200 protein-coding genes, 1 tRNA gene and 1 riboswitch (1 of these 202 running past the window's edge) are annotated in these 230,686 nt (G+C 70.9%); of the genes, 95 read left to right on the top strand and 106 right to left on the bottom strand.

The features are described 5' to 3' along the window. Positions 1–1,545, bottom strand: the 5' portion of a protein-coding gene (gene tkt, locus SANBI_RS09760) for a transketolase (protein ID WP_179913157.1). 633 nt of this gene lie to the left of the window's left edge; only the first 1,545 of its 2,178 coding nucleotides appear in the window; the start codon lies at positions 1,543–1,545; the stop codon falls past the left edge of the window. Positions 1,546–2,156: 611 nt separating this feature from the next. Between tkt and SANBI_RS09755 the strand changes: the two genes are divergently transcribed. The 14 genes from SANBI_RS09755 to SANBI_RS09690 all read left to right on the top strand — a co-directional run bounded on the left by SANBI_RS09755 (position 2,157) and on the right by SANBI_RS09690 (position 15,466). Further along, positions 2,157–3,074 (top strand): heme o synthase, encoded by a 918-nt coding sequence (locus tag SANBI_RS09755; RefSeq protein WP_319161243.1) that lies wholly within the window; start codon positions 2,157–2,159, stop codon positions 3,072–3,074. A 9-nt stretch (positions 3,075–3,083) separates the two neighbouring features. Next, on the top strand, positions 3,084–4,037 hold the full coding sequence (locus tag SANBI_RS09750) for a site-specific tyrosine recombinase XerD (protein WP_179913156.1): 954 nt from the start codon (positions 3,084–3,086) through the stop codon (positions 4,035–4,037). Between the two features lie 104 nt (positions 4,038–4,141). Beyond that, positions 4,142–5,023, top strand: coding sequence for a ParA family protein (locus tag SANBI_RS09745; RefSeq protein ID WP_319154540.1), 882 nt, complete (start codon positions 4,142–4,144; stop codon positions 5,021–5,023). After that, entirely contained in the window at positions 5,007–6,044 is a 1,038-nt protein-coding gene (locus SANBI_RS09740; RefSeq protein ID WP_408669758.1) for a segregation and condensation protein A, read from the top strand. Before SANBI_RS09745 ends, SANBI_RS09740 begins: the two co-directional genes overlap by 17 nt. Then, on the top strand, positions 6,041–6,712 hold the full coding sequence (scpB, locus tag SANBI_RS09735; protein ID WP_319154537.1) for an SMC-Scp complex subunit ScpB: 672 nt from the start codon (positions 6,041–6,043) through the stop codon (positions 6,710–6,712). Before SANBI_RS09740 ends, scpB begins: the two co-directional genes overlap by 4 nt. 4 nt (positions 6,713–6,716) lie before the next feature. Then, positions 6,717–7,508 (top strand): pseudouridine synthase, encoded by a 792-nt coding sequence (locus tag SANBI_RS09730; protein WP_056133260.1) that lies wholly within the window; start codon positions 6,717–6,719, stop codon positions 7,506–7,508. An 83-nt stretch (positions 7,509–7,591) separates the two neighbouring features. Next, a complete protein-coding gene (gene aroH, locus SANBI_RS09725) occupies positions 7,592–7,954 on the top strand; it encodes a chorismate mutase (RefSeq protein ID WP_319154533.1) in 363 nt (120 codons plus the stop codon). A 20-nt stretch (positions 7,955–7,974) separates the two neighbouring features. Then, positions 7,975–8,739: a (d)CMP kinase gene (cmk, locus tag SANBI_RS09720; protein ID WP_408669697.1), complete on the top strand. Its 765-nt coding sequence runs from the start codon at positions 7,975–7,977 to the stop codon at positions 8,737–8,739. 173 nt (positions 8,740–8,912) lie between these two features. After that, positions 8,913–9,620, top strand: coding sequence for a lysophospholipid acyltransferase family protein (locus SANBI_RS09715; RefSeq protein WP_319154531.1), 708 nt, complete (start codon positions 8,913–8,915; stop codon positions 9,618–9,620). 113 nt (positions 9,621–9,733) lie between these two features. After that, positions 9,734–11,305: a ribosome biogenesis GTPase Der gene (der, locus tag SANBI_RS09710; RefSeq protein ID WP_228087280.1), complete on the top strand. Its 1,572-nt coding sequence runs from the start codon at positions 9,734–9,736 to the stop codon at positions 11,303–11,305. Positions 11,306–11,525: 220 nt separating this feature from the next. After that, a complete protein-coding gene (locus SANBI_RS09705; RefSeq protein ID WP_319154526.1) occupies positions 11,526–12,923 on the top strand; it encodes a UTP--glucose-1-phosphate uridylyltransferase in 1,398 nt (465 codons plus the stop codon). 89 nt (positions 12,924–13,012) lie between these two features. Further along, positions 13,013–13,086, top strand: a tRNA-Pro gene (locus SANBI_RS09700). 218 nt (positions 13,087–13,304) lie between these two features. Further along, complete coding sequence (locus SANBI_RS09695) at positions 13,305–14,654, top strand: ATP-binding protein (protein ID WP_319154524.1); 1,350 nt, start codon at positions 13,305–13,307, stop codon at positions 14,652–14,654. Next, the gene (locus SANBI_RS09690) at positions 14,651–15,466 is read left to right on the top strand and encodes a DUF4435 domain-containing protein (RefSeq protein ID WP_319154522.1); all 816 of its coding nucleotides are present in this window, start codon (positions 14,651–14,653) and stop codon (positions 15,464–15,466) included. The genes SANBI_RS09695 and SANBI_RS09690 overlap by 4 nt, the downstream gene beginning before the upstream one ends. A 606-nt stretch (positions 15,467–16,072) precedes the next feature. Here SANBI_RS09690 and SANBI_RS09685 read toward each other — a convergent pair. Beyond that, entirely contained in the window at positions 16,073–16,675 is a 603-nt protein-coding gene (locus tag SANBI_RS09685; RefSeq protein ID WP_319154520.1) for a class I SAM-dependent methyltransferase, read from the bottom strand. A gap of 53 nt (positions 16,676–16,728) precedes the next feature. On the opposite strand from SANBI_RS09685, the gene SANBI_RS09680 reads away from it, so the two are divergent. After that, entirely contained in the window at positions 16,729–17,586 is an 858-nt protein-coding gene (locus SANBI_RS09680; RefSeq protein WP_319154518.1) for an RCC1 domain-containing protein, read from the top strand. Positions 17,587–17,680: 94 nt separating this feature from the next. Here the strand turns inward: SANBI_RS09680 and SANBI_RS09675 are convergent, their stop codons facing one another. Both SANBI_RS09675 and SANBI_RS09670 read right to left on the bottom strand, forming a co-directional pair. Continuing rightward, positions 17,681–18,385 carry a GNAT family N-acetyltransferase gene (locus SANBI_RS09675; RefSeq protein ID WP_319154515.1) on the bottom strand — a complete coding sequence of 235 codons (705 nt, stop codon included), beginning with the start codon at positions 18,383–18,385 and terminating at the stop codon, positions 17,681–17,683. Positions 18,386–18,694: 309 nt separating this feature from the next. Then, the gene (locus tag SANBI_RS09670; RefSeq protein WP_319154513.1) at positions 18,695–19,498 is read right to left on the bottom strand and encodes an SDR family NAD(P)-dependent oxidoreductase; all 804 of its coding nucleotides are present in this window, start codon (positions 19,496–19,498) and stop codon (positions 18,695–18,697) included. A 102-nt stretch (positions 19,499–19,600) separates the two neighbouring features. Between SANBI_RS09670 and SANBI_RS09665 the strand changes: the two genes are divergently transcribed. After that, positions 19,601–20,467: a helix-turn-helix transcriptional regulator gene (locus SANBI_RS09665; protein ID WP_319154510.1), complete on the top strand. Its 867-nt coding sequence runs from the start codon at positions 19,601–19,603 to the stop codon at positions 20,465–20,467. A gap of 185 nt (positions 20,468–20,652) precedes the next feature. Then, on the top strand, positions 20,653–21,576 hold the full coding sequence (locus tag SANBI_RS09660) for a LysR family transcriptional regulator (protein ID WP_319154508.1): 924 nt from the start codon (positions 20,653–20,655) through the stop codon (positions 21,574–21,576). Here the strand turns inward: SANBI_RS09660 and SANBI_RS09655 are convergent. The 3 genes from SANBI_RS09655 to SANBI_RS09645 form a co-directional block, all read right to left on the bottom strand. Next, the gene (locus SANBI_RS09655) at positions 21,573–22,262 is read right to left on the bottom strand and encodes a type 1 glutamine amidotransferase domain-containing protein (RefSeq protein WP_319154506.1); all 690 of its coding nucleotides are present in this window, start codon (positions 22,260–22,262) and stop codon (positions 21,573–21,575) included. The genes SANBI_RS09660 and SANBI_RS09655 overlap by 4 nt on opposite strands. A gap of 186 nt (positions 22,263–22,448) precedes the next feature. Continuing rightward, positions 22,449–25,028, bottom strand: coding sequence for an excinuclease ABC subunit UvrA (locus SANBI_RS09650; RefSeq protein WP_319154503.1), 2,580 nt, complete (start codon positions 25,026–25,028; stop codon positions 22,449–22,451). Between the two features lie 136 nt (positions 25,029–25,164). After that, positions 25,165–25,548: a cupin domain-containing protein gene (locus SANBI_RS09645; RefSeq protein WP_319154501.1), complete on the bottom strand. Its 384-nt coding sequence runs from the start codon at positions 25,546–25,548 to the stop codon at positions 25,165–25,167. A gap of 154 nt (positions 25,549–25,702) precedes the next feature. Between SANBI_RS09645 and SANBI_RS09640 the strand changes: the two genes are divergently transcribed. The 4 genes from SANBI_RS09640 to SANBI_RS09625 all read left to right on the top strand — a co-directional run bounded on the left by SANBI_RS09640 (position 25,703) and on the right by SANBI_RS09625 (position 29,651). After that, positions 25,703–26,764, top strand: a complete 1,062-nt coding sequence (locus SANBI_RS09640; RefSeq protein WP_319154499.1) for an ankyrin repeat domain-containing protein — start codon at positions 25,703–25,705, stop codon at positions 26,762–26,764. 123 nt (positions 26,765–26,887) lie between these two features. Then, positions 26,888–27,529, top strand: coding sequence for a CDP-alcohol phosphatidyltransferase family protein (locus SANBI_RS09635; protein ID WP_319154497.1), 642 nt, complete (start codon positions 26,888–26,890; stop codon positions 27,527–27,529). Beyond that, a complete protein-coding gene (locus SANBI_RS09630; protein WP_319154494.1) occupies positions 27,526–28,449 on the top strand; it encodes a phosphatidate cytidylyltransferase in 924 nt (307 codons plus the stop codon). The genes SANBI_RS09635 and SANBI_RS09630 overlap by 4 nt, the downstream gene beginning before the upstream one ends. Further along, positions 28,446–29,651 (top strand): lysophospholipid acyltransferase family protein, encoded by a 1,206-nt coding sequence (locus SANBI_RS09625; protein ID WP_319154492.1) that lies wholly within the window; start codon positions 28,446–28,448, stop codon positions 29,649–29,651. Before SANBI_RS09630 ends, SANBI_RS09625 begins: the two co-directional genes overlap by 4 nt. A gap of 33 nt (positions 29,652–29,684) precedes the next feature. Here the strand turns inward: SANBI_RS09625 and SANBI_RS09620 are convergent, their stop codons facing one another. After that, the gene (locus SANBI_RS09620; protein ID WP_319154490.1) at positions 29,685–30,299 is read right to left on the bottom strand and encodes a phosphatase PAP2 family protein; all 615 of its coding nucleotides are present in this window, start codon (positions 30,297–30,299) and stop codon (positions 29,685–29,687) included. Positions 30,300–30,493: 194 nt separating this feature from the next. Here SANBI_RS09620 and SANBI_RS09615 point away from each other — a divergent pair, with 194 nt between their 5' ends. From SANBI_RS09615 to SANBI_RS09590, 6 genes are all read left to right on the top strand, one after another. Continuing rightward, complete coding sequence (locus tag SANBI_RS09615) at positions 30,494–31,717, top strand: sensor histidine kinase (RefSeq protein WP_319154488.1); 1,224 nt, start codon at positions 30,494–30,496, stop codon at positions 31,715–31,717. Further along, positions 31,714–32,376 (top strand): response regulator transcription factor, encoded by a 663-nt coding sequence (locus SANBI_RS09610; RefSeq protein ID WP_319154486.1) that lies wholly within the window; start codon positions 31,714–31,716, stop codon positions 32,374–32,376. Before SANBI_RS09615 ends, SANBI_RS09610 begins: the two co-directional genes overlap by 4 nt. 126 nt (positions 32,377–32,502) lie before the next feature. Then, positions 32,503–33,141 (top strand): TetR/AcrR family transcriptional regulator, encoded by a 639-nt coding sequence (locus SANBI_RS09605; protein WP_319154484.1) that lies wholly within the window; start codon positions 32,503–32,505, stop codon positions 33,139–33,141. Between the two features lie 147 nt (positions 33,142–33,288). After that, positions 33,289–34,131, top strand: a complete 843-nt coding sequence (locus SANBI_RS09600) for an NAD(P)H-dependent oxidoreductase (RefSeq protein ID WP_319154482.1) — start codon at positions 33,289–33,291, stop codon at positions 34,129–34,131. 689 nt (positions 34,132–34,820) lie between these two features. Then, complete coding sequence (locus SANBI_RS09595) at positions 34,821–35,321, top strand: hypothetical protein (RefSeq protein WP_319154479.1); 501 nt, start codon at positions 34,821–34,823, stop codon at positions 35,319–35,321. Positions 35,322–35,394: 73 nt separating this feature from the next. Then, entirely contained in the window at positions 35,395–35,913 is a 519-nt protein-coding gene (locus SANBI_RS09590; protein WP_319154477.1) for a hypothetical protein, read from the top strand. Positions 35,914–36,017: 104 nt separating this feature from the next. Here SANBI_RS09590 and SANBI_RS09585 read toward each other — a convergent pair whose 3' ends face one another. Then, positions 36,018–36,389 carry a hypothetical protein gene (locus tag SANBI_RS09585; RefSeq protein WP_056133095.1) on the bottom strand — a complete coding sequence of 124 codons (372 nt, stop codon included), beginning with the start codon at positions 36,387–36,389 and terminating at the stop codon, positions 36,018–36,020. Between the two features lie 237 nt (positions 36,390–36,626). Here SANBI_RS09585 and SANBI_RS09580 point away from each other — a divergent pair, with 237 nt between their 5' ends. Both SANBI_RS09580 and SANBI_RS09575 read left to right on the top strand, forming a co-directional pair. After that, entirely contained in the window at positions 36,627–36,923 is a 297-nt protein-coding gene (locus SANBI_RS09580; RefSeq protein WP_319154475.1) for a hypothetical protein, read from the top strand. A 201-nt stretch (positions 36,924–37,124) separates the two neighbouring features. Next, positions 37,125–37,670, top strand: a complete 546-nt coding sequence (locus SANBI_RS09575; RefSeq protein ID WP_319154473.1) for a TetR/AcrR family transcriptional regulator — start codon at positions 37,125–37,127, stop codon at positions 37,668–37,670. Between the two features lie 119 nt (positions 37,671–37,789). Here the strand turns inward: SANBI_RS09575 and SANBI_RS09570 are convergent, their stop codons facing one another. Genes SANBI_RS09570 through SANBI_RS09560 form a run of 3 tightly spaced genes read right to left on the bottom strand, consistent with a single transcriptional unit; the run spans position 37,790 to position 40,985 of the window. Then, positions 37,790–39,463: an FAD-binding oxidoreductase gene (locus SANBI_RS09570; protein ID WP_319154470.1), complete on the bottom strand. Its 1,674-nt coding sequence runs from the start codon at positions 39,461–39,463 to the stop codon at positions 37,790–37,792. After that, the gene (locus SANBI_RS09565; protein WP_056133084.1) at positions 39,460–40,149 is read right to left on the bottom strand and encodes a lysophospholipid acyltransferase family protein; all 690 of its coding nucleotides are present in this window, start codon (positions 40,147–40,149) and stop codon (positions 39,460–39,462) included. The genes SANBI_RS09570 and SANBI_RS09565 overlap by 4 nt, the downstream gene beginning before the upstream one ends. Continuing rightward, positions 40,149–40,985 (bottom strand): SDR family NAD(P)-dependent oxidoreductase, encoded by an 837-nt coding sequence (locus tag SANBI_RS09560; RefSeq protein WP_319154467.1) that lies wholly within the window; start codon positions 40,983–40,985, stop codon positions 40,149–40,151. The genes SANBI_RS09565 and SANBI_RS09560 overlap by 1 nt, the downstream gene beginning before the upstream one ends. A 97-nt stretch (positions 40,986–41,082) precedes the next feature. Here SANBI_RS09560 and SANBI_RS09555 point away from each other — a divergent pair, with 97 nt between their 5' ends. From SANBI_RS09555 to SANBI_RS09545, 3 genes are read left to right on the top strand one after another with little or no spacing between them, the layout of a single operon-like run. Further along, positions 41,083–41,889, top strand: coding sequence for a hypothetical protein (locus SANBI_RS09555; RefSeq protein WP_319154465.1), 807 nt, complete (start codon positions 41,083–41,085; stop codon positions 41,887–41,889). Beyond that, positions 41,886–44,171, top strand: coding sequence for an HAD-IB family phosphatase (locus SANBI_RS09550; RefSeq protein WP_319154463.1), 2,286 nt, complete (start codon positions 41,886–41,888; stop codon positions 44,169–44,171). Before SANBI_RS09555 ends, SANBI_RS09550 begins: the two co-directional genes overlap by 4 nt. Position 44,172: 1 nt before the next feature. Then, a complete protein-coding gene (locus tag SANBI_RS09545) occupies positions 44,173–44,976 on the top strand; it encodes a ferritin-like domain-containing protein (protein WP_056133072.1) in 804 nt (267 codons plus the stop codon). Positions 44,977–44,996: 20 nt separating this feature from the next. On the opposite strand, the gene SANBI_RS09540 is transcribed toward SANBI_RS09545, so the two are convergent. After that, complete coding sequence (locus tag SANBI_RS09540) at positions 44,997–45,875, bottom strand: T6SS immunity protein Tdi1 domain-containing protein (protein WP_319154458.1); 879 nt, start codon at positions 45,873–45,875, stop codon at positions 44,997–44,999. Between the two features lie 265 nt (positions 45,876–46,140). Here SANBI_RS09540 and SANBI_RS09535 point away from each other — a divergent pair, with 265 nt between their 5' ends. Together SANBI_RS09535 and SANBI_RS09530 are read left to right on the top strand one after the other, a co-directional pair. Next, a complete protein-coding gene (locus SANBI_RS09535) occupies positions 46,141–48,627 on the top strand; it encodes a beta-glucosidase (protein ID WP_319154456.1) in 2,487 nt (828 codons plus the stop codon). Positions 48,628–48,847: 220 nt separating this feature from the next. After that, positions 48,848–49,543 carry a hypothetical protein gene (locus SANBI_RS09530; protein WP_319154454.1) on the top strand — a complete coding sequence of 232 codons (696 nt, stop codon included), beginning with the start codon at positions 48,848–48,850 and terminating at the stop codon, positions 49,541–49,543. On the opposite strand, the gene SANBI_RS09525 is transcribed toward SANBI_RS09530, so the two are convergent. Both SANBI_RS09525 and SANBI_RS09520 read right to left on the bottom strand, forming a co-directional pair. Further along, complete coding sequence (locus SANBI_RS09525) at positions 49,509–50,702, bottom strand: SGNH/GDSL hydrolase family protein (protein ID WP_319154452.1); 1,194 nt, start codon at positions 50,700–50,702, stop codon at positions 49,509–49,511. The two genes, SANBI_RS09530 and SANBI_RS09525, sit on opposite strands and share 35 nt — an antisense overlap. Positions 50,703–50,780: 78 nt before the next feature. Continuing rightward, complete coding sequence (locus tag SANBI_RS09520) at positions 50,781–51,350, bottom strand: TetR-like C-terminal domain-containing protein (RefSeq protein WP_319154449.1); 570 nt, start codon at positions 51,348–51,350, stop codon at positions 50,781–50,783. A 309-nt stretch (positions 51,351–51,659) separates the two neighbouring features. Between SANBI_RS09520 and SANBI_RS09515 the strand changes: the two genes are divergently transcribed. Next, positions 51,660–52,265, top strand: a complete 606-nt coding sequence (locus SANBI_RS09515; protein WP_319154447.1) for a hypothetical protein — start codon at positions 51,660–51,662, stop codon at positions 52,263–52,265. 244 nt (positions 52,266–52,509) lie between these two features. Continuing rightward, on the top strand, positions 52,510–53,406 hold the full coding sequence (locus SANBI_RS09510) for an NmrA family NAD(P)-binding protein (protein WP_319154444.1): 897 nt from the start codon (positions 52,510–52,512) through the stop codon (positions 53,404–53,406). Between the two features lie 61 nt (positions 53,407–53,467). Here SANBI_RS09510 and SANBI_RS09505 read toward each other — a convergent pair whose 3' ends face one another. Next, the gene (locus SANBI_RS09505) at positions 53,468–53,701 is read right to left on the bottom strand and encodes a hypothetical protein (protein ID WP_319154442.1); all 234 of its coding nucleotides are present in this window, start codon (positions 53,699–53,701) and stop codon (positions 53,468–53,470) included. A gap of 90 nt (positions 53,702–53,791) precedes the next feature. Between SANBI_RS09505 and SANBI_RS09500 the strand changes: the two genes are divergently transcribed. Together SANBI_RS09500 and SANBI_RS09495 are read left to right on the top strand one after the other, a co-directional pair. Beyond that, complete coding sequence (locus tag SANBI_RS09500) at positions 53,792–54,379, top strand: TetR/AcrR family transcriptional regulator (protein ID WP_319154440.1); 588 nt, start codon at positions 53,792–53,794, stop codon at positions 54,377–54,379. Between the two features lie 191 nt (positions 54,380–54,570). Beyond that, positions 54,571–55,617 carry an NAD(P)-dependent alcohol dehydrogenase gene (locus SANBI_RS09495; RefSeq protein ID WP_319154437.1) on the top strand — a complete coding sequence of 349 codons (1,047 nt, stop codon included), beginning with the start codon at positions 54,571–54,573 and terminating at the stop codon, positions 55,615–55,617. A 239-nt stretch (positions 55,618–55,856) separates the two neighbouring features. On the opposite strand, the gene SANBI_RS09490 is transcribed toward SANBI_RS09495, so the two are convergent. Further along, positions 55,857–56,834 (bottom strand): NAD-dependent epimerase/dehydratase family protein, encoded by a 978-nt coding sequence (locus SANBI_RS09490; protein ID WP_319154434.1) that lies wholly within the window; start codon positions 56,832–56,834, stop codon positions 55,857–55,859. 72 nt (positions 56,835–56,906) lie between these two features. Then, on the bottom strand, positions 56,907–57,167 hold the full coding sequence (locus SANBI_RS09485) for a hypothetical protein (protein ID WP_319154432.1): 261 nt from the start codon (positions 57,165–57,167) through the stop codon (positions 56,907–56,909). A 247-nt stretch (positions 57,168–57,414) separates the two neighbouring features. Here SANBI_RS09485 and SANBI_RS09480 point away from each other — a divergent pair, with 247 nt between their 5' ends. Next, complete coding sequence (locus SANBI_RS09480) at positions 57,415–57,807, top strand: barstar family protein (protein WP_319154430.1); 393 nt, start codon at positions 57,415–57,417, stop codon at positions 57,805–57,807. Between the two features lie 161 nt (positions 57,808–57,968). Here SANBI_RS09480 and SANBI_RS09475 read toward each other — a convergent pair whose 3' ends face one another. Beyond that, complete coding sequence (locus SANBI_RS09475) at positions 57,969–59,294, bottom strand: hypothetical protein (RefSeq protein ID WP_319154428.1); 1,326 nt, start codon at positions 59,292–59,294, stop codon at positions 57,969–57,971. 161 nt (positions 59,295–59,455) lie between these two features. After that, positions 59,456–62,089, bottom strand: coding sequence for a helix-turn-helix transcriptional regulator (locus tag SANBI_RS09470; RefSeq protein WP_319154426.1), 2,634 nt, complete (start codon positions 62,087–62,089; stop codon positions 59,456–59,458). Between the two features lie 234 nt (positions 62,090–62,323). Between SANBI_RS09470 and SANBI_RS09465 the strand changes: the two genes are divergently transcribed. From SANBI_RS09465 to SANBI_RS09455, 3 genes are all read left to right on the top strand, one after another. Continuing rightward, positions 62,324–62,821: a Fur family transcriptional regulator gene (locus tag SANBI_RS09465; protein ID WP_319154423.1), complete on the top strand. Its 498-nt coding sequence runs from the start codon at positions 62,324–62,326 to the stop codon at positions 62,819–62,821. Then, positions 62,818–64,479 (top strand): catalase, encoded by a 1,662-nt coding sequence (locus tag SANBI_RS09460; RefSeq protein WP_319154421.1) that lies wholly within the window; start codon positions 62,818–62,820, stop codon positions 64,477–64,479. Before SANBI_RS09465 ends, SANBI_RS09460 begins: the two co-directional genes overlap by 4 nt. Positions 64,480–64,604: 125 nt before the next feature. Next, positions 64,605–65,594, top strand: coding sequence for a TIGR03557 family F420-dependent LLM class oxidoreductase (locus tag SANBI_RS09455; RefSeq protein WP_319154418.1), 990 nt, complete (start codon positions 64,605–64,607; stop codon positions 65,592–65,594). A gap of 54 nt (positions 65,595–65,648) precedes the next feature. Here the strand turns inward: SANBI_RS09455 and SANBI_RS09450 are convergent, their stop codons facing one another. The 3 genes from SANBI_RS09450 to SANBI_RS09440 form a co-directional block, all read right to left on the bottom strand. Next, positions 65,649–66,134 (bottom strand): GNAT family N-acetyltransferase, encoded by a 486-nt coding sequence (locus SANBI_RS09450; RefSeq protein ID WP_319154416.1) that lies wholly within the window; start codon positions 66,132–66,134, stop codon positions 65,649–65,651. 99 nt (positions 66,135–66,233) lie between these two features. Then, positions 66,234–66,890: a hypothetical protein gene (locus SANBI_RS09445; RefSeq protein ID WP_319154414.1), complete on the bottom strand. Its 657-nt coding sequence runs from the start codon at positions 66,888–66,890 to the stop codon at positions 66,234–66,236. A gap of 234 nt (positions 66,891–67,124) precedes the next feature. Continuing rightward, on the bottom strand, positions 67,125–68,507 hold the full coding sequence (locus tag SANBI_RS09440) for a multicopper oxidase family protein (RefSeq protein ID WP_319154412.1): 1,383 nt from the start codon (positions 68,505–68,507) through the stop codon (positions 67,125–67,127). Between the two features lie 340 nt (positions 68,508–68,847). On the opposite strand from SANBI_RS09440, the gene SANBI_RS09435 reads away from it, so the two are divergent. The 7 genes from SANBI_RS09435 to SANBI_RS09405 all read left to right on the top strand — a co-directional run bounded on the left by SANBI_RS09435 (position 68,848) and on the right by SANBI_RS09405 (position 85,970). Continuing rightward, a complete protein-coding gene (locus SANBI_RS09435) occupies positions 68,848–70,272 on the top strand; it encodes a YihY/virulence factor BrkB family protein (RefSeq protein ID WP_319154409.1) in 1,425 nt (474 codons plus the stop codon). Between the two features lie 9 nt (positions 70,273–70,281). Continuing rightward, the gene (locus tag SANBI_RS09430; RefSeq protein WP_319154406.1) at positions 70,282–71,211 is read left to right on the top strand and encodes a hypothetical protein; all 930 of its coding nucleotides are present in this window, start codon (positions 70,282–70,284) and stop codon (positions 71,209–71,211) included. Between the two features lie 417 nt (positions 71,212–71,628). After that, positions 71,629–82,578 (top strand): non-ribosomal peptide synthetase, encoded by a 10,950-nt coding sequence (locus SANBI_RS09425; protein WP_319161129.1) that lies wholly within the window; start codon positions 71,629–71,631, stop codon positions 82,576–82,578. A gap of 191 nt (positions 82,579–82,769) precedes the next feature. Continuing rightward, on the top strand, positions 82,770–82,979 hold the full coding sequence (locus tag SANBI_RS09420; RefSeq protein WP_056132991.1) for an MbtH family protein: 210 nt from the start codon (positions 82,770–82,772) through the stop codon (positions 82,977–82,979). Next, a complete protein-coding gene (locus tag SANBI_RS09415) occupies positions 82,976–83,980 on the top strand; it encodes an ATP-binding cassette domain-containing protein (RefSeq protein ID WP_319161127.1) in 1,005 nt (334 codons plus the stop codon). The genes SANBI_RS09420 and SANBI_RS09415 overlap by 4 nt, the downstream gene beginning before the upstream one ends. Next, entirely contained in the window at positions 83,977–84,930 is a 954-nt protein-coding gene (locus tag SANBI_RS09410; protein ID WP_319161125.1) for an ABC transporter permease, read from the top strand. Before SANBI_RS09415 ends, SANBI_RS09410 begins: the two co-directional genes overlap by 4 nt. Then, positions 84,927–85,970 (top strand): type I polyketide synthase, encoded by a 1,044-nt coding sequence (locus SANBI_RS09405; RefSeq protein ID WP_319161123.1) that lies wholly within the window; start codon positions 84,927–84,929, stop codon positions 85,968–85,970. Before SANBI_RS09410 ends, SANBI_RS09405 begins: the two co-directional genes overlap by 4 nt. Before the next feature lie 131 nt (positions 85,971–86,101). Here the strand turns inward: SANBI_RS09405 and SANBI_RS09400 are convergent, their stop codons facing one another. The 8 genes from SANBI_RS09400 to SANBI_RS09365 form a co-directional block, all read right to left on the bottom strand. Then, complete coding sequence (locus SANBI_RS09400) at positions 86,102–89,641, bottom strand: family 43 glycosylhydrolase (protein ID WP_319161121.1); 3,540 nt, start codon at positions 89,639–89,641, stop codon at positions 86,102–86,104. 157 nt (positions 89,642–89,798) lie between these two features. Continuing rightward, complete coding sequence (locus SANBI_RS09395; RefSeq protein WP_319161118.1) at positions 89,799–92,801, bottom strand: LamG-like jellyroll fold domain-containing protein; 3,003 nt, start codon at positions 92,799–92,801, stop codon at positions 89,799–89,801. 233 nt (positions 92,802–93,034) lie between these two features. Beyond that, positions 93,035–94,060 (bottom strand): ABC transporter permease, encoded by a 1,026-nt coding sequence (locus SANBI_RS09390; protein WP_319161116.1) that lies wholly within the window; start codon positions 94,058–94,060, stop codon positions 93,035–93,037. Continuing rightward, complete coding sequence (locus SANBI_RS09385) at positions 94,057–95,109, bottom strand: ABC transporter permease (RefSeq protein ID WP_179913625.1); 1,053 nt, start codon at positions 95,107–95,109, stop codon at positions 94,057–94,059. The genes SANBI_RS09390 and SANBI_RS09385 overlap by 4 nt, the downstream gene beginning before the upstream one ends. After that, the gene (locus tag SANBI_RS09380; RefSeq protein ID WP_319161114.1) at positions 95,106–96,635 is read right to left on the bottom strand and encodes a sugar ABC transporter ATP-binding protein; all 1,530 of its coding nucleotides are present in this window, start codon (positions 96,633–96,635) and stop codon (positions 95,106–95,108) included. Before SANBI_RS09380 ends, SANBI_RS09385 begins: the two co-directional genes overlap by 4 nt. A gap of 189 nt (positions 96,636–96,824) precedes the next feature. After that, positions 96,825–97,820, bottom strand: coding sequence for an ABC transporter substrate-binding protein (locus SANBI_RS09375; protein ID WP_319161112.1), 996 nt, complete (start codon positions 97,818–97,820; stop codon positions 96,825–96,827). 405 nt (positions 97,821–98,225) lie between these two features. Further along, positions 98,226–99,254, bottom strand: a complete 1,029-nt coding sequence (locus SANBI_RS09370; protein ID WP_319161110.1) for a LacI family DNA-binding transcriptional regulator — start codon at positions 99,252–99,254, stop codon at positions 98,226–98,228. A 91-nt stretch (positions 99,255–99,345) separates the two neighbouring features. Next, entirely contained in the window at positions 99,346–100,866 is a 1,521-nt protein-coding gene (locus tag SANBI_RS09365; protein WP_319161108.1) for a sugar ABC transporter ATP-binding protein, read from the bottom strand. 381 nt (positions 100,867–101,247) lie between these two features. On the opposite strand from SANBI_RS09365, the gene SANBI_RS09360 reads away from it, so the two are divergent. After that, a complete protein-coding gene (locus SANBI_RS09360) occupies positions 101,248–101,577 on the top strand; it encodes an ArsR/SmtB family transcription factor (RefSeq protein WP_319161106.1) in 330 nt (109 codons plus the stop codon). A gap of 126 nt (positions 101,578–101,703) precedes the next feature. After that, positions 101,704–102,216 (top strand): SRPBCC family protein, encoded by a 513-nt coding sequence (locus tag SANBI_RS09355; RefSeq protein ID WP_319161104.1) that lies wholly within the window; start codon positions 101,704–101,706, stop codon positions 102,214–102,216. Positions 102,217–102,549: 333 nt separating this feature from the next. Here the strand turns inward: SANBI_RS09355 and SANBI_RS09350 are convergent, their stop codons facing one another. From SANBI_RS09350 to SANBI_RS09285, 14 genes are all read right to left on the bottom strand, one after another. Beyond that, entirely contained in the window at positions 102,550–103,365 is an 816-nt protein-coding gene (locus SANBI_RS09350) for an ABC transporter ATP-binding protein (protein ID WP_319161102.1), read from the bottom strand. Next, positions 103,362–104,408 (bottom strand): FecCD family ABC transporter permease, encoded by a 1,047-nt coding sequence (locus tag SANBI_RS09345; protein ID WP_319161238.1) that lies wholly within the window; start codon positions 104,406–104,408, stop codon positions 103,362–103,364. The genes SANBI_RS09350 and SANBI_RS09345 overlap by 4 nt, the downstream gene beginning before the upstream one ends. A 74-nt stretch (positions 104,409–104,482) precedes the next feature. Then, positions 104,483–105,571: a FecCD family ABC transporter permease gene (locus tag SANBI_RS09340; RefSeq protein WP_408669748.1), complete on the bottom strand. Its 1,089-nt coding sequence runs from the start codon at positions 105,569–105,571 to the stop codon at positions 104,483–104,485. Further along, positions 105,568–106,593, bottom strand: coding sequence for an iron-siderophore ABC transporter substrate-binding protein (locus tag SANBI_RS09335; protein WP_319161100.1), 1,026 nt, complete (start codon positions 106,591–106,593; stop codon positions 105,568–105,570). The genes SANBI_RS09340 and SANBI_RS09335 overlap by 4 nt, the downstream gene beginning before the upstream one ends. Before the next feature lie 385 nt (positions 106,594–106,978). Beyond that, entirely contained in the window at positions 106,979–107,809 is an 831-nt protein-coding gene (locus SANBI_RS09330; RefSeq protein WP_319161097.1) for an AraC family transcriptional regulator, read from the bottom strand. Positions 107,810–107,936: 127 nt separating this feature from the next. Then, positions 107,937–108,335 carry a VOC family protein gene (locus SANBI_RS09325; RefSeq protein WP_319161095.1) on the bottom strand — a complete coding sequence of 133 codons (399 nt, stop codon included), beginning with the start codon at positions 108,333–108,335 and terminating at the stop codon, positions 107,937–107,939. A 92-nt stretch (positions 108,336–108,427) separates the two neighbouring features. Further along, positions 108,428–110,056, bottom strand: a complete 1,629-nt coding sequence (locus SANBI_RS09320) for a SulP family inorganic anion transporter (protein ID WP_319161092.1) — start codon at positions 110,054–110,056, stop codon at positions 108,428–108,430. Beyond that, positions 110,053–110,442 (bottom strand): ArsR/SmtB family transcription factor, encoded by a 390-nt coding sequence (locus SANBI_RS09315; protein WP_056132948.1) that lies wholly within the window; start codon positions 110,440–110,442, stop codon positions 110,053–110,055. The genes SANBI_RS09320 and SANBI_RS09315 overlap by 4 nt, the downstream gene beginning before the upstream one ends. 83 nt (positions 110,443–110,525) lie before the next feature. Beyond that, entirely contained in the window at positions 110,526–111,761 is a 1,236-nt protein-coding gene (locus tag SANBI_RS09310) for a glycosyltransferase family 2 protein (RefSeq protein ID WP_319161089.1), read from the bottom strand. After that, positions 111,758–112,633, bottom strand: coding sequence for an ATP-grasp domain-containing protein (locus SANBI_RS09305; RefSeq protein ID WP_319161087.1), 876 nt, complete (start codon positions 112,631–112,633; stop codon positions 111,758–111,760). Before SANBI_RS09305 ends, SANBI_RS09310 begins: the two co-directional genes overlap by 4 nt. Next, positions 112,630–113,556, bottom strand: coding sequence for a PIG-L deacetylase family protein (locus SANBI_RS09300; RefSeq protein WP_319161085.1), 927 nt, complete (start codon positions 113,554–113,556; stop codon positions 112,630–112,632). The genes SANBI_RS09305 and SANBI_RS09300 overlap by 4 nt, the downstream gene beginning before the upstream one ends. A 245-nt stretch (positions 113,557–113,801) precedes the next feature. Then, the gene (locus SANBI_RS09295) at positions 113,802–115,037 is read right to left on the bottom strand and encodes a hypothetical protein (protein WP_319161083.1); all 1,236 of its coding nucleotides are present in this window, start codon (positions 115,035–115,037) and stop codon (positions 113,802–113,804) included. 98 nt (positions 115,038–115,135) lie between these two features. Further along, positions 115,136–116,797 (bottom strand): ABC-F family ATP-binding cassette domain-containing protein, encoded by a 1,662-nt coding sequence (locus tag SANBI_RS09290; protein ID WP_319161081.1) that lies wholly within the window; start codon positions 116,795–116,797, stop codon positions 115,136–115,138. 27 nt (positions 116,798–116,824) lie between these two features. Beyond that, positions 116,825–117,811 (bottom strand): Acg family FMN-binding oxidoreductase, encoded by a 987-nt coding sequence (locus tag SANBI_RS09285; protein ID WP_319161079.1) that lies wholly within the window; start codon positions 117,809–117,811, stop codon positions 116,825–116,827. Between the two features lie 133 nt (positions 117,812–117,944). On the opposite strand from SANBI_RS09285, the gene hrpB reads away from it, so the two are divergent. Then, positions 117,945–120,476: an ATP-dependent helicase HrpB gene (hrpB, locus tag SANBI_RS09280; protein WP_319161077.1), complete on the top strand. Its 2,532-nt coding sequence runs from the start codon at positions 117,945–117,947 to the stop codon at positions 120,474–120,476. A 53-nt stretch (positions 120,477–120,529) separates the two neighbouring features. Here hrpB and crcB read toward each other — a convergent pair whose 3' ends face one another. Continuing rightward, positions 120,530–120,919, bottom strand: coding sequence for a fluoride efflux transporter CrcB (gene crcB / locus SANBI_RS09275; protein WP_179913640.1), 390 nt, complete (start codon positions 120,917–120,919; stop codon positions 120,530–120,532). After that, positions 120,916–121,407, bottom strand: coding sequence for a fluoride efflux transporter FluC (locus SANBI_RS09270; RefSeq protein WP_319161074.1), 492 nt, complete (start codon positions 121,405–121,407; stop codon positions 120,916–120,918). The genes crcB and SANBI_RS09270 overlap by 4 nt, the downstream gene beginning before the upstream one ends. 238 nt (positions 121,408–121,645) lie before the next feature. Between SANBI_RS09270 and SANBI_RS09265 the strand changes: the two genes are divergently transcribed. Beyond that, entirely contained in the window at positions 121,646–123,472 is a 1,827-nt protein-coding gene (locus SANBI_RS09265; RefSeq protein WP_319161072.1) for a BCCT family transporter, read from the top strand. A gap of 167 nt (positions 123,473–123,639) precedes the next feature. Here the strand turns inward: SANBI_RS09265 and SANBI_RS09260 are convergent, their stop codons facing one another. Then, positions 123,640–124,017 carry a VOC family protein gene (locus SANBI_RS09260; protein ID WP_179913643.1) on the bottom strand — a complete coding sequence of 126 codons (378 nt, stop codon included), beginning with the start codon at positions 124,015–124,017 and terminating at the stop codon, positions 123,640–123,642. Positions 124,018–124,130: 113 nt separating this feature from the next. Between SANBI_RS09260 and SANBI_RS09255 the strand changes: the two genes are divergently transcribed. Both SANBI_RS09255 and SANBI_RS09250 read left to right on the top strand, forming a co-directional pair. Beyond that, complete coding sequence (locus SANBI_RS09255) at positions 124,131–125,822, top strand: methyltransferase domain-containing protein (protein ID WP_319161069.1); 1,692 nt, start codon at positions 124,131–124,133, stop codon at positions 125,820–125,822. A 101-nt stretch (positions 125,823–125,923) separates the two neighbouring features. Continuing rightward, complete coding sequence (locus SANBI_RS09250) at positions 125,924–126,772, top strand: UbiA family prenyltransferase (RefSeq protein WP_319161067.1); 849 nt, start codon at positions 125,924–125,926, stop codon at positions 126,770–126,772. 169 nt (positions 126,773–126,941) lie between these two features. Here SANBI_RS09250 and SANBI_RS09245 read toward each other — a convergent pair whose 3' ends face one another. The 10 genes from SANBI_RS09245 to pdhA form a co-directional block, all read right to left on the bottom strand. Further along, positions 126,942–128,165, bottom strand: coding sequence for an FAD-dependent oxidoreductase (locus SANBI_RS09245; RefSeq protein WP_319161065.1), 1,224 nt, complete (start codon positions 128,163–128,165; stop codon positions 126,942–126,944). Further along, entirely contained in the window at positions 128,158–128,961 is an 804-nt protein-coding gene (locus tag SANBI_RS09240) for a class I SAM-dependent methyltransferase (protein ID WP_319161063.1), read from the bottom strand. The genes SANBI_RS09245 and SANBI_RS09240 overlap by 8 nt, the downstream gene beginning before the upstream one ends. 82 nt (positions 128,962–129,043) lie before the next feature. Beyond that, complete coding sequence (locus tag SANBI_RS09235) at positions 129,044–130,246, bottom strand: type III polyketide synthase (RefSeq protein WP_319161060.1); 1,203 nt, start codon at positions 130,244–130,246, stop codon at positions 129,044–129,046. 132 nt (positions 130,247–130,378) lie between these two features. Beyond that, the gene (locus tag SANBI_RS09230; protein WP_319161057.1) at positions 130,379–131,176 is read right to left on the bottom strand and encodes a glycerophosphodiester phosphodiesterase; all 798 of its coding nucleotides are present in this window, start codon (positions 131,174–131,176) and stop codon (positions 130,379–130,381) included. Next, positions 131,173–132,555: an ABC transporter substrate-binding protein gene (locus SANBI_RS09225; RefSeq protein ID WP_319161055.1), complete on the bottom strand. Its 1,383-nt coding sequence runs from the start codon at positions 132,553–132,555 to the stop codon at positions 131,173–131,175. Before SANBI_RS09225 ends, SANBI_RS09230 begins: the two co-directional genes overlap by 4 nt. Before the next feature lie 143 nt (positions 132,556–132,698). Further along, positions 132,699–133,634 carry a carbohydrate ABC transporter permease gene (locus tag SANBI_RS09220; RefSeq protein ID WP_056132901.1) on the bottom strand — a complete coding sequence of 312 codons (936 nt, stop codon included), beginning with the start codon at positions 133,632–133,634 and terminating at the stop codon, positions 132,699–132,701. Next, positions 133,634–134,599, bottom strand: a complete 966-nt coding sequence (locus tag SANBI_RS09215) for a carbohydrate ABC transporter permease (protein WP_082543988.1) — start codon at positions 134,597–134,599, stop codon at positions 133,634–133,636. Before SANBI_RS09215 ends, SANBI_RS09220 begins: the two co-directional genes overlap by 1 nt. Positions 134,600–134,922: 323 nt before the next feature. Next, complete coding sequence (locus tag SANBI_RS09210) at positions 134,923–136,359, bottom strand: dihydrolipoamide acetyltransferase family protein (protein WP_319161052.1); 1,437 nt, start codon at positions 136,357–136,359, stop codon at positions 134,923–134,925. Continuing rightward, positions 136,356–137,387, bottom strand: coding sequence for an alpha-ketoacid dehydrogenase subunit beta (locus tag SANBI_RS09205; RefSeq protein WP_319161050.1), 1,032 nt, complete (start codon positions 137,385–137,387; stop codon positions 136,356–136,358). Before SANBI_RS09205 ends, SANBI_RS09210 begins: the two co-directional genes overlap by 4 nt. Beyond that, the gene (gene pdhA / locus SANBI_RS09200; protein WP_319161048.1) at positions 137,384–138,793 is read right to left on the bottom strand and encodes a pyruvate dehydrogenase (acetyl-transferring) E1 component subunit alpha; all 1,410 of its coding nucleotides are present in this window, start codon (positions 138,791–138,793) and stop codon (positions 137,384–137,386) included. Before pdhA ends, SANBI_RS09205 begins: the two co-directional genes overlap by 4 nt. A 380-nt stretch (positions 138,794–139,173) precedes the next feature. On the opposite strand from pdhA, the gene SANBI_RS09195 reads away from it, so the two are divergent. The 3 genes from SANBI_RS09195 (at position 139,174) to SANBI_RS09185 (ending at position 141,967) form a co-directional block, all read left to right on the top strand. Then, positions 139,174–139,836 (top strand): TetR/AcrR family transcriptional regulator, encoded by a 663-nt coding sequence (locus tag SANBI_RS09195; RefSeq protein WP_319161045.1) that lies wholly within the window; start codon positions 139,174–139,176, stop codon positions 139,834–139,836. Positions 139,837–140,314: 478 nt separating this feature from the next. Then, complete coding sequence (locus SANBI_RS09190; RefSeq protein WP_319161042.1) at positions 140,315–141,412, top strand: DUF222 domain-containing protein; 1,098 nt, start codon at positions 140,315–140,317, stop codon at positions 141,410–141,412. After that, a complete protein-coding gene (locus SANBI_RS09185) occupies positions 141,413–141,967 on the top strand; it encodes an HNH endonuclease signature motif containing protein (RefSeq protein WP_319161234.1) in 555 nt (184 codons plus the stop codon). A gap of 245 nt (positions 141,968–142,212) precedes the next feature. Here SANBI_RS09185 and SANBI_RS09180 read toward each other — a convergent pair whose 3' ends face one another. Next, a complete protein-coding gene (locus SANBI_RS09180) occupies positions 142,213–143,928 on the bottom strand; it encodes a cation:proton antiporter (RefSeq protein ID WP_179914290.1) in 1,716 nt (571 codons plus the stop codon). 103 nt (positions 143,929–144,031) lie between these two features. On the opposite strand from SANBI_RS09180, the gene SANBI_RS09175 reads away from it, so the two are divergent. The 8 genes from SANBI_RS09175 to SANBI_RS09140 all read left to right on the top strand — a co-directional run bounded on the left by SANBI_RS09175 (position 144,032) and on the right by SANBI_RS09140 (position 152,878). Next, entirely contained in the window at positions 144,032–145,459 is a 1,428-nt protein-coding gene (locus SANBI_RS09175) for an amidohydrolase family protein (protein ID WP_319161038.1), read from the top strand. Between the two features lie 411 nt (positions 145,460–145,870). Further along, positions 145,871–147,502: an ABC transporter substrate-binding protein gene (locus SANBI_RS09170; protein ID WP_319161034.1), complete on the top strand. Its 1,632-nt coding sequence runs from the start codon at positions 145,871–145,873 to the stop codon at positions 147,500–147,502. Further along, positions 147,503–148,441: an ABC transporter permease gene (locus tag SANBI_RS09165; RefSeq protein ID WP_319161031.1), complete on the top strand. Its 939-nt coding sequence runs from the start codon at positions 147,503–147,505 to the stop codon at positions 148,439–148,441. It abuts the gene before it with no gap. Next, entirely contained in the window at positions 148,438–149,400 is a 963-nt protein-coding gene (locus SANBI_RS09160; RefSeq protein ID WP_319161028.1) for an ABC transporter permease, read from the top strand. The genes SANBI_RS09165 and SANBI_RS09160 overlap by 4 nt, the downstream gene beginning before the upstream one ends. A 13-nt stretch (positions 149,401–149,413) precedes the next feature. Continuing rightward, the gene (locus tag SANBI_RS09155; protein ID WP_319161027.1) at positions 149,414–150,175 is read left to right on the top strand and encodes an ABC transporter ATP-binding protein; all 762 of its coding nucleotides are present in this window, start codon (positions 149,414–149,416) and stop codon (positions 150,173–150,175) included. Next, complete coding sequence (locus SANBI_RS09150; RefSeq protein WP_319161024.1) at positions 150,172–151,056, top strand: ABC transporter ATP-binding protein; 885 nt, start codon at positions 150,172–150,174, stop codon at positions 151,054–151,056. Before SANBI_RS09155 ends, SANBI_RS09150 begins: the two co-directional genes overlap by 4 nt. Beyond that, positions 151,053–152,132 (top strand): pyridoxal-phosphate-dependent aminotransferase family protein, encoded by a 1,080-nt coding sequence (locus SANBI_RS09145; RefSeq protein WP_319161022.1) that lies wholly within the window; start codon positions 151,053–151,055, stop codon positions 152,130–152,132. The genes SANBI_RS09150 and SANBI_RS09145 overlap by 4 nt, the downstream gene beginning before the upstream one ends. Positions 152,133–152,422: 290 nt before the next feature. Beyond that, the gene (locus SANBI_RS09140) at positions 152,423–152,878 is read left to right on the top strand and encodes a tellurite resistance TerB family protein (RefSeq protein ID WP_056132874.1); all 456 of its coding nucleotides are present in this window, start codon (positions 152,423–152,425) and stop codon (positions 152,876–152,878) included. 290 nt (positions 152,879–153,168) lie between these two features. Here the strand turns inward: SANBI_RS09140 and SANBI_RS09135 are convergent, their stop codons facing one another. The 4 genes from SANBI_RS09135 to SANBI_RS09120 all read right to left on the bottom strand — a co-directional run bounded on the left by SANBI_RS09135 (position 153,169) and on the right by SANBI_RS09120 (position 156,991). Beyond that, complete coding sequence (locus SANBI_RS09135; protein ID WP_319161018.1) at positions 153,169–154,287, bottom strand: ATP-grasp domain-containing protein; 1,119 nt, start codon at positions 154,285–154,287, stop codon at positions 153,169–153,171. A 182-nt stretch (positions 154,288–154,469) separates the two neighbouring features. Next, a complete protein-coding gene (locus SANBI_RS09130; protein ID WP_319161016.1) occupies positions 154,470–155,093 on the bottom strand; it encodes an FMN reductase in 624 nt (207 codons plus the stop codon). 198 nt (positions 155,094–155,291) lie between these two features. After that, a complete protein-coding gene (locus SANBI_RS09125; protein ID WP_319161014.1) occupies positions 155,292–155,852 on the bottom strand; it encodes a MarR family winged helix-turn-helix transcriptional regulator in 561 nt (186 codons plus the stop codon). Next, positions 155,849–156,991 (bottom strand): LLM class flavin-dependent oxidoreductase, encoded by a 1,143-nt coding sequence (locus tag SANBI_RS09120; protein ID WP_319161232.1) that lies wholly within the window; start codon positions 156,989–156,991, stop codon positions 155,849–155,851. Before SANBI_RS09120 ends, SANBI_RS09125 begins: the two co-directional genes overlap by 4 nt. Before the next feature lie 354 nt (positions 156,992–157,345). On the opposite strand from SANBI_RS09120, the gene SANBI_RS09115 reads away from it, so the two are divergent. Next, positions 157,346–159,244 carry a DUF4914 family protein gene (locus tag SANBI_RS09115; RefSeq protein WP_319161012.1) on the top strand — a complete coding sequence of 633 codons (1,899 nt, stop codon included), beginning with the start codon at positions 157,346–157,348 and terminating at the stop codon, positions 159,242–159,244. Here SANBI_RS09115 and SANBI_RS09110 read toward each other — a convergent pair. Both SANBI_RS09110 and SANBI_RS09105 read right to left on the bottom strand, forming a co-directional pair. Then, the gene (locus tag SANBI_RS09110; protein ID WP_319161010.1) at positions 159,241–159,738 is read right to left on the bottom strand and encodes a DUF4395 domain-containing protein; all 498 of its coding nucleotides are present in this window, start codon (positions 159,736–159,738) and stop codon (positions 159,241–159,243) included. The two genes, SANBI_RS09115 and SANBI_RS09110, sit on opposite strands and share 4 nt — an antisense overlap. Beyond that, a complete protein-coding gene (locus SANBI_RS09105; protein WP_319161008.1) occupies positions 159,735–160,241 on the bottom strand; it encodes a thioredoxin family protein in 507 nt (168 codons plus the stop codon). The genes SANBI_RS09110 and SANBI_RS09105 overlap by 4 nt, the downstream gene beginning before the upstream one ends. 161 nt (positions 160,242–160,402) lie before the next feature. Between SANBI_RS09105 and SANBI_RS09100 the strand changes: the two genes are divergently transcribed. The 3 genes from SANBI_RS09100 to SANBI_RS09090 all read left to right on the top strand — a co-directional run bounded on the left by SANBI_RS09100 (position 160,403) and on the right by SANBI_RS09090 (position 161,818). Beyond that, positions 160,403–160,963: a tyrosine-type recombinase/integrase gene (locus SANBI_RS09100; RefSeq protein WP_319161006.1), complete on the top strand. Its 561-nt coding sequence runs from the start codon at positions 160,403–160,405 to the stop codon at positions 160,961–160,963. 51 nt (positions 160,964–161,014) lie between these two features. Beyond that, the gene (locus tag SANBI_RS09095) at positions 161,015–161,311 is read left to right on the top strand and encodes a hypothetical protein (protein ID WP_319161004.1); all 297 of its coding nucleotides are present in this window, start codon (positions 161,015–161,017) and stop codon (positions 161,309–161,311) included. Positions 161,312–161,434: 123 nt separating this feature from the next. Beyond that, on the top strand, positions 161,435–161,818 hold the full coding sequence (locus SANBI_RS09090) for a hypothetical protein (RefSeq protein ID WP_319161003.1): 384 nt from the start codon (positions 161,435–161,437) through the stop codon (positions 161,816–161,818). Positions 161,819–161,839: 21 nt separating this feature from the next. Here SANBI_RS09090 and SANBI_RS09085 read toward each other — a convergent pair whose 3' ends face one another. After that, the gene (locus tag SANBI_RS09085) at positions 161,840–162,529 is read right to left on the bottom strand and encodes a YigZ family protein (protein WP_319161001.1); all 690 of its coding nucleotides are present in this window, start codon (positions 162,527–162,529) and stop codon (positions 161,840–161,842) included. A gap of 117 nt (positions 162,530–162,646) precedes the next feature. On the opposite strand from SANBI_RS09085, the gene SANBI_RS09080 reads away from it, so the two are divergent. Beyond that, entirely contained in the window at positions 162,647–162,913 is a 267-nt protein-coding gene (locus SANBI_RS09080; protein WP_319160998.1) for a DUF7218 family protein, read from the top strand. Between the two features lie 227 nt (positions 162,914–163,140). Here SANBI_RS09080 and SANBI_RS09075 read toward each other — a convergent pair whose 3' ends face one another. The 10 genes from SANBI_RS09075 to SANBI_RS09030 form a co-directional block, all read right to left on the bottom strand. Continuing rightward, positions 163,141–163,716 carry a Dps family protein gene (locus tag SANBI_RS09075; protein WP_056134170.1) on the bottom strand — a complete coding sequence of 192 codons (576 nt, stop codon included), beginning with the start codon at positions 163,714–163,716 and terminating at the stop codon, positions 163,141–163,143. Between the two features lie 85 nt (positions 163,717–163,801). Then, complete coding sequence (locus tag SANBI_RS09070) at positions 163,802–164,338, bottom strand: hypothetical protein (protein ID WP_319160996.1); 537 nt, start codon at positions 164,336–164,338, stop codon at positions 163,802–163,804. Between the two features lie 80 nt (positions 164,339–164,418). Further along, positions 164,419–165,762 (bottom strand): DUF58 domain-containing protein, encoded by a 1,344-nt coding sequence (locus tag SANBI_RS09065; RefSeq protein WP_319160994.1) that lies wholly within the window; start codon positions 165,760–165,762, stop codon positions 164,419–164,421. 14 nt (positions 165,763–165,776) lie between these two features. Next, the gene (locus SANBI_RS09060; protein WP_056132841.1) at positions 165,777–166,784 is read right to left on the bottom strand and encodes an AAA family ATPase; all 1,008 of its coding nucleotides are present in this window, start codon (positions 166,782–166,784) and stop codon (positions 165,777–165,779) included. A gap of 121 nt (positions 166,785–166,905) precedes the next feature. After that, positions 166,906–167,388: a hypothetical protein gene (locus SANBI_RS09055; protein ID WP_319160991.1), complete on the bottom strand. Its 483-nt coding sequence runs from the start codon at positions 167,386–167,388 to the stop codon at positions 166,906–166,908. After that, positions 167,385–168,317, bottom strand: coding sequence for a DUF4129 domain-containing protein (locus tag SANBI_RS09050; protein ID WP_319160989.1), 933 nt, complete (start codon positions 168,315–168,317; stop codon positions 167,385–167,387). The genes SANBI_RS09055 and SANBI_RS09050 overlap by 4 nt, the downstream gene beginning before the upstream one ends. Positions 168,318–168,436: 119 nt before the next feature. Next, on the bottom strand, positions 168,437–169,189 hold the full coding sequence (locus tag SANBI_RS09045; protein ID WP_319160987.1) for a succinate dehydrogenase/fumarate reductase iron-sulfur subunit: 753 nt from the start codon (positions 169,187–169,189) through the stop codon (positions 168,437–168,439). Further along, positions 169,186–171,177 carry a fumarate reductase/succinate dehydrogenase flavoprotein subunit gene (locus SANBI_RS09040; protein ID WP_319160985.1) on the bottom strand — a complete coding sequence of 664 codons (1,992 nt, stop codon included), beginning with the start codon at positions 171,175–171,177 and terminating at the stop codon, positions 169,186–169,188. The genes SANBI_RS09045 and SANBI_RS09040 overlap by 4 nt, the downstream gene beginning before the upstream one ends. Beyond that, positions 171,174–171,914, bottom strand: a complete 741-nt coding sequence (locus tag SANBI_RS09035) for a succinate dehydrogenase cytochrome b subunit (RefSeq protein ID WP_319160983.1) — start codon at positions 171,912–171,914, stop codon at positions 171,174–171,176. The genes SANBI_RS09040 and SANBI_RS09035 overlap by 4 nt, the downstream gene beginning before the upstream one ends. Positions 171,915–172,053: 139 nt before the next feature. Beyond that, positions 172,054–173,238, bottom strand: a complete 1,185-nt coding sequence (locus tag SANBI_RS09030) for a DUF3866 family protein (RefSeq protein WP_319160981.1) — start codon at positions 173,236–173,238, stop codon at positions 172,054–172,056. Between the two features lie 123 nt (positions 173,239–173,361). Here SANBI_RS09030 and SANBI_RS09025 point away from each other — a divergent pair, with 123 nt between their 5' ends. The 10 genes from SANBI_RS09025 (at position 173,362) to SANBI_RS08980 (ending at position 185,789) form a co-directional block, all read left to right on the top strand. Continuing rightward, positions 173,362–174,375, top strand: coding sequence for a helix-turn-helix transcriptional regulator (locus SANBI_RS09025; protein WP_319160979.1), 1,014 nt, complete (start codon positions 173,362–173,364; stop codon positions 174,373–174,375). Then, positions 174,368–175,480, top strand: a complete 1,113-nt coding sequence (locus SANBI_RS09020; RefSeq protein ID WP_319160976.1) for a helix-turn-helix transcriptional regulator — start codon at positions 174,368–174,370, stop codon at positions 175,478–175,480. Before SANBI_RS09025 ends, SANBI_RS09020 begins: the two co-directional genes overlap by 8 nt. A 10-nt stretch (positions 175,481–175,490) precedes the next feature. Then, positions 175,491–175,823: a hypothetical protein gene (locus SANBI_RS09015; RefSeq protein ID WP_319160974.1), complete on the top strand. Its 333-nt coding sequence runs from the start codon at positions 175,491–175,493 to the stop codon at positions 175,821–175,823. A gap of 162 nt (positions 175,824–175,985) precedes the next feature. Beyond that, positions 175,986–176,273, top strand: coding sequence for a Sec-independent protein translocase subunit TatA (gene tatA / locus SANBI_RS09010; protein ID WP_319160972.1), 288 nt, complete (start codon positions 175,986–175,988; stop codon positions 176,271–176,273). Positions 176,274–176,275: 2 nt separating this feature from the next. Further along, positions 176,276–177,097: a twin-arginine translocase subunit TatC gene (gene tatC / locus SANBI_RS09005; RefSeq protein WP_408669747.1), complete on the top strand. Its 822-nt coding sequence runs from the start codon at positions 176,276–176,278 to the stop codon at positions 177,095–177,097. Between the two features lie 10 nt (positions 177,098–177,107). Beyond that, positions 177,108–178,130, top strand: coding sequence for a diacylglycerol/lipid kinase family protein (locus SANBI_RS09000; protein ID WP_319160970.1), 1,023 nt, complete (start codon positions 177,108–177,110; stop codon positions 178,128–178,130). A 46-nt stretch (positions 178,131–178,176) separates the two neighbouring features. Next, the gene (locus tag SANBI_RS08995; protein ID WP_319160968.1) at positions 178,177–181,092 is read left to right on the top strand and encodes a DEAD/DEAH box helicase; all 2,916 of its coding nucleotides are present in this window, start codon (positions 178,177–178,179) and stop codon (positions 181,090–181,092) included. A 91-nt stretch (positions 181,093–181,183) separates the two neighbouring features. Beyond that, positions 181,184–182,806 (top strand): amidohydrolase, encoded by a 1,623-nt coding sequence (locus SANBI_RS08990; RefSeq protein ID WP_319160966.1) that lies wholly within the window; start codon positions 181,184–181,186, stop codon positions 182,804–182,806. Between the two features lie 414 nt (positions 182,807–183,220). Beyond that, positions 183,221–184,837 carry an apolipoprotein N-acyltransferase gene (lnt, locus tag SANBI_RS08985; RefSeq protein ID WP_319160965.1) on the top strand — a complete coding sequence of 539 codons (1,617 nt, stop codon included), beginning with the start codon at positions 183,221–183,223 and terminating at the stop codon, positions 184,835–184,837. A 136-nt stretch (positions 184,838–184,973) separates the two neighbouring features. Beyond that, a complete protein-coding gene (locus SANBI_RS08980; protein ID WP_319160963.1) occupies positions 184,974–185,789 on the top strand; it encodes a polyprenol monophosphomannose synthase in 816 nt (271 codons plus the stop codon). Between the two features lie 80 nt (positions 185,790–185,869). Here the strand turns inward: SANBI_RS08980 and SANBI_RS08975 are convergent, their stop codons facing one another. The 3 genes from SANBI_RS08975 to SANBI_RS08965 all read right to left on the bottom strand — a co-directional run bounded on the left by SANBI_RS08975 (position 185,870) and on the right by SANBI_RS08965 (position 187,824). Then, positions 185,870–186,328 (bottom strand): GatB/YqeY domain-containing protein, encoded by a 459-nt coding sequence (locus SANBI_RS08975; protein WP_319160961.1) that lies wholly within the window; start codon positions 186,326–186,328, stop codon positions 185,870–185,872. Positions 186,329–186,484: 156 nt separating this feature from the next. Next, a complete protein-coding gene (locus tag SANBI_RS08970; protein WP_319160960.1) occupies positions 186,485–186,829 on the bottom strand; it encodes an RNA polymerase-binding protein RbpA in 345 nt (114 codons plus the stop codon). 479 nt (positions 186,830–187,308) lie between these two features. Then, positions 187,309–187,824, bottom strand: a complete 516-nt coding sequence (locus tag SANBI_RS08965; protein WP_319160958.1) for a hypothetical protein — start codon at positions 187,822–187,824, stop codon at positions 187,309–187,311. 214 nt (positions 187,825–188,038) lie between these two features. On the opposite strand from SANBI_RS08965, the gene SANBI_RS08960 reads away from it, so the two are divergent. Beyond that, positions 188,039–188,353, top strand: a complete 315-nt coding sequence (locus tag SANBI_RS08960; RefSeq protein ID WP_056132791.1) for an ArsR/SmtB family transcription factor — start codon at positions 188,039–188,041, stop codon at positions 188,351–188,353. A 163-nt stretch (positions 188,354–188,516) separates the two neighbouring features. On the opposite strand, the gene SANBI_RS08955 is transcribed toward SANBI_RS08960, so the two are convergent. The 3 genes from SANBI_RS08955 to SANBI_RS08945 all read right to left on the bottom strand — a co-directional run bounded on the left by SANBI_RS08955 (position 188,517) and on the right by SANBI_RS08945 (position 191,563). Beyond that, positions 188,517–189,116: a DUF1349 domain-containing protein gene (locus tag SANBI_RS08955; RefSeq protein ID WP_319160955.1), complete on the bottom strand. Its 600-nt coding sequence runs from the start codon at positions 189,114–189,116 to the stop codon at positions 188,517–188,519. Positions 189,117–189,175: 59 nt separating this feature from the next. Next, positions 189,176–190,150: an LLM class flavin-dependent oxidoreductase gene (locus SANBI_RS08950; protein ID WP_319160952.1), complete on the bottom strand. Its 975-nt coding sequence runs from the start codon at positions 190,148–190,150 to the stop codon at positions 189,176–189,178. 138 nt (positions 190,151–190,288) lie between these two features. After that, positions 190,289–191,563 carry an MFS transporter gene (locus SANBI_RS08945; protein WP_319160950.1) on the bottom strand — a complete coding sequence of 425 codons (1,275 nt, stop codon included), beginning with the start codon at positions 191,561–191,563 and terminating at the stop codon, positions 190,289–190,291. A 58-nt stretch (positions 191,564–191,621) separates the two neighbouring features. Between SANBI_RS08945 and SANBI_RS08940 the strand changes: the two genes are divergently transcribed. The 8 genes from SANBI_RS08940 to SANBI_RS08905 all read left to right on the top strand — a co-directional run bounded on the left by SANBI_RS08940 (position 191,622) and on the right by SANBI_RS08905 (position 202,162). Next, positions 191,622–192,164, top strand: a complete 543-nt coding sequence (locus SANBI_RS08940) for a TetR/AcrR family transcriptional regulator (RefSeq protein ID WP_319160949.1) — start codon at positions 191,622–191,624, stop codon at positions 192,162–192,164. Positions 192,165–192,212: 48 nt separating this feature from the next. Next, the gene (locus tag SANBI_RS08935) at positions 192,213–192,674 is read left to right on the top strand and encodes a helix-turn-helix transcriptional regulator (RefSeq protein WP_319160946.1); all 462 of its coding nucleotides are present in this window, start codon (positions 192,213–192,215) and stop codon (positions 192,672–192,674) included. Between the two features lie 5 nt (positions 192,675–192,679). Further along, on the top strand, positions 192,680–193,090 hold the full coding sequence (locus tag SANBI_RS08930; RefSeq protein ID WP_319160944.1) for a VOC family protein: 411 nt from the start codon (positions 192,680–192,682) through the stop codon (positions 193,088–193,090). A 293-nt stretch (positions 193,091–193,383) separates the two neighbouring features. Continuing rightward, the gene (locus SANBI_RS08925) at positions 193,384–195,777 is read left to right on the top strand and encodes an excinuclease ABC subunit UvrA (protein WP_319160942.1); all 2,394 of its coding nucleotides are present in this window, start codon (positions 193,384–193,386) and stop codon (positions 195,775–195,777) included. A gap of 144 nt (positions 195,778–195,921) precedes the next feature. Continuing rightward, positions 195,922–197,382, top strand: a complete 1,461-nt coding sequence (gene uxaC / locus SANBI_RS08920; protein WP_319160940.1) for a glucuronate isomerase — start codon at positions 195,922–195,924, stop codon at positions 197,380–197,382. A gap of 103 nt (positions 197,383–197,485) precedes the next feature. Continuing rightward, positions 197,486–198,931: an MFS transporter gene (locus tag SANBI_RS08915; RefSeq protein ID WP_319160938.1), complete on the top strand. Its 1,446-nt coding sequence runs from the start codon at positions 197,486–197,488 to the stop codon at positions 198,929–198,931. A 64-nt stretch (positions 198,932–198,995) separates the two neighbouring features. Continuing rightward, positions 198,996–200,579 (top strand): UxaA family hydrolase, encoded by a 1,584-nt coding sequence (locus tag SANBI_RS08910; RefSeq protein WP_319160936.1) that lies wholly within the window; start codon positions 198,996–198,998, stop codon positions 200,577–200,579. A 95-nt stretch (positions 200,580–200,674) separates the two neighbouring features. Next, positions 200,675–202,162 carry a tagaturonate reductase gene (locus tag SANBI_RS08905; protein WP_319160934.1) on the top strand — a complete coding sequence of 496 codons (1,488 nt, stop codon included), beginning with the start codon at positions 200,675–200,677 and terminating at the stop codon, positions 202,160–202,162. 33 nt (positions 202,163–202,195) lie between these two features. On the opposite strand, the gene SANBI_RS08900 is transcribed toward SANBI_RS08905, so the two are convergent. Together SANBI_RS08900 and SANBI_RS08895 are read right to left on the bottom strand one after the other, a co-directional pair. Then, positions 202,196–203,203 carry a LacI family DNA-binding transcriptional regulator gene (locus SANBI_RS08900; RefSeq protein ID WP_319160932.1) on the bottom strand — a complete coding sequence of 336 codons (1,008 nt, stop codon included), beginning with the start codon at positions 203,201–203,203 and terminating at the stop codon, positions 202,196–202,198. Between the two features lie 87 nt (positions 203,204–203,290). Continuing rightward, positions 203,291–204,139: a CPBP family intramembrane glutamic endopeptidase gene (locus SANBI_RS08895; RefSeq protein ID WP_408669746.1), complete on the bottom strand. Its 849-nt coding sequence runs from the start codon at positions 204,137–204,139 to the stop codon at positions 203,291–203,293. A gap of 156 nt (positions 204,140–204,295) precedes the next feature. Here SANBI_RS08895 and SANBI_RS08890 point away from each other — a divergent pair, with 156 nt between their 5' ends. Continuing rightward, positions 204,296–205,075, top strand: coding sequence for an alpha/beta fold hydrolase (locus SANBI_RS08890; RefSeq protein ID WP_319160930.1), 780 nt, complete (start codon positions 204,296–204,298; stop codon positions 205,073–205,075). 140 nt (positions 205,076–205,215) lie between these two features. Here SANBI_RS08890 and SANBI_RS08885 read toward each other — a convergent pair whose 3' ends face one another. Both SANBI_RS08885 and SANBI_RS08880 read right to left on the bottom strand, forming a co-directional pair. After that, the gene (locus SANBI_RS08885; RefSeq protein ID WP_319160928.1) at positions 205,216–205,782 is read right to left on the bottom strand and encodes a dihydrofolate reductase family protein; all 567 of its coding nucleotides are present in this window, start codon (positions 205,780–205,782) and stop codon (positions 205,216–205,218) included. Between the two features lie 174 nt (positions 205,783–205,956). Beyond that, positions 205,957–206,652 carry a hypothetical protein gene (locus SANBI_RS08880; RefSeq protein WP_319160927.1) on the bottom strand — a complete coding sequence of 232 codons (696 nt, stop codon included), beginning with the start codon at positions 206,650–206,652 and terminating at the stop codon, positions 205,957–205,959. Between the two features lie 130 nt (positions 206,653–206,782). On the opposite strand from SANBI_RS08880, the gene SANBI_RS08875 reads away from it, so the two are divergent. Continuing rightward, complete coding sequence (locus SANBI_RS08875) at positions 206,783–208,036, top strand: phospholipase D-like domain-containing protein (protein WP_319160925.1); 1,254 nt, start codon at positions 206,783–206,785, stop codon at positions 208,034–208,036. On the opposite strand, the gene SANBI_RS08870 is transcribed toward SANBI_RS08875, so the two are convergent. The 3 genes from SANBI_RS08870 to SANBI_RS08860 all read right to left on the bottom strand — a co-directional run bounded on the left by SANBI_RS08870 (position 208,020) and on the right by SANBI_RS08860 (position 212,283). Then, positions 208,020–208,460: an SRPBCC family protein gene (locus tag SANBI_RS08870; protein ID WP_319160923.1), complete on the bottom strand. Its 441-nt coding sequence runs from the start codon at positions 208,458–208,460 to the stop codon at positions 208,020–208,022. The two genes, SANBI_RS08875 and SANBI_RS08870, sit on opposite strands and share 17 nt — an antisense overlap. 122 nt (positions 208,461–208,582) lie before the next feature. After that, positions 208,583–208,765 (bottom strand): hypothetical protein, encoded by a 183-nt coding sequence (locus tag SANBI_RS08865; protein ID WP_319160921.1) that lies wholly within the window; start codon positions 208,763–208,765, stop codon positions 208,583–208,585. Positions 208,766–208,884: 119 nt separating this feature from the next. Next, positions 208,885–212,283, bottom strand: coding sequence for a pyruvate carboxylase (locus SANBI_RS08860; protein ID WP_319160919.1), 3,399 nt, complete (start codon positions 212,281–212,283; stop codon positions 208,885–208,887). 185 nt (positions 212,284–212,468) lie between these two features. Here SANBI_RS08860 and SANBI_RS08855 point away from each other — a divergent pair, with 185 nt between their 5' ends. After that, on the top strand, positions 212,469–213,242 hold the full coding sequence (locus SANBI_RS08855) for a ParA family protein (protein WP_319160917.1): 774 nt from the start codon (positions 212,469–212,471) through the stop codon (positions 213,240–213,242). Between the two features lie 127 nt (positions 213,243–213,369). Here SANBI_RS08855 and SANBI_RS08850 read toward each other — a convergent pair whose 3' ends face one another. The 7 genes from SANBI_RS08850 to SANBI_RS08820 all read right to left on the bottom strand — a co-directional run bounded on the left by SANBI_RS08850 (position 213,370) and on the right by SANBI_RS08820 (position 218,672). Then, positions 213,370–213,948, bottom strand: coding sequence for a MerR family transcriptional regulator (locus tag SANBI_RS08850; RefSeq protein ID WP_319160915.1), 579 nt, complete (start codon positions 213,946–213,948; stop codon positions 213,370–213,372). Between the two features lie 217 nt (positions 213,949–214,165). Continuing rightward, positions 214,166–214,945, bottom strand: a complete 780-nt coding sequence (gene ftsR / locus SANBI_RS08845; RefSeq protein WP_319160913.1) for a transcriptional regulator FtsR — start codon at positions 214,943–214,945, stop codon at positions 214,166–214,168. After that, positions 214,942–215,445 (bottom strand): FHA domain-containing protein, encoded by a 504-nt coding sequence (locus SANBI_RS08840; RefSeq protein WP_056132722.1) that lies wholly within the window; start codon positions 215,443–215,445, stop codon positions 214,942–214,944. The genes ftsR and SANBI_RS08840 overlap by 4 nt, the downstream gene beginning before the upstream one ends. A 181-nt stretch (positions 215,446–215,626) precedes the next feature. Then, positions 215,627–216,856, bottom strand: a complete 1,230-nt coding sequence (locus SANBI_RS08835) for a DUF881 domain-containing protein (RefSeq protein ID WP_319160909.1) — start codon at positions 216,854–216,856, stop codon at positions 215,627–215,629. Further along, the gene (locus SANBI_RS08830) at positions 216,853–217,185 is read right to left on the bottom strand and encodes a small basic family protein (protein WP_012866819.1); all 333 of its coding nucleotides are present in this window, start codon (positions 217,183–217,185) and stop codon (positions 216,853–216,855) included. The genes SANBI_RS08835 and SANBI_RS08830 overlap by 4 nt, the downstream gene beginning before the upstream one ends. Positions 217,186–217,230: 45 nt before the next feature. Continuing rightward, positions 217,231–218,097 carry a DUF881 domain-containing protein gene (locus SANBI_RS08825; RefSeq protein ID WP_056132717.1) on the bottom strand — a complete coding sequence of 289 codons (867 nt, stop codon included), beginning with the start codon at positions 218,095–218,097 and terminating at the stop codon, positions 217,231–217,233. After that, positions 218,094–218,672 (bottom strand): CDP-alcohol phosphatidyltransferase family protein, encoded by a 579-nt coding sequence (locus SANBI_RS08820; RefSeq protein ID WP_319160906.1) that lies wholly within the window; start codon positions 218,670–218,672, stop codon positions 218,094–218,096. The genes SANBI_RS08825 and SANBI_RS08820 overlap by 4 nt, the downstream gene beginning before the upstream one ends. Before the next feature lie 330 nt (positions 218,673–219,002). Between SANBI_RS08820 and SANBI_RS08815 the strand changes: the two genes are divergently transcribed. After that, positions 219,003–220,835 (top strand): DEAD/DEAH box helicase, encoded by a 1,833-nt coding sequence (locus SANBI_RS08815; RefSeq protein WP_319160904.1) that lies wholly within the window; start codon positions 219,003–219,005, stop codon positions 220,833–220,835. A 154-nt stretch (positions 220,836–220,989) separates the two neighbouring features. Here SANBI_RS08815 and SANBI_RS08810 read toward each other — a convergent pair whose 3' ends face one another. The 7 genes from SANBI_RS08810 to ribD form a co-directional block, all read right to left on the bottom strand. After that, on the bottom strand, positions 220,990–221,460 hold the full coding sequence (locus tag SANBI_RS08810; RefSeq protein ID WP_319160902.1) for a PH domain-containing protein: 471 nt from the start codon (positions 221,458–221,460) through the stop codon (positions 220,990–220,992). A 37-nt stretch (positions 221,461–221,497) separates the two neighbouring features. Continuing rightward, positions 221,498–222,346: an ATP phosphoribosyltransferase gene (gene hisG, locus SANBI_RS08805; protein ID WP_056132708.1), complete on the bottom strand. Its 849-nt coding sequence runs from the start codon at positions 222,344–222,346 to the stop codon at positions 221,498–221,500. A gap of 38 nt (positions 222,347–222,384) precedes the next feature. Further along, a complete protein-coding gene (locus SANBI_RS08800; protein ID WP_012866813.1) occupies positions 222,385–222,648 on the bottom strand; it encodes a phosphoribosyl-ATP diphosphatase in 264 nt (87 codons plus the stop codon). Positions 222,649–222,734: 86 nt separating this feature from the next. Further along, positions 222,735–223,202, bottom strand: a complete 468-nt coding sequence (gene ribH / locus SANBI_RS08795; protein WP_319160898.1) for a 6,7-dimethyl-8-ribityllumazine synthase — start codon at positions 223,200–223,202, stop codon at positions 222,735–222,737. Beyond that, positions 223,199–224,554 carry a GTP cyclohydrolase II gene (gene ribA / locus SANBI_RS08790; RefSeq protein WP_319160895.1) on the bottom strand — a complete coding sequence of 452 codons (1,356 nt, stop codon included), beginning with the start codon at positions 224,552–224,554 and terminating at the stop codon, positions 223,199–223,201. The genes ribH and ribA overlap by 4 nt, the downstream gene beginning before the upstream one ends. Beyond that, entirely contained in the window at positions 224,551–225,153 is a 603-nt protein-coding gene (locus SANBI_RS08785; RefSeq protein ID WP_319160892.1) for a riboflavin synthase, read from the bottom strand. The genes ribA and SANBI_RS08785 overlap by 4 nt, the downstream gene beginning before the upstream one ends. 132 nt (positions 225,154–225,285) lie before the next feature. Next, a complete protein-coding gene (gene ribD, locus SANBI_RS08780) occupies positions 225,286–226,347 on the bottom strand; it encodes a bifunctional diaminohydroxyphosphoribosylaminopyrimidine deaminase/5-amino-6-(5-phosphoribosylamino)uracil reductase RibD (protein ID WP_408669757.1) in 1,062 nt (353 codons plus the stop codon). 152 nt (positions 226,348–226,499) lie between these two features. Next, positions 226,500–226,623, bottom strand: a riboswitch (FMN riboswitch). 107 nt (positions 226,624–226,730) lie between these two features. Between ribD and SANBI_RS08775 the strand changes: the two genes are divergently transcribed. Beyond that, positions 226,731–227,321, top strand: a complete 591-nt coding sequence (locus tag SANBI_RS08775) for a GNAT family N-acetyltransferase (protein WP_319160888.1) — start codon at positions 226,731–226,733, stop codon at positions 227,319–227,321. A gap of 20 nt (positions 227,322–227,341) precedes the next feature. Here SANBI_RS08775 and rpe read toward each other — a convergent pair whose 3' ends face one another. The 3 genes from rpe to fmt form a co-directional block, all read right to left on the bottom strand. Further along, positions 227,342–228,004 (bottom strand): ribulose-phosphate 3-epimerase, encoded by a 663-nt coding sequence (gene rpe / locus SANBI_RS08770; RefSeq protein ID WP_319160886.1) that lies wholly within the window; start codon positions 228,002–228,004, stop codon positions 227,342–227,344. Between the two features lie 190 nt (positions 228,005–228,194). Further along, complete coding sequence (locus SANBI_RS08765) at positions 228,195–229,730, bottom strand: RsmB/NOP family class I SAM-dependent RNA methyltransferase (protein WP_319160884.1); 1,536 nt, start codon at positions 229,728–229,730, stop codon at positions 228,195–228,197. Continuing rightward, a complete protein-coding gene (fmt, locus tag SANBI_RS08760) occupies positions 229,727–230,674 on the bottom strand; it encodes a methionyl-tRNA formyltransferase (protein WP_319160882.1) in 948 nt (315 codons plus the stop codon). Before fmt ends, SANBI_RS08765 begins: the two co-directional genes overlap by 4 nt. Positions 230,675–230,686 lie beyond the last annotated feature (12 nt).

The raw sequence follows: 230,686 nt of genomic DNA, 5'->3' as shown, positions 1-230,686 counted from the left end.
GATCGCACGCAGCGCGGCGAGGTGCTCGATCGGCTGGTGCGTGGGGCCGTCCTCGCCGAGACCGATCGAGTCGTGGGTCCAGACGAAGGTCGACGGGATGCGCATGAGGGCCGCGATGCGGACCGCCGGGCGCATGTAGTCGGAGAAGACCAGGAACGTGCCGCCGTAGGCGCGGGTGCCACCGTGCAGCACGATGCCGTTGAGGATCGCGCCCATGGCGTGCTCACGGATGCCGAAGTGCAGCGTGCGCCCGTGAGGGTTGCCGGTCCAGGCCGCCGTGGAGTGCTCGGCCGGGATGAAGGACGGCTCGCCCTCCATGGTGGTGTTGTTCGACTCGGCGAGGTCGGCCGACCCGCCCCAGAGCTCGGGGAGCACGGGTGCGAGGGCCGTGAGGACCTTGCCGGAGGCAGCGCGCGTCGAGACGTCCTTGCCACCCTCGAAGGTCGGGAGCACAGAGTCCCAGCCCTCGGGGAGGGTGCGGGTGGTGAGGCGCTCGAGGAGCTCCGCGCCCTCGGGGTTGGCGGTCTTCCACGCGTCGAAGCCGACGGTCCAGGCCTTGCGGGCCTCGGCGCCGCGGGCACCGACCTCGCGGGCGTGGGCGAGGACGTCGTCAGCCACGTCGAAGGACTTCTCGGGGTCGAGGCCGAGGTTCACCTTGAGGCCTGCGACCTCGTCAGCACCGAGGGCCGAGCCGTGGATCTTGCCGGTGTTCTGCTTCTTCGGCGAGGGCCAGCCGATGATGGTGCGCAGCGCGATGATCGACGGCTTGCCGGTCTCGGCCTTCGCAGCCGAGAGCGCTGCGTGCAGCTCCTCGACGTTCTCGACGTAGCCGGTGCCACCCTGCGTCCAGTCGACGCGCTGGGTGTGCCAGCCGTAGGACTCGTAGCGGGCGAGCACGTCCTCGGAGAACGAGATGTTGGTGTCGTCCTCGATCGAGATCTGGTTCTGGTCGTAGATGACCACGAGGTTGCCGAGCTGCTGGTGACCCGCGAGGGACGAGGCCTCGGAGGTGACGCCCTCCTGCAGGTCGCCGTCGCCGGCGATCACGAAGATCGAGTGGTCGAAGGGGCTCTCGCCGGGGGCGGTGCTCGGGTCGAGCAGACCGCGCTCACGACGGGCCGCCATGGCCATGCCGACGGCGGAGGCGAGGCCCTGGCCGAGGGGGCCGGTGGTGATCTCGACACCGTCGGTGTGCGTGTACTCGGGGTGACCGGGGGTCTTGGAGCCCCAGGTGCGCAGCGACTTGATGTCGTCGAGGTCGACGTCGTAGCCCGAGAGGAAGAGCTGGAGGTAGATGGTCAGCGACGAGTGGCCGGCCGAGAGCACGAAGCGGTCGCGACCGACCCAGTGCGAGTCGCTCGGGTCGTGGCGCATGACCTTCTGGAACAGCGTGTACGCGGCGGGCGCGAGCGAGATCGCGGTACCCGGGTGACCGTTGCCGACCTTCTCGACGGCGTCGGCGGCGAGGGCCTTGATGGTCGCGACCGCACGGTCGTCGAGCTCGGACCAGTCGAAGGGCTGCTGCGCTGGGGTGAAGGAGTTCACCGAACCTCATCTCTGTCGTGGCGTGCGTGCACGCCCGAATTCGTCGTGGTCAGAGCCTGCGAGGCGTCGGAGGACGCCAGCAGGTGGCGGGCTGGTGCGTCGTACGGTCACGGCGAGGCCGTGGTCGTCGGCGGGCGGGCCCGACTGTCGCTCTGGATTCCGCCTTCCACCCTACGCTCGTGAGCCCTGTGAGGGGCGGTCACGTCCGTGTGACGGTCAGCGGAGCCCGCGGCCGTCCCGCTGCCTGCCTGACCTCTGCTCGTCGTCGGGCAGGTGTCGGGCAGACGTCGAGCGCAGGCTCGTCCGGGATGGCTGTGCAACATCTCCCGGCAGGCTAGCGCCTCCGGGGGACAGAAGTGTGAACGTTAACAATCGTGTCGTGGTCGGGCGGGTGACGAGTCGTCCGCACAGATCACATCTCTGGTGAGCGCGGATGGCCGGGACGAACGACCTAGGGCACGTACGATGAGTCAGACGTTGTGCTGGCCTGGACGCGGATCATCCCGCGACGAGGCCGGCCTCTCTCGGACGCAGAACGGAAATCGGCACGCGTGCACACATCGAGTCCCGCCTCGGCCCACCTGCCCAGCGACCACGTGGCAGGTGAGCCGCTGCCTGCAATCGGGCAGCAGACCAAGGGCGCAGTGCTGCGCCGGAGGATCGGGGCGTACGTCGCGCTGACCAAGCCGCGCGTCATCGAGCTGCTGCTCGTCACGACGATCCCGACGATGATGCTCGCCGAGGGCGGTTTCCCCTCCCTCTGGCTCGTGCTCGCGACCCTCGTCGGCGGTGCTGCCGCTGCGGGTGCCTCGGGTGTCCTCAACTGCTACATCGACCGCGACATCGACGAGAAGATGAACCGCACCAAGCGGCGCCCGATCGTCACCGGTGAGGTCTCGCCCCGCAACGCGCTGATCTTCGGCCTGGTGCTCGGAGCGGTCTCGCTCGTCTGGTTCGCCGTCTTCGTCAACATGGCCTCGGCCCTGCTGACCGCCGGCGCGATCGCGATCTACGTCGTCGGCTACACGATGATCCTCAAGCGCCGCACCCCGCAGAACATCGTGTGGGGCGGCATCGCGGGCTGCATGCCGGTGTTCATCGGCTGGTCGGCCGTCACCGGCGGCCTGAGCTGGGGCGCCGTCGCGCTGTTCCTGGTCATCTTCTTCTGGACACCGCCGCACTACTGGCCGCTGTCGATGAAGTTCCGCCGCGACTACGCCGAGGCCGGCGTGCCGATGCTCCCCGTCGTCGCCGACGACCTCAAGGTCGCCCGCGAGATGATCATCTACACGGTCGCCATGATCGCCTGCTCCCTCGCGCTCGTGCCCCTCGAGGGCATGACGTGGGTCTACGCCGTCGTCGCCTCGCTGCTCGGTGCGTGGTTCCTCGCCCAGTGCATCGGCATGTACCGCCGTGCCGCAGACCCCAGCCGCGGCAAGCTCGGTGCGATGAAGGTGTTCCACGGCTCGATCACCTACCTGACGCTCCTGTTCGTCGCCGTCGCGGTCGACGTCTTCCTCCCCTTCTGAGGTGACCGGGTGGTCGCAGCGGGCACCCGGGGCGACGTCCTGCGTCGTGCCGTCCAGGGGTACCTGGACCACCTGACGATCGAGCGTGGGCGCTCCGCCAACACGGTCGCCGCGTACAGGCGGGACCTGGACCGCTACGTCGGGTACCTCGAGTCCCGTGAGCTCTCCCTCGGCGACGTGACGACCACCGTCGTCGAGGACTACGTCACGGCGGTCCGGACCGGCTCCGACGGGCGGGCTCCGCTCGCCGCGGGATCGGCTGCGCGCAGCCTCGCCGCTGTGCGCGGCTGGCACGCCTTCTGCGTCGCCGAGGGGCAGGTCGACACCAACCCTGCTGCTGCGGTCCGTCCGCCGAGCCAGGGCAAGCGGCTGCCCAAGGCCATCTCGACCCACGACGTCGAGCGCCTGCTCGCGGCCGCCGGGGCGGGCGACGGTGTCGCAGCCGTCCGCAACCGGGCCCTGCTCGAGCTCTTGTACTCGACCGGGGCGCGCATCTCCGAGGCCGTGAACCTCGACATCGACGACCTCGACCTCACCCCGGGCCTCGAGGCCGTGAGGCTGTTCGGCAAGGGCAGCAAAGAGCGCGTGGTGCCCGTCGGGTCCTTCGCTGTCGAGGCGCTCCAGGCGTACCTCGTGCGGACGCGCCCGGTGTTCATGGCCGCCGGGCGGGGGACACCCGCGGTGTTCCTCAACACCCGTGGTGCGCGGCTCAGCAGGCAGAGCGCATGGCAGGTGCTCCGGTCCTCGGCCGAGGCCGCCGGGCTGCCTGGCGCTGAGCACATCTCCCCGCACACCCTGCGGCACTCCTTCGCGACCCATCTGCTGTCGGGCGGCGCCGACGTCCGTGTGGTCCAAGAGCTGCTCGGGCACGCGTCGGTGACCACGACGCAGCTGTACACGATGGTCACGGCCGACTCGCTGCGCGAGGTCTACGTGCAGTCGCACCCACGCGCGCTCGCCTGAGACGTCGGTCTCGGCAGCCGGCTGAGCGCCGGGCCCGCCTCCCTCCCGCGCCCGGCGCGGCGCGCTTGCAGCCGCGTGACGCAGGGCTGCGGTAGCGTTGCCGCGTGAGTAGTCAGGCCCCGAGCAGCACCGAGATCAACGAGCCCCGCCGCGACCCGGTGGGGCGCCTCCTTCCCGACTTCCCCGAGCCCGCGCGGCTCTCGGGGCACGGTCCCGCGCGCATCATCGCGATGTGCAACCAGAAGGGTGGCGTCGGCAAGACGACGACCACCATCAACCTCGCGGCGTGCCTCGCGGAGTACGGGCGCCGGGTGCTCATCGTCGACTTCGACCCTCAGGGCGCGGCGTCTGTCGGGCTGGGCATCAACCCCCACGAGCTCGACCGCACGGTCTACAACCTGCTCATGGAGCGCTCGGCCGACATCCACGACATCATCGTGCCGACCAACGTCGAGGGCCTGCACATGCTGCCGGCCAACATCGACCTGTCGGCCGCCGAGGTCCAGCTCGTCGGCGAGGTGGCCCGCGAGTCGGTGCTCTCCCGCGTGCTGCGGCCGGTCCTCGACGACTACGACGTGATCCTCGTCGACTGCCAGCCGTCCCTCGGGCTGCTGACCGTCAACGCGCTGACCGCCGCGCACGGGGTGCTCATCCCGCTCGAGTGCGAGTTCTTCGCGCTGCGCGGTGTCGCCCTGCTCGTCGAGACCATCGAGAAGGTCCGCGACAGGCTCAACCCGCGCCTCGAGGTCGACGGGATCATCGCGACGATGTTCGACCCGCGCACGCTGCACTCCCGCGAGGTCGTGGCCCGGGTGTACGAGGCCTTCGGCGACACTCTCATGCAGACCGTGATCGGGCGGACCGTGAAGTTCCCGGACGCGTCGGTCGCCGCAGAGCCGATCACCACCTACGCGCCGAACCACTCGGGTGCGGTCTCCTACCGACAGCTGGCCCGTGAGCTCATCGCTCGTGGCGACGCAGCCTGAGGCGTCGGCGACCGACGTCGCGCTGCTCGACGCCCCGGGTGACGGGGCGTCGGTGACGGAGGCAGCCGACCAGGGCTCGGCGGCTTTCGCCGTCCACCTCGACAACTTCGAGGGTCCCTTCGACCTGCTGCTCTCGCTCATCGCGAAGCACAAGCTCGACGTGACCGAGATCGCCCTCGCGCAGGTGACCGACGAGTTCATCGCGTACCTGAGGTCGGGGGAGCGGGACCTCGGGACGACGAGCGAGTTCTTGCTCGTCGCCGCGACGCTGCTCGACCTCAAGGCCGCGCGTCTGCTCCCCGCAGGCGACGTCGAAGACTCTGAGGACCTCGAGCTGCTCGAGGCCCGCGACCTGCTGTTCGTGCGGTTGCTGCAGTACCGGGCGTACAAGCAGCTCGCCGGGGTGTTCTCTGAGCGCCTCGCCGAGCAGGGGCGCCGGACACCGCGCTCGGTCCCGCTCGAGGCGCAGTTCGCGGCCCTGCTGCCCGAGCTCGTGTGGACCACTACGCCCCAGGACCTCGCGGCCCTCGCCGCGCACGCCCTCGCACCCAAGCCCGCCCCGCCGACCGTCGACGTCGCGCACCTGCACGCCCCCGCGGTGAGCGTGCGCGAGCAGGCGGCGATCATCGTCGAGAGGCTGCGGGCCGGTGGGGCGCTGACCTTCCGGACGCTCGTCACCGACGCTGGTTCCGTCCTCGTGGTGGTCGCGCGGTTCCTCGCGCTGCTCGAGCTGTTCCGGGAGGGCGTGGTCGGCTTCGACCAGATGACCCCGCTCGCTGAGCTCACGGTCCGCTGGACCGGCGACGACGACAGCGACGTCGAGGTCCGCGGCGACTTCGACGAGCCCGGACCTGGCGACGACCCCGAGATGGTGGCGGCCGAGAGTGTGACGGACGAGACCATCGCGCAGCTGGCCGCGGGGATCTCCGGACCGCTTGCTCGAGAGACGGCGACCGACTCAGCCGGGGCGTCCGTCGACAGCGCCGCGAGCCCGTCGCCCGACGACGGAGCGACCACATGACCGTCGACGTCGAGCACGTCCCCTTCGAAGACCGCCCCGGCGGTGTCCTCGCGGCGATCGAGGCGATCCTCATGGTCGCCGACGAGCCCGTCTCGGTCGTGCGCCTGGCGGCGGCCCTCGGCATCCCCGTCGACCGCGCGGCCGACCACCTGTGGCGGCTCGAGAGCGAGTACAGGGCAGCCGAGCGCCGTCCTGGTTTCGAGCTGCGCGAGGCCGGCGGAGGGTGGCGGATCTACTCCGCGCCGGACTTCGCCGACGTCGTCGGGCAGTTCGTCACGGAAGGTCAGTCGGCCCGGTTGTCGCAGGCCGCGCTGGAGACCCTGGCCGTCATCGCGTACCGTCAGCCGGTCACACGTGGTCAGGTCTCGGCCGTGCGCGGCGTGAACGTCGACGGCGTGGTGCGCACGCTGACCATGCGTGGTCTGATCGTCGAAGACGGCTCCGACGAGTCCAGTGGTGCGCTCTTGTACCGGACTACGGGATACTTCATGGAGCGAATGGGCCTGTCGTCACTCGACGAGCTGCCCGCACTGGCTCCGCACCTGCCCGAGATCGACGCCCTGGAGCTGCCCGACGACCCCGGTCGTGGTCAGCTGACAGGTCGCTGGGCGCAGGGTCAGACCGCCGAGGCGGCAGAACAGCCCGCAGTGGCACAACTGGAGGATTGAGTACATGAGCAACACCCGTGGCGGACGCAAGAAAGCCCGCCCGCAGGAAGCACCCCGCGACGTCCACGTCCCGGACGGTGTGCGCCTGCAGAAGGTCCTCGCGACGGCAGGGCTGGGTTCTCGCCGTGCGTGCGAGAACCTCATCACGGCCGGTCGCGTGACGGTCGACGACGTGCCCGTGCACGAGCTCGGCGTCCGCATCGACCCCGACAAGAACGTCGTGCACGTGGACGGTCTGCGCATCCAGCTCGACATGTCTCTCCTCACGCTGGCGCTCAACAAGCCGCTCGGCGTGGTCTCGACCATGCACGACCCCGAGGGCCGCCCGACGCTCGCGCAGTTCGTCGCGGACCGCCCGGAGCGCCTGTTCCACGTCGGGCGTCTCGACGCCGACTCCGAGGGTCTGCTGCTCCTGACGAACGACGGTGAACTCGCGAACCGTCTGACGCACCCCAAGTACAAGATCACCAAGACGTACACCGTCCAGGTCGAGGGCCGCGTGCCCGCGAACCTCGGTGCCCAGCTGGTCAAGGGGATCGAGCTCGAGGACGGCGTCGCGACCGTCGACAAGTACCGGCTGATCGACGCGACCCCGCAGGCGAGCCTCGTCGAGGTCGAGCTGCACGAAGGCCGCAACCGCATCATCCGCCGCATGTTCGAGTCCGCCGGGTACCCCGTGACCCAGCTGGTCCGCACGAAGATCGGCCCGATCCGCCTCGGCGACCTGCGCCCCGGGCGCGTGCGCGTCATCGGCCAGACCGAGCTCGGCACGCTCATGGCTGAGGTCGGCCTGTAGCAGGACCACCCAGACGGCCGCCGGGAGACCGGCGGCCGTCGGTGCATCACAGCCCCGAACCCGCCTGACCGAACGGAGTCACCATGACGGTGCGCGCGATCCGCGGTGCCACGCAGCTCGACGTCGACGGACGCGAGCACCTCTTCGAGCGGACGACCGAGCTCGTCAAGGAGGTCCTGCGGGCCAACGACCTCGACACCGAGGCGCTCATCTCGATCATCTTCACGTGCACGCCCGACCTCGTGTCGGACTTCCCGGCGGCCGCGGCGCGCGAGATGGGCCTCGGCGACGTGCCGCTCATGTGCGCGACCGAGATCGCCGTGCCGCACGCGCTGCCGCGCGTGGTCAGGCTCATGGCGCACGTCAACCTCGAGGTGCCGCGCAGGGACGTCCAGCACGTCTACCTGCACGGCGCGACGACCCTGCGGAAGGATCTGGCCCAGTGACGGCGATGGTAGGTGGGACTGTGAGCGGTTCTCTGGTCGGCACGACCGACCCTGACGTGGCGGTGGCTGTCGCCGTCGCCGAGGCGTCGGGTCCTCTGGTGATCGCGCTCGACGGGCCCTCGGGCTCGGGCAAGTCGAGCGTCTCCCGTCAGGTCGCGAGCCGTCTGGGGCTCGCGTACCTCGACACCGGGGCGATGTACCGCGCCGCGACGTGGTGGTGCGTGCGCAACGAGGTCGACCTCGCCGACCAGTCGGCCGTGGCCGCTCTCGTCGCGGCGATGCCTCTCGACATCGGCGTCGACCCTGCGGGGCCGACCGTGCACGTCGACGGTGTCGACATCGCCGAGGCCATCCGTGACTCCGCGATCTCGACCGCTGTGAGCGCGGTCGCGACCAACCTCGACGTGCGCGCCGAGCTGCGCCGCCGTCAGCGCGAGATCATCGACGTCGAGCGCACCGCAGGATTCTCCGGCGGGTCTGGGGTCGTCGCCGAGGGCCGCGACATCACGACCGTCGTCGCCCCCGACGCCGACGTCCGCGTGCTGCTGACAGCGAGCGAAGAGGCGCGCCTGGCGCGTCGCTCCCTCGACGTTCACGGTGACGCCGATGCGTCCTCGGTCGAGGCGACGCGCGACCAGGTGGTCCGCCGCGACCGCGACGATTCCACGGTCTCGCAGTTCCTCGTGGCCGCAGACGGCGTGGTCACCGTCGACTCCTCCGACCTGGACTTCGAGCAGACCGTCCAGGCGGTCCTGGAGGTCGTCGAGCGTTCAGGCCGGCACTGATGGCTGGTGCAGGGGGCACAGAGAGCGCCGGGGGTGCGCCGGGCGGCGACGATGCTGCTCGGGCGCGGGAGGGTGCCCGGACGGATGACGCTGCCCGCACGGGCGGCACTGCACCGTCGAGTGACGCTGTCCGATCGGGTGATGCTCCCCGCAAGGCTGCCGTGCGCCGGGACGTGACGAAGCCGCCGCTCGCGACGATCCCGGGGCCCTCGGGCCCGGCGTGGTCGCGCTGGGTCGGGCGGTTCCTCGCCAAGGTCGTCTGGAGCACCCGCGTCGTCAACGGCGCGAACCTGCCGCTCGACGGCCCCGTGCTCGTCGCCGCGAACCACACCGGCCTCATGGACGGACCCGTGGTGCTCGGCGTCGCGCGGCGCCCGCTGCACATCCTCGTCAAGGACTCGATGTTCCGCGGCCCGCTCGGCCCGGTGCTGCGGGCCGCCGGCCAGATCCCCGTCGACCGGCAGGGCGGGCGCTCTGCGCTGACCACGGCTCTCGCCGTGCTCAAGCGCGGGGGAGCAGTCGGGGTGTTCCCCGAGGGCAACCGTGGCCGTGGTGACCTCGCGGAGGTCCGTGCCGGCGTCGCGTGGCTCGCGCTGACCTCGGGTGCGCCTGTCGTGCCCGTGGCTGTGCTCGGGACACGACGGACCGGGCAGAAGGTCGGTGCGATCCCCGGGTTCCGGCGTCGCCTCTACGTCGAGGTGGGCGAACCCATCGTCGTCGAGCGGACCCCAGGCGTGTCCGGACGGGTGACCCTCGAGGCTGCGAACCGGGAGATCCGGGATGCGCTGTCGGCGCTGGTCGTCGGGGCTGTCGAGCGCAGCGGTATCGCACTCCCGCTCGACGACCCGAACCGGGAGAAGGCCCCGGGCGGAGACGTGTGATCGGTGGTCTCCGGTGAGGCGCTGGCTCGGTGTCGCCTCGGGGAGCAGGCGGTGTGATGCGGTCGTGAGCGACCGTGTTACCGATTCGCCGCCGTTCCTGGGAGAATAGGTGTATGAGCACGCCTGAGCAGAACCTTTCAGAGGACACCGCGACGACCGCGGACCCCACATCAGCGCCACAGCCGACGTCTGACGTCCCCGAGTCTGCCCAGCAGCAGGTGCCCCTGAGCGACGGCACGGAGTCCGACGGCGACGACGCACAGCGCGAGCACGCGCTCCGCGTCGGCCTCGAAGACTACGAGCTCGGCGACGAGGACATCGCGCTCCTCGGCGGCGAGTTCGACGACGGCACCGGCGAGTACGCCGGGGTGCCGCTGCCGGTCCTCGCGATCGTCGGACGCCCGAACGTCGGCAAGTCCACACTCGTCAACCGCATCATCGGCCGCCGCGAGGCCGTCGTCGAAGACAAGCCCGGCGTGACGCGTGACCGCGTCAGCTACCCGGCCGAGTGGGGCGGACGCCGCTTCATGGTGGTCGACACCGGTGGCTGGGAGGTCGACGTCGCCGGCATCGAGGCGCGCGTCGCCGAGCAGGCCGAGGTGGCCATCTCCCTCGCCGACGCCGTGATGTTCGTCGTCGACGCGACAGTCGGCCCGACCTCGACCGACGAGCAGGTCGTCAAGCTGCTCCGCAAGTCCGGCAAGCCCGTGGTGCTCTGCGCCAACAAGGTCGACGGACCGCGCGCCGAGGCCGACGCCTCGGAGCTGTGGAGCCTCGGCCTCGGCGAGCCGCACCCCGTCTCGGCCCTGCACGGCCGTGGCACCGGTGACCTGCTCGATGCCGCGATGCGCAAGCTGCCGAAGAAGACCGTCCACGGCGTGGCTGTCCCGAACGGCCCGCGCCGCGTGGCCCTCGTCGGCCGCCCGAACGTCGGCAAGTCGTCGCTCCTCAACAAGGTCGCCGGCTCTGAGCGCGTGGTCGTCGACCCGACCGCTGGCACGACCCGCGACCCGGTTGACGAGCTCATCCAGCTCAAGGGCAAGGACTGGGTGTTCGTCGACACCGCAGGTATCCGTCGCCGGGTGCACCAGACGCAGGGCGCCGACTTCTACGCCTCGCTGCGCACCCAGGCCGCGATCGAGAAGGCCGAGGTCGCCGTGGTGCTCCTCGACGCGAGCGAGAAGCTCACCGAGCAGGACACCCGCGTGATCTCCCAGGTAATCGACTCCGGTAGGTCTGTGGTCATCGCGTACAACAAGTGGGACCTCATGGACGAGGACCGTCGGCCGTTCCTCGAGCGTGAGATCGAGAAGGACCTCGTGCAGGTCCAGTGGGCGCCGCGCGTCAACATCTCGGCCGCGACAGGCTGGCACACCGACCGTCTGGTGCCGGCCCTCGAGCGGTCCCTCGCCTCGTGGGATACCCGCATCTCGACAGGACGCCTCAACTCGTTCATGGGTGAGCTTGTCGCCGCCAATCCGCACCCCCTGCGTGGTGGCAAGCAGCCGCGCATCCTCTTCGCGACTCAGGCGTCCACGCGCCCTCCGCGCTTCGTCATCTTCGCCACGGGGTTCCTCGAGGCTGGCTACCGCCGCTTCATCGAGAGGCGCCTGCGCGAGACTTTCGGCTTCGAGGGCTCGCCCATCTCGATCTCGGTGCGAGTGCGCGAGAAGCGCAAGCGCTGATCGGTTCAGTGCGCAAGCGCTGACGGGCTAGTGCTCACGCGCTGAGCGTCCGACCAGGCCGGGGTCTGCAGACAGTCGTCTGCGGGCCCCGGCCTTCGTCGTGCCTGGTGGCGGGGACCGGAGGGCTCTCCGGACCTCCTAGGGCGGGTTCTGATGTGATCTGGTGCCGTCCACAGCGCCCCGGCTGTCCGGGAGGGGCCGTTCTCACTACAGTCGGGGCATGAGCGACACAGGACTCTCCCAGGCCCAGCAGAAGATGCGCGACGGTGGTGTGGCCGAGACGGCGATCGACGTCTTCTCCCACTTCTACAGGCTGCTCGAGTCGGGGGAGACCGGTGTCATCCCCGAGTCCGACGTGGACCCGCTCGTCGACGTCGACAAGCAGTCCGAGCTCGAGGTCCCCGAGCAGGTGGGACGCGACGCCCTCGCGAAGACCGCGATCATCAAGCTCAACGGCGGCCTCGGCACGTCGATGGGCATGGACAAGGCGAAGTCGCTGCTGACGGTGCGCGGCGACGAGACCTTCCTCGACATCATCGTCGGGCAGGTGCGGCACGCGCGCGAGACGTCCGGGGCGCGGCTGCCCCTCGTCTTCATGAACAGCTTCCGCACGCGCGACGACACCCTCGCCGCCCTCGAGAAGCACGCCGACGTGGCCGTCGAGGGCGTGCCGCTCGACTTCCTGCAGAACCGCGAGCCCAAGCTGCGCGCCGACGACCTCACCCCGGTGACGTGGGAGGCCGACCCGAGCCTCGAGTGGTGCCCTCCGGGCCACGGAGACCTGTACACGGCCCTGCAGACGTCTGGGGTGCTCACAGCGCTCCTGGAAGCCGGGTTCGAGTACGCGCACGTGTCGAACTCCGACAACCTCGGTGCGTCGCCCGACGCGGCCGTGGCCGGCTGGTTCGCGCAGACCGGGGCGCCCTTCGGTGCTGAGGTGGCCGTGCGGACGGCTGCAGACCGCAAGGGAGGCCACCAGGTGGTCCGCAAGAGCGACGGGAGGATCGTCCTGCGGGAGACGGCCCAGACTCTTGACGAGGATGCTGCAGCGGCCGCAGACATCTCCAAGCACAAGTACTTCAACACCAACAACCTCTGGTTCGACCTCAAGGCCCTGGCTACTGAGCTCGAGCGGACGGGTGGGGTGCTGCAGCTGCCGCTCATCAAGAACTCGAAGACCGTGGACCCGTCCGATCCGTCGTCGACGCCGGTGATCCAGATCGAGTCGGCCATGGGGGCCGCCATCGAGGTGTTCGAGGGTGCGCGGGTGCTCGAGGTCGACCGGTCGCGGTTCCTGCCTGTGAAGACCACCAACGACCTCCTGGTGCTGCGGAGCGACGTGTACGAGCTGGGGGAGGACTACAGGCTCACAGCGGTCGTGGAGGCCCCGTACGTGGACCTGGACACGGATCACTACAAGACCTTCGGCAACTTCGACGCCCGCTTCGCCCAGGGGGCTCCGTCGCTGGTGGGAGCCACGGCGTTGCGGGTCGAGGGGGACTGGACCTTCGAGGCCGGCGTGACGGCTGTGGGTGAGGCGCGGCTGACGGACCCGGGGGAGCCCGCGACCGTCCCGTCCGGGGCCACGATCAGCGCTGACGGGCTCGACGTGTCGTGAGCACCCCTCAGGATGGGGTAATGTTCTTCTCGGCCCTCCGGGGTCGGTGAGGTTCTCACAGACGGTCTTCGGACCGGCGAGAGAACCCACGGGCTGTAGCGCAGCTTGGTAGCGCACCTGACTGGGGGTCAGGGGGTCGCAGGTTCAAATCCTGTCAGCCCGACCGTAGAGGTCCTAGTGGTTAAAGCCACTAGGGCCTCTTTTTTGTCAATGGTGAGATGAGCGTCCTGACGATACGTCAACCGAGGCAGGGTGAATTTTCGCACTTGTCCGTTGAAGATGGGCTACGTTCCCCGACAAGGGACTAGAGTCTTGAAAAGGATGACCAGGCGGCGACAGCTGACCTATGCGCTTTTTGAGACTCTACCCGAAAGGACAATCGTGGAATTTTCCGACAGCGAAGCCCTCGGCTGGCGCCCGGTAACTCTCGAGATCGAGGGTCTTTTCGGACAAGTCTCCCATAAAATAGCAATTGCTAAGGGCGGGCCGGTTACAATCATTGCTGGTCCAAATGGATGTGGAAAGACTCATGCGCTCAAGTTGCTCCGTGCTGTCCTTGCTGTCGACTTCAATGACTTGCTGTCGATGCCCTTCAATAAAATCCGAGTCGCGCTTTCCAACGGGTCAATTGTCTCAGCTGAACGACGAGAGGACGGAGGTACCGTCTACCTGGACTTTGAGATGAGGGGCCCGTCTGGGGTGATCGAAAGATTCTCGGTGAACTCGGATGAGTTTGATTTCGACGAATCTGACGATCTACCTCCGTGGATGCATCGACAAGCCAATGGTCGTTGGTACGATGCGCGCGTCGAGCGCTACCTATCCGCCAGAGAGATTGAGCGCCGCTACGGGGTATCAGTCTCGACAGGCACTCAGCGTCAGAATTTAATAGACCAGCACGAGATCTTGCAGTCGCTGAGCATTTTGTCGGCCCCAACTTTAATCGACACAAAACGACTTGATACACCGCTCCGCACCAACGTCCGAGAGGATCCCGTCGCGTTCCCTGGCGGTCCTGGATCCGGGGGCAAGGTTGGGCGCATTGGGCAGTACATCGCTCAAATTCGTCAGCAGGTTAGCGAAGCGCGTAGGGAGTCTCTCTCTCGATCTCAGGATGCAGATGAGAAGTTTGCTTCGAACCTGCTGAAGCGGTCAAAAAAGCTCGTTAGGCAGGAAGATCTCGTAGCAGAATACGAAAGACTGTCGAAGCTCAGCGAGGAACTAAGTCTAAATGCGCTTGCGGGGAAAGCGGTTAGCGTAAAGATCCCGCCGAATGCAGATGAAACCGAAAGACGCGTTCTAGAGTTGTTCTTGCAGGATTGGGAGCGGAAACTAGAACCGCTTCTCCCAGTGCATCGAAAGCTGACCGCCTTAAAGCGCATTGTGGACGACAAGTTTATTGGAAAGACCATTCGTCTGGATGTAAGAGGCGGGCTTCATTTCCGAAGCTCATTGGGCGGCGAGGTGCGGGTCGACCAATTGTCTTCGGGCGAGCAGCACTTGTTGGCGCTATTCACACTTCTCATATTCTCGGCAAACTCTGGATCAGTCGTGCTGATCGACGAGCCAGAGATCAGTCTGCATGCGGCTTGGAAGCACTCCTTCGTGTCGGACATCGAAGAGGTGGCTCGGTTGAATGACCTCACGGTTATTCTGGCGACGCATTCAACTGCGATCATTAATGGACGGTGGGACATCGTCCAGGAGATTGGCGTGGTGGAAGAGCGGTGAGTCACGCGACATTACGGGCGTTGGATTCCGTCGCCGATCGAATAAAGCAGCACAGGCAAGCTGATCCGCGGGGCATTCTGGTTGTTGAGGGGGATAGCGACCGGAGGCTTCTCAGTCGAGTCTTCCCGGAGCGATGGGTTGTTTTCATTGCTGGAACCCGCGATTCGGTCCCGACAGTGATCGAGCGACTGCAAGCGCTCGAACTGCGGAGATTTGCGGGTTTAGTCGATCGAGATTTTGATTCGTTAGTTTCGACGGTCGAGGCTTCAGGTTTGCCGGTATTCTCCTATCAGGAAGCAGACTTGGAAGCTGCTCTCATAATCGGACCCTGGTTCGAACTTTTTTTGCCCGAGTATGCAAGCGCGGAGAAAGTGACGAACGCAGGAGGTGCCGACTCCGTCCGGCAGAAAATCGTTAATATCGCTTCGGTGGTCGGGGCTGCTCGCCGTGCAAATGCAATCAATTCCTGGGGTGTCGATTTCGACAAGTTGAATTTTTCGAGGAAATTGCGCGAAAAGGATCTTTCTTTCGAGCATGAGAGTTTCAGTCAGGCCGTCGTTGGTCGAGTTGGATCGAAAGACCCCGATGCAGTGTTGGCGGAACTGAGGGCCTGTGCCAGTGCTCCGGGTGCCCGGAATGGGTTTCGCGGCAAAGATGCCCTAGAGGTCCTTCGAAAAGGCCTGAAAAGAGTTTACGGCAGTAGGACGATTGAACATTATGAGGATCTCGCTGGAGCGCTGCGGTTATCCGCAAATTCACGACTTGAGGAAGTCTCGCCGTTTCCCGCGATCTTTCGGCAACTTTCTCAATAAGCCTGTATCTGAAGTGCTTCCTACTCTGCGCTTGTGCGCACGAGTGATGTGGTAGGTATTTATAGAACAACAGGTCGTCAATTCCAATCTGGAAGTTTGGTGCACTCTACTGACGGGCGTCATTTTGCAAATAGGCTTGGTCGAACGACCTTAAAGCTTGAGTCGGATCGTTGGATAGACGCGGCTTCTATTCGCCGCCGACGTCCTCCGCAGTGCCGTCCCGGAGGCATCTGTGTGATCCGTCGTGCTCGAGCTCGGGTCCGCTGGCATCGGTCGACGCCGCGGTCGCAGAGCTCGCGTCACTGCCCCGCCTGGACGCCGTCCCGCTCAATGGAGGCGTCATGAGCATGGACCGCCGAGCCCTGACCGAGGACGGGTTGCCAATCATCCTCGGAACACATGTCGCCGCCAACGCCAGACGGGTCGCCTGGCTGCTCACGGCGCTAGTCGGGACGGCCGTCGAGCACCGCAGCCTGAGCAGAGTCGTCCACACCTCGACAGGATTTGTCAGGCAGCTACGCCTGCGGGTCAATAACACTGCATAGTGTGAGACCCGATATTGAAGTAGTGGGGAGCCAATCCGAACACCTCAGAGCCATCTGAGGGTCAGCGCGTCGGCTTCGTCCAGACGAGGGAATACCGCCACAGAGGCATTCGTTGCCAGCGGGCTCCCGGGAGGACTCGGTCTGCGCTGCGTCTCACATCGGCATAGGTGTGGGAAGGCTGGCTACTGGGAGCGGAGTGCTCCCAGTAGCCATGGCGGCGGGAGAGGCGTCGGTGCTGGAGGAGTCCGGCGACTTCGTACGCGTAGTCGAGAGGGCTGGAGTTCTGTGCCAGACCTACGACGGCGACGACGCCACCGGGAGCGGTGAGCACGGCGAGGCGGTGCAGCGCCCGGTCGAGGTCGGGGAGGTGGTGGATCGTCGCGATGGACGCGACCACGTCGAAAGAGGCCGTGGGCAGCGGGACCGTCATGACGTCCCCCTGGACCCAGGTGACGTCTGTGTCGCGGCCCCGCGCGGAGTCCAGCGCTGTGGCGTCGAGATCGAGCCCGGTCACGCGCGGCACCCTGTTGCGCAGCTCCGATGCGAGGAGCCCATCACCGGTGCCGACGTCGAGCGCCGTCTGCGCTCCGTCGGGCACGACGTCGAGGATCCGGCGGTGGTAGTGGATGTTGTGGTTCCACCGGACCGGGCGTTCCTCGCTCATCGGTCCAGGGTGGCCGGTCGAGGAGGTTCGCCGCAATCTGAGACCATGCACCGATGACCTCCCCTTTGGTTCACGCCCGCATCGCCGCCGGCCGGCGGCATTCGATCGGGGTCGGCGCGGACGGATCGGTCGTGACCGCCGGGCGTCCCGGTGCGGCGGAGCTGCGGACGACCGGGTGGAGCGATGTCGTCGCGGTCGCTGCGGGGAACGTGCATGCCGCACCGAACACCGGTCGTTCCCACTCGGTCGCTCTTCGCAGTGACGGGACGGTCCTGGCGATCGGGTGGGACAAGGACGGGCAGTGCGACGTCCACGAGTGGCGGGACATCGTCACCATTGCTGCCGGTTGGCGACGAACACTTGCCGTCGCCGTCGACGGGACGGCTCGCGCTGCCGGCCGTCGTGCCGAAGGGGCGTGCGACGTTGACGGATGGACCGACGTCATCGCCGTGGCTGCAGGAGACTGGCACTCCGTCGGTCTCCGGCGCGACGGGACGGTCGTGGCGACCGGGAACAACCGCAGGGGACAGCTCGACGTCGACGGCTGGCGGGGCATCACCGCGGTCGCCGCGGGGTACCTCCACACCGCCGCCCTCACGCAGGACGGCCGGGTCGTCGTGACCGGTGACCGTTCTGCTGGCATCGAGGACGCCACTGCCTGGCGTGACGTCCTCGCCGTCGCGTCGGGGAGCCAGCGCGTCGTCGCGGTCCTCAGCGGAGGACGGGTGCTGGCGGCAGGGGACAACAGTCGCGGTCAGTGCGACGTCGAGCAGTGGCGGGACGTGGTGGAGGTCGCCGCAGGGGCGACACACACGCTCGGGCTGCGTACGGACGGGACCGTTCTCGCGACAGGGAACGACGACGACGGGCAGTGCAACGTGACTGCCTGGAACAGGGTTACCGGGCGGTGACCCTCTCACGCCCTCCTGTGCCGTGCGGGTGTCTACGCGAGCGGTCGGACAGCCAGCCGAGTTCCTCTCGGGCAGGGTGCTTGTAGCGGTCGGCTCAGGTGCGCAGCTCGAACGCGGCCTGAGTGCCCATTTGGACAAATCCAAGACGCTCTCCGACACGCCTCGACCCCACGTTGGTGTCGCGCGATCGCCACTGAGCCACGGTGTGCTCACGAAGTGCGTGCTCGACTGCCCCTGAAGCAACAGCCAGTCCCATGCCTCGACCCCGGTGCTCCGCGCCCACTGCGACACCGCAGTGTGCGACCCTTCGTGGCCAGCTCTCATACCCTGACGCGGCGACCGGCACACCTTCGTCCTCGGCCACGAACCAGACGCTCATCTCCAAGAGACCGCTCTCGTCGCGGTCCTCAAGTTCGCACTGCGAGATCGCTTGTTCTACCGCATCTCGGTCAGCCTGGCGCACCGTTTGCGGGGCGGGTGCGCGAGTGAACGTCGACTCGTCTGCGTACCCGAGGAGTGCCTGCCCGATCAGCAGTGGTCGCAGGTCGACCAGTGCTGACTCGGCAGCACGAGCATCGACTAGTTCTTGTTTTGGGAGCTCGTGCAGGCGACCGATCGCTTCAGCGGGTCCGGCGACGAGCACGGAGCCTCCGATGTCGACGATGACGGTGGCCGTAAAGCCTGGCCACTCCACGAACGACACCTCGGACGAGTTCAACGCCCCTTCCGGTGCGCGCATCCGCTCCTCCCAGAGGCTCTCGACTATGCGGAGCGTGGCGGTGCTCAGAGAGGAAGGCATGCTGCACCCTACGCTCCGCGTGCACGATGACCGGCTCGTCGCGGCACCGGCCGGTGAGTCAGCAAACGCGGCGCCAGTCCACTAGTCGGATGATGCCGACGGATGGCTAGAGACAGATCATCGGCGGCCAGCGCGACGCTCTAAGAAGGGACAGGGAGCGCCACCTGGACCGCGTTGAAGCCCGCACACTGAGGTTTGTGTTCGCTGGCCAGCGCTTCCACTGATTGCGCTGTCGGTGGTGGTAGACGCTCCAGAGGGCCGAGGGCTCGTCGACTTTGAACGCCGGCGGCTTTCGCACCGCCGACGCCTCTAGGCAGTCCGCGCCGTCGTGATGCCACCGTCCACCGCGATCTCCGCGCCGTGGACGTACCCGGCACGCCCCGACAACAGCCACGCCACGGCGTCGGCGACCTCTTCGGGTATCCCCGGACGCCCAGCCGGTGTCGGAGCAGTCATCGCGGCGATGACATCGCCGTCTCCTGAGTTGATGGGCGTCCGGGTGGCCCCGGGGGAGACCGTGTTGACCCGCACCCCGCGGGGCCCGAACTCTGCGGCCCAGCTGCGGGCGAGCTGGATCTCGGCGGCCTTGCTCGCGGAGTACAGGCCGACGATGGGGTGCCCGATGTGGGCCATCCACGACCCGATGACGACGATCGCCCCGTGGCCGCGCGCGGCCATGGCCGGGGCGAGAGCAGCGGTGAGCACGTGGGGCGCACGGATGTTCACCGCGAGGGTGGCCTCGAGATCGGCGTCGGTGAGGGAGACGGTGTCGACGGCCGGGCACAGGGCGGCGTTGTGCACGATCGCGTCGAGCTGCCCGCCGGCTGCCTCGGTGACTGCGGCGGCGAAGTCGCGCAGGACGTCGGGTTCGGCGGCCAGGTCGGAGCGGATGAAGATAGCCTTCGGGTTGTTGGAGATGTCACTGTGATCACTGCCGTCACCGGCTGGGGAGAACCCGGTGATCTCCATGACGATTGCGTCACCGCGGGTCGTGTCGCGACCGGTGACGATCACGCGCCAGCCCTGGGCGGCGAGGGTTCGGGCTGTCGCGGCGCCGATGCCGCTGGTGGAGCCGGTGACGAGGACGGTGCGGGTCTGCTCGGTGGTGGTCATGTGTCCTAGTGGACCCGGGCCGGCAGGCCCCGCACCAGGGTGCGTGCTGCCTGGTCATGGCGTGACCAGGTCCGCAGCACGCTGTGCTCCTACGCTAGGTCGGTGCCTGCTGACCGTGCTGCCCTCGGAGCCTTCCTGCGCTCTCGCCGTGACCGCCTCACGCCTTCGCAGGCAGGCATCACGGCGTTCCCGGGCCCACGGCGCGTCCCGGGGCTGCGCAAGGAGGAGCTGGCAGTGCTCGCCGGGCTGAGCCCGGACCACTACAGCCGCCTGGAGCAGGGACGCCAGCAGAACGTCACGGACGAGGTGGTCCGGGCCTTGTCGCAGGCGCTGCAGCTGGACGATGTCGAGCGTGCGCACCTGCAGGACCTCGCCGCACCGACGTCTCGGCGGCGATGGGCCGGGCCCGAAGCCGCGCAGCGCCCGGACCCGGGGATGCTGCGCCTGATGACGACGCTCGAGCACGTCCCCGTGCTGCTCCTCGGCCGCCGTGCGGAGGTGCTGGCGAGCAACAGGCTGCTCAGCAGTGTGCTGGGTACCGCGATGGAGCCAGGGATGTCGTTTGTGCGGTGGCTGTTCCTCGACCCGGACGCGCGGGCGAGGATAGTCAACTGGGCCGACTTCGCCGCGGCTGCGGTGGGGTCGTTGCGCTACGAGGTGGGTCGTCACCCCGACGACCGGCAGCTCGCCGACCTGGTGGGGGAGCTGCGTGCGGGCGACCCGGACGTGGAGCGCTGGTGGGACGACCAGCGGGTCACCTTCCGCACCTCGGTGACCAAGCACGTCGCCCACCCGACCGCCGGGTCGCTCGTCTTCGGTATCGAGTCGCTCGTCGGACCGCACGACCCCGAGCAGCGCCTGGTCGTCTACACCGTGGAGCCCGACTCGCCCACGGCGCGGGTGCTGCCGGTGCTGGCCAGCTGGTCGGAGGAGGTGCCCGAGCGGAGCGGTGCAGACGACCGAAGCTGACCGAGGCTCACTGTCTCTACGGAACACTCTCGACCGGCGCGCTCGAGAGACAGGGGTCGCGCGGCTGACCGAGTCGGCAGCGACGTCGACCGGTGCCCCGGCCGCTGGGACCTGGCTCACGCCAGATGTGGTTCAATTCGTCCACAAGTAGTCGTAACCAGGTAGAACGGGACGGACGAGAGGGCGTGGTCGAGCTGCAACCGAGCTTCGACTACCTCCGCACCTTTGTCGCCGTGTTCCGGATGGGGACGTTCACGTCCGCAGCGAAGTTCGTCGGGCTGAGTCAGCCTGCCGTCACGAGCCAGATGCAGGCGCTCGAACGGCAGCTCGGGTATCCGCTGTTCGAGCGACATGGGCGCCGCATCGTGCCGACGGCGAGGGCGCAGGCGCTGGCTGCGGAGGTCGCCCCGCACATCGACAGCCTCGATGCCATCACCGACCGGGACGGGAACCTCCCTTCTGAGCAGGCTCGTGTCATTCACATCGGCGGACCTGCGGAGTACATGTCCGTCTGCGTGATCCCGCTCTTGGCTCAGATGGCCGATCAGAACGTCGAGTTCAGGGTCACCTTCGGTCTGGCCGAGAAGCTGCTCGTCGATCTGTCCGTCGGAGCTCTCGACGTCGTCGTCAGCTCGATCCGTCCCCGGCTTCGTGGGGTCGCGAGCGTTGCTCTCATCGACGAGGAGTTCCTGCTCGTCGCCTCGCCACGATGGCGGGATCTCATCGGCGACGGTGAGACGGTCACTGCCGAATCCCTGCGTCAAGTGCCGCTCGTCGCCTACTCCGAAGATCTCGCCATCATCCGCAGGTACTGGCGCTCTGTGCTCGGGCAACCTGCCGACGGGCTCAACCTCGCTGCGACGATCCCAAACCTTCGCGCGATCACGGATGTTGTCATCCACGGGCTGGGTATGTCGGTGCTCCCTCGGTACCTGATCGAGGAGCACCTCCGGAGTGGGGCGCTCGTCGTCTTGCTGGACCCTGAGATGGCACCGTTGAACACCCTGTATGTCGCGACGCAGCAGGGCATCCTGCACAAGAACCGCTCGGTGCGGCTCGTGCACGATGCCCTGCTGGCTGACGCTCAGCGCGCGGCCGGGACGTCTTAGCCGGCGGCGAGCAGGGCCACGACCTCACGTGCCACGCCCGTGGCCGACTGCGGGTTCTGCCCCGTCACCAGACGCTGGTCGACGACGACGTTCTCGGTGAAGTTGTCACCGGGCACGTGCGTGGCGCCCTTGCTTGCGAGCTCGTCGGCAAGGAGGAACGGCACGACGCCCGTGAGCCCCACCGCGGCTTCTTCGTCGTTCGTGAAGCCGGCAACCCGCTTGCCGTCGACGAGGTGCTTCCCGTCCGTGAGCGTGATGTTCACCAGCGCCGCGGGACCGTGGCAGACCGCGGCCACCACTCCGCCGTTCTCGTAGACCTCTCGGCCGACACGGCTGACTCCCTCGCTGCCCGGGAAGTCCCACATCGATCCGTGGCCTCCCACGTAGAGCACGGCGTCGTAGGAGCCTGCGTCGACGTCTGCGAGGGCCGGCGTGCTGGCGAGCTGGCGCGAGACGTCGGGGTGGTTCAGGAACGCTTCCTGCTCGGTGTCACCCTCCTGGCGACCGTCCTGCGGGGCGACCCCTCCCTGGATCGAGGCGAAGTCAACGTGATAGCCCGCCTTCATGAACACCTTCCACGGGTGCGCCGCCTCGTCGATGTAGTACCCCGTGCTCCGGAGCCCCCCGAGGTCATCATGGCTCGTCAGTACGAGCAGAACCTTCTTGGCATCCTGCGTCATCGTCATCGCACCCTTCGGTCTGTAGTCAACACGACCTTCGACAAGCTACGCGGGCGATGTCGGCGCGAAAAATAGCTCTTTTGATGCTGCAGATCGAGGGTCCTGGGTCTGGGCGCGAGCGTCCGGCCAGCCGATCTTCACGGACATCTAGATCCCGAGAGTGGCATTCCGGGGATGGCGAACCACGAGTTCTCAGCTGCGTGCTCGCTCGGGGAGGTACCGAGCCGTCTGGCTCCCCGGGGTGCCTCTGACATCGTCTGGGCTGCCTGCTGCCACCACCTGCCCACCCGCATCTCCGCCCGACGGCCCCAGGTCCACGACCCAGTCCGCAGCTGCCACCACGTCCATGTCGTGCTCGACGATGACCACGCTGTCGCCTGAGTCGACGAGGGACTGCAGCTGTGCGAGCAGCAGCTGGACGTCGGCAGGGTGCAGACCGGTGGTCGGCTCGTCGAGCAGGTACAGCGTGTGACCGCGGCGGACGCGCTGGAGCTCGGTCGCGAGCTTGATGCGCTGGGCCTCGCCACCAGACAGCTCCGTCGCGGGCTGCCCGAGGCGCAGGTACCCAAGACCCACGTCGAGCAGCGTGCGCAGGCTGCGTGCTGCGGCGGGGATGCCGGAGAGCGCCTCCGCCGCGTCCTCGACGGTCAGTGCCAGGACGTCGGCGACGCTGCGGCCCTGGTACCTCACCTCGAGGGTCTCCTCGTTGTACCGGGTGCCGTGGCACTCGGGGCAGGTGCCGTAGCTCCCGGGGAGGAACAGCAGCTCGACGGAGACGAAGCCCTCGCCCAGGCATGTCTCGCAGCGACCTCCGGTGACGTTGAAGGAGAACCTGCCGGCTGTGTAGCCGCGCTCGCGGGCGAGGTCGGTCGCCGCGAAGGCTGACCGCACGGCGTCGAAGAGTCCTGTGTACGTCGCGAGGTTCGACCGTGGTGTGCGGCCGATCGGCTTCTGGTCGACCTGCACCAGTCGGTCGACGTGCTCGAGACCTGTGGCGTTACGGACTGTGAGCAGGTCGGCACGAGCGTCGGGAAGCACTGCCTCGGACAGACCTGCTCCTTCCGACTCCTCGGCCGCGGCCTCGGCTCCGTCGATGTCGTCGTCTGCAGCCACCGCCCCTCCGGGCAGCCCAGCGCCGTTGAGGTGGTCCCGCACGACGTCACGCAGCACCCGGCTGACGAGCGTCGACTTGCCCGACCCGGACACCCCGGTGACGGCGACCAGCATCCCGAGCGGCACCGTCGCGTCCAGGTTGTCGAGGTTGTGGACCGTCACACCCTCGACGGTCAACCAACCCCTCGGCTCGCGGGCCTGGCGCTCGACCGCGACGGCATCCGCCTCGGTCTCCGGGAAGAGGAACGGTCGAGTCACCGACTTCTTCACGTCCGCCAGCCCAGCCACGGCGCCGCTGTACAGCACCTCGCCGCCACCGGTCCCCGCCGCTGGACCGACGTCCACCACCCAGTCGGCCTTCCGAACCAGGTCCATGTTGTGCTCGACGATGAACACCGAGTTCCCCGACGCCTTGAGCTGCTCGAGCACCTCCATGAGCGGCTCGGCGTCGGCGGGGTGCAGACCGGCGGAAGGCTCGTCGAGGACGTACACGACCCCGAACAGCCCAGACCGCAGCTGCGTCGCGAGCCGGAGCCGCTGCATCTCGCCGGGGGAGAGCGTCGTGGTGACGCGCCCCAGCCCGAGGTACCCGAGACCGAGGTCGGTGAGGACCCCGATCCGTCCCAGCAGATCGGTCGTGATCGCGACCGCGACGTCGGTGTGCTCGCCAGACCGGTTCGTCGGCAGAGCTGGTGCAGCGTCCTTGAGCAGCGTCGTCGGTCGGATGACCTCCGCGAGCTCGGTGAGCGGGAGCGCGTTCATCTCGGCGATCGTCCGCCCGGCGAAGGTCACCGCCAACGCCTCCTGCCGGAGTCCCGTCCCGCCGCACACCGGGCACGGCCCGGACTTCACGAAGTGCAGCACCTTGGCGCGCATCGTCTGGCTCGAGGAGTCCGCGAGGATGTGGAGGACGTACTTCCGCGCGCTCCAGAAGCGTCCGTTGTACGGCTTGGCGACGCGGTCGCGCTGCGGGGTGATCTGCACGACGGGCTGCTCATCGGTGAACAAGAGCCAGTCGCGGTCCTTCTTGGGCAGCTCGCGCCACGGGCGGTCGACGTCGTAACCGAGGGCGATGACGATGTCGCGCAGGTTCTTGCCCTGCCACGCACCGGGCCAGGCGGTGATCGCGCCGTCGCGGATGCTCAGCGACGGGTCGGCGACAAGCGTGTCCTCGGTGACCGTCCGGGCCACACCCACACCGTGGCACTCGGGGCACGCTCCGGCGACGGTGTTGGGGGAGAAGGCGTCCGAGTCGAGCCTCGTCGCGAAGCCTTCGGGGAAGGTGCCCGCGCGGGAGAACAGCATCCGCAGGGAGTTCGAGAGTGTCGTGACCGTCCCGACGCTCGACCGTGAGCTGGGCGCGCCACGTCGCTGCTGGAGCGCGACAGCGGGCGGCAGACCGGTGATGGACTCGACGTGAGGGTCGTGCCCCTGCTGGATCAGGCGCCGCGCGTAGGGCGCGACAGACTCGAGGTACCGGCGCTGCGCCTCCGTGAAGATGGTCCCGAAGGCCAGCGACGACTTGCCGGACCCCGATACCCCGGTGAAGGCGACGATCGCGTCGCGCGGGACGTCGACGTCGACGTTGCGCAGGTTGTTCTCGTTGGCGCCGCGGACGCGGACGAAGGTATCGGGGGTGGTGGGGGTGTTGTCGAGCATCGGGCGACTCTAGGCCGCGGGGATGGACCGGGCGACCGGAGCGAGCCAGTCGTCGGACACGTCACACCTCACCCGTGGTTTCTGCTGGCCCGACCTGGCAGCCGTGGCACGAGCAGTGACCCTGAGCTTGCGACTGTCAGCGGAAGCCGGCGACCTGCTGCTCGACCGGCACGGTGCCCTCGACGAAGACCTCGCCGGTGTGCCTCGTGGTGACGGTCTCGATCAGGACGATCTCGACCTCCTCGTCGGCGACGGGGTTGTGCTGCACGCCTCGCGGGACGACGTAGAACTGCCCCGGGGTGAGCACGACCTCCTGGTCGTCGGGGAGCTGGATGCGGAGTCGGCCTGAGACGACGAGGAACATCTCGTCCTCGGCCTCGTGGGCGTGCCACACCAGCTCACCGAGCAGCTTGGCGACCTTCACGTACTGGTCGTTCACCTGCCCGACGACCCGCGGCGTCCAGTGTGCCTCGACCTGTCGCAGCTCGGCAGCGACGTCGATCCCATGAAGAGCAGTCATCGGTCCATCATCACGCACGGGCGCTGTCGACGGGCTGCGGGATCCTCAGGGACAGTGGTGCTGACCTGTCGACTCTGCACAGGGGCGGCCCATGTCCTTGGCCGTCGCATCGCTCCGACCGGCCGCAGCGACCACCTCCTGGCATCATCTCCCTATGGCTCGCCGACGCTCGACTCTCCCCAAGGACTTCGCCGACCTCCTGCGCTCGTCGTCGCTCGACGAGCTCGTCGCCATCTTCGACCGCTGCGCGATCGACGCGACCGGTGGCTACACCAAGAGCACAGCTCTCGGGTTCGTGGACTGTCCCGACGGCTTGGTTAGGTGGCTCGTCGACCAAGGGGCAGACGTCGATGCCGTCGACACCTACGGCGCGACGCCGCTGTGGACCCGGGCCGCGAGGGGCAGGCACGAGCAGATCTCGCTGCTGCTCTCCCTCGGTGCAGATCGTGACCACACGTGCAGGGGCGGCGTGACGCCCCTGCACGCGGCGGCCGAGAACCAGCGCGACTCAGCGGTCGAGGCGCTCATCCGTGCGGGTGCGGACGTCCACGCGACGACCGACCGCGGAGACACCCCCCTGAAGCGCGGTCTAACCAGCACGACCAACGCGTCGATCGCCGCGATGGCCGACGTCGCTAGGCTGCTCGTCGGGGCGGGCGCGGTGGTCGACGACTCCATGCGTGCCCTGGTTGAGCGCATCGGGGAGCGCTTCGAGTTCCACCGCGCGGGCTTCAACGCCGACTTCTTGCCCGAGACAGATGCCGGCCTGCAGGAGCTGTACAGGCTGTTCGGTGTGGCGCCGGCGCCGCAGCGGGTCGTGCACGACGGTGTCGCGCCCATCGAGGTGCCTGCTGGCACCTGGCAGGCCCAGCACGCGGCCCTGTGGGAGCTGCTCGTCCCGTCGAAGGGAGCGGCGCAGACCGCGCAGGGGGAGGCGATCCGGATCACCGGTCGGGTCCACGACGAGGTGTTCCGCAACGGCGGCGGCAACTGGGACCGCGACTACCGCCGGATGCTCGACGTCCTGGTCGAGCTGTGCGGGTCGGGAACGCCGCTCGGTGCTCGGGACCTCGACGAGCTCGGGGCTCTCACGCACCAGTTCGTCCGGGGGAGCGCGGAGGACGATGTGCTCGACAGGCTCGACGAGCTCGCGGTGCTGTGGGTCGCGCAGAACCCCACGCCGATCCCGTGCCCGGCGGTTCCGTACAAGCGCTGACCGGACGGGAGACGATCCCGTCGTCCTCCCGGGAGCATCAGGGGGCGCTCGCCGCGCAGGTCTCGGCCGTCCCGCGATAGTTCTCCCCATCCAGGTGAGAGCGGATTCCGCTACGTTGACCGGATGCGCGGACTCTATGCACTCAAACCCTGGTACACGAACCGGCTGGCGTCCGTCCTGCGGTTCGCCGTCGCCCGGGACATCTCACCCGACGTGTTCACAGCGGTCGGCGTGGTGTCCGCCCTCGGTGCCGGGGTCGCGATCGCCTACGGCAGCTGGGTCCTCGCCTTCGTGCTGCTCGCCGGACGTCTCGCCGGGGCCAACCTGGACGGCGCCGTCGCGCGCGCCCAGGGTGTCAGCCGGCCGTGGGGCTTCGTGCTCAACGAGCTCGGCGACCGGGCCGGAGACTTCGCCATGTTCGCCGGGCTGGCCGTGCTCGCGACGCGGGACGGCGACATCGGCTGGGGGAGCGACTGGGCGACAGGGTGGGTGCTCGTGGCCACCGTGTGCGCGACGCTGCCGACCTTCGTCTCCGTCTCCGGTGCTGGCGCCGGAGCGCAGCGGCTCAACGGCGGGCCCTTCGGCAAGACCGAGCGCTGCGCCGCCGTGATCCTCGCGACCGCCGTGCCCGCGTGGATCCCGGTGATCAGCATCGTCATCATCGCCGGTTCCGTGCTGACGGCAGGCACCAGGCTCCGGAGCATCCACGGGTCGCTCAGCGCATCGCCCAGCGACCCCACCGCGACGTCGGCAGGTCACCGGTGAACCCCTTCGGGTCGGGCGCCGACCCCGTCGCCGCGTGGTTCGGGCTCGACAGGTCCGCCTTCACGATCGACGTCGAGCTCGGGCCGTGGCACCTGTTCCTCGAAGGACGGGCGGTGTTCCTGCTGCTCGTCTCGGTGGTGATCATCGCCGTCGCGGCCGTCCCGGTCTTCCTCTCCGGGAAGATCGAGCTGCGCCGCCGCTGGACCACGTGGGCCTGCATCTTGCCGATCATCGGCGTGCCCATCTGGCTCGGACCCGGCACCACAGCGGCCCTCGCCGCGGTGATCGGCATCCAGGCGGTCCGCGAGTTCGCGAGGCTGGCATCGCTGCCCAAGCCTGAGACGTGGATCTTGTTCGCGCTCGCGGTCGGGTACCCGGTCTCCGCGTGGCTGGACCCGAGCCTGCTCGCCCTCGTCCCGCTCATCGCCCTGCTCTGCGCAGCCCCAGCGCTGCTGAGCGCAGACACCACCGACGGTGTGCGGCGCGGCGCGATGACGGCCTTCGGGTCGATCTGGATCTGCTGGTCCCTGTCGAACCTCGTGCTCGTGTGGGGCGACGCCTACCTCATCTGCTTCGCGGCCGCGGCAGCCGACGTCGCCGCGTGGTGCGGGGGCAACGGGTTGCGCCGCCTCGGCTGGGCGCGGCGACCGCTGTCGCCGCTGAGCCCGAGCAAGACTGTCGGCGGAGTGGTCGGCGCGCTGGTCGGTACTGTCCTTGTCCTGGCCCTCCTCGGCTCTCTGTCGGTCGGGCTCGTCGTTGCTGTCGTCGTCGGAAGCGTAGGAGGAGACCTCTTGGAATCCATGGTCAAGCGTCATGCAGGGGTCAAAGACGCCGGGGACTGGCTCCCAGGCTTCGGCGGGATCCTCGACAGGGTCGACTCGTTGCTGCTCGTCCTGCCGCTCGCGGCGGTCCTCGCGTGAGCGCGCGTCGCCGGGTCGGCATCCCTCGCGGACGGAGCATCTCCGGGGCTGTGCGTCGCGGTATGTGGCGTCAGGTGTTCACGGCGGTCAGCGGGTACAGGGTGCGGGGGAGCGCGCCCTACGAGGCGATGGTCATCGTCGCCAACCACTCCTCCCACGCGGACACACCAGCGCTGCTGGCGGCCTTCCCCTCGCCCTACAAGCCCGTGGTCGTCGCTGCCGACGACTACTGGTTCACCGGGTTCTGGCGCCGTGCGCTGCTGCACGTCGCGATCGGCGCGGTCCCCGTCCGACGCTCCGGGGGCGCCTACGACGACCTCGTCGAGAACGCGCAGAAGGTGCTCGGCACCGGCTCGAGCCTGCTGATCTTCCCCGAGGGCACACGCAGCCGCGACGGTGAGCTCGGTGAGTTCAGGTCCGGTGCGCTGCGGATCGCCAAGGAGTTCGACGTCCCGCTGCTCCCCGTCGCTCTCGTCGGCACGCGGGACCTGCTGCCCAAGGGCGGGAAGCTCAACCCCGGACCGATCGAGGTGCGGCTCGGAGAGCCGATCCAGCCCGAAGACCTCGTCGACGGCGACATGAGCCCCGTGGTCGACCAGATCACCGACCTGCTGTCCCGCGGGGACGCGACAGCGCCCGACGACCCCGCGTGGGAGGCGCTGCACAGGCTCATGGAGTCCAAGGCTGGCATGGGGGCCGCCGCCGCGTGGGGCTTCGCCGAGGCGATCAGCTGGCCCGTGACCGCCGAGATGTTCCTCGCGATCTTCGCCGCCGCGCACCCGCGCAAGGTGCTCCCCGCTGCCGGGTGGCTGGCCGTGGGCTCCGTGGCTGGCGTGGTCTTCACGGCGGTCTGCGCCCGTGACGACCGCACGCCCCCGGCGCCGCTGACCACCGAGGGCATGCGGACGACGGCCGCCGAGCACATGGCCGCCGGCGCTGCGGGGATCTGGCGGCAGGCGCTCAACGGGATCCCGGTCAAGGTGTACGCCGCCGAGGCCGGGCGTCGGCGGATCCCGCTCGGGCCGCTCGCCGCGCACGCCCTCGGAGCGCGAGGGGCTAGGGCACTGGCGCTCGGGGCTGTCGTGGCCGGGGTGTCCTACAGGGCGCAGCCGCTGCTGCGGCGTGCGTACAGGACCTACCTCGGGACGTCGGCTGTGGGGTATGCGGCGGGGTTGTCGCTCGTGATCCGGCGGTGGAGGTGACTTCTGGTTGATCGCGGCGCTCGTGCGAGGTTGCTAGTGCGGGTCAGTCGTTGTCGACCGCGCTAGCCGGCCTCGGACACCCCGTCCCAGGAGGACCGCGAGAACCACAACGAGAGACCCGAGCGCGAGCCCGGCGAGCACGTCGTGGGCGTAGTGCACGCCAGCGGCGACCCTGGCTGAGGCGACGAGGAGCGCGACAGTTCCAGCGACGACGAGCAGCCGCGGGACAGTCAGGACCACTGCGGTCGCCGCAGCTCCGGCGAGCGTGGCGTGGTTCGACGGCCACGACCAGTCGCCCTGGCCCGGGCAGGCGAGGACCGTGGCGAGGTCGTGCACGCTGCACGGTCGATCCTCCTCGATGAGCAGCTTGATGCCCTCGCTGAGCGCGTAGGCGGTGACGACGCCGACGCCTGCGGTCACGAGGGTCCAGAGTGCCGGGCGGTCCTGGACGAGCGCCCGCAGTCCGACGACGCCGACGAGGGCGACCAGGACGAGCAGCCCGTACTTCGCCGTGAGCATCACGGCTGGTTCGAGCGGGCTGCCCTCGGCTGCGCCTGCCAGCCCGCGGAACAGCGGGTCGCGGAACGGGACGCTCGCCAGGGCGAGGACGGCGAGGACCCCGCCGATCCAGGTCACGACGGTGGGCATGCGGTGAGCGGCTGAAGGGCGGGCTGGGGGACCGGAGGCTGGGGTCGAGGTCATGCCGTCCAGGTTCGTCCGGCGCGTGCGTCGAGCGCCTCTGCCTGCGGGCTTCTGCACCTCTGACCAGGGGTGGAGATGTCGCAGCGGATCTCTGACCACGGTCTGATGTGCACCGCTGGCTCCGCGTCCAGGATGGACGGGTGAACCATGAGCTCCGGTCCCGCACGCAGGCCGATCCGTCTCGCGCACAGCCGGGCACCCGAGTGCTTCTCCGTGACGCCACGCTCGCCGTAGGCCTGGCGCTGCTCGCCCTCGTGCCCAGGCCGGGGATCGGCGTCGCGCTCGCGGTCCTCGTCGTCGCGCTGGTCGTCGGTACCGGGGCTGGGGGCATCCGGCGTGGTGCCCTGACGCTGGGAGCGATGGCCGTCTTCCAGGCATCCGCTGTCGTCCTCGACGCCTTGGGTGGTCCCGTCGCGCTCCCGCTCGCCGAGCTCCCCTTTGCCCTCGCCCGTGCGGGAGTGCCGTGGTTGGTCGCCGTCGCATGGACGCAGCAAGCACAGATCCGACGCAGCGCTCGGCTCACGGCAGCCCAGCACGAGCGACAGAGACACATCGATGGGGAGAGGGAGCGGCAAAACGGGCGGATGGCGCTCGCGGAGGGGCTGCACGACGACCTCGGGCACGCGCTGAGCCTTGTCGCGCTCAACCTCGGGGCGCTCGAGGTCCGCCGTAACCTTGCACCCGAGGTCGTGGCGCAGGTCAGGACCGCTCGGGAGCAGGTGGGGACCGCGGTCGAGAGGCTCGGTGTCTCGGTCGCCAGCTTGCGGACCGGGACTGGTCGCCCGGCGCCGGGGGCGGCTGTTGGCGTCCTGCTCGACGGTGCGCGCCGCTCGGGGATGACCGTGACGCTCGAGGGGGCTGACCTCGTGGCGGGTGACGGCAGCGGATTCTGTGGGGTGCTCGGTGCGCGGGTGCTGCAGGAAGCGCTGACCAACGCCGCCAAGCACGCGCCAGGGCAACCGGTCCGTGTGGTCGTCGAGACAGAAGCTGGGGACCTGCTGCTCACGGTCTCCAACCCGAGATCGCGTCAGGACGGTGGACCGTCGGGCACGGGCACGGGTACAGGCGCGGGGAAGGGGACCGGGTCCGGGACCGGGCTCGGCGCGCTCGCCCGCGAGGTTGCGCGGCACGATGGAATGGTCAGCTGGGACGACCGTGCCGATGCCTTCGTCCTGTCGGCTCGTGTCCCGCGAGTGAGCAGCGCCGAGTCACCGACGACCCCACCTGGCGAAGAAGGCATCACCCCGGTCTTCGACCTAGCGTCTGCAGCACACCGTCGTGGCGTGATGGTGCTCGTCGGTGCGGCCGCCGTCATCGCCCTGGCGCTCGCAGCCGTCGAGCTGACCACGAGAGGGCTCGGATGAGCGCCGCGCGACGGTTGCGCGTCCTGGTGGCGGACGACGAACCGATGGTCAGGGTGGGCATCACCTCGATCCTTACGAGCGATGCTGACATCGAGGTGGTGGGCGAGGCCGGTGACGGTCAGGTGGCGCTCTCCCTCGCCCGGTCGACGCCGCTCGACGCACTCGTCCTCGACATCCGCATACCCGTGCTGTCGGGCCTCGACGTGCTCCGGACGCTGCGCGCCGACGGGTCGTCGCTGCCCTGCGTGCTGGTGACGACCTTCGGGGAGGACGACTACGTCGCCGAGGCGCTCGCGCTCGACGCCGACGGGTTCGTCCTCAAGTCGGGCGACCCGCGTGAGCTCGTCCTCGCCGTGCACGCCGTCGCGACAGGTGGTGCGTTCTTCTCCCCGACGATCGCCCGCCGCATGCTCGGCCGATCTCTCGGGACGGACACCTCTCGGGTGTGGGACGCCCGCCGGCGCTTCGCGGCGCTGACGCCGCGCGAGCAGGAGATCCTCAGGCTCGTCGGCCTCGGACGCTCCAACCCGGAGATCGCGGCGGAGCTGTTCCTCGCACCGGGGACCGTGAAGACGCACATGACGTCGATCCTGCGGACGACGGGGGCGCGCAACCGTGTGGAGGCCGCGCTCATCGCGGTCCACGCCCGAGAGGCGTGAGGCAGTGAGGTGACCGCGAGGGGGGCCACATGGACTTCTTACTGATCGTAAGTTACGGTCTGTAGGTAGAACAGCGGCCGCGGTGATCTGGCTGCTCGAGACCCGCGAACCCTCCGGAGGACGATCGTGACCATCGACCCTGCAGTGCCTCCTCGCAAGCGCCTGTCCCGCGACGACCGCCACGCCCAGCTGCTCGAGGTCGCCCGCGACCTCATCCGCGACGACGGCACCGACGAGCTCACCCTCGCCCGGCTCGCCGACCGTGCCGGGGTGACCAAACCGTTGGTCTACGACCACTTCGGCGACAGGTCCGGGGTCCTCGCCGAGCTGTACCGAGCCTTCGAGGCACGTCAGCGTGACACGCTCGCCGCCGCCCTCGACGGTGCTGAACCTGCACTGCCTGCGGTGGCCTCGGTCGTCGCGAGCGCCTACGTCGACTGCTGCATCGCCGAGGGGCGTGAGCTTGCCGACGTCGTGTCGGCCCTCGCCGGGTCGCCGACCCTCGACGCTCTGCGTCAGGAGGCGCAGGACGAGTATCTCGGCATGTGCCGAGACACCCTGACGCCGTATTCGCGCACCCTCGACGCCGCGGGGCTGGTGGGGATCGTCGGTGCAGGCGACGCCCTGGGGCGGGCCGCCATCACCGGCAGGATCAGTGCCGACCGAGCCCGCGCCGCTCTGACCAAGGTGGTCACGGCGCTGGCGGCCGCGGACGGCTCCGTCGCTGCTGGCGAGACCTCCATCGGGGCCATGCCTTCGGCCTGAGACCCGTCGAACGCGTCACCGGAGAGCGCGACCGCCCGGCAATACCGCGGTCCGCTCAGCTCCGCCGTGCCCAGAAGCTCCGCCCGCGGCCCCACCACCGCAGCCCCCGAGACCACCGACCGACCCGTCCCACCCCAGGAGACCCCCATGATCGAGAACCCGCCGACCCCAGGCACAGCCCTCTGGGTCCACGCCCACCCCCGCCAGCAGTCCCTCGGCAACCACCTGTTCCGCGCCGGGGCAGAGGCCCTCTCCGCCACCCACGAAGTCCTGACCTCCGACCTCTACGCGGAGGGTTTCGACCCTGTGCTGAGCGAGCGCGACCTCGGCGACCTCGCCGGCACGCCGGGCAACATCGCGGAGCAGGTCGGTGAGACCTTCGCCGCTGGTCAGCTCCCTCACGACGTCCGCGCCGAGCAGGCCAAGCTCGCCGCAGCCGAGCTGCTCGTCATCCAGTTCCCGCTCTGGTGGTACGGCCCGCCGGCGATCCTCAAGGGCTGGTTCGATCGTGTCTTGACAGCGGGCTTCGCCTACGGCGACATGGACCCGGAGCTCGGCGTCCCGCGCCGTTATGGCGACGGTGGCCTCGCCGGACGCAGGGCGCTCGTGGTCGTCACGGCGGGGGAGGACGAGCGCACCATCGGGCCGCGCGGCATCAGCGGCGACATCGACTCGCTGCTGTTCCCGCTGACCCACGGCACGCTCTGGTACACCGGCATCGAGACGCTCGACCTGCACGTGATCACTGACGCTGACTCCCTCGACAGAGCGGCCGTCGAGCGCGAGACCGAACGGCTCCGCAGCAGGATCGCCTCGCTGAGCACCGAGACCGTCAGGCCGTACCGCCGACTGCGGGACGGCGACTACCAGGGGACACGTGCCCTGCGCGACGACCTCGCACCGGGCCGCACCGACCTGGACATCCACCGGGCAGACCGTCCACGAGCAGTCGCTACATCGCTGGGACTGGAGCGCCAGACTCAACAGTGACAGGCACACCAGTCGACTCTGAGAGACGGACCTCCATGGCGGCCAGCGACTGGTTGGACAGGCTGCCGTGCGCGAAACGTCCAGCCCTGAGCCGTCGGGACGGACTGAGACTGCTCCGACGCCTGACGCCTCCTCGGCGATGAGCAGATCGCTCGCAAGGTCCTGCAGGTCGCGAGGGAGGTAGTCGGTGCCGTGCACCTCGACAACCACCTCGGGATAGGTCGCCGCCAGCGCCGAGAGCTCCGAAGCAGGTTCAGGGCCGTACCAGTAGAGGACGAGCCCAGTCCCGGCCGGGTCGGTCGCCACGGACGCGAGCTCGGGCCGTCCGTGCAGCTTCCGGGAAAGGTCTGACGCGGCCAGTGTCGCGTCCGTCGTGGACCTCGACGTCGACTCCGGGCTCGTCAGGCCGAGTGACGGCGGAGTCGGCGCCGCTCCGGCAGGCGACCCCGGGGTCCGGGCCAGGCAACCCGCCGGGAGCAGAGCCGAGATGAGCACAGCAGCACCCAGTCTTCGTGTCATGTGAGATGTCATCGCACGATCCCTCGCTCGAGCCTGCTTCGTGAGAGCGTCTCATGAGTTGTGTGCACGACGGTGTCGACTGGTCTCGCCGAGCAGGCCTCGACGCGACGTCCGGCTCTCTGCGGAGCAGAGCCTGGATGCGCGGTCGCCGTCGACGCTAGCCTGACCCGGTGGACGATCACGCAGCAGCCGAGCACCCGGGGCCACGCCCCTCCGCCCCGCCGAGGACCGTCGAGGCCGGAGCCTCCTCGTCCGCCGCGGACGAGGCCCGCGCAGGCCGGGTCACCCTCCGCACCGTCTACGGCGGCCCCACCCCTCAGGACGGGATCATCGAAGAGGTCGCCCGGATCCGGCGGGTCCTGCAAGACGTGCCGTTCTCCTACGACCTCGACCTCGTCCTGATGATCGGCGGTGACGTCACGCCTGGCTCCGGGCCCTCAGGTCTGCGGTCACCGCGGGTCTCCCTCGCACGGCGTACCGCGACGGCACAGGTGCACGTCACCCGAGACGACGCGAACCACGCACCAGACCCGGTCGCCTTCCTCAGGGCGACAGTCCACGAGGCGCTCGTCCAGCTGGTCGCGCGGGTCGCGGCCCGCGACCCAGAGGTCGATGCCGCCGCCGAGCGGGAGGGGCTCTCGTCCCTGGTCGCCGACGACCTGGCGGCCTGAGCGCTGGGTCAGAGGCGGTCTCCGCCGGCGAGGTCCGGGGACTGGTGCACCCGCGCCCCACTACCCTGAGGGCGTGCGACTGACCGTGACCACCGACACCGGCCCCGTCGGCGACCTGCGAGCCCTGGCTGACGAGCTCGACGACCAGGCGGCGGCCTTCCACCTGCGGACCTCCGACGTCCCGGGGGTGCTCGGTGTCTGCCTGCGCTCCCTCCCGCAGGAGTGGGCGCGTCGATCGACGACGCGGTTCGTCCAGCGCGACGGGGCTCTGGACGTCGACCTGGTCGTCGCAGAGGAGCGTCTCGCCGGTGCGACGCTCGACGAGCAGCGCGAGGTCATCGGCGCCGGGCTCCGCGACCTGCTCCGTCGGGGCGTCGCCTCACGGACCGCCCCGTGGGACGCAGGCCAGCGAGCCTTGATCATCGACGCGGCCGACGAGGCCCTGGGACGTCTCGGCTGGATGGGCGGACGGCGCGACCGAGCGCGGCAGATGCTGATGGCGGGGAGCCCTCTCGACGACGTCTCCGACGCGACCGGTCTACAGCTGACGGAGGTCGAGACCCTCTACGTCACGCTCTGCGCAGAGACCTGACGGCTCCGCACCCGGCGCGCCGGGCCGCTCCCTGAGCACCGCCCCTCGCTGGTGAGGAAGGTCGTGCGGGTGACCTGCCTCACCAGCGGGGCGACAGCCTCAGCTCAGGAGAACGCCGTCCGGACGAGCTCGCCGACCTTCGCGAGCGTCGCGTCGTCGATCTCGCTGAGGAACCACGCCGAGGGGTGCAGCGTCGTCCCCGGCTCGCGGGCGACCGTCGCCTTCTCGGAGAGCCCGAGCGACATGGTGTCGCCGTCGAGCCTGAAGAACACCACGACCGGAGCCGTCCGGCTGGTCGCGTAGCCCGGCATGCCGTACCAGATCCGCGGCTTGAGCTTCGGGCCTGCCGCGAGGATCGTCTCGTGCAGACGGGTGCCGATGGTCGCGTACGGCTCGGGCCATCCGGTGATCTTCGCGACGACGTCCTGGAGGTCCTGCGTCGCCTTGTCGGTCTTGCCTGTCGTGGTGGTGGACATGGTGTCCGCCCTTCGCTCGCGCCGCGCAGCGGCATGGTGATGACAACCTCCCCGGTCGGGTCGGTTGCGCAATCTCCACCGCGGACGTGTCCTGACCGGGGCCAGTCCTCTCTGCGGACGTGTCAGACGAGCACTTCGTCATCGACTGCGTGGGGGCACACGAGGTGCCACCACCACGATAGCAACGCGACCCTCTAGCCGGGACCGTCGACCGTCGGCCGCTCGGCGGTGACCTTGGTGACCTCTGCGACCTCGGTCCTCGACGAGCAGCGCGAGGTCGTCGGCACCGAGCTCCGCGACCTGCTCCGCCGGGGCGTCGCCTCACGGACCGCGCCGTGGAGCGCAGGACAGCGAGCCCTGGTCATCGACGCGGCCGACGAGACCCTGGGGCGTCTCGGCTGGATCGGCGGACGGCGCGCCCGAGCGCGGCAGATGCTGAGGGCGGGGACCCCTCTCGACGAAGTCTCCGACGCGACCGGTGTGCCGCTGGCGGAGGTCGAGGACCTCTACCTCGCGATCTGCCCAGAGGCTTGACGCCTCGGCACCCGGCACGCCCTCCTGCGGCCCCGAGCACCACCCTCGCTGACGCCGCAGCGTCGCCGCCAGGCCCCTTCACGACGACCTGTGGACACAAGCCCTCCGGGTCGCGTCGGGCGGGACGTTCTCGCTGGTGAGCACGGTCGTGCAGGTGATCTGTCGCATCAGCCCGAGAGCGCCGCGGGATACCATTGCCGCATGGTCCGCACGAAGGTCGAGCAGAAGATCTTCGTCGCCGCGCTCGAGATCCTCCGCAGCCGCGGTCCGCTCGCCGTGAGCGTCGAGTCGGTCGCTGCGGCGTCCGGCGTGGCGAAGACGACCATCTACCGTCGCTACGCCAACCGCGACGAGATGCTCACGGCCGCCGTCGCGTCGATCGCGTCGGAGACCGAGATCCCCGAGAGCCTCTCCGCGCACGACGCCATCCGGTGGGTGCTGCGGCACGCCACGGACACCATCGAGAACGTCGTCGGGCGCGGCACCGTCGCCGCGGTCCTCGTCGACGCCGACCCCGCCTTCACGACGCTGCTCCGCGGGCTCATCCGCACGTCGGCCAGCCCGTTCCGCGACGACCTGCGGGCTCGCTCCGAGCGCGGCGAGATCAAGCGCGACCTCGACATCGAGCTGGTCATCAGCATGCTGCTCGGCGCCGTGGTCGCCGAGCTGGTCCGCGGGCGCCCCACGGACGACGCCTGGGTCGAGACGGTCCTCGCCCTCGTCTGGCCGGCGCTCCAGCCGTCTTGAGGGCTGGCCCGACGCAGAACAGGCCGTCCCAGCCAGCCCGCCCGGCCGCGCACCGGAGCCGCGCACAGTTCCGCAGAGCGCGCGAGACCTCTCGGACCGCGCGCCCGGCAGAGGTCCCCCTAGTCCGCGACCACCTTGTCGGGGTTGAAGTGCGCTCCCGGGTCCGCGCTCTCGAACAGCGCCGTCAAGACTTTCACGCCTTCGGACGAGATGTCCTCCTCCAGCCACGGCGCGTGCTCTCGACCCACTCCGTGGTGGTGCGAGATGGTCGCGTCGTTGTCGACGAACGCCTGCTGGATGGCGTTCTTGACGGTGTCGTACTCACTGAGCGGGTCGTCCTGGAACACGAAGGCGAAGGTGAAGTACAGACACGCACCGGAGTGGTACGAGTGCGAGAGGTGGGACATGATCCACCCGGTCACGCCGATCTCGGCGTAGGCCTTGTCCGCTGCGGCGTACACGGCGTCGTGCACCTGGAGCAGCTTCGACCACGGGGCTGCGGTCTCCGAGACGTCACCGGCGGCGCCCATGTCGAGCAAGAAGTCGCGCAGGTACGGGGTGTCGAACTTCTTCTGGTCGTACAGCAGCCCGGGACCCTCGCCGACACCCATGCCACCGTGCTTCTTGACGATCGCGTCGACCAGCTTCTTCTGGTGCTTGGCGTGGGCCGTGCTGCCCTCGTAGCCGATGAAGGACAGGCAGATCTTGTCGAGGTCCCAGCCCTTGGCCTTCATGATGCGGGGGAGCGCGGTCTCGGCGGTGAACTTCGAGAACCCGCTGCGGGTCTTGCTCGTCGCCATCGTGAAGCCGGTCTCGTGCGCATCCGAGACCCGGGTGATGGAGGGGCTCGCGTCGGACTCGGAGATCGCCTGCATCGCGGTGATGCCGGCCTCCCACGTGGGGAAGAAGTACGCGAAGATGTTCCGCTTCTCGGGCACCCTGTGCACCTGGACGGTCACCTCGGTGATGACCCCGAGGCGCCCCTCGCTGCCGAGGATCATCTCGCGGACGCTCGGCCCGCTCGACGTGCTGGGCAGCGGACGCAGCACGAGGACGTCGCCCGGGCGCACGACGCGCAGCCCGCGGGCGATGTCGGCGATGTCGCCGTACTTGTCGGACTGCATGCCGGTCGACCGGGTGGCGACCCAGCCGCCGACGGTCGAGTGGGTGAAGCTGTCGGGGAAGTGCCCGATGGTCCAGCCTGTGGAGTTGAGCTGGGCCTCGAGGTCGGGGCCCTGCGCACCGGCCTGGATGCGGGCGAGCCCGGAGTCGGTGTCGATGTCGACGACCGCGCGCATCCGACCGAGGTCGAGCGAGACGACCGTCCGCGTCTCGGCCGGCATCGGCTCGAGGCTCCCGGCGATGTTGCTGCCGCCGCCGAAGGGGATGATCACCGCGTCGGCCGCCACGGCCGCGTCGACGACCTGCTGCACCTCGGCCTCGTCGGCCGGGTAGACCACGACGTCGGGGGAGCGCAGGATCTGGTTCCCGCGGATGCGGACGAGGTCGCGCAGGCTCTTGCCGTACGTGTGGATGACGCGCACCAGGTCGTCGACGCTCACGTGGTCGTCGCCGACAATGCCTGCGAGCGCACTCACGAAGGCCTCGGGAGCGGTGCTCGCCGGGACGTCGAGGTCGTCGAAGGACGGCTCTACGGCGCGCTCTGCGGTGTGCAGGTCCAGGCCGACCTTCTCCGCGACGAAGGGAGCGAAGCCCGGCTTGTCCTCGTGGTGGAACCCGACCCCGTCGTTCCCCCAGCCCCACCACTTCATGTGCTTGACGGTGTCGGTCATCGCGTTCCCTTCTGGACGTGCACCACGGCGCCAGAGGGCACGGAGGTGTGGAGTCGGACGATCTCGTCGGCGAGGCGCGCGGAGAACTCCGCCGGCGACTCGTCGGGCTCGGGGAGCATGGGGGCGCCGAACACGACGTCGACCGGGGGCCGACCGCGCTTGGGCCAGCTCACGCCGCTCGGCATCGCGGTCGACGTGCCGACGAGCGCGACGGGTACGCACGGCACCTCGGCTGCGATCGCCAGGGCCGCGGCACCGCGCTTGAAGGGACGGATGCCCCCGGACTTCGAGCGCCCGCCCTCGGGGAAGATCAACAGCGGCACACCGCGCTCGAGCAGCCTGCGGGAGGTCCCGCCGCGCTTGCGCTCGCCGTTGCGCTCGACGGCGAAGGCGCTGAAGAACAGCGTGGTGAGCCACTTGCGCCACCACACGTCGAAGAAGTAGTCCGCGGCTGCCCCGGCAGCGAGGTAGCGAGAGTGCTTGCGGGGCAGCCATCCGAGGATCAGCGGCGCGTCGAGGTGGCTCGCGTGGTTCGCGACGACGATGAACGGGGGCCGTAGCTGCTCCAGCCGCTCTTCGCCGTGGACCGACACCTTGACGGTCGAGCGCACGACAGGCTTGAGGAACCCCCGCTGGGCGACGAACCGGACCGCTGCGACACCCTTGGAGCTGAAGCGGTCGACCATCAGTAGTCCTCGGTTCGTGCGGCGGGTGGGGCGGGGAGCTCGGGGGCAGGAGGGCCAGCGGGTGGGGCGTCGCGTCTGCTCGACGAGATCAGGCCCGAGACCTTCCGGACCGCTCCGCGGGGGAGGTGCCGGGCGAGCCAGCCGATCGCCCGGTAGCGCCGGGTGGGGATGGAGACGGCCCGTCCGCGTTCGGAGTCGCGGAGCGCGGCGGCGACGACAGCCTCGGGCTCGGTCCAGAGCCACCCGGGGACCGAGGTCCGCCGGTCTCCGTCGCGCGCGTGCCACTCGGTGCGCACCCACCCGGGCAGGACGGCCGTCACGGTGACACCGGTGCCCTGCAGCTCGACGGACAGGCCCTGCGAGTACGACGTCACCCACGCCTTCATGGTCGCGTAGGAGCCTGTCGTGAACAGGCTCTGCAGGCTCGACACGTTGATGATGGCGCCCGAGCCGCGCGCAGCCATGGACCGCCCGGCGGCCCCGCCGAGCACCAGCACAGCCCGGCACATGACGTCCATGCCGAGGTCGTGCGACGCGACGTCGCGAGAGAGCAGGGAGGTACGCACACCGGAGCCGGCGTTGTTGACGAGGAGGTCGACCGGACGGCCTGCGTCGTCGAGCCGTGCTGCGACCCTCTCGACGTCAGCCCTGACGGAGAGGTCGGCGCTGAGGGTCTCGACGGCGACGCCCCGGGTGGCGGTGAGCCTCGCCGCGGAGCGTGCGAGGCGTCCTTCGTCCCGTGCCACGAGGACGAGGTCGACGCCACGGGCAGCCAGTGCCTCGGCGAACGCGGCGCCGATGCCTGACGTGCCGCCCGTGATGAGAGCAGTAGCCATGGCGGACAGCGTACGCTACGCAGACCGTAGCGATCGGGAGGTAGACTCCCCGCACATCTCTGCGCTGGCACCGGTGCGGACGACGAAAGGTGAAGGCATGCCGGACGACCTGGCGTCGTCGGTGGACCGTTCGCGGTTCCCCGCCCCGGACTTCGACGTGCGCGACTACGCCCGCACCGCCGCAGGCAGCCACCGAGACGATCTCGGTCTCTCCACCTACCGCGAGAGGCCCCTCTCCGCCGAGACGCTCCGGATCCTGCGCTACGTCCAGGTGGTCGAGCGCTCGACCATGACGCACCTGCGCACGGTGCTCGTGACGGCTACCCACAAAGACGCACGGATCACCGCGTTCTTGGTCACGTGGGCCTTCGAGAAGTTCTGGGTCGCCGACGCGCTCGAGCAGATCCTGCTCGCCCACGAGCCCGAGGGCACGGAGCCCGACAGGGGCGCGCTGCGCACTCCCGCCGAGCGCACCATCCGCGAGTCGGTCTACGCGAACATCGTGGGCGTCCCGATGATCGCCGTGCACATGACGCAGGGGACTGTCGACGAGTGGCTGACCCAGGCCGCCTACACCCGGACGGCCGAGCTCGACCCGCACCCGCAGCTCGTCGCGACCGTCGACAGGCTCCTCGGGATCAAGCGGCGTCAGCTGGGCTTCTTCGAGGCGCAGGCACGCTTCAGGCTGCAGGAGTCGCCGCGCGCCCGGAAGATCACCCGCAGACGTCTCGCGAAGACTCCGTGGCCGATCGGCGCCAAGGCCGAGCCGCGGAGCGAGACAGACTTCTACTTCTCCTACCTCTTCGGCGACGCACCAGACCGCCTCCGCGAGCTCGACTCCCGCATCTCCGCTCTCCCCGGTCAGACCGGGCTCGATCTCCTCCGAAAGGCAGCCCGCCTGTGACCCACGAGCACCCGTCTCTCACCACCGAGCACGTCTTCCTCACCGGGGGTACGGGGTTCGTCGGGCAGGCGATCCTCGAACGGCTGCTCACCAGCCACCCCAAGACCCGCATCACCGTGCTCGTCCGCGGCAAGGGCAGCCAGACTCCGCAAGAGCGCCTCACCGGCATGCTGCGCAAGCCGGTCTTCAAGGGGTGGCGCGAGCAGCTCGGCGACGACCAGGCGCGTGCCGAGTTCGCCCGCCGGGTCACCGCCCACGAAGGCTCCCTCGGTGATGTCGGCACACTCCCGACGGACATCGACGTGGTGCTGCACAGCGCTTCCACGGTCTCCTTCGACCCGCCGATCGACGAGGCCTTCGAGACGAACGTCGGCGGAGCCCGCGGTCTGTACGGCGCGCTGCTCGAGAGCGGGAGCGACCCCCACGTCGTGCACGTCTCGACCGCCTACGTCGGCGGCATCCGCAAGGGCGTGGCCCCCGAGGGCTCGCTCACCCACGAGGTCGACTGGCGCGCCGAGCACGACGCCGCGCTCTCGGCCCGCGTGCGCGTCGAGCTCGAGTCCCGTCAGCCTGAAGCCCTCCGTCAGCACCTGCACGCTGCGAAGGCCCAGCACGGCAAGGCCGGCCCGCAGCAGGTCGCCCGTCTCGCCGAGACCGCCCGCACCGAGTGGGTGCGCGAGCGCCTCGTCGACTACGGGCGTACCCGCGCCGAGAGCCTCGGCTGGACCGACGTCTACACCCTCACCAAGGCCTTCGCCGAGCGTGCCGCCGAAGAGATGTGGGCCCAGGCCGGCCACAGGCTCACGGTGCTGCGCCCCTCGATCATCGAGAGCGCCCTGCACCACCCCTTCCCCGGGTGGATCGACGGCTTCAAGGTCGCCGACCCGCTGATCATCGCCTACGGGCGTGGACAGCTGAAGGAGTTCCCGGGCCTGCCCGACTCGGTCCTCGACATCATCCCGGTCGACTTCGTCGTCAACGCGGCGCTCGCAGCAGCCTCACGGCCCTCACCGGCCGGGGAGCCGCAGTACCTCCAGGTGGTGTCCGGGGCGAGCAACCCGCTGCCCTTCCACCGCATGTACGAGAACGTCAACGCCTACTTCACCGCCAACCCGCTGCCTGACGAGAAGGGCGACATCGCGGTCCCGCTCTGGCGGTTCCCGGGTGGGGAGAAGGTCGAGCGGGTGCTGGCCCGCCGGGAACGCCAGATCGGCCACGCGGAGCGCGTCGTCGAGCGGCTCCCTGCGACGCCTCGCACGCGGCAGTGGTTGGAGACCGTAGGGAAGAACAAGCGCGGGCTGGGCCGGCTGCGGGTCTTCGCCGAGCTGTACCGCGCGTACGTCCAGACGGAGATCGTCTTCGACGACACGAACACCCGAGCACTGCTCGCGTCGATGCCCGAGGACGAGCGCAAGGACCAAGGCTTCGACGTCACGGAGATCGACTGGGAGCACTACTTCCAAGGGATCCACCTGCCGGCCATCACCGCGCTGACCCGGGCCTTCGGCAAACGGCCGCCAGCCCGCGAGAGGGCTGAGCGCGCGCTGCCGTCGCGCGAGGACGTCGTGGCGGTCTTCGACCTCGAGGGCACGGTCCTCGGCGCGAACCTCGTGCAGCAGTACCTGCGCCTGTGGACCAGGACCGTGCCGCGCGCACGGGTCGTCCACGACCTCGCGGACCTCGTGCTCTCCTCTCGCCGGTACTGGCGTGCCGAGCGTCGCGACCGTGGTGAGTTCATCCGGACCTTCATGCGTCGCTACGAAGGCTTCAGCGTCGACGAGATCGAGCGCGAGGTGCAGGGCCGCTTCGGCCGCGCGATGCTGCGGGCGGCGCTGCCTGACGCGCTCGAGCGCGTCCAGCAGCACCGCGCCGCGGGTCACCGCACCATCCTCGTGACCGGGACGATCGACCTCATGGTCGAGCCTTTCGTGCCGTACTTCGACGAGGTGGTCGCCGGTCGCATGCACGTGCGCGACGGCGTGCTGACCGGGTACCTCGCGGACCCGCCGCTCGTCGACGAGGCCCGTGCGGCGTGGTTGCGGCAGTACGCGGCCCAGCACGACCTCGACCTCGACGCGTCCTACGGGTACGGCGACAGCCACGCGGACCTCGTGTGGCTCGAGATGCTCGGGACGCCGACAGCGGTCAACCCCGACGTCCAGCTGTCCCGCTACGCGCGACAGAAGAAGTGGGCCGTGCTGGACTGGACCCGGCGAGCCCGTCCGTCGGCTCCGTCAGCAGGGTCCGACGACCAGCAGGTCACCCTCGCGGAAGGCGTGTGACATGGCATTCGACATCGACAGGTACACAGCGACATCGGTCAGCGTGAACTGGGACGACCTCGACTTCGAGGAGTTCTCACGCACGCCCCTGCCCGAGTCGACCCTGCGCAGCCTGCGGTACATGTGCGACATCGAGTACCACACGGTCTGCTACCTGCGGGACCTGCTCGTCACGCCGTCGCACAAGGAGGCCGACGTGAGCGCCTTCATGACCATGTGGAACCGGGAAGAGTTCTGGCACGGTGAGGCGCTCGCCGCGGTGCTCGGCGCCCACGGGATCACGGTCGACTTCGACCAGCTCAAGGCGACCCGCCTCAAGCTCGGCTGGAAAGATCGCCTCGACCCCATCAAGCAGTCGATGCTCGGCAACATCGTCGGCAAGGACTTCATCGCCGTGCACATGATCTGGGGTGCGGCCAACGAGTGGTCGGCCGTCGCCGCGTACAACAGGCTCGCCGACCTCGAGAAGCACCCGGTCCTCGCGGTGCTCCTGCGACGGATAGCCAAGCAGGAGGCCCGTCACGTCGCCTTCTACGCGACCCAGGCCCGCGAGCGTCTCGGGTCGAGCAAGAAGGCCCAGGTGCTGGCCCGGTTCGCGCTGAAGAACGCGTGGGCGCCGGTCGGCTCGAGCGTCATGGAGACCGAAGAGGTCACCCATGTCATGGGTCACCTGTTCTCGGGGGAGGACGGGCTGCGCGAGATCCGCAAGCTCGACGAGCACATCTCGCGGATGCCCGGTCTCGACGGCCTGAAGATCGTCGAGACCGCCATGATCAAGCACGGCGTCGAGGTGGCGGCCGCCTGAGGTCTGGGTCGGGCGCGCGCTCAGAACTTCTCGGGCGCGGTCCGCATGCCGCTCCGGAAGGCGCGCACGCCGTCCTCGAAGGTGAGCGACGAGCCGCTGTAGAGGACGGTCTGGTCGGGACCGACGAAGATCGTGCCGCCACCCCGCACCGCGCGCACGACGGCCACGCCGTCGTCGACGGGCACGAAGGTCAACGGGTCGGACATCCCCTGGCCGGTCTTCGTGGCGAGCTGCCTGAAGAGGCTCTCGCCGCGTGCCGCCAGCGGCTCGAGCGCGGGGGAGAGCCGGGACCTCTCGACGGGCACGGGGGACGGCACGGGACGGTCGGTCTGCGGGGTGCGCAGGTCACCGCGGACCGTGGGCACGCCTGCCATCTGCGCGATGATCGCGAGGTGCTCCCACAGGCCCATCCGCCGCAGGTTGTCCGCGACGGGAGCCCCGCCCATCGCGAGCATCGGCACGAAGCCGAGGACCTCGTCCATGCTGGGCACCCCGGTGCGCTGACCGGCCTCCAGGTATGGGGACCACTCGAAGGAGAGATCGCGGGCGGCCGGGTCTTCCATGAGGCGCAGGAGGTCGGGGAAGCCTGTCCCCACGGGCGTCACGTCGATCACGCCCCAGCGGAACTTGACCAGGAGGTACCGTCCGCCGAGGTGCACGACGAGGTCGCCGAGGGCTGTCGTGAACAGGACCGTCGACCCCTCGGGCAGGTTCATGGTGCCCTCGAGCATCTGTGCCGCGTGGCCCGGGTCGACGAACCTGAAGTACCCGTCCGACACGTAGCCCGACCCGTGCTCGCGCCACGCCGAGACCACCTCGGCGGGGACCGTGGGGGCGAACCGCGCGACGGTCTGCTCGTCGATCGGCGCGTGGGCCATGAAGTGGGTGAAGGTCGGCATCGGTGTCTCTCCCGGGGGCAGCGGCACGAGTGGGTCGGGTCGATCCCACCACCTGAGCCTCGGGAGGTCGATGGAGAGTTCTCTCCGTCGCCCCCGGGAGCGCCGCCGAGCGGTCGGTGCTCGGACCTGAGAGACGCACCCGGGAAAAACACCTTTCGCTCGTTCAGTTGGGTATCGTGACGTGCGACGTCATCTCACGGGCGTCGCGGCCCGCGCACCAGACGGGTCCGCCGCCAGCACCCCCGACCACCAGGAGCCTCATCACATGAACACGCCGTCGGACACCCCCACCCCGGAGCTCTCGGCCGGTGAGCAGGAGCTGGCGCAGGCGTCCACGAGCCTGGTCGACACCGACACCTGGGTCGACCCCGAGCTCGCCGCACTCTGCCGTGAGGCTGCCGCGGACGGCGCTGTCCTGCTGCGCAACGACGGCACGCTCCCGTTCGCACCGCGTGCGCGCGTCGCGCTGTTCTCCCGCGTGCAGGTCGACTACTTCACCGTGGGCTACGGCTCGGGTGGCGACGTGAACGCCCCGTACTCCTGGAACCTCCTCGACGCCCTGCGCGACGCGGCCGTCGTCGACGTCGACGCCGAGCTCGCCGACCTCTACACGCAGTGGTCCAAGGACAACCAGCCTGACGAGGGCACCTGGGGCAACTGGCCCCGGTACTTCGAGGAGATGCCGATCGAGCGCGAGACCGTCCGAGCCGCCGCGTCGCGGACCGACGCCGCTGTCGTCGTCATCGGCCGCGCCGCGGGCGAGGCCCGCGAGAACACCCTCGAGCCCGGCAGCTACTACCTCACCGACGACGAGCGCGCGCTCCTCGACTCCGTGACTGCTGAGTTCGAGCGCACCGTCGTGGTCCTCGACTGCGGCAACGTCATCGACCTCGCCTGGCTCGAGGAGTACGGCGACAAGATCTCGTCCGTGCTCTACGCGTGGCAGGGCGGCATGGAGGGTGCGCGGTCGGTCGCCGACGTGCTCACGGGCGTCCAGGTGCCCGGCGGGCGCCTGACCGACACCATTGCCCGTCGCTACGAGGACTACCCGAGCGCACCGAACTTCGGCGGCCTCGAGCACAACGACTACGCCGAGGACATCTACGTCGGCTACCGCTACTTCGAGACCTTCGCCCCCGAGAAGGTGCTGTTCCCCTTCGGCTTCGGCCTCGGGTACACCACCTTCGACGTCGCGACGACGGTCGAGACGTCCGAGACCGACGTGACGGTCTCGGCGACGGTGACCAACACCGGGTCGGAGCACCCGGGAGCCGAGGTCGTCCAGGTCTACGTCCAGGCGCCCGACGGCCGCCTCGGCAAGCCGGCCCGCGTCCTCGCGTCCTTCGCGAAGTCCCGCCAGCTCGCACCGGGTGAGGACGACACCGTCGACCTGTCCTTCCCGGTCGCCTCGCTCGCCTCCTACGACGACTCCGGCGTCACCGGTCACAGGTCCGCCTACGTCCTCGAGGCCGGCACCTACACGGTCTACGTCGGGACCGACGTCCGCACGGCCACCGAGGCCGGGTCCTTCACCCTCGACGAGCTGCGCGTCGTCGAGCAGCTCGCCGAGGCCTGCGCCCCCGAGGCCGAGCACGCCTTCCAGCGGATGACCCTCGACCGTGACGCCGCAGGCCAGGCGGTCGTCGCCTGGCAGGACGTCCCCACCCGTCAGTCATCGCGCCGTGAGCGCATCGAGGCCCGCCAGGTCCCCGCCGTCGAGCAGACCGGCGACCAGGGCATCACCCTCGCCGACGTGGCCGCGGGCACCGCGACCCTCGACGCCTTCGTCGCCCAGCTCACCGACGACGAGCTCGAGGCGCTCACCCGCGGAGACCGCGTCATGGGCAGCGAGCTCGGCGCCGCCGGCAACGCCGGCGTCTTCGCCGGGATCAGCGAGTCGCTGCGCGCCAAGGGCGTCCCGCCGGTCACCACGACCGACGGACCCTCCGGCATCCGCCTCTCCGCCTACGCGTCGCTGCTGCCCTCGGGTGCTGCGCTCGCCGCGACGTGGAACACCCCGCTCGTGCGCCGCCTCGCCGCAGCCCACGGCCAGGAGATGGTCCGCAAGAACACGCACGTGCTCCTCAGCCCGGGCATGAACATCCACCGCGACCCGCTGTGCGGACGCAACTTCGAGTACTTCTCCGAAGACCCGCTCGTCACGGGCCTGGTGGCCGCCGCCGTCATCGGGGGAGTCCAGGAGGCCGGTGTCGCAGCCTGCCCCAAGCACTTCGCAGCGAACAACCAGGAGACCAACCGCAACCTCAACGACTCGCGCGTCTCCGAGCGTGCGCTGCGTGAGATCTACCTGCGCGGGTTCCAGATCGCGATCACCGAGTCGGCTCCCCGCACGATCATGACGTCTTACAACAAGATCAACGGCGTCTGGTCGCACTACAACGACGAGCTCTGCACGCAGATCCTCCGTGACGAGTGGGGCTTCACAGGCACCGTCGTGACCGACTGGTGGATGCAGCACGACACCGACCCCGACTTCCCCGCGGTCACGGACGACGCGTACCGCGTCCGCGCGCAGGTCGACGTGTTCATGCCCGGTGGCTGGTTCGACCACATCACCGGCGAGTTCGACCAGGTCGCCCAGGCGTCGCTGCTCACCTCGCTGGCCCAGCCTGACGGGATCTCGCTCGGCGAGGTCCAGCGGACAGCACGCAACGTGCTGCAGCTGGCACTCGGTCTGGGGACGCTGCGCGACACGGTCACGGCGCTGTCGGCCGGACGCGGCGAGGCGTGACCTGGGCCAGCGCTCGCAGAGCGGTCTGACCAGGGCTGACCCTGAGCTCGGCGTCGGGCACAGCCAGCGATGCTCGAGCTGGAGATGACCTGAGACACGAGGCGCGTCGACCGGAGACGGTCGGCGCGCCTCGTGCGTCCTGGTCGGTCGCGGTGGGCTGCCCGGTGGACGCGGTGGGCTGCCCGGCAGGGCGTCGGCTCACCGCCCTAGGATGCTGCGCATGACGTCGAGCGAAGCCGCCGGACCCCTCCAGGTCGTGACCTACGACGGGCTGCCCGCAGCATCCGGGGGAGCGCACGCCCTCCGGGTGAAGCGCCCCACGAGCGCCGAGGAGCGGGTGGAGCGGTTCCTCGACGCGTGCACGCAGCCTGGAGGACCACCGACCTGGTCCTTCCAGGTCTCGACCGCTGGTGACGCAGCCCCGACCGACAGGCTCAGGGCCTTCGCGGCCGAGCGTCTCGGCGGACCGCGCCACCGCTCCCAGACGCACACGGAGTGGGCCGTCCGCAGCGACACGGTCGACGAGGTCCTCGCCGAGCTGGTCGACGTCGGTCCGCAGACCACGCGGTACCGCGCACCGCTCGCCGTGCTCACGCACTCGCTCCCGGTCACCCTCGTCGACCCGAGCACCGGCGAGCCCTGGGCCGAGATCGCCCCGGGGTTCTTCGGCGGCTTCGCGGTCGACGGCTACGGACGCCTCCTGGGTGCCTCAGGGGTCCGCGCGACGTACGGCACCTCGGGCTCGACGCTCTCGCTCTGGCTGAACCTTCCCGCAGACGAGCGCCTCGCCCCGGCCGCCCGTCACGTCCAGGAGCACGTCCCTGTCACGCTCTCGACCAAGCACTGGCGGCGCTGGCAGCCGACCCGGTCGGGTGACGGGTTCAGGTCGAGCAGGATCCCGGCGCCGCTCGCCTGAGGCTGAGCCTCAGCCCACTCTCGACAAACCTCTCGCCCATCGTCTGGTGCGTCGCCGCGTCGGGGTGGAGGTTGTCGGGCAGGGGGTGCTCGACAGCATCGGCCTCGGAGTAGAGCTCGCGGCCGTCGAGGTAGTGCAGGTTCGGGTCGTGGGCCTGGCGCTCGTGGACGATCCGCGCGAGCTCGTCGCGGATGACGGAGAGCGTGAGCCGACCGGTGGGGGCCTCGGTGGCCTCGGCCGGGTCACCTGTCGCCGCGAAGGCCATCCGTCCCTCGGCGAGGGCTGCGACGTCGAAGGCACCGGGACCTGGGGTGGTCTCGTGGATCGCGCAGTAGATCGGCGAGATCACGAGCAGCGGGGTCGTCGGGTGGCCGTCGCGGATGGTGTCGAGGTACCCGTGGACGGCTGGACCGTAGGCACGGCGCCGCATCAGGTCGGAGTTGACGAGGTTGATGCCGAGCTTGAGGCTGATCAGGTCGGCGGGGGTGTCGCGGACGGTGCGAGCGACGAAGGGGTCGAGGAGCGCACTGCCCCCGAAGCCGAGGTTCACGAGGTCGACACCGGCACGACGGGCCGCGACGACGGGCCAGATGCCCGTGGGGTGCGTGGCGTTGGAGCCGTGGCTGATCGAGCTGCCGTGGTGCACCCAGACCGGACGCTCGGTCGGGGTCGGCTCGACAGGGGCATCCGCCCGGAGGTCGAGGAGCTCGAGGGTCTCGCTGTGCGGGAGCCACAGCTCGACGTCCTTGGCGGTGCTCGGCAGGCCGTCGAACCGCGCCGTGAAGGCCGGACCGTCGTCGACGCTCGGGGTGCCGGTGGTCATGTCGACGGTGACCGTCGTGCCCCCCGACGTGGTCGCCTGCGCGACGACCTCGCCGTCGACGGCCAGCTCGACGACCCCGTCGGGGCGCCCGGGCAGACCTGCGTAGACGGTGCGCGTCCTCATCAGGTCGAGCTCGACCACGGTCGCCGCGGTGCGCACGGCGATCCTGACCCCCGAGGCCTGCGCCTCGACCATCGCGAGCTGCGGGTCGGCGCACTGCGCCCGCGCCCAGGCCGGCAGACGGTGGATGCGCACGCCGCGGCCTGTCGGCTCGAGCTCGGCGGCGCCGCAGACCACGTCCTGGGTCAGCGGGATGGAGGTGAGGGCGGAGGTCATGCTGTGCTCGTCTCTGCTGGTGCTGGTGCTGGTGCTGGTGCTGGTGCGTGTGCTGATGGGGTGCGGCGGGCCGACGGGTCAGCGCGTCGGCCAGTCGGAGAGCAGGGCGTCGAGGGCGTCGATGATCTGCTCCCAGCTCTCGCCGGGGGCCGGCGAGCTGTGGTCGAAGCTGCCGCCCGCTTCAAGGGTGATGAACCCCCGGATCGTGCTGCCGAGCAGCCGGGTGGCGTGCACGTGCACGGCTCCGTCGAGCGCGTAGCCGCGCAGCACGGCCTCGATGAGGCGCGCGTGCCGTGGGCCCGCGCTCGCCCGGGCGGTCTCGGGGGACAGCGGGACGACTGTTGCTGCGAAGCGTCCGGGGTGCTCGCGGGCGTAGTCGCGGAAGGCGTCGGCCAGGCCGGCGAGGGCGTCGCGACGCGTGCGTCCGAGGACGGCTGCCTCGGCACGGTCGGCGAGCTCGGCGAGGGCGAGCAGCGACACGCTCTCGCGCAGCGCGGGGGTCCCGGCCACGTGCGAGTACAGGCTCGCGGTCTGCACGCCGACGCGCCGCGCGACCTCGGCGGCCGTCACGTGCTCGAAGCCGGCCTCGTCGGCCAGCTCGGCGGCGGCCTCGGCGAGGCGAGCCGGGGTGATGCCTGCGCGTGCCATGGCGGTCCTCTCGCTGATCTCTTGTCCTACAGACCATAGCATCGAACCTAATGGCTGTAGGTAACGAGGGGCGCGAAGCCGTGTGGGTATCCGCGAGAGACGAGGGAGGGCGGCTCCGGGACGCCTCGGTGCTGGCGGCCGAGAGCTTCGCTAGTCTGCTCCGATGAGCATCTCGACGACGCCCGGTCGTGCTGTCGGCCTGGGCGGTCCCACCTGCGGCGGGCGGTCTCGACGTCTCCGTCGGCCAGCCGTCCGGGCCCTGGTTAACACGACCACACCCGCCCCCGAGCCGTCCCCGACCAGGCCCTCATGAGTCAGCGCTCGACGCTCCACCAGCTGGTCCTGTTCCTCACGGCCGCCGACGAAGACCGGCTCGCCGAGGAGCTGTTGTCCCGCGTCCCTGAGCTGCGGTTCGTCGACACCGCCGACCAGGAGTCGACCCCGCGCCCACGGTTCCGCACCACGCTCCGGGAGTGCACAGGGCGGCACGTGACGATCGTCGACACGCGCATCGTCTCCGAGGACAGGTTCCACGAGGACTACGTGGTGCCCAACCCCTCCGGGAGGTACTGGGTCTACGCCATGGTCGGCAGCGGCCTGGCGAACCTCCTGCGGTGCGTCCCCACGGAGGGAGGGCTGCTCAACGGCGAGCTGCGCGCCTCGGTGCCCACAGGGGACACCGAGACGGCTGCTGTCGTCGACGAGATCTTCCGCGCAGCGCGTGCCGGAGGGACGAGGGTCGTGCCTGTCGACGTCGAGACGGGCCAGTTCGGGAGCCGCAGCGACCGGAAGATCCTCGCCTGGCCCGACGCGGCGGGACGCTTCGACGGCGGTCCGTCGGGTGTGCTCGTGAACAGCGCGACGGCATGGTTCGTCGCGAGGCGCAGCCGACGTCAGGGTGGCGCAGCTAGCTGAGGGCAGCTCGGAGCAGCCGCGAGCGGAGATCTTCTGGGGCGACGACGTGCCGACCCGTCGCGGGCGTCCACGTGCGGTAGCCCTCGTGGGAAGGCACACTCGGCTACGGGGGCCCGAGAGCTCGGGACGCATCCGTCGCTCCGAGCAACGGTGCTCGAGTGGTGCGCGACCTGTCCGAAGCCGGCGATCTGACCAGCGTGGCCCCGCGCCTGCCCCCGCCCCCACCACAGAACGAGGCCCCCTCATGTCCAGCACAGTCCTCGTCGCCGGGGCGACAGGCGACCTCGGATGCCGGATCGTCCGCGAGCTCCTCGGCCTCGACGCCCGGGTCCGCGTCCTGACCCGCCCAGGCAGCAGCGCCGCGGACGACCTCTTCGGCGGGGACGAGCGTGTCGAGGTCGTCGCCGCGGCCTACTCCGACCACGCGGCCCTGACCGCAGCTCTCGCCGGTGCCGACGTGGTCGTCTCCGCCGTCAGCGGCACCCGCCCGGTGATCGTCGACGCCCAGCGGGCCCTGCTGCGTGCTGCCGTCGCCGCCGGAGTCCCGAGGTTCGTCCCCTCGGACTACTCGGCCGACTACAGGCGGATCTCGCTGGGCAGCAACCGCAACTTCGAGCTGCGGCGCGAGCTCGCCGCGGAGGTCGACGCCGCGCCGGTCCGGGCGACGTCTGTCCTCAACGGCATGTTCGCCGAGCTGCTGCTCGACGAGGCGCCGATGATCCTCTTCGGACGGCGACGCGTGCTCTTCTGGTCCTCGGCCGACCAGGTCCTCGACTTCACCACGAAGGACGACGTGGCGCGCGCGACAGCGCTCACGGCCCTCGACGACGACGCTCCGCGGGTCGTCGAGATCGCCGGGTCCAGCATCTCGGCGAGAGACCTCGCGCAGACGCTGTCCGAGCTGACGGGGACACCTTTCCGGCTGCAGTGGGCCGGGACCACGCGGACGCTGTCGGCGATGGCCGCCGTGGGGCGGCGGCTGTCGAGGGGTCCCGAGGAGACCTTCCCGGCCTGGCAGGGGATGCAGTACTTCGTGAGCATGTTCAGCGGCGAGGCACAGCTGAGGCACGTCGACAACGACCGCTTCGGCCCGCACCACTGGACGACGGTCCGCGACGTCCTCGCGGCGCACCTCGCCTGATCGACCGTGCTGCCCGCCGGTCCTGGACAGTCGTCCGGCTGACGCGGGTGCGGGCGCAGAGTCATCTGTCCCGGACGCGACGCTGCAGCATCGTCAAGACCCTGATCAGCCGGGGGACTGCCAGACCGACGGCGAGCGGGACGACCACGGCGGTGAGCACGGCTGCCCGGAGCACGGGGTGCCACGCTTGTGCCAGCGGCGTCATGGCGATCTGGCCCAGGGCGACGAGGGGGAAGATGACCAGCCACGTGGCGAGGATGCGCACGGGCAGGCTGGGACGGGTGATCTGAGGCATGGGGGCTCCAAGTCCAACTACATGGTTGGATAGAAGATATGCCGCGACAGACCAGATGGCAACTGTCTGGTTGGCACGTAGCATGGCCGGATGGTCAGAGATTCAGGACGCACAAAACGGCTCCTCCTCGACGCGGCGACTACGGAGTTCGCCCAGCACGGGCTCGCCGGTGCCCGGGTGGACCGGGTCGCGGCGACGGCAGGGGTCAACAAGGAGCGCATCTACCAGTACTACGGCAGCAAGGACACGCTCTTCGGTGCGGTCCTCGAGCACCACCTGGCCGCGGTCATGGACGCCGTGCCCCTCGAGGGAGAGGGCCCGGAGGCCATCCTCGACTACGCAGGCAGGGTCTTCGACCACCACGCGGCGAACCAGACGCTGGCTCGGCTGACCTTCTGGGAGGGGCTCGAGCGGGAGTCGCACGTCGCCGAGGCTGCTCGACGTGAGCACTCCGAGCGCAAGGTCGACGCTGTCGTGCGCGCGTACCCGGCGCTCGGACGCGAGGGCGCTCAAGATCTGCTGCTCACCGTCGTGACGCTGTGCAACGCCTGGCCTGTGCTCCGCGGGACCGACACCCTCTTCGGCTCAGCCTCGGAGGACCCCGCACGGACGGCGCGGCGCCGGCGTGCTGTGATCGCTGCAGTGCAGGGCACGCTCGACGACGTCGACGTCAGCTGAGCCGGAGCCCCCTCCACGGGGCCTGGGGGAGTGGCGAGCAGCACGGGACGGTCCGAGGGGGTTCGGACAGTACCCCCTTCCCCGGTGGCGGACCGGGGGCTCGGCACTGCACGATGGACGCAGGTTCGACGACGCGGCCCAGTCCCGTCGGCCCGGACCACCCCCCACCTCATCACCCGGATGGAGCACCCATGCCCACCACAGTCTCCGCTTACGCAGCGACGGCCCCCGACCAGCCGCTCGAGCTCACCACCATCGAGCGCCGCGACGTCGGCCCCCTCGACGTCCGCATCGACATCAAGTTCGCCGGCATCTGCCACTCCGACATCCACACCGCCCGCGGCGAGTGGGGCGGCGTCCAGTACCCGATCGTCGTCGGCCACGAGATCGCCGGCGTGGTCGCCGAGGTCGGCTCTGACGTCACCAAGCACAAGGTCGGCGACCGTGTCGGCGTCGGCTGCATGGTCAACTCCTGCGGCGAGTGCGTGCAGTGCCAGAAGGGCCTCGAGCAGTACTGCCTCGAGGGCAACATCGGCACCTACGCCGGGACCGACGTCGACGGTACGCCCACCCAGGGCGGGTACTCGCAGCAGATCGTCGTCACCGAGAAGTTCGTGCTGAGCATCCCGGACGGCCTCGAGCTCGACGTCGCCGCGCCGCTGCTCTGCGCCGGCATCACCACCTACTCGCCCCTGCACCACTGGGGTGCGGGCCCGGGCGTCAAGGTCGCGGTCGTCGGCATGGGCGGGCTCGGCCACATGGCCGTCAAGCTCGCGCACGCCCTCGGCGCGGACGTCACCGTGCTCTCGCAGTCGCTCAAGAAGCAGGAAGACGGCCTGCGCCTCGGTGCCGACCGCTACTTCGCGACGAGCGACCCCGAGACCTTCACCGAGCTCGCGAGCTCCTTCGACCTCATCATCAACACCGTGAGCGCCGAGATCGACCTCAACGCCTACCTCGGCCTCCTCGCCGTGGACGGCACGATGGTCAACGTGGGTGCCCCGCCCACCCCGCTGCCCGTCCAGGTGTTCTCGCTCATCCCGTCCCGCCGCTCCTTCGCAGGCTCGGCCATCGGGTCGATCGGCGAGACCCAGGAGATGCTCGACTTCTGCGCCGAGCACGGTATCGGTGCCGAGATCGAGGTCATCCCGGCCGACAAGGTCAACGAGGCCTGGGAGCGTGTGCTCGCCTCGGACGTGCGCTACAGGTTCGTCATCGACACGTCGACGCTGGCCTGAGGCCTGCTCGAGCTGTCAGCACGGTGCGCGGTGCGCGCCGTGTGCACGCCAGCGAGGCCCGGGACGCGTCCAGCGTCCCGGGCCTCGCCCGTGCCGGGCACAGTGTCGATACCCGGTCGAGACAGGCACCGTGTCGTCATAGCTGGGCCGGGCTCGCCCGTGCCGGGGTCGGACGGGTCTGGCGTGAACCGATCGGCGTGGGTGCCGTCTCGTCGATGAGCAGCCGTCGGACGGGGAGCTCAGCGACCCATCCTCGACGGGTGCTCCGCGAGGAGCGCCGCCTCGTCACGCAGCGTCAGGCCTGACCGACGCTCGCGGTCGAGCCCGCGGTGCCGCTCGTCGTCCAGCACACGCCGGATCGTCTCCTGGAGCGGGCGGACGTCGCCGCCGCTCGCCGTGTAGGCACGGTTGCTGCGCTGGGAGAAGCCGGAGTCCTCGACGGGGATCCACAGCGGCAGCGACCGGGGCCCTGCCCACCACCGGACGTCGCGGTCGAGCAGCCAGGCGTCGTCGGCCTCGACGATGTCGCTGGTGGACCCGGTGACAGCCTGCGCCTGCACCACGAAGTCGTCGAAGGTGTGCGTGTCCCCGATAGCGTTGATCGTCCCTGTCGTCCCAGCAGCACCCGCACGGACGACCCAGGCGGCGAGGTCAGCCACGTCGATCACCTGGACGAACCGTCCGGCGGCGGTCGGTGCGAGGACAGGTCCGCCGTGGGCCAGGCGCGCGGGCCAGTAGCCGAAGCGGTCGCTCGGGTCGCCAGGTCCGACGATCAGACCAGGGCGGGCGACCAGCAGCCTGTCGCCGACGTGCTCGGCAGTCGCACGTTCTGCGGCCACCTTGGCCTGCCCGTAGTCGGTCAGGTCGACAGGGTCGACCACGGCGGCCGACTCGTCTGCGCCGGGCTCGTCGTTCGTCGCGTACACCGAGACCGTCGAGACGAGCGTCCAGTGCCGCGCTCGTCCGGCCAGCGCCTCGAGCGCGGGCACGACGAGCCCGAGGTCGTGGGAGAGCTCTACGACGTCGTCCCACTCGCCCGTGAGCGCGTCGTACGCGCCGGGCGCGGTGCGGTCCGCAGCGACGAGCCGCACGCCCGCAGGGACCGTCCCGGACTCTCCGCGCGCCAGGCAGACCACCTCGGCGCCGTCGGCGAGGGCCGCCCGGGCGATCTCGTGGCCGAGCCAGGCTGTCCCACCGAGGACGAGGATGCGTCGCATGCCTCCAGTAGACAGGACGCGTTCAGGCCTGAGGCAGAGATCTGCTCACAGCAGACGGCGCACCGGGTGCGGTCACCATCTGTACGGCTCGGCCACGGAGGGCCCCGGCGTGGCGGTCTGGGCGCGTCGCGCCTGCTCGTGGGCGCGCTCGCGTCGTCGTCGGGCGAGCAGTCCCGTGACGACAGCCTCGAGCATGTGCCCGCCGACCACGAAGACCAGCAGAGCCGTCAGGCGCGGCCAGCCTGCGACGTGCACCACGATCTCGGCGACGCCGATGAGCGTGAGCATGACGACCAGCGACCGGACTGTCTCTCGGACAGGTGGACGGGGCATGGACCTCGGCTCCTTCGGCGGGGGACGTGTCGATCCGACGGACGCTAGCACGCTGGTCTGCTGGGGGAGAGATGAGTGCTGGGCCTCGTGGCGGTCCAGCGTGCTGCCGCTCGGGCGCTGACGTGACGTGACCGGGCGGGCGGGTGCACACCGTGGCACGATCGCTCAGCGGTCGGGCCGGCACCGGTAGCCGCGAAGACGACTGGCGTCGCAGGCAGACGTCGACGACGAGAGGACACCTGACCAGATGACGACGACCCTGACGATCGACGGATCGGCGGTCCACGACATCCCGTCGCTCTACGCCGAGCTGAACCGCGTGCTCATGCCGGACGAGGACTGGACGCTGGGGGAGAGCCTCGACGCTCTCGACGACCTGCTGTACGGCGGGTTCGGGGTCCTCGACGGCTCCGCGCCCGTGAGCGTCTGCTGGCAGGACCACGACCGGGCGCGTGACGCGCTCGGCCTCGAGACCACCCTCGCCTACTACCAGGCGAAGCTGGCACGGCCGGAGGTGTACTCGGTCTCGGTGGCGGAGTCCGCGATCGCGGCCCTGCGTGCAGGCACGGGGCCGACGTACTTCGAGCTGGTCCTCCAGGTGTTCGAGAGCCACCCGAACATCGACCTGACTCTCCTCTGAGCCCAGCGTGGCCTCGCCCGGAGCGGTGTGCAGGCGGAGGGACGCAGCGGCACCTCACCGAGCGGGGTGGACTCATCAGAGAGCACAGAGCAGGGCGTCGCGTCCTGACCTCGGGAAGGTCAGGACGCGACGCCGTGAGGGGCGGTCGGCTGCGGTGCGGCCTACCGCTGCTTCGTCTTGCTGGCCAGGGCCATCAGCCCGCCGCCGATACCGAGAGCTGCTGCTGCGGCGAGGAGCGACTTCGCCCCGGCCCCGAGGCCGGTGACGGCGAGAGCTCCAGGCGTAGCGGTCTCTGCCTCGGTCGCAGCCGTGGTGGTCGTGTCACCTGCAGGAACGCTCTCGCCCGCAGTGCTGAGCGGGAGCTCCACGACGGGGAGTGTGCTCTCCGGCACCTCGGTCGGTGCGTCAGGTCCGGCAGGGGTCACTGGCTCTGCGGGGGTCTGCGGCTGGTCCGGCACGTCAGGGGTGTCTGGCGTGCTTGGCGTGCCGGGCTCGTCAGGCTGGTCGGGCACGTCGGGGTCTTCCGGCACGTCTGGCACGTCCGGCTCGTCGGGGTCTGGCACGTCAGGCTGGTCGGGCTCGTCGGGGTCCGGGACGACAGGCTCGTCGGGGTCGGTCGAGCCGGGGACGCAGAACTTCCAGTCTTTCTCGTCGACGCCACCCCGGCCGGAGTTGTCCTCGCCGAAGTGGTAATTGAACCCGTTGGACTCGGTCCAGGAGATGCACATCCCGGGCTGCAGGTTGAAGTACGACCACGGGATGAAGGTCTGGCCGATGAGCTCGCGGTGGCTGTCGATGCTGACGTTGTCCGCGCCCGGCACGTTGATGTTCACGTAGCCGTTGGCGGGGATCGGGTCGCGGAAGTGCAGCCCGTCCTCAGCCCACCAGAACGGCCTGTCGTAGCCGTCCTCCTGGTAGCCAGGAGCCACGACCAGACGCGGGGTGACGTCGGCCTGCTCCGCCACCTCGCCGTCCTCCGACTCCGAGGCAGGCTCCACGGGTGCCGTCACAACCTCAGCCGGGTCTGCCGAGCCTGCCAGCTCGTCGCCTCCTGCCAGCTCCTCGAGGTCGCTCGCGACTCCGGTCGCGTCGTCGACGGCCTCGTCGGTCGTCGTGCTCTCGTCGGTGACGACCGCTCCAGGGGTGGTCTCGGTACCGGTTCCCTCCTCGGTGGTGTCTTCTGCGACGTCGGCGCCGGAGACGCCCACCTCGGTGCTCGGCCCAGAGCCGGTCTCGGTCTCTTCTGCGGGGGCCTCGTCGACGGCCGGGCTGCTGGCGTCAGGTGTGCCGGTGTCCGTCGTGCTCGACGCGGTCGAGCCGACGCCGACGGCTGTCACGTCGTCAGGTGCTGCGGGCGTGATCGGGACGACGTCGGTCGCGGTCGTCGGTGCCGGGTCCGGGACGTCTGCGTCGAGCGGCTGTCCCGCTGCGGGGACTGTGGCGAGCAGCAGCGCCAAGGCTGCGGCCGTCACTGTCGGCGTGGTCATGGTCTCCTCCTCGGGTGTCGGGTGGTGCGCTGGATCAGCGACACCTCCATGACACCTCGGAGAGGACTGTGCTCAGGCGGTCTGCGAGCAGCAGTGAGCCTCGGCCAGAGCACCGTTGAGCACATCCCGGCGCACGGTGAGCACCCGTCTGAGGACAGCCGTCAGAGCAGCGCGGCGACCTCGTTGCGCGACCGGATGCCGAGCTTGCGGAAGATCCTGTAGACGTGGTTGTCGACGGTCCGCTCGCTCACCACGAGCCTGTCGGCGACCTCCCGGTTGCTCAGCCCCTCGGCCACCAGACGGGCCACCTCGAGCTCGCGCCCCGTGAGGCTCAGGGCGGGTGCCAGAGACGGGACGACCAGGCTGAGCTCTTCGCCGGCCTGCTCGACCGCCGCACGCAGCCGAGCGCGTTCTTCGGTCGCCCGGGCGGTGGGACCCTCGCGGCTCAGCAGGGTGACGGCTCGGGCGTGGGCGGAGGTCGCGTGGAGCACCAGGCCGTGCGAGCGGAGGTCGGCGGCGGCGACCAGCAGACCGTCGGGGGCGCCGTCTGCGGCAGCACGCAGATACCTGCCGAGGGCCGGCAGCACGGCTCCCTGCGAGGTCAGGGTGAGGTCGGCGAGAGCCGTCGCACGTTCCTCGTCGACCCACAGGTCGACCAGAGTCGTCCCGTCGGTCACCGCCGCGAGCACGGCTCCACGCTCGACCAGTGCCGCGACGTCGTCCCAGGCCTCGCGGGTCGCCTGGCGTGGGTCTGCTCCTGTCGCGACGTCGAGGGCGGCCCGGCGAGATCCGGGCCGGGCCGCCGGGGTGAACATCGCGGCGAGGTCCATCTCCTCGAGGCGGGCGAGCGAGGACCTCGCGCTCGCGAGATTCCCCTCGAGGAGCGCGAGCGAGACCGAGAGCGACAGCAGACCAGCCCGGGTGGTCGTGCGCAGCGGAGCCGGCGACCCGAGTGCGAAGAGGCTCGTCAGGTGCTCGCGCAGCGTCGTGAGGCGGCCTGCCACGTAGAGACCGAGGGCGACGACGTAGCCGTGAGGCTCGATCTCACCCTGGGCGAGGGTGCCCCGAGCCTCGCCCAGAGACCGCATGGCGCTCCGGGTCGCGGTGTCGATGTCTCCGGAGAGCAGGACAGCCTGGTCGACGAGGGAGATGGCGTCGTGCCGCGGTGCGTGCGCGGGCAGCACACCGCCGACGAGCTCTGCGTGGGCGTCGACCGGCAGCCCGCGGGCGAGCAGGACCTCGCCGCGCACGAGCCTGACGAGGGCGTTGGTCGGACGGCCGGTGTCGTCGGGCAGGTCGGCGGGAGGTGGCAGGGGCGCCGGAGCCGGAGCAGTCGCCTCGGCTGGAGCGGGCGCCTGGGGGTCTCCGGTGGTGAGCCGAAGGTGCTGGCGGACGGCGTCGGAGGTCGCGCGGACCCGGGGGTCGTCGTCCGCGTCGAGCTCGGCGAGGCGCGCGTACGCCCCGGACACGTCGTGGAGCACGTGGGCCCGGTAGACCGCGTGCCAGGCCACCACGAACCCTCGGTGCTCGTGGGCTGCCGGGCGGAGCCTGCGCAGGGCCACGCCGACGGCGTCCTCGATCACGTCCACCTCCGCATGGCTGGCGAGCAGGGCGTCGAGGTAGAGCACGGTGCTGTGGACCGTGGGGTCGCGCTCCCAGGTGTCGTGAGCGACCAGCAGGTGCGCGGACGCCCTGTCCTCGAGCCGCCGGCCGAGGATCGCTGCCGACTCGGGGGAGCTCGACCAGGAGGGCGTGGTCCGCGGTCGACGTCGCGATCCCAGCTCCCGTGCTGAGCCCGCGAAGGTCTCGCTGATCGTCTCGGCGACCCGTAGACCGCGGGCGTCCTGGGCGAGGTGGAGAAGGTGCTCGGTGAGCATGGGAGGGAAGAGAGCCACGAGGACCTCACCGTCGTCCTCGACCATCCGCAGGAGACCGTGGTCGTCGAGGGTCTCCACGACGGACCACGGCACGAGGCGGCGGACCTCGGCCGTGGGTGCTGGTCCCACGGCCGCGAGCGTCCGGAGCCCGTCACGGGCAGAGTCGTCGAGGCCGGCGAGCAGGCGGTCGACGACCACGGCCCACCCGGGCGTCCACGACCAGTGCTCCGCCCCGGGATGCCTGCCGGGCTCGGCGAGGTCCGCGGAGCGCCGTGCTTCCCGGGCGATCGCCCGGGTCAGACCGGGCATCCCGCCGGAGAGCGCGTAGAGACGTCCGGCGGTGTCGGGGTCGACGTCGGCGCGCAAGATCTCTGTCACGGTGCGGTGCAGCTCGTCGAAGGGGAGCGCAGGCATGTTCAGGACCGTCGAGTCAGGACCCGCCAGGAGACGGGCGACCGAGGCGCCCGAGGCAGGCGGGCGTGCTGAGGCGAGCACCCGTGCGCCTGTGCGAGCCACGACAGTCGCGACGACCGACGCCGAGGCGTCGTCGAGCAGGTCGGCGTCGTCGACGACCACCAGGACGCGTCGGTCGGCGGACGACCGCCGGGCTCCTCCAGCAGCGACGGTGACGCCCTCGAGCGCGGCAGCGAGCGCACCCAGCGTGCCCGTGGGGCCCGTCGTGAGACCTGCGAGCACGAGCGCCTCGAGCGGGCGCTCACCAGCGCCGCCGCTGTCTCCGGTTCCGGTGCCGCGCAGCGTCACGACGGTCCAGCCGTCGTCATCGGCCTCGGCCTGGGCACCTGCCAGCACCGTGCTGCGGCCCGATCCGGGCAACCCGACGAGCAGCACCGACGTCCCCGAGGCGAGGGTCTGCAGGACCGTGCGCACGAAGGTCGGGCGAGGCGTGAGAGCGTTCATCTGCCCACACTAGGGACCCGTACGCCCGCTTGCCTCTCCCCACGGCCGGCGTCTGCTCTGCCGCCCCGGCTGGCGACCGGCTCCCGACCGGCTGGCGACCCGACGTCGCCTGGATGCCGACCCGACGTCGCTCGGCTGGCGACCGGACGCCGCCAAGGCACTGACCGGGTGCTCGAGACCTCGTCCACAGGCCCGCCCGGGCGTGCCCAGGGGACGCGTGCCACGATCGGGAGCGTGACTGCCACCGTCGAGCGCCTGCGCTCCGTGGGCCTGCGGGTCACGAGCCCGCGGGTCGCCGTGCTGGACGTCCTGGGCGAGGCCCGGGCCGAGGCTGACCACCATCTCGCCGCGGCGACCGTCGCCGAGCGGGCACGAGCCAGGCTCGGCTCGCTCTCGACCCAGACCGTCTACGACTGCCTCGATGTGCTCGTCAGGTCGGGCCTCGCCCGCCGGATCGAGCCCGCGGGCATGGCGGCGCTCTACGAGGCCCGGGCTGACGACAACCACCACCACGCCGTGTGCCGAGGCTGCGGGGTGACCGTCGACGTGGAGTGCGTCGAGGGGACTGCCCCGTGCCTCGTCCCGCACCTGCCGCCCGCGGGTGGAGGTCCGACGGGTGGCGGGTTCGTCGTCGACGAGGCCGAGGTCACGTTCTGGGGCTGGTGCGCGCAGTGCGCGACCGGCCGTGGAGAGCACCACACCGAAGCACAGCCAACGAGAGGATCCTCATGACTGACGTCGCGTCGCAGCCCCCGGCACCCGGGGACGACCGCCCCGTGCTGACCACCCGTCAGGGACACCCCGTCTACGACAACCAGAACCAGCGCACCGTCGGCGCCCGTGGTCCGGCGACCCTGGAGAACTACCACTTCCTCGAGAAGATCAGCCACTTCGACCGCGAGCGCATCCCCGAGCGTGTGGTGCACGCCCGCGGTGTCCTCGCCTACGGCACCTTCACGGCTGACGGCACCGTCGGCGACGAGCCGATCTCGAGGTACACCCGGGCACGGTTGTTCCAGGAGCCGGGCAAGAAGACCGACGTCGCCGTCCGGTTCTCGACCGTCGCGGGTGGCCGGGACTCCTCGGAGATGGCGCGCGACCCGCGCGGCTTCGCCGTGAAGTTCTACACCGAGGACGGCAACTGGGACCTGGTGGGCAACAACCTGGGGGTGTTCTTCATCCGGGACGCCGTGAAGTTCCCGGACTTCATCCACTCTCAGAAGCCCGACCCGGTGACCTTCGAGGCGAGCGTCCCCGAGCGTGCCTTCGACTTCTTCAGCCAGACGCCCGAGGCCATGCACATGGTGTCCCTCGTGTTCAGCCCGCGAGGTCTGCCGGCGAGCCTGCGGACGATGCAGGGCTTCGGCGTGAACACCTACAAGTGGGTGAACGAGGCGGGTGAGACCCAGCTGGTCAAGTATCACTGGCTGCCCGCCCAGGGCGTCGCGTCGTACACGGCAGCCGACGGTGCGGTGATCCAGGGGAAGACCCTCGGCGCGCACACCAAGGACCTCTACGACTCGATCGAGGCGGGGGACCACCCGTCGTGGGAGCTGCACGTGCAGCTCATGGACGACCACGACCACCCCGAGCTCGACTTCGACCCCCTCGACGACACGAAGGTGTGGCCGGAGAACATCTTCCCGCTGCGCAAGGTCGGGACGATGACGCTCGACAGGATGCCGGAGAACTTCTTCGCCGAGAACGAGCAGATCTCCTTCGGGACGGGGGTGCTCGTCGACGGGCTCGACTTCTCCGACGACAAGATGCTCGTCGGTCGGACGTTCTCGTACTCCGACACCCAGCGCTACCGCGTGGGTCCGAACTATCTGCAGCTGCCGGTCAACCAGGCGAAGAACGCCGCCGTGGCCACGAACCAGCAGGGCGGCCAGATGCAGTACGCGGTCGACGCCAACGGCGCCAACCCCCACGTGAACTACGAGCCGTCGATCACCGGCGGGCTGCGCGAGGGGCAGGCTCCCACGCACGACGAGCAGGGCCCGGAGATCGTGGGCCGGCTGACCCGGGCGCGGATCCCGCGGACCGACGACTACACGCAGGCGGGCGAGCGGTACCAGCTGTCGGAGCAGTGGGAGAAGGACGACCTGGTGACCAACCTCGTCGACGCGCTGTCCCAGTGCCGCCGGGAGATCCAGGAGCGGATGGTCTGGCACTTCTTCCTGTGCGACGACGAGTGGGGCCAGCGGGTCGGTGACGGTCTGGGGATCTCCGCGGACGACGTGCGAGGCCTCGAGCCGTTGCAGAGCCAGACCCTCACCGAGGCCGAGCTCGAGCGGGCCGCGAACCTGGGCAAGAACGGGCCACGCGACGTGACCGGGCTGGTCATGACGCACTGCGTGCCCAACGAGCACGTGGTCGTCGCCGGCTGACGCTGCCGGTCTCAGCGACGACACCGCCGCTCTGACGGCGGCCCTCGGCTCTCCGCCGGGGGCCGTCGTCGTGCGTCCCCAGCGCCCGAGGTGCGGGAGGCAGGGTGCGGTCGCAGGATCGGAGCATGACGAGATTCGGCTACACCCTCATGACAGAGCAGTCCGGTCCGAAGGCACTCGTGGACTACGCGGTGGCGGGGGAGCGGGTCGGCTTCGACTTCGAGGTCTCCTCCGACCACTACTTCCCGTGGTTGACGAGCCAAGGGCACGCCTCGTACGCGTGGACGATGCTCGGCGCCGTCGCCCACGCGACCGAGCGCGTGGACCTCATGACCTACGTGACCTGCCCGACCGTGCGCTACCACCCGGCCGTCGTCGCGCAGAAGGCCGCGACGATGGGGATCCTCTCCGACGGCAGGTTCACCCTCGGGCTGGGCTCGGGCGAGAACCTGAACGAGCACGTGGTCGGGCGCGGGTGGCCCGCGGTCGACGAGCGTCACAGCATGCTCGTCGAGGCCGTCGAGATCATCACCGAGCTGTTCTCGGGCGACCTGCTGTCCTACCGTGGCGAGCACTTCCAGGTGGACTCCGCGAAGCTCTGGGACCTGCCCGACCTGCCCGTCGAGATCGGTGTGGCTGTCTCAGGCAAGCAGTCTGTCGAGACCTTCGCGCCGCTCGTCGACCACCTGGTCGCGACCGAGCCGAAGGCCGAGCTGGTGAGCGCCTGGGACGCGGCGCGCACAGAGGCCGACAGGCCGGGGTCGCGCAAGATCGGCCAGATCCCCATCTGCTGGGACACCGACGTCGACCGAGCCGTCGCGCGGGCGCACGACCAGTTCCGCTGGTCCGGGCTCGGGTGGCCTGTCAACGCGAACCTGCCCACGACCGAGGGCTTCGCCAGCGCCACGTCCTTCGTCCGGCCCGGGGACGTCGCGGAGTCGGTCCCGTGCGGTCCGGACCTCGACGCGATCGTCGAGGCCGTCTCGGCCTACTGGGAGGCGGGGTTCACCGACATCGCTCTCGTGCAGGTGGGTGACGAGGGCCAGCAGGAGTTCCTGGACACTGCGGCCGGGCCGCTGCTGGAGAAGCTGCGCGCGGCGGCGCCGAAGGGCTGAGCCTCCTGGAGGGCTGGAGGGCTGGAGGGCTGGAGGGCTGGGCGTCTGGTCAGGCTAGAGCTCGCCGAGTGGGCGCTCGACGAGCACGAGGCCGCCCCGGCGCTCGACCTCGAGGAAGCCGTTGGCGGCCAGGACACGCCTCGAGGCGAGGTTGTCCGCCTCGGTGTCCGCGGCGGCCACGGTCGCCCCGGCGTCCCGGGCCATCCGCAGCGCCAGCCCTACGGCCTGCTTCGCGAGCCCGGCGCCTCGGGCGCCCGGCACGAGGCCGTACCCGAGCTCGACCCGGCCGTTCGAGTCCGGGGGCCCGAAGAATCCCAGCCCGCCGACGGCCAGACCGTCTGAAGACCGCCGCACGAGGTACATCGTGAAGACCGGGTGCGGGGCGGTCGACCGGGCGAGCGAGCGCAGCGGGTCGAGCTCGTCGACGAAGGGGTACTCGGGGTGCCAGTCGTCGCCCGGGATCTCGGTGCGGTCGACGATGCGCTGCGCGAGCGCCGGCGAGATCGGTTCGAGGGTCACGCGAGGGTGGTCATGAGTCATCGGACGAGCATCGCACGGGTCGGGTCGGGTCGGGTCGGGTCGGGTCGGGTCGGGTCGGGTCGGGTCGGGTCGGGTCGGTTCGACTCACGACACGTCACCTCATCGCCGGGCGTAGCCGTCGGCCAGGAGGTGCGGTTCGACGTCTGTCGTCTGCTCGCCTGTCGACGCGGCAGTCGCCGTCAGGCTCCAGACGAGCAGCAGCGGGAGCGAGGAGGCGGCAGCAGCCGTGAGCCCGGCGGACAAGGTCAGGCAGCCGACCCCGGACAGGACCAGACTGACCACCGCGAGGCAGCTGACGACAGTGAGCGTGTGGCCTCGGTGCACCGCCCCCCGCCAGACCGATGCCACCAGAGCGGCCAGGACGAGCATCTTCGCTCCGTCGACGCGGCTGAGCATCTCCCACAGCGCGACGCCGCCGGCGCGGTGCGGGTCCAGGGCGAGGGCGACCTCACCGGCCAGCTGGTCGATCGAGAGCACGGCGGCGATCGAGGCGAGGGCCACGGTCGTGCGCCGCGTCCGGCCCGAGCCCAGCGCGAGCCCGAGGAGGACGAGCAGGATGCCTGCCGCTCCGTGCACGAGAACGGAGGACGCGACGGCCCGGCGGTGGCCAGAGAACGCCTGACCTGCGCCACTCAGGCTGGCCTCCGTCCCGAGGTCCGGGCCGGCGACGACCAGCCCGAGCACCCAGCACGCGACGAAGGCCGTCGCGACGGCCCACCGCGCGCCCGCTGTCAGGGACCGCGATTCCGAGGTCATGGGCGTGACGCTAGCCGTCCCGGGTGAACAGCAGGGGACGTTCCGGGGAGAGCAGGACGACGTCCTGTCGCCAGGACCGAGGTGGTCGCTCGGGTTCTCGGGATCGAGGGCCCTTCGACGATCGCTGCGGGCGAGCACCTCATGTCCGAGCGCGCACTCCTCGAAGGGCCTGCTCGACGTGACGACCAGCGACAGCCCAGCCTGTCGGGCGGCACCGAGGGTGGGCCGCCGAGACTAGGCCACGTCGATGGTGGTCATCATGCCGCCGTCCTCGTGGTCGAGGATGTGGCAGTGGGCCATCCAGGTACCGGGCTCGTCGAAGGTGATCGCCACGTCGACATACATCCCAGCAGGGATGGACACCGTGTCCTTCCAGACCTCCTCAGCCACGGGGGAACCACTCTCGGTCAGGAGGCGGAAATGGGTCCCGTGGATGTGCATGGGGTGGTCGAGCTGGTAGACGTCGCTGTTGCGGAACCGCATCACGTAGGTCGTGCCGAGCTCGAGGTCGAAGGTCTCGGCGTCGGGGAAGGTCTCGCCGTTGATGGTCCACGCGACCCCGGCGCTGCCCATCGTGCTCGACAGCGTCATCTCCACGTCCGGGGTCCGGGTGAGGAGCTCGGGGTCGAGCGGCGTGGGCTCGGGTGCCACGAAGGGTGACGCGGCGGCCGTCGCGTCGGCGGCCGTGTACCTCACCGGGATGACCATCCCGTCGTCACGCTCGTTGGTGATGGTGACCGTCTCGTCCTCGCCACCGGTCGGGGCGAGCTCGACGTCGTAGCGCCCACCGGGCGCGATGGCCAGCTCTCGGGTCGTGTAGGGCTCGACCAGGGGCGCGCCGTCGGTGTGGGTGACGCGCACGCCGACCGGGAAGCTCATCTGCTGCGTCCTGGCGGTCGAGGCGTTGATGAGCCGGAGCTTGGCGATCTCCCCACCGGTGATCTCGATCGGGTCGATGTCGTCGCCGGTGCGCCCGTTGACGGTGTCGACCTCGCCGACGGCCTCCGTGCGGCCCGTGGCGCCGGCCACCATCCAGTCGTCCAGCACGAGGACCTGGTCCAGGTCGTACGAGGCATCGATCGGGTCTCGGACGATGATGGGTGCGTACATCCCCTCGTCGACCTGGTCACGCACGGGCCGTTCGTGGGAGTGGTACCAGTACGTGCCCGGGCTCGTGGCGGTGAACTCGTAGTCGTGGGACGCCCCGGGCTCGATGCGGATCCCCGGACCGTCCTGGTCGTTGGGCACGTTCATGCCGTGCCAGTGGATGTTGGTCGGGGTATCTGTGGCGTTGCTCGCGGTCAGTCGTACGGTGTCCCCGGCGTCGACCACGATCGGACGACCCGCCCCGTAGACGGCATCGTCCCCGGCGACCGTGTACAGGTACCGGTCCAGCGCCCCGCCGCCGAGGTTCATGGTGGTCTGCGTGATGTCCAGTGCCATGTCGCTCACCGAGGGGGTCTCGGTGATGTCGTACACGTCGACGACGGGCAGGTCGCCGGTCGCGGGAGGTTGCCCCTGGGAGGTGTCGTCGCCCGCAGGGCTGCACGCGGAGAGGACTGCGACCAGCACGAGCCCGGAGGCTGCGGCGATCGTCGTGTTCATCGTCGTGTTCATGGGTCGGGCTGCTCCGTCGCTGAGTCGTCTGGGAGCGCGGGGACGGAGCCGGGCAGCGCCCGGCCTGGTCGCACGGCGCTGAAGGGGTGGGGGAGGGCGAGGCCTTGCCCGGTGGCCAGCGCACCTGACAGCCCTCGCCACCAGGCGAAGGACTGGTGACGGCGCGCCGACGATGTCATCCAGGTCACGCTAGCCAGCGAATCCGGGAACAACCCGGGACGAAAGGCTTCGAGGCCTGGGGCGTCGTCGACGCGGATGAGCATCTCGACCTGCGGCGCCGCTGTCCGTCGCGCGGAGCGACCCCTGGTCATGACAGGGTTGACGTCATGGTGCCCGTCCGATGACCCTGCTCGCGCTCGTCGCTGCGGGCTTCGCCTGCGCTGTCGCGACCCGCCTGTGGTTCCCGGCGCGCCTGCTGCTCAGCACGGCCGCCACGACCATCTCCTGCCTGGCCGTGACCGTCGTCGTCGGTCTGGTCGTCAACGGGTTCGTAGACAACGCCGCGGGCGCTGTCGCCGCGGTCGTGGTCGGCCCCGCAGCGGGGCTGTGGGTCACGCACGTCGCGGCGCAGGCCGTCGCCGCGGGACGGGAGAGGCGCCGTCGCCGCGGTCCGAGCGACCGGCGGCCGATCCTGCAACGCGTCGAGGACTTCGCCGAGCGCCACTCCGTCTCCGTGGGCCGCTACAACGTGCCGTTGCTCGTGGTGCGGTGCGCCCGGCGGATCGCCGACGTCCGCGTCACAGGCCTCGCAGCAGAGATGACGTACTACGCGCTCATCTCGATCTTGCCGCTCGTCACAGCCTTCGGGGCGGCGCTCGGCTCGCTCGAGAGATTTGTCGGTGCCGAGCGGGTCGAGCAGATCCAGTCCTCGGTCGTCGACCAGGTGGTGCGGGTCTTCGACCACCAGATCGGTGCCGAGGTGCTCGCCCCGCTCGTCGAGGGGCTGCTCGGGCAGGAACGGGCGGGCATCGCGATCGGCGGCACTCTCGTCGCGCTGTGGCTGGCGAGCCGCATGTTCCGCGCGGCCATCCGCTCGCTCGACGACGCGTACACGGTCGAGGAGCGCCGGAGCTTCTTCCAGCAGGTGCTGCTCGGGCTGGCCCTGGCCCTCGGCGCGGTGCTGACCCTCGTGGTGCTGCTGAGCATGCTCGTGGTCGGGCCGCTGCTCGGTGGCGGGGAGGAGATCGCGGACCTCTTCGGGCTGGGCGCGGTGTTCACGTCGGTGTGGGAGCTGGTCCGCTGGCCCGCCGTGGTGGTCCTCGCCGGGGGGTTCCTCACGCTGCTCTACAGGTACGGTCCCAACGTGGCGACCACCTGGCGGCGCTGCCTGCCAGGCGCGGTGCTCGGCACCGTGGGTCTGCTGGTCGTCGCCCTGGGGTTCCAGGTCTACCTCGGTGCCGCGGGCTCGAGCGTCCCGGGCGAGGACGCCGCGACCCAGACCGTGGCGATCGCCGCGCAGACCATCGGCGCGATCCTCGCCGCCGTCCTGTGGTTGTGGGTGAGCAGCATCGTCATCCTCGCCGGTGGTGTGCTCAACGCCGAGGTGCAGCGCATGCAGGGCGTCGAGGTCGTGCCGTCGGGAGCAGACGAGGCCCGGTCGACGGACGAGGCCCGGTCGACGGGCGACGCCCGATCAGCCGACGCGGCCCGGTCGACGGATGCCGCCCGGTCGACCGGCGAGGCACCGGCGACGCGCGGCACCGAGACGTCCACCCAGGTCCAGACCTCGGACGACCCCTCGTCGCGTGTCCCCGCCCCTCGCTAGGGTGACCGCATGACACCCCAGGACGCTCACGCCACCTCCGGCCAGCGCGGTTGGCTGGCTGCTGACGGGACGAGGGACGAGACCTCCCCGCTCCCCGAGGAGTGGGTGATGGCCGCCTCGGACGCCACGCCGCTGGGCCAGGCGATCGAGGCCTTCATCGCGCTGGACGCCCCGCCCGACGAGGAGCGCGACGCCTTCGTCAGGTCCTTGCGCGTACGAGGAGACATCGGGGCATACGTCACCGAGGTGCCCCGACACCTCGACAGGTTCCCGAACCTCACCGAGCTCTCGCTGGGTGCGGGCGTCGCCCCCACGATCGTCTCGACCATGACCGACGGTGCGATCCCGGACACCGTGACGACGCTCGAGGTCTGGACCGGCGGTGCCCCGACCCGGTGGCCACGCGGGATGGTGCTGCCCTCGGTGCGCAGGCTGCAGACCGACGGCCCGACGACCTTCACGGCTCAGACCTTCCCGAACCTCGAGCACGCCCACCTCGCGCCGACCAAGACGTCCTTCGAGGCCCTGCTCGCCCTGCCGAGGCTCGCCGCCCTGCAGCTGCGGACCGTGCCGCACCCGGCCCCGGAGATCTTCGAGAAGATCGCGCCCCTGCCGCTCGTCGACCTCGGTCTGCTGGGCGGCCGCAAGATCACCGACCTGCGGGGCATCGAGCTGCTGCCTGGCCTGCGCCGGCTCCGGCTGCAGAGCCTGCCGGTCCTCACCTCGATCGCCGCCCTCGAAGGGCTCGAGCACCTCGAGGAGCTGCTGATCCTCTACTGCTCGCGGATCGAGGACATCGAGACCGTCACGAAGATCCCGTCGCTCGGCAGGTTCGACGCCTACGGCTGCACGGGCATCGGGCTCGAGGCCCTCGAGTCGTTCCTCGACGAGCACTCCGCGCACCGCGCGCACCGTCGACCGGAAACGTCGACCGCCTGACCGGAGGGACACCGCAGCTCCCTGCACCTCGTACAGCGCCCCCTGCGCCTCGCGCCCCGCACATCGCACCCAGAACCCCGCACTCCGCACGAGTCTCGGTGCGGTGTCCGCCTCCCTCGCACCCTGAGATCCAGCCCAGACCCATCCACCCTGCTCCAGGCTCCGAACCCCTCGTGACGCTCCTCCCGGGGCGTCCACGAGACCGCACCGAAGGAGCACCTCATGGACATCTGGACCGCACTGATCGAAGGCCCGCTCATCCAGGGACCGCTGATCGACATCGGCGGCATCCTCAACTTCCTGCAGATCGGGCAGTTCCAGTAAGCCCTGCGGAACCCCGAGGAACGTCGGGACGACCGACGCAGCGACACGAGGCCTCGCCCCAGGGCGGGGCCTCGTCTGTGAGGAGAGCGACGCGTGACGAAGAACGAGCAGCACCACCAGGCCCAGGACCCCGAGACCACCGAGACGCCGGCCGACCTGCGCCTCCGGCTGACCCCAGCGCAGCGCGGCATCTGGTACGCCCAGCAGCTCGACCCCGAGAACGCGACGTACCAGATCGGCCAGTACCTCGACGTGCAAGGTGACGTCGACCCGCGGCTGCTGAGCATCGCGCTCACCAAGATCGTGCGGGACATCGACTCGATCAGCATGCGGTTCCGCGCCGACGACGACGGTCCCCACGCGGTCCGCCGCCGACCCGAGCCGACCGACGACCTGCTCGAGGTCGTCGACCTGCGCAGCGAGGACGTCGACGCAGCCTTCGACACCGCGCGCACCCGCATGGACGCCGAGATGACCACACCGCGCGACATCGAGGGCGACGAGCTCTTCGGCGCGATCCTCTTCAGGCTCGCGGGGGACAGGTCGCTGTTCTTCCAGCGCGTCCACCACATCATGCTCGACGGCTATTCCGCCGTGATCGCCCTGCACTACCTGGCCCGTGTGTACACAGAGCTCGACAAGCGCGCCCCGACGGGGCTGCTGCTGCGACCTCTCGCCGGACGCGTGGCGCGCACGGCCGCGAAGACCCCGTCACCCTTCCCGAGCCACCACGAGCTCCTCGACGCCCTCGAGGAGTACCGCACCTCAGAGGACCACGCCGCCGACGAGGCGTTCTGGCGCGAGACCTTCGAGGAGGAGACCACGGTCGACGGCCTCGAGGGGACCACGGGCCGTGCCGCGACCCGCGTGGTGCGGGTCGCCGTGCCGCTGACCGACGAGCAGGCCGCGCCGCTCGCAGCCCTCGGCCGGGACCTGCCCAAGACGATGGTCGGGCTCATCGCCCTCTACCTCGCGAAGATCACCGGGCAGGAGACCGTCTCCCTCGGGCTCCCGGTGACCGCGCGACGCGGCAAGGTCGCGAAGTCGACCCCCTCGATGCTCTCGAGCATCCTGCCCGTCCGCGTCGACGTGTCCCCGACGGCGACGGTCGCACAGACCGTCGCGCACGCCGGCGACGTGCTGCGCGGTGTGGTCAAGCACCAGCGCTTCCGCACCGAAGACCTCCCGAGCGCCCCGTCGCAGGCGGGTCCCTCGGTCAACCTGCTGCCCGTGATCGACGCGCTGCGCTTCGGCTCGGCGACCGGTGAGGTCCGCATCCTCTCGACAGGGCCCGTGCACGACCTCTCCTTCGTGGTCTCCGGCCTCGAGTCGAGCGCGGCCGTCCCGACCCTCCAGCTCGAGGGTGACGCCGACCTGCACACCGTCGAGAGCCTCACCGGGCACGCCGAGCGCCTGCTCGCCCTCGTCGCCCAGGTGATCGACGAGCCTGCCGACGTCGCGGTGACCGACGCGCGCGTGGTCGCCGACGACGAGGTCGCCGGACTCCTCGAGCAGGGCGCCGGCCCTGAGCTGCCCATCGAGAGCGAGACAGTCCTCGAGGCCTTCGCTGCCGCAGCCGCGCGCCGCGGCGAGGACACCGCCGTCGTGGCGACCGACGGCACCTTCACCTTCGCCGAGCTCGACGCCGCGTCGACCCGGATGGCTCACCACCTCATCACCCAGGGCGTGGTCCCCGGGCGGTGCGTCGCCGTGCGCATCGAGCGCAGCAAGCACCTGCCGCTGCTCGTCCTGGCTGTGCTCAAGGCCGGCGGCGTGTACGTGCCGCTCGACCCCGAGTACCCGATCGACCGCGTCGCCGGGATGATCGAGGACTCCGAGCCCGCGCTGCTGCTCACCAGCCACCGCCAGGCCGAGCGCGACCGCGCCGCCGGTGCGTCGTGGGAGGTGCCCTCGATCGCCGTCGACTCCGACACCGCCGCCGGGTGGCGTCGGTGCAGCGACGACGCGTCGGGCCTCCCGCAGCTCTTGGGCTCCGACCTCGCCTACGTCGTCTTCACCTCGGGCAGCACAGGTCGTCCCAAGGGTGTGGGCGTCGAGCGTGTCGCGCTCCGCAACCTCTTCCAGCACCACAGGACCGACCTGTTCGACCCTGCTGCCGAGCGTCTGGGCCGTCCCGTGCGCGTCGCGCACACCGCCGGGCTGTCCTTCGACGCGGCCTGGGACCCCTTGCTCTGGCTGTTCGCCGGGCACGAGCTCCACATGGTCGACGACGAGGTGCGCCGCGACCCGCAGCGCCTCGCCGACTACCTCTCCGAGGAGGGCATCGACTCGATCGAGACGACCCCGTCCTTCGCCGAGGCCCTGCTGGCCGCCGGTCTGTTCGAGCGCGACCCGCACCCGACCGTCGTGGCCCTCGGCGGGGAAGAGGTCGGCCCGTCGCTCTGGGACACCCTCGGAGCCCTCGACGACGTGCACGCCGTGAACTTCTACGGCCCGACCGAGGTGACCGTCGACAGCCTCGTCGCGACCATCACCGCGGGCGCGCCGCACATCGGCTCGTCGGTGCGCAACAGCCGCCACTACGTGCTCGACGCGAGCCTGAGCCCGGTGCCCGACCGCGCCGTCGGTGAGCTGTACCTCGCGGGCGTGAACGTCGCCCGCGGCTACGTGGGCCAGCCCGGCCTGAGTGCCGAGCGCTTCGTCGCCGACCCCTTCGCGAGCGACGGCTCCCGCATGTACCGCACGGGTGACGTGGTGCGCCGCCGCCACGACGGCTCGCTGCGGTTCCTCGGTCGCATCGACGACCAGGTGAAGATCCGCGGCTACCGCGTGGAGCTGAGCGAGATAGAGGCTGCGATGCGCCGCCAGGACGGGGTCGTCGGCGCTGCCGCGATCGTCCAGGGCGAGGGCCCCGCTGCCCGCCTCGTCGGCTACGTCACCGGTGAGGGCGAGCCCGACACCCGGCTCGGCGCCCAAGTGCGGGCCGCGCTGCGTGCGGACCTGCCCGACTACATGGTGCCGAGCGCGATCATGACGCTCTCGGACCTGCCGCTCACCCCGAACGGCAAGCTCGACCGCAGGGCGCTGCCCAGCCCCGAGCGCAGCACCGACGACTCGGCCCAGCAGCCGCGCACAGCGGTCCAGCGGACCGTCGCGACGGCCTTCGCCGAGGTCCTCGGCGTCGACTCCGTCGGCGTCGAGGAGGACTTCTTCGCGGCCGGCGGGCACTCGCTGCTCGCGACGCGTCTCGCCGCGACGCTGACCACGGCCCTCGACCGGACCGTCACGGTCCGCGACATCTTCGAGAAGCCCACGGTCGCCCAACTCGCAGGGCTGGCCGAGGATGCCACGGACGACGAGGGTGCCTCAGGTGCCGGGCGACCCGTGCGTCTGGCACCCGCCGCGCGCCCGGACCGTCTCCCGGTCTCGCTCGCCCAGCGCCGCCTGTGGTTCCTCAACCGCCTCGAGCCCGGCTCGGCGGCGTACAACATCCCCGTCGTGCTGCACCTCGAGGGTCCCCTCGACGTGGCAGCGCTGCGCGCCGCCTTCGGCGACGTCGTCGCCCGGCACGAGCCCCTGCGCACGGTGTTCCCCTACGTCGACGGCGAGCCCGTCCAGGTGGTCCTCGACGGCGACGCCGCGGCCGTCCCCTTCACCTCGGTCGACGTGCCCGCCTCTCAGGTGGACGCCGTCGTCGAGCAGGAGGCGCTGCGGCCCTTCGACGTCACCGAGCAGACCCCGTTGCGTGCTGTCCTGCTGCGCACAGCGCCCGACACCCACGTGCTCGTCGCGACCATGCACCACATCGCCTCCGACGGCTGGTCCCTCGCGCCCTTCGCCCGGGACCTCTCGGTCGCCTACGCCGCCCGCGCCGAGGGCCGCGCCCCCGAGCAGGCCGCCCTGCCCGTCACCTACGCCGACTTCACTCTCTGGCAGCGCGAGCACCTCGGCGACCCCGCAGACGAGTCGAGCGTCCTGGCCGAGCAGCTCACCTACTGGCAGCGTGCCCTGGCCGGCGCCCCGGACGAGATCTCGCTGCCGCGCGACAGGTCCCGCGGGGCTGCCGACCCGACCGACCCCACCCAGCAGGGGGTCGGCGAGCTGGCCCTCGAGCTCGACCCCGAGCGGCACGCCGCCGTCCGCGCGCTGGCTGCCGAGCACCGCACGAGCGTGTTCATCGTCCTGCACGCAGCGCTCGCGGTCGCCCTCGAGCAGCAGGGCGCGGGGGAGGACGTGGTCCTCGGCACCCCTGTGGCCGGGCGCACCGACCCCCAGCTCGACGAGCTCGTCGGGTTCTTCGTCACCACGGTCGTCCTGCGCACCTCCTTGGCGCAGGACCCCACCCTCGCCGAGGTCCTCGGCCGGGTCCGTGCGGGCAACACCGAGGCCTACGCCCACCAGGACGTGCCCTTCGACTCCCTGGTGGACGCGCTGCGGCCGCCGCGCGTGGCCGACAGGCACCCGCTGTTCCAGGTGCTGCTCACGCTGCAGAGCAACGAGCCCGCGCAGATCGACCTCGCGGGCCTGACCGTGACGGTCCCCGGGCAGGTGACGAGCGCCGGCGTCAAGACCGACCTGCTCGTCGACTTCCAGGCACCGTCGGGCGACGACGGCCCGCTGGTCGGCATCCTCGGCTACGACCGCGCGCTCTTCGACGCCTCGACCGCCGAGCGCCTGCGCGACGCCGTCGACCGCGTGCTCACGGCCTTCGTCACGTCGACCGACAGCCGGATCTCGGACCTGCCCTCGGTCGACCCGCAGACCGCCGATCTCCTCGAGGCGCAGAGCACCGGGCGCGAGCTGGCGACCAGCGGGACGGTCCTCGACCGCCTCGACGCGACAGTCGCCGAGCACGGCGAGACCCTCGCCCTCGCCGACTCCCACGGATCGCTGACCTTCGCCTCGCTCGACGAGCGGATCACCCGCGGCGCCCACGCCCTCGCCGCGCTCGGCGTGGCCCGGGGCGACAGGGTCGCCGTGGCACTGCCACGGACGACCGACGCCGTCGTGACGGTCTTGGCCGCACTGCGCGCCGGTGCCGTCGCCGTCCCGGTCGACGTCTCCTACCCAGCCGCGCGGATCAGCCAGATCCTCGTCGACAGCGAGGCCTCGGTGCTGGTCTCGGACGAGTCGCTCGCGAGCATGCTCGCCGCAGGGGCGGACGCCGCGGGTGCTGGCACAGCCGGACAGCTGCCGCCCGAGCTCCTCGAGGAGCTCGCGACCGTCGCTCCGGCCCAGCTGTTCGACGCGGTGCCCTCCAGCCAGTCCTTCCGTCTGCGGCCGGTCCGCAGCGACGACGTCGCGTACCTCGTCTACACCTCGGGCACCACGGGGACACCCAAGGGTGTCCAGGTGCCGCACTCGGCGCTGGCCAACGTGCTCGCCCAGCACGAGGACACCCTCGTCGGGCCGCTCCGCGAGCAGCTCGCGCAGGTCGCCGGCGGAGACGAGACGTCAGAGCCGCGCCTGCCCCGGATGCTCCACCTGTCGGGTCTCGGCTTCGACGCTGCCTGGGACCCGATCCTGTGGCTCGTCGCCGGGACCACCCTGCACATGGCCGACGACGCGACCCGCACGGACGCCGAGGCCGTGGTCCAGGCTGTGTCCGAGCTCGGCATCGACGTGCTCGAGACGACACCGTCCTACGCCCAGCAGCTCGTGACGGTCGGTCTGCTCGACGGCGCAGCCGACCGCGAGGTCCCGCTGCTGATCGCCGTGGGCGGTGAGGCCGTGCCCGGGACGCTCTGGGACCGGCTCGCCGACTCGCCCGGTGTCGCCGGCTGGAACCTCTACGGTCCGAGCGAGTTCACCGTGGACTCCGTGCTCGCCCCCGTCCGGCCCGGCCGGGTGACCATCGGCGGACCGATCGCCAACGTCACCGCCCGCGTCCTCGACGCGACGCTCAGCGCCGTCCCGCCGGGAGTCGAGGGGGAGCTGTACCTCTCGGGGCTCTCCGAGGCGCACGGCTACCGCGGCCGCTCGGCCGAGACCGCCGCACGCTTCGTCGCCGACCCCCGCGGCGACGGCACCCGGATGTACCGCACGGGTGACGTCGTCCGGCGACGTCTGACGGGTGAGCTCGAGTTCGTCCGCCGCGACGACGACCAGGTCAAGCTCCGCGGGTACCGCATCGAGGTCGAAGACGTCGAGCGCACCCTCGAGCGTGCTCCTGGTGTGCGCACAGCGGTCGCCCGTGTGGTGACACCTGGCGGGCCGGACACCGCCCGCCTCGTCGCCTGGGTCGTCGTCGGCGCCTCGAAGGACTCCACACCGAAGAACACCGTCTCCGAGAACATCGCCTCGAAAGACGCCGCCTCGACCTCTGCGGTCCGCGCCTTCGCGGCCTCCGAGCTGCCCGACTACATGGTGCCGACCTCGATCACCGTGATCGACGCCGTGCCGCTGACGCCCAACGGCAAGGTCGACGTCTCGGCCCTCCCGGAGCCCGGTGACCGTGGACCCTCGCGTGCACCGCAGACCGACGACGAGCGTGCGCTCTGCACGATCGTGGGAGAGGTCCTCGGGGTCCGCGACGTCGGTCTCGACGACGACTTCTTCGCCCTCGGCGGCCACTCGCTGCTCGCCGTGGCCCTCGCCGGACGGGTCCGCGACGAGCTCGGCGCGACCCTCCCGCTGCGCGCGGTCTTCGACGCCCCGACACCCGCGGCGCTGCTCGCGGCGATCGGCCGCGGTGCGACGGCTGCCTCCGTGACAGGCTCCGGCGCGGCAGGTGGGACGAGCAGCACCTCGGGTGCCCCGTCCACCAGCCCGGTCGACGGCCCCGCGCAGGGTCTGCGCTCCTGGGTCGCCGACCACCCGCGCCAGGACGGCGAGGAGATCCCGCTGTCCTCCGGTCAGGCCCGCCTGTGGTTCCTCAACAGGCTCGACCCGACGTCGGCCGAGTACTCGGTCGTCCTCCAGGTCGCGCTCTCCGGTGACCTGGACACCGCAGCCCTGGCCGGTGCTGTCGACGACCTCGTGGCCCGCCACGAGGTGCTGCGCACGACGTACCCGGAGGTGGCTGGCCGCCCGGTCCAGCGCATCCACGACGCGCCGACCGGGATCGCCACCACTGAGCCCGTCGACACGACCGCCGGCTTCGACCTCACCGTCGACCAGCCGCTGCGCGCGGCGGTCGTCGAGACCGGCGTCGACAGGTGGCGCCTCGACCTGGTGATCCACCACATCGCGACCGACGGTGCCTCCCTGGCGCCCCTGGTCCGCGACCTCGCGGCCTCGTACTCGGCGCGTCGCAGCGGTTCGGCCAAGCTGCAGCGCCCGCTCGAGGTGCAGTACGCCGACGTCGCACGACGCCAGCGTGCCCTCGAGACAGACTCGGCAGGCACTGCTGTGGCCGCCGACGGATCCTCCTCGCAGGACCCGCGGCTCGACGCGTGGCTCGAGGCGCTCGCCGGCGCCCCGACCGAGCTCGAGCTGCCCGCTGACGGGCGCCGCCCGGACACCGCCGCGCAGCCTGCGGCGCTCCTCGAGTTCGAGATCCCCGCAGACGTCGCCCAGAAGGTCACCGCTGTCGCGGCCCGCCAGTCGGCGAGCGGGTTCCACGGGTGGCTAGCCGGTCTTGCCGGCTATCTGCACCGCACTGGGGCGGGGGACGACGTGGTCGTCGGATCGCCCTCGGCGGGCCGGACCGACCCTGACATGGCCGACCTCGTCGGGTTCTTCGTCAACACCCTGCCGCTGCGGGTCGACCTCAGCGACGGAGCGCCGACCCTCGCCGACGCGATCAGCCGTGCCCGCACGGCGACCCTGACCGCGATCGACCACGAGTCTGTACCCTTCGAGCGGATCGTCGAGGCTGTCGCCCCCGAGCGTCGTCTCGGGCGGCACCCGATCTTCCAGACCATGCTGTCCGTGGAAGAGCCGACAGGTCTGACCCTCGACCTCCCCGGTGTCCAGGCCCAGCCTGTCGCACCGGGGACGACAGGCTCGGCCAAGGTCGACCTGTCCTTCACCCTGCGGCCCCGTGGCCGGGGACCTGCCGGGACAGCGAGCACCGACCAGGACGGGACCGTCGACGGGGTGCTCGAGTACAACTCCGCGATGTTCAGCGTCCACGCGGCCCGTGGGCTCGTCGACAGGTGGGTGGACTTCCTCCGCGAGGTCGCCGACGCCCCCGACGCGCCGATGCTCGACGTGACGCTCGCCCAGGGCTCCCTCGCGCCCCTCGACGCCTGGGCCTCGGTCCGCGAGCCCAGGCTCGTGCTCGACACCTTCGACGAGTCCGTCCGCAGGTTCGGCGAGCATACCGCGATCGTCGGGACGGGCCACGAGACCGGTGCGAGCCGGGTCCCGGGGGCCCAGGACCGCGCCTTCGACGTGTTCCCCGCCGACGACGGGTCGCCCGAGAGCGCGGCCCGGTCCGAGGACAGGGTGCTGTCGGAGAGCACCGACGCGCAGACCGCGGACGCGGACCCCGAGACCGCGGGTGTGCCGTCGCTCGACTTCATCGGGCTCGACGCCCGCGTCTCGGCCCTCGCCGCGGGCCTCACCGCCCACGGCGTGCGCCCGGGCGAGGTCGTCGCGTTGCGTCTGCCGCGCTCGATCGACACCGTCGCAGCCCTGCTCGCCGTGTGGCGGGCGGGCGCCGTGGTCGCCCCTGTCGACGACGAGCTCCCCGCCGAGCGCGTCGCGAGCATGCTGGCGACCGCGAGCGCACGCCTCGTCGTGCACGCCCCGGGCGAGGCTGACGCAGACGGCGACGCCCTGCTCACGCACGAGGCGGCGCAGTCGGCCGGGATCGCGCCCGAGCGTGTGGTGACGATCAGCGACCTGCTGACCGCGCGCGCCTCTCACGCGACGTCCGACGGGCTGACCTCGTCCGCCGAGACGACCTCGTCCGCCAAGACGAGCCCGGACGGTCTGCGGTCTGCCGATGGTCTGCATTCCACCCGACCCTCCGTGACCGCCGACGACCCCGCCTACCTGATCTTCACGTCGGGGACGACGGGGGAGCCCAAGGCCGTCCAGGTGCCGCACGGTGCCCTCGCGAGCCTGCTCGTCTCGCACCGCGCGACCCTCATGCCCGACCCTGCCGCGGGCCGGGTGCGCCTGGCGCACACCACAGGTGTCGGCTTCGACGCCGCGATGGACCCTGTCCTGTGGTTGGTGGCCGGGCACGAGGTGCACGTCGTCGCCGACGAGGTGCGCCGCGACCCCGAGGCGCTCGTCGCGCTCTTCGCCCAGCGTGGCATCGGTGCGTGGGAGACCACCCCGAGCTACGTGTCGGCCCTCGCCGGGCAGACCAGCCTCACGACGCTGCTCGACGACCGTCCGAGCGACGCGCCGTTCACGATGCTGCTCGGCGGCGAGGCCCTCGACGCCGGGCTGTGGGCCTGGCTGCGCGAGCGCCCCGCGGTCGAGGCGTGGAACCTCTACGGCCCGACCGAGGTAGGTGTCGACTCGCTCGTCGCCCGGGTGGGCGACTCCGAGACCCCTGAGCTCGGTGCGACTACACCGCACACCGTCGGCTACGTGCTCGACGACCGCCTGCGCCCCGCGCTGCCCGGCAGCGTCGGGGAGCTGTGGCTCGCGGGTGACCAGCTGGCCCACGGCTACGCGGGGCGCTCCGGGGCGACGGCGGACCGCTTCGTCGCGGACCCCTTCGCGGCCGACGGCAGCCGGATGTACAGGACGGGTGACCTCGTCGTCGTGCACGGCCGAGGTGCCGGCGTGCGGCCGAGCGTCGTGTCCCTGGGCCGCAGCGACGGCCAGGTGAAGATCCGCGGTCACCGCGTGGAGCCCGGAGAGGTCGAGGCGCTGCTGCGCGCCGCCGACGCCGTCGCCCAGGCCGTGGTGCGCCCCGTCGAGACAGGACGCGGCACGAGCCTCGGTGCCTGGGTGGTGCTCGCCGACGCGGCTGCTCGCGCGGCGGACGTCACCGACTCCCTGCTCGCCGGGCTGCGCTCGCGGGTGCCCGACTACATGGTGCCCGTGGCCGTGCAGGTCCTCGACGAGGTGCCGCTCACACCGAACGGCAAGGTCGACGCCCGGGCGCTGCCCGAGCTCCAGACCGCCGGGACGGGCGGCCGCCCGCCGCAGACCCCTGCCGAGCGTGCTGTCGCCGCAGCCTACGAGAGCGTGCTCGACGTCACCGGTGTCACGGCCGACGACTCGTTCTTCGAGCTCGGCGGGCACTCCTTCGTCGCCCAGCCGACCATCGCCGCCGTGAACTCCGCCCTGGGCACCACGCTGCCCGTCCAGGCGCTGTTCCAGGCCCCGACCGTCGCCGCCCTCGCGGCGCTGTCGGGCACGGGTGAGGTCGACATCACCGACAGCCTGCGGACGATCCTGTCGCTGCGCGCCGAGGGGACAGGTGCACCGGTCTTCGTGGTGCACCCCGCCACGGGGGTGAGCTGGAAGTACGGGGCGCTGCTCGGGCACCTCGCGAGCCGGCGCCCGGTCTTCGGCCTCCAGATGCCAGGCCTCGCCCCGGACGAGCCCGAGCCCGAGGCCGCCGGCACGCTCGACGAGATGCTCGACGTCTACCTCGACGCCGTCCGCGAGGTCCAGCCCGAGGGGCCGTACCACCTCGTCGGCTGGTCCTTCGGCGGTCGTCTCGCCCAGCACCTCGCCGCGCGGCTGCGGTCGCAGGGCGACGAGGTCGGTCTGCTCGTCCTCCTGGACGCCTACCCCACCCAGGAGTCGGCCCTGGCCGGGGTCGCCGCGGGTGACGCCATGTGGCGCGGGTTCCTCGACGCCAACGGGATCGCTGCCCCCGACGACGTCGAGCTCGACGTCGACCAGGTGCTCGCGGCTCTCGCCGAGGCCGGCAACCCCCTCGCCGACGTCCCCGTCGAGTCCATCGGGCGGATGGTGCGCAGGTTCGTCCGCACGGGTGAGCTCTTCGACGCCACCCCCGTGCCGGTCTTCGACGGAGACCTGCACGTCGTCGAGGCCACCCGCGAGGTCCCGCCGGGCCGCCCGGCCCCGCAGGCCTGGGAGCCGCACGTGACGGGGGAGGTCACGACGAGCACAGTCGCCGTGCGCCACTCCGACATGCTCTCGGACGAGGCGATGGCCGAGCTCGCGCCCATCCTCGACAGGCTGCTCGCGCAGGGCTGAGCTGCGCTCTCCCAGTGCAGTCTCTGCGCTGGCCCAGCGCCGTCTCTGCGGCATCTCAGCGCCGCCACCAGCACGTCTGTCGTGGAGGCCTGCTCGACCTGGATGGGTCCGGATCTCGGTCCGGACCCATCCGCACGCCCGACGGCGGCGAACCACCCTCGACGACAGCCGACACGACGAGAGGAAAGTCGATGACGAACCCCTTCGACGACAACGACGCACGCTTCCGGGTCCTCGTGAACAGCGTCAACCAGCACTCCCTGTGGCCCGAGTTCGCCGACGTCCCCCAGGGATGGGTGGCCGTCTTCGGCCCCGCCGTGAAGGACGAGGCGCTGGGATACGTGACCGAGCACTGGCAGGACATCACCCCGGTGCTCGACCGGGAGCGCGTCGCCTCGTGATCTCCATCCACGGACTGACCAAGCGCTTCGGCGACTTCCAGGCGCTCGCCGGTGTGGAGCTCGACGTCCCCGAGGGGACCGTCCAGGGGCTCCTCGGGCCGAACGGTGCCGGCAAGACGACCACGGTGCGGGTCTTGACGACCCTCCTCGCCCCCGACTCGGGAGACGTGCGGGTCGCCGGGCACTCCGTCCAGACCGACGGGCACCTCGTCCGTCGCAGCCTCGGGGTCTCCGGCCAGTACGCGGCCGTCGACGAGAAGCTCAGCGGTTTTGAGAACCTCACGATGGTCGGCGAGCTCTACGGCATGCGCCGCTCCTACGCGAAGGCCCGTGCCCGCGAGCTGCTCCGCGACTTCCGCCTCGACGGGGTCTCCGACTCCCAGCAGGCCGGGTCGTACTCTGGCGGCATGAAGCGACGGCTCGACCTCGCCGGCGCGATCGTCGCCAGGCCCCCTGTCGTCATCCTCGACGAGCCGACGACGGGCCTCGACCCCCGCGGGCGCCGCGACACCTGGGACGCGATCGAGTCCCTCGCGACAGCCGGCACCACCGTCCTGCTCACCACCCAGTACCTCGAAGAGGCCGACCAGCTGGCCGACTCGATCGCGGTGATCGACTCCGGCGCGATCATCGCCGAGGGCACCGCGACCGAGCTCAAGGCGCAGGCCGGCGGCGCGTGGATCGACATCGTGCTCGCCCCCGGCGCAGACCTGGGCGCGGCCCTGGCCGCAGCCCGTCGCACGGCCGACGACGCCCTCCTCGACGAGAGGTCGCGGCGCCTGACAGCGCGCGCGACAGGAGGCAGCGACGCATTCCGCACCGTGCTCTCCGCGCTCGCAGACGCCCGGGTCGAGGTCGCCGAGGCCGCCCTGCGCCAGCCGACCCTCGACGAGGTCTTCCTGCGTCTGACGGGCAGCCCCGCAGAGTCCCTGGACGCTGACGAGACCGCCGACGCTGACGAACCGGCCCACGCCCCGACCGGAGAGGTGGTGAGCGCATGAGCACCGCGACGACGTCCGAGAGCACCAGCAGCACCCACTCTCCCAGCAGCTCCGGTCGCTCCGGCACCGCCGGTGCTGTCGCGACCCGCCAGACCGCCGTGGTCACCCCGGGCGGACCGATCGAGATCCCGCCGCCGCGCGGGGGAGCCTTCTCCCCGCTCGTCTCTGCAGTCCGGGACGGGTGGGTCGTGGCCCGCCGCAACGTGGTCAACGTGCGCCGGACCCCCGGGGCGCTGGTCACCGGGGTCGCCCAGCCGATCATCTTCGTGCTGATCCTCGCCTTCGTCTTCGGCGGGGCGCTGGGCGGCGACGCCTACCGTGAGTTCCTCATCGGCGGGATCCTCGCGCAGACCCTCACCTTCAACTCCTCCTTCACAGCTGTGTACCTGGCCAAGGACCTGCAGTCTGGTCTCATCGACCGGTTCAGGGCTCTGCCCATGTCACGGGTCGGTGTGATCCTCGGTCGCACCACCTCCGACCTCGTGACGAGCGGCATCTCGATCGTCGTGATCGTCGCGTGCGGGCTGGCCATCGGCTGGCGCGTGCACACAGGGGTTGGGCAGGTTCTCGTGACCTTCGTGCTGCTCGTGCTCTTCGCCTTCGCGACGTCGTGGATCGGTGCGGCCATCGCGCTCACGGCCCGCAGCGTCGAGGTCGCCCAGAGCCTCGGGCTCCTGTGGCTGTTCCCCGTGTGCTTCATCTCGGGTGCCTTCGTCTCGGCCGACACCCTGCCAGGGGTCCTTCGGACGATCGCCGAGTGGAACCCGGTGACCGCGGTGGCGACAGCGGTCCGGCAGGGCTTCGGCAACGCGCCGCCCGCAGGTTTTGAGGTCGCCGGCGGGTGGCCCGCCGAGCATGCGACGCTGTACGCGTTCGTGTGCTGCATCGCCATCATCGCCGTCTTCGCCCCTGTCGCGGTCGGCCAGTACCGGAGGATCAGCAAGCGATGATCACACTGCTCAGCGCGACGGTCGACGAGATCCTCGCTGTCTGCACCACCGTCGGAGGAGACTTCGACGGTGGTGCCGTCGTCGACCCTGGGTCCCAGACGGCAGACAGCCGTGCCACGCCTGCCGCCCTGCCCGGGCTGGCCGCGCAGCCCGAGCCATCGGTCCCTGGCGAGCCGACGTCTGCCGGTCTGCGGACCGGTGACGTGCTCGCCGTGGGGACAGGTCCCGACCGCGGCCGTGCGCACGGCCTCGAGGCGGCGCTGGGTCTGGTCGACGACGTCGACAGGGCGGCCGTCGCCGCCAAGCAGCGGCCCTCCGACGCCCGCCGGACCCTGGCGGGCCGGGCGGCCCTGCGGCTGCTCGTCGCCGCGCGGGTCGGAGCCCCGGCCACCAGCGCAGCCGACATCGTCGTGGACCGCACGTGCCTCACCTGCGGCGAGCAGCACGGCCGGCCGCGCGTCGACGGTCTGTCGGTGAGCTCGTCGAGCGCTGGAGACCGGGTGCTCGTCGCGGTCGCCGACGCGAAGGTCGAGGTGGGCGTCGACGTCGAGCTGGTCCCCGACGTGCTCTTCGAGGGCTTCGACGACTTCGCCCTGCACCCCGTCGAGCGTCGCTCCTTGCCCCAGGGGCCGGGGATGGTCCTGGGCCGGATCGGCAGCTGGGTCGAGAAGGAGGCTGTGCTCAAGGCCGCGGGCATCGGTCTGACGACCCCGCTCGAAGACCTGCTCGTGTCTGCCGCCCCTGAGGACAGGGTGGTGCCGTCCTCGGTCGAGATGATCGGGGCGTGGGAGTGGCGACCCGTCGTGCAGACGGCGTCACGCCAGCTGCTCGGGCTCTCGGTCACGGCGCTGCCGAGCCCCGAGGGCTACAGGTGCGCGATTGCCGCCCGCGAGCCGCGCCGGATCCGCGCGGTCCCGGTGGGGTCCCTCGCCGGTGAGCACCCGACACCGCCGCCGTCGAGCACCCAGCGTGCTGCCGCGCTCGCGTCGTCGTCCCGCATGGCTGCGGCCGTGGCCGCCTTCCGCGGGCTGACACCCTGACCGTCGCCCGCTGCAAGGCTCGCCTCGGCGCCGATCCGCAACCACCCCCGCGAGCTGGGCAGGACCGAGGGCCCCTGCCCGTATGAGGCAGGGGCCCTCGGTCTGGTCTCACGCGCGGGACGCGCCCGACCTCAGTCCGACGACGGCCGTCGACCGGCCCGGCGCAGGCCGGTGACGGTCGCACCGAGACCCAGCGCTGCCACGCCCGCCAGGAGCACGACGACCGAGGTCCCCGTGCTCGCGAGCCCGCCCGCAGACCGTCGGTCGGAACCCGACGACGCACCGGCACCCGGCTGCGGCCCGGGCGTCCCGGACCCGCCAGCCCCACCCGGGGCCGGGGTGGGTGTCGGGTCTCCGGGGACCGGGACGACAGGCCCAGGGTCGACGGGGTCCGGGTCGACCGGACCTGGGTCGACCGGCCCGGGTCCGTCAGCCTCGGAGACCACGACTCGCACCTCGACCCGCTCGAGCCCGGCGGGCAGCTGCTCCTCGGGTGTCATGGCGAGGACGGGCAGCCCGTCGACGTCCCAGTGGACCGTCGCCGCCCGGGTGTGACGACGCGGGTCGAAGAGCCCCGCGTCGGTCGACTCGCCGGGGTTGGAGCTGTCGCCCACGGTCCGGGAGTGGAAGACGATGACGGGGTTGCCGAGCTCGTCGACCGTGAACGAGTTGTGACCAGGACCGACCTGCCCCGGGACGTCGTCGGTCGTGAGCAGGGGGTACGGGTTCTTGGTCCATGACGCCGGGTCCATCGGGTCCGCGCCGACGGGCATCGTCAGCATCCCGACGCTGTACCTGTCGTCGACCGTGGCGGCCGAGTAGGCGAGGATGATCCGCCCGTCGTGCTCGATCACCGCAGGGCCCTCGTTGATCGACTGGCCGTCGTTCGACTCCCACGCGTAGGTCGGGGTCGAGAGCAGGACCGACCGGGTGACGAGCCTGCTGGGGTCAGCAGGGTCGATCTGCGCGATGCGCAGGTCGGAGGCGCCCGGCTTCTCCGCCCAGACCAGGTAGTGCTTGCCACCGGTCTCGAGGTGGGTCATGTCGAGGGAGAAGTGCGTGAAGGCCTCGGTGTCCCCGGGGACGGCCTGCACCTGCCCGAGGCTGGTCCAGGACGCCGGGTCGAGGGTCGCCTCCCCGGCGAAGGAGTCTCCGGTGAACTCGAGCATGACGGGTCTGATGTCCCAGACACCGCCACCTCGTGCGGCCGTGAAGAGCACGTACCAGCGGTCTCCGATCTTCTCGAGCTCGGGAGCCCAGACGTACCTGTTGAGCGTCGGGTCTTGCGCCTCGTGCCAGATCGTCACCTCGGGGGCGTTGGCGAGACCGGCGATGGTCTGCGCGCGGCGCAGCACCACCCTGTCGTAGCCCGTCGGGTCGTCGGGGCGGGTCATCGGGTACGAGGCCGTGAAGTAGTACCAGCCGTCGTCGCCGAGAGTGACGTCGGGGTCGGCGCGACGCTCGACGAGGGGGTCGGCGTAGACGGTCGGTGTCACGGTCCCACGGACCGTGTAGGTACCCGGGGTGGTGGTGTCGACGGCCGCGAGGTCGTCGGCGTCCCACACCACGGGCGCCGCGGCGTCGTAGCCGCTGCTGTAGGTGATGCTCGCCGCGGCGGGGAGCTCGAGACCCGCGCCTGCGGCGGCGACTGGAGCGGTGAGGCCTGACGCGTCCTCGGAACCGTACGGCGCGATCTGTACCTGGACGTCGGCGAAGGGCTCGACCCCCGTGGCGACGACCCGCCCGAGCTTCGACGTGACCCTGTCGAGCTCGCTCGCCGTCACCGCGATGCTCGTGGTCTGCGCTGCTCCGGCCGGGAAGGCGGCGTCCTGCCCGGCGACCGCAGACGGCCCGGCGACGGCAGACGGCGCGGCGTCGGCGACGACCACGGGCGAGGTGAAGGTCGTGAGGTCCCTCGAGTGCGTCTCGTAGGTGACCCCGTCGGTCCCGACGACCGTCAGCCTGTACGCGCCGATGCCGTTGTCGTGGACGACGTCCACGCTCGCCGGCACGACGGGCAGGGTCACGAGGCGTTCACCCGTGTACGTCACGAGATCGGCCGAGTCGAAGACGAGCACCTGCGCCGACCCTGTCGCCTGGGTCGCGAGGAGGCCGAAGCCGCCGGCGGGTGTGCGGAACAGCGACGGTGCTCCGATCCGGGCTGAGCCGAGGGTCGGGTAGAGGACACCACGCCCTGAGAGCACAGGGGAGTAGGTGGCGCCTGCCAGGCCGGTGTCGGCCGGGTCGAGGGTCGCCAGGTGCAGGACGTCGGTGCGGGTCGTCCCACCTGTCACGGTGTACGCGCCGACCCGGCCGACGTCGGCGGCCAGGACGGTCACCTCGTACAGGCGGTCGGTGGTCAGGCCGTCGAGCGCGAAGGTCGCGGTCAGGGTGACCTGCTGCTCGGCGGCACCCCGGGTCACCGTCCCGTCGGGTGCGACCGCGGCGGCATCAGAGGAGGTCCAGGTGACGTCCGTGCCGTCGACCTCGGTCCGCAGGACGACGTCGCCCGAGAGGTGCGTGGTCCCGAGGTCGAAGCGGTCCGCGACGAGCTCGAGGCTGCGGCTCGGTGAGTCGGCCGCGACGGTCACCGTGATGCTGCGCTCGACCGAGATCCCGGCTGCGGTGACCGTCGCGGTGAGGACTACCTCCACGTCGTCGTCGGCGGGCCTGTCGACGACGCCCTCGGCGGTGAGGTGCTGCGGGTCGGAGCTCTGCCACGTGAGGGTCGACCCGCGGCTCCCGGTCGTCGGGAGGCGGAGGTCAGCGGTCACGGGGGAGGGCCCGAGGTCGATCTCCGCGGCGTCGGCCTCGAGCGCCGCGCGGACCGTCGCCTCGTCGTCGACACCCTCGAGGTAGTCGCGGGCCACCTGGTCGGCTGTGGGGGCCGAGGTCGAGACCGTGAGGTCACGTACCTGGCCGCGCCAGTACGGGTCGGCGTAGGAGGACCGTCCGACGTAGCCGACGAGGTCCGTCCCGAGGTCGGCGACGGTCCGCGTGACCGGGACGGACCCGGCAGCAGCCCCGTCGAGGTAGGTGGTGATGCTGCCGGGCTGGATCACCGTCGTGACGAGCATCCAGCTGTCGCCTGTCGTCGGCCCCGGGACGCCCTGCCCGGCGTTCGTCGGCGACAGGCCGACCTCCGTGCCCCACGGCGCCGTGGTCGACAACGAGCCGGTGATGACGGACTTGAGCCTCCCGGCGGGGTTCTTCGCGTTGAGCAGCCAGTACTGGTGCGGGGTGCTCTCACGGGTGCCGAAGAACATCGCGGCGTGGTTGCCCGCGGCGGTCTCGTTGCGCAACCACACGGAGACCGTGAGCGTGCTCTGCCCGTCGACGAGCCCGGCCGGGAGCTCGACGTAGGCGGCGCCGCTCGAGCTCGCACCCCCGGGCAGCGCGAGGCTGCCGTCGGCCGACGTCGCCCCTGCGCCGCGGAGCACGGCGTCGTTGCCGCTCCCCGAGACGTCGGCGACCACGTCACCGGCGACGGGCGCCGCCGCGAGGTCCTCGAAGTCGTAGTGGGCGAGGACGTCGGCCCCGGCGTCGGCCGCACCTGCGAGCTGGCCCGCGACCGAGCGTGTCGTGGTCGCCGAGGCCACCGACGGTGCGAGGGCCAGGGCTGGGAGAGACAGGGCGAGGACTGTGAGTACGGCTGAGCTGCGTCTGAGCATGATCACTCCGTCGTGGTCGTGGTCGTGGTCGTGGTCGTGAGGGTGTGGGTGTGGGTGTGCGTGCGGTCGGGCTGTGGGAGCACGCAGGCGCGGGGTGGGCTGCGGGCGGGACGCACTGCGGGCGGGGAGCGTGCTGCTCCCCGCCCGCGGCGCGTGGTCAGGCTGCGCCGTCCCCCCGCGCCGAAGGTCGCCGCGCGAGCGCGACAGTCCCGGCGGTGAGCAGGACGAGTGCCAGCAGGCTCCAGACCAGCACCCCGTCGGTCCCGCTGGCCGCGAGCCCACCAGCCCCTGTCGTGGACGACCCACCGGTGCGAGACGTCGGCGAGCCGGTCCCGTCTGTGCCGCCGGCCCCGCCCCCAGGCTGCCCCGGCGTCGCCGGACCTGTCGGCTGCCCAGGCTCACCGGGCTGACCGGGTTCACCCGGCTCACCAGGCTGGCCAGGCTCTGTCGGCTCCGTGGGTTCAGTAGGCTCCGTCGGCTCACCCGGGACAGCCACGTCGACCGACACGCTGCTCCCGGCGATCTCCGCAGTCCCCGCGAAGGTCGCCGTCACAGTCGTCGTCTCCGCGAGCGCAGCCGGCTCTGCTACCTCTGCCACCTCTGCCAGCCCTGCCGCTCGAGCAGCGGCTGCCGTCGGCAGCGTGACAGTCGCCGTCCACGCCCCGTCGGTCTCGGTGATGGTCGCGGTCTGCTCCCAGCCCTCGCCCGTGAAGCTCACCTCTCCGCCGACCTCGAAGCCGTCGGCCGCGGTGACGGTCGCCGTGAGCGTCCCGTCCTCGCCCACCTCGAGGGTCGTCGTCGACGTGGTGACGCTCGGCGCCGTCCCGGTGAGCGAGGCCCACTGGTTCTGCGTCACGGGCACCACGGTCCCGTGGCGCGAGGCCGGCAGGCTGCCGTCGACGCGGGTCCACACGGGGGAGTCGAGGTCGTCGGTCCCGAGCGGGAAGTACCCGCTGCCGCCGTAGTTGTCGAGGTAGAGGTAGTAGTCGAAGGGGCTGGTGTCACCCGGGTTCGCCTTGAACACCGTCGGCCCCTCGACCGCGCCGGAGAACCCTGAGGCCCGTGCGATGCACGACGCGACCGAGGTCCAGCCCTCACCCGCCGCCACGCTCGCCGCTGTCGTGACGTCGGTCAGGCTGCTGCTCTTCTCCGCGATGATGTCTGTGCAGCCGGTCTGGCCGCCCTCGTCCTTGGTGAAGCGGTAATAGCTCTCGCCGTCCTTGATCACCGTCGAGTCGATGCGGGCCGCCCCGGTGTCCTGCCAGATCTTCGGGTCGGAGAAGGTGATGAAGTCCTTGGTAGTGGAGTACATCATCCGGGCGTAGCACCCGGCCCCGCTGTCTGTCGTGATGCAGGTGGTGCGGCTGTCGTCGGTGAACAGGCGCGAGGCCCAGAACACCACGTACTCCCCGCGCTCGTCGTCGTAGTACGCCTCGGGCGCCCACGTCATGCCGGCGGTGTCGGGGGAGACCTTCACGTGCCGCTGCTCCGACCACGTCACGAGGTCGGTCGACTCCCAGATCTCCACGTACTGGCTGCCGTCGGTCTGCGCCCGGTTCCAGTCGCCGTCCCGCCCGATCGAGAGGTCTGTCGCGATGAGGTAGAAGGTGTCGCCCTCGACCGAGCGGATGATGAACGGGTCACGCAGCCCCTTCTCGCCGAAGGTCGAGGTGAGCACAGGCTCCCCGCCGTTGACCTCCTGCCAGGACAGCGCGTCGTTGCCCTGCGAGGCCGCGAGGTAGATGTTCTCCCCGGCGACGGTGTTCGCCGTGAAGTACGCGAAGGCGTAGGCCTCGTCGTCGACCGCGCGGGGCAGCGGGGCGACGGTCACCGGCACCTCGACCGTGACCTCGGTGGTCCCGGACGTCACCGTCGCGGTGAGCGTCGCCGACGCCGCGGCGTGCCCGTAGCCGGGCCGGACGGGGTCTGCGTAGGTGGTGCCCTCACTCGTCACGAGGTCGAGGGCGTCGCCCGACGCCGCCCACGTGACCGTCGACCCGTGCAGCGGCCCGCTGCTCGGCAGCGTGACGACGGTCCGCAGCGCGTCAGCGCCGTGGACCGAGAGGGCCGCCGCGTCGGCCGCGGCCTTGTCGTCCGCCGACAGCTCGGCGAGGACCGTCACGGTGATGTCCCGCGTGACCACGGCGCCGCGCACGGTGACTGTCGCCGTGAGCACTGCTGAGGCGTCGGCCGAGCCTTCGGCGGGCCGTGTCACCGCGCCGCCGGCTGTGACCACCGAGGTGTCGCTCGTGGTCCAGGTGGCGCTCTGCGGGAGGACGAGGTCGGTCGTGACAGCGGCGGTGTCGCCGAGGTCGATCGCCGCGGCGACGGCCTCTGCGGTGGACTGGGCGTCTTCGTCGGCGACGGCGCGCACCTCGGCGGCGTCGAGCGCGGCCGAGTACACGCGCAGCTCGGCGACCTCCCCGGCGAAGCTGTCGTCGCTGCCGTAGGCGGACCCGCCGAGCCGGTTCGTGGTGTGCGCGGCCAGGTCGGCCGGGTCGAGGGTCACGCCGGTGTTCTGGGCGACCTGGGTTCCGTCGACGTAGAGGGTCATGGTCGACGTGCCGTCGCCGTCGTCGGCGAGCGTGGTCGTGACGTTCTGCCACACGCCGGCGGTGAGGTTGCGTCCGGTCCATGCCGCGTTCTGCTCGCCGGACCAGTTCGACGGGGTGATCGTGGAGCGCAGCGTCCCGTTGGTCGAGGTGAACCACGACCCGGTGTCCGAGGTGCCGCCGAGGTTCCACAGGAAGGACGGTCGGCTCAGGGCCGACGCGTCAGGCTTGACCTCGACGCTGACGCTCGCCTCGGTGACCCCGGTGAGCAGACCGTCGGGCAGGCGCACGTAGGCCGCGTTGTTCGGCCCACCTGGCAGGTCGACGGCTGTGCCGGTCCAGGTGGCGGCGCCGACGACCACGCCGTCGCGACCGTTCCCGGAGGAGTCAGCGGCCACGGTGCCGGAGGTCTCGGTGAGCCCGTAGTGCAGGAGGAGGTCGTCGGGGGCGACAGCCGTGGCTGCGGGCAGGGCACTGGGCAGCGCCGCGAGCGGGACCGCGGCGGGCGCTCTGTCAGGGACTGCGGCGCCGGCGGCACCGGCTCCCACCAGGGACGTGGAGAGCAGGGCGAGCGCGGCCAGCGCGCCGCCCAGGGGTCGGGGAATCATCGTCGATCACCGTTTCGTCAGGGATGGTCCCCGGTCCCAGGGCGCGCACGACCAGGGACCGGGGGCGGCGGGCCCGTGCCACGGTGCACGGGCCCGTCAGGGGGACGGGTGCTGCTGGTGCTCAGGTGGTGCTGTCGAGCGGGTCGGGCGGGTGGTGGGTCGTGCAGGTCGAGCGGGCAGTGCAGACAGTGCAGGCAGGGCGAGCACGGCTGTGGTGCAGCCGGGTGCCCGCCTCAGGTCCGTCTGCGGGCGTGCGTCACCGCGCGCTGCAGGATCACGAAGGCGAGCAGCACGACGCCGGTGATGATGGTCGTCGCCTCTGCGGGGATGCTCCCGTCGCGGGTGATGAGCACGTTCATCAGGCCGAGCACCAGCGCACCGACCACGGACCCGAGCACGTACCCGGCGCCGCCGGTGAGCAGCGTCCCGCCGATCACCGTCGCGGCGATAGCGTCGAGCTCCCAGCCTGTGCCGGTGATGTTCTGCGCGATGCCGAGCTTCGAGGTGTAGACCACGGCGGCGAGCCCGGCGCAGGTGCCGCTCACCACGTAGATCCACACCTTGGTGCGGGCGACGGGCAGGCCCATGAGCGTCGCAGACTGCTCGGAGCCGCCGATCGCGTACACGGTCCGGCCGAAGCGGGTCCTGTGCAGCAGCACGAAGCCAGCGGCGGCGACCAGCAGCGCGATGACCACGTTGGGTGTGATGACGAGGTCGTTGAGCTTGGGTCCGTCGATGAGCTTGATCTCGTCGGAGAGCGTCCGGAAGCCGGAGTCGTCGGCGAGACGCTCGGGAGCGGTGCTGAGGATCGACGCGAGACCGCGGGCGAGGAACATCATCGCGAGCGTCGCGATGAAGGGCTGCACGTTGAAGTACTGCACGAGCACCCCGGACATCAGCCCGAAGACCGCGCCGATGGCGATCATCGCGACCATCGCGAGGACCGACGGCACTCCCGCGTTGACGAGCATCACCCCGGAGACCGAGGCGAAGGCCACGACGGCCCCGACGGACAGGTCGATGCCCCCGGCGAGGATCACGAAGGTGAGCCCGACGGCCAGGATGATGAGGTAGGAGTTCGAGATGAACAGGTTGGACAGCGTGTTGAGCTGGAAGATCTTGCCGTAGGCGAGCTCGCCGTACACGAGCATGATCGCGAGGATCACCACGGCGGCGACCGTGGGCAACGCCGCGAGGTTGAGGCGTGGACGCAGCCGCGGGCTGCGGGTGGGGCGCTCGACGTCGAGGGTGGTGCTCATGCGACGACCTCCTCGAGGGTCTGCGTGGGGTTCTGGGCCGGCGGCGCGGGCGGTCTGGGTCGTCGGTGGGTGAACAGCGCCCGGACCCGCTCGGACTGCAGCAGGCAGATGATGACGATGACCACGGCCTTGAAGGCGGGCGTCGCCGCGGACGGGATCGACAGGAAGGTGATCGTCTTGTCGAGGGTGACGATGAGCAGCGCGCCGATCACCGAGCCGCCGAGGGAGAACTTCCCGCCGGCCAGCGACGTACCGCCGATGACGACGGCGAGGATCGCGTCGAGCTCCATGTTCATGCCGGTCTTGGCCACCTCGACGGTCATGACGTTGGCCGTCGTGAACACCCCGGCCATCCCGGCGAGCAGCCCGGAGACCGCGTAGACCGTGAAGAGGATGTTCCGCGGCCGGATCCCCGCCATGCGGGAGGCCTTGGGGTTGATGCCGACAGACTCGATCATCAGACCGAGGGCCGTGCGGCGGACCACGAGGGCGAGCGCCGCGACCACGACCAGCGCGATGAGGAAGGCGACCGGGAAGCCGAGCACGTAGCCGTTGGAGATCCAGCGGAAGGGGGCGCTCGTGGCCGTGGTGTTCTGCCCGGCGGTGATGACCTTCGCGATCCCGCGCCCGGCGAGCATCATGATGAGGGTCGTGATGAAGGGCTGCAGGCCCAGGACCGAGACGAAGAACCCGTTGACCATGCCGAGCACGAGGCTCAGCCCGAGCGCCAGCCCGAGGGCCGACAGGACCGAGGTCAGGGACCCGGGGTCGGAGACGTTGGCGAGGAACTCCATCGAGACGGCGCCCGCCACGCACATCACGGCGCCCACGGACAGATCGATGCCGCCCGTCGCGATGACGAGCGTCATGCCCGTGGCGATCATGAGCACGGGCGCGCTGGCCCGCAGGATGTCGATGAGCGACCCGTAGAGGTTGCCGTCGTTGATGGTGATCTGCACGAAGCTCGGGTCTTTGACGACGTTGACCCCGACGAGCAGGACGAGGGCGACGACGCCCCAGAAGTACTGGCTGCGCAGTGCTGACCTCATGCTGCGTCACCTTCCCTGGCGATGATGCCGACGATGGTGTCGGCGGTGACTGTCGGTCCGTTGGCGATCGTCTCGACCTCGCGTCTGTCGCGGAGCACCACGATCGTGTCGCTGAGCCGCACGACCTCGTCGAGCTCGGAGGAGATGAACACGACGCCCATGCCCTCGGCGGCCAGGGCGACCACGGCTTCCTGGATCTCGGCCTTGGCGCCGACGTCGATGCCGCGGGTGGGTTCGTCGAGGATCAGCAGCCTGGGTGCTGTGGCGAGCCAGCGGGCGAGGAGCACCTTCTGCTGGTTGCCGCCGGACAGGTTCTTGATGGGACGCTCGGCGTCGGCCGGGCGGATGTTGAGCTCGGCGATGTACCGCGCGCACAGCTCGTCCTGCTCCTTGCGCGGGATCGGTCGCATCCAGCCGCGCTTGGCCTGGACGGCCAGGACGAGGTTCTCGCGGACCGAGAGGTCTGCGACGATCCCTTCGTCGCGGCGGTTCTCGGTCGAGAAGGCGACCCTCTCGGCGATCGCGGCGACGGGCGACCCGAACGACGTCCGCCGTCCGTCGACGCGGATCTCGCCCGTGTCGGGGCGGTCGGCGCCGTAGAGCAGACGTGCGAGCTCGGTGCGCCCGGAGCCGAGCAGCCCGGCGAAGCCGACGACCTCTCCGGCGTGCACCTCGACGTCCGAGGGGTGGATCGAGCCCTTGCGGCCGATGCCCCGCGCCTCGAGGACTGGGACGGCGCCTGGGTCGGTGACCCGCGCGGCGCGCTCGGAGCCGAGCGACGTCAGGGTTGCGACGTCCTTGCCGATCATCGCCGAGACGAGGTCGCCGCGGGACAGGTCCCGGGTGAGGTGCTCGCTCACGAGGCGTCCGTTGCGCAGGACTGTCAGCCTGTCGGTGATCTCGTAGACCTGGTCGAGGAAGTGCGAGACGAAGAGGATCGCGACACCGGAGTCGCGCAGCCTGCGCATCACCGTGAAGAGGTTCGCGACCTCGTGGGCGTCCAGGCTCGACGTGGGCTCGTCGAGGATGAGCACCTTGCAGTCGACGACCATCGCCCGGGAGATCGCGACGAGCTGCTGGAGCGCGATCGACAGCGACGAGAGCGGTGCGTGGGTGTCGAGGTCGTCGAGCCCGAGCCTGGCGAGCGCCGCCTGCGCCTGGGCGTGGGTGCGGCGCCAGCTGACCCCGAAGGGCCCGCGGGCCTCGTGGCCGAGCATGACGTTCTCGCCGATCGACAGGTTGGTGCAGAGGTTGACCTCTTGGTACACGGTCGCGATGCCGGCGTCCTGGGCATCGGCGGTGCCGCGCAGGTCGCGCTGCTGACCGTCGACGACGATCGTGCCGGCGTCGACGGTGTAGACGCCCGTGAGCGCCTTGATGAGTGTCGACTTGCCGGCGCCGTTCTCACCCATGAGGGCGTGGACCTCGCCCGGGTAGAGACGCAGGGCGACGTCGTCGAGGGCCTTGACGCCGGGGAACTCGATGGAGATCCCCGTCATCTCGACCACGGGTGCCGGTGGTTTCATGTCTTCGCCTCGTCGTTCGTGCTCGTCGTTCGTGGCTCGGGTGCGGGTGCGCGCGCAGCGGTGCCGCAGCGCAGCGGTGCCGCAGCGCAGCGGTGCAGCGGTGCAGCAGTGCAGCAGTGCCGCGCTGTGCAGCAGTGCCGCACCGGCACCACGACCCGAGGGCCTGGTGCCGGTGCGGCGTGCCTGCGGTCAGTACGCGCGGGTCGGGAGCGCCTCTTCGGCGGCCTCGGGGGAGTCGAAGGTCACCGAGTCGATGACGTACTCGGACTCGACGGACTCACCGGCGAGCAGCGAGTTGACGACCTCGACGGCGGTCTCGCCGAAGAGCGGGTTGTACTCGGCGACAAAGCTCAGCTGGCCGTCGACGAGGCCCTGGAGCGCGGCCTTGGTGCCGTCGATCGTGATGATCTTGACGTCTTCACCCGGGGTGAGGCCGGCGGCCTCGACGGCCTGCGCGGCGCCCAGGCCCATCTCGTCGTTCTGCGCGAACACGAGCTGGACGTCGTTGTTGTGCGACTTGAGCATGGTCTCGAAGACGCTCTTGGCCTGGTCGGTCGACCAGTTCGCGTCCTGGCTCTCGAGCTTGGTGAAGCCTGTGGCGTCGGCCATCGTGTCGTCCCAGCCCTTGTTGCGCTCGTTGACGACCGAGAGACCCGCGGGGCCCTCGAGGACGACGTAGCTGGCGCCCTCGGGGAAGGTCTCCTGGGCCCACTCGGCGGCCGAGACGCTGATCGAGTAGTTGTCCGGGCCGATGTGCGCCGCGTAGAGGTCGGTGTTGTCGGGCTCGATGCCGCGGTCGAGCAGCACCACGGGGATCTCGGCCTCCTGGGCCTTGAACAGCACGTCCTCCCAGCCTGTCGCCTCGGTCGCGGACAGCAGGATCACGTCGACCTCCTCGTCGATGAACGACGTGAAGGCGGTGATCTGGGAGTTCTGCGAGCCGTCGGAGGCCGGGGAGTACTTGAGGTCGAAGCCGTTCTCGGCGCTGAACGCCTCTTTGATGTTGTTCTCGTTCGCCGTGCGCCAGCCGCCCTCGGGGCCGACGGCCACGAAGCCGACGGTGACGACGTCGTCGCCCCCGCCGGACCCTCCTGCGGAGGAGTCGTCGTCGGACCCGCAGGCGGCGAGACCGAGAGTGAGGCCGGAGATGGCGAGGACTGCGAAGCCTGTGCGGAAGCTCTTCATGAGGGTGCGTCTCCTTCGACGGTCCAGACGGCGCGCTGCGGTGCGCGAACCCGTCCGGGCTCTGCATGGGGGACCGAGCGTCGGTGCGCGGTCCCGGTGGGGCTGGTGAGTCTGGGCTGCTGCTGGTCGAGGTGCTGAGCGGATGGCTCGGACGTGCCCTGCGTGCCGTGCGCTGCGTGGTCGTGCCCTGTGGGGCACGCACCTCGGGAGGTCGGTCCGGCGGAGTGGTGTGAGCGCTCACATCGAACGTCACGCCTGGTCCCGAGGGTGATCGGGGAGTGGGGTTGCCGGCCCTGCGATGTCTATTGTTAGCGCTCACGGCGATGAGGGCAAGACCCTCTGGTCACGTTCCGGTCACGAAATGTGAGCGCTCACAGTTTCGTTCCTCGGAGTGCCCCGGGCGGGTCAGGCGCGGCCGTGCCGAGGGCTCGCTGTCGACTGCCGGACGACCAGCTCAGGGGTCACGTGGTCGACCGCGGCCGAGCCGTCTGCCTCGATCGCGGCGAGCAGGCGCCGCACGAGCAGCGTGCCGAGCGCCTCGAAGTCTTGACGGACCGTGGTGAGCGGCGGTCTGTAGTGCGCAGCCTCCGGCAGGTCGTCGAAGCCCACGACGCTCATGTCGTCCGGGACGCTCAGACCCCTGTCGCCGAGAGCGTGCACGAGGCCCAGGGCCATCGAGTCATTCGAGGCGAAGACGGCAGTGCACGAGGCGTCGACGGCGAGGTCGAGCCCGTAGGCGTACCCGCTCCCCGGGCTCCAGTCGCCGTGGGCCAACCCTGTCGCGGGCAGCCCGGCGGCGGTCAGGGCCGACTGCCATCCCCGCACCCGTTCGAGGGAGTCGGGAGACGTCGCCGGGCCGGCCAGGTGGGCGATCGCCGTGTGGCCCAGGGAGATCAGGTGCTCGGTCGCGAGCCGGGCGCCCTCGTGCTGGTCGATCGCGACAGACTCGCCCGCCGCTGAGCGGGTCGCGTCGACGGTCACGACGGGGACAGCCGACTCGATCTCGTAGCTCGCACCGACCACAGCGCGGTCGGCTGCCACGAGCACGATCCCCTCGACGCTCTGGCGCACGAGGGACTCGATCGCCTGGCGGACCTCGGTCACGTCGGGGGCGAGCATCGAGATGGTCAGCACGGAGTATCGGGCCCGTCGGGCCGCCTCGTTGACGTGCAGTGCGATCGACGACGGCCCGTAGTCCACGCCCGCGGTGACCACGAGGCCCACGAGCCTGGACCGCTTGGTCACCAGGGCGCGGGCGGCGGGGGAGGGCGCGTAGCGCAGCTGGGTGATGGCCTGCTGGACCCTGTCGCGGGTGGACGCCCGGACGTTCGGCATGTCGTTGAGGACGCGTGAGACCGTCTGGTGCGAGACTCCGGCGAGCCGGGCGACGTCGAAGATCGTGGCCGAGCGCGTGGTCTTGTCCTTCTCGTTCAAGAGGTCCGTTCCGTCCGGCACCGGGTCGCGGTGCCATCGATCGTCGCCGGGCCAGCCATGGCGTCGCGCGGGCGCGTCCAGCCGGGTCCGGTCATCGAGGAGCCCTGTCGCCGTAGGCGATGAGCGCGAGCACAGAGTCCAGGGTAAGGCCATCGTTCGTCACGTCGGCGACCAGCACGCCGTCGCGCATCACGACGATCCTGTCGCTCATCCGCAGCCCTTCTTCGAGCTCGGCCGAGACGAAGACGACAGACATCCCGTTGTCGGCCAGGTCGGTGACGAGCTTCTGCAGCTCGACCTTGGCGCCGATGTCGATGCCACGGGTCGGCTCGTCGAGCACGAGCAGCCGGGGTGCCGTCGCGAGCCAGCGGGCGAGCAGCACCTTCTGCTGGTTGCCCCCGGAGAGCGTGCCGGCCCGCACGCTCGGGTCGGTCGGGCGGATGTCGAGGGACTCGACGTAGCTCGTGACGAGCTCCTCGCGGTGCTCGCGGGAGAGCGGCCTGTGCCACCCACGCTGCGCCTGGAGGGCCAGCACGATGTTGTCGGCCACGCTGAGGTCGTCGATGATCCCGTCGTGCCGGCGGTCTTCGGAGGAGTAGACCACCGCCGAGCGGATCGCGTCGCGGGGGCTGCGGAACTGGACAGGCACGCCGTAGACGTCGAGGGTCCCGGTGTCGGGGCGGTCGGTCCCCGTGAGCAGCCGCACCATCTCGGTGCGACCGGAGCCGAGGAGCCCGGCGACCCCGATCACCTCGCCCTCGCGGACGTCCAGGTCGAAGGGGGCGACGGCACCCATGCGCCCGAGCCCGCGGGCTCGGACGAGCGCCGGACCGTCGTCGACGTCGCGCGCCTCGACCTGCGCCGCGACCTGGGCAAGTGCTTTCGCCCCGGTGCCGACCATCTTGTGGACGAGGTCGACGCGGAGGATCTCCTGCGGCAGGTACTCCCCGACGAGGCGCCCGTCGCGCAGCACGGTAAGCCTGTCGGAGATCTCGTAGACCTGCTCCATGAAGTGCGAGACGAAGACGACGGCGATCCCCGCGTCGCGCAGACGGCGGACCGTCCTGAACAGGGTCGTCACCTCGCCGGGGTCCAGGCTCGACGTGGGTTCGTCGAGCACGACCACACGCGGGTGGACGGCTGTCGCGCGGGCGATCGCGACGAGCTGCTGGACCGCGAGGGGGAGGCTGCCCAGGCGCGCACGGGTGTCGAGGTCGACCTCGAGGGCCTCGAGGGCCGCGCGGGCGCTCGTGTGCATCGCGCGGGTGGACAGCAGGCCGAGCCGGCTGGGCTCCTGGCCGAGCATGATGTTCTCGCCGACCGACAGGTTGGGCAGCAGCTCGAGCTCTTGGTAGACCGTGCGGATGCCGAGCCGGATGGCGTCGGCCGGTCGGGTGATCTCGGCCGGTGCCCCGTCGACTGTCACCGAGCCGGAGTCTGCGGGCCGCACACCCGTGAGCACCTTGAGCAGCGTCGACTTTCCGGCACCGTTCTCGCCGAGGAGGGAGTGCACCTCGCCGGGGAACAGCCGCAGCGAGACGCTGTCGAGCGCGAGGGTCCCCGGGAACGCCACGGTGACGTCGCGCATCTCGACGATCGGTGCGGGTGTCATCTCGGGTCCCTTCTCGCCTCGGGGCGCCGTCGCACCGAACTGCTGTCGGTCCAGGGGGGTGGCCTGGCGTCGTCGCCGCGCGTCCGTCCGTGCGCAGACCTGGAGCGCGGAGGTGGTGGTCATCGTATACGGAGCGGTCACGAGGTCGACAGCCTGCGGCGCGGCCGGCGGGGCGGCTCTGGTCGGGCGTCAGGCTCGCTGTCGTAGGCGCTGCCATAGGCGCCGCTGCAGTCCCCGTCGCAGGCGCTGCCGACGACGGTGCCGCGGGCTGTCTCTGGTCCGGCGCGATCCCGGGGGCCGGTGGCCGGTGGCCGGGGGCCGACCACCTCGCGCGGACCAGCCTCTTGTGCATGACCCACGTCACGCGTAACGTACAACTTTATGGTTGTAGATCAGTGGAGCGACGCAGAGGTCGACAGGGTGTTCCAAGCCCTCGCCGACGCCACCCGTCGGGACATCATGACGCGGGTCGTCGAGCACGGGCGGTCGGTGTCGGTGCTCGCTCAGGACTACGACATGAGCTTCGCGGCCGTGCAGAAGCACGTCGCCGTGCTCGAGCGCGCGACGCTCGTGACCAAGCAGCGCAACGGACGGGAGCAGATCGTGCACGGGAACCTCGACGCGATCCGCCGGGCAGCACGCCTGCTCGAGGGCTACGAGCAGATCTGGCGCCTGCGCGCCGACAGGATCGACGACCTGCTCGCGGAGTAGGCCGAGGGAGCCCGCGTCGGACCAGACCCCGAGCAGTCTCCGCAAGCCCCGACCCGCGTCGGGAGAAGGACAGCCAGTCTCACCATCATCACCACCACCGCACGACGACCGAGAGAAGGACGCACCATGCCTGTCATCAGCAGTCACAAGGACCCGTCAGCGCTCACGCTGACCATCGTCTCGGAGCACGACGCGGACGTCGCGCGCGTGTGGCAGATCTGGGAAGACCCCCGCCAGCTCGAGCGCTGGTGGGGACCGCCCACCTGGCCTGCGACCTTCGACCAGCACGAGCTCGTGCCGGGCGGACGGTCGACGTACTACATGACAGGTCCCGAGGGCGAGAAGGCCGGCGGATGGTGGAAGATCCTCTCCGTCGACGCGCCGCGGACCTTCGAGTTCGAAGACGGGTTCGCCGACGACGGCCAGGGCGTGCCGACGACGGACACCACCCGCGCCGTCGTCACCCTCGAGGAAGCCGACCGAGGGGACGGCGCCGACGGTTCCGCCGGACGGACCCGCATGACCATCGTGACGACCTTCGCGAGCCTCGAGCACCTCGACGCGCTGATCGCCATGGGCATGGAAGAGGGCATGAGTCTCGCCATGGGCCAGATCGACGGGGTCCTCGCGGACAGCTGACCCCGGTCGATGGTGTGCCGCTGGGCTGTCCGTGGTCTGGAGGCAGATCCCGACCCGAGGTCGCTCAGAGGCCCCGCGACGTCTCACGCACCGGTTCGAGGTCGCTCGCGGTGCCCCGAGGTCGCACGCACCGGTTCGAGCTCGTACGCGGTGACCCGAGGTCGTGCAGACACGCCAAGATCGAAGCCTGTGCTCGTCGGTCCGGCGTGTCTGCACGACCTCGGCCTCCGCGGGACGACTTCGCGGTCAGCGGTGCAGCCTCGGCCTACGCTGCACGACCTCGGTCCTCGCAGGGCGACCTCGGTCCGCGGGGCGGCAGTCGACGAGGGGTGCTCAGCCCCGAGGCGTCACCGTCACGTGGTGCCGCCCGATCGGCAGCATGAGCGGCTTGCCCGACGTCGGGTCGACGATGACCTGGTTGTCGAGGCCGAAGACCGTCTTCACGGTGCTCTCGGTGAGCACCTCGGCGGGCGTCCCGGCGGCGTGGACGCGTCCGTCGGCGAGGGCGACGAGGTGGTCGGCGTAGCGCGCGGCGAGGTTGAGGTCGTGCAGGACCATGACGATCGTGGTGCCGCGGGCGTGGTTGAGGTCGGTGAGCAGGTCGAGCACCTCGACCTGGTGGCTGACGTCGAGGAAGGTCGTGGGCTCGTCGAGCAGCAGCACGTCGGTCTGCTGCGCCAGGGCCATCGCGATCCACACCCGCTGACGCTGTCCGCCCGAGAGCTCGTCGACGGGCCTGTCGGCCAGACCAGCCGTCTCGGTCGCGTCGAGGGCCTCGGCGACGGCCGCGTCGTCGGCGGCGCTCCAGCGCGAGAGCATGCCCTGGTGCGGGTGCCGTCCGCGCCCGACGAGGTCGGCGACGGTGATGCCCTCGGGGGCGACGGGGGACTGCGGCAGCAGACCGAGGGTGCGGGCCAGCTGCTTGGCCGGGGTCTTGTGCACCTGCTTGCCGTCGAGCAGCACCTGCCCGCCGCGCGGGCTGAGCAGCCTGGACATCGAGCGCAGCAGCGTGGACTTGCCGCAGGCGTTGGCCCCGACGATCGCTGTCACCTGGCCCGGTGGCACGAGGAGGTCGAGCCCGTCGATCACCGTGCGGTCGCCGTAGCCGAGGACGAGGTTCTCGGCGACGAGGGTGTGGGTGGTGGTCACAGTGAGCTCCCGGCGCGGTTCGTGCGGACGATGAGGTAGACGAGGTACGGCGCGCCGAGCACCCCGGTGACGACCCCCACGGGGAACCGCGTGCCGAGGGCGTACTGGCCGACGAGGTCGGCCACGAGCACGAGGAGCGCCCCGACGAGCCCGGCGGGGATCAGCAGCGACCCACCAGGCCCGACGAGCCGTGCGGCGATGGGGCCCGACAGGAACGCGACGAAGGCGATCGGTCCCGCGGCGGCTGTCGCGAAGGCGATGAGGCCCACGGCTGCGACGATGACCACCAGCCGGGTCCTGTCGACGCGGACGCCCAGCGCCGCCGCCGTGTCGTCGCCGAGCTGGGTGACCGAGAGGTTCCGCGACTGGCTCAGCAGCACCGGGGTGAGCGCGACGAGGGCGACGAGCACCGGTACGGCCTGCGCCCAGCCGGCACCGTTGAGGCTGCCGGTGAGCCAGCGCTGCGCGGCCTGCAGGTCCCACTCGGCCGCGCGGGACAGCACGTAGGCGGTCAGGCTGTCGAGCATCGCGGCGACACCGATCCCGATGAGGATCAGCCGGGTCCCGGCGACCCCGCCCTTGTAGGACAAGAGGTAGATGAGGATCGCGACCGCGAGCCCTGCGAGGATCGCGAAGATCGAGACCGCCCGGGTCCCGAGGGAGAGCGTGACGATCGCGAAGGCCGCTGCTGCGCTGGCCCCCGAGCTGATGCCGATGATGTCGGGGCTGGCGAGCGGGTTGCGGAGCATGGTCTGGAAGGTGACGCCGCCGAGCCCGAAGCACAGCCCGGCGAGCACGGCCAGGCTCGCCCGGGGCAGCCGCAGGCGCCCGACCGTGAAGCTCGCCCCGGCGACGTCGTCGCCGGCGACGACCCGCAGCACGTCGGACACCGGGTAGAAGGTCTTGCCGATCATCAGCGAGGCGAGGTAGACGACCACGACGAGCGCAGCGAGCACGAGCATGACGACGAGGCGCCGCCGGGCGCGACGCCTGCGTCCGCGGGCGACAGCCTCGCCGGTGGTCGCGGGAGCCTTCGTGAGGATCGACGGTGGGGTCTCTGGGGTCTCTCCCACAGGCGCGATGCTTCCCGGGGCGCCGTCGGTCGACCGGGTCGTGCTCACAGTGCGCGCACCTTCTGCCGGCGGACGATGTAGATGAAGAACGGAGCACCGACGAGCGCGGTGACGATCCCGACGTCGACCTCGCTGGGCCGGGTCGCGATGCGCCCAAGGACGTCTGCACCGGTGAGCAGCGCTGCTCCGACGAGGGCCGAGAAGGGCAGCAGCCACCGGTGGTCGACGCCGACCAGCAGGCGGCACGCGTGGGGTACGACGAGCCCGACGAAGCCGATCGGCCCGGTGACGGCTGTCGCGGCCCCGCAGAGCACGACGGCGCTGAGCGCCGCGACGCCGCGGGCGATCGCGACCCGCTCTCCGAGCCCGGCGGCGAGGTCGTCGCCGAGGGCGAGGGAGTTGAGGCTGCGGGCCGAGGCGAGCGCGAGGACGAAGCCCACGACGAGGAAGGGGGCGACCTGGCTGATGCTGTCGTAGGTGCCTCCGCCGACCCCGCCGATCTGCCAGGAGCGCACACCACCGGCGACGTCGTTGCGGCCCAGGACCACGGCGCTGACGAAGGAGGCGAGGGCGGCCGAGGTCGCGGCCCCGGCGAGGGCGAGCTTGAGCGGTGTGGCCCCGCCGCGCCCGAGCGAGCCGACGGTGTAGACGAACACTGCCGTGACGGCCGCGCCGCCGATCGCGAGCCAGACGTAGCTCGAGGCGGCGGTGAGCCCGAAGTAGGCCAGACCCGTCACGACCGCGAGGGAGGCCCCCATGTTGATGCCGAGGATCCCCGGGTCGGCGAGGGGGTTGCGGGTGACGCCCTGCATGAGCGCCCCGGAGACACCGAGGGCGGCCCCGGCGACGACGGCGAGCAGCGTGCGCGGGATGCGCTTGGCGACGGCAGCCCTGTCGAAGCCCTCGGTCGACCCGCCGAGGGCGGCGACAGCGTCAGACCAGCCCACCCCGCGCGAGCCGACCATGACGGAGGCGACCACGAGCAGGAGCAGGACGGCGAGGACGACGAGCAGCCAGAGGGCGCGGACACGCCTCGGGCGCCGCAGTGCTGCGGCGCCCGAGGCTGTCGGCCCGGCGGGCGTCGACGGCACGGTGGCCGCCGACGCTGCCGGGCTGGGGGGTGCTGGTGTCACTTGGCGTTGTCGGCCGCTGCGGCGAGCAGCTCGAGGTAGTCGTCGAGGATCCACGAGATCGACAGCGGGGTCGGGTTGGCCGCGGTGCCGAGCGGGCTCGTGCCGGGCAGGTTGACGATCGAGCCGTTGGCCACGGCCGGCACCTGGGACAGGATCGGGTCGGCCTCGAGGGCGGTGACGAGCTCGTCGCCGCCGTAGGTGACGATCACGTCGACGTCGGAGAAGGCGTCGGCCTGCTCGGCGCTCTGCGTGAGCGAGAAGACGTCGGTCGTGGCCGAGGCCGTCGCGATGCTCTCGGGTGTGGTCATCCCCATGTCCTCGAAGAACATGGCGCGGGTGTCGTGCGAGGTGTAGAAGCTGACCTGGCTGAGGTCGGTCGTGTCGACGTGCGTGAGGAACATCGCAGAGGTGCCCTCGAGCTGCGGGTAGGCCGCGACCTTGTCGGCGATCTCGGTCTCGAGGTCGGAGATCAGCTGCTCGCCCTCGTCGGCCATGCCGATGGCCTCGCTGTTGAGGGTGATCATGTCGCGCCACGAGGTGCCCCAGGCGGTCTCGGGGTAGGCGACGACGGGAGCGATCTCGGAGAGGGTGTCGTAGTCCTCCTGCGTGAGGCCCGAGTACGCGGCGAGGATGACGTCAGGGTCGGTGTCGGCGACGGCCTCGAAGTCGATGCCGTCGGTCTCGTCGAAGAGCACGGGCGTCTCGGCGCCGAGCTCGTCGAGCTTCTCGTCGACCCAGGGGAGCAGACCGTCGCCGTTGTCGTCGCCGAAGTTCGCGGCGGCCATGCCGACCGGGACGACACCGAGGGCGAGGGGGACCTCGTGGTTGGCCCAGTTGACTGTCGCGACGCGCTCCGGCTTGGTCTCGATCGTCGTGGTGCCCAGGGCGTGCTCGATCGTGATGGGCTCGAAGCCGGAGGCGCTCGTCGACTCAGCAGCGGGGGAGTCGGAGGAGCAGGCCGCGAGGCCGACGGTGAGCAGCGCCGCGGTCGAGAGCGCGAGCAGGCGGGGAGAGCGGGACATGGTGGCCTTCCGGTGGCTGTGCAGCACCCGGCGGTGAGCCGCAGGTGCATGCAGTCAGGAGCAGACAGGTGCTGGTCGACCAGGACCTGCCACCGCGGTCTGCCGTCGGCGCTCGGGCCGCCGCGCGGGGCGCGGGCCAGGCTGTCGACGGCGTCCGGGAGGGCGGCACCTGGTCGGGTGGAGCAGACCTCGAACCGCGTCGTCGACAGCGGGCTAAGGATTGCCTAACCGAAGATAGTGTGACCTGACCTGGAAGGCAATCGAGCAGTTGAGACGCCCGATTGCTCGATACGGACAGGAGCGGTGACGACTGTGGCAGCAGGGATGTCGACGGTGACGACGCCTGTGACGGTGGCACTGGAGACGCCAGGAGAGCGCCTCCGCATCACATCGAGCGGAACCGCCCCGGGCTGACCCCGGTGACCCTGCGGAACGCTGTCCCGAAGGCGCTCGCCGAGCCGTAGCCGACAGCTCGGGCGACGTCGTCGATCTCCTCGTCCCGCGCGAGCATCGCGATCGCGTGCTGGGCCCGCGCCGTCGCGACCCACTGGGAGAACCCGAGCCCGGTCTCGGCGACGAAGGTCCGTGTCACCGTCCGGCTGCTCACCCCCAGGCGCGCGGACCAGCCCGCCAGGGTCGTCTGGTCGGCGGGGTCGCCGCGCAGCACCTCGACCACGGGTGCGAGCAGGGGCGAGGTGGGGACCTGGAGGAGCAGCTGGGTCTGGGCCGGGGCGAGGACGTCGAGGACCATCGCCTCGGTCGTCGCCCGCGAGGCGTCGGAGAGGCCGTCCTCGCTCAGCCTGTCGAGCAGCAGGCTGAGCAGCGCGGTCACGTCGACGGCAACGGGGTCGGCCGAGATCGAGGGCACGGCGTGCGAGCTGAACTGCGCCGCGCGCTGCCAGGTGCCTGCTGGTGTCCATCCTGTGTGCCGCACCCCGGCCGGCACCCACAGCCCGACGCTGGGTGTGACGGTCCATGTCCGCGTGCCGACCGTCGCGGTCGAGGCCCCTCGCTCGTTCCACAGCAGCTCGTGGGTCGGGTGAGAGTGCTCGTCCCACCACGTGTCGCGGGTGATCACCTCTGCGGCGCCCTGGATGACGTACGGCACCTCGACGGACCCGGCGTCGTAGAGCGGGAGCTGCCGGCTCTCGCTCGCCCGGGCCCTGGCGTGGTGGCGCGGCCCGACCGTGCGGGGGCGGTGGTCCTGCGTCGTCATGGCCCACAGAGTACGTGGACACCGGGACAGGCCGGGGCTCGCAGTCCGCTGCCTCGACCGCACAGCGTCGCGTCCCATCGTCTCCGACGACGACGACGACGGCAGGCCGCCTCCATCGTCGAGCCTGCTACTTGTCCCGCGACGACAGCACGCAGAACTCGTTGCCGTCAGGGTCGGCGAGCACCTCCCAGGTGACCTCGGGTCCCTGCCCCACGTCGACCCGGGTCGCCCCGATCGACAGCAGCCGGGCGATCTCGGCGTCGCGGTCGTCGCTCGTGTGCGGGGCGAGGTCGAGGTGCAGCCGGTTCTTGCCGGACTTCGGGTGCTCGACCGGGACGAAGACGAGCCCGGGCGGCACCTGCTCGAAGGGCAGCCGACCACCGAGCTCGTCGGCCCACGGCGGCACGAGCGCGACCTCGTCGTCCGACTCGTAGGTCACGGTCCACCCCAGCGCCTCGGCCCACCAGGAGGCCAGCGCCCGGTGGTCGTGCGACTCGACCACGGTCGAGTACCAGCGCAGTGCCATGTCAGATCCCCTCGTCGACGGATGTCAGCCTCGGACCACCGTGGCACGAGCATGTGACAGCCGCCACCCGCGTCGGGGACCGCTGCACGTCCTCAGCCCTCAGGCTGCTCGACCACCACGTGGCTGCGCGCGTGGGCGACGGCAGCGTCGAGGTCGGTGTGCAGGTGGTCCGGGTGGCGGGAGGCTGTGACGTCGAGCCTCTCGAGCAGTGCTGCGTGCTCAGCACGGACTCCCTTGACGATCACCGTGGTCCCGTTGCGCTCGATCGTCTCGACGAGCCCTGCGAGAGCCCGCGCCCCTGTCGCGTCGAGCAGGCGCAGGTGCGACAGGCGCAGGACGACGACGTCGACCTGGCCGAGCTGCGTGATCTCGTCGACGAGGCGGTCCGACGCCCCGAAGAAGAGTGCGCCGTCCACGCGGACGAGGGCGATGCGCTCGTCCCCGGGCTGCGCCGGCCCCGGGAGGACCTCGCGGGTGACCGCGGCCGTCCTGCTGAGGTTGCGCAGGGCGAAGAAGGCGGCCGCGGCGAGCCCGACCAGGACGGCGACCACGAGGTCGACGGCGACCGTGACGACCGCCGTGACGACGAAGACCGCGGCGTCGGCGCGGGTCGAGGTGAGCACGGCTCGCACGACCGTCGGGCTGACCATCCGGGCCGCTGTCGCGAGCAGGACCCCGGCGAGCGCGGCGAGCGGGATGTGGCTGACGACCTGGGCGGCGAGGTACACGATCGCGAGCAGCGCGAGCGCGTGGACCACGGCTGCGGCCCGGGTGCGCGCGCCGGCGCGGACATTGACGGCGGTCCGGGCGATGGCGCCGGTCGCGGGCATCCCCCCGAACAGGCCCGAGGCCACCGAGGCAAGTCCCTGACCGACGAGCTCACGGTCGGCGTCGACCCGCGGTCCGCCCGACATGGTGGTGGCGACCCGGGCCGAGAGCAACGACTCGATCGCCGCGAGCGCGGCGACGGCCAGCGCGGGGCCGAGGAGCGCGACGGCGCCGGAGAGGTCGGGGAGCGTCGGGGCGGGCAGCGAGGACGGGATCGCGCCGATGGTCTGGACGTCAGCCCCCGTCCAGGTGCACAGAGCCGTCGCCGCGGCGATGGCCACGAAGGACGCGGGTACCCGGGGCGCGAGCCTGTGCAGAACGAGCATGAGGGTGATCACGCCGAGCGCCACGCCCACCGGGAGCAGGGCCGCGGGCCAGGCGGCGCCGGTCACGGCGTCTGCGGCAGCGACCGCAGCGTTGGTGCTGTGCGAGCCCCCGTGCGACCCGACGGCCGCCGGGACCTGCTGGAGCGCGATGATCACACCGATCCCGACGGTGAAGCCCTCGATCACGGGCCACGGGATGAACCCGACGGTGCGGCCCAGCTGGAAGACCCCGGCGAGGACGACGAGCACCCCCGCGACGACGCTCACCGCGGCGACAGCCCCGACCCCGTGGGTGGCCACGATCGGCGCGAGGACGACGACCATCGCCCCCGTCGGCCCCGACACCTGCACGGGCGAACCGCCGAAGACCGCAGCGACCAGCCCGGCCACGATGGCCGTGACGAGCCCCGCCTGCGCGCCGACGCCCGAGCTCGCCCCGAAGGCGAGGGCGAGCGGGAGGGCGACCACGCCGACCGTGATGCCGGCGAGCAGGTCTGCCCTCCAGGAGGTCCGCAGGTCGCGGTAGTCGTCCAGGCTCGGCAGCAGACGCCGGAACGAGGCCCTCACGGTCGCACGTCGGGTGCAGGTGCTGCTGCCGCCGCGGCGATCTCGTCGGCGAGGGGGATGTTCGACGTCGACGTGTCCAGCACCTTGCGCAGCAGGACCCGGGCGACGGCGAGCAGCTCGGCGACCTCGCCGAACTCGAGCCTGTAGTAGACGATGCTCGCGCGACGTTCCGAGGTGACCAGGTGGTACCGGCGCAGGACCGAGAGGTGCTGGGAGAGGTGCGAGGCCTGCAGCCCGGTCTGCTCGAGCATCTGCGCGACCGAGACCTCGTCGGCCGACGCCAGGATCTCCAGGACGCGGATGCGCAACGGGTGGGCCAGGCCCTTGAAGAGGTTCGCCTTGATCTCGTAGACCGGACGGTGCGCATCCCCGATTCCTGAATTCATGGATCCATCATATCGACAGGTCCTGGCAGTCCGTAGGACCGTCGGTCCACGTCGCACCACGCAGCCGACCGGTACCTCCGACGTCAGGCCCGCACCCCGTCGGGGATCCCGGTCCTGGACGACACCCCGGTCCGTTCGAGCTTGTTCCACCGCGATGGACGCCTGCGGACCTGCTGGACGATCGCGGTGATCATCACGGCGTTCATGACCGTCGAGTAGACCGGCATGACCACGAGCACGTAGAAGAACCGCAGGTCGCGCAACGACCCGTTGAGGGCTGCGGAGACGACGACGGACAGCACCGGGTAGAGCAGCAGGACCCAGGCCAGCATGCTCGCGGGGGTCCCGTAGAGGGTCGTCGAGTCGTCGAGCGCCATCCCGACGATGACGACGAGCGCGACCATCTGCAGGACTGGTGCGACGACCATCGACAGCGCGTTGACGGCCAGGTAGGGCCCGACGATCCCGTGCCGCGTCCGCCCGATCATGTCGCGGTGGATCCACAGCGTCTGCAGGTACCCGCGCGCCCAGCGCACACGCTGGCGCCACAGCGGACGGATGCCCGCAGGGACCTCGGCATAGACGATGGCCTTGGGCTGGAAGGACACCCTGTACCCGGCGCGCCTGACCCGCCAGGTGAGCTCGAGGTCTTCGCCGAGCAGACCTTCGGTGAAGCCGCCGATCTCGTCGACCACGTCGCGGCGGACCGCTCCGCAGTTGCCGGAGACGATCGTCAGGCAGTTCACCTGCGCGAGCGCCCGGCGGACCATCGCGGTCACGTGGGTGAGCAGCGTCAGCAGCCGTGGTTGCAGCCTGTCGAGGTTGACGGGTGCGTCGTTGCCGCAGACCGCACCGACCCGTGGGTCGTCGAAGCCTCGCAGCATCCCGCGGATGGTCCACCCGGAGAACACGCCGTCGGCGTCGACGAACATGAGGATGCTGCCGTGGCTGCGCGCGATGCCGCGGTTGAGCGCGGCCGCCTTCCCGGCGTTCGCCTGCGACACGACCACCACCCCGGGCCGCCCAGCGAAGGACTGCATGACCTCCCACGTGTCGTCGCGAGAGCCGTCGTCGACGAGCACGACCTCTTTGTGGAGGTACCTGTCGGCGAGGATCGACTCGACGCAGCGCCTCAGCACCTTGCCCTCGTCGAAGGCTGGCACGATGACCGACACGAAGGGGTTGGCCGAGACCCGCAGCGGGTCGGGTGGCCGGTGCGCGTGCGCGACGAGGGCCAGCGGCAGGTAGGCCGCCTCGACCAGCGAGAGCACGACGGCCGGCAGCACGAGCAGCTGGAGCACCAGCGTCCAGCCGCTCACCGGGTGGCCAGGACGCGGTAGTGGTCGAGGATCCCCGTGCAGATCTCGGGCACGTGGGCGCTGTGCGCCCCGAGTCGCGCGTTGATCTCGAGGACCACGACGCTGCCGTCGTGGCGGCGGCGCACGTCGACGTCGGCGGGGCCGGTGAGCCCGATCGCCAGGACGGCGTCGGAGGCAGCAGCGACCACGTCGGCCGGCTGCCCGGGCGCGAGCCGGCGGACCGACGTCCCGTTGCCGACGTCGCCCTGGGCGAGCGCGGTCTTCTCGAGGACCGCGACGACGTCGACCGTCCCCCAGCGCGAGGAGACGAGCAGGTCGACCGCGTACTCGGTCCCGGGGGCGAACTCCTGCACGATGCTGTCCGACGTCAGCCCGAGAGGCTCCGGGTGCGGGTGCACGACGACCCCGCGGCCACCGCGCCCGTGGCGGGGCTTGGAGACGAGCGGCCCGTCGTAGCCGGCCAGCGCACCTGCCGCGGCCGGCCAGCCCGAGGACCCGAGGGTGCTGGCGGGCACCGGGACCCCGGCCTCGAGCAGCACCCTGTAGGTGGACCACTTGTCGCTCGCGATCGACACGGCGCTCCTGGGCCCGATGACGACGGACCACTCGCGGGAGGTCTCCTGGAGGGCGGGCAGCGTGAGCTCTTCGCTGACCGTCGGGATGATGAGGTCGGCCGACCAGCAGTGCGCCGCGGCGAAGAGCGCGTCAGGGTAGGTGGGGTCGAGGGACGGCGGGACGCGCAGCACCTGGAAGGGGCCGTCGCCTGCGGGGTTCATGTCGACCCCGAGGACGTCGTGCCCGCGCTCGACGAGCTGCCGGGCGACGCTCGCCCCGGCCGGCCCGCGGGCGCCGGTGACCACGACGCGCCTCACGGGAGCACCGTCGTCATCGACGCGAGCACGCGGACGGGTTCGTAGCCCTCGGCGTGACGCACCTTGGCCTGCCCGCCGCGGTAGGAGGCCGTCGCCCGGATGCGTTCCCCGGTCATGTACGGCTTGTCGCTCTGGTCGCGGTGCGTCGCGATCGCGAGGACCTTGACGTCCACGTAGCCGCCGACGTCGACGAAGACCGTCGGGCGGAACCGGGTGGTGGCCGACGGGCTCTCGTAGCAGAGCAGCGTGGTGTGGAAGCGCGCGGCCCGCAGCGTCGCCAGGTGCACGGCCTTGTGGTCCTGGTGGGAGTCGTTGGAGGAGTGCGTGAGGATGATGTCGGGCTGCAGCCTGGACACGAGCTCTTCGATCGCCACGACCATGTCGCTGCTCGTGTCGGAGAGCCGGGTGTCGGGGAAGTTGAGGACGGTGACGGACTTCGCGCCGAGGAAGTTGCCTGCGGAGATGGCCTCGGAGGGTCGGACGCCTGTGCCGCCGCGCTCGCCGTTGGACATGACCAGACCGTGCACCTCGTACCCGGCGTCGATCCAGCGGGCCAGGGTCGCGCCGCAGCCGAGCTCGAGGTCGTCGGGGTGCGCCCCGACGGCCAGGACGCGGCGCGGGCGGACCACGACCTCGTCGTCGGGTGGGGAGATCATCGTGCCGCGCACGACGACCAGCAGCAGGATGATGCTCGCCCACCCGAAGACCTGGACGACCATCGAGGTGGGTCCGGTGAGCGCGGAATGGTGCCAGACGGTGCAGAGGGTCGCGGCGGGGACGAGGATCGCAGCCGAGGCGAAGGCCGTGCGCCGGACGATGTCGGGGTGGGTGGTGTGGCGGCGGAGCCAGCGCGCGCTGAGGAGCGCGCCGGCGGCCGTCCCGAGCAGGGCGAAGCAGAGGAGGGTATGGGCGAAGAGCACCATCGTCGGTGTCCTTTCGGGGCCGGCGGACCGTCTCAGGGCGCGCCGGAGGAGCGGAGGTGGGGTGGCGGCCACGGCACGACGGGGGAGGGGGCACGTGGTCCGGCCGGAGAGGTCACCTGGGTGACCCACGACGGTTCGTCAGGGGAGGGTGAGGACTGCGCAGCCTGTGGGGCTGCGTGCGGTCTCCGGGGAGGGAGGTTCACGCCGTGGGGAGGACGAGGGCGCGGGCTCGCGGGGGTGCTGACCTAGGTGCGGTCGTCGTCGCTGAAGGGGTTGGAGCCCTGCGCTGCGAGCACGAACCAGGCTGTCGTGCCGGTGTGCAGGGCGTCGTAGATGGTGCTGTCGCCGCCGGCGGTCCCGTCCTGGGTCGCTGCGGGGATGCCGCGGGGCGTGCCGTCAGGGCCGTCGGCCTGGGCCGAGGTCACCGTCCCGAGGAGCTCCTCTGCGAGCGCGGCGTCGCGCTCGAGGTCGCGGACCCGCAGCCCGCACGCCAGGTGGGCGGTGCCCTCGAGCCACACGGTGCCGCTCGGGTCGGCGCCGTCGCCGACCGTGGCCCCGCGCTGACCGTCGTCGCCGACGAGCAGGTTCTCGGTCGCCCAGTCGAGCGCGCGGGAGGCGTCGTCGCCGGGGAGCACGAGGGAGGCCCACGCCTGGACGTCCTCGGGGACGTAGTCGTCGGTGTTCGTGGTCTCGCCGTCGGTCTCGGTCCCGACCCAGAAGTGACCGGTGCTCGGGTCCTGCAGGCTGGTCACGACGGCGAGCGCCGAAGCTGCCCGCGTACCCCAGACGGGATCGCCTGTGGCCTGGGCGAGCATGAGGAAGAAGGCGGCGACGTCGATGTTGTGCTCCGACGACTTCCACAGGACCGGGTCGCCGTCGTCGCCGAGACCGCCGGTGTACCCGCCGGCGCCGCGGTCGTCTGCTGTCACGGTGTGGATCCACGTGCCCAGGCGCACCGCTGCCTCGAGGGTGGCGGGGTCGTCCTCGGCGGCGTGCACCTGCAGCAGGGCGAGCCCGGCCCAGGCCATGTTGCCGGTGCTCGTCGCGTCGGTGAGCGATCCGTGCTCGCCGCCGGAAGGCGCCGTGCACGCGTAGGCGTTGCGGAGCCGCCCGTCGGCGTCGGGGTCGGACTGCTGGAGGGAGACGAGCGACGCGGCGAGGGTCTTCGCCCGGGCAAGGTCGTCGCGGGTGCCGCGGGCCGTGTAGGCGATGGTCGTGACGGCCACGTCGTACACATAGGACGCGTCGGGGGAGTCCTCGGCCGGGACACCGCTGAGATAGCTCGGCGGCAGGCGCAGGTCGTCGCCGGTCCCGCACCTGTCCATCGCGTCGTCGAGGAAGGCGTAGGCGTCGGTGACGTCGGCCGACGGGGCGCTGCACGAGGAGACCGAGGAGGCCAGGACGACCGAGGTCACCGCGGCGATCCAGTGGCTCGCCGTGCGCGCCGACGGTCGCGTGCTCGCGCTCGTCAGGGTCGCCATAGTCGTCACAGTAACCAGCGACTGTGACCTGCGCCACAAAATCTCACGTCGGCACCGGGTGGAAAATCTGGCGAGCCACGACCGCGCCCCGGCCGAGGTCATGCCGGGCTGTCGGTGACCTGGCCCGCGTCGACCGACCACCGGCGGTCCACGCGCACCGCGTCGAGCATCCTTCGGTCGTGCGTGACGAGCAGCAGCGTGCCGTCGTAGGAGTCGAGGGCCTCCTCCAGCTGCTCGATCGCCGGCAGGTCGAGGTGGTTCGTCGGCTCGTCGAGGACGAGCAGGTTCACGCCTCGGGCCTGCAGCAGAGCGAGGGCAGCCCTCGTCCGCTCCCCAGGGGACAAGGACGCCACGGGCCGGCCGACGTGGTCCCCGCGCAGCCCGAACTTGGCCAGCAGCGTCCGCACCTCGGCCTCGGGCCAGTCGGGCACCTGACGCGAGAAGGCGAGGGCGAGAGGCCCGTCGTCCCCGAGCTGCGAGCGCGCCTGGTCGATCTCCCCGACCGCGACGCTCGTACCGAGGGACGCCGTGCCCTCGTCGAGCGGTACCCGACCGAGCAGCACACCCAGCAGCGTGGACTTGCCGGCGCCGTTGGCCCCCGTGATCGCGATCCGCTCACCAGACTCGACAGCCAGCGAGACCGGACCGAGCGTGAAGCCCTCGCCCTCGGCGCCTCGCGTCCCCAGGTGCACCACGGCTCCGGCGAGCGACGCCACCACGCGCGAGCCTCGCGGGGCCGCCAAGATCTCGTAGCGCAGCTCCCACTCCTTGCGCGGCTCGACGACCTCCTCGAGGCGCTCGATCATCTTGTCGGTCTGGCGCGCCTTCGACGCCTGCTTCTCCGAGCCCTCGCGGTGCGCGGCCCGGATGAACTTGTCGGGGTCGGACTTGCGGGCAGCGTTGCGCACGCCCTTGGCCATCCAGCCCCGCTGCATCCGGGCACGCGCCTCGAGACCGGACTTCTTGTCCGCGTACTCGTCGTACTCCTCACGGGCGTGGCGGCGCGCCGTCGCACGCTCCTCGAGGTACGCCTCGTAGCCACCCGAGTAGACGGACACCTGCTGCTGGGCGAGGTCGAGCTCGACCACCCGGGTGACGCACCGGGCGAGGAACTCGCGGTCGTGGCTGACCACCACCACCGCGGCCCGCTGGGAGGCGACGAACTCCTCGAGCCTGCGCAGCCCGTCGAGGTCGAGGTCGTTGGTCGGCTCGTCGAGCAGCAGGACGTCGAAGCGCGAGAGCAGCAGCGCGGCCAGGCCCACCCGGGCCGCCTGACCACCTGAGAGCCCCGTCATGAGGTGCTCAGGGTCGACGTCGAGCCCGAGGTCCGCGAGGACAGCCCCGAGCCTCTCGTCGAGGTCCGCAGCACCGATCGCCATCCAGCGGTCGAAGGCCACGGCGTAGGCGTCGTCGGCGCCGGGCTCGCCGGCTCCGAGCGCCTCGGTGGTCTGCTCGAAGGCCGCCTGAGCCTCGGCGACCCCGGTGCGGCGCGCCAGGTGGGCGCGGACCGTCTCGCCGGCGACGCGCTCGACCTCCTGCGGCAACCACCCGACGATGGCATCGGCGGGGGAGAGCGACACCGACCCGGCCTCCGGCTGCGCGGCGCCCGCGAGCAGCCGCAGCAGCGTCGACTTCCCGGCACCGTTGGCCCCGACCAGCCCCACGACGTCCCCGGGGCTCACGACGAGGTCGAGCCCCGAGAACAGGGTGCGGTCAGCGTGCGCGGCACCGAGCCCGCGGGCGACGAGAGAGGCAGTCATGGGGTGAATCCTCTCATCGCCCGGGCATCATCCGGTGCGCCTCTGCATCCCCGTCACAGGCCGCCGGGACGACCTCGGCCCGGGCTCGCCGTAACCCAGCTGCACGAGCATCTGCGGGGCACCGACGAGCCCGAGCGAGCGGACCACCTCGTGCCGGGTCGTCGGGTTCTCCAGGACCGTGGTCGCGAAGGACGCCGCCAGCCCGTGGACGGAGGCCGTGAGGAGCATGCGGCTCAGCGCCCTGCCCGCCACCAGCCAGTCCCGGGCGGTGTCTGAGGGCGTCGTGAGCAGCGCCAGGACGGCACCGTGCTCCTGCGCGTCCGCACTGCCGTGCTCCTGCGCGTCCGGACTGCCCCGGTACCGGTCGGTCAGACGCCGCGACCCTGGTCGTGCCGCGCGTGCCGGACGGTTCTCCCACCCGTCCGCGACAGGCACCCCGTCGTCACGCCCCTGCGAAGGACCCGACCACACGGCCTCCTCGGTGGTCCCCACCTCGTCCTCCGAGGCCAGGCGCTCAGCCCGCTCGACCTCCCTCAGCACGATGCCGCGCGCCGCGCTCGAGGCCGGCAGCAGCACCAGATGAGCCTGGGCGTCGGCGACGACAGCCTGGAGCGACTGCGCGACCGCACCGTCGACGGCCAGGTCGTCGAGCAGCGCACGGCTCGTCCGCCTGTGCACAGCAGCCACCGACAGCTCGAGCTCAGACGCGCTCGGGGCAGCGCCCTGAGACAGCACGATCCGCGCCAGCCGCCCCTCAGGCCCGTCGGGCAGCAAGACCACCTGCGCGTCGAGCCCCTCCCGGCGAGCAGCCACGACAGCGTGGTCGACGAGCGCCCCACAGCTGATCGTCGCCTCACGCCCCTGCGGGTCCGTATGACGCAGGGCGCGGGCCGGGTCGGCCCGCACCTCGATCGCGTCTCCACGCACCGTCACCTGCCACGGCTGCGTGTTGTGCACGCTCGGCGCCCGCACAGCAGTCGCCAGCACCCGTTCGATCACCTCGGTCGAGAGCATCGTCGCTCCTCCTCCGCTCGTTCTCCCCTGTCCGCCGAGCGTCCCACTAGTCCCCGGGGGCTCGACAGTGCCGAAGGTCCCTCTCGCAGGTCAGCGGCACCACACCCGTCGGCGCACAGGAGAGAATGCTCCTGTGCCCGCCGACCCGATCGCCCGACTGCTCGCCGACCCACCCGACCTCCCCGTCCGGTCCGCGCTCCCCGCCCTGGCAGAGGCCGTGCGGACCAGCGGAGCCGTCGTCGTGCAGGCACCGCCCGGGACCGGCAAGACGACCTTGGTCCCGCCCGCGCTCGCAGACCTGCTCGGTCCCGGCCGGGTGGTCGTCACACAACCTCGCCGGGTCGCGGCCCGCGCCGCTGCGCGCCGCCTCGCCCAGCTGCTCGGCGAACCTCTCGGCCAGACTGTCGGCTACTCGGTGCGCGGGGAGTCGACGACGAGTGCCTCGACCCGTGTCGAGGTGGTCACTACGGGTGTGCTGCTCCGGCGGCTCCAGCGCGACCCTGGCCTGGACGGGGTGACCGCTGTCGTCCTCGACGAGTGCCACGAGCGTCAGCTCGACGCCGACCTCGCGCTCGCCCTCCTCGTCGACGTGCGCGCGAACCTGCGCGAGGACCTCGTGCTCGTGGCGATGTCGGCGACGGTCGAGGCCGAGCGCACGGCCGCCGTCGTCGGTGGCGCAGGTCTGGCTGTCCCCGTGGTCACCGTGCCGGGGGAGCTCCACCCGGTCGTCCAGGTGTGGGCCCCGCCGCCGTCCCGCGTGGTGGCCCTCGACGACCGCGGTGTCACACCAGCGTTCCTCGACCACGTGGCCGCGACGACCCGGCGTGCGCTCGACGAGCGTGAGGGTGACGTCCTGGTCTTCGTGCCTGGAGCGCGGGAGGTCGACGTCGTCTCGCGGCGGCTCGCCGGTGTCGATGCTGACGTCCGTCCGCTGCACGGCAGGCTGCCCACAGCCCAGCAGGACCTGGCGCTCAGCGCCGGACCGCGCCGACGGGTGGTCGTCTCGACGGTCGTCGCCGAGTCGTCGCTGACTGTCCCCGGTGTGCGGGTCGTCGTCGACGCAGGGCTGTCCAGAGAGCCGCGGGTCGACCACCGGCGCGGGCTCTCGGGACTGGTCACGGTCCGCGTCAGCCGGGCCTCGGCCGAGCAGCGCGCCGGTCGTGCCGGTCGTGAAGGGCCGGGAGCCGTCTACAGGTGCTGGACGGAGGCCGACCACGTGCGGCTCCCGGCGCACCCTGTCCCGGAGATCCTCACGGCCGACCTCACGTCTTTCGCGCTCGAGCTGTCGTGCTGGGGATCGCCCGACGGGTCGGCCCTCGCCCTCATGGACCCACCGCCGCCCGCGGCGAGCGCCGTCGCACGCCAGACCCTGGTCGGGCTCGGCGCGGTCGAGGAGGACGGCACCGTCACGGCGCGCGGTCGACGGATCGCCGGTGTCCCGGTCGACCCGAGGCTGGCCCGCGCGCTCCTCGACGGCTCGGACGTCGTCGGCCCGCGCGCCGCAGCCGAGGTCGTCGCGCTCCTGTCCGAGGACGTCCGCGCTCCCGGCGGCGACCTCGTCGCCGCGGTCCGCGGGCTGCGGGCGGGGTCTGTGCCGTCGCCGACGTGGCGCGGTCAGGTCTCCAGGCTCGAGTCGCTCGCGCGCAGGTCCTCGGGCGGGGCGGCGCGCACCCGCTCGCTCAGCCTCGACCTCACGGTCGGCCTCGTCGTCGCCCTCGCGCACCCGGACAGGATCGCGCGGCGACGTCCGAACGGCTCGACGTACCTCATGGTCTCGGGCACCGGCGCGGCCCTCGCCCCGGGGTCGGCGCTCAGCGGGTACGACTGGATCGCGGTCGCCGACGCCGACCGCGGCGCAGGCCGCCGCGACGCGACGGTCCGCTCTGCCGCGCCCCTCGACGAAGACCTCGCCCTCGACGCGGCGTCCTCGTCCCTGCACGACGACGAGTCCGTCACCTGGACGTCCGGCCGCGTCGTCGCCCGGCGCACTACGTCGCTCGGCGCGATCGAGCTGACCTCCGACAGGCTGACCGACCCGCCGCGTGAGCGGGTGGTCGCGGCTGTCCGCGACGGTCTCGCCCGCGACGGCCTGGGTGCCCTCCCGTGGAAGGACTCGGCCGTCGCGCTCAGGGCCCGCCTGGCGTTCTTGCACGGCGCACTCGGCGACCCGTGGCCCGATATGAGCGACGAGGCCCTGCTCGACGGGCTCGACGGGTGGCTCGGGACCGACCTCGCCCGGGTGCGACGCGCCGACGACCTGCGCCGCATCGACGTGACGTCAGCCCTGCGACGGCTGCTCCCGTGGCCGGAGGCCGGGCGCCTCGACGAGCTCGCGCCCGAGCGGGTGCCCCTGCCCGGTGGGGGCAGCGTCAAGGTCGACTACTCCGCAGACCAGCCCGTCGCCGCGCTCAAGGTCCAAGAGGCCTTCGGGTGGCGCGAGGCACCACGCCTGGCGGGCGGGCGGGTCCCGCTGCTGCTCCACCTGCTGTCCCCGGCGCGGCGTCCTGCTGCGGTCACCGCTGACCTGGCGTCGTTCTGGGCGACGGGCTATCCGCAGGTCCGCGCCGAGCTGCGCCGCCGGTACCCCAAGCACTCCTGGCCCGAAGACCCCTTCGCTCCAGGCGTCGTCGCCGCGCAGCCGCGTAGGCCGGGGCGGGGTGGGTAGTCGGGCACCCGTCGGACGGCCCGACGAGTGCGGGGGACGACGCTGCTCCGCGTCTACCCCCCGAGCCCGCCGAGCCACAGGCCGAGGCCGGCTGCGGCGACGGACGCGGCGAGCATCCCGAGGCCGGCGAGCAAGGACGCGGCGTAGCGGCCAGCCTGGAGCAGTCGGACTGTCTCCATGCTGGCTGTCGAGAACGTCGTGTACCCCCCGAGCAGGCCTGTCCCCAGGACGAGGACGAGCTCGTCAGAGGCGAGGTGGGTGAGGCCGAGGCCCGTGAGCAGCCCGAGGAGCAACGAGCCCGTGACGTTGATGATCATCGTCCCCAGCGGATAGTCACCGGAGGTCCGTGACCTCACGAGCCCGTCGAGGACGAAGCGGCAGGCTGCGCCGAGCCCTCCTGCGAGTGCGACGGCGAGGAAGAGGAGTGGGCTGACCTCGCTCATGCGGACCTCCGGCTGCTTCTCGGTCGTCGGAGCCAGGAGGCCAGGGCGATCCCGGTCCAGGTCGCGAGGGCGCCGAGCAGCAGCGTCCCGAGGGAGTACAGCACGGCGAGCCCAGCCTGGCCGTCGCCCACGAGGCGAGCGGTCTGCGTCGCGAGGGTGCTGTACGTCGTGTACCCGCCGAGGACGCCGGTGCCGAGCAGCAGGCGCAGGTGCCGACGGCGGTCGTCCTCAGGACCGCTGCGCAGGAGAGCCTCGAGGAGGACACCGAGGGCGAGGGCCCCGCTGAGGTTGATGCAGAAGATGACCACGTCGAGGCTGCCCGTGACAGGGAACGCGAGGACGAGGAGCTCACGCAGCGCCGCGCCGAGCGTCCCGCCGAGCGCGACGAGCGCGACGCTGGACCAGCGCAGGTGCTGGGGGACTGTCGTGCCGGCTGTGTCTGTCGCATCCGTGTCGAGGTCGGGGTCGACGGGCCGGTCGTGCGTCACGTCCGACCTCCTCGATCCCGACCCGATGACTCCTGGCGCGAGTGCGGCGTGCGCACGCGCGCAGCCGCCCGAGTGTAGCGCCGCTCCTTGTCGTCTGCTCACGTGTCCGTATGGTCCTGCTCCGGTGGCAGCCGTGATCCGGGCGAGCCCAACGACAGAGCCGTAGATGTCGCGAGTGAGGCGATGCTCACGTACTCTCCGCATGCCGCGCGAGGCCTGAACCCCTAGGGTTCACGCCATGGAAGGTACGAGCAAGAACGGAATCCACCGGGCGGTGTTCTGGCCCGCAGCCATCATCGTCCTCGTCTTCGCCACCTTGGCGATACTCGCCCCTGACGCGTCGGAGCGCGTCTTCGCCTCGGTCCAGGGCACGATCGTCGCGAACTTCAACTGGTACTACGTGCTGCTCGCAGCGGGCTTCGTGGTGTTCTGCCTCTGGATGGGCTTCAGCCGCTTCGGTGACATCAAGCTGGGCCGCGACGACGACGAGCCTGAGTTCTCGATCATGTCGTGGTTCTCCCTGCTGTTCGCCGCAGGTATGGGTATCGGTCTGGTCTTCTACGGGGTCAGCGAGCCGCTCAGCCACTTCGTCACGCCCCGCCCGGGCGTCGAGGGGACACCGGCGCAGCTCGCCCAGCAGGCCATGTCGCAGACCTTCTTGCACTGGGGTGTGCACGCCTGGTCGATCTACGTGGTCATCGGTCTGGCGCTCGCGTACGCGATCCACCGTCGCCGTCGGCCGATCTCGATCCGCTGGACCCTCGAGCCGCTGCTCGGGCGCCGGGTCAAGGGCCGTTGGGGTGACACGATCGACGTCGTGGCGCTCGTCGGCACGCTCTTCGGTGTCGCGACCTCGCTCGGTCTGGGTGTCCTGCAGATCGGCGCGGGTCTCGACAGCGCGGGGATCGTCGAGCCGTCGACCACGCTCAGCGTGATCCTCATCCTCGTCATCACGTGCTTCGTGCTGTTCTCGGTGCTCTCGGGTGTCGCCAAGGGCATGAAGTGGCTCTCGAACGCCAACCTCATGCTGGCAGCCGTGATCTTGGTGGTCGTGCTGTCGGTCGGTCCGACGCAGTTCCTGCTGCGCGAGTTCGTCCAGTCGATCGGCAACTACCTCCAGGGCTTCATCGGTGCGGCGCTCAACGTGAGCGCGTTCTCCGGCGCCGACGGTGAGGCGTGGCAGGCCACCTGGACGACGTTCTACTGGGGCTGGTGGATCTCGTGGGCGCCCTTCGTCGGTGTCTTCATCGCCCGTATCTCGCGCGGCCGGACTGTCCGCCAGTTCGTCACCGGTGTGATCCTGGTGCCGACGATCATCACGGCCCTGTGGTTCGCGGTCCTGGGTGGGACGGCTCTGAAGATGGAGCTCGACAACCCCGGGACCCTCACCGAGAACGGTGCGGTCAACGTCGAGGGTGCACTCTTCTCGCTCCTCGACCAGCTGCCCGGCGGGTCGGTCCTGACGATCGGTGCGATCATCCTCATCGCGATCTTCTTCGTCACCTCGGCGGACTCGGGGTCGCTCGTCATGGGCATGCTCGCCTCGGGCGGCGCGACCGAGCCCAAGGCGTGGGTGCGGGTGTTCTTCGCCTGCGCGACGTCGCTCCTGGCCATCGCGCTGCTGCTCTCGGGTGGTCTCGAGGCGCTCAAGACCGCGGCGATCATCATCGCGCTGCCGTTCTCGGTCATCATGATCGGCATCTGCTGGTCGACGTACATCGCGTTCTCCCGTGAAGACCGGGCGTACGCGAAGGCTCGCCGGGCGGCGTTCCTCAGCCACATCGGTGACTACTACGGTCTCGAGGTCGACGCGCCGCTCGAGCGTCCTGCGGTGTCGCCCTTCGCGAACATCATCGCGAAGGTCAAGGCGACCACGCACCGCAGCCACGAGCCACGGGCTGGCGGGGACACGAAGACCCGCAGCCGTGACGGGGTCCCGGCCGGACAGGCCGAGGCGCTGCGCACGACTCCCGTCGCGGACATCGCGATCGAGCCCGACCCCGGCGCCCCGGCGATCGAGGACCTCCGGGGACCCGACGAGGGTCCGACCAGCGACAAGTCCTGACACGACGGTCGACGCCCGAGGGCGACGACCCGGCCCTGTCCTCGACCGGTGACAGCATCACAGACGCCCTGCGACCAGACCGGTCGCAGGGCGTCTGTCGTCTCTGCTGCGCGTGGCTGTCGGGGAACCTCACGCGAACGGCTCGCTGAAGGCTCGCGCAGCAGGGCCTAGCCCTCTGTCGGCTGCCCGATGACCGAGAGGATGTTCCCGGCCGGGTCGGTGAACCATGCGATGTCCGGGCCGCGCCCGCGCATGATCCCGCGGTCGTCCACGCCCTCGTAGCGGATGAACGTCACCCCGCGCCCGAGGAGGTCGTCGACGGCGCTGTCGATGTCCTCCACGGGGAAGTTGAGGATGGTGTGCTCGGCGGGGTGGTGTGTGTCCTTGGGGTACACGAGGACGTGGGCGCCGCTGCCCAGGTGGAGCTCGAGCATGCCGTGGTCGTCGCCGGTGACCTCGATCCCGAGGACGTCGGCGTAGAAGCTGCGGGCTGCGGCGGTGTCGTCGACGGCGAACCCGCAGAACGCCTGGTCTGCACTGAACATGGTGGTCCTCTCGGTGGTGCCTCGTCCGAGGTGTCTGGGGGGCGCGGTCGAGCCCCTGAGTCGAGGCTAGCCCTGGCGGGCTCGGAGCGCCGGTGGTGTGGCAGGCTGTCCCGGTGCCTGCACCGACCACACCGCCCGTTCCTGTCCCGCCCTGTCCTGTGCGCTACGTCCTGTTCCCCGGGCGTCACCACCTCGTGACGTCTTTCCAGGTCGACTACCTCACGGCGCTCGTCGCTGGCCAGGTCTTGGACACCGCGGGCACGCCCGTGGTCTGCGGTCCTGACGTCCAGGTCGTCTGGGCCGTGACCTCGGCGACCCACAGCGGGACGCGCCGCAACCCTGTCCCCGCGCACCGCCGCGAGGCGATGGTCGAGCGGGTGACGACTGTCGCCGGTCTGCCCTCGCTCGTCGTGCCTGTCGCCGACGTCCCGCAGAGCCCGCGCTTCGCGCACACCGTCGTCGCGACGGTCGAGGCCGGGCTCGGCGTGCTCCTGAGCCCCGAGGACACTGTCGTCGCCTGCTCGACCCCTGCCGTGGCGGAGCAGTACGCGGCTGAGGGCTTCCGCATCGCATCGGTCGAGGCCGGCGACCCGGGTGACCCGGCACGCCCGTGGGACGTCCTGGAGATGCTCGCGACGGGCGACCCGCGCTGGCGGGACCTCGCCCACCCGCAGGCCGTGGAGGTCGTCGACAGGTACCACCTCGACGAGCTGGTCCGGCGTGTGCACGACGACCCGACGGTCTCGGCCGAGGGCGACCTCACCGCCACCCGGGACTACGGCACGTACACGGCCGACTTCGACGCGGGCTCGGACCGCAAGTGGGCGCAGGTCGGGCCCTACGTGCAACCCGGACGGGTCGTCGACCTGGGGTGCGCGGCCGGCGGGCTGCTCGAGCGTGCGGCGCGCGACCCGCGGCTGGGGGAGTCAGACCTCTACGGGGTCGACGTCTCGCGTCACCTCGTCGCCGAGGCCGAGCACCGCAAGGCGCAGGGGGTCTTCGAGAACCCCAACGTGCTCTTCGCCCAGCGCAACCTGCTCAGCGGCGCCGTGTTCGCCCCGGCGAGCGTCGACACCACGCTGACCGTCGCGCTCACCCACGAGATCTCGAGCTACGGAGCGGGGACCGACGACCTGCGTCTGCTCGCCGACCGCATCTTCGAGCACACGGTGCCCGGGGGCGTCTGGGTCTGCTCGGACGTGCTCGGCCCCGCTGACGGCGACCGCCTGGTGCGGCTGACCTTCGACGAAGGCCGAGCGCCAGAGCTTGTGCCTGGGCGCGGGACGGTGGCTGGGCTGGAGGAGGTCGCTCCTGCCCGCGAGACGACGACCGTGGCCGGCGACGCAGGCCCAGACCTGACCGTCGACCTCACGGGCCGTGACGCCGACGACGTGCGGGCCCATCTCGCGTCGCTGAGTCCTGCGGGGCGTCTGCGCCAGTTCGCCCGAGACTTCCCGGCGCTCTCGGGTGGCGCCTGCGACGTGACGTGGCTGAGCCCGACGGTCGCCGAGCTCACGCTGCGTGCGGCCGCGGAGTTCCTGTACACCCGCGACTACACAGACTCCTACCTGTCCGAGTGCCACGAGAGGTTCTGCGACCTGACCTTCGACGACTGGACGGCGCTGCTCACAGGCGCAGGCTTCGAGGTCGACCCGGTGAGCCACCCGTGGCGCAACGACTGGCTGGTCGAGAACCGGTTGAGCGTCGGGGTGACCCTGACCGACGCCGAGACCGGCTCGCGGGTCGACTGGCCCGACACCCACGTTCTGCTCGTCGCTCGGCGCCCGCTGCACGCGGCCGGCTGAGCAGGGTCACGGGCCTGACGACGGGCGGGGAGGCGCGTCCCACCAGCACTCTCGTGCGCTCTCACCTGGCACGACGTCTGGGGCGACCCTAGGGTGATCGCATGCTCGCCACGCTGAGGTCGCTCGTGCTGTCCAGCCACCCCGGGCCGACCGCCACAGTCACGGTCCTCGCGGTGGTGCTCGCGGTCGGGTCGGGGCTGCCGGCCTGGACCGTCGTGCTGGTGGGCGTCGCCTTCTTGTGCGGGCAGCTGTCGATCGGCTTCTCCAACGACTGGGTCGACGCGGCCCGTGACCGCGCCGTGGCCCGCACGGACAAGCCCGTCGCCCGCGGAGACGTCTCGGTCCAGACCGTGCGGACCGCAGCGTGGGTGACCGCTGGGCTCACCGTCCCCGCGTCCTTCGCGCTCGGCTGGCAGGCGGCCCTCGCCCACCTGGTGCTCGTCGCCTCCGGGTGGGCCTACAACCTGGGCCTCAAGCGCACGGCCTTCTCGGTAGCCCCCTTCATCCTGAGCTTCGGGCTGCTGCCCGCCGTGGTGACGCTCTCGGCCGACCCACCGGCGATGGCTGCCTGGTGGGCTCTCGCGGTGGGCGGGGTCTTCGGGGTCGCGATCCACTTCACCAACGTCTTGCCCGACCTCGACGACGACGCCAGCACAGGCGTCGACGGCCTCCCGCACAGGCTCGGACGCGTGCCGTCAGGGATCGTGGCCTTCGTGGCGCTCGCCGTGGCGGCCGTGCTCGTGGCCGTCGGTCCGGTCCTGGCCGGGTCGGTCGAGAGCCCAGGTGTCGTCGCGATCGTGGCGCTGGTGGTGTGCGTCGGGATCGCCGTCTGGGGTGTGGTGCTCGTGGTGACGCGCCCGCCGGGGCGTCTGCTGTTCCAGCTCATCATTGTCGCGTCCCTCGTGGTCGCAGCACAGCTCGCGCTGTCAGGCACCGCGCTGACGGCGTGACCGAGGACGTCGAGTAGCGGTGGCACCGGACCGCGAGGAGCCGCAAGGCCGCACAGGGTGTCGCGACGGCAGCGAGGGCCACGGCACCGCGCTGTCTCGGCACCGCGCTGCCACGGCCCCGCTCTGTCACGGCCCCGCTCTGTCACGACTTCTCGCTGCCGCGGTTCTGTCAGCGCAGCAGACGCATGGCGTACACCGACGCGAGCATCCCCCGCGCCGGGCTGCGCAGGGCTCCGGTGAGGAGCACGTCCCGACCCGACGCCGCAGTCCCTGACGTCGGGCGTCCGAGCGCCATGTTGGCCTCCGCCTGCCGGGCGGCCCAGCGTGCACGCCTACGTCGCGCCGCGTCGAAGCGTGCGAGCGCCTCGGTCGGGACTGTGCCGGTCCGGGCGGCTGGGATCAGGACCTGGGCGAGCCGACCGGCGTCGAGCCAGCCGAGGTTCATGCCCTGCCCGCCGATGGGGCTGATCTCGTGGGCGGCGTCGCCGAGCAGGATCGTGCGGCCCTGCACCGTGCGGTCGGCGAGCCTGCGCCTGACCGTGAAGGAGCTGATCATGCTGCACGTGCTCGGGTCGACGGGGACACCTGTCCGGTGCTCGACGACTGCGGCGAGCTGCTCAGGTGTCGGGTCGACGACCCTCGCGTCGGTGCGCACGACCCAGCGGCGCAGATCGCCGGGCAGCGGGAAGGACTCGACGACCCCGTCGCGCTCGAGGTGGATGACGGCGTCGGACCCCGCACCTGTCGTGTCGAGCAGGTCTGCCATGACGTAGGTGTCCGGGTAGCTGCGCACGGGGGCGGTGATGCCGAGCAGGTCCCGGACCGTGCTGCGGGACCCGTCTGCCGCGACGACGAAGCGTGCGGTCTCCTCGACGGCGCTGGGGGGTGTGCCGGTGCTGGTGCTGGGGGCACCCCCAGCACCCGCAGCACCCCCAGCACCCCCAGCACCCCCAGCACCAGGCTCGTCGAAGATGCCGGTCACCCGCACGCCGTCACGCTCCTCGACGAGCGAGAGCAGCGTGGTCCCGCGTCGTACGCTCCCCGGGCTCAGCGCCTCGACGCGGGCGTGCAGGATCTCCTCGGTCCGGGCCTGGGGCAGGGTCGCGACGAAGGGGAACCGCGGTGAGACCCCGTCGAAGGGCACAACACCGAGGACCCTGTCCCGGGTGCGGGCGATGCCCTGGCGCACGAGCACGGCCTCGTCGACGACCTGCTGCGCGACGCCGGCCTCGGCGAGCACGTCGAGCGCGGGGGCGTGGATCCCGATGGCCCTGGACAGCCCGGTCGGTGCGGGGCGTCGCTCCCAGACGACCACGTCGAGCCCGGCGTCGAGCAGCCGAGCGGCCAGCGCGAGCCCGACGGCCCCGGCCCCGACGATCAGCACGTCACGCACGGTCGGCCCCGTCCTGCGCCGCCGCGGCCCTCCGGCTCGGCCCGGCACCCCCGCCGACGTCCAGCACAGCGAGCACCCGGAACGGTGCCCGTCCCACGGTCCACCCCGCCGGCAGCACGGCTGTGAGCTCGTCCGGGGTGTAGCTGCGGCGGATCGAGAGCAGACCGTCGTCGCGCACGAAGGACGCGTGCGGGCGACCTCGCCTGTGCAGCGGCAGGGTCCCGACCCAGTATCCGAGCGCGGCGAGGGGGCTGCGGGCGATGTCGTCGTGGACCACGAGGCGGCGCGCGAGGGCTGTGCTGTCGGCGAGCAGGCCGTCGAGCTGCTGCGGTGCGAGGTGGTGGAGCACGTGGTTGGAGGTGACGATGTCGAACTGTGCTCCCTCGCGGACGAGGTCGGAGCTGAAGCACTGCCGGAACGTCACGTGCGGCACCGGCGGCAGGCTGGTGGCGTAGGCGGTCGCCCTGTCGTCGGGGTCGATCGCGGTGATCTCGAGCCGCAGGCCGTCGCGCGCTGCCCAGCCGGCGAGCGCCCGGGGGACGTCGCCGCCGCCCGACCCGATGTCGAGGAGCGTGGTCGTCCGCTCAGCCGACAGCAGCGGACGCAGCCTGTGCACGTAGACCCCGCGCCATCCAGACACGAGGCGGTTGACGACGACGAACTGCTGGTAGGTGCGCCGCAGCCCCTCGAGGTCGCAGTCGGGGTCGTCCATGATCTCTTCGGCGTCGAGCTCACGGTCGGCGAGGCTGTGGCCGACGACCGCCTGGGCGAGGCGGTCGAGAGAGCGGTTCAGCACGACGCCCCGCTCGCTCGCCCGGCGCCGTCCGCTCGCCTGGCGCCGTCCATTCGCTGGTCCCCGCCCGCGTGCTGCTCCCCGCTCACTGCTCGTCCCCGCTCACGCAGTCGCCGCCGTCCGAGCGTCGCAGCGTGAGCAGCGCCGACTCGACGGTGAGCCCTGGCCCGAAGGCCATCGCGCACACCTGCTCCGGCTCTCCAGGGGCTGGGCTGTCCGCGGCGTCCTGGAGCATCCGGGCGAGGATGAACAAGATCGTCGCGCTCGACATGTTGCCGTGCTCGCGGAGCACGTCGCGCGAGGGTGCCATCTGGGCGTCGTCGAGGGCGAGGGCGTCCTGGACCTTGTCGAGCACAGACCGTCCGCCGGGGTGCACGGCCCAGCGGGGGACCTCGGCGTGAGCGGTCTCGGTGCCGGTCCCGATCTCGGCCAGGACGGGGTCGAGGGCACCGCGGATGTGCGCGGAGATGATCGAGGGCACGTACCTGGACAACACCATCTCGAAGCCGTGGTCGCCGATCGTCCAGGCCATGTCCTGCTCGCCGACGGGCGTGAGCGTGGTGCGCAGCGTGTCGAGGTCGAGCACGAGGTGCCCTTCCGGCGCGGGACGCCCGGTGACGACCGCAGCGGCGGCACCGTCGGCGAAGACCGACGACGCGACGATCACGTCGGGGTCGTCGGAGGCCTCCAGGTGCAGGGAGCACAGCTCGACGCAGACCACGAGCACGACGGCGTCGGGGTCTTCGACGCAGATGGACCTGGCGGCCGAGAGCGCTGGGAAGGCGGCGTAGCAGCCCATGAACCCCACGTGCAGGCGCCGGGTGGTCGCGGGGAGACCGAGGTCGCGGACGAGGACGTAGTCCGGTCCCGGGGCGAAGAACCCCGTGCACGAGGCCGTGACGACGTGCGTGACGTCAGCCGTCCCGAGCCCGCCTGAGGCGGCGAGCGCGCCGCGGGCGGCGTCGAGGATCAGCCCGGGCACCTCGGCGACGTACCTGTCGTTGCGAGGACGCGTGGTCGGGGAGAGCACGTGACCGTCGGCGGGGTCCACGAAGAACGGGGCTGCGACACCGTCGGCTCCCGGGTCGAGCCGTTCGGGGCTGTCGGGGGCGAGGTCGGAGACCACGGTGTGCCGGGTGTCGATGGCCGAGGCGTCGAAGGCCGCGGAGATCAGCCGTCGGGCGAGGCGGCTGCGCTCGGGCTGGGCGAGGAGCAGGTCACGCATGTCGGCCTGCTGGATGACTGTGGGAGGGACTGCCGTCGAGATGGACCGCACGCTGATGGTCATAGGCGACTGTAACTCTCGTCCCAGGTCAGCGCAGGGGGACGGGGCATGGACGGCCTGCACGACCGGCGCCGGCAGACGCACGAGGCCCCGCACCCTCGGTGAGGGTGCGGGGCCTCGTGCGAGCCAGCAGGCTCAGCCCCGGGGCGCCGGCGCTGCCCCGGTCGCCGAGAGCCACCCGACGAGCGCGTCCGGACGGTCGGTGATGATCCCGTCGACCCGGGCCTCGACGAGCGCCGCCCACTGCTCGGGCTCGTTCGCGGTCCACACCATGACCGCGATGCCGGCGGCCTGCAGGCGTTCGAGCAGCGTCGGGTCGTCGAGCAGCAGACCACCGTGGGGGTTGCACGCCATGACGCCGAGCTCGGCGCACACGTCGAGCAGCGTGTGGTCGACCCCGAAGACGAGCAGACCACGGCGTAGCTCGGGGGCGACGTCGCGCAGCGCGGCGACGGTCTCCCGGGAGAAGCTCTGCGCCACGACGCGGTCCACCAGACCCGCGGCGCGGATCGCGTCGACGGCCACCTGCACGCCTGCGGCGTCCCAGTCGCCCTTGAGCTCGAGCAGCAGCTCGATGCCCGGACGGGCGACGAGGAGACGGAGCACCTCGTCGAAGGTCGGGATCTTCTGACCCGCGTAGGCGGGGGAGAACCACGACCCGGCGTCGAGACGGCGCAGCTCGTCGGAGTGCATCTGCCCGACAGCACCCGACCCGTCGGTCGTCGCGTCGACGGTGTCGTCGTGGATCACCACGGGCACGTTGTCGGCGTCGAGCTGGATGTCGATCTCGATGCTGTCCGCGCCGCTGCGCCACGCGGACTCGAAGGCCGCGAGGGTGTTCTGCGGGGCCAGGGACGAGCTCCCGCGGTGCGCGATCACCAGAGGGCGGGTGCTGCGCTGCGCGGGATAGGGCTCGGGAAGGGTGCTGGTCACAGGTAGGGCTCCACGTTCTCGGAGAACGCCTTCTCCAGTCGGGGCGTGATCGCAGCCCACGCCTCGGCGGCCGGGGTGTTCTTGAGCACCATCTGCTCGATGCCGTCGGTGATGATCTGGTCACCGCCGGGCACGAACACCCGGACCCAGTCCTGGGTCCGCGTCTTCGTCTCGAGCTGGTCGATCGCCGTGCGGAACTGCGGGGTGGTCTCGTAGATCGCAGCCATCGTCTCACCCTCCTGCGCGGAGGTACGAACCGGCATGTACCCGGTGTTCGCCGAGAAGTACGCGGTGTTCTCCGCGTCGGTGATGAAGGCGAGGAACATCGCCGCGGCGAGCTGCTGCTCGGGGCTGCGCGAGGACGGGATCGCCAGACCTGTACCACCGGTCGGCACGCCCGAGCCCGAGGGGCCGTCGGGCAGGAAGGCCGTGCCGATCTCGAAGTCGGCCGCGTCGAGCAGACCCTTGAGCGACCCGGTCGACCCGACGAAGGAGCCGAAGATCCCGGCGGCGAAGTTCGCCTGCGTGTCGGTGCCGACACCGGCGACCTTCGAGTCGTTGAACAGCCCGCGCACGAACTCGCCCGCAGCCTCGGCTTCGGGGGTGTCCAGGGTGACGGTCCACTCGTCGGAGTACGCGGCGCCCTGGCCCCAGAGGATGTTCTCCATCCACCAGCCGGCCCACGACGTCCCCGTGCCCAGGCCCAGCGGTGCACCGTCGGCGGGCACCTGCTCGCGGATCGCCGGAGCCCACTCCTCGAGCTCTGCCCACGTCTTCGGTCCGCGGTCGGGCAGGCCAGCAGCCGCCCACACCGTCTTGTTGTAGTAGAACAGCGGCGTCGAGCGCGCGTACGGCGCAGCCCAGTGCTTGGAGTCGAACTCGTAGTCCGAGTACAGCGTCGTGTTGAAGTCCTTCGTGTCGACCTCGAGGTGGCTGAACACCTCGTCGAGGGCCATGATCTGGCCGTTGAGGAAGTACCGGAACCACCACACGTCCGAGGAGATGACCAGGTCGGGCAGGTTCGACGTCGAGGACGCCGCCTGGAACCGCTGGGCGACCTCGTCGTAGTTGGCGCCCGCCGTCACGAGCTTCACGGCGATGTCGGGGTGGACCTCGTTGAAGCGCTTGATGAGCTCTTCTTCGATCTCCTTGGAGGCACCCGGGTGGTTGCTCCACCAGGTGATCTCCTTGGCGGGGGTGACGGTGGACCAGTCGGTCGCCGGCTGACCGTCGGCGCGGGCGCTGCCCTCGCTCACGGACGGGCCGCTGCACGCGGCCAGGACGAGCCCGAGGGCTCCGAGACCGCCGAGCTGCAGGACGTTGCGTCGGCTGGGGATCCAGCCAGAGTCCGCAGAGAAGACGTTGGTCGAGTTCGACACGAGAGGTGCTCCTTGAGTGTGGTGCTACGAGGACGTGAAGAAGGACAAGAAGAGAGATGCAGGGGAGACGAGAGGGGCCGGCAGGTCAGGCAGGAGCCGACGGGCGCAGGCCCGGGTACAGAGGTCGAGCCGAGGACCAGGCCTCAGCCCGTCACGGCGCCGGCCGTCAGGCCAGCCACCAGACGACGCTGCAGGACGAGGAACACCGCGAGGATCGGCGCGGTCACCAGCACCGTGGCGGCCATCAGGACACCCCAGTTGTTGAGACCGTCGACGTTCTGCAGCAGCGTCAGACCGACCGGGAGCGTCATGAGCTCCGCGTTGTCGACCACGAGGAACGGCCACAGGTACTCGTTCCACTCCGCGACCATCGAGACCAGCCCGACAGCGGCGATGGTCGGCAGCGACATGGGGAGCACGAAGCCCCACAGACGGCGCCAGTGCCCGGCGCCGTCGAGCGCCGCAGCCTCGAGGATCGACACCGGCAGCGTGAGGAAGTGCTGACGGAACAAGAAGGTCCCGAAGGCGCTCGCCAGACCAGGCACCAAGATCCCCTGGTACGTGTTGAGCCACCCGAGCGAGGCCACGAGCGTGTAGTTCGGGATGATCGTGATCTGCTGCGGGATGAGCAGCGCGAAGATCACCACACCGAAGACGATCTTCTTGCCCGGGAACTCCAGGAACACCAGCGCGTATGCGCAGCACAGGCCCAGCAGCATCTTCAGGCCCGACCCGACGATCGTCAGACCGAGGCTGTTGAGGAACAGCCGCCCGATCGGCAGCGTGTCCGCCACCTGGGCGTAGTTGTCGGGCGCAAAGCTCCCCGGCAACCACTGCAAGGGGATGGAGTAGATCTCGTCGGGCTGCTTGAAGCTCGCGAAGAGCATCCACACCAGCGGCACAGACATCACCGCGACAGCCACGACCATCGTCACGTACGAGGCCACGGTGCCCGGCAGGGCCCCGCTGCGACGCTCAGGGCGCTCGCGGCCCTCGCCGCGACCACGGGGCGTGCGGGGTGGGGTGGCGGCGCTCGCGGTCTTCTGGTGGTCGGCGCGGGTAGGCAGGTCGAGGCTCATCAGTAGTGCACCTTCCGCTCGACGAACTTCAGCTGGACGAGTGTGATGACCAGCAAGATGCCGAAGAGGATCGTGGCGACCGCGGAGGCGTACCCGGCGCGGCCGGACACGAAGCTCTCCTGGTAGATCTGGTACATGAGGGTGGTGGTGCTGCCGAGCGGGCCGCCCTTGGTCATCGCGTGGATGATGTCGAAGGACTGGAGCGAGCTGAGCAGCGTGGTGACCGAGAGGAAGAAAGTCGTCGGTCCCAGGAGCGGCAGCACGATCGAGACGAGCGTGCGGCGTGAGGATGCTCCGTCGAGGGCCGCGGCGTCGCGAAGGTCCTGCGGCACAGCCTGGAGGCCGGCCAGGTAGATGAGGGCGACGTAGCCGATGTTCTTCCACAGGTAGACGATGATGACCATCGCGAGGGCCCAGGGGCCGTCATTGTACCAGTCGGGGGAGTTCAGGCCGATCCACGCGAGGACCGTGGACATGAGCCCGTAGCGCGGGTCGAAGATGAACAGCCACAGCATGCCGACGGCGATGCCCGAGAGCACGTAGGGCGCGAAGGCCACGGTGCGGGCGATGCCGCGACCGGCGAGCCGCTGGTTGAGCAGCAGCGCCAGGAGCAGACCGAGGACGAGCGAGCCGCCGACTGTCGTGACGGTGAAGATGGCCGTCGTGGTGAGGATCTCCGGCGTGCGGGGGTCCTGGAACCAGTCGACGTAGTTGCCCAGGCCCACAGAGCGGGCTGTCGGCGACCCGATGTTCCACTGCAGCGTCGAGTACTGGAAGCTCTGCACGAGAGGCTTGTAGACGAACACGACGAGCAGGGCGACGTTCGGGCCCGCGAGGGCGATGAAGGTGAGGTACGACATCCACCGGCGGGCGCGTGGGCGCCGCCGAGCAGGTGGTGGTCCGGAGGGTGCGGGGCTGCCTGGGGCAGTCAGATCAGGGGGTGCGTCCAAGGCCGCGGAGGTCATCGCGTGACTCCAGTCAGGATCGGGGGAACGCGCCAAGACTATGGAGCGATCTGGTGCCTGATCTGCGATAACGCTCGAGTTCGGGGACTGTTCCCCGACAGTTCACCGGCCGGGTGGGCTGTGCTCACCTGCGGCCGTCGGACGACACCTGGTGGTCGTCCGACGGCCACCGTGGGGCTGCCTGCTCGTCGCCGTGGGGACATGCGGGGTGCCCGAGGTCGACCGGGCCGGCTCCCCGCGGGCCGGGTGCCTGGGACGGCGGCACCAGCTGGTGCTGCGCTCGTCGCCGCCGTCCGCGATGATGCCCTGCTGGGGTTCTCGCCTCAGCCCACGATCGCCCACGGGCGCTCGAGCAGCCCGACGAGGGTCTGCAGGAAGGCCGCCGCGCCGGCGCCGTCGACCGCACGGTGGTCGACCGACACCGTCAGCGTCATCCGGTCCCGGACGACCACGGCGCCGTCGACGACCGCAGGTTCCTGGCGCACGGCTCCGACGGCGAGGATGGCGGCCTCGGGCGGGTTGACGATCGCACGGAAGTGCTCGACGCCGAGCATGCCGAGGTTGGAGACCGTGAAGGTGCCGCCCTGCATCTGCGCGACCGTGAGGCGGCGGGCGTGCGCGGCTGCCGCGAGACCGGCGACCGCGTCGTGCACCCCGGACACCGGCAGCGTGTCGGCGTCGCGGACCACGGGGACGACGAGCCCGTGGTCGGTCGCGACGGCGACCCCGATGTTGACCCGCTCGTGACGCAGCAGCACGGGTCCCTCGGGTCCAGCCTCGTACGAGGCGTTGACGTCGGGGTGCGCCCGCAGCGCCAGGGCGCAGGCTCGGACGACCAGGTCGTTCATGCTCACCTTCGCGCGGCCTGCGGCGACCAGCTCGGCCCCCAGCGTGGACCGCAGCGCGACGAGGTCGGTGACGTCGGCGGTCGCCGTGACCGAGAACTGGGGGACGGTCGAGGTGCTCTGCGTCAGGCGCTCGGCCGAGATCCGCTGGGCTGCGGTCGTCGGGTGCTCGACTGAGCCGCGGGCGAGGTCCGCAGCGCCTGCGGACCTGGAGGTCGGGTCTGCGGGTGCTGTCGTCTGCGCGGAGGAGCCACCGGCCGTGCGACGCTGGTCCACGTCGGCGAGCGGGTGTGGTGACGTGTCGTCCGAGAGCTGGCGTGCTGTCCCGTCGTCGAGCGCGGCCTCCAGGTCTCGCCGCACGATCCGCCCGCCCGGCCCCGTGCCGCGCACGCTCGACAGGTCGACGCCGTGCTCCCGTGCGAGGCGCCGCACGAGCGGCGACGAGGTGAGCCTGGGCCCGTCGCCGGGTGCGCGGCCGGCCGGCCCGTCGACGTCGTCAGGAACGGCGTCGTCTCCAGGCTGAGCGGCCGAGGTGTCGGCTCGTGTCGCGTCGGAGCCAGCGGCAGCAGGCGCCGCCGGGGTGTCGTCAAGGCGGCTGTCAGGGGCGTCGTCTCCCGGGGCGTCGCCACGGAGCCCCTCTGCGGCGGATGATCCCTTCGGTGCCGGGGTCTCCAGGTCGTCGGGACCGTCGAGAACCGCGATGACCTCGCCGATCCGGGCGGTCTCACCGGCGGGCACGACGATGTGGGTGAGCGTGCCCGACTCGAAGGCCTCCTGCTCCATGACGGCCTTGTCGGTCTCGATCTCCACCAGCACGTCGCCTGCGGTGACGGTGCTCCCGACCGTGGCGGTCCAGGAGGTGATGGTGCCCTCTTCCATGGTGTCGGAGAGGCGGGGCATGCGGATCTCGATCATGAGCGGGTCTCCGTGGTGGGCTGGGTGAGCGCGCCGGCAGACCAGCCGACGGCGTCGAGGGTCTCGCGCACGGCACGGGCGACGTCGTGCGTGGACGGCAGGGCGGCTGTCTCGAGAGGTTTGGCGTAGGGCAGCGGCACCTCGGCCATGGCGACCCGGCGGACGGGGGCGTCGAGGTGGTCGAAGGCCCCGTCGGAGATGGTCGCGGCGATCTCGGCGCCGATCCCGTAGGTGAGCCAGTCGTCTTCGACGACCACCGCGCAGCCGGTCTTGCGGACCGAGGCGACGATGGTCTCGCGGTCGAGGGGGCGCAGGCTGCGCAGGTCGACGACCTCGACGTCGATGCCGTCGGTGCGGGCGAGGTCTTCGGCGACGGCGAGGGCGACCGTCGCCATCCTCGAGTAGCCGATGAGCGTGATGTCGGTGCCCGCCCGGGTGACGGCGGCGCGTCCGATCTCGGCGGGTGTGTCGTCGTCGGGGACCTCGCCCCGGGTGTTGTAGAGGGCGAGGTTCTCGAGGAACAGCACGGGGTCGTCGTCGCGGATGGCGGCGAGCAGCAGCGCCTTGGCGTCGGCCGGGGTGCTGGGGGCGACGACCTTCATGCCCGGGACGAAGGCGTAGAACAGCTCGATGTTCTGCGAGTGCGTGGCGCCGAGCTGCTGCCCGCCGCCCCCGGGCGTCCGGATGACGAGGGGGACCGAGGTCTGCCCGCCGAACATGCCGTAGATCTTCGCGGCGTGGTTGATGATCTGGTCGAGGGCCAGCAGCGAGAAGTTGATCGTCATGATCTCTACGACAGGTCGCAGACCGAGCATCGCGGCGCCGACAGCGGCCCCCGTGAAGCCTTCTTCGGCGATCGGGGTGTCGCGCACGCGCTTCTCCCCGAACTCGGCGAGCAGCCCTGCGGTGATCTTGTAGGAGCCCTCGAAGACGCCGATCTCCTCGCCGATGAGCAGGACGTCGGGGTCGCGGCGCATCTCCGCCTGGAGGGTGTCGTGCACGGCCTGGCGGTAGGTCATCATGCTCATGCGTGGGCTCCTGTGTGCTGGGTGACGGTCGAGGCGCCGAGCCCCGTGGGTGGTGCTGGTCTTGCGAGCTGTCCTGAGGATGTGGTGCCCGGGGCTCGGCCTGCGGGTCTCGGCGCGGCCGGGTAGAGCGCGTCTCCGGGCAGGCGCCTGGAGTCGTTCGGGACCGGGGTGGCGTAGGTGTGGTCGAAGAGCGTCGACGGGTCGGGGTGCTCGCTCGCCTCGGCGAAGGCCACGGCCTCCGCGACGTCTGCCAGGACCTGGGTGTCGATCGCGGCGAGGGTCTTCTCGTCGACGCCGTCGGCGAGCAGCGCTGCGGCGAGCAGCGCGACAGGGTCGGCGGCCCGGACGGCGGCGACGGTCTCGGGGGAGCGGTAGGCCGCGGGGTCGACCACGGAGTGCCCGCGCAGGCGCTCGCTCGTCGCCTCCAGCAGGTACGGCCGCCCGGAGCGCGCGACGGCGACAGCCTCGGCGGCAGCGCGCTCGACCGCGACAGGGTCGGTCCCGTCGACGCGGGCCGAGGCCATCCTGTACGAGGCGGCCCGCCGGAAGATCTCGGGCTCGGCCGACGACTGCTCGACAGTCGTGCCCATGCCTGTGCCGTTGTTGATGACGACGTAGACGACCGGAAGACCCCACAGCGCCGCGATGTTGAGGGACTCGTGGAAGGCGCCGATGTTGGTGGTGCCCTCGCCCATGAGGCACATGACGACCTCGGAGCCGGACCTGTAGTCGACGGCCAGGGCTGCGCCGGTCGCGAGGGGCAGCTGTCCGCCGACGATGCCGTAACCGCCGAGCAGGCGCGACTGCGCGTCGAAGAGGTGCATGGACCCGCCCCATCCGCCCGACACACCGTCACGACGGCCGTAGAGCTCGGCCATGATGCGCCCCGGGCTGATGCCGCGGCAGAGGGCGTAGCCGTGCTCGCGGTAGTTGGTGAACAGGTAGTCGGTCGGCTCGAGGGCGGCCATGAGGCCGACGACCGTCGCCTCCTCACCGAGGTTGAGGTGGCAGTAGCCGCCCACCTCGGCCTCGGTGTAGGCGCGCGCGGCGCGCTCTTCGAAGCGACGGATGAGCAGCATCTGCTGGTATCGGGCGAGCTGGTCTTCGCGGGAGGGCGGAGTGGTGTCGGTCGTGTCCTTGCGGGGCGGCTGCGCGGTGGTTGCCTGGTCCTCGCGGGAGGGCTGCGTGGTGGCTGCCTGGTGCTTGCTGGAGGGCTGCGCGGTGGTCGCCTGGTCCTCGCGGGAGGGCTGCGTGGTGGCTGCCTGGTCCTTGCGGGAGGGCTGCTTGGTGGCGACCTGGTCGTCGCGGGACGGCTGCCCGGCGCCTACCGGGTCCTCGCGGGAGGGCGGGGTCGTAGAGGTGGTCGTGGTCGTGTCGTGTGAGGGGAGAGGTGCGGCCCGGCTCATGGGGCTCCTTCGCTCGGCGGGGACCGGCCGTGGCCGGTGCATGGCTAGCCGCTGACGAGGGAGGAGAGAGCACCCTCTTAATGAAACGGCGACGTTTCATTATGTGACGGCACGGAGAGTGGATCCAAATGAAACGCTCTGGTTTCATAGTGATGGTCGCCACGCCAGCTGGTGCCGAGGAGTCATGTGCAGGCAGCGCACGAGCCCGCTCGTTGGATGTGCCGCACATCTGCACCGTGGCGCGATCGACCCACCGCACCACGCACCGACCCACCGCTCCACGCACCGACCCACCGCTCCGCCGATCCACCGCACCGCCGATCCACCGCACCGCCGATCCACCGCACCGCCGGAAGCTCGCCCCGACATCGAGGAGCCCCATGACTGACGCCCCACCGGCTGGAGCGAGCACCCCCGCCCCCGCCGCTCGCAAGCGCGGACGCCCAGCCGCCCACGAGCGCGAGACCCGTCGCAGCGACATCCTCCGCGCAGCGACGGCGACCTTCCTCGCCCACGGGTACTCGGCGACCACGCTCGACCAGATCGCCGCAGCCGGACAGGTGACCAAGCGCACCGTCTACACCTACGTCGGAGACAAGGCAGCGGTCTTCACGGCTGTCGTCGACCAGCTCCACCACGACGTCGTCGCCCAGGCCGGGGCGGCCGACGGGTCAGACCTGCTCGGACTCAGCACCCGCATCGTCCGCACCCTGCTCTCCGACGAGGGCGTCGGTCTCCACAGGCTCGTCATCGCCGAGGCCCCGAGCTTCCCGGACCTCGCTGCGACCTTCTACGCCACGGGACCGCGTCAGTACGTGGTCGCGCTCGCAGACGCGATCTCGTCGCAGGGTGCTCATGATGGAGGCGGCTCGGGAGAGGCCGCTGCCAGGCTGGACGAGGCGGAGCAGCTCTTCGGGCTGCTGCTCGGGGAGGCGCACCGCCGCCGTCTCCTCGGCCTCGAGCCGGCCCCCGACCTGGAGCGGGCGCAGGCGCATGCCCGTGCGGCCCTGGCGGCGCTGGGGCTGCTGCGGGAGACCGCCTGATCCGGATATACCGAGTCCGAGTCCGGGTGCGGTCCGCGGGATCGGGAGGTGCCGAATCCAGGTGTCAGCCGCGCGATTGCGAGGTGCTCGTCCCGATGTCAGAGGCGAACAGTAGATTTGCCGCATGTCGACCGAAACCTCCACGAGCAGCGATCTGGTGCTGCCGCGCGCCGGAGCTCTGGCTGAGGAGTCTCGTCAGGCTCGTGACGCTGCGGGCCTGCCCAGCGTCGTCGGTCACCTGTCCAGGCCCGCAGGCCCTGGGCGCTTCTCCGGTCGCGAAGCACGCCGATCGGGCAGTGCTGGGCACGCGGTGCTCTCACCTCCGCTCCCACCTCCTTTCTCACCGCGTCACCCAACGGACCGTTCACCAGGTTCGAACCGGTCTGACTCGGCCCCCGCGCTGACTGCTCCGGCCGCGCCGGCGACTGCTCTGTCCGCACCGACGACTGCTGCATCTCCGGTCTCTGCCGCTGCTCCCGTGAACCCCTCGACCGAAGGGTCCCGCCCGCTGCCGACGACCTACGCCGAGGCCGACGAGTTCCTGGGCGTGCTGCTCGACGCGGTGGTCGCTGCCGACCGCGAGCTCGCCGTGGCGGCGGCGCGTCGTGCGGAGCTGGTCGACCGGGTGCGGCAGTGGTCGAGGGACTCGGTCGACGCTCTGGCGCAGGCTCGGGGGAAGACCCGAGGGTCGAGGGACGACCACATGATCGCGGCGCGCTCGACGACCGCCGAGCTGGCGTGCGCGCTCCGCCTGCCCGAGGGAACCGTGACGGCACTCCTGGTCGAGTCCGAGGCCTTGGTGCACGAGCTCCCCGCCACGATGACGGCCTTACGCGACGGGGCTTTGTCCTACAGGCACGCTCAGGTCGTCATGTCGGCGACGGCCGCACTGGACGAGGCGCCGAGGCTGACCCTCGACACGTTGCTCGCCGAGCGGGCGACGACCACCACGGTGGCGAACCTGGGCCGGGTCGCCCGACGTGCTCGTGAACGTCACGATCCACGGCCCCTGGTGGACCGTCACACAGCGGCCCTCGTCGAGCGTCACGTCGAGCTGGAGATCGCCCGTGACGGCATGGCGTGGCTGCACCAGCTGTTGCCCGCTGTGCAGGCCTCGGCGATCTTCCACAGGCTCTCGGACCTCGCAGCAGCGTGCCAGGGACCTGACGAGCCGCGAACTCTGGCACAGCTGCGCGCGGACGCCTGCGTCGAGCTGCTCCTGGACGACGACGCCCGCAACGCCGCGACCGCCGGCTCGGTCTGGAGCACCCGGACCGAGGTCGACACGACTCGTCCTGCCCGCTCAGAGCCCGGTGCCAGTCACCCTGGCCCTCACTCGGTGTCGATGCGCGGCATCCGACCCGTCGTCGCGGTCACCGTGCCCGTCATGACGCTCCTCGGGCGCTCCGACGAGCCCGGCGACCTCGCCGGGTACGGCCCCATCGACGCAGTGACGGCACGCCGCCTGGCGGCTCATGCCCCGTCGTTCCTCAGGCTGCTCACCCACCCCGAGACCGGCGCCGTCCTCTCGGTCGGACGAGACAGGTACACGGTCCCTGCGGACCTCAGGTCGTAGCTGAAGATCCGTGACGAGACGTGCCGCTTCCCAGGGTGCTCGCGTCGTGCCGACCGGTGCGACGTCGACCATGTGGAGGACTGGGCGCACGGAGGAACCACCTCGCACGACAACCTGATCCACCTGTGCAGGAAGCACCACCGGCTCAAGCACACCTCTCGGTGGAGACCACGGTCAGGAGGTGCTGCAGCAGGACGCGGTAGTTCCGGAGACGTGCACGTTGACGGCTCGGCAGCCAGGGGCACGGGAGGAGCGGAGGGCACGAGAGGTGCGGAGGGCACGGACAGCTCGTCGCGCCCGGACGCCGCACATGTCACGGACGACTCGCCGTGCTGCGGCAGCTCTGGGTGCCCGGACGGGTCAACCGTCTCCTGGGACGCACCTTCGGGCCGCTCGTACGTCGACCACGCGGCAGTCTCCCTGCAGGCTCCACGGAGGGATACCGGCGAGACGACCTCTCGAGTTGCAGGACTGGGCAGGCAAGGACGAGCCGCCATGCCTGCTCACGTGTCGATCACCGAGGGGTCGACGTTCGACGGACCACCACCGTTCTGAGGGGGGCGGTATGTCCCGCCCCGATCAGGAGCGGTAGGGCCCGGCCACGTCCAGCCCGGCCAGGCTCGCCCGGCCCAGCTTCCCCCCAGCGCGAACCGGCCCGGCCAGCCCAATCTCGACCCAGCCCAGCCCAAACCGCTCTGCCCAGCCCAGCTTCGCACCAGCCCGAACCGGCCCGGCCGGCCCAATCTCGGCCCAGCCCAGCCCAGCCCAAACCGCTCAGCCCAACCCGGCCCGGCGCAGCCTCAGGCCTTCCGGCTCATCCTGTCGAGCCTGTACTCCTCCACGTCGAAGACGCTCTGCGCCTTCTGGATCGCCTTCGAGCTGTGCGCTCCGATCGCACGCGCGTCCAGCAGCTCGTTCCTCGCGGCCTCGAGCATGCGCCGCTCGAGGACGATCTGCTGCGTCCGCGCGTTGGCCCGCCGCGGGTCGCGCGTCTTCGTGGCGACCTCGCCGACCCTCGTGTGGTTCTTCCGGACGTGCTCGATCACCTCCGGCGCGACCTCGACCCCGTCGATGCGGATCCCCTCAGGGTCGTCGAGCACCGACAGCGCGGCGTCGTTGGCCTGCTGCAGGAGCGACCGGACCTCGGTGCGGTGCACGTCGCGGTCGTCACCCTGGATCTTGCTGAGCCGGATGATCAGTGGCAGCGACCCGCCGAGCCCCAGGAGCGTCACGACGGCGACCGTGAACGCGACCAGTATCAGCAGCGCGCGGTTGGGGATGTCCGACGGCAGCGACTGCGCAGCAGCCAGCGTGACCACGCCGCGCATCCCGGCCCACCCGATGATGACGCTGCCCTTGAGCGACAGTCCTTGCTTCTCGACGAAGGCGAGGTCGGCCGACCTCTGCGCGATGCCACGCTGGGCCCGAGACTTGCGGCGCGCCATCCGGGCGTCCGACGGCGCATACGCGTCGATCTTGGCGCGTGCCTCGTCGAGGACCTCCTGCCGGCCGAGCTGTCGGCGCTCGTCCCGCCGGATCAGGGCCATCTGCGGGATCACGAAGGCGAAGCGCAGCACGACGACCAGCACCGTCAGCAGGAGCCCGATGAGGACGGCCTGGTCGAGCCCGCCCCCTTCGTTCGACGCCTCCTGGACGAGCCCACGGATCTCGAGCCCCATGAGCAGGAACACCCCGTGCTCGAGCACGAACTGCACGGTCATCCAGTTCGTGTGCTCGCTGATCCTCTCGGTCGCGGCCAGCTGCCGCGCGCCGCGGTGACCTGTGACGAGCCCCGCCACGACCACGGCCAGCACCCCCGAGGCCCCGATCTCCTCGGCGGGGATGAACGCGATGAACGGCACGATGAACGAGACCGTCGTGGTGAGGACCGGATCGTTGAGCCGGGCGCGCACCGTCACCGAGACCCAGCCGATGACTAGGCCGACAAGGACGGCGGCGGCGACCGCGTAGAGGAAGTCACCAGCGACGGCCAGCAGGCTGACGGACCCCGCAGTGGCGGCGACGGCCGAGCGCAGCAGCACGAGAGCAGACGCGTCGTTGACGAGGCTCTCGCCCTCGAGGACCGTCACGAGCCGCGACGGCAGCCCGAGCCGCTTCCCGATCGAGGTCGCCGCGACGGCGTCCGTCGGGCTGATGACCGCACCCAGCGCGATCGACGCCGCGAGGTTGAGGTCGGGGATCAACCAGTAGATGACGTACCCGGTCGCGACAGACGTGAGGAGCACGAGCGTGACGGACAGCCCCGCGATCGGCTTGAGGTTGCGCCGCAGGTCCATGACCGGCACGTTGACGGCCGCCGAGTAGAGCAACGGTGGCAGCACCCCCGCGAGGATCCACTCGGGGTCCACCTCGAAGTCCGGGACGATCGGCGTGTAGCTGATCGCGATCCCGACGAGCAGCAAGATGAGAGGAGAGGCGATCCCGGTCCTCCGCGAGAACACCGCGCACGCGACGATGAGCGCCACCGCGCCCAGGACCAGCACCATCGGTTCCATCAGGTCGTTCCTCCGCGTCCCACATCCGTCGGGGCGTCGCGCCCCGGGGCAACCCTAGAACACTGCCTCTCGTGACACCCTGCGCTGGTACTGTCCTGGACCCATGAGCACCAGCCCGCACGGACCCCGCCCAGAGCACCACGACGAGGCGACGCTCGTCGTCACGGGCGCCCAGGTGATGGACCGTGACGGGACGTTCTCCCCGGCGACGGTGACAGTCGTCGGCGGGACGATCGTCGCGGTCGAGCGCGGCGGCACGGGAGTCATCGGCGGGCCGAGCGGGGGCGCGGGCCACGGTGACGAGCGAGTGCCCGGCACGTTTCGGCATGACGTGCACAGTGGTGGTGCGACCTTGGACGACGTGCAGAGCGACGGTGCGCGCCTCGGCATCGGTCGAGGTGCGAGTGACGGCGGTCCGTCGCAGGGTGCTGCGGACAGGCGAAGGTCCGGAACCGTCCGCCACCTCGACGCCTCCGGGCGTTGGCTCATGCCCGGCGTGGTCGACTGCCACACCCACCTCGGTTGGACCACGTTCCTCCCCGAAGACGAAGACGAAGACGACGACGACAGAGACGAAGGCGGAGCTGGGGCCACCGCCGCGGATCACCCCATGGCCTCCGACGCCGACCGCGCCGACGCCGCGCTCCTCTCACGTGCCGCCCCGGGTCTTGCGGCCACCCTGCGCGCGGGCGTGACCTCGGTCCGCGACGCGGGTGGTGCTGCGTCCGCGATCCGCGAAGCCCTCGTCGCCGGTCGTCTCGTGGGCCCGCAGATGCAGACGGCCGTCGCGACGATCACCGACGAGCTGGCCCGCGACCCCGCCGCGCTCCGAGCCCGGGTGCGCTCTCTCGTGGCCGAGGGTGCCGACTGGATCAAGGTGGTCGCGACCGGGGGAGTGATGGCGCCCGACGGCTCCGAGGACGAGTCGCCCTTCGACGAGCGCGACCTCCGGGCCGTGGTCGACGAGGCTGCCGGGCTCGGCGTGCGGGTGATGGTGCACGCGTGGGGCGGCGACGCCCTGACGCACTCGATCGCCGCCGGGGTGGCCTCCGTCGAGCACGGGATGTTCCTCACCGAGCGCCAGGCAGACGTCGGAGCGGCTCGCGGTGTCGTGCTCGTCCCGACGCTCGCGATCTACAGCGAGGTCGCCGAGATGGCCCGCAGAGGAGAGCTGCCCGAGCGGGTCCGCGCCCGAGCGTCCCGAGTCGTCGAGGCGCACCCGCGGGCGGTCCGTCGTGCGGTCGAGGCAGGCATGACCGTCGCGATGGGCAGCGACTTCGGGACGACAGACCAGCACGGCCGCAACCTCACGGAGATCGACCACCTGGCGGCTGCTGGTCTCGGAGCAGCCGGCGCGCTCGTGGCAGTCACGCAGGCAGGCGCACGGCTCCTCGGTCGGGGGTCCGGGGTGCTCGAGCCGGGCCAGGTCTTCGACGCTGTGCTGCTCACGAGCGACCCGACCGACACTGCGGTGCTCCGCGACCCACGAACCGTCGAGACGGTGTTTCTCGGAGGGGCTGCTGTCAGCTGACTGGGGTGCTGGCGGGCCATCAGGTGGCGAGGTTCGTTCCCCGCAGTCCGCGCCGTCCCCGCAGTCCGCGCCATCCCCGCAGTCCGCGCAGTCCCCGCCGGACCTGCCGGACCTGCCGGACCTGCCGCGTCCGCCGTGTGTGCGGTGCGTGCCCCGCTCGAAGTCTCCTCGTCGGCTGCTCTGCCTGCCGCGACGGCAACTCCCTCGGCGCTCGCCCCGGCCGACGCCTGCTGACCCCGTCGCCCTACCGCGCGCCCAACCTTCCCGTCATGTGGGACGATGCTGTCCACGCCGTCCGAAGCGTGAAATCGTCGGACGAGCACCCCGCGTACGCTGCCCCTTCCCGGGTGGCAGTCCTCCGCGCGCGGGCCCCGCCGAGAACCCTCGGCTGACACGACAGGAAGCACCGACGTGAACATCACGCGCCCCCGGACCATGACACGCACGACGACGACGCGGACCGCCTCCGCGGTCGCCCTGTCGGCAGCCCTGGCCGTCGCGCTCTGTTCGTGCTCCTCGGGCTCAGGGGACGCAGACTCGGGAGGCTCGGCGACGACCCCCTCGACGGGTGCCTCGACCGAGACCACCTCTGCCGAGCCCCAGCCCGGCGGCACCCTGACCTTCGCCCGCACGCAGTCACCGACGTCGCTCGACCTGCACCGCGAGATCACCGCGAACAACGCCTTCGCGATCGACAAGGTCTTCGAGCCCCTGCTCGCCTTCGACGCCGAGGGGCAGATCGAGCCGTGGCTCGCGAGCGAGTACTCCTCGAGCGACGACGGCCTCGTCTGGACCTTCACGCTGCGCGACGGCGTCACCTTCTCCGACGGCACGCCGCTCACCCCGGCCGACGTCGTCTTCTCCCTCCAGCGCCACCTCGACATCGGTGGGCCGCTCCCGCTCGGAGCCCCGATCACCTCGATCGAGGCCCAGGGAGAGAACACTGTCGTCATCACGCTCTCTGCCCCGTACACCCCCTTCGCGGCCGAGCTCGCCGGGTTCGCCAACGGCATCCTGCCGAAGGACCTCGGCGGCGTCGACGAGGCCACGTTCTTCAAGAACCCTGTCGGCACAGGCCCCTTCGTCGTCGACGAGTGGACCGAGGGCGGCGACATCTCCTTCACGGCCAACGAGAGCTACTGGCAGGACGGCAAGCCGTACCTCGACGAGGTCGTCTACAGGCTCGTCCAGGACGACAACCAGCTCGTCGCGCAGCTCCAGGCCGGTCAGGTCGACGTCATCGACTCCGTGTCGAGCGCCAACGTCGCCACGCTCCAGTCGAACACCTCCCTCGCCGTGAGCATCACGCCCGGGTGGCAGGTCGAAGAGCTGTTCTTCAACACCCTCGACGAGCACTTCAAGGACCGCGACGTGCGTCGCGCGGTCTCCTACGCCCTCGACCGCGAGGGCATCGTCCAGGCGACCAGCTTCGGCACCGCCGAGGTCGCCGGCTCGGTCCTGCCGCCGTCGATCCCCGGCTACGACGACTCGATCACGACCCTCGACTACGACGTCGAGGCAGCCAAGGACGCGATCGCCGACTCTGCCTACCCCGACGGGTTCAGCACCTCGCTGCTCATCGCCTCGGGCAACGACCTGCGCGCGCAGGAGGCACAGATCATCCAGGCGCAGCTCGCCGAGATCGGCATCACGGTCCAGATCGAGTCGATCGACCTCGCGGCCTTCCGTGAGCGCTTCCGTGCCTTCGACTACTCCTTCATGCTCAACGGTGCGACGAGCGACGCCGCCGACCCGAACGGCATCGTCACCTTCCAGGCAGACCCCGAGGGCGGGACCAACGGCTACTGGACGCACTACTCCAACGACGAGGTCACCCAGCTCATCACCGAAGGTCGCACGCTGCCCGACGGGGACGAGCGCACGCAGGTCTACTCGCAGATCCAGCAGCTGATCGCCGACGACGCTCCCTTCATCCCGCTGTCCTACCCGTCGAACATCAAGGCCTCGTCGGCCAAGGTCCAGGGCCTCACGGTCCTGCCCAACGGCAGCGTCCGCCTCCAGGACACCTGGCTCGAGCAGTAGATGACCCGGGGTTCGCTCCGGTGGCTGCGGCGCACCGTCCTCACGGTGGTCCCCGTGGTCGTCGGGGTGGTCCTGGCCACCTTCTTCCTCCTGCGGCTCGTCCCGGGCGGTCCGGCCGCGGCGATCCTCGGCGACCAGGCGACCGACCAGGCCGTCGCCGACCTCGAGGCCGAGCTCGGCCTGGACCGTCCGGTGCTCGCCCAGCTGTGGAGCTTCGTCGTGAGCGTCGTGGTCCACGGAGACTCGGGGACCTCGCTGCTCTACGGGGTCCCCACCCGTGAGCTGATCCTGGACAGGGTCGGGGTGAGCCTGGAGATCGTGGCGCTCTCGGTCGTCTTCACGGTCGTCCTCGTCGTGCCGCTGGCGCTGCTCGCAGCCCTGCACAAAGACCGCGCGATCGACCATGTGATCCGCGTGGTCCCCGCGGTCGGGCTCGCGATGCCGACGTTCTGGGTCGGGCTCCTGCTGATCCTCGTCTTCGCCGTCAACCTCGGCTGGTTGCCCGCAGGTGGCGGTGACCAGGGGATCCGCAGCCTCGTGCTTCCAGCAGCAGCCGTCGCCGTGTCGCTCACCCCGGTCCTGGTCCGCACGCTGCGGGCCCAGCTGCTCGAGGTGCTCGACGCCGACTTCGTCGCCACGCTCACCGCCGCAGGTCTCCCACGGCGGAGAGTCCTGGTGCACGTGCTGCGCAACGCGGCCCTGCCGACGGTGACCCTGTTCGGCCTCAACATCGCCTACATGATCGGAGGGACCCTCGTGGTCGAGCGGGTCTTCGCGATCAACGGGCTCGGCGCCCTGATGTTCGACTCGATCGGCAGCCGGGACTTCCCGGTCGTGCAGGGTGTCGCCCTGTTCTGCGCTGTGCTCGTCGTCCTCGTGACGGTTCTGACCGACCTCGTCGTCAACCGTCTCGACCCACGCACCAGGATCGCGGCATGAGCGCTGACCTCGTCGCGGCCGCCGCCGAGCCGCCCGCAGACCGGCCGGGCCGACCAGAGCACCCCGGCGCCCTCGTCGACCCGGCAGGCACCGGCGAGACCGACCCGCGCGAGGGGTCCGAACGCATCGCCCGCCGCGCCGACCCGACGTGGCGCCGCGCGCTGCGCACCCCCGCCTTCGTCGCGGGCGTCGTCATCACGGCATCGATCGTCGTCGCTGCCGTCTTCGCCCCGCTGCTCGCGACCCACGACCCGGCCGCCCAAGACCTGCTCAACGGTCTCCAGCGGCCGTCGGCCGCGCACTGGCTCGGGACCGACCAGCTCGGCCGCGACCTCTACTCACGCCTGCTCTACGGGGCGCGGACCGATCTGCGGATCGCGGGGCTCGCCGTCGTCGTGCCCTTCGTGACGGGGGTCCTGCTCGGCACCGTCGCCGGCTACGTCGGCGGCCGGTTCGACTGGGTCGTCGCCCGGGTGGTCGACACCGTCGTGGCCTTCCCCTTCTACGTGATCGTCGTCGCGGTGGTCTTCGCTGTCGGCGCGGGGGAGAAGGGCATCTACGTGGCGCTCGCCCTCGTCGGGTGGGTCACCTACGCACGGGTGCTGCGCAACACGACCGCCGTCTACAGGGCGTCCCCCTGGGTGGTCGCAGCACGGGGCGGAGGCCTGTCCCACGGCAGGGTGGTCGTGCGGCACATCCTCCCGAACACCCTCACCCAGGCCGTCGTGCTGCTGATGAACGACGTCGTCTTCGTCATCGTCGCGGTCGTCACGCTCAGCTACCTCGGTCTCGGTGTCCAGCCGCCGACCCCCGACTGGGGGACCATGATCACCGACGGCAAGGCCTTCATCTCCACGCAGTGGTGGCTGTCGGTGGCCCCCGGGGCGCTCGTCGTCTACACGGGCATCGGGCTGTCCCTCCTCGGCGACGGCATCGCCGACGTCTGGAGAGCGGAATGATCGGGACAGCGACATGACCAGGACAGCCGCAGCACCCGGCCACGCCGTCACCGTACGCGGGCTGACCATCGCCTCACGGACGGGCACGCTCGTGCACGGCATCGACCTCGACGTCTCGGCAGGCGCCGCTGTCGGGCTGGTCGGGGAGTCGGGCTCGGGCAAGAGCCTCACGCTGCGCTCCGTGATCGGTCTGCTGCCCCGCGGCGTCGAGATCACTGGCGGGAGCGTCGGCGTCACAGGCCGGCTCGGCATGGTCTTCCAGGACCCGTCGAGCGCCCTCGACCCCCTCGTGACCGTCGGCAGCCAGGTCATGGAGGTCTGCCGTCACGTCCGGGGGATGACCAAGGCGGCTGCACGCCGCCGCGCCGTCGAGCTCTTCGAGGAGGTCGGCATCCCCGACCCCGAGCGTCGGCTGCGCTCCTACCCGCACGAGCTCTCCGGCGGCCAGCGCCAGCGCGTCGTGCTCGCCGTCGCCCTGGCCGCCGAGCCCGACGTCCTGCTCTGCGACGAGCCCACGACGGCGCTCGACGTCACAGTGCAGGCGCAGGTGCTCGCGCTGATCGAGAGGCTGCGGGTCGACCGCGGCCTCACGGTGGTCTTCGTGAGCCACGACCTCGCTGTCGTCAGCCAGGTCTGCAGCACGGTCTCGGTGATGCAGGCCGGTCGGGTCGTCGAGTCCGGGACGATCGACCAGGTGGTCGGCGCGCCGCAGCACCCGTACACGCGCACGCTGCTCGACGCCGTGCTCGAGATCCCCGAGGCAGGAGCGCCGTGAGCAGACCAGAGCACCACGAGCAGCAGGGGACGACGGGAGCTCGACATGCCCAGGCCTCCGCAGGGCCCGAAGCCCCTCGCTCACCGGGTCCCCGCCCCCCGCGTCTCGAGCTGCGCGACCTCGAGATCGCCTACGGCAGCACCCGAGTGGTCCACGGTGTCAGCCTGCGCGTCGAGGCCGGCAGCGTCCTCGGGATCGTGGGCGAGTCCGGGTCTGGCAAGACCTCGGTGGCCCGGGCCGTGGCCGGAGAGCTCGCCCCGGCAGGTGGCGAGGTGCTGCTCGACGGCGAGGTGCTGGCCGGCACGTCCCGGACGATCGCGCAGCGGCGCGCAGTGCAGGTCGTCTACCAGGACCCTTACGCCTCGCTCAACCCGCGCATGACCGTCGGGCAGGTGCTGCGCGAGCTCTTGTCCGTCCACTCGATCGTGCCGCGCGGACAGGTGCGGAGCCGCACCATCGAGCTGGTCGAGCTCGTGCGGCTCCCGCCCGAGGTGCTCGACGCCCGCCCGCGCCAGCTCTCCGGTGGCCAGCGGCAACGGGTCGCGATCGCGCGGGCCCTCGCCCTCGAACCTCAGGTGCTCGTCGCCGACGAGCCCACCTCGGCCCTCGACGTCTCCGTCCAGCGCACGGTGCTCGACCTCCTGGCCGACCTGCGCGAGAGGCTCGGGCTGACCGTCGTGCTGATCTCGCACGACCTCGCGGTCGTGCGCCGGCTCTGCGACGCGGTGGTCGTCATGCGCGACGGCGTGATCGTCGAAGACGCCCCTGCCGACGCCTTCTTCCGCAGCCCCCAGCACCCCTACAGCCGGGCCCTGCTCGCCGCTGCACCGCGCCTGCGCCAGGCAGACCGGCTCCCCGAGACGACAGAGGACCTGCCGTGACGCACGTCGCCCGCCCCGCCCACCCCGACGCCTACCTGCTCGACCCCGCGCCTCTCCTGCCGTCGACGCTCGCAGGCATCGAGCAGCAGCTCGCCCGGCTCCTCGGCTCCGACGCCCCGGTCGTGGTGTTCCAGGCCGAGGCGATCCTCGCCCTCGAGGCTGTCGCGACGGCCCTGGCGGCACCTGGTCGGGCGGCGATCAACGTCGCGACAGGACCGTACGGCGTGATCTTCGGCGACTGGATGCGCCGCGCAGGCGCGCGAGTGGTCGACGTCGAGAGCGCGCTCGACTCCGTCGCGACGGTCGAGCAGGTCGTCGCGGCCCTCGACGCCCACCCGGACGTGGCGGTGCTCGCCCTCGCCCACGCCGAGGCCGCGACAGGCGGGTCGAACCCCGTCACCGAGATCGTGCGGGCCGCCCGCGAGCGGGGCGTCGTCACGGTCGTCGACGCCGTCGCCTCGGTCGGTGCCGAACCCGTCGACCCGACCGCCTGGGGCGCCGACGTCTGCGTGATCGGACCGCAGAAGGCCCTCGCCGGGCCCGCCGGCATCAGCGCTGCGACGGTGTCGGACCGCGCGTGGGACCTCGCGGAGTCCCACCCGGCCCCGCTGCGGAGCTCGTCGCTCTCCCTGCTCGACTGGCGGGACGGCTGGTTGCGGACGGACCGCTCGGTCATCCCGGGGACCCCGTCGGTCCTCGAGACCCGTGCTCTCGGCGCTGCGCTCGACAGAGTCGAGACCGAAGGACTCCCTGCCGTCGTCGCACGTCACGAGGCTGCGGCGTCGCGGGCGCGTGCTGGTCTCGCAGACCTCGGGCTCAGGCCCTGGCAGCGCGGACCGCAGGGCTATGCGTCGGTCGTCACGACCGTCGCCGTGCCTGAGGACGTCGACCCTCGAGCCTTCACCGAGGCTGCCGTGGCCGCAGGCCGAGGCCTGGTCGTCGCCGGCCCCGGCTCGCTCGCCGGACGGCTCGTGCGGATCAACCACACCGGACGCAGCGCGACGGCCGAGGCCGTCGACCTGGCGCTCGAGGCTCTCGCGACGGCGTGTGCCACGGCGGGCCGCCGGACCAGGTGAGCGGCGCCGCTCGGCCGACCGACCGACCGGCCGCTCGGACGACCGGCCGACCGGCTGACCGGCAGCCGGCGCCGCCTCGTGCCTCGCGCCTCGGGCCTCGTGTCTCAGGCCTGATCGTGCTGACGTCACGAAGATCTCGGCCAGCGTGACCGCACCCGGGCTGTTCTCCCCATGGCCGCGCCAGGCATCTGCCCAGCGCAGGGGGTTACGATGCGACGGGTCCTGCGGCGTCGCCGCAGCGACAGCATCGCGGGCGAGAGCCCACGTCACCACCTACGCGGAGGACATCCATGGCGTTCTGGGACCAGCTCAAGACGAAGACCTCGGAGATGAGCGAGCAGCTCTCGACGAAGACCAAGCAGTTCAAGAACAAGGACTTCGCCAACGGCAGCATGGCGATGTGCGCGCTCATCGCCGCCGCCGACGGGTCGATCGACCCCGCCGAGCGTCAGAAGACTGCCGCGCTCATCATGAGCAACGACGTGCTCGCCGTCTTCCCGCCGGCTGAGCTCAAGGAGAAGTTCGACCACTTCTGCGACCGTCTCGAGCGCGACTACGACTTCGGCAAGGTCGAGGCCATCAGCGCGATCTCCAAGCTCAAGCCGAAGCAGGACCAGGCACGCGCCGTCCTGCAGATCGGCGTGATCATCGGCGGTGCCGACGGCACCTTCGACGAGCACGAGCGGCTGGCCGTCCGGGAGGCGTGCTTCGCCGTCGGGATCGCCCCGACCGAGTTCGACCTCTGAGGCTGAGCACGACGATCTGGCTGAGCACGACGGTCTGGACGAGCGGCGTCGGGGTGAGTGATGCCCGGGCGAAGAGTGTCCGGGCGAGCGACCTCTGGACGAGCTACACCTAGACCAGCAACACCTAGACGCTGCACGACGACGGCGGCTCCTTCTCGACGAGGGAGCCGCCGTCGGCGTGCGGAACCCCAGACGACTGCAGTGCTCGAGACGACGGCAACCCCACCTCAGACGACGGCAACCCCACCTCAGACGACGGCAACCCCACCTCAGACGACGGCAGCCCTTCCTCAGACGACGTCTGCGAGCGTCCGACCCGTGACGAGAGGCTCGGCCGTGCGCAGCGGGTTGAGGTTCGTCACGGGGGCCTCGACGGCTGCGGGCAGCGAGACCACGGTGTCGACGGACACGAAGGAGTGCCCGAGCTGAGGTTCGAGCACGGGGTACGTGCCGTCCATCGCGAGCCTCACGGCGGCCCACGGCAGGTTGAGCCCGGTGAGCGAGGCGGCGTACAGCCCACCTGACGGTCGGGTGTTCACCTCGAGGAGCGCGAGCTCTCCCCGCCACCAGCGCAGCTGCGTGTTGGTCAGGTACGCGAGCTGGTAGGAGTCGACCATCCTGTGGGCGATCTCCACGGCGCGCGGCTCGTCGTCGAGGAAGGTGCGCTTGCGCCCGGACTTGGCGCGAGGGAGCGCCGCGAGGGTCTCGCCGAAGGGCGTCGAGAGGCAGTCGACGCTGATCTCCGGGGACGCCATGTACGGCAGCACCATGAAGGTCGGCAGCTCGCGGCCGGCTGCTGCGGCACGCTCGAGGGCGAAGGCGACCTCGTCGGTGCGGATCTTGTGCGCGGGGGCGGCGAGCAGGTCGTCGAGGGAGGCGACCGAGTCGTCGAGGATGCGGAAGCCCTCGGCACCGACACCCTGGAGCGGCTTGATGCAGACGACCTCGTCGGCCTCCAGCTCGGCACGCAGCGACGCGACGGCGTCGACGAAGGCGTCCGCCCCCTGGGCCGTGCGCCACGGTGGCACCGGCACCCCGAGCGCTGACGCCGACGCGTAGGTCGCGTCCTTGTCGTCGAGCAGCGCGATCGACGCGGCGGGGGAGGCGAGCACGTGCACACCGATCGCGGCGAACTCGGCCGCGCGCTGCGCGATCGCGAGCATCTCCTTGCCGGGCAGCAGCACGTCGATCGCGTGCTGCTGGCAGAAGGTCAGCGCCCAGTCGACGTAGGCGTCACCGGAGAGGCGCGGCTCGATCTGCGTGACGTCGGCTGCCTGGAGCACAGGAGACGTCTCGTCGGTGTGGGTGGCGAAGAGCCGGACGGGCGTGTTGTCCGGGTTGGAGCGGAGCATCTGCAGGAACCAGTAGTTGGTCGCGTAGGTGCGGTTGAGCCAGATGTTCAGTGTCACGGAGTCCCTGCTCGACAGCGGTAGGAGAGGTGGAGGACCTGGTGCGTCGTCGAACCTCGCCTCGACGCACAAGTTTACGCTGGTCGCGAACTTCCTGATACCACACACCGCAGTCTGCTGAGTCACGTCTGCGACGGGATGACCCGGGTCAGGAAAGAATGTCAGGCACCGGCCCCGGTAGCTCAGGCGCCACCGGCGAGCTGCTGCTCGAAGGGCACGAGACCTGCCAGGAGGTCAGGGACTGCCGACGTCGGCTCGTGGGCGGCCACGAGAGCCGCCAGCTCCCCGGCGCCCCGGGTGATGCGCGACGCCAGCTCGCCTGTCGAGGCGTCGCCGGAGCCCCAGTCCTCGGAGGCCGCGAAGACTGCGGTCGGTGCCACGACGGCCCGCAGGTATGCGAAGAGCGGCCGCAGCGCGTGGTCGAGGGCGAGCGAGTGACGGGCGGTCCCAGCAGTTGCCCCGAGCAGGACAGGCGTCCCGACGAGCGCCTTGGAGTCCAGGATGTCCACGAAGCTCTTGAACAGGCCCGAGTACGACGCCGTGAAGATCGGCGTGACCGCGATGACCCCGTCGGCGTGCTCGACGGCCTCGACGACCTCCTTGAGACGCGGAGAGGGGAAGCCTGTCAGCAGGTTGTCGGTGATGTCGTGCGCGAGGTCGCGCAGGTCGACCGTCCGGAGCTCGACGGCGACACCGCGCCGCTCGAGGTCGGTGACGGTGTCGGCCACGAGACGGTCGGCGAGCAGGCGGGTGGAGGACGGCTGGCTCAGGCCTGCCGAGATGGCGACGAGTGTGCGGGTGTTCATGGTGGCTCCTGCGGGTTCGTGAAGGATGGTGAAGATGCCCTGGCGTGCGAGGCGTGCGAGGCGTGCGAGGCGTGCGAGGCGTGCGAGGCGTGCGAGGCGTGCGACGTGGTGCATGACGGCCGGGCTGGTGACAGCGCGGGCTGAGCATGGTGACCGGCGGCAGTCCGCGACTGCGCGTCTGCCGTCACGGTCGTGCCCTCAGTCGGGGATCGAGTCCTGGGCGGTCCGCAGCGTGGTGCAGAGGTCGAGCAGCATCGTCAGCTGCTGCTCGTCGAGTGCGGGCTCGAGGTACTTGCGGATGCTGCGCACGTGCCGGCGCCCGATCTCCTTCTGGAGCGCAGCGCCCTCGTCCGTCAGACGGATGAGGGTGCCGCGACGGTCTCCCTCCGCGGCGCACCGCGTGACGAGCCCCTTGGACTCGAGGCGTTCGACCATCCGGCTCAGGGACGGCTGGGTGACGAGCACCTCGCGGTTCAGCTCGTTGAGACGTAGACCCGCCGGCGCTGAGGTCAGGGTGAACAGCACGTCGTACTCGCGCATGCTCACCGGGTGCCAGATGTCGTCGGCGGAGAACCTGCGCATGAGCGCGACCTGAGCCCGGAACAGCGCCTCCCACGACGCTGCCGCGAGACGGCCGTCGACGGAGGCCCTGGTCGCGGCCGACGAGCCCGCGACTGACGAGCCCGCGACTGCCCGGCCCGCGACTGACGAGCCCGCGGCCGCCCGGCCCGGAGACCGGACGACCTCGGTCGTGGTCATCGTGCGGCGACGGGCGAGGCGCCCGTGACGTCGTCTGCGGGTGCGTAGACCGTGGAGTCGTGCGCTCCACCGGCCTTCGCCACGAGGGACGCGTGGGTCGGGGCGTCCGGGACGTGCGCCGGGCGTCCGACGGCCAGCTCCTTGCGGAGCACCGGCACGACCTCTTCGCCGAGCATGTCGAGCTGCTCGAGGACCGTCTTGAGCGGCAGGCCGGCGTGGTCCATGAGGAACAGCTGGCGCTGGTAGTCGCCGACGTGGTCGCGCATGGCGGCGTAGCGGTCGATGACCTCCTGCGGGCTGCCGACGGTCAGCGGGGTCTGAGCCGTGAAGTCCTCCATCGACGGGCCGTGGCCGTAGACCGGGGCGTTGTCGAAGTACGGGCGGAACTCGCGACGTGCGTCCTGGGAGTTCTTGCGCATGAAGACCTGGCCGCCGAGCCCGACGATCGCCTGGTCGGCCGTGCCGTGGCCGTAGTGCTCGAAGCGCTGGCGGTAGAGCGAGACCATCTGCTTCGTGTGCTCGATCGGCCAGAAGATGTTGTTGTGGAAATAGCCGTCGCCGTAGTACGCAGCCTGCTCGGCGATCTCCGGGGTCCGGATCGACCCGTGCCAGACGAAGGGTGCCACGCCGTCGAGGGGGCGCGGGGTCGAGGTGAAGCTCTGCAGCGGAGTGCGGAACTTCCCCTCCCAGTCGACGACGTCTTCGCGCCACAGGCGGTGCAGCAGCGCGTAGTTCTCGATCGCGAGGTTGAGCCCAGAGCGGATGTCCTTGCCGAACCACGGGTAGACGGGACCGGTGTTGCCGCGGCCCATCATGAGGTCCATCCGGCCGTCGGCGAGGTGCTGGAGAGTCGCGTAGTCCTCGGCGATCTTCACGGGGTCGTTCGTCGTGATGAGCGTCGTGGAGGTCGAGAGCAGGATGCGCTCGGTCTGCGCCGCGATGAAGGCGAGGGTGGTCGTGGGGGAGGAGGGCACGAAGGGCGGGTTGTGGTGCTCGCCCGTCGCGAAGACGTCGAGCCCGACCTCTTCGGCCTTGCGGGCGATCGCGATCGTCGCCTTGATGCGCTCGTTCTCGGTGGGGGTGCGGCCTGTGGTCGGGTCGGGGGTGACGTCGCCGACCGTGAAGATCCCGAACTGCATCATGGTGCCCAGCTCCTTAGATGTATGCGTTTGCATGTAGTTTACGCCTCAACTATCGAGGGGTGGAAGGTATTCCCGCTCAGACGTGCGTGAGGTGCGACACCTGTGCAGCCCTGCGGAAAAAGTGTGCCAAGCACACCGCACGAGCTGGGCCGCCTCGCGCCTCAACCTCACCACCGACCAACCGGCCCATATCGGCGTCCACGCCAGAAGATCAAGGCCTTAAGGCCCCCTTCGAGTGACCCACGTCACGCCTACGCTGCTGGAGGCGTGAGCACAGAGCCCGCGCACCCACGGCACCCGGTCAGGCCGTCCGACCTGACCGACCTGCGAGGACAGATGTGAGGAACCACGGTGAACCAGCTCTTGAGCACGGTGATCTTGCCCGCGGAGGTGCGCGCTGCACTGGAGTCAGCCCCGGACGTCTTCGTCCCTGCGACCCGCAGAAACCTGCTCGACCGTGCGACAGGGGCAGGCGCACCGCCCACCTTCGACGTCGTCTACGACGTCCAGGGGAGGGGGCCCGTCAAGGAGGCCGACGTGGTCCGGTGCAAGAACGGGATCGTCGTCAACTACCCCGAGGACTACCTGCGTCGGCGCGACCCGGACTGCATGCGCATCGCCGACGACCTGCCGACAGACAAGCCTCGGTACCGCGACACCTTCGGGGCGGAGTTCGCCCCGGTCCGCCAGGAGACCCTCGACTGGCTCGCCTCGCAAGAGCTCCTCGTCGTGCCCTTCCGCGCGGGCGGGCTCACCTACGGCACGCCGTCCCTCGCGATCGTCCCTGCCAACGCAGCGTTCTTCGCGACGGCCCTCGTCGACCTCCAGGGCTTCGTCGACCTGGCCGGGTCCGAGCCCTTCGCACCCCGGTCGATCATCTACGTCGCGCCTCCGTTCCGGCACACGCACTTCGACGGGCGGCAGGTGGTCGTGCACGACCGCTCGGAGACGCTCCACGAGATCTTCTCCTACAACCTCTACCCGGGTCCCTCCGCCAAGAAGGGCGTCTTCTCGGTCCTGCTCGACATCGGTGAGCAGGAGGGCTGGGTCACGGCCCACGCGTCTGCCGTCCGTGTGACCACGCCCTACGAGAACGAGACCGTGATCATGCACGAGGGCGCATCGGGCGGAGGCAAGTCCGAGATGCTCGAAGAGCTCCACCGTGAAGACGACGGCCGCATCCTGCTCGGGGTCAACGTCGTCTCCGACGAGCCCTACTACATGTCGCTCAGCGAGGTCTCGACCCTCAGCCCGGTCACCGACGACATGACGCTCTGCCACCCCTCGATCCAGAACGACTCGGGCAGGCTCGTGGTGACGGACGCCGAAGACGGCTGGTTCCTGCGGACCGACAGCATGACGTCCTACGGCTCCGACCCGAACCTCGAGTCGGTGACGGTCCACCCCGACGAACCGCTCGTGTTCTTCAACATGCAGGGTGTCCCCGGGGCGACCTGCCTCATCTGGGAGCACACCCTCGACTCCGACGGGACCCCGTGCCCGAACCCGCGCGTCGTCGTGCCCCGCCGGATGATCAAGAAGATCGTGCTCGACGCCGCCGAGGAGGTCGACGTCCGCAGCTTCGGCGTCCGGATGCCGCCGGCGACCCGCGACGACCCCAGCTACGGGATCATGGGGATGCTCCAGGTGATCCCGCCCTCGCTCGCCTGGTTGTGGCGTCTCATCGCACCGCGTGGGCACAAGAACCCGTCGATCATCGAGACCCAGGCCTCTGTCGAGGCGACCAAGCACCGCATGGTCGCCGAGGGGGTGGGCTCGTACTGGCCGTTCTCGACAGGCACCAAGGTCGCTGCCGCGAACCTGCTGCTGCGGCAGATCGTCGACGCGCCGCGTACCCGGTACGTCCTCGTCCCCAACCAGCACATCGGGGCCTACAAGGTCGGCTTCACGGCAGAGTGGCTGACCCGCGAGTACCTGGCTCGTCGCGGTGGTGCGACCTTCAGGCCTGACCACCTCACGCCGGCCCGCTGCCCGCTCTTCGGCTATGCGCTGACCGAGATGAAGATCGACGGACAGCTCGTCCGCCCGACGTTCTTGCAGCCCGAGAACCAGTCCCAGGTCGGGGAGGAGGCCTACGACACCGGCGCGAAGATCCTCACGGACTTCTTCAAGAGCGAGCTCCCGCAGTTCCTCACCGACGACCTCGACCCCCTGGGCCGCGCGATCATCGAGACGTGCCTGGCGGACGGGAGCGTCGAGCAGTACGTCGCGCTCACCCCGATCGTCTAGCGGGTCGAGGCGGTCGATGCGGTCGGGGTGCGACCAGGCCGGAGACGCTGCAGCAGCAGGTAGAGCTCGCAGCCGAGGCAGAGGTCGAAGGCAGCGTTGAGGAAGGCTGCCACGAGGGCGACCGCAGCACTGACAGGAACAGCCGCAGCGACACCGAGCACCCCGAGGAGCAGACCCACCTCGGTGACGCCCAGTCCGACCCCCTGGGCGAACCGCGGTGGGCGAGGGTCTTCGAGCTCGGCCGGCGCAGACAGGCGCGGGCGCACCCAGCGCCGGAAGATGGCGCCCTGGAGCGTCCCCTGCGAACCGCGCACCGTGCCGACGGCGAAGAGCAGCACGGCGACCCCGAGCAGCACGAAGGCAGCCGTCGACGTGCCGAGCAGGACGACGACAGCCAGCAAGACCGCCGTCAGTGCCGCCCCGAAGCGCGGGCCTCGGGGGTCGATGCCCGCAGGAGCGCCGGCTGTCGGTGTCGGGGAGGTGGTCTCGGTCATGCTCGTCTCGTCTCTGATCGTGCCGGGCGCTGAGCCTCGAACTCCGGGACCACGTCGAGAGCCGCGACGGCCTGGGTGGGGGTCATCGCACCGGAGCTGCGCCCTCGTTCCAGGCCTGCGCCGTCGAGCACGATCACCGTCGGTGTCCGCAGCACCCGGAGCGTCCGCACCAGGTCCGGGTGCTGCGCCGCGTCCAGCTCGACGTGCGCGACCCCTGGTGCGTCGTCGACCAGGCGGCCGAGGACAGCGGCCGTACGACGGCACGGGGTGCAGACCTCGGAGGAGAGCTGGACGAAGGTCGCCCGGCGCCCGAGCGTCGCACCCGCGGCCTGCACAGCATCGAGGAGCAGCTGGTCGGCCAGGGGAGCGGAGTCCCGAGCAGGGCGCACGGACCGCACCGTCCCGGAGCGCTGAGCCCGGACCCACCAGGCGGCCGAGACGATCCCGAGCAGCACGGCCAGCAGGACGGCACGTCCACCAGACGTCGTGAGGAGAGAGGTCATGAGCTCCTGCGATCGTGGTGGTCCGGCGGGTCGGTGCAGTGAAGCACGCCAGGACGATGATCGGTGCGGTCGGGTGCCCATATCTCACCAGTCGAACCTGATCCGCGCTTCCTGGTATAAATAGTGTGCCAAGCGCGTACCGCTAGCCGGAAAGCACCCAGATGACCTCACCACCCACACCAGCAAGGACGAGATACCCAAGACCGCCCGTCACCCTCCACGAGGCGGAGACCGTCTGGCGTGACCTCGCGAGCGCTGCCACGGCCGACGGGGCGAAGCCGGAGACCGTGCGCCTCGCCGTCATCGTGGGGCTCGTCCGGTGCACAGGTGCCCGCTATTCCGACCTGCTGCGCTGCACGGTCGACTCCTTCGACCTCGAGGAGGGGAGCGTGGTGGTCCAGCACGGCAAGCACCGGGTCGCGCACGAGCACCTGCTCGACGACAGCGCCCTCGTCGTGCTGCGACGCTGGCTGGTCGTGCGAGACGAGCTGTGCGTCGAGCTGGAAGGGTCGGTCCCGCGCGCGCTCCTGCTCACCGTCCACCACACCCACGACAACGGGGTCACTGTCGCTGCGGGGCTGCCCATCACCCGGCAGGGGCTCGTGCTCTCGTGGCGGCGGTTCGTCCAGCGCACCAACGCACGGCACGCGGGGGTCCGGCCGCCTCTGCCGACACGCTTCGAGCAGGTGCGCAGGGCCTGGGCGGCTACCGACGAACCCTGAGCCGGACCAGAGGGGTCTGAGAGGACCGCGACGGGCACCTACCATCGTCTGATGCCCTCGTACCGCGTGGTCCTGACCGTCGGAGCCCTTGTGCCGGGCGTCGCCGCCCCTGACGTGCTGCCGGCAGCAGCCCAGGCGGCACGAGACCTCGTGACCGTCGAGGCCTACGACGTCGGCGTCGTCTCTGGCGAAGCCCGACTCACCGTGAGGTTCACCGCCGACGACGACGCGTCGGCCTGGCGTGTCTACGACCACGTCTGCTCGACCACGGGAGTCCTCGTCGACGTCCCGGCCGCGCGGCTCACCCAGCGCTACGGACCCAGGTGGCACCCGGTCCGTCGGGGCTGAGCTGTCGGGGCTGTCTCACCAGACCGTCCTGCTGCGGCACCCGTGGCGCCCGGTGCGACGGCGTCCTAGTCTGGTGCTCTCCTCATCGGCGAGGGCGGGACCATGGTGTGGATCGTGCTTCTGGTGGCTCTGCTCGTCGGCGTGCTCGCGGCCTGGGTGCTCCTCCGGCGGGCTCGCTCGTTCCCGCGCGCCCGTCCCTCGTCGAAGCCTGCGGCACCTGAGATCGACCCCTTCGAGATCCTCGCCCTGCAGCTGCGCCTCTCGACTCTCGCCACGCAGATCCAGCGCATCGAGCACGACGAGACCTCTCTGGCCCGGGCCCACCACCTGCGGGCCACCCAGTACGCCTACGACGCGATCCTGCGTCAGGCGTGCCTGCTCGTCGGGCTCGACGACCAGTCGCGGTCACCGGCGACAGACGAGCTGGTCAGCGACACCTGGGTGGTCGACGAAGACGAACGGATGCGGCAAGAGCTCGAGCTCTGCGCGAGAGGCTGGTCGTGGTGACGGCCACCCGCCTGGGTGCCGTCACGCAGGGATGTCGCTGACCTGCCAGCCCCGCACGACGGGCACCGTCCCGCCGGCTGTCTCAGACGCGACGAGCTGGTCGTAGGAGGCGAGGTCCCGCGGACGCAGCAGCACGGCCAGCTCGACGCCCGTCCCGTACGCAGGCGTCGCGAAGACCGCCCTGTGCACGTGGCACCATTCCCGCAGGACGTTCTCGAGACGACCCGCCGACGCGTGGTCCGTCTCGAGAACGACCTCGACCCGGGGCTCGCGAGCCACGACGGTCGCCCTGTCGAGCACCTCGCTCACCGACGACGAGTAGGCCCGGACGAGGCCACCGGCCCCGAGCAGGACGCCGCCGAAGTACCGGGTGACCACCACGACCACGTCGGTGAGCCCGCGGTGCCGCAGGACCTCGAGCATGGGCACACCGGCGGTGCCCGACGGCTCGCCGTCGTCCGACGAGCGCTGCCTGTCGGCGCGCTGCCCGACGACCAGCGCCACACAGCTGTGCCGGGCGTCCCAGAGCTCCTTGCGGACAGCCGCGACGACAGCGTCAGCCTCCTCGACCGACTCCACGTGCGTGGCCCGGGCGATGAACCGCGACTTCTTGATGACGAGCTCGTGGACCGCCGTGCCCTCGACGGTCGACGGCAGCACGAGGTCTGCCGGAAGGTCTGCGGGCAGCTCGAGGCGAGGGGTCGGGTCCACCGGGCGAGCCTACGCGGGCCCACGCAGGCCCGTGCAGGACCGGGTGTCCCCGGGTGCGCCATCGACGGGCTCGTCCGAGACTGGAGTGGACCCATCCACCGGCGGAAGGAGCACACAGTGCCACGCGAAGACCCAGGACCGAGCGTGAAGGACCCCGAGCTCTACGAGAAGCTCCGCGACGAGGGCAGCTCGAAGGGCAAGGCCGCAAGGATCGCCAACGCAGCCGCGCGAGACTCGCGGTCGCAGGTCGGCAAGCGGGGCGGCGACTCTCCGCCCTACGACGAGTGGACTGTGGCAGACCTGCGCGGACGTGCGAAAGAGGTCGGGCTGACCGGGTACTCCTCGATGCGCAAGGCCGAGCTGATCGAGGCCCTGCGCAGGTGAGACTGCGTTCAGCTGCCGCACTGTGCAGTTGCCGTACCGTTCATCTGCAGCGCCGTTCAACTGCAGCACCGCGCAGCCTGATGACCGCCGTGGCTCCCTGCCGCTGTCATCGACCAGCCCTCCGCAGCCCTCGACGGACGCATCCACTGCTCAGACGCGACGAAGGCTCCGACCGTCTCGGTCGGAGCCTTCGTCGTCAGGGGGGTCTGTGACCCTTCACTCCTGGGTCAAGAGGACTTCTTGGCCTTCTCGTCGGCCTTCTCGGCTGCACCGACCTCGGTCGTCTCGTCGGCGGTGCTCAGCGAGCCCCCCGAGGACTCCAGGTGGGCGCGCACGAACCAGTGGAACAGCTCGAGCTCGTGCAGGTGACCGATGAGCAGGTCGTTCGTGACGTCGTCGAGCTCTTCGACGTCGGTCGCGGCCTTGCGGTGGTCCGTGATGACACCCTGGTACACCTCGTCGAGGGCACCGAGGTGCGCGATCGTCGTGGCACGGCCGAGGGAGTAGTCGTCCCAGGAGCGCTCCGACACGATCACGCCGGGCGTCCCGCGGGGAGCGACACCGAGGGTCGCGATGCGCTCGGCTGTCGCGTCGACCATGAGGCGGACGGCGTCGACCTGAGGGTCGAGCATCTCGTGGACCGCGATGAAGTGCGGGCCCACGACGTTCCAGTGGATGTGCTTGAGCGTCAGCGCCAGGTCGTTCAGGGCGGTGAGCCGGAGCTGCAGGATCCGGGCGACCTCCTGGCCCTGCTCAGGCGTGAGCGAGGGGACGGTGTACTTGGGCAGTTGCTTGCGAGCCATCATGTTCGCAGTCCTCCAGACGTGATCCGATGGGTGGTGAACCACCTGTCTCCATCGTGCACCTGGACGGCGGACTTCGCAGAAGTTAGACGCGCTGCCCTGACGCATCATGGCCGGTGGGGAGCCCGTTCCGCAGCAGCAGGGCCAGCGCGAGAGCGGCGACAGCCCCCAGCACGGCGAACCACGGCCAGGTCATCGACGACGTCGAGCCGGACACTGCCGTGAACGCACCAGCCAGCAGCGCGACCAGCTGGCCGACGAGGTTCAGCACAGCCGACCGGCGCCCCTCGGCGACGAGGACCGCGACCTCGACCTGGGTCCGCGGAGCAGCGACGGTGGCGAACCAGCTGAGCCTGAGGACCGCATGGACGAGGACCATCAGCACCGGCGTACGCCACGTGTAGCCCACGGGAGCGGTCAGCACGAAGGGGAGCAGCATCAGCCCGACGGCGATCGCCCCGAGCCCGTATCCGGGCCGCCGGGCGTTGGCCACGGTCCCGGCTGCGAGCCCGAGTGCCGCGACGGTGACGAGCGCAGCCGAGACCTCGCTGCCGGCCATGCCGACGAGCAGCCCGGTCAGGACAGCGACCCCGAGCGCGACGTGGACGGCCCAGCCAGGCACAGATCGACCGATCTCTATCTCTGCACCCTTGCGCGTGCGCGGGGTGGCCGCGGTCTTCTCGGTCCCCTCCGACCGCCGGCTCACGAGTGCCCCCGCACGGCCCTGGCGCGGGCCCGCAGCGCGACCGACGGGTCACCCGACGCCCACCGCAGCACCGTGACCCCAGACCTCGAGAGCTCGAACAGCCTGTCGCGTCGAGCGATGTCGGTCAGGCGCCACGCGTGCACCTCGCGTCGGTCGAGCCCGCGCAAGATCTCCTCCGGGAGGGTGTCGACGGCGACCACCTCGTGCCCCTGCGCGCTCCACCGGAGCGCGATCTGCGAGGCCGAGTCGTCGAGGAAGGTCGAGAACAGGTAGACCATGGCGCCCGTGGGGATCTGCGGGGGTCGCTCACGGTGCCGCGGCGCCCCGGCCGGCCTGGCCAGCGCGAGGGCGTGCACCACCCGCTGCAGATGACGCTTGCCGCCCGACATCGGTACGGGGGTGTGGAGACGCCCGAGGTCTTCGAAGCCCAGCCTGTCACCGCCGTCCACGACGACCGTGGCGATGGTCGCGGCAGCCTCACGGGCGATGTCGAGAGATGTCTGCACGTCCGGGGCGGTCTCGCGGTACCCGCCCCACGTCGCGACCTCGGGGCCCACGTCGTCTCGCGAGTCGACGACGATCACCACAGAGGCCTCCGAGGCCGCGAAGGTCCGCCGGACGTAGAGCTCGCTCACCTCGGGGGAGCGACGCGCAGTCGTGCGCCAGTCGACACGTCGGACCGAGTCTCCGGGACGGAACAGGGCGATGTCTCGCAGCTGGGACCCGTCGCCAGGGCGCCGCGAGCTGTGCGGCCCCGTGAGACCACGCAGCTGGGACCTCACCGGGACGACGTCGAGCCTGCGCACGCGCGGCAGCACGAGCACGTGGTCCGGCGCGACGTGCGAGGCGTCGAGGAACCATCCGCCCTCGTCGGCCAGCGGCACGGCGTCGATGCTGAACAGCTCACGAGGTCCTGTGCGGACCGACGGCGTCGTCAGGTCGACCGTCCGCGCGCCGCCGGGAACAGCGACGAGCGCGTCGAGCGGTTCGTTGCCCGGGCTCGACGCCTGCACCCTGACGAGAGAGGCACCGTCCGGGACCTCGAGGGTCAGCGCGACGACCAGCTCGCGGTCGCGCACCGCGGTCCCACCGGCGACAGTCGTCACCCGGACCGGGCCCGTCGGGCGGTTCGCCGCCGCCCAGACCGCCGAGAGCACGAGGGGCACGGCGAGGGCGACGACCTGAGGCCGCCCGAAGACGAGGCCCACGCAGACGAGCACCAGGCCGGTGAGAGCACTCACGACCACCACGGCGTCGCGCTCCCACCTGACCGGCGCAGAAGAGCCGGCGACTGCGGCCTGCTCGGCCCCGCCACTCGTCATGGCCCTGCCGCTCGTCATAGCCTTGCCGCTCGTCACGGCCGCACGGACGCGCTGTCCGCCCCGGCCACGGTCGCAGGACCCGCGACCTGGTCGAGCAGGCTGATGACGAGGGTCTCGGTGCTCGTCCCCGCAGCCCACGCAGCAGGGCTGAGCGTCAGGCGGTGCGCGAGGACGGGGACGGCGACGGCCTTGACGTCCTCGGGGAGCACGTAGTCACGTCCGTCGATGACTGCCAGGGCGCGGGCGACGAGCATCAGCGTCTGCGAGCCTCGCGGCGAGGCGCCGACCTCGAGGTCAGACAACGATCGTGTGGCGGCAGCCAGGTCCACGCAGTAGCGGATCACGTCGGGGTCGAGCGTGACGTCTTCGACGCCCGACTGCATGGCCAGCAGCGTCTCGGGCGAGACGACGGCCTGGACCGGGCTGAACTCCTGGCGACGGTCGAGCCTGCGGTTCAGCACGTCGAACTCGGCCTCACGGTCCGGGTAGCCGACGGCGAGCCGCACCATGAACCTGTCGAGCTGGGCCTCGGGGAGCGGGTACGTGCCCTCGTACTCGACAGGGTTCGACGTCGCCATGACGTGGAACGGCAGGGTGAGGGGGTACGTCGTCCCGTCGATCGTCACCTGTCGCTCGGCCATGGCCTCGAGCAGCGCCGACTGCGTCTTGGGAGCGGTGCGGTTGATCTCGTCCGCGAGGAACAGACCTGTGAAGACCGGACCCGGCCTGAAGACGAACTCACGCGTCGCCGGGTCGTAGACCGTCGAGCCCGTGATGTCGGCCGGCAGCAGGTCCGGTGTGCACTGGAGACGCGCGAAGTCGAGACCGAGAGCCGACGCCAGGCTGCGGGCCGCGAGCGTCTTGCCGAGGCCTGGCACGTCCTCGAAGAGCACGTGCCCGCCTGCCAGGATCGCCGCGAGTGCTGTCCGCAGCGGCTTCTCCATCCCGACGACCACGGTCCCGACCTCGGCGAGGACCCGGGCAGACAGCTCGGAGATCTCGGAGACCTGGAGGGAGGTGGGGGCAGGTGCGGAGGTCATGCGGCGCTCCTCGTGAGGGTGGGGGTGCTGGGGTGGGGAAGACGGTGTGCTGCGGACTGCTGGACAGGTGAGGCCTGCTCGGGTGTCGAGAGGTGCTGGGCTGTGCGACGGTCACGACACATCATGTCGACCTCGGTGGTGCGGTGCTGGCAGGGTCGATCTCCGTCAGCCGGTCGATCGCTCGCAGCAGGTGGGGGAGCGTCGGCTTGTCGAGGGACGACTCGACGAAGGCGTACGTCTCGTCGCCCAGCAGCCTCCGCGCGGCGGGTGCGTCGGCGGGGTCGTCGAGGTCGACACCGAGCAGCCGGAGCCTGGTGCTCGCCGTCGCACGGACCGCGCGCACAGCCCGTGGCGAGACGGCGTCGTCCTTCGACAGCAGCGTCCAGGACAGGTTGGAGACGTCGTCGCGTGCGCCGTCCTTGACCGAGACCTCGGTGCGGGGCCATCGCGGCGACCGTGGTTCCGGCTGGCCGACCACGAAGACCGTGACCGCCACGGCTGCGAGGAAGGCCATGAGGGTGTGTGCGAGGTCGGTCCCCGCGGCGAGCAGCAGCATCGCCGCGACTGCGGCCTCGATCGCTACGTAGACAGCCAGGCGGATCATGCGCCGTCCTCCGTCGATCGGTGAGCCGGCGGCTGGCCCCCCGGAGCGGGTTGTCGCGCCGGACGGCCAGGACCGCCTGCGCCACCAGCTCCGGCAGGCCCACCAGCTCCAGCCTGGCCGCCCGGACCTCCGTCCTCCGCAGATCCCGACGACCGGAGGTCCTCCACGAGCCGCTCGAGAGCATCGGCAGCCGTCGCGCCCTCGGCAGGGGTGATGCGGTGCTCGGTGAACCTCGCGCGGTGGTACAGCCGGAGCAGCGTCTGGACGTCCGCGGGGCTCGCGGACGTCGTCCCGAGGACCGCGACCGTGAACTCTGTCGGCGTCTGCGCGGGCGTCCGGGCTGTCCCGCTCTCCTCGGCGGCGCGCTCGAGCGCGACCCAGGCTGCCACCACGTCGTCGGTGGGGTCGGTCGAGGCGCGCAGCCGCTGGGCAGCGAGCCCGGCCGCCTCTTCGAGAGCGGCCACGGGGACGACGGCGATGATCGCCGACGCGCCGTCTCCGGGGACAGGGTCGGGTTCTTTCTCGCCCCGGTGCCACGGGGGCAGCCGGCGCCGGACGACCTTGCGGAGAGCCGCGACGATCGCGGCGAGCAGCAAGATCCCGAGGATGACCATGAGGACCGTGCTCGCGCCGTCGCCCTGGTTCTCCCTCTCTTGCAGGAAGTCCTCGGGGGTCGGCTCCGGAGAAGGTGTCGCGGTGATCTCCTCGAGCGGCGCCATCGTCACCGGGACAGGATCAGGCTCGGTGACCTGCCACGGACCGCTGAGCGCAGACCCGACGACGACCAGCAGCAGGAGCAGGGCCGCGAGCGCTGCAGCGGTCGCGGGACCACGGCGCGGCCGACTGGCACCGGGCCGTGGTGCTCGCGCCTGCGCGGGGAGGCTGCTCGCAGGCGCTGAGGTGCGGTTCTGCTGGTGTGGTGACGTCATCGTGGCGCCCACCTTAACGTGCTACGGGCCACAGGGCTGGAGGCCGGAGAAGGTGTGCGGCTCCTCCCCGGTCGCTGCCCCGAGCGGAGGCCGGTGCTGCGCTCGGCCGCGTGGCGGTGTCACGAGCGCTTGCGTCCCAGGACGAAGGCGCGCATCCGTTCTCTGCCGACTGTGGCGATCGCGGACAGCGGTATCCCGGCCGGGCAGACGATCGCGCACTCGCCGAAGGTCGAGCAGGGCCCGAAGCTGCGCTCGGCCTCGTCGATCATCGCGACGGCTCGTGCGGATCGTTCCTGCTGGGCCTGGGGAAGGAGTGCGAGGTGCTGGAGCCGTGCCCCTGTGAAGAGCTGGGCGGAGCCGTTGGGGCAGGCTGAGACGCACGCGCCGCAGCCTGTGCAGGCGGCGAAGTCGAGTGCGGTCTCGGCGGTCGCCGTGGTGACGGGCAGCGCGTCGGCGTCGGGTGCGGTGCCTGCGTCGACCGAGACGTACCCGCCCGCCTGGACGACGCGGTCGAGGGCGGACCTGTCGACCACGAGGTCTCGGACGACCGGGAAGCCTGCGGAGCGGAACGGTTCGAGGACGAGGGTGTCTCCGTCGGCGAAGGACCGCACGTGCTGCTCGCAGGCCGGGGTGTTGTCGAGGGGGCCGTGCGGGGAGCCGTCGACGTCGATCCCGCAGCAGCCGCAGATCCCCTCGCGGCAGTCGGAGTCGAAGGCCACGGGTTCGACGCCCTGGGTCACGAGCTGGTCGTTGAGCCGGTCCAGGAGCTCGAGGAGTGTCATCTCGGGGGTCGCGTCTGTGACGACGTAGGTCTCGAAGGCTCCGTGAGCATGTGCCGACTGCTGGCGCCAGACCCTGAGCGTGAGCCTCACGTGTAGCTCCTCGTCTGCAGCGGGACGGCGGTGAAGGTCAGGGGTTCGTCGTGGCGCACGAACCGTCCGCCGTCTTCTGGGGGTGTGGTGGGTGACTCCCAGCCGGAGACCAGGCACCAGGCGTCGTCGTCGCGGCGGGCCTCGCCGTCGTCGGTGACGTGGTCGGCGCGGAAGTGGGCTCCGCAGGACTCGTCCCGGTCGAGGGCGTCGAGGCACAGCAGCTCTGCCATCTCGAGGTAGTCGGCGACCCGGCCTGCACGCTCGAGCTCTTGGTTGAGCTGGTCGCCGGCGCCCATGATCCGCACGTCGCGCCAGAACTCGGCGCGCAGCGCACGGATCTCCTCGATGCCCCGTGAGAGCCCTTCGGGGGTGCGGGTGACGCCTGCACATCTGTAGAGGATCTCGCCCAGCTGCTGGTGGAACCTGTCTGGTCCTCGGGTGCCCGTGCTCTCGAGGAGGCGGGCGATGCGTTCTTCGACGGTCCGCAGCGCATCGGTCACGGCGTCGTCGTCGAGCGGCAGGACCGGGGTGCCGAGCAGTGGAGCGAGATAGCTGGGCACCGAGTAGGGGAGCGTGAACCATCCGTCGACGCAGGCTGACAGGAGTGAGTTCGCGCCGAGCCGGTTGGCGCCGTGGTAGCCCCAGCCGGCCTCGCCGCCGACGAAGAGCCCGGGGACCGACGTCATCATGTCGTAGTCGGACCACAGGCCGCCCATCGCGAAGTGGGCACCGGGCGCGATCCGCATCGGTGTCTCGAAGGGGTCGTCGCCGGTCGCGCTCTGGTACATGTCGAAGAGGTTCGAGTAGCGCGCGTGGACGACGTCCCGTCCGAGGCGCGCGACGGCGTCCGAGAAGTCGAGGTACACGGAGTTCGCGAGCGGGCCGACACCGAAGCCGGCGTCGATGCGTTCCCGTGCCGCCCTGGAGGCGACGTCGCGGGGGGTGAGGTTGCCGTAGGTGGGGTAGCGACGCTCGAGGTAGTAGTCCCGCTCGGCCTCGGGGATCTCTCCGGGAGAACGAGGGTCTCCGGCGACCACGGGGACCCAGATGCGTCCGTCGTTGCGCAGCGACTCGGACATGAGGATCGTCTTCGACTGCCACTCGCCCGAGAGCGGCAGCGCCGTGGGGTGGAACTGGACGAAGCAGAGGTTGGAGACGAGGGCGCCGCGCTTGTGCGCGCGCCACACGGCCGTCGCGTTGGAGCTCTTGGCCAGGGTGCTCTTGTGGAAGATGTTCCCGTACCCGCCTGTGGCGAGCACGACGGCGTGCGCCGTCACCGCTCGGACTGCGCCTGTCACGAGGTCTCGCACGACGACCCCCTGGGCGCGGCCGTCCGCGACGACGAGGTCGAGCATCTCGTGGCGCGTGTGCAGCGCGACCGTCCCACGGTCCACCTGTCGCAGCAGAGCAGCAGCACCGGCGACCTGGAGCTGCTGGCCGGTCTGGCCCCGTGTGTAGTAGGTCAGGGAGACCTGGACGCCCCCGAAGGAGCGGGTGGCCAGGCTGCCGCCGTACTCCCGGGCGAAGGGGGCACCGATCGCCGTCATGTGGTCGATGACCCGGACCGACTCTTGCCCGAGCCTGAAGGCGTCGGCCTCGCGGCCGCGGAAGTCACCACCCTTGATGGTGTCCTTGACGAACCTGGAGACCGAGTCGTTGTCGACCGAGCGTGCTCGGGCCGCGTTGATGCCGCCCTGGGCGGCGACCGAGTGCGCCCGGCGCGGGGCGTCGTGGTACGTGAAGCTCTCGACGTCGTACCCGAGCTCCCCGAGCGCGGCGGCTGCGCCTGCACCGGCCAGGCCCGTCCCGACGACGATGACCTTCAGCCTCCGGCGGTTGCTGGGGCTGACGAGGTTGTAGTGCAGCCGTCGGTCGTCCCAGGCGCGCTCGGGCGGGACTCCCGGGACGTTGCCGTCGATCGCGTCCCCGATGATCCGGAGCGTGTCAACGTCGATGACACCGTCTCCGGTCTTCTCGTGCGTGGTCATGACACGGCTCCTGTCAGGACGGCGAGCGGGATGAGTGCGTTGCCGAGCAGCAGCGTGAGACCGACGACGCCGGCGAGCGCTGCGGCGACAGCACGCAGACGCCGGCCTGTCCCGCCGAGGTCGTTGACGACGCTCCACAGGCCGTGGGCGACGTGGAGCAGGAGCACGACCATCGCGGCGACGTAGAAGAGGGCGACGACCGGACGCTCGAAGCTGTGGACGAGGTTGTCGTAGGCGTTGCCGTGCTCGAAGCGGTCGCTGGCCACCGGCGCTGCACCGACGGTGAGGTCCAGGACGTGGAAGACGACGAAGAGCAGCAGGACCGTGCCCGTGACCATCATGGAGCGGGCCTGGAACGCCCGGACTCCCCGCAGCCGCCTGCGCGGGTACGGACCGCGGGCACGACGGGCACGGCCCCGGACGACGACGGCCGCGCAGACGTGCACGACGAGGCAGAGCGTGAGGACAGCCCGGAAGATCCACACGAACCAGCCCTCGGGCACGAGGGGCGCGAGCAGGTCGCGCTGCAACCAGAAGGCGTAGTGGTTGAGCTCGTCCTTGCCGAGGAACACCTTGAGGTTGCCCAAGAGGTGGAACACGGCGAAGGCGACGAAGACCGTACCTGTCACGGCGAGCGCCACCTTGAGCACCCAGGTGGGTGGCAGAGGCTGGCGGGAGGTGACGGGACGAGCCGCAGAGCGCGCCCTGTGGTCGACGGTTCTGACGGGGTGGCTCACGCAGCAGGACCTCCTGGTCGGCGAGCCGCCCGCCCGGAATGTGACGTGGCTCCCGGTCAGCGTAGGAGGGACGTGACCTGCACCACTGGGACGAGAGTCCTGGTACGGGGTGGTGCGCGGTGCTGAGCGCCGCCTCCCGCTACGCCAGCAGCGACACGGCGTGCTGCCCGGCGACCGCCGCGGCCAAGAAGGCCGCAGGGTCCTGGGCCGTCCCACGCCCCATCGTCGACAGGCGGACCGGTGAGCCCTCGAGGGCCTCTGCGAGCGCCGGGGTCGCCTCGACGTCGACGAGGGTGTGCCGGGCTGTCCCGCTGGCGAGGGTGAGCGCCTGCTCGCGGACCGTCGCCTCGAGCGCGTGCGGGTCGTGGTCGGTCTCGGCGAAGCTGTCGGCGACCTGGCCGAAGCCCGGGACGGGGACGTCGGCCCTGAGCAGAGCGACCCGTCCGTAGGCGGTGAGGGAGTGGTGGGAGATCCCCTGGTGGCGGGGGCGGGGGTCGGCCCCGGACACCCGCAGGGAGGCGACGGGGCGTCCGCCGAGGGTGGCTGCGGCGTTGACGGCCTCGCCCGCGGCGACACCGGAGAACCCCCAGCGGGTGCCTGTCCCGAGGTTCCCCGGTCCCTGGGCGACGACGGCGAGGTCGGCGTCGAGGACGTGGCGGGCGGCGAGGAGCCCGGTGTGGACGGTCACGGCCTCGTGGTCGCCGCCGTAGGCCTGGCCGACGGTGATCGTGGCGTCGGTCCAGCCTGTCTGGCACAGGGTCGAGACCGTGCGGGAGAACCAGGCGGGGAGCGCGCCGCCGTCGGTCATGACGTAGACGATGCGCGGCTGCGTGCGTCCGAGGACCTCGGCGTGGTGGCGGGCACCGGCGATGATCGCGGGGAGCGCGGAGTGGAGGTCGGCGACGACCACGGGCATGGCGTCGAGGTCGTCGGCGTCCTCGAGCGTCTCGTGGTGGGGTGACTCCTGCTCGTCGATGCCGAGCACCATGGTCTGGTGGGGCGTGTAGCGGGCCTTGACGAGGTGCCCGGGCCCGTCGGGGACCGATGCGCGGGCCACCTGCTGGTCGTCGCTCGGCAGGACGGCGACGACGAGGGCGTACCCACCGGTGCCCAGGCCCCTGTCGAGGGCAGTGGTGTTGAGCAGGACGTGGTCGCCGACGACGGTCGGGCCGACGAGGGCTGGGTAGGCGAGCGCACGGAGGGTGCGGGGCGCCTCGGTCGAGCCGTCGGGGGCTGTGCTCGGGTCTGTCGTGACGGTGAGCTCGAGCGCCCCGTCCCAGCTGCTGCCTGTCGAGAGGATGCGTGCACCGCGCCAAGTCATCACGGGTCAGACGCTACTCGACGGCGCGGGAGGCCGGTGGTCCACAGCCTCGCCCTGGTCACCTCGCCCGCCACGGCCGTCTCGTGTCGGGCGTTGCGCGCGCGTGGCGGGCGCTAGCGTAGGGGCGTGCCTGCGACCACCCCACCTGCTGCCCGACTCCTGAACCTCGTCATCGCGCTCATGAACACGCCGTTGCGCATGACCAAGGACGACGTCCGCGCATCCGTGGCGGGCTACGACGAGGCGGCGACGACCGAGGCCTTCGAGCGGATGTTCGAGCGTGACAAGGACTCCCTGCGTGCCCTCGGCGTCCCGATCGTCACGGTCGACTCGGGCGGGCACGCGCAGGACGTGGGGTACAGGATCGACAAGGACGCGTACGCCCTCGAGGAGGTCGACCTCACCCCGGCCGAGCTCGGTGTGCTCTCCCTCGCCGCCCAGTTCTGGCAGGACAGCGCTGTCGCGGTCGACACGACGAGGGCGCTGACCAAGCTGCGGTCGGCGGGGGAGTCGGCCGAGCTCGGCGAGGCCGCGGACGCCGTGGCAGGTCTGGCGCCGCAGGTCCGCTCTGTCTCCGACGCCTACGAGACGCTGCTCGACGCCGTCGTCGAGCGTCGCGCGGTCACCTTCACCTACAGGGCCGCGAGCACTGGGCAGGTGCTGCGCCGCACCGTCGAGCCGTGGCGTGTGGTCGTCCGCGACGGCGGCTGGTACCTCCTCGGGCACGACCAGGACCGCCGCGCCGCACGCGCCTTCAAGCTGACCCGCGTCGAGGGGCAGGTGCGGGCCACCGGACCCGCCGGCGCCTTCGACATCCCCGCCGACCTCGACGCCGACGCGCTCATCGGGCTGCGCCGCCCGGCCCCGCTGCGCTCGGCTGTCCTCGCGCTTCGGCCCGAGCGAGCCGGTGCGCTGCGTGCCCGTGCGCGGGTCCACGGCGACGAGACCGGTGGTTCGGTGCCAGGCCGGGACGTCGTCGTGGTCGACTTCACGTCGGTGAGGACGATCGCGGACGAGGTCGCCGGGTACGGTGACGCTGTCGTCGTGCTCGACCCCCCGGACGTGCGCGCCGCCGTGATCGACAGGCTGCTCGCCGCGACCAGACTCACCGGACCGACCGAAGGAGCGCACCGTGGCTGAGCGGGCGACAGAACGCTTCGTACGCCTCGTCGGACTGGTGTCCTTCCTCGAGGCCTCGGGCCCCGTCCCCGTGGACGAGCTCGCGCGGCACTTCGGTGTCACCGCGAAGCAGATCCTCGCCGACGTCGACACCCTGTGGGTGTCAGGGACGCCGGGCTACTGGCCGGACGACCTCATCGACTTCGACGCCGACTCCTACGACCGCGGCGTCGTGCACCTCACCGAGGCCCGCGGCATGACCCGCCCGCTGCGGCTCGGCACCCGGGAGGGCATCGCGCTCATCGCCGCGCTGCGTGCGCTGCGCGAGGCCGTGTCGGCCTCGGGAGACGACGAGCAGGCGCGGGTGGTCGAGTCGGCCCTGACCAAGCTGACCGTCGCCACGGGAGACGCGGCGTCTGCGCTCGACGTCCGCGTGACTGTCGACGCGTCGCAGGAGGTCCTCGCGGCGATCCGGTCTGCCACGACCACCGGCCGCAGGCTCCGGATCGACTACGTCGACGCCTCTGACGTGACGACCCGACGTGTCGTCGAGCCCTTCCGCCTGGTCCCCTCGGACGACGTGACGTACCTGCACGCGTGGTGCCTGGACGCCCAGGGGGAGCGGACCTTCCGCACCGACAGGATCCTCGCGGCCGAGGTGGTCGACGAACCTGTCACGCACACCGCCGGCCGGTCCGAGGGGACCCGCGCCTACAGGCCCGCAGGAGACACCGTCGTCGAGCTCGTGCTCTCGGCCCAGGCGCGGTGGATCGCCGAGCAGGTCCCCGTCGAGTCCGTGACGAACATCGACGAGACCCGCTTCGCCGTGACTCTGCGCGTCGCGAACCCGTCGTGGTTGCGCCTCTTCCTCCTGCGCAACGCCCCGCGGCTCATCGCGGTCGGGCCCGACGAGGTCCGCGAAGACGTCGCGGTCGCCGCGCGCCTGGCTCTCGCGGAGTACGAGGCGCTGGGGTTGCACGGGGACGAGAGTGCAGAGGGTGGCGAGAGCGCAGACGGTACGCAGCGCGCAGCCCGCGCCGAGGGTGCTGCCGGTGCCGACGGCCTCGACAGTGCCAGCAGGGCTGGTGGGGCCGCTCAGGACGTGCGGCCCCCCGTCGGGGCCTAGGCTGGCTCGCATGTGGTTCTGGATCTGGTTCGTCCTCGTGGTCGCCGCCCTCGCGGGTGCCGTGCTGCTCGCGCGCTCCCTCTGGCGGCGCCTGCGCCGCACGGCACGCACCGGCGGTGAGGCCCTGGCCACCCTCGAGAGGTTCGCCGAACGGGTCGAGGCCCTCGAGGGCGTCCCCGTCGGGCCAGAGCCGCGAGGCGTCGACGTCTTCGCCGACGCGGCCGCCCGCCACGACCTCGCCGAGCTCGTCGCGGACCGCCGTGCGCAGCGACGCAGCCGGCGCCGCGCACGCTACGCCGCAGACGCGGACCGCTACGAGACGTGGCGCACCATCGACCTCTGACGATGTGTCAGCGGCATTGAGCACGGGCCTCGCGTGGTGCAGACTGGGTGAAGCGCTTCGACGAAGAAGCGCCTGCACCAGGCAGATACTTCGGGCAGGTACCCTTCGCAGTGCGTCACCGGATCTACGATGGAACGACCACGCCCACACCAGGAGGCACCCATGTTGGGGAACGCTGTCAAGCCCACGCACCTGCTCATCTTGCTCATCATCCTCGTGCTGCTCTTCGGGGCGAAGAAGCTCCCGGACCTCGCCAAGAGCGTCGGCCAGTCCCTGAAGATCTTCAAGAAGGAGATGAAGGAGCTGACCGAGGACGACGACAAGACCGCACCGACAGTCCAGGTCGTCACCCCTGAGCAGGGCGCAGCCACACCGCCTGTCACCCCCGTGGACGTCACCGCCAACCCGCCGCGGACACCGTCCGGGAGCACCACCCCGCCGCAGGCGTGAGCGTGGCGCAAGGCTCCCGCCGGTCTGAGGAGCGCGCCGAGAAGCTGGCTGCGAAGGGCAAGATGCCCCTGCGCGGCCATCTCCTCGAGCTCCGCCGTCGACTCTTTCTCGCCGCCCTCGGCATCGTCGTCGGTGCTGTCGGCGGCTGGTTCTTGTACGACCCTGTGTTCAACCTGCTGCAAGAGCCTCTGCTCGACGCTGCCGCACGCCTCAACCAGCCGATCAACATCAACTTCGGCGGCATGGCCACGGCCCTCGACATGAAGATCAAGATCTCGCTGTTCATCGGCGTGATCATCACCAGCCCGTGGTGGCTGTTCCAGCTGTGGTCCTTCATCACCCCGGGACTGACCAGCAAGGAGAAGCGCTACACCTTCGGCTTCCTCGGCTCAGCGGTCCCGCTCTTCCTCGCCGGTGCCTTCATGGCCTGGATGATCCTGCCGCACGCCGTGAAGATCCTCACCGACTTCCTCCCCGAGGGTGCGACGAACTTCCAGGACGCGCAGACGTACCTGAGCTTTGTCATGCGGCTGCTGCTCGCCTTCGGCCTGGCCTTCGTGCTGCCCGTCGTCATGGTCGCCCTGACCTTCGCGGGTCTGGTCCGAGCCGAGACGTGGGCGAGGGGATGGCGGTGGGCCATCGTCATCGCCTTCACCTTCGCCGCCGTCATGACTCCGACCCCCGACGCGCTCACCATGATCCTCGTGGCGCTGCCCATCGTGATCTTGTACTTCGCGGCCCTCGGGGTCTGCGTCCTGCGAGACCGCGCGGTCGACAAGCGCACGGCTGAGCGTGACGCCGAGATCGACGCGTACGACGTCTGACCGTGCCCCTGTGACCGCGACCCCCGCACGAGGCGGGCCGGTCGCCAGTGCCTCGACGGGCTCTGGTGACCGGTCCCCACGCCGACGCACCGTGGGCCTCGTCGTCAACCCGACTGCGGGGCACGGCCGCGGACGCGAAGCCGGGCGGCTGGCCTCACAGCTCCTCACCCGAGCCGGCATCGAGGTTCTCGACGTCTCGGGTGCCTCGGTCGCCGACGCGGTCGCCCGTGCCCGCGCGGCGGCCCTCGACGGGCTCGACGCGCTCGTCGTCGTCGGGGGAGACGGCATGGTGCACCTCGGCGTCAACGCGACGGTCGAGACCCCCACCCCGCTCGCCGTCGTGGCCACGGGCTCGGGCAACGACTTCGCGCAGGTCCTCGGGCTCCCCGTCCACGACGTCGCCGCGTCGGTCGCCCAGGTCGTCGCCGCCCTCGAACGGCCAGCGCGAGCCGTCGACGCCGTGCACGTCGAAGCCGTCGTGCCGGGTGGTCGGCCCCACGACCCCGCCCACGGCGACGATGCCTGGGGTGGCCGCTGGTACGCAGGGGTCCTGTCCCTCGGGCTCGACGCCGACGTCAACGCCCGCGCCAACACCTACAGCTGGCCCTCGGGTCACGGCCGCTACGTGCGGGCGGTCTTCGCCTGCCTCGCCGGCTTCTCGCCCTACGGGTACAGGCTCACGACCGACGCCGGGACGCAGACCTTCCGCGGGACGCTCGTCGCCGTGGCCAGCTCCTCCCAGATCGGCGGCGGGCTGCGCATCGCCCCCGACGCCGCTGTCGACGACGGGCTCCTCGACGTCGTCTACGCGACCGAGCTCTCGCGCCGCGGCATCCTGAGGCTCTTCCCCCGGCTGTACAGGGGCACCCACCTGAGCCACCCGGCCGTGCACGTGGTCCGCACGAGGAGCGTCGTCATCGAGGCCAGCGGCGACGGCCGCGTGCCCCCGGTGGCCTTCGCCGACGGCGAGGTCGTCGGGCCTGTGCCGCTGCGCGCCCAGGTGCACCCTGGGGCGCTGCGCGTGCTGGCCTGACAGAGGCCAGGCCGCATCCCGGTCGACCGCGACCTAGGCTGGACGCATGGCACCCCCTTCACGACGCCGCAGGTCCGCACCCACCCCGCAGACCAGCACCCGGTCCACCTCGAGTGGACCGAGCCCCGCCGAGCGCTACCAGCAGTACCGCCAGCGGGCCGAGCTCGAGTCCCGCGAGGTCACCGCCTTCCGTCAGACCCTCGACTTCGAGCTCGACGACTTCCAGCTCGAGGCCTGCGCAGCGCTCGAGCGCGGCCACGGTGTGCTGGTCGCAGCCCCCACAGGCGCCGGCAAGACGATCGTCGGAGAGTTCGCGATCCACCTCGCCGTCACCGGTGGTCGCAAGGCGTTCTACACGACCCCCATCAAGGCGCTCAGCAACCAGAAGTACGCCGACCTCGTCGCCCGCTACGGAGCCGACAAGGTCGGTCTGCTGACCGGTGACACCACCATCAACGGCGAGGCACCCGTCGTCATCATGACGACCGAGGTGCTGCGCAACATGCTCTACGCGGGCTCGCCGACCCTCGACAACCTCGGGTACGTCGTCATGGACGAGGTGCACTACCTGGCCGACAGGTTCCGCGGGTCGGTCTGGGAAGAGGTCATCATCCACCTCGCCGCCGACGTCCAGCTCGTGTCGCTGTCGGCGACGGTCTCGAACGCCGAAGAGTTCGGCGACTGGCTCGAGATGGTCCGCGGCGACACGACAGTCGTGGTGAGCGAGCACAGGCCCGTCCCGCTGAGCCAGCACGTCGTCGCCGCCCGGCGCGGCGCAGCCCCTGGTGGGCTCTTCGACCTCTACGCGCACACCGTCGACCCGACGGCACCCGGTCCCAACCCCCCGATCAACCCCGACCTGCTCGCCCTCATGCGCCAGGGCGACTCCTTCCGCGGGGGCGGCGGCCGGGGCCGCGGGTACCGCAGCGCCCGCGGCCAGGGCGGACCCGGCGGGCGGGCCAAGGACAGCGCGCGAGGCTCCGCAGGGACCACGGGCCGTCGCGGGCCGGCACGCTTCACGGTCGTCGACGAGCTCGACCGCGCCCGCCTGCTCCCGGCCATCTACTTCATCTTCTCCCGCGCCGGGTGCGAAGGCGCCGTCGCGCAGTGCGTCGGGTCGGGGCTGCGCCTGACCACCCCCGAGCAAGAGCTCACCATCCGCGGGATCGTCGAGGCCCGCTGCGCGAACATCCCCTCCGAAGACCTCGCTGTCCTCGGGTACTGGGGCTGGCTCGACGCCCTGACCCGTGGGATCGCCGCGCACCATGCCGGCATGCTCCCGCTGTTCAAGGAGACCGTCGAGGAGCTCTTCAGCGCCGGTCTGGTCAAGATCGTCTTCGCGACCGAGACCCTCGCCCTGGGCATCAACATGCCAGCGCGCTCTGTGGTCCTCGAGAAGCTCGTCAAGTGGGACGGGTCCTCGCACGTCGACCTCACGCCGGGGGAGTACACCCAGCTCACCGGTCGCGCCGGGCGACGGGGCATCGACGTGGAGGGTCACGCGATCGTCGTCGACCACCCCGGTCTCGACCCCGTCGTCCTGGCAGGGCTCGCCTCCAAGCGGCTCTACCCGCTCAAGTCGAGCTTCGCGCCGACGTACAACATGGCCGTCAATCTCGTGTCCCAGGTGGGCCGCGAGCGCGCCCGCGAGATCCTCGAGACGTCCTTCGCGCAGTTCCAGGCAGACCGCGGGGTCGTGGGGCTGGCGAAGCAGGCCGCCGCGAGCTCGGAGGCCCTCGACGGCTACGCCGAGGCGATGCTGTGCGAGCAGGGAGACTTCCGGGAGTACATGCGGTTGCGCAAGGCGCTGTCCGCACGGGAGACGGAGCTGTCGAAGCGGGCGACCAACGAGCGGCGCAGCGAGGTGGTCCGGGCGCTGGAGGCCTTGCAGCGGGGCGACCTCGTCGAGATCCCGTCGGGGCGGCGCGCCGGATACGCCCTCGTGCTCGACCCCGGGGCGGACGGTGGCTTCGACGGTCCGCGCCCGACGATCCTCAGCACCGACAGGCAGGTCAAGAAGCTCACGGTCGCCGACGTGCCGCAGGGGTTGCGCGTGGTGGGGGAGGTGCGGATCCCGAAGACCTTCAACCCGCGCAACCCCGGGTCGCGGCGGGACCTCGTCTCGTCGATGAACACCCGTCTGGGGGCCTTCGCGGACACCGCCGACGGGCAGGTGCCCGGTCGGCGCTCGACACGCCGTGGTGCCGGTGACGACGCAGAGCTCGCCCGGCTCCAGGCGGCGCTCCGTGCGCACCCCTGCCACGCGTGCCCCGACCGCGAGACGCACGCGCGCTGGGCGTTGCGCTGGGAGTCGCTCGACAAGGAGCACAAGGCCCTGCTGCGACGCATCGAGGGCCGGACCGGGTCGATCGCCAAGGTCTTCGACCGCATCTGCGACGTGCTGCGCACCCTCGAGTACCTGGAGCGCGACGAGCACGGCGCGCTCGTGGTCACCCGGGCGGGGGAGAGCCTCAAGCGGCTCTACGCCGAAAGCGACCTGCTGCTCGCGGAGTGCCTGCGCCGAGGCGTCTGGGACGACCTCGACCCTGCAGGGCTGGCCGCCGCGGTCTCGACAGTCGTGTACTCGGCGCGCCGCGACGACCGCGAGGACGAGCCGCACGTCCCCGGTGGGCCTGACGGTCGCCTGGCGCTGGCCCTCGACTCGACGGTGCGCATCTGGTCGGCCCTCGACGACCTCGAGGACGCCCACAGGCTCGAGGCGACAGGGCCCCTCGACATGGGTCTGGTCGAGGCCGTGCACAGGTGGGCGTCGGGACGCAGCCTCGACGTGGTGCTCAAGGGGACCGACCTGGCCGCAGGCGACTTCGTCAGATGGTGCAAGCAGATCATCGACGTCCTCGGCCAGCTGACCAAGGCGTCCCCGCAGGACCACGTGAGGGTGACCGCGAACAAGGCCATCGACGCGATCCGGCGCGGGGTGGTGGCGTACTCGAGCGTGTGACCGGTGGGCGGGTGCGTCGCCCGGGGGCGCAGGCGGTGTCTGCGCCCCCGGTGGACCACCTGAGCCCACGGGTGGCCTATCGTGGTTCGTCGTGACTTCCATCGTGCTCCGTGGCGGCATCATCCACTCTCCGGCAGACCCCTTCGCCGAGGCGATCCTCGTCGACGACGGGGTGGTGACCTGGATCGGCGCGAACGACACCGCCGACGGTCTGGCCGCCCGGGCCGACCGGGTGATCGAGCTCGACGGGGCGCTCGTGGCACCCGGCTTCGTCGACGCGCACGTGCACGTCGTCGAAGAGGCGCTCGCCCGGTCAGGGGTCGACCTCAGCGCCGTGACGTCCCGCGCCGCGGCCCTCGAGGCGGTCGCCGAGCGCAGCCGGTCGCACTCAGCGGCCGACGGTCCGCTGCTCGCCCACGGCTGGGACGAGAGCCTCTGGGACGACTCCCGTCCGCCCACAGCCGCCGAGCTCGACACCATGACCGGTGGCGCGGCTGTCTACGCGTCGAGGGCCGACGTGCACTGCGCTGTCGTCTCCGGCAGGCTCGCCGACGAGGCCGGGCTGCGCGGTCTGCCCGGCTGGCGTGAGGACGGCTTCGTCACCGGGGAGGCGCACGTCGCAGCGCGAGCCGTCGCGCGAGCGCTGTCACCACAGGCCCGGGACAGACTCGTCGAGGCAGGCCTGCGCGCGGCCGCAGCCCAGGGCGTGGTCAGCGTGCACGAGAACAGCGCACCCGGCTTGGACACCCGCGAGGGCCTCGCCTCGCTCCTGGCGCTCACGGCGTCAGACGACTCAGGCCTGCCGCTCGTCATCGGATATCGCGGCGAGCTGTGCCGCACGGCCGACGAGGCTCGGGAGATCGCGAGCCAGATCCCCGGCCTGCGAGGTCTCGCAGGTGACCTCAACGTCGACGGGTCGATCGGTGCGCGCACGGCGGCGCTCCGGGCCTCGTACGCCGACGCGCCCGGGCACGCCGGCGCGCTCTCCCTCGACGCCGACCAGGTGCGCGACCACGTGCTCGCCGTGACCGAGGCGGGTCTCCAGGCCGGCTTCCACGTCATCGGCGACCTCGCGATGGACACGGCGCTCGCCGGGCTCGCGGCGGCTGCCGAGACGGCGCGCAGCGCCATGCGCAAGATCGGGCACAGGCTCGAGCACGCGCTGCTCCTCGACGACGCGGCCCTGCAGGCCCTCGTTCCCCTGGGTGTGGGTCTGAGCATGCAACCGGGCTTCGACGCCGCCTGGGGAGGCCCTGGGGGCCTCTACGAGGCCCGCCTGGGCAGCGAGCGGGCGGCGGGCATGAACCGCCTCGCCGCGATCGCGTCGGCGGGGATCCCGACGGCCTTCGGCTCTGACGCGCCCGTCACGCCGCTGCATCCCTGGGCGGCAGTCCGTGCAGCCGTGTTCCACCACACCGCCGACCAGCGCATCTCCGCGCGGGCGGCGTTCCGTTCGTCGACGCGCGGCGGCTGGCGCCTGGCAGGGCTCGACCACACCGGAGCCGGTGAGATCCGGGTCGGCGCGCCCGCGCACCTGGCGGTCTGGCGGGCCGAGCAGGTCACCGTGCAGTCCGAGGCCGCCGGGCTGTCGTCCTGGAGCACGGACGCACGGTCGGGCACCCCGCTGCTGCCGGACCTCACCGATCCCGCAGCCACCCCGACCTGCGTCATGACGCTGCGTGCCGGGCGGGCCATCTACGACACCCTCGGCTGAGGCTGAGGCTGGGGCTGGGGCTGGGGCTGCGGTCGGAGGGTGAGGCTGGGCCTCGGTCTGGGCCTGGGCCTTCGGTCGGAGGGTGAGGCTGAGGCTGGGCCTCGGTGGGAGTGTGAGGCTGAGGCTGGGTATCCGTCTGGGCCTGGGGCGTGAAGGGCTCGTGAATCCACCCTTGACACGACTCCGAGAGGGACGAGTAGGTTCGTCTGGTGCGCGAGCGCGGCGCTCCGGCGTCCAGGGGTCAGAACCTCTCTCTGCGGGCACCAGACCGGCGATGTCGTCGCAGGTCTGGGTGGGTCCGCGCGTCCAGTAGAAAACGACGTCCTCGGACGTCGGCCCGAAGGACGCGCGGACCGCCCGCCCACCACAGGCGGCCACCAGCCTGTCCCCACCTCGGTGACGTACCCTGCACGGGTGCCCGCCCGACCTGTACCCCGCCTGCTCGCCCTCCTCCTCGCCGCCGCCGGTGGCCTCGTCGCGGATCTCGCCTTCCCCGACACCGGCATCTGGGTGCTCGCGCCCGTCGGTGTCGCGATGCTGTTCCTCGCCGGGAACCGCGACGCGCCGTGGTGGAACGCCCTGCTCGGGGTGGTGTGGGGGGTCACCTTCTTCCTCAGGCACATCCAGTGGGCGCAGTACGCGGTTGGTGACGTCCCCTGGATCGCGCTGAGCGTCCTCGAGGCGTTCTTCGTCGGGGCGGTCATGCTCGTGTGGACGTGGGTGCGGCGCGTCCCGCGCATCGGGCGGAGCGTCCTGCTGCAGGTGCTCTCGTTCTCTACCCTGTTCGTCGCGGGCGAGGTCGCCCGGTCGGCGGTGCCCTTCGGAGGGTTCCCGTGGGGTCGGCTCGCCTTCTCCCAGGCCGAGTCGGCCCTCGGCAGGCTGGCCTGGGTGGCCGGGGCGCCGCTCGTCTCCTTCGCCGTCGCGGCGGCCGGTGCGCTGCTCGCCGTCGCCGTGCTCGCCATGCTCCGCGTCCAGCTCATCACTGTCGGGGCGTCGCTGATCGCCGCTGTCGCGATCCTCGCGGTCGGCCTCGCGGTGCCGCTCGGCACGCAGGCAGAGTCCGGCACGCTCGCCGTCGGCGCCGTCCAGGGCAACGTGTCCAAGCCCGGCCTAGACGCCTTCGAGAACCGCCGCGAGGTGCTCACCAACCACGTCGACGGGACGTACTCGCTGCTCGACTCGGTCGACCAGGGCGACCTGGACATCGTGCTCTGGCCCGAGAACGGCAGCGACTACGACCCCCAGGTCGACGCCGAGGCCGCGCGCGACATCGACGACGCCGCCGCGGCTGTCGGAGCACCCATCCTCGTCGGGGCGCAGGAGTTCCCCGAGAGCGGTGGCCGGTACAACGTCGGGCTGCTCTGGGAGCCTGGGGTCGGCGTCGTCGACAGGTACGCGAAGCAGCACCCGGCACCCTTCGCCGAGTACATCCCGATCCGTGAGCTGGTCCGGCCGTTCTCGTCGGCTGTCGACCTCGTGACCAGGGACATGATCGCCGGGACCGAGGTCGGCGTGGTGGACCTCGACTCCGAGCGGTTGGGCCGTACGGTCTCGATCGGTGACGTCATCTGCTTCGAGATCGCCTACGACGGCCTCGTGCGCGACTCCGTGGCAGCCGGCGCCGAGATGCTCGTCGTGCAGACCAACAACGCGAGCTTCGGCCCGACGGCAGAGTCCACCCAGCAGCTCGCCATGTCGCAGATCCGGGCGATGGAGACGGGCCGCGCGACGGTCCAGATCTCGACGGTCGGCGTGAGCGCCGTCATCGCCCCGAACGGGACGGTCGTCTCCCGCACGGGTCTGTTCACCCACGAGCAGATGATCGAGGACGTCGCTCTGCGGACCTCGACGACGCCCGCCGTCGCCATCGGCCCTGCAGTCCCGTGGGTCGTGCTCGCCGCGACGCTGGCACTCCTCGTCGCCGCGGCCGGTGCCGGAGCCCAGCGCCGCCGCGAGCGGGCCGCCGAGGTCACCGGCCGAGGAGCTCCGCGGTCTCGCCCGTCCGCGGGGCGCTCGGCTCCGAAGAAGTAGTGACAGGGACGACTCGCGGCCGGCGGGCGCGCGAGGGCGTAGCCCCGGCTACAGTCCTGGGGGTGCGCACAGCGCGCACGGCCTCGGGAGCGTCACCGAGCACGACCGAGAGCCGGCACGGCGAGCAGGGAGCAGGATGGATCCGCAGGTAGACCGCGTCCTCGTGGTCGTCCCCACGTACGACGAAGCACTCACGCTTCCCACGCTCCTCGCAGGGATCCGCGAGCACGCACCCGGGGTCGACGTGCTCGTCGTCGACGACGCGAGCCCTGACGGGACCGGGGACATCGCCGAGGCCCTCGCTGCGCAGCGCGCGGCCGACCTCGCGGCGGCCGATCTCGCGTCCGAGGGGTCCCTCGGTGCCGTCCACGTCCTGCACAGGCAGGGCAAGCAAGGGCTCGGGACCGCGTACATCGCCGGGTTCCGCTGGGGCCTCGAGCGCGGGTACGACGTCGTCTGCGAGATGGACGCCGACGGGTCGCACCGACCCGGAGACCTCCCACGCCTGCTCGCGGCGTCGTCCGCCCAGCCGCACCCTGCCCTGGTGCTCGGGTCGCGCTGGGTGCCGGGCGGGTCGGTCGTCAACTGGCCGCGGCACCGCGAGGTGCTCTCGCGTGGTGGCAACACCTACGTGAGGCTCGCGCTCGGGCTCCGCCTGGGTGATGCCACCGGCGGCTTCCGCGCGTACAGGGCCGAGACCCTGCGAGGCCTCGACCTCGGCTCCGTCGCGTCGCAGGGGTACTGCTTCCAGGTCGACATGGCGTGGCGGGTCGCCCAGGCGGGCGGCCGCGTCGTCGAGGTGCCCATCACCTTCGTCGAGCGGACGGCGGGGGAGTCGAAGATGAGCCGTGGGATCGTCCAGGAAGCACTGCTGAAGGTCACCGTGTGGGGCGTCGCGCACCGCGCGCAGCAGCTTCGTAGGCTCGTCACCGGACGCCGTCGCAGCAGGTGAGGCGTGGTGGCAGGTGAGACGACCGCCTACGCCGCGTCTCCCGGCGGCGTCAGCGCGGGACGCCGCCGCGACGTGCGGCGTCAGCTCGTGAGGGCTGCGCGCACCTTCTGCGACAGGGCCTTGCCGTCGACACGGCCGAGCCCGGCGGCGGCTGCCTGCACGGCCTTCATGACCGTGCCCATGTCCTTGGGGCCGCTCGCCCCGGTCGACGTGATGGCGTCGGCCACGAGGGCGTCGACCTGCTCGGGGGAGAGCGACGCGGGCAGGTAGCCCTCGATGAGGTCTGCCTCGGCAGTCTCGTTGGCGGCGCGGTCGTCAGCCTTGGCGTCGGCGAAGATCTGCGCGCTCTCGCGGCGCTTCTTGACCTCCGAGGTGAGGACGGCCTGCACCTCCTCGTCGGAGAACTCCCGTGCCACAGATCCCGACTTCTCAGCGGTCCGGACGGCTCCGATGATCTGACGGAGGGTGCCCGTCGTGAACGTGTCACGGGCCTTCATGGCGGTGGTCAGGTCTGAGGTGAGGCGCTCGAGCGTGGTCATGTGACTATCATGCCCGGCTGCGGCAGGGTCCGGGGACGACGAAGGCCGCACTGTCACGTGTCGTGACGGTGCGGCCTTCGTCGTACGGTGCTGTCGGTCAGCGCTCTCGACGACTGCTGTCGATCAGCCCTGGCGACCTCGGCTGGTGCCTGGTGCTCAGGCGCTGCGGCGGAGCTTGCCGGCGCGGAGCAGGGCAAGACGCTCGTCGAGGAGGTCTTCGAGCTCCTTCATCGAGCGACGCTCGAGCAGCATGTCCCAGTGGGTGCGCGGCGGCTTGCCGGACTTCGCCTCGGGCCTGTCGGCGTCGCGGAGCAGAGCCTCCTCGCCGCACCTGCACTCCCAGACGACCGGGACCTCAGCCTCGGTCGAGAACGGGAGGATGATGGTGTGCCCGTTCGGGCAGTCGTAGTGGGCCTGGAAGCGCGGGGCGAAGTCGACGCCCTCGTCAGATTCCATGCTCTTGGCGCCGATGCTCATGCCGCGCAGCGAGCGGTCTGCCATGTGTCCTCCAGATGTCTGCGGTCCCGGTCGTGCAGCTGACGGGTCAGCGTGCGTCCGGGCGGGTGTCCTGCTGAGTAGAACGGGTCGTGTGGTCGAGATGTTCCTGACGCGCGTGAAGGTCTCGTGAACCAGCAGACTGTGCAGCGCCGGGGCTGCGAGTCGGTGGGGGAGAGACCAGGACGACGCCGGGGTCAGCGTGCGGGTCTGGGCTCCTGGTGCGGCGTCGCGCGCCTCGCGCCCGCCTGGCACACAGGTCTCAGAACCGAACCACTGTACCGTGCCTGCGGTCGCTCCCGCACGCTGGGAGCGAGTCGCACCGGTCACAGCGTGGGCTCGGTCACGGTGCCGGCTCAGGCGCAGGGTAGGTCCAGTAACAGCGTCGGCTCGGTCACGGTGCCGGCTCAGGCGCAGCACCCGCTCGGTCACAGCATCCGTTCGGTCAGAGTGGCAGCTCAGTCATGGTGTCGACCGATCGCTCGTCATCGGTCGCAGGTCGCCCGGTCGAGCGGCATGGCGCGGTCGCTCCCGACCGCGGCCATGAGGTCGACCGTCCAGCCGGCGTCGTCTGCGACCTTCCACAGGGCCCTCGCCCACCGCTTCTCGAAGGCTCCGAGCCCACCACCCGAGGGTCGGCTGATCGCGACCAGGACTATCAGACCGTCGGGGTGCTGGGCGAGGACCGTCGAGACGACGTCGACGATCTCGGCGACGGGTCCCGACGAGGGCAGCCCGGGGAGGCCGTCGAAGGGGATCGCGAGAGGGACGACCTGCCGCGCCCCGTCGAGGAAGGTGAACCACAGCACCGGTGACGAGGACAGTCGCGGTCCGACGAGACCGACCAGGTGGTCGAGGACCTCTCTCCCGGTGATCAGCGTCGTCCCCGGCTGGCAGGGAACCTCTGGCCTCGGCCGGGTCAGCAGGTCGGTGCTCTGGGTCGCAGGGAGCCGTGCGTCGTAGCCGGTGTCGTGGATGGGACGTGCGTCGTCGTGTGTCATGCGGTCGACCATGCCCCGGTGACACCTCGGTCAGCCACGGCTGGCTGGCCCCCTGTGGACCGACGGCTCTGTCCACACCTCTCACGCACGCAGAATGCCTGGTTGCCCGCCGGACGAGGTAGAGGCAGGTCCGGACGCTGGTCAGGTCCGGACGCTGGTCAGGCACTGCGTACGATGGAGCGCCCACCCCGCACCACCCAGGAGACGCTGACCCATGACCGAAAGCAGCGGCGAGTCCGCTCTCGCACGGTCTTTCAAGGCCCTCTCCGACCCGAGCAGGCTCCGGCTGCTCTCGCTCGTCGCCGCTCACGACGGGGGAGAGGCGACTGTCGTCGACCTCACCGAGCCGCTCGGGCTCAGCCAGCCGACGGTGTCCCACCACCTGAAGATCCTCGTCGAGGCCGGGCTGCTGACCCGCGAGAAGCGCAGCGTGTGGTCGTACTACGCGCTCGTCCCGGGCGCGCTGGGCACGCTCGGGCGGTATCTGCGGGACGCGGACGCCGCCTGGTCGCCTGCCGAGAACGGCTGAGCCACCCGGCACAGGGCTGACCTCTGCGGCACGAGATTGAGCTCTGCGGCACACGGCCGATTCCTCGGGTCGCCCGACCACCGCTCCGACCGCGCGCCTCCGACGCAGCGCGGAGACCGCTCGGCCGGTCGACCGCCTCCCTCGAAGACCTGCGCCGCCCTCGTCAGCTGCCGTCGCGCAGGTCGGCGAGCCTGTCTTCGCTGTAGACGATCTCGTCGAAGCGCGCGACGCACCGCTCACCCATCGGGGCCTGCGACAAGAACCCGACAGTCGGGACCTGAGGCGAGCCGATGCGGAACACGCGGACGAAGTCCCACCTCGTCCCGTCGACCGAGGAGTGGAAGGCCCAGGCCTCGCCGACACGGCTGAGCCGCAGGTAGACCTCACCACCGGTGACCAGCACGGAGTTGCAGTCGTCGGAGTACCCGTCGGTCACGACGCTGACGACCATCACGTCGCCCTGCGGCGATCGCTCGAAGCAGAGCTTCGCCCAGTGGTCGGCGTCGATCCACAGGCACAGCGCACCGGCGTCGAAGGTCGACCGGGGCGCGTCGACCCGGACCCTCGCCGAGAGCGTGAGGTCGCCTGTCGGCTGGAAGCCGAGCGCGGCCGCCTGGTGCTGCTGCGGTCCTCCGGTCGGGTCGTTGCTCCAGTCGACACCCGCTGCGGCGGTCAGGACGAGGGTGCCGTCGTCGTCGAGGTGGGCGTCACCCTCGAGGGGTGCCCAGGAGAGCGGCGGGAGGCCAGGGATGTGGAGTGCCACGGTGCAGTCCTTCGTACGGTCCGGTGATCGGTGCGGCGCGACCGCGGGCGGGTCGACGCCTAGAGGATGCTAGCGAGTGAGGCAAGTGCCTGGACAGGGTCGTCCCCGACGGGCTGCAGGACCACGCAGTCAGCCCCCGCCGCACGCATCCGGGCGAGTGACGCCCTGGCGTCGTCCCTGGTCCCGCTGACGGTCAGTGCGTCGACCCACGCGTCGGGGAGTGCGGCGACGAAGTCTGCCCGGGAGGCGGAGCGAGCCCGCAGCGCGACGATCTCGTCGGCGAAGGGCAACGGCCGCAGGTGGGCTTCCCAGCCGGGCTCGCCGATCCACTCGAGCCCTGGACGGACCGCCTGACGGGCAGCGTGGGCGTCGACGTCGACAGCGGCTGCGTTGTACGCGACGACGCGGTGCTCAGCCGTGCCGATCTGCTGGCGGGCCTGGGCGATGTACTCAGGTGCCGACGGCTCGGCGAGCACGGTCCCGTCGGCCACCCGTCCGGCGAGCGCGAGGGAACGCGGACCACGGACCCCGGCGAGGATCGGCGGCGCCGTCCGCGGCCCACCCTCGAGCTGCACTGCGTCCAGGTGCACGTAGCGTCCGTCGACACTCACCTCGTCTCCGCAGAGCAGGGCGCGCAGCGCGGTGACGTGCTCCTCGAAAGAGGTGAGGATGCTCTCGGGCCAGGCGCCCACGCTCTGCATCCACGCAGGCATGCCGTGCCCGATCCCGAGGTGCAGGCGGTCGCCGAAGAGGTCGACGAGCGTCGCTGCCTCCATCGCTGTGAAGGCGACGTTGCGCGCGGAGGCCGGCAGGATCCCGACCCCGACCCGGATGCGTGAGGTGACCGCGAGCGCGGCCGAGGCCTGCGCGATCCCGCCGCGGAACCCGAGATCTTCGACGACCCAGAGCTCGTCGAAGCCTGCGTCGTCTGCGGCGCGGGCGAAGTCGAGGATCTGGTGGGCCGGGAGGTCCCGGGGGAGCATGATGCCGATCTCAGGGAGTGCGCTGTCCGGGGTCGCGTCGTCACGAGTCATGGGTACTACCGTACACATCACCGGCGAACCGCACAGCACTGTCGAGTCGCACGCCATGTCGCCAGCTCCGCGAGGCGTGACGGCCAGCCAGGACTCAGATCTCGGCAGGGATCCCTGCCGCAACTGGCCGCCATGCTCTCAGCCGGGCTGGTCTCCACTCTCGGCAGAGGCGACGGCCGCTCTGGGCGGCACAGGCACGTCGCCCGACGCCGACCGGGCCCGTGGTCGCGCTGCGGACGTGAGCAGCGAGGCGAGGGCCACGACGACGAGCACGACGACCATCGCCCCGCGGAGCCCGTAGTGCTCTCCGAGGAAGCCGAGCAGGGGCGGCCCGACGAGGAAGGCGACGTATCCGGCCGTCGCGACGGCGGCGACCGAGGAGGTCGGGTCGTCGCTGTCCCCAGCGGCCGAGAGCGTCACGGGGAACCCGAGCGCGGCACCGAGGCCCCAGAGGATCACGGCGCAGCCTGCGACGACCACGTTGTCGGCGAACACGACGAGCGCGATGCCGGCGGCCGAGACGAGCGCGCTGACGCGCAGGACCGCGACGTTGCCGAAGCGGGCGAGCAGCGGCTCGCCCGAGAACCTGCCGATGGTCATGGCGGCCGCGAAGCCCGTGAAGATGACGGACCCGAGGGTCTCCGACATGCCGTGGCCGTCGACCATGAGGAGCGGCAGCCAGTCGCTCGCTGACCCCTCGGCGAGGGCGAGGGCGAGGACGATGAGCCCGAGCATGAGGATGCGGCTCTGCTTCCAGACGGAGAGCTGCTCGCGCCAGGTGGAGGAGGCCTCTGTGCCCTTGCGGGCGAGCCCTGTCGTGGCGGGGACGGTCGGCACGGCCCACAGGGCGGCCGCGGCACCTGCCGCAGCGATCGCGGTGAGGTGCCAGACGACAGGGAAGTCGACAGCGGTCAGACCGATGCCGACGGTGGCCCCGACCACCGTGCCGAGGCTGTAGCACCCGTGCAGCATCGGCAGGACAGACCGACCCGAGGCGTTCTCGATGTCGGCACCCTCGATGTTGACCGCGATCTCGGACATCCCCACGCCACCGCCGACGAGGGCGAGGCCGACGAAGACGCCCGCTGTGAGCCCCAGTCCCGACGCTATGCCCACGAGCGCGAGCCCCACGACGAGGCTGGTGCCCCCGATCGCGATGGTCCGCCGGGCACCGTGCGCCCTGACGACGGAGGCAGAGGACAGCACACCCGTCATCGACCCGACCGAGAGCCCGAAGAGCACGAGGCCCATCTGCCCCGTCGAGGCGTCGAGCAGGTCGCGCACGGCCGGGGTGCGGACGACCCAGGAGGCCATCGAGACGCCGACGACGAGCATGAACACGAAGACGGCCGTCCGTCGACGGCGGAGCTCGGGGCTGAACGGCGGCCGGGTGCCGACGGGGGTGCTGTGCATGTGTACGAGCGTACCGCTGAGGTCGTGGCACCCAGGGCAGGTCTGAGAGGATGGCCCGATGGCCAGGCGATTCGACCCCACACGACGAGACCGGATCGTCGACGTGACCATCGAGGCCGTCGCCGAGCTCGGGGTCGCCGGCATCTCGGCGAGGCGCATCGCCGCCCGCGCCGACGTCCCGCTCGGGTCGATGACCTACCACTTCACCGACATGGACGAGCTGCTGCACGAGGCGTTCACGCGCTTCTCGCTGTCTGTCGCGACCCGCTTCGAGGCTCGGCTCGTGGCCGCGACCACCGTCGACGAGGCGAAGCAGGCCGTCGCGACCCTCGTCCTCGACGACCTGGCGCAGTCGCCGCGCGAGCTGGTGCTGACCCACGAGCTGTACACGCTGGCCGCCCGGGACGCCAGGTACCGGACCATCACGCGCGAGTGGATGCGCCGCAGCCGCACGGCGCTCGAGCGGCACTTCACCCCGGACGTCTCACGCCAGCTCGACGCCCTGATCGAAGGGCTGACCATCCACCAGGCTCTCGACACCGAGCCTCACGACCCGCAGGTCACCGTCTCGGCGATCGACGCGATCTGCCGCGGAGCCTGACGGACCGGTCCTTCCCGCCACCACCTCGGACGTGGCACGATCGGTGCCGTGACAGCCAGGGCATCGGGCGAAGACCAGCTGCGCGACCTGGCGCGGCTGCGGCGGGTGCGCGACAGGATCGACCGCGACTACGCCCAGCCCCTCGACGTCGAGGCGCTGGCACGTGGCGCGAGCATGTCGGCAGGTCATCTCAGCCGCCAGTTCCGTGCGGCCTACGGGGAGTCGCCCTACTCCTACCTCATGACCCGGCGGATCGAGCGGGCGATGGCCCTGCTGCGGCGCGGGGAGATGAGCGTGACCGACGTCTGCTTCGCCGTCGGCAGCTCGTCCCTGGGGACCTTCAGCACCCGGTTCACCGAGCTCGTGGGCATGCCCCCGAGCGCCTACAGGAAGCAGGCAGCGTCAGCAGCGGGCCTGGTCACCGGCGAGCTCCCACCGTGCATCGCCAAGCAGATCACCCGACCCGTCAGGAATCGAGAAGCACCGACCGTCGCGGCAGACCTAGCGTGAGCCGCATGGACCTCATCATTCACTGGACCTTCCTCAACCACGACGACGGCGACGCGGCCCTGGCCTTCTACCGCGACACCCTCGGATTCGAGCTGCGCAACGACGTCGGCTACGGCGGCATGCGGTGGCTCACAGTCGGCCCTCCCGGGCAGCCGGAGACCTCGGTCGTCCTGACTCCTCCAGCCGCGGACCCGGGCATCACCGACGACGAGCGCCGCACGATCACCGAGATGATGGCGAAGGGGACCTTCGGGCACCTCGTGCTCGCCTCCTCCGACATGGACGCGGCCTTCGCCCAGGTCCAGGCCAGCGGTGCCGAGGTGGTCCAGGAGCCGACCGACCAGCCCTACGGGGTCCGCGACTGCGCCTTCCGTGACCCCGCAGGCAACCTCATCCGCATCAACCAGCTCGGCTGAGGGTCGGCGCCTCACCGGCGCCTCACCGGCACCTCACCGGCACTGTCGGAGCACACCTGACGAGACTGACCTGGCCCGATGCACTGCCCTCACGACGGGTGTTCCGCCTGGGGGCACAATCAGACATACTTCTCAGTCAGGGTCCGGCGCAGCGCTCGGACCTGGTCAGCACGCTCGAACCTGGCGAGCACCGAGAGACCACCCAGCGAGCGTCCGTCGGGTACGCCAGCGGAGCGCCACAGCCGCCGCGGCCGCCCGAGGCACCGCCGATCCACTCCACAGACAGGGACACGATGGCCACGAGCACGACGACAGGGATCGACACCGGCGCGCAGCCGCACGCGGCTGACACCCACGACCTCATCAGGGTCCGGGGTGCCCGCGAGAACAACCTGCAGGACGTGAGCCTCGACCTGCCCAAGCGCCGGTTGTCGGTCTTCACAGGGGTGTCCGGGTCGGGGAAGAGCTCACTCGTCTTCGCCACGATCGCCGCCGAGTCGCAGCGGATGATCAACGAGACGTACAGCGCGTTCCTCCAGGGGTTCATGCCGAGCCAGGCCCGGCCCGACGTCGACCTGCTCGAAGGGCTGACCACGGCGATCATCGTCGACCAGGAGCGCATGGGCGCGAACTCGCGCTCGACGGTCGGGACCGCGACGGACGTCAACGCGATGCTCCGCATCGTCTTCAGCCGGCTGGGCCAGCCGCACGTCGGCTCGCCCCAGGCCTTCTCCTTCAACGTCGCCTCGATCAGCGGCGCCGGCGCGGTGACCATCGAGCGTGGCGGGTCGACCGTCAAGGAGCGGCGCAGCTTCAGCATCACCGGAGGCATGTGCCCACGGTGCGAGGGCATGGGGACAGTCAACGACATCGACCTCACCCAGCTCTTCGACGACTCGAAGTCGCTCAACGAGGGGGCGCTGACCATCCCCGGCTACACGGCCGACGGCTGGGGGGTCAAGATCTTCACGGGCTCAGGCTTCCTCGACCCCGACAAGGCGATCCGCGACTACACGAAGAAGGAGCGGGCGGACTTCCTCTACAAGGAGCCTGTCAAGGTCAAGGTCGGCGACATCAACATGACCTACGAGGGCCTGATCCCCAAGGTGCAGAAGTCGTTCTTGTCCAAGGACCGCGAGGCGATGCAGCCGCACATCCGCGCCTTCGTCGACCGGGCGGTCACCTTCACCACCTGCCCGGACTGCGAGGGGACCCGCCTCAACGAGGGGGCGCGGTCGTCCAAGGTCGCCGGGCTGAACATCGCCGAGGCGTGCTCGATGCAGATCAGCGACCTCGCGACCTGGGTCCGGGAGCTCCACGAGCCGTCGATGACACCGCTGCTCGACGCGCTGCGCGACACCCTCGACTCCTTCGTCGAGATCGGGCTCGGGTACCTGTCGCTCGACCGGCCCGCCGGGACGCTGTCCGGGGGAGAGGCGCAGCGCACCAAGATGATCCGCCACCTCGGGTCATCGCTCACCGACGTCACCTACGTCTTCGACGAGCCGACGATCGGGCTGCACCCGCACGACATCCAGCGGATGAACCGCCTCCTGCTCCAGCTCAGGGACAAGGGCAACACCGTCCTGGTGGTCGAGCACAAGCCCGAGATGATCACCATCGCGGACCACGTGGTCGACCTCGGCCCTGGCGCAGGGACCGCCGGCGGCCAGATCTGCTACGAGGGCACCGTCGACGGTCTGCGCGAGAGCGACACCCTCACCGGACGGCACCTCGACGACAGGTCGCGCGTCAAGGAGACGGTCCGCCCGCACCGCGGCGCGATCGAGATCCGCGGCGCGAGCGCGAACAACCTCCGCGACGTCGACGTCGACATCCCGCTCGGTGTCCTCGTCGTCCTCACCGGCGTCGCCGGGTCGGGCAAGAGCTCTCTCGTGCACGGCTCGATCCCCGCCGGCGCCGGCGTGGTCTCGATCGACCAGACCGCGATCCGCGGGTCCCGCCGGAGCAACCCGGCCACCTACACAGGGCTCCTCGAGCCGATCCGCAAGGCCTTCGCCAAGACGAACGGCGTCAAGCCTGCGCTGTTCAGCGCCAACTCCGAGGGCGCGTGCCCGGTGTGCAACGGCGCCGGTGTCATCTACACCGACCTCGGCGTCATGGCGAGCGTCGCGTCCCCCTGCGAGGTCTGCGAGGGCAAGCGTTTCCAGGCCTCGGTCCTCGAGTACCACCTCGGCGGACGCGACATCTCTGAGGTGCTCGCGATGTCCGTCGCCGAGGCCGAGCAGTTCTTCGGCGCGGGGGAGGCCCGCACACCTGCCGCGCACGCGATCCTGGTCCGTCTGGTCGACGTCGGGCTCGGATACCTGCGTCTCGGGCAGCCGCTGACCACGCTCTCGGGTGGTGAGCGCCAGCGTCTCAAGCTCGCCACGCACATGGCCGAGAAGGGCGACGTCTACGTGCTCGACGAGCCGACGACGGGCCTGCACCTCGCCGACGTCGAACAGCTCCTCGGGCTCCTGGACAGGCTCGTCGACTCCGGGAGGTCGGTCATCGTGGTCGAGCACCACCAGGCCGTCATGGCGCACGCCGACTGGATCATCGACCTCGGGCCGGGCGCCGGGCACGCCGGGGGCAGAGTCGTCTTCGAGGGGACCCCTGCGGACCTCGTCGCCCAGCGGTCGACACTCACCGGGGAGCACCTAGCCGACTACGTGAAGAGCTGACCTGAGGCACGAGAGTCCGCCTAGAACCACCTGAGGCGGACTTTCGTCCCGGGGAAGAGCGCCCTTCGACCAGCAGGATGCAAACGTGTGCATCGACAGATGCCCATGAGTGCAGACCTACGAGTCGCGGACCGAGGACGTTCTATGACACCCCAAGCCCAGATGCCCCAGAGCAGCACCGCAGCACCAGCACCGCTCACGCTCCACCCCGACAGGGCGCTCCCGACAGACCCGCGCCAGCGCGACGTAGCCCGGCAGATCTACGAGACGACCCGCTCCCTCCCGATCATCTCGATGCACGGCCACGTCGAGGTCGAGGCCTTCGCCGACAACCAGCCCTTCGCCGACCCGGCCCAGCTGCTCGTGGTCCCCGACCACTACGTCACCCGCATGCTCGTCTCGCAGGGGGCAGCCCCTGAGACCCTGGGCATCCCGCGGGTCGACGGCGGCCCTGTCGAGACCGACAGCCGGGAGATCTTCCGCAGGTTCTGCGCGGGCTGGCACCTCTACAGGGGGACACCGTCCAGGTACTGGCTCGAGCACGAGCTCGTCGAGGTCTTCGGGATCGACCAGGTGCCCTCGGCGGCCACGGCAGACGCGATCTTCGACACGATCGCCGCGCGCCTCGCCGAGCCCGACTTCCGGCCGCGCCAGCTGCTCGACAGGTTCGGCATCGAGCTCATCGCGACGACCGACGCCGCGACGAGCACGCTCGAGCACCACGCCCACCTCGCGGCAGAAGGCCTGGGGGACCGGGTGGTCCCGACCTTCCGGCCCGACGCCGTCGTCTACCTGGACCGGCCGGCCTGGCGCACAGACATCGACGAGCTCGGCACGGTCTCCGGGATCGACACCGGGCACTACGCCGGCTATCTCGCTGCGCTGCGCCAGCGCCGTGAGGCATTCGTCGCCGCAGGCGCGCTGGCCAGCGACCACGGGCACCTGAGCGCCGACACCACGCCGCTCTCCGACACCGTCGCCGCCGAGATCTACGCCCGCGCGCTCGAGGGCCCCGTCGAACCCGCAGAGGTGCAGGCCTTCGCTGCGCACATGCTCTTCCAGATGGCCGCGATGGCCGCCGAGGACGGGCTGGTCATGCAGATCCACCCCGGGGTCCTGCGCGACCACCACGACGCCGTCTACCAGGCGCACGGCCAGGACAAGGGCTTCGACATCCCCGTCGCCACGGAGTACACCCGTGCTCTGCGGCCGATGCTGCAGGCCTTCGGCACGCACCCCGGCTTCCGCGCGATCCTCTTCACCGTCGACGAGACGGTCTACAGCCGCGAGCTCGCGCCGCTCGCCGGCGCCTACCCGTCCCTGCGCCTCGGCGCCCCGTGGTGGTTCCTCGACTCGCCCGAGGGGATGCGCAGGTTCCGCGAGACCGCGACCGAGACAGCGGGCTTCTGGAACACCTCGGGCTTCGTCGACGACACGCGGGCCTACGTCTCGATCCCGGCCCGGCACGACCTCTCCCGCCGCATCGACGCCGGGTTCCTCAGCAGGCTCGTGACCGAGCACAGGCTGACGCACGACGAGGCCGTCGAGACCGCGGTGGTCCTGGCACACACGCTGCCGCAGACCTCGTACGCCCGGCGTCCCTGACGCCGGTCTCGGGTCGTCGGCCACGGCGTCGACGGCCCGGGAACCGCACTGCACCCCGCGAATCCCCCTTCGAAGCCCCTTTTCCTAGCACCCAAGGACCCCCATGACCTCCGCACCTGAGGCAGCGCCGCCCAGCTCGCGTCCCGCAGCCGACCTGCACGGCAAGCTCTCGCTCCGCTCCAAGATCGCCTACGGCCTCGGCGACATGGGCAACGGCTTCATGTTCGACCTCGGACAGGCCTATCTGCTCAAGTTCTACACCGATGTCGCCGGCATCCACCCGGCCGCAGCGGCCGGCGTCTTCGTCTTCACCAAGATCTTCGACGCCTTCATGGACCCCGTCGCCGGGATCTTCGTCGACCAGCGCAAGGGCGGCGGCCGCCACGGACGCTTCAAGCCCGTGATGATGTACTCCTCGATCGCGCTCGCCATCCTCACCGTCGTCACGTTCCTCACGCCCGGCGGCACCGATGGCGTCAACCTCGTCTACGCCTACGGGTCGTACATGGCGTGGGGCGTCCTGTACTCCTTCACCAACGTGCCCTACGGCTCGCTCGCCTCCGTCATGACGCAGGACCCCGAGCAGCGCGCCCAGCTGGCCTCGTTCCGCCAGGCAGGCTCGGTCACCGCCCTGCTCGTCACCGGCATCGCCTTCATGCCGATCGTGCACGCCTTCGACAACGAGCGCGTCGGCTTCGCGACAGCCGCCGGGGCGATGGCTGTCGTGGGGATCATGGGCTTCTACGCGACCTTCCGCGGCACCCGCGAGGTGGTCCCGGTGGCACGGTCGACCGAGAAGATCACGCTCCGGGGCTTCGCGACCACCATCGGCCAGAACCGGGCGCTCCTCGTCCTCATCCTCATGACGGTGTTCTCCATCTCGGCGTACAACATCAAGCCCGCGATGATCGTCTACTTCACCGACTACAACCTGCAGAACCAGGACCTGCTGTCGGTCGTGAACTTCTTCGGCATCGGCTCGTCGATCCTCGCCATCCTCACGATCCCCTCCCTGGTCAAGCGCTTCGGCAAGAAGCAGGTGGCGATCTCCGGCTTCGCGCTGGCCGCGGTCGCCGACGGGCTCAACTTCCTGCTGCCGACGAACACCGTGGTGTTCACCATCCTGTACAGCCTCTCCTTCGTCGGGATCGCCCTGCCCAACGGGATCACCTGGGCTCTCGTCTCCGACGCGATCGACTACGGGCACTGGCGCTCCGGCGTCCGCCGCGAGGGCATCACGTACTCGATGTTCAACTTCTCCCGGAAGATCGCCCAGGCCGTCGCCGGCGGCGCCGCAGGGTTCGGGCTGTCCCTCATCGGCTACGTCCCGAAGTTCACCTCCGACCCGGCGATGGCGGACCAGGCTGACGGAATCCTCCAGGGGATCAAGTCGCTCCAGACGCTCTACCCGTGCATCGCGCTGACGATCGCCGGCGCCGTGCTGTTCTTCCTCTACCCGTTGACCGACAAGCGCATCACCGAGCTCGTCGCCGAGACCCGCGAGCGCGAGGCGGCGACCGCTGTCTCCGACGAGCCAGGGGCCCGCTGACGCGCGAGGAGCGCGTGAGGCCTCAGGCGCACCAGCCCACCCATCCCGAGCACAGGAGCTCTCCGTGACAAGCACGACCCCCGCAGCAGAACCCGCAGCCCCCGCAACCCGCCACAGCCCTCTCGCCCTGACCGACTGCACCCTGCGCCTGGCGGAGGGAGACGAGGTCGTCGTAGCGATCCGCGACCTCCCTGCGGGCACTCGGCTCACCGCAGGCGACCACACCCTCGTCCTGCGGTCCGACGTCCCGCGCGGCCACAAGCTCGCGGTGCGGGACGTCCCCGCCGGCGGGCAGGTCCACAAGTACGGTCAGTCGATCGGCCGGGCGACGGCTCCTGTCGTCGCGGGCGACCACGTCCACGTCCACAACCTCGGCATGGACGCCGCCGCCGCAGAGCACGAGCTCGCGACGGTCCACACCGAGCTGCCCGTCCCGACAGGCCTGATCCGGACCTTCGACGGGTACCACCGCGCCGACGGTCGTGTCGGCACCCGCAGCTACGTCGCGATCCTCACCTCCGTCAACTGCTCGGCCTCGACAGCCCGGATGATCGCGGACAAGGTCACCCCGCTGCTCGTGGACTACCCGAACATCGACGGAGTCGTCGCGCTGACCCACCAGAGCGGCTGCGGCATGATCCCGGCGTCGTCGGGCGGGACGATGTTCCAGCGGACCCTGCACGGCTACGCCTCGCACCCCAACGTCAGCGGGCTGCTGGTCCTCGGGCTCGGCTGCGAGATGATCCAGGTCCAGTCGATCACCGACACGCTGCCCATCGCCACAGACACCCTCGTGGAGTCCCTCACCATCCAGGACCAGGGCGGCATCCGCGCGACGGTCGAGGCCGGAGTCAAGGCTGTCGCGGCGATGCTGCCGATCCTCGACACCCGTCGTCGCGCGCCCGCGCCGATCTCCGAGCTCGTGCTCGGTCTCAACTGCGGAGGGTCAGACGGCTACTCGGGCATCACCGCGAACCCGGCCCTCGGCTACGCCTCAGACCTCCTGGTCGCGGCTGGCGCCACCTCGGTCCTCGCCGAGACCCCTGAGGTCTACGGGGCCGAGCACCTCCTCACGCGGCGGGCCGTGTCCGAAGACGTCGCCCGGACGCTCCTCGAGCGGATCAGCTGGTGGGAGCAGTACGCCGAGGAGGGCGGCGGCAGCCTGGACAACAACCCGTCGCCCGGCAACAAGGAGGGCGGTCTGACGACCATCCTCGAGAAGTCTCTCGGTGCCGTCGCCAAGGCCGGTCACGCTGACCTCTCGGCCGTCTACCAGTACGCCGAGCCGATGACGACCCGCGGTCTCGGCTTCATGGACACCCCCGGGTACGACCCCGTGTCGGTGACGGGTCTGGTCGCCGGGGGAGCGACGGTCGTCTGCTTCACCACGGGCCGTGGGTCTGTCCTCGGCTCGCGTCCGGCGCCGACCATCAAGCTCGCGACGAACACGGAGATGTTCGAGCGGATGTCGGACGACATGGACCTCAACTGCGGGCGCATCGTCGACGGCACCTCGACCCTCGCGGAGGTCGGGCTGGAGATCTTCGAGTGGATCATCGCCGTGGCCTCGGGCCGCACGACGGCCAGCGAAGAGCTCGGGCTCGGTCAGGACGAGTTCGTGCCGTGGCAGCTCGGCACCGTCACGTGAGCGCCCGCAGCGCTGAACCGACGACCCAGGCGCCCGGGACCACAGCCGCACCCGGGCGCCGCACACCACGCACCGACGACCCAGAGGACACACCCATGCAGCCGCTCGACAGCACCACGGTCCACCGCACGGCCCGACCTGTCACCGTGCTCCAGATGGGAGGCGGGAACTTCCTGCGCGGCTTCGTCGACTGGATGATCCACGTCGCCGACGAGGCTGGCGTCATGGACGCCGGTGTCGCTGTCGTCCACGTGACAGACCGGCCCGACCCCGCCTTCGAGCTCCTGCGAGCGCAGGACGGGCTCTTCCACGTCACGCTCGAGGGCATCAAGGACGGGCAGCCTGTCCGCGAGATCACCCGGGTCGAGTGCGTCCAGGAGGCCGTCGCCGCGCACACCGAGTTCGAGCGCTACAGGGACCTCTACCTGGGCGCGGACCTGCGGGTCCTGGTGTCGAACACGACCGAGGCGGGGATCGTCTGGGTCGAGGACGACGACATCACCGCCCGTCCGCCCGCCTCCTTCCCGCTCAAGGTCACGGCACTGCTGCACGACAGGTTCGAGCACTTCGGTGGTGACCCCACCAAGGGGCTCGCGATCGTCCCGTGCGAGCTCATCGAGGACAACGGGTCGACCCTGCGGGAGTACGTGCTGCGGCACTCGGCCGCCGCCGGGCTGTCCGAGGAGTTCCAGCAGTGGGTCCGGGAGTGCTGCACCTTCAGCGACACCCTCGTCGACCGCATCGTCCCGGGCTTCCCACGTGACGACATCGCCCGTATCCAGACCGAGACGGGCTTCGACGACCAGGTCGTCGTCAAGGGTGAGTACTTCCACGTGTGGGCGATCAGCGGGGGAGAGGCTGTGCGTGAGGTGCTGCCCCTCGACAAGGCCGGGCTCGACGTACGGTTCATGGAGGACATCACGCCGTTCCGCGCCCAGAAGGTCCGGGTGCTCAACGGCTCTCACACGGCGCTCAGCGCCGTCGGCCTCCAGCTGGGCCACGAGAGCGTGCGGGAGGCCTTCGAGGACCCGACGGTCCGGCGCTTCGTCGACGAGCTCGTGGCCGACGAGGTCTTGCCGACCATCGACGGGGAGCCCGAGGTGCTCCGCGAGTTCGCGGCCGGGATCCTCGAGCGGTTCGGCAACCCGTTCTTGCACCACCGGCTGGCGGACATCGCACTCAACGCGGTCTCGAAGTGGCGCACCCGGAACCTCCCGGTCTACGTCGACAGGGTCCGGGCGGGGGAGAGCGCACCGCTCACCGTGCTCTCGCTCGCCGCTGTGCTGCTGCTGCAGTCCGGGGCGGCCGCCATCCCGGGCTTCGTCCCCGTGGACGACGCCGGTGCGCTGGCGCTGCTCGCCGGCGGACCTGGAGCCGGTGAAGACGGAGGCGCCGGGGACGGAGCTGACAAGGCTGCCGTGTGGGTCGGGCGAGCTGTCCGTGGTCTCGACCTCGCTGCAGGGCTCGACCCGGTCGAGGCTGACGTGCTGATCGCTCGCACCGCAGAGATGGTCGAGTCGCTCACGACCGAGGGTGCACGAGCCACCCTCGCCAGGGTGCTCGCCGAGAGCACCGTCGGCTGACGGGTCTGACCCCACCCGCGATCGACCGCGGTCTCACGCTCCGGCGTGAGGCCGCGGTCCTGTGCTCTCCCTGACCACCAGAGACGTGGGGATGTCGAGCGGAGGGCCCTGGGGCGCTTCACCGGACAGGTGCGCGTGCAGCCGGTCGACAGCGACGGCACCCGCGTGCCGCAGGGGGATCGCCACCGATGTGAGGGCGGGGGTGATCAGACCGGCCATGACGATGTCGTCAAAACCGACCACGCTGATCTCACCCGGAACGTCGACACCCTGCCGGACGAGCCGGGCCAGCAGGCCCACCGCCATGACGTCGTTGGACACGAGGACGGCGCTCACCCCGGAGCGCATCGTGACGTCAGCGGCGCTCGCTCCACCGTCGACGGTGGGCGCGAAGGTGCCGATCTCGACGCCGGACAGGCCGTGCTCGCGCGTCGCGACGTGGAAGGCCTGACGACGGTCTGCGTTGGACCGGCTGCTCCCTGTCGCCGAGACGAACCCGATGTCGCGGTGCCCGAGCCCGTGGAGGTGCTCTACGGCCTGCCGCACGCCGCCCGCGTTGTCGAAGGTCACGGGTGGCACGGCGCCCGGTGCGTCGGTACCGGAGCCGCGGTTGACCAGGACCATCGGTTGCAGCCTGGCGGCTGCAGCGAGCTCGGTGTCGCTCATGCGGGGCGAGCACAGCACGAGGGCGTCGACGTTCCGCGCGAGGGTCGTCACCAGCTCGACCTCGGTCGACGGGTCTTCGTCGCTGTCCGCGAGCAGGACGGAGTACCCGACGTCACGGGCGCGGTGCTGCACGCCGCGGACGATGTCGGAGAAGAACGGGTTCGACAGGTCGGGGACGACGATGCCGAGCGCGCCGGTGCGCCCGGTCTTGAGCGTGCGGGCAGCCCTGCTCGGCACGTAGCCGATCTGCTCGGCGAGCGCCAGGATGCGGTCGCGCGTCGTCTCGTCGACCTTCTCCGGCCTGGAGAACGCCCTCGAGATGGTGGAGGGGGAGACCCCGGCGAGGGCGGCCAGGTCACGGATCGTCGCTGCCATGACCTGCGTGCTCCTCGCGTCCGGGCAGTCCTGGGCGGCCTGCGACTCACCACATCGTAGGGGGAGCGGCAGACCGTCTGGTCCAGGTCAGCTCGGCGCCGTGACGAAGACGTCGAAGAGCTCCGGGTGGTGGGCGTGCACGAGGACGCCGAAGACGACGAGGTCGAAGAGCAGGTGCACCGCCACGACGTAGGTCAGTGACGCGCTCTTGGCGAAGATCCAGCCCTGCACGAGCGCGAAGGGCACCGTCAGCAGCGGACCCCACTCGCGGTAGCCGAGCTCCCACAGGAACGACACGAAGACGACCGACTGCAGGACGTTCGCGGTCCAGAGCCCGAAGTGCGCGCGCAGCAGCGCGAAGACCGTGCAGATGAAGAACAGCTCGTCCCAGATCCCCACGGCGTTGACACCGAGGAACAGCCGCGCGATGTCCTGGTCGCCGTCGAGGTCCGGCCAGTTCTGGTACGCCCCAGAGCCGATGAAGTACGGCGGGAGGATGAGATAGCCGATGACGACGACAGCGACCAGGTAGCCGATCTGCAGCCGGGTCCAGCGTCGCCCTGTCGCCACGGGGAAGGTGATCGTCCGCTGCCCGAAGACCCAGCGCGAGAGCGCCCACGGCACGAGCACGGCGAGGGACAGCGCGACCGTGAAGCGCAGCATCCCGGCGTTGGAGAGGTCTGCCTGGAGGGAGATCGCGGAGATGATCGCCATGCCGAGGGCGATCAGCGCGAGGTCGCGCCCGAGCCGGCGGTCGACGACGAGGGCGAGCGCGACGCCCAGGACGAGCGGGACGAAGCCGAGCGGCCGGACGTGGACGGCGAAGATCAGCACGGCCGAGCCGCACACCAGCGCTGCGGCGAGCAACCGGGCGGGAGAGCCCACAGACCATGGACCGGGCTGGACCTGGGCGGGCGCTGTGGGCGTCGTCGTCACCCGCCCAGGGTGCCACGTGGCGTCGGACGTCGCGCGTCGGGCCTGGCGGGGTGTGGACGGCGCCCGTGGGGTCTGGCGGGGTATGGGCGTCAGTCGCGGCCGGACCGGGGGAGCCCGTCCGGGCCGGGGGACAGGTCGTGGTCGTACGCTCGCTCTATGGAGTACGACGTCCGCGGGACGAGGGTGCACTACGTCGAGCACGGCCAGGGTCGACCCGTGCTCGTGCTGCACGGCGCGGGCGTCGACCACCGCGAGGCCGTCGCGGCCTTCGACCCTGCGCTCGCTCGGCACGGTGGGCTCCGGCGGCTGTACCCCGACCTGCCCGGCTCGGGCCTGACGCAGACCGCCGAGACCGTGAGCAGCGCCGAGGACGTCCTCGATGTCCTGACCGCGCTGGTCGACGAGGTCGTGGGGGACAGGCCGCTGCTCCTCGTAGGCCACTCCGCCGGCGCCTACTACGCCCACGCCCTCGCCGACAGGGCGCCCCGGCGCGTCGCCGGGCTGGTCCTCGTGTGCCCGCTGCTGCCCTGCACTCACGACGTCCCGCCGCACGAGCCGGTCGTGGCCGACGACGACCTGGGTGACGCAGGATTCCGCTCGTACTTCGTGGTCCAGACGCCCGCCATGCTCGCGCGCTACAGGGAGGTCGTCGCACCCGGCATCGCCGCTGTCGACGCCTCCACGGCTGAGCGTCTCGGAGCGCGATGGGAGCTGGCACCCAGCAAGGACCCGTACGCCGGTCTGGTGCTCGTCGTCGCAGGGCGCCAGGACTCGACCGTCGGGTACGCCGCGGCGGTCGACCTGCTGGGCAGGTATCCCCGAGCGACGCTCGTGGTGGCCGACGGTGCCGGGCACGCGCTGCCCCACGAAGCGCCCTCGGTGCTGGGCGGGGTGCTCGACGGGTGGCTCACCGATGCCGTCGAGCACCATGGCTGAGTCTGTGCCCATCCCGAACGTGACCCACCTGGAGGAGACACCATGACCAGGGCGAGACAGCCTGACGGCGGCGACCGAGCGGGGGAGTCACGAGCACGCAACAGGGGAGTCACGCCACCCTCGTGCTCCAGCCTGCGTCGTCAGTCCTTCCGGACGGCGTAGCGGAGCCAGACCACCCCGCTGTCGAAGCGGTGGTCGTCGAGCAGGTCGAGGTTCAGCGGCAGGTCAGCGGGCAAGAACCGCAGACCGTCGCCGACCGACACGGGAGAGACGTAGGGCTGGATCTCGTCCACGATCCCAGCGCGCAGTGCGTGGGCCGCGAGCGTCGGGCCCTCGATGGAGACGTCGTGGTCGAGGGCGTCGACCATCGCCCGCACGGCCTGGGGGTCGAACGTCCGTTCGAGGGTGGTCTTCGCCGTCGACGTGGAGTCGAGCGTCGTCGAGTAGACGATCTTCTCTGCGCTCTGCCACACGGTCGCGAAGCGCCTGACGAAGTCTGGGTGCGCCGGGTCGTCGAGCGCCGTCTCCCAGAACGTCATCATCTCGTAGATGCGCCGGCCGTACAGGTATGTGGCGGCAGCCGCGAACTTCTCCGCGATGAAGTCGTGCAGCTGCTCGTCGGTGCTGGCGCCCCAGTCGGTGTTGCCCGAGGCGTCGGACGCATACCCGTCGAGCGACGAGATCATGGAGTAGATCAACCGGCCCATGAGGTTCACTGTAGGGAGCCGCGTCAGTACGGTCTAGAGGCATGGTCGAGGTCATCGTCGAACCTCCGGACCGGCACGAGAACACCCTGATCAGAGCCCCTCTCCGTCAGACCACGGTAACGCCGATAATGTACGTTATGACATTATGGCGATGTGGAGAGCCCAGGCCCGGCCTCAGTCACCCTCTCCCGGCAGCTCTGCGTCGCGGTCGACGAGCAGCACCTCGAAGCCGGCGTCACGCAAGTGATCGACCAGGTCCGTGCTGCACGAGATGTACATCGAGTCGTGGTAGATCGGGCAGGCCAGCAAGAACGACCCGTCGTCCGGCCACACGAACACCGGCAGCCTCAGGTGCTCGTCGTCCGCGGTCCGGGCGCCGAGCCACGAGACCGGTGCTCGGTGCGGCACCAACCCTCCAGACCGTCGAGCCAACCCGGTGAGCCACGGCGGACAGCCGGTGTCGAGCCCGTCGGTCTCTCCGGCATAGCCCTCCCACAGGAAGAACCAGCACCCGTCCGGAGTCGTGGTGTGCTCGCCGAGGACAGCGGCGAGCGCGACAGAGAACACCCCTCCGGGCGTGGCGTACGCCATCCTCAGACCGGTGCGCCCCACCAGCTCCAGGCCACACTCCAGATCTGACCACCGCGCGGCGGACGTCAGCATGCCGTCGGCCATGCCCGTCGTCTCGTCGTGCGCAAAGACCTGCGCGCCGGCCTGCGCGAAGATCTGGGCCACGAGCCCCTCCCAGGGCCACCGGCTGTCGCCCGGACCGTGCAGAGGGAGGAAGATCCGTGCCGCGACCTCGTGCGTGGACGTCGTGAAGGCACTCACCCGCAGGTCCTCGGGGCCCAGGCTCGGGACGACGCCCATCCGCCCCCCTCCCCTGCGACGACGACGCACACCCGGCCGTGGTGCGCTCCAGGCCATGCTAGACGAGCGCTACGGCCCGGATCAGCGCGTCACCAGGCCGAACGTCCCGCCGCCGTCTAAGGTCGTCGGTGTGGACGACCTCGAGCACACAGCCATCCGATTTGCGCAGAAGACGCTCAAGCGAGCCATCGTCCTGTCCGCCGTCACACCCTTCGTGGTCGCCGGCGGCGTCGTGGCGCTCGACCACTGGTCCAAGCGCAAGAAGTCGCGCAAGGCGGTCTTCCCGCACTCGAAGCCCGTGAGCTCGACGGTCGAGACGACAGGGACCACGATCTACACCTTCGGTGAAGACGTCTACGCCGCCATGCTCGAGGCGATAGAGGGCGCGACCGAGCGCATCTTCATCGAGACGTACATCTGGAAGGGCGACGAGGTCGGCCGCCAGTTCAAGGACGCGCTCATCGCGGCCCACGAGCGTGGTGTCGAGGTCTTCGTGGTCTTCGACGGCTTCGCCAACGCCGTGGTCCCCCGGTCGTTCTTCAGGTTCCCCGAGGGCATCCACGTCCTGGAGTACCCGATCTTCCGCCCGCAGGTCCTGCTCATGGACCTCAAGCACACCGGCCGAGACCACCGCAAGATCTTGGTGGTCGACGACGAGGTCGGGTTCGTCGGTGGGTACAACATCGGCACGCTCTACGCGACGCAGTGGCGCGACACGCACCTGCGGGTCACCGGGACGGCGGTGTGGGAGCTCTCGAGCGCCTTCGTCGACTTCTGGAACCTCAACCGCAAGGCCAAGCACCCGGCGATCGACTCCCCCGGCACCATCACCTGGGTCCCGGGCTTCCAGGCTGCGCGCAACGCGCCGGCCCGTCGGGTCTACCCGATCCGCAACCTGTACCTCGAGGCCTTCCGCAGGGCGACGAGCCACATCTACCTCACCCAGGCGTACTTCATCCCTGACCGTGAGCTGCTCGAGGTCCTCGTCGCCGCGGCACGCCGCGGTGTCGACGTCAGGCTCATCGTCCCCGAGGCGTCGAACCACGTGCTCACCGACTGGCTGTCCCGCGGGCTGTACTCCCAGCTGCTCCGCGCCGGCGTGACCATCTGGTTGTTCCGCAACGCGATGGTCCACGCGAAGACCGCGACGGTCGACGGGCGCTGGACGACCATCGGCACGGCGAACATCGACAGGCTCAGCCTCACCGGCAACTACGAGATCAACATGGCGATCTACGACACGGGGATCGCCGCGCAGATGGAAGACATCTTCGCCCTCGACCTCACCAACTGCCGCGAGCTGCAGCTCGACGCGTGGGAGTCCCGCTCCCCCGTCGCGAAGATCGGCGAGCTGCTGCTCACCCCGCTCAGCCCTCTGCTGTGAGCACCCGCTCCATGGTGTCGAAGAACCCGCGGTAGCCCTCGGCGAGCTGGGCGTACTGCTCGTCGGTGAACCCGCTGTTCATCTGGGTGAAGATCATCTCGGTCCCGCCCTCGACGGCGAGGAGGTCGACCGTCAGCGGCGCCCCGGGATCGGTCCCCGGCGCGTCGGTCATCGTCAGGACCAGCCGGTTCGGCGGGTCGACCTCGACGAACGAGCCTTCCCAGTGGATCTGGTGCCCGTCGGGCAGGTGCATGACCGCGCTCCACGCGCCGCCGGGGCGCACGTCCATCGAGAGGGTGTCGAGCGGGACGTCCACGGCGTCGGTGCCGAACCACACCGAGAACACCTCGGGCATCGTCCAGGCCGCGAACACGCTCTCCGGGGTGACGGGGAAGGTCCGGGTGATCGTCAGGCCGTCAGTCATGGTGCGCTCCTCGGAGGGTGTGGTGGTGCGGTCAGGGGCCAGACCTCACGGTCTGGCCCCTCCTGGTGGCTCTCAGACCTGGCGGTCGTCAGACGCTGCTGGAGCTGAGGGCCTGCACGTCGTCAGACCCTGTCGGCGTCGGCGATCTCTTCCTCAGGACGCGGCGGGACCGTCTCGTCGGCCTCGATGACGGGCACCTCGTCGAACTCCGGGTGCTCGTCGTGGATGGCGTCGGCAGCAGCCTGCAGGCTGTCGGTCTCTCTCGCGGGGGTGGCGCTCGGCTCGGGGACTGCGCTCTCGCTCATGATGCTCTCCTCAGCTGGTGGGACAGACCTTCACGCTAGACACCGCTGCTCACCTGCGCCACCGCGCACGCGGGGACTGGCTCCCCCGCGCCACCGCGACGCGAGACCGCACCTGCTCGTCAGCCGACGACGAGCACGAGGTCGCCGCCCTCGAGCTGCTGCACGCCGCCGATCGCCAGCCGCTGGACGACGCCCTCGACGGGGGTGGTGATCGCCGCCTCCATCTTCATCGCCTCGACCGTCGCCACGGTCTGACCGGCCTCGACCCTGTCCCCCTCGGCGACCACGGGGGTCACGGCCCCCGCGAAGGGTGCACCGATCTGCCCGGGCACCTGCGGGTCCGCCTTGTCTGCCACGGACCCCGAGACCTCGATGCTGCGGTCACGCACCGGGATCGGACGGATCTGCCCGTTGAGCGTGAACATCACGCTGCGGATCCCGCGCAGGTCAGGTTCGCCCACGGCCTCGAGCCCGACCAGCAGCCGGACCCCACGGGCGAGGGCGATCTCGACCTCTTCGCCGCGCTGCAGCCCGTACAGGTAGGTGCTCGTCTCGAGGACGCTCACGTCGCCGTAGGCGGCGCGCGTCGCACGGAAGTCCTTCGTCGGACCGGCGAAGAGCAGCTCGTTCAGCCGGTCCCGGCGCTGCGCCGAGTCTCCCGCCAGGGCCGCGAGGTCCTCGTCGGAGAGCGGGGTGACACCGGCCCGGACCGTCCGCCCGGCGAGGGCGCGCGTCCGGAAGGGCTCGGGCCAGCCACCGGGCGGGTCGCCGAGCTCGCCGCCGAGGAAGGCGATGACCGAGTCGGGGATGTCGTAGTCCTGCGGGTTCTCCGCGAAGTCCGCAGGGTCCGCGCCGCGCGCGACGAGCTGGAGCGCGAGGTCCCCGACCACCTTCGACGACGGGGTCACCTTGACGAGCCGCCCGAGGATCCGGTCGGCCGCGGCATAGGTCGACTCGATCTGCTCGAACCTGTCGCCCAGACCCAGCGCGATCGCCTGCTGACGCAGGTTCGACAGCTGGCCACCGGGGATCTCGTGCGTGTACACACGTCCTGTCGGGCCCGACAGCCCCGACTCGAAGGGGCTGTACAGACGGCGCACGGCCTCCCAGTACGGCTCGAGGTCGCAGACCGCGGCCAGGGACAGCCCCGTGTCGCGCGGGGTGTGCTCGAGCCCGGCGACGAGCGCCGACATCGACGGCTGGCTCGTGGTCCCGGCCATCGCTGCGCTCGCCACGTCGACGGCGTCGACACCTGCCTCGACGGCGGCCAGCAGCGTGGCCATCTGCCCGCCGCTCGTGTCGTGGGTGTGCAGGTGGACGGGCAGGTCGAAGCGCTCGCGGAGCGCCGTCACGAGACGCGTGGCAGCGGCTGGGCGGAGCAGACCGGCCATGTCCTTGATCGCGAGCACGTGCGCGCCGGCCGCGACGATCTTGTCGGCGAGAGCGAGGTAGTAGTCGAGGGTGTAGAGCGTCTCGTCCGGGTCCAGCAGGTTGCCCGTGTAGCAGAGCGCGACCTCCGCGACGGCGGTCCCGGTCGCCCGGACGGCCGCGATCGCCGGGGCCATCTGCTCGACGTCGTTGAGGGCGTCGAAGATGCGGAAGATGTCCACGCCCGTCGCCGCCGCCTCCTTGACGAAGGCCTCCGTCACCGCGGTCGGGTACGGGGTGTAGCCGACGGTGTTCCGGCCACGCAGCAGCATCTGGATCGCGACGTTCGGCAGCGCCGCACGGAGCTTCGCGAGACGCACCCAGGGGTCTTCGCCGAGGAACCGCAGCGCGACGTCGTACGTCGCCCCGCCCCAGGCCTCCACCGAGAGCAGCTCGGGCGTGAGCCGTGCGACGTAGGGCGCGACGACCTCGAGGTCGTGCGTGCGGACGCGGGTCGCCAGCAGCGACTGGTGCGCGTCACGGAAGGTCGTGTCGGTGACCGCCACCGCAGTCTGCTCACGCAGCGCGCGGGCGAAGCCCTCGGGACCGAGCTCGAGCAGGCGCTGCCTGCTGCCCGGGACGGCAGGCTCGGTCACGTCGACGGCCGGGAGCTTGTGCTTCGGCTCGATCGCCCCCGTCGAGGCACCGTTCGGCTGGTTGACCACGACGTCGCCGAGGTAGGCGAGCAGACGGGTCCCACGGTCGGCGCTCTCCCGCGCGGCGAGGAGCTCCGGACGCTCGTCGATGAAGGACGTCGAGACGTCGCCCTCGACGAAGGCCTCGTCGGCCAGCACGGCCTGGAGGAACGGGATGTTCGTGCGGATGCCGCGGATGCGGAACTCGGCGAGGGCACGCCGAGCACGTCGCACGGCCGTCGGGTAGTCGCGGCCGCGGCAGGTGAGCTTGACGAGCATCGAGTCGAAGTGCCCGGAGATCTCAGACCCGGCCGTGGCCGTGGCCCCGTCCAGGCGCACACCTGCGCCGCCCGGGGACCTGTAGGCGACGATGCGCCCGGTGTCCGGGCGGAAGCCGTTCGCCGGGTCTTCTGTCGTGATGCGCGTCTGCAGAGCCGCGCCGTTGACCCTGACGTCCTCCTGCCGGATGCCGAGGTCTGCGAGGGTCTCCCCCGCGGCGATCCGCATCTGCGACGAGACGAGGTCGATGTCGGTGACCTCCTCGGTCACCGTGTGCTCGACCTGGATGCGCGGGTTCATCTCGATGAACACGTGCTGACCGGCCCGCTCCCCCACGGTGTCGACCAGGAACTCGACGGTCCCGGCGTTCTGGTACCCGATGGCCCGGGCGAACTTCACGGCGTCGGCGCAGAGCGCGTCGCGGATCGCGGGGTCGAGGTTCGGTGCCGGGGCGATCTCGATGACCTTCTGGTGCCGGCGCTGGACCGAGCAGTCGCGCTCGAAGAGGTGCACCACCTCGCCGGTGCCGTCGGCGAGGATCTGCACCTCGATGTGGCGCGGGCGCAGCACGGCCTGCTCGAGGAACATCGTCGGGTCGCCGAAGGCGCTGTCGGCCTCCCGCATCGCCGCCTGGAGCGCCTCGCGCAGGTCCTCGGGACGGTCGACGCGGCGCATGCCGCGGCCACCACCCCCGGCGACAGCCTTGGCGAAGATCGGGAAGCCGATGCGCTCGGCCGCTGCGACGAGCTCGTCGAGGTCGGCCGAGGGCTCGCTCGACTCGAGGACGGGGATGCCCGCCTCCCGTGCGGCTCGCAGCGCGCGGACCTTGTTGCCGGCGAGCTCGAGGACCTCGGCGGGTGGACCGATGAAGGTCAGCCCGGCGTCGACGCAGGCACGGGCCAGGTCAGGGTTCTCGGACAAGAACCCGTAGCCGGGGTACACGGCGTCGGCGCCTGCACCCTTCGCGACCCGGATGATCTCGTCGATGTCGAGATAGGCGCGGACGGGGTGCCCCTCGTCGCCGATGAGGTACGACTCGTCGGCCTTGAGGCGGTGCTCGGAGTTGCGGTCCTCCTGCGGGAACACCGCGACGGTGCGCGCACCCATCTCGTAGGCGGCGCGGAAGGCGCGCACGGCGATCTCCGCTCGGTTGGCGACCAGCACCTTGGTGAACACGCAGACATCCCATCGTTCGGGGGCTCGACAGCCTGGACGGCTGGCCCGATCCTCCCACGGACAGTCCCGAGGTGGGTGAAGCCTTCCGACCCACGGACGGTGGTCGCCCGGAACCACCCGATCACCCCTGGTCGCAGGGCTCTGGGCCCTTTCGTCCCACCACCTCGCACCGCTACAGTTGCCGCGTGCCAGTGCTAGGTGTCTGCAGTCTGAAGGGCGGCGTCGGCAAGACGTCCGTCACCCTGGGTCTCGCCTCCGCCGCCGTGGCTGCGGAGATGCGCACCCTGGTCGTCGACCTCGACCCCCAGGCGGACACGACCCTCGCCCTGGGCGCGACCGGTGCCGCGGCACAGGACGTCGCTGCCGTCCTGGACAACCCGGCCCGGTACGTCGTCGACTCGGCGATCGCCTCGTCAGCCTGGGACCCCGACCTGCTCGACGTCCTCGTGGGGTCCTCAGACTCGGTCCGTCACGACGGTCCGACCTACGAGCACAGGCTCCAGAACCTCTCGAACGCGCTGAGCACCCTCGACGAGTACGACCTGGTCCTCGTCGACTGCCCGCCCTCGCTCGGCGGCCTGACCCGGCAGGGACTCACGGCGTGCACCCGCGCCCTCGTGGTGACCGAGCCAGGGCTGTTCTCCGTCACGGCCGCGGCGCGCGCCTTCCAGGCGATCGACGCACTGCGACGCGGTCCGGCGCCCCGGCTCCAGCCGCTCGGCGTGGTCGTCAACAGGGTGCGGGCGCGCTCCTCCGAGCAGACGTACCGCCAGCAGGAGCTCGACGGGATGTTCGGACCGCTGATCCTCTCCCCCGCGATCCCCGAGCGGGCAGCGATGCAGCAGGCACAGGGAGCTGGTCGGGCGATCCACGACTGGCCCGGCACCTCGGCGAGCGAGCTCGCGCAGGGCTTCGACGCTCTCCTGGCCCGAGCCGTGCGCGCGAGGTCAGACGTCTGAGACGCTCCACACCTGAGACGCCAGGCGCCCGATCAGTCGGGCACCGAGACGAACGCTGCGGCGGCGGCCCCGAGATTTCGACCTGATCCGGCCAGGGCCTCTGGGGTGCTCGGTCAGCCGGGGCCCGTCAGCCGGCGGTGCGGGCCTGGCGGCGTGCGGAGAGCTCGTCGGGGACTGCTGCGACAGGCTCGAGGCGCTCTGTCGGCAGGGTCGCGAGGGTGCCCTCGACCTCACGCCACACACGGCCGACAGCGATGCCGAAGACCCCCTGTCCACCCTGCACGAGGTCGATGACCTCGTCGGCCGACGTGCACTCGTAGACCGAGGCGCCGTCGCTCATCAGGGTGATCTGCGCGAGGTCGTCCACCCCGCGCTCACGCAGGTGCATCACTGCGGTGCGGATCTGCTGGAGCGAGACCCCGGTGTCGAGCAGACGCTTGACGACCTTGAGGACGAGGACGTCCCGGAAGCTGTACAGGCGGTGCGTGCCAGAGCCTGTCGCAGGACGGACCGTGGGCTCGACCAGACCGGTACGGGCCCAGTAGTCGAGCTGGCGGTAGGTGATGCCAGCAGCACGGCAGGCGGTCGGACCGCGGTAGCCGATGGACTCGTCCAGGTCAGGGAGGTCCTCGTCGAAGAGGAGTCCCTGCGTGCGTCGGGGAGCGGGCGTCCCACCAGGGACGCCGTCACGACCGGTTCCGCTCACAGCTGCCTCCGTCTCGATGCCTCCACCTGGACCGCGCCGCAGGCTGCTGCCCGACGCCGTGCGTCGGTGCGCCTGCCGCTGTGCGACGGACCCCTGGTCGCGTCGGCGGGACGTGCCCGCCGAGCACCCGGTTCGTGGATGACCATGCTCACGCTAGGGGTCCGCGGTCACCGGGTCAACGACCGTCGGCGGACGACTTCTGGCGTGTCGGCCGACGTCAGCGCGGGAGCTCGTCGATCCCCTGGCGGACCCACACCGTGTGCAGGCGCGCCATGAGCTCACCGAGCTCCGACGCCGTCGCCGCGGCCTGTCCCCGGGCGGCCGGGGACTGCTGGCCGCGCAACGGCGAGACGACCTGGTCGACGAGGGTCACGTGCCTGTCGGCAGCCGACCGGAGCGTGCGCAGGTGCCGCGCCTCGATGCCGTAGACACCGAGCTGGGCGGCCGTCTCGACGACGTCGCGCGCGAAGGCGTCAAATCGACCGCCGGCGTCAGGACGCAGCACACCGGCGTTGACGAGCTCTTCGACGAGCGCCACCGGCACCCCGCACTCGGCGGCGAGCAGGTCGGAGCTCGACGGCCCACGACCAGCCGTCGCGGTCTGGCCCCCTCGTGCGACGAGCCGCGGGATGAGCGGCCTGTCGCTGCTCGCGACACCCTCGTCGAGGGCACTCAGCTTGTCCTTGATGACCTTGAGCGGCAGGTACCTGTCACGCTGCTCGATGAGCACGAACCGCAGTCGCTCGACGTCGGCAGGGCTGTACTTGCGGTACCCGGACGAGGTCCGGACCGGCTCGACGAGCCCCTGCTCCTCGAGGAACCTCAGCTTCGAGTGGCTGATCGCCGGGAACTCCAGGCGCAGGCTGGCCAGCACGTCGGAGATCCGCATCGTCGCCTCGCGCGAGATGCCGTGGGGCCAGGTGTCGACGACCTCGGGAGCGGCTGCGTCGTCGCCCTGGTCCCTCGTCGGGTCGTGCGTGGGGCGCGCTGCGGTCACTCGGCGGCCGGCCCGTCGCTGGTCGCCTCGTGCTGGCGGGGGCTCGGGTAGAAGAGCATCCGGTACTTGCCGATCTGCACCTCGTCACCAGCCTTCAGGAGGGCCGAGTCGATGCGCTCACGGTTGACGTACGTCCCGTTGAGCGACCCGATGTCCCGGACCCTGAAGTCGTCGAGCTCGCGGACGAACTCGGCGTGCTTGCGCGAGACCGTGACGTCGTCGAGGAAGATGTCCGACTTCTCGCTGCGGCCCGCGACGGTCTTGTCGTCGTCGAGGAGGAACCTCGACCCGCCGCTCTGGCCACGGCGCATCACCAGGAGCGCTGACGTGCGCGGCAGGGCGGCCACGGCCGCCTGCTCCTCGGCAGTGAGGCCGGGTGCTGCGGAGACGTCGTCCTGCAGACCGCTGCCGAAGCTGATCGTCGTGTCTCCGAGAGCCCTCTGGGCGGCAGCACGCGACTGGTCCGGCTGGCCCCCGGGGACTTCAGTGCTGCTACTCATGTCGCCTCCTGATCATGCGGTCCCGCGGTCGTCCACGGGTCTCTCTCGGCACTGACTGCGCTACCGGTCCGGCAGGCATCTGATCTGCACAACCTTAGATGGTCCGTCTAGGTGACGAAACCACCGCGACCCGCCCGTCTCACCCGTGCCGACCTGCTGGAGAGCACCGACGGGGCAGATCTCACCCGTCTGTCGCGGGCTTCGCGAACTGGGGGTCGGCCGGGTCGCGGACCGACCGGATCTGCACGAGCTCCTTCTGGGCGATCGTCGTACGGCCACCGCTCGTGGTGATCGAGGCCATCGCCCCGCCCGGGATCGCCATCGCCGGCTCGAGGGTCTGCGGGTCGCCGATGACCGTCCAGCGGTAGGGCGGGGCCACGACGATCCCGTCGACCGAGACCCCCGAGGCCGTGTCCTCGAAATAGCTGCTGGTCACCATGCGGATCCCGTTGACGTCGATCGCCTCGGCGCCGGCGTTGCGCAGCTCTTCGAGGACGTTGAACAGGCGCGCGGCCGAGATCGGCGAGTCGCCCTGCACGATCTGGATCTCGAGCCCGGGGCCCTCGGCCGGCAGACGGCCGGAGAGGATCCCCTGGATCTCGGCGTTCTTCTCGGCCAGCTCGACGGCAGCCTGCTGGGAGTCCGAGCCGGACCTCAGCTCGAACTCGGTCTCGCGCAGCGACGACGCCTCGCGCTCGAGGCTGTCGGAGCGCTTGCTCACGTCGTCGAGGATCCGCACGAGGTCGGACTGGCGCAGGCCGGAGAACTCGTCCTGCTGGTTCTGCTGCAGCTGGACCACGAGCGCAAAGCCGAGGACGGCGCAGAGGACCGCTGCGAGCACCTGAGCCCGCGTCATCCGGGGGCGGAAGGCCGACCGGAGACGGCGACCCGGGGTCATCGCGGCCCGGGCGGCGCGACGTGCCTCCTCCGGGCTCTGCGGGGTCTGATCGGAGGCCGCATCAGACGCGTCGGGACTCGGTGACGGGGTTGTCGAGGGCCTCGCTGCTGATCCACCGGCTGCAGGGCGCGGGGCTGGCGACGCGACGGGCGGACGACCAGGGCGCGCCACCGCGGCAGGGGTCGAGGATCCCGCCTTCTTGACGGGTGGTGGCCGCATGGCCGTCTCGCCGTCGTGCGCAGGGTTGGGCACGACCCTGACGACGCTCAGCGGGAGGACGACCTCGATCTCGTCGGTGTCCGGGTGGGTCTCGGCCCGGCTGCGGGGCGCGGTCGCACCGACGGGGATCGAGGGCGGAGGCGTCGCGGCTGCGGGGGTCTCGGCGGCGGCTGGCTCGGTCTCGGCGGCAGCAGTCTCGGTCTCGCGGGCGACGTCGGGCTGCACCCGCGCGTCGGGCGTGGCCTCGGGAGTGTCACGCGTGCCCTCGTCGGGGCTTCCTGTCGGCGTGCTCATGCCTTGAACAGGTGACGGCGGATGGCCGCGGCGTTGGAGAAGATGCGGATGCCGAGCACGACCACCACGCCTGTCGAGAGCTGCGTGCCGACGCCGAGCTGGTCACCGAGGAACACGATGAGCGCGGCGACCACCACGTTCGACAAGAAGGACACGAGGAACACCTTGTCGTCGAACATGCCGTCGAGCAGCGCGCGCAACCCACCGAAGAGCGCGTCGAGCGCAGCCACGACGGCGATGGGCAGGTACGGCTGGAGGTACACGGGCACCGTGGGCTCGAGGAGCAGCCCGGCGACCACCCCGATCAGCAGACCGAAGACCGGAATCACGTGTCACTCCCCCACCCAGTAGTTCCTGACGCCTCGGTCAGCATGTCAACCCTCGTCATTATCCTTGCCGACGGGCCCTGCGTAGAACAGCACGCGTGTCGGCCCCGCAGGCACTGTGAGCTCGTCGCTCGACGAGACGTTCGTCTTGATCCCGTACTGCGACCCGAGAGCGCTCAGCTGCCGCGCCGCAGAAGAGCGCGCCAGCCCGGTCTCCAGGTCGTTCGTGCCACCGATGGCGACCACCTCGTACGGGGCGCTCACACCGACCAGGTCGACGAGGATCGCGCTCCCGGCGCTGCGGATCGCGGTCGTCGAGGTGAGCCGCTGGTCGTTGACGGCGATCGCCTCCGCGCCAGAGGCCCAGAGGGCGTTGACCAGCATCTGCAGGTCCGAGTCCTGCACGAGAGCCGCCGGCTCGTCGGCCGCGTTGGGCCCGTTCTCGACGGTGACCACGATGCCCTGGCCGCGGGCCGCGATCGTCCCGTTGGAGAGCCCGTCCTGCGTGAGCTGCTCGACAGCCTCCGGGTCGGAGGACGACAGCGCGGCGTCCCGCAGCTCGTCGATCGACGCCTGGAGGTCGGTGTTCGTCTGCGTCCGCTCGGCGAGCTGGGCACGACGGCTCGTGATCTCCTCGACGAGGAGCTCGCGCGCCGCGACGACCCCCGGCTGGGGTGCGCGCAGCTGCTGGGCGGCGCTCGCCGTCGAGAAGCCGAGCACGACAGCCAGGACGAGCAGCCAGATCACGGTCCGGTTCCGGCGCGGCGGCGCCTCGCCCCGCGCCTTGCGGCGAGCGGCCTCCGCATAGCCAGCGTCGAGAGGTCGGTGCATCACCTCGTTGAGGAGGGTCATCGAGGCGTCGACGGGTGGGCGCTTCGCCAGGCTCGGGTCGTCCACGTGGTGGCCCGGCGTCACGACGGCGTCCCCGCAGCAGCGCGGTGCTCGGCGACGAGCTCGCGGGCCTGCACCACGTAGAGCGCACCCGAGGCCCAGTAGAGCCCCACGCCCCACCACGCGAAAGCCCAGCCTGCGGCGTGCGCGACGGCACCGAGCGTCCCTGACGACTCCGCGAGCAGCAGCAGCGGGAAGGCGTAGAGCAGAGCGAAGGTCGCCGCCTTCCCGAGGAAGTTCACCGGCAGCGGCCCGTAGCCGAGGCGCGTGAGCGTCGGCAGGAGGCACGCCATGAGCACGTCCCTGGACAGGATCACGACGAGCAGCCACAGCGGGACGACGTCGCGCCACGCGAGGGCGACCAGCGTGACGAGGATGAACAGGCGGTCGGCAGCGGGGTCGAGGACCTGGCCCAGCTTCGACACCTGGTCGAGCCGGCGGGCCACAGCGCCGTCGAGCCAGTCGGTGAACCCGGAGAAGGCGAGCACGAGCAGGGCGGCGACGTCGTGAGAGGTGATGATGAGGACGGCGAACACCGGCACGAGGGCCAGCCGCAGCATGCTGATGAGGTTGGGGACCGTGAGCACGCGTGTGCTCACCTGCTGCTCGTTCACCTCGGCCACCGCTGCCTGCCCCTCACCGTGCGCGTCCCTGCTGTGCTGTCATCTTAGGGTGCGCCGCCGTCACGCCCTCCCCTGCTGCGTGCGCGACCAGCACCTTGTGGTCGAGGTCACCGCGCCCGACGCTGGTCTGCGGCACCCTCCAGGGCGTACTGTGGAGCCATCCCTCGGAGTTTGTCGCGGGTCCCGCGTGTGCGTGTGTCAGTGGCCGGTCACGGCCCAGTGTGTGTGTTTCGGGATTGCGACTCCAGATCGACAGGTCGAGCTGACCTCCGCTTCCCCCACACCACTGAACGGTTGTAGTCCTCCATGACGTCTTCTGACATCTCTGCGCCCGAGAGCGCCCTCACCACCCCCACGCCTGCTGCTGAGGCAGTCACCTTCGCGGACCTCGGCCTCCCCGCCGAGCTCCTCTCCGCGGTGCTGGACCTCGGCTTCACCATCCCGTCGACCATCCAGGAGAAGGCCATCCCGGCCCTCCTCGCCGGCAACGACATCACCGGTGTCGCCCAGACGGGTACGGGCAAGACCGCAGCCTTCGGACTCCCGATGCTCGCCGCCGTCGACCCCGAGCTGCGTCGCACCCAGGCCCTCGTCCTGGCCCCGACCCGCGAGCTCGCCATGCAGGTCGCCGAGGCCATCGAGACCTTCGCCAAGCACCTCCCCGGCATCGAGGTCGTCCCCGTCTACGGCGGCTCGCCCTACCCGCCCCAGGCTCGTGCGCTCTCCCGCGGCGCGCAGATCGTCGTCGGTACCCCCGGTCGTGTGATCGACCACCTCGAGCGTGGCACCCTCAAGCTCGGTGACATCCGCTTCCTCGTCCTCGACGAGGCCGACGAGATGCTCCGCATGGGCTTCGCCGAGGACGTCGAGAAGATCTTCGGCGCCGCTCCGGTCGAGCGCCAGGTCGCCCTGTTCTCCGCGACGATGCCCCCGCAGATCCGCCGCGTCGCGCAGCACCACATGCGCCAGCCCGTCGAGATCGCCGTGTCGCGCCAGTCGTCGACAGTCACCTCGGTCACCCAGCAGTACGCGGTCGTGCCGTTCCGTCACAAGGTCGGCTCGCTGACCCGCGTGCTCGCCACCTCCGACGCCGACGCCGCGATCGTCTTCTGCCGCACCCGTGGCGCAGCAGAAGAGGTCGGCTCCGCCCTCATCGAGCGTGGCATCTCCGCCGCGACCATCTCCGGTGACGTGGCGCAGAAGGATCGCGAGAAGATCGTCGAGCGCCTCCGCGCCGGCGCCCTCGACGTCCTCGTCGCGACCGACGTCGCGGCCCGTGGCCTCGACGTGGACCGCATCGGTCTCGTCGTGAACTTCGACATCCCCGGCGAGCCCGAGGCCTACGTCCACCGCATCGGCCGCACGGGCCGCGCCGGACGCACGGGTGTCGCGCTCTCCTTCGTCACCCCGAACGAGCGCGGTCGCCTCAAGCAGATCGAGCGCACGATCCGTCAGCAGCTCGTCGAGATCGAGATCCCGTCGCCCGCCGACGTGTCGGCCCACAAGGTCGCCACGCTCCTCGGACGCGTGGACGCCCGCCGTGACGCCGGTCGCCTGTCGATGTACACCGACCTCGTCCGCACGCACATCGACACCCACGGCACCGACCCGGCCGAGCTCGCCGCGATCCTCGCAGCCCTGGCCGTCGGCGACGACGGCCCCCAGGCTCGTGAAGAAGAGGCAGCCTTCGAGGCGCAGCGCGCCGAGGCCCGTGACGCCCGCAAGCGTCGTGACGACGACCGCGCCCCGCGCGAGCGCCGTGACAACGACCGTCCGTCGCGCGGTGTCCGCCGCGAGTCGACCGGTACCCGGTACCGCCTCTCCGTCGGTCACACGCACGGCGCCCAGCCGAGCGGCATCGTCGGCGCGCTGACCAACGAGGGTGGCCTCTCGGGCAAGGACCTCGGCAAGATCGACATCTTCCCGTCTTTCTCGCTCGTCGACATCAGCGCCCCGCTCGACTCCGAGACGATCGACAAGATCTCCCGGGCCCGCGTCGCCGGCAAGGCGCTGCGCATCAAGCTGGACGATGGCCCCGCGCCGACCCGTCCCGCCGCTGGCGGCCCGCGCAACAGCGCACCGTCCGGCCGTCGCGAAGAGCGTTTCGACCGCAAGCCGCGCACGGACGCCCGCTACTGAGGCGCTGCTGACAGGTCGTCCCTGCGGGGACGACCGGTCGTAGGCACCGTCCACAGCACGACAAGAACCCCCGGCCTCTCGAGGCAGGGGGTTCTTGTCGTCTCGCTGACAGCGGGGCTGACCGGGCTGCGGGGCCGAGCGCGTGCTGCTGGTGTCAGACCGCGGGGCCCGAGCCGTCCTGCTCCTGGCCCTCGCCGTGGCGGACCACGAGGGCTGCGAGGCGCCGGGCCTCGCTCACCGCGTACTCGCCGTCGGCTCGTTGGACGGCCATGACCGGCCAGGTCGTGCCGTCGGAGATCTCGAGGAGCACCCAGGGGTCGCCCGAGCCGAATCGCACTGCGAGGACCTGCGTCCACTCGAGGGTGCGGACGCGCAGGAGGTTGCGGACCGTGACGCCGTGCTCGTCCACGCGGGCGCGGACCGTGGCCTGACGCCAGAGGAAGACGCACCCGGCGACCAGGACCACCGAGGTGCCGAGAGCGTCGGCAGGCGCGTAGCCACGGCCGTCTGTGCCAGGAGCCTGCCAGAGGACGAGGAGTCCCCCGAGCACGATCACGACGATCGCACCCCAGGCCACGTAGCGGACGAACCGCGGCCTGAGGTCTGCGTAGACGTCACGTGCCATGGGCACTCCTCTCCGACCGGTCAGACGGCCGGGACCGTCAGAGCCTGCAGGCGTGGATCGAGGTCACCAGGATCGCACGGGCACCGACGTCGTACAGGGCGTCCATCACCTGGTTGGTCTCGGCGCGGCGGACCATCGCGCGGACGGCAGCCCAGTCGCGGTCGTGCAGCGGGGAGACCGTCGGCGACTCGAGGCCCGGGGTGATCGCCACGGCGGCATCGACGAGGGACGCGGGGACGTCGTAGTCCATGAGGACGTACTCGTGCGCGGTGAGCACACCCTGGAGACGACGCGTCAGCGTGTCGAGACCGGCGGGTGACTCGACACCCTTGCGGCGGATGAGCACAGCCTCGGACCTGAGGATCGGGTCTCCGAAGATCTCGAGCCCGGCGGCGCGCAGCGTGGTGCCGGTCTCGACGACGTCGGCGATGACCTCGGCGACGCCGAGACGCACCGAGCTCTCGACGGCACCGTCGAGGTGCACGATCGCTGTCGGGGTGATGCCGTGCTCGGCCAGGTACTGGCCGACGAGCACCGAGTACGAGGTCGCGACGCGGCGTCCTTCGATCTGCGCGATGTCGGTGATCTCACCGGTCGGCGCGGCGAAGCGGAAGGTCGATCGGGCAAAACCGAGCGGGAGGTGCTCCTCGGCGTCGGCGGCCGAGTCGAGCATGAGGTCGCGGCCGGTGATCCCGGCGTCGACGGTCCCGGCACCCACGTACACGGCGACGTCGCGCGGGCGGAGGAAGAAGAACTCCACGTCGTTGTCGGGGTCGGCGAGCACGAGCTCGCGGGTGTCACGACGCTGGCGGTAGCCAGCCTCGCGCAGCATCTCGGAGGCGGGCTCGGACAGGGACCCCTTGTTGGGGACGGCAATACGCAGCACAGGAGGACTCGCGTTCGTGAGAGAGGACGGGCGGTTCGTCAGAGGTAGGAGTACACGTCGTCGAGGGTCAGCCCCTTGGAGACCATGAGCACCTGCAGGTGGTAGAGGAGCTGGGAGATCTCCTCCGCCGTCTCGGCATCGCTCTGGTACTCGGCGGCCATCCAGACCTCGGCGGCCTCTTCGACGATCTTCTTGCCGATGGCATGGACCCCTGCGTCCAGCTGAGCCACTGTGCCGGATCCGGCGGGTCGGTCAACGGACTTGGCGGTGAGCTCTACGAACAGCTCTTCGAACGTCTTCACGCCGACTACCTTAGTCGCCGGATCCGCTCCGCACCGACCGGTGTCCGACGGGTGGCACCCGCCGGACACCGGTCGGACGCCAGAGGTCAGAGCGCGCGGAGCGCGAGGATCGTGGCGATCGCCGCCTCGACGGCCTCGGCGCCCTTGTCCTCGGAGCTGTCGGGCAGCCCGGCGCGGTCCAGGGCCTGCTGCTCGGTGTCCACGGTCAGGACGCCGAAGCCGACGGGCACCCCCGTGCGGACCGCGACGTCGGTCAGCCCGAGGGTCGTCGCCTGGCAGACGTAGTCGAAGTGCGGGGTACCCCCACGGACGACGACACCGAGGGCGATGACGGCGTCGTAGCCGGCCTCCGCCGCTCGGGCCGCGGCGACCGGCAGCTCGAAGGAGCCCGGCACCCGGACCTCCTTGACGTGGGTCACGTGCGCGGCGACGAGCGCGCGACGAGCACCCTCGAGGAGCCCGTCCATGATCTGCGTGTGCCACTGGGCGGCGACGACGACGACCCGCAGGCCCGTCCCGTCGACCGTGATGCTGGGTGCTCCTGCGCCGCTCATCGTGCGTCCTCCGTCTGCTGTGTGGTGCTGGTCGGTGCGGTGGTCTCGGTCCCCTGGGTGGTCGTGTCCCCCGCGGCCTGGGCGGCGAGGACGTCGCTCTCGGCGACGACGGTGTCGAGCACGTGGCCCATGAGCTCCTTCTTCGTGCGCAGGTACCGCTCGTTGTGGTGGGAGTGGCCGACCTCGAGGCGGACGGTCTCGGTGACCTCGACGCCGTGCGCGGCGAGCCCCGTGGACTTCGCGGGGTTGTTGGTGAGCAGCCGGACGCGCTGCAGGCCGAGGTCGACGAGGATCGCTGCCGCTCCCCCGTACTCGCGCCGGTCCGCAGGCCAGCCGAGGTCGAGGTTCGCCTGCACGGTGTCCCGGCCGGCGTCCTGGAGCTCGTAGGCGGCGATCTTCGCGAGCAGACCGATGCCGCGGCCCTCGTGACCCCGCAGGTACACGACGGCGCCGCCCTCACGGGCGACGGTCTCCATCGACGCCTCGAGCTGAGGACCGCAGTCGCAGCGCAACGACCCGAAGGCGTCCCCGGTGAGGCACTCGGAGTGCACCCGGACGACGGGGACGTCGTGCGGGGCCTCGACGCCGACGGGCACGAGCGCGACGTGCTCGGCGCCCGTGCGCATGTCGCGGTACCCGTGGATCCTGAAGGTGCCGTGCGCCGTCGGCAGGTCGGCGACGGACGTCGCGTGGACCCGTTCGCCCGGGAGCGGGAGGGGCTCGGCCTCGACGACGGGGTCGTGCTCGCGCCGCCAGGCGATGAGGTCTTCGATGGTCAGCAGCGCGAGACCCTCACGCTCGGCCAGCGCAGAGAACTGCGGCATCCGCATCATGGTGCCGTCGTCGTTGACGAGCTCGGCGATCCCGCCGACCTCGCCGAGACCCGCGAGACGCACGAGGTCGACCGCCGCCTCGGTGTGCCCGGCACGGTGCAGGACACCGCCCGCCACAGCGCGCAGCGGGAGCACGTGGCCCGGTCGGATGAGGTCCCCCGAGCCCGAGGCGGGGTCGGCCAGCACGCCGAGGGTCCGGGTGCGGTCAGCGGCCGAGATTCCTGTCGTGACTCCCGTCGCCGCGTCGACCGTCACCGTGTAGGCCGTCCGACGAGGGTCCTGGGACTGCGGGACCATGAGCGGCAGCTCGAGCGCGTCAGCCCGCGACGCGGGCATCGGCGCGCAGAGGTACCCCGACGAGTGCCGGATGGTCCAGGCCACCCACTCGGTGCTGACGGTCGACGCTGCGAAGACCACGTCGGCCTCGTTCTCCCGGTCCGGGGAGTCCGAGACGAGGACCGGGCGTCCTGCGCGGAGCTCGTCGAGAGCCTCCTCGACAGTCGCGAGACGGGCGCTCATGCCCGTGCCCCGAGCAGACGCTCGACGTACTTCGCGATGACGTCGACCTCGAGGTTCACGGCGTCGCCGACCACGAGGGAACCGAGGGTGGTCGCCTCGAGGGTGGTCGGGATGAGCGACACCCCGAAGGTCGTCGCGGTCACGCTCGTGACGGTCAGGGACACCCCGCTCACCGTGATCGAGCCCTTCTCGGCGACGTACCGCGCGACGTCCGGAGACGTCTCGAAGACGAGGTCGTCCCACCTCTCCCCGGGGGTGCGGCTCACCAGCGTGCCGACGCCGTCGACGTGCCCCTGGACGATGTGCCCACCCAGCCTGGCGTCGGCCCGCATCGCACGCTCGAGGTTGACCCGCCGACCGACGGCCAGCGACCCGAGGGCCGTGCGGCTTAGCGACTCCGGCATCACGTCGGCGGTGAATCCGCCCTCGGGGAGCGACGTGACGGTCAGACAGACCCCGTCGACCGCGATCGAGTCCCCGAGCCCGGCGTCCGAGACGACGAGCGGGCCCGAGACGGTGAGGACGGCGTCGCTGCGCGTGCCGTCCGGGAGCTCGAGGGCCGTGACGGTCCCGAGCTCTTCGACGATTCCTGTGAACATCTGCTTCTCCTGGTCGGTGGTGCAGGCCGCTGACGGCGGCCGAGGTGGTGAGGTCATGCCCGCGCGAGAGACGGGGCGATACCTAGGGACGAGCGGAGGGCTGAGCACGCTGGGCGCGGGGCCGCTCGACCGTCAGGGCGGTGGTCGCACGGCCCGGGCCACGACGAGGACGTCGTCGCCGAGACGCTGCACGGTGCTCGTGGACCACCGGACGGCGTCGTCGATGCTCTGGCCACCGAGCGCCCCGACGACCCGCCGGCCCTCGCCCACGAGGACCGGCGCCACGTAGGAGTGGATCTCGTCGACGACGCCGGCCGTGACGAAGGCCGTCGCGACAGTCGGTCCGCCCTCGACGAGCACGTGCCGCACCTCGAGCGCGGCGAGCCGTGCGAGAGCCTCGTGCACGTCGTGGGTGGTGAGGTGGACGAACCTCCCGTCGTCACCGCGGATGCGGGCGTCGTCCGGGACGGCGCGCTCCCCCATCACGGCACGGAGCGGCTGGTGGACCGGTGTGGTCGACGACCTCTCGTGGTCGTCAGCCTCGCCCGTCGCCGGACGCGCTGTGAGGGTCGGGTCGTCTGCGGCGACGGTCCCCGAGCCGACGAGGATCGCGTCGACGGTCGCCCGGACGCCGTGCGCGTGGCCGCGGGACTCCGGTCCGGTGATCCACCGGCTCGAGCCGTCGGCGGCAGCGACGCAGCCGTCGAGGCTCGTCGCCGTCTTGAGCGTCACGAAAGGACGCCCGAGGCGGACCGAGGCGAGCCAGACCCGCAGCAGCTCCTCACCGGCGTCGAGCATCAGCCCTGTGCGGACCTCGACACCGTGGGCGCGCAGGTGCTCTGCCCCGCCGGCTGCGACAGGGTTGGGGTCGCTCACGCTCACCACGACCTCGCCGACACCGGCGTCGAGCAGCGCCTGCGCGCACGGACCCGTGCGACCCGTGTGGTTGCAGGGTTCGAGGGTCACGACTGCTGTCGCTCCGCGGACGTCGACGCCCGCGGCCTCAGCACGCGCGAGAGCGTCAGCCTCGGCGTGAGGTGTGCCCGCACCTCGGTGCCACCCGACGGCAAGGACGTCACGCGCGAAGATGCCTGGCGCGTCAGGTCCTGGGGCTGGCGCCAGCAGCACGCAGCCGACCTGCGGGTTGGGGCCGTGCGCGGGGCCCCGGCGAGCGAGGTCGAGGGCGTACGCCATCGCCTCGTCGAGGGTGAGCGGTGCTGCGTCCACGGAAGTCGCCTGTCTCTGCCTGTCGGTGCGGACACGCTCCGGGGCAGGACGAGCGTGCGCCCCAGAGGGTGCACGACACCACGGTGCGCCGGAGGCGTCGTGAGACACCGGCGCACCGCCACGAGACTCTTCCCATCCGGACTTTGACCGTCGGTCCTGGAGTTGCACCAGATCAACCGCACCGAGGTGCGGGTCGCGGACTGTTACCGCCGGCTCGGATTTTCACCGACCCCAGAGCACGTGTACTTGCTGGGGTCCACTATGCCATGAGCCCCGGACAGACGTCTGGGTCGTCTGCCCGCGGCACAATTCCCTGGCCAGGGACCTCGCCCTCGGAGCAGGATGAGCCGATGCCCGTCGACAGCACAGCCCCCAGCCAGGACGAAGGACCGCACCTCTCCCCCGTCTGGACCGCCGACGTGCCCGGCGCGTCCGGGACCCGGCTCGTCCTGCTGCCGACCGACGCCGTCGACGCCCTCGCAGCCGGTGACCTCGAGACGGCTCAGGACGCCGTCGGCGACGACCTGCGCCTGACCCCGTTCCTCGTGAGCCCGGGATGCCGCCGAGTCTGGGACTACCGCAGCCGACAGCTCGGACGCACCCCCTCGGACGCCACCTGGGTGACGCGGCTGGTCGTCGCCCCGTCCGGCGAGGTCGTCGGACGAGCCGGCTTCCACGGCGCTCCCGAGGACGGCACCGTCGAGGTCGGCTACGAGATCGACCCCGCGCAGCGCCGCAGAGGGCACGCCCGCGCGGCCCTGCGCATCCTCCTCGACGTCGCACGCCGAGAGGCGGGTGCGCTGACGCTGCGCGCCACGATCAGCCCCGACAACGAGGCGTCCAGAGCACTCGTCGAGGCGCACGGCCTGGTCGTCACCGGCGAGCAGTGGGACGAGGAGGACGGGCTCGAGACGATCTTCGAGGTCGGGGTCGAGGCGTAGGCAGAGCGACCAGCGCGCGGCTAGTGCCTGTGCGCCGACGCCATCGTGCGCAGCGTGTCGATCTCGGCCGGGATGTCGTCGGCGCCGTAGACGGCCGAGCCGGCGACGAAGACGTTCGCACCGGCCTCCGCCGCGCGCTCGATCGTCGAGCGCGAGATGCCCCCGTCGACCTGCAGCCACACGTCGAGATCGGCCTCGCCGATCGCACGGCGGGCCCGCTGGATCTTCGGGAGCGTGCCCTCGATGAAGGACTGGCCGCCGAAGCCTGGCTCGACGGTCATCACGAGGATCATGTCGATCTCCGAGAGCAGGTCGAGGTACGGCTCGACGGGCGTCGCCGGCTTGAGCGCGAGCCCGGCGCGGGCCCCGAGGCGGCGCAGCTCGCGGGCGAGCCTGACCGGCGCGGCTGCGGCCTCGGCGTGGAAGGTCACGGACTGCGCACCGGCCTCGGCGAAGCCTGGTGCCCACCGGTCCGGGTCTTCGATCATCAGGTGCACGTCGATCGGGATCGGCGACACCTGGACGATCCGCTCGACGACAGGCAGACCGAGCGTGAGGTTCGGGACGAAGTGGTTGTCCATCACGTCGACGTGCGCGTAGTCGGCTGTCGAGATCGCCTGGAGGTCACGCTCGAGATTCGTGAAGTCCGCCGACAAGATGCTGGGTGAGACGAGTGCACTCATGCGGCCCACACTAGGCCGTGCAGCACGACGATCCCAGCCGAGCAGCAGCCCGGACAGGCCGCACCCGTCCACGGTCCACGCCCCGGGACCGACTGCACGTACGCCGACTACCGCACGCGCCCGACGTGCGGCGCAGCGTCACCTGCAGGCCCGGTGACCTGCACGCCCGGTCGCCCGCAGATCCGGTCGTCTACAGACCTGTGCGGCGCAGCAGCGTGAGGTGCATCGCGTCGGTGCCGTGCAGGTGCGGCCACAGCTGGACGTCGAGGCGTTCGGCGAGCGGGACGTCGGTGCCGGCGATCTCCGTGACGAGGGCGCGCGCGTCGAGCATCTCGACCGAGCCCTCGGGCAGGGCGGCGAGCACGTCCGAGACGACAGCACGCGTCTCGGCGAGGTGCGGCGAGCACGTCACGTAGCCCACCACTCCCCCGTCGCGGACGGCATGCAGTGCCGACGTGAGCAGCTCGCGCTGGAGCGCGGCGAGCACCTTGACGTCCGCGGGCGAACGGCGCCAGCGCGACTCGGGGCGCCTGCGGAGCGCACCCAGCCCTGTGCACGGTGCGTCGACGAGGACGCGGTCGTAGGCGCCGGGCTCTTGCTCGCCGATGTCACGACCGTCCCACACCTGCACCCGCTCGACGGAGTCGGCCGGCACGGCGACGAGCGCACGGTCGACGAGGTCTGCGCGGTGCGGCTGCACCTCGTTGGCCACGACCCGCGCGCCGCGCGTCCCGGCGATCGCCGCCAGGAGTGCAGCCTTGCCGCCGGGGCCTGCGCACATGTCGAGCCAGCGGGCGTCGGCCCCCTCGACAGGTGCCTGGGTGAAGGCGAGGGTGACGAGCTGGCTGCCCTCGTCCTGCACCCCGGCGAGCCCGGCGCGGACCGCGGGCACAGCACCCGGGTCGCTGCCGTCGAGCACCACGGCCGTCGGAGTCAGACGCCCGGGGCGAGACTCGACCTGCTCGCCGAGCTCCTCCTGCGTGACCAGACCAGGACGGGCGACGAGGGTCACCCGAGGAGCTGCGTTGTCGGCCTCGAGCAGCGACCCGAGCTCGTCGACGGGACGGCCCGAACCCACGAGCGAGTCGCGCAGCGCCCGGGTGATCCACTGCGGGTGGCTGTCGACCACAGACATCCGGGCGATCTCGTCCGTCTGGGCCGCCTCGACGGTCTCGAGCCACTCTTCGAGCTCGGTGCGCGAGATCTTGCGCAGCACGGCATTGACGAACTGCGCGCTGCCGGCACCGACCCGCTCGCGGGCCAGTCCGACGGTCTCCGACACCGCAGCGTGCGAGGGGACACGCATGCCGAGCAGCTGGTGCGCACCGAGGCGCAGCACGTCGAGGACGGGAGCGTCGATCTTGTCGAGCGGACGGTCGACGCACTCGGCGATGACAGCGTCGTAGCGGCCACGCAGCCGCAGCGTGCCGTAGGCGAGCTCGGTCGCGAAGGCGGCATCACGGCCCGAGATGCTGCGGGACCGCAGCATCGGGGGCAGCACGAGGTTGGCGTAGGCGTCGGAGTCGGCGACCTGGCGCAGCACGTCGAAGGCGACGAGCCGGGCGGGGTCGGTGCCCTTGCGGCGCTCGCTCGGGGCGAGCGACCCGCGGTGGCCTTCACCCCGTGCGCGAGCACCACCACGCTCACGACCCTTGGCGTCGCGGCGGTCGTCGGAGCCGCGGCGGTCGTCCGAGCCCCGCTGGGGGGTACGGTCGTCGGCGCTCATGCGGAGGCCTCCTGGCCGAGGCGGATGCCGTCGCCGAGGCGGGCCCCGCGGGCCCAGTCGGCGGCGTTCATGGGCTTCTTGCCTGCGGGGCGGACCTCGCCGAGCTCGACGGGCACCGTCGCCGTCCCCACCCGCACAGCCGACTTCGTCACCTGGACCTCACCCGGAGCGAGGGACACCTCGAGGGGCTCGTCGAGCGGGGTCACCGGGCCGAGACCGAGACGGGAACCGTCGGGCAGGGTCGTCCAGGCTCCGGGAGCGGGGGTGCAGCCGCGCACCAGACGGTCGACGGCGTGGGCAGGGTGGGTCCAGACGACCCGGGCGTCGTCGACCGTGAGCTTCGCGGCCAGGCTCACGCCGTCTGTCGGCTGCGGCACAGGGATCATGTGGCCGTCCTCGATCGCGTCGAGAGTCGCGACGAGCAGCCCTGCGCCTGACCTGGACAGTCTGTCGAGCAGGTCGCCCGAGGTGTCGCGGCGGCGGATCGTCTCCGTCGCGGTGCCGAGGACGGGTCCGGTGTCGAGGCCTTCTTCGATGAGGAAGGTGGTCGCGCCGGTGACCTCGTCGCCCGCGATGACGGCCCGCTGGACGGGCGCCGCGCCGCGCCAGGCGGGCAAGACCGAGAAGTGCAGGTTGACCCAGCCGTTGCGAGGCACGTCGAGGACGGCCTTCGGCAGGATCTCGCCGTAGGCGACGACAGGCGCGCAGTCGATCTGCAGTGCCTCGAGACGCTCGACGAATCCTTCGCTGCGCGGGCGGTCGGTGATCACCTCGATGCCGGCCTCCTCGGCACGCTGACGCACCGGGCTCGGGACGAGCTGTCGTCCGCGCCCTGCCCGTGCGTCAGCACGGGTCAGCACGGCGACGACCTCGTGCCGCGACCCGATGAGGGCCTCCAGGGCAGGGACAGCTACGGCCGGGGTCCCGGCGAAGAGCAGACGCATGCCCCCAGTCTA

This window comes from Sanguibacter biliveldensis (genome assembly GCF_033798665.1).
Lineage (GTDB): Bacteria > Actinomycetota > Actinomycetes > Actinomycetales > Cellulomonadaceae > Sanguibacter > Sanguibacter inulinus.
The sequence above is the reverse complement of the archived record's forward strand: the minus strand, read 5'-3'. Positions and strand labels throughout refer to the sequence as shown.

Bases quoted from the DNA above. Each gene is read 5' to 3' on its own strand.
- scpB (WP_319154537.1), top strand. From the start codon at position 6,041: ATGACCGTCGACGTCGAGCACGTCCCCTTCGAAGACCGCCCCGGCGGT.
- SANBI_RS09730 (WP_056133260.1), top strand. From the start codon at position 6,717: ATGAGCAACACCCGTGGCGGACGCAAGAAAGCCCGCCCGCAGGAAGCA.
- aroH (WP_319154533.1), top strand. From the start codon at position 7,592: ATGACGGTGCGCGCGATCCGCGGTGCCACGCAGCTCGACGTCGACGGA.
- der (WP_228087280.1), top strand. From the start codon at position 9,734: ATGAGCACGCCTGAGCAGAACCTTTCAGAGGACACCGCGACGACCGCG.
- SANBI_RS09705 (WP_319154526.1), top strand. From the start codon at position 11,526: ATGAGCGACACAGGACTCTCCCAGGCCCAGCAGAAGATGCGCGACGGT.
- SANBI_RS09685 (WP_319154520.1), bottom strand. From the start codon at position 16,675: ATGAGCGAGGAACGCCCGGTCCGGTGGAACCACAACATCCACTACCAC.
- SANBI_RS09680 (WP_319154518.1), top strand. From the start codon at position 16,729: ATGACCTCCCCTTTGGTTCACGCCCGCATCGCCGCCGGCCGGCGGCAT.
- SANBI_RS09675 (WP_319154515.1), bottom strand. From the start codon at position 18,385: ATGCCTTCCTCTCTGAGCACCGCCACGCTCCGCATAGTCGAGAGCCTC.
- SANBI_RS09670 (WP_319154513.1), bottom strand. From the start codon at position 19,498: ATGACCACCACCGAGCAGACCCGCACCGTCCTCGTCACCGGCTCCACC.
- SANBI_RS09655 (WP_319154506.1), bottom strand. From the start codon at position 22,262: ATGACGATGACGCAGGATGCCAAGAAGGTTCTGCTCGTACTGACGAGC.
- SANBI_RS09650 (WP_319154503.1), bottom strand. From the start codon at position 25,028: ATGCTCGACAACACCCCCACCACCCCCGATACCTTCGTCCGCGTCCGC.
- SANBI_RS09645 (WP_319154501.1), bottom strand. From the start codon at position 25,548: ATGACTGCTCTTCATGGGATCGACGTCGCTGCCGAGCTGCGACAGGTC.
- SANBI_RS09640 (WP_319154499.1), top strand. From the start codon at position 25,703: ATGGCTCGCCGACGCTCGACTCTCCCCAAGGACTTCGCCGACCTCCTG.
- SANBI_RS09635 (WP_319154497.1), top strand. From the start codon at position 26,888: ATGCGCGGACTCTATGCACTCAAACCCTGGTACACGAACCGGCTGGCG.
- SANBI_RS09620 (WP_319154490.1), bottom strand. From the start codon at position 30,299: ATGCCCACCGTCGTGACCTGGATCGGCGGGGTCCTCGCCGTCCTCGCC.
- SANBI_RS09610 (WP_319154486.1), top strand. From the start codon at position 31,714: ATGAGCGCCGCGCGACGGTTGCGCGTCCTGGTGGCGGACGACGAACCG.
- SANBI_RS09600 (WP_319154482.1), top strand. From the start codon at position 33,289: ATGATCGAGAACCCGCCGACCCCAGGCACAGCCCTCTGGGTCCACGCC.
- SANBI_RS09585 (WP_056133095.1), bottom strand. From the start codon at position 36,389: ATGTCCACCACCACGACAGGCAAGACCGACAAGGCGACGCAGGACCTC.
- SANBI_RS09575 (WP_319154473.1), top strand. From the start codon at position 37,125: ATGGTCCGCACGAAGGTCGAGCAGAAGATCTTCGTCGCCGCGCTCGAG.
- SANBI_RS09570 (WP_319154470.1), bottom strand. From the start codon at position 39,463: ATGACCGACACCGTCAAGCACATGAAGTGGTGGGGCTGGGGGAACGAC.
- SANBI_RS09565 (WP_056133084.1), bottom strand. From the start codon at position 40,149: ATGGTCGACCGCTTCAGCTCCAAGGGTGTCGCAGCGGTCCGGTTCGTC.
- SANBI_RS09560 (WP_319154467.1), bottom strand. From the start codon at position 40,985: ATGGCTACTGCTCTCATCACGGGCGGCACGTCAGGCATCGGCGCCGCG.
- SANBI_RS09555 (WP_319154465.1), top strand. From the start codon at position 41,083: ATGCCGGACGACCTGGCGTCGTCGGTGGACCGTTCGCGGTTCCCCGCC.
- SANBI_RS09545 (WP_056133072.1), top strand. From the start codon at position 44,173: ATGGCATTCGACATCGACAGGTACACAGCGACATCGGTCAGCGTGAAC.
- SANBI_RS09540 (WP_319154458.1), bottom strand. From the start codon at position 45,875: ATGCCGACCTTCACCCACTTCATGGCCCACGCGCCGATCGACGAGCAG.
- SANBI_RS09535 (WP_319154456.1), top strand. From the start codon at position 46,141: ATGAACACGCCGTCGGACACCCCCACCCCGGAGCTCTCGGCCGGTGAG.
- SANBI_RS09530 (WP_319154454.1), top strand. From the start codon at position 48,848: ATGACGTCGAGCGAAGCCGCCGGACCCCTCCAGGTCGTGACCTACGAC.
- SANBI_RS09525 (WP_319154452.1), bottom strand. From the start codon at position 50,702: ATGACCTCCGCCCTCACCTCCATCCCGCTGACCCAGGACGTGGTCTGC.
- SANBI_RS09520 (WP_319154449.1), bottom strand. From the start codon at position 51,350: ATGGCACGCGCAGGCATCACCCCGGCTCGCCTCGCCGAGGCCGCCGCC.
- SANBI_RS09515 (WP_319154447.1), top strand. From the start codon at position 51,660: ATGAGTCAGCGCTCGACGCTCCACCAGCTGGTCCTGTTCCTCACGGCC.
- SANBI_RS09510 (WP_319154444.1), top strand. From the start codon at position 52,510: ATGTCCAGCACAGTCCTCGTCGCCGGGGCGACAGGCGACCTCGGATGC.
- SANBI_RS09505 (WP_319154442.1), bottom strand. From the start codon at position 53,701: ATGCCTCAGATCACCCGTCCCAGCCTGCCCGTGCGCATCCTCGCCACG.
- SANBI_RS09500 (WP_319154440.1), top strand. From the start codon at position 53,792: ATGGTCAGAGATTCAGGACGCACAAAACGGCTCCTCCTCGACGCGGCG.
- SANBI_RS09495 (WP_319154437.1), top strand. From the start codon at position 54,571: ATGCCCACCACAGTCTCCGCTTACGCAGCGACGGCCCCCGACCAGCCG.
- SANBI_RS09490 (WP_319154434.1), bottom strand. From the start codon at position 56,834: ATGCGACGCATCCTCGTCCTCGGTGGGACAGCCTGGCTCGGCCACGAG.
- SANBI_RS09485 (WP_319154432.1), bottom strand. From the start codon at position 57,167: ATGCCCCGTCCACCTGTCCGAGAGACAGTCCGGTCGCTGGTCGTCATG.
- SANBI_RS09480 (WP_319154430.1), top strand. From the start codon at position 57,415: ATGACGACGACCCTGACGATCGACGGATCGGCGGTCCACGACATCCCG.
- SANBI_RS09475 (WP_319154428.1), bottom strand. From the start codon at position 59,294: ATGACCACGCCGACAGTGACGGCCGCAGCCTTGGCGCTGCTGCTCGCC.
- SANBI_RS09470 (WP_319154426.1), bottom strand. From the start codon at position 62,089: ATGAACGCTCTCACGCCTCGCCCGACCTTCGTGCGCACGGTCCTGCAG.
- SANBI_RS09460 (WP_319154421.1), top strand. From the start codon at position 62,818: ATGACTGACGTCGCGTCGCAGCCCCCGGCACCCGGGGACGACCGCCCC.
- SANBI_RS09455 (WP_319154418.1), top strand. From the start codon at position 64,605: ATGACGAGATTCGGCTACACCCTCATGACAGAGCAGTCCGGTCCGAAG.
- SANBI_RS09450 (WP_319154416.1), bottom strand. From the start codon at position 66,134: ATGACTCATGACCACCCTCGCGTGACCCTCGAACCGATCTCGCCGGCG.
- SANBI_RS09445 (WP_319154414.1), bottom strand. From the start codon at position 66,890: ATGACCTCGGAATCGCGGTCCCTGACAGCGGGCGCGCGGTGGGCCGTC.
- SANBI_RS09440 (WP_319154412.1), bottom strand. From the start codon at position 68,507: ATGAACACGACGATGAACACGACGATCGCCGCAGCCTCCGGGCTCGTG.
- SANBI_RS09435 (WP_319154409.1), top strand. From the start codon at position 68,848: ATGACCCTGCTCGCGCTCGTCGCTGCGGGCTTCGCCTGCGCTGTCGCG.
- SANBI_RS09430 (WP_319154406.1), top strand. From the start codon at position 70,282: ATGACACCCCAGGACGCTCACGCCACCTCCGGCCAGCGCGGTTGGCTG.
- SANBI_RS09420 (WP_056132991.1), top strand. From the start codon at position 82,770: ATGACGAACCCCTTCGACGACAACGACGCACGCTTCCGGGTCCTCGTG.
- SANBI_RS09410 (WP_319161125.1), top strand. From the start codon at position 83,977: ATGAGCACCGCGACGACGTCCGAGAGCACCAGCAGCACCCACTCTCCC.
- SANBI_RS09405 (WP_319161123.1), top strand. From the start codon at position 84,927: ATGATCACACTGCTCAGCGCGACGGTCGACGAGATCCTCGCTGTCTGC.
- SANBI_RS09400 (WP_319161121.1), bottom strand. From the start codon at position 89,641: ATGCTCAGACGCAGCTCAGCCGTACTCACAGTCCTCGCCCTGTCTCTC.
- SANBI_RS09395 (WP_319161118.1), bottom strand. From the start codon at position 92,801: ATGATTCCCCGACCCCTGGGCGGCGCGCTGGCCGCGCTCGCCCTGCTC.
- SANBI_RS09390 (WP_319161116.1), bottom strand. From the start codon at position 94,060: ATGAGCACCACCCTCGACGTCGAGCGCCCCACCCGCAGCCCGCGGCTG.
- SANBI_RS09385 (WP_179913625.1), bottom strand. From the start codon at position 95,109: ATGAGGTCAGCACTGCGCAGCCAGTACTTCTGGGGCGTCGTCGCCCTC.
- SANBI_RS09380 (WP_319161114.1), bottom strand. From the start codon at position 96,635: ATGAAACCACCGGCACCCGTGGTCGAGATGACGGGGATCTCCATCGAG.
- SANBI_RS09375 (WP_319161112.1), bottom strand. From the start codon at position 97,820: ATGAAGAGCTTCCGCACAGGCTTCGCAGTCCTCGCCATCTCCGGCCTC.
- SANBI_RS09365 (WP_319161108.1), bottom strand. From the start codon at position 100,866: ATGACACCCGCACCGATCGTCGAGATGCGCGACGTCACCGTGGCGTTC.
- SANBI_RS09360 (WP_319161106.1), top strand. From the start codon at position 101,248: ATGGTTGTAGATCAGTGGAGCGACGCAGAGGTCGACAGGGTGTTCCAA.
- SANBI_RS09355 (WP_319161104.1), top strand. From the start codon at position 101,704: ATGCCTGTCATCAGCAGTCACAAGGACCCGTCAGCGCTCACGCTGACC.
- SANBI_RS09335 (WP_319161100.1), bottom strand. From the start codon at position 106,593: ATGTCCCGCTCTCCCCGCCTGCTCGCGCTCTCGACCGCGGCGCTGCTC.
- SANBI_RS09330 (WP_319161097.1), bottom strand. From the start codon at position 107,809: ATGACGACGCAGGACCACCGCCCCCGCACGGTCGGGCCGCGCCACCAC.
- SANBI_RS09325 (WP_319161095.1), bottom strand. From the start codon at position 108,335: ATGGCACTGCGCTGGTACTCGACCGTGGTCGAGTCGCACGACCACCGG.
- SANBI_RS09315 (WP_056132948.1), bottom strand. From the start codon at position 110,442: ATGAATTCAGGAATCGGGGATGCGCACCGTCCGGTCTACGAGATCAAG.
- SANBI_RS09300 (WP_319161085.1), bottom strand. From the start codon at position 113,556: ATGGTGCTCTTCGCCCATACCCTCCTCTGCTTCGCCCTGCTCGGGACG.
- SANBI_RS09295 (WP_319161083.1), bottom strand. From the start codon at position 115,037: ATGGCGACCCTGACGAGCGCGAGCACGCGACCGTCGGCGCGCACGGCG.
- SANBI_RS09290 (WP_319161081.1), bottom strand. From the start codon at position 116,797: ATGACTGCCTCTCTCGTCGCCCGCGGGCTCGGTGCCGCGCACGCTGAC.
- SANBI_RS09285 (WP_319161079.1), bottom strand. From the start codon at position 117,811: ATGCTCTCGACCGAGGTGATCGAACGGGTGCTGGCGACTGCTGTGCGG.
- crcB (WP_179913640.1), bottom strand. From the start codon at position 120,919: ATGAGCGAGGTCAGCCCACTCCTCTTCCTCGCCGTCGCACTCGCAGGA.
- SANBI_RS09265 (WP_319161072.1), top strand. From the start codon at position 121,646: ATGGAAGGTACGAGCAAGAACGGAATCCACCGGGCGGTGTTCTGGCCC.
- SANBI_RS09260 (WP_179913643.1), bottom strand. From the start codon at position 124,017: ATGTTCAGTGCAGACCAGGCGTTCTGCGGGTTCGCCGTCGACGACACC.
- SANBI_RS09250 (WP_319161067.1), top strand. From the start codon at position 125,924: ATGCTCGCCACGCTGAGGTCGCTCGTGCTGTCCAGCCACCCCGGGCCG.
- SANBI_RS09235 (WP_319161060.1), bottom strand. From the start codon at position 130,246: ATGACCATCAGCGTGCGGTCCATCTCGACGGCAGTCCCTCCCACAGTC.
- SANBI_RS09220 (WP_056132901.1), bottom strand. From the start codon at position 133,634: ATGAGCCTCGACCTGCCTACCCGCGCCGACCACCAGAAGACCGCGAGC.
- SANBI_RS09215 (WP_082543988.1), bottom strand. From the start codon at position 134,599: ATGACCTCCGCGGCCTTGGACGCACCCCCTGATCTGACTGCCCCAGGC.
- SANBI_RS09210 (WP_319161052.1), bottom strand. From the start codon at position 136,359: ATGATCGAGATCCGCATGCCCCGCCTCTCCGACACCATGGAAGAGGGC.
- SANBI_RS09205 (WP_319161050.1), bottom strand. From the start codon at position 137,387: ATGAGCATGATGACCTACCGCCAGGCCGTGCACGACACCCTCCAGGCG.
- pdhA (WP_319161048.1), bottom strand. From the start codon at position 138,793: ATGAGCCGGGCCGCACCTCTCCCCTCACACGACACGACCACGACCACC.
- SANBI_RS09195 (WP_319161045.1), top strand. From the start codon at position 139,174: ATGACTGACGCCCCACCGGCTGGAGCGAGCACCCCCGCCCCCGCCGCT.
- SANBI_RS09180 (WP_179914290.1), bottom strand. From the start codon at position 143,928: ATGGAACCGATGGTGCTGGTCCTGGGCGCGGTGGCGCTCATCGTCGCG.
- SANBI_RS09175 (WP_319161038.1), top strand. From the start codon at position 144,032: ATGAGCACCAGCCCGCACGGACCCCGCCCAGAGCACCACGACGAGGCG.
- SANBI_RS09165 (WP_319161031.1), top strand. From the start codon at position 147,503: ATGACCCGGGGTTCGCTCCGGTGGCTGCGGCGCACCGTCCTCACGGTG.
- SANBI_RS09160 (WP_319161028.1), top strand. From the start codon at position 148,438: ATGAGCGCTGACCTCGTCGCGGCCGCCGCCGAGCCGCCCGCAGACCGG.
- SANBI_RS09155 (WP_319161027.1), top strand. From the start codon at position 149,414: ATGACCAGGACAGCCGCAGCACCCGGCCACGCCGTCACCGTACGCGGG.
- SANBI_RS09140 (WP_056132874.1), top strand. From the start codon at position 152,423: ATGGCGTTCTGGGACCAGCTCAAGACGAAGACCTCGGAGATGAGCGAG.
- SANBI_RS09130 (WP_319161016.1), bottom strand. From the start codon at position 155,093: ATGAACACCCGCACACTCGTCGCCATCTCGGCAGGCCTGAGCCAGCCG.
- SANBI_RS09125 (WP_319161014.1), bottom strand. From the start codon at position 155,852: ATGACCACGACCGAGGTCGTCCGGTCTCCGGGCCGGGCGGCCGCGGGC.
- SANBI_RS09120 (WP_319161232.1), bottom strand. From the start codon at position 156,991: ATGCAGTTCGGGATCTTCACGGTCGGCGACGTCACCCCCGACCCGACC.
- SANBI_RS09110 (WP_319161010.1), bottom strand. From the start codon at position 159,738: ATGACCGAGACCACCTCCCCGACACCGACAGCCGGCGCTCCTGCGGGC.
- SANBI_RS09105 (WP_319161008.1), bottom strand. From the start codon at position 160,241: ATGACCTCTCTCCTCACGACGTCTGGTGGACGTGCCGTCCTGCTGGCC.
- SANBI_RS09100 (WP_319161006.1), top strand. From the start codon at position 160,403: ATGACCTCACCACCCACACCAGCAAGGACGAGATACCCAAGACCGCCC.
- SANBI_RS09095 (WP_319161004.1), top strand. From the start codon at position 161,015: ATGCCCTCGTACCGCGTGGTCCTGACCGTCGGAGCCCTTGTGCCGGGC.
- SANBI_RS09075 (WP_056134170.1), bottom strand. From the start codon at position 163,716: ATGGCTCGCAAGCAACTGCCCAAGTACACCGTCCCCTCGCTCACGCCT.
- SANBI_RS09065 (WP_319160994.1), bottom strand. From the start codon at position 165,762: ATGACGAGCGGCAGGGCCATGACGAGTGGCGGGGCCGAGCAGGCCGCA.
- SANBI_RS09060 (WP_056132841.1), bottom strand. From the start codon at position 166,784: ATGACCTCCGCACCTGCCCCCACCTCCCTCCAGGTCTCCGAGATCTCC.
- SANBI_RS09055 (WP_319160991.1), bottom strand. From the start codon at position 167,388: ATGATCCGCCTGGCTGTCTACGTAGCGATCGAGGCCGCAGTCGCGGCG.
- SANBI_RS09050 (WP_319160989.1), bottom strand. From the start codon at position 168,317: ATGACGTCACCACACCAGCAGAACCGCACCTCAGCGCCTGCGAGCAGC.
- SANBI_RS09040 (WP_319160985.1), bottom strand. From the start codon at position 171,177: ATGACCACGCACGAGAAGACCGGAGACGGTGTCATCGACGTTGACACG.
- SANBI_RS09015 (WP_319160974.1), top strand. From the start codon at position 175,491: ATGTGGTTCTGGATCTGGTTCGTCCTCGTGGTCGCCGCCCTCGCGGGT.
- tatA (WP_319160972.1), top strand. From the start codon at position 175,986: ATGTTGGGGAACGCTGTCAAGCCCACGCACCTGCTCATCTTGCTCATC.
- SANBI_RS08995 (WP_319160968.1), top strand. From the start codon at position 178,177: ATGGCACCCCCTTCACGACGCCGCAGGTCCGCACCCACCCCGCAGACC.
- SANBI_RS08980 (WP_319160963.1), top strand. From the start codon at position 184,974: ATGGATCCGCAGGTAGACCGCGTCCTCGTGGTCGTCCCCACGTACGAC.
- SANBI_RS08975 (WP_319160961.1), bottom strand. From the start codon at position 186,328: ATGACCACGCTCGAGCGCCTCACCTCAGACCTGACCACCGCCATGAAG.
- SANBI_RS08970 (WP_319160960.1), bottom strand. From the start codon at position 186,829: ATGGCAGACCGCTCGCTGCGCGGCATGAGCATCGGCGCCAAGAGCATG.
- SANBI_RS08965 (WP_319160958.1), bottom strand. From the start codon at position 187,824: ATGACACACGACGACGCACGTCCCATCCACGACACCGGCTACGACGCA.
- SANBI_RS08960 (WP_056132791.1), top strand. From the start codon at position 188,039: ATGACCGAAAGCAGCGGCGAGTCCGCTCTCGCACGGTCTTTCAAGGCC.
- SANBI_RS08950 (WP_319160952.1), bottom strand. From the start codon at position 190,150: ATGACTCGTGACGACGCGACCCCGGACAGCGCACTCCCTGAGATCGGC.
- SANBI_RS08945 (WP_319160950.1), bottom strand. From the start codon at position 191,563: ATGCACAGCACCCCCGTCGGCACCCGGCCGCCGTTCAGCCCCGAGCTC.
- SANBI_RS08940 (WP_319160949.1), top strand. From the start codon at position 191,622: ATGGCCAGGCGATTCGACCCCACACGACGAGACCGGATCGTCGACGTG.
- SANBI_RS08930 (WP_319160944.1), top strand. From the start codon at position 192,680: ATGGACCTCATCATTCACTGGACCTTCCTCAACCACGACGACGGCGAC.
- SANBI_RS08925 (WP_319160942.1), top strand. From the start codon at position 193,384: ATGGCCACGAGCACGACGACAGGGATCGACACCGGCGCGCAGCCGCAC.
- uxaC (WP_319160940.1), top strand. From the start codon at position 195,922: ATGACACCCCAAGCCCAGATGCCCCAGAGCAGCACCGCAGCACCAGCA.
- SANBI_RS08915 (WP_319160938.1), top strand. From the start codon at position 197,486: ATGACCTCCGCACCTGAGGCAGCGCCGCCCAGCTCGCGTCCCGCAGCC.
- SANBI_RS08905 (WP_319160934.1), top strand. From the start codon at position 200,675: ATGCAGCCGCTCGACAGCACCACGGTCCACCGCACGGCCCGACCTGTC.
- SANBI_RS08900 (WP_319160932.1), bottom strand. From the start codon at position 203,203: ATGGCAGCGACGATCCGTGACCTGGCCGCCCTCGCCGGGGTCTCCCCC.
- SANBI_RS08890 (WP_319160930.1), top strand. From the start codon at position 204,296: ATGGAGTACGACGTCCGCGGGACGAGGGTGCACTACGTCGAGCACGGC.
- SANBI_RS08885 (WP_319160928.1), bottom strand. From the start codon at position 205,782: ATGGGCCGGTTGATCTACTCCATGATCTCGTCGCTCGACGGGTATGCG.
- SANBI_RS08880 (WP_319160927.1), bottom strand. From the start codon at position 206,652: ATGGGCGTCGTCCCGAGCCTGGGCCCCGAGGACCTGCGGGTGAGTGCC.
- SANBI_RS08870 (WP_319160923.1), bottom strand. From the start codon at position 208,460: ATGACTGACGGCCTGACGATCACCCGGACCTTCCCCGTCACCCCGGAG.
- SANBI_RS08865 (WP_319160921.1), bottom strand. From the start codon at position 208,765: ATGAGCGAGAGCGCAGTCCCCGAGCCGAGCGCCACCCCCGCGAGAGAG.
- SANBI_RS08840 (WP_056132722.1), bottom strand. From the start codon at position 215,445: ATGAGTAGCAGCACTGAAGTCCCCGGGGGCCAGCCGGACCAGTCGCGT.
- SANBI_RS08835 (WP_319160909.1), bottom strand. From the start codon at position 216,856: ATGAGCACGCCGACAGGAAGCCCCGACGAGGGCACGCGTGACACTCCC.
- SANBI_RS08815 (WP_319160904.1), top strand. From the start codon at position 219,003: ATGACGTCTTCTGACATCTCTGCGCCCGAGAGCGCCCTCACCACCCCC.
- SANBI_RS08810 (WP_319160902.1), bottom strand. From the start codon at position 221,460: ATGGCACGTGACGTCTACGCAGACCTCAGGCCGCGGTTCGTCCGCTAC.
- ribH (WP_319160898.1), bottom strand. From the start codon at position 223,202: ATGAGCGGCGCAGGAGCACCCAGCATCACGGTCGACGGGACGGGCCTG.
- ribA (WP_319160895.1), bottom strand. From the start codon at position 224,554: ATGAGCGCCCGTCTCGCGACTGTCGAGGAGGCTCTCGACGAGCTCCGC.
- SANBI_RS08785 (WP_319160892.1), bottom strand. From the start codon at position 225,153: ATGTTCACAGGAATCGTCGAAGAGCTCGGGACCGTCACGGCCCTCGAG.
- ribD (WP_408669757.1), bottom strand. From the start codon at position 226,347: ATGGCGTACGCCCTCGACCTCGCTCGCCGGGGCCCCGCGCACGGCCCC.
- SANBI_RS08775 (WP_319160888.1), top strand. From the start codon at position 226,731: ATGCCCGTCGACAGCACAGCCCCCAGCCAGGACGAAGGACCGCACCTC.
- rpe (WP_319160886.1), bottom strand. From the start codon at position 228,004: ATGAGTGCACTCGTCTCACCCAGCATCTTGTCGGCGGACTTCACGAAT.
- SANBI_RS08765 (WP_319160884.1), bottom strand. From the start codon at position 229,730: ATGAGCGCCGACGACCGTACCCCCCAGCGGGGCTCGGACGACCGCCGC.
- fmt (WP_319160882.1), bottom strand. From the start codon at position 230,674: ATGCGTCTGCTCTTCGCCGGGACCCCGGCCGTAGCTGTCCCTGCCCTG.